The organism is Kineosporia succinea (genome assembly GCF_030811555.1).
GTDB classification, from domain to species: Bacteria; Actinomycetota; Actinomycetes; order Actinomycetales; family Kineosporiaceae; genus Kineosporia; species Kineosporia succinea.
Genome location: NZ_JAUSQZ010000001.1, coordinates 113717 through 344402, shown reverse-complemented (window position 1 = coordinate 344402; position 230686 = coordinate 113717). Strand labels below are relative to the sequence as shown.

Genomic DNA, 230686 nt, shown 5'->3' with positions numbered 1-230686 from the left:
GGGGGCGACGACCAGGTCGAGGCCGCTGAACAGCTGACGGTCACCGTGACCGGCGGCCAGGTCGCGGGCGAGCAGAGTTGCAGACATGACGAGAAGCGTTGTGCATGGTGGGCTGTCCGGCCAAATCGCTGATGGTTTCGCGAGCAGGTCCGGGTTTCGTGATCGGGGCCAGGGCTCCTGATCGGGGCCGAGGTTCCTGATCGGGGCCTGGGTTCCTGATCGGGGCCTGGGTTCCTGATCAGGGCCGGGGCTCCTGATCAGGTCGAAGGTTCCTGATCAGGTCCAGGCGACGGGCAGGGCCCGGGGCGAGTCGGAGGGGACGACCTCCTTGCCGAGCGGGGCCAGCGCCACCAGGGCGAGCTTGATGTTGGCCCAGCCGAACGGGATGCCGACGATGGTGAGGCAGAGCGTGACGCCGGTGACGACGTGCCCGATCGCGATCCACAGACCGGCGAGCACGAACCAGAGGACGTTGCCGATCAGCGACGGGGTGCCCGCGTCGTGCTGCGGGACGATCGTGCGGCCGAACGGCCAGAGCACGAACCCGGCCAGCCGGAACGAGGCGATGCCGAACGGGATCGTGATGATCAGGACGAACATGAGCAGGCCGGCGAGCGCGTATCCGAGCGCGAGCCAGAACCCGGCGAAGACGAACCAGAGCACATTGAGGACGAACCGGATGACGTCCATGGGACCCCCTAGCTTCCGTGCGGGTGGGTACAACCCCCACCGGTTCTCTAACGCGGTAGAACCGGCGAGGGTTGCATCGACGTCCGTTGTCGAGCACGGGAAATCTAGCGGCGGCGCACCTCGCCTCTGATCAGTGGCTCGCGGTGACCTTCTCGCCCTTGCTCTGACCGATGGACTCCAGCAGTTCGCCGAACCACGCCTGCTCGGTGTCGAACGGCTTGCCGCCCTTGATCCGGGGGAACTCGATGGCGCGCAGCCGGTTGCCCTGCTCCTCGTCGTGGCCGACGACGCCACTGACACCCTCGAGGGCGCTCTGCACGGCCAGGTCGACGCAGCCCTTGATCAGGCGCAGGTCGTCGGCGTTGGCGGCGGCGGAGCGGGAGAAGTAGCCGCTCTTCTGCACGAGCACCTTGTTGGCGCCCACCTTCTCGGCGAACTGCTTGGCGAACCACTGGCCCGGGTTGATCGTGTCGATCTTCACGTGGCCGAACGGGTCGCGCTCGGGCTCCTCGCCGCGGGCGATGAGCTCCTCGACGATCGAGTCGATCCCCGCACCTTCGGACAGGAAGATGTTCACGGCGCCCACCTCGTCCATCTGCTTGCGCAGACGGTCGGCCTCGGCCGTCAGGTCGACCGACAGCTCGGGCACGAACACCGCGTGCACGTCCCAGGCGCGCGGGTCGTTGCCGAAACCGGCGTACTTCTGCTCGCCGACCCACTCGTGGTACTTGGCCGCGGTGGCGGCGGTGAGCCAGCCGCAGTTGCGGCCCATGACCTCGTGCACGACGAGCATGCGCTCGTTCGAGGAGTGCTCGGCCACGATGTTGCGGGCGTAGATCGCGCCCTGCTCCGCTGCCGTCCACGCGCCCAGGCTCTGGCGGATCGGGACCACGTCGTTGTCGATGGTCTTCGGGAGGCCGACGACCGTCAGCTCGTAACCGTTCTCGTGCAGGTAGGCGGCCAGGTCGGCGGCGGTGGTGTTGGTGTCGTCGCCCCCGATCGTGTGCAGCACGTCGACGCCGTCCTTGGTCAGCTGCTCCGCGGCGACCTTCAGCGGGTCCTGGCCCTCCTGCACCAGGCCGCGCTTCACGCAGTCGGCCACGTTGGTGAGCTTGACCCGGCTGTTGCCGATCGGGCTGCCGCCGAACTGGTGCAGCAGATGGGCCTTCTCGCGGATCTCGGGGGTCACGACGATGTGGTCGCCGCCGAGCAGGCCGGCGTAACCGCTGCGGTAGCCGATGATCTCGACCTCGGGTGCGATCTCGGTGTAGCGCTCGATCAGGCCGCCGACGGCGGAGGAGAGGCAAGGGGCCAGACCCCCCGCGGTGAGCAGTGCGACGCGACGTACGGACATGGTTCTGCTCCCGTGCAAAGCGGACGGCAATGTGGTGTCAACCCTATCCGGGGACCTTGGGCTCATCTCAGACCAGGCCGTTGGCCCGGACACGTGCCGCAGCGGGTCGGTAGCGAATCGTGACAATAGTCTCAAGTGAACTCTTGGCCCGGATGAAACCCGTACGAATACTTTGTCGTTTATCGGCGGGTGCGGACCAATTCTGGCGCTCGGTGCCGAAACATCGGCGTGGTGGGAAGCGCCGCACAGCCGTGAGCGGAATACTACGGAACGCCCGGTACGTCGCACTGTGCGTGGCGTGCGGGCACCGACGATCCGCACGAGACACCGAACCAGGAGGTGGGCCCCATCAGTTCCTCCGACGCCCACCACGCACGTCACGCCCCGCCGATGTTCGGCACGGGGCTGGTTCCGCTCGCCGGGGCCGGCCGCGGGGCTCACGTGCGGTGGAGCCCCGACGCCGTGCTCGAGGCCCGGCAGGACTGGGTCGTGCGTGCCCAGGACGGCTTCGCCGAGGACGTGCTGGCCGAGGTCGAGCAGGCCCTGCCGGCGGTGACGCCCGAGCAGGCGCCGCGCGCCCACGCGGCCGCTCTCTACGTGCAAGCCCTGTGCCTGATGACGCTCGGCGAGACCTCGATCGCGGTCATGGTCGCCCGCGAGTTGATCGCGCTGTGCCGCCGCGCCGGCCTCGTCGCCGGCGCCGTGCAGGCCCGGGCGCTGCTCGTGGAGCTGCTGCGCCGCGAGGGTCAGCTCGAGCAGGCCGTCGAGCAGCTGGCCCACGCCGCGGCCGCCGCCGGCGCACTCGACGACCTGCGTGACCCCGAGGTGCAGGTCGCCCTGGCCGCCCTGATCGTCGCGCACCGCATGATCGGGGTGCGCGAGGGCGCCCACGAGATCCAGCGCCGCCTCGACACCGTCGAGCAGCACCTGCCCCGGCACCAGCTGGTCTCCCGGCTCAGCAACCTGGCGTTCGAGCAGGCCGAGCGCGGCGTGCGCGCCGCTCACCGCCCGCCCTTCGGACCCGGCCGCGAGCAGCTCGACGAAGCCGTCGCCACCATCACCCGGGCCGCGGCAGCCGATGCCGGGTTCACCTATCGGGTGGTCGACCTGGAGTGCCAGGTGCTCACCGCCCTGGCCGAGGCCATGACCGGTGACCCCGCCCGGGCCCTGGCGAGCCTGACCGGCATCCCGGGCGTGCTCGAACGCGGGCCCGAAGCCGCTTCCGCCCAGGTGTTCTGGGCGATCGGCGTGGTGCGCTCGCTCAGCCGGCTGGGCCGGGCCGCCGAGGGCGCGGCGGTCGGGGCCCGGGCCCTGGCCGTGGTGCGCGACCACGTGGTCGACTCCGAGCGGCAGGTGCTCGCCTATGAGGTGGCGCTCGCCGAGCACCCCTCGATCGCCGACCCGGGCAGTGGCACGGTCGAGTACCTGACCCTGGCGGGGCGCCGGGAGGACGAGACCTCCACCCTGCTCGACGCTCTCTTCCGGGCCCGCGTCGACCTGTTGCGCGGCGCCGACGAGCGGCGCGTGCTGGCCCGGGCCGCCCGGCTCGACCCGCTGACCAACCTGGTGAACCGGCGTGGTGGGGCGGACGCCATCTCCGAGGCCGCCTCGATGACCGTGGGGGAGCCGGTGGCGCTGCTGCTCATCGACCTCGACGGGTTCAAGGAGGTCAACGACACGCAGGGGCACCTCGCCGGGGACGTGGTGCTGCGCGAGGTCTCCACGGCCCTGCGCACGGCCGCCCGGCTGGAAGACGTGGTGGCCCGCTGGGGCGGCGACGAGTTCGTGGTGATCGCGGCCCTGAACGAGACCCGTGCCGTGGCCCTGGCCGACCGGCTGCTGGAGACGATCCGCAACTGCCCGCAGTCGTCGGCCTCGCGGGTCAGCGCCAGCATCGGGGTGGCGGTGCGCACGGCGCCGATCGAGGACCAGGAATGGCTGCGCCGCGCGGACGAGGCGATGTACGCGGCCAAACGCGCGGGCGGCGACTCCGCGATGGTCGGTTAGGGCGTCCATACCGAAAAGCACGCCCGAAGGGCCGGATCGGTTGTCACCGGGCAGCAGGTTTTTTCGGGCTCCTCGCGGTTCGCCGCCGTGTGATCCTTCCCGTCGACCGGCCTTCCACCCTTTCGACCCCTCTAGTCCCCGGCGGTGCCGGACGACCTGAGGGGTATGGACACGGCCCGTCGGGAGCCGTCGGCGGGTGCCCTGGCCCCGTCCGGCGCGCCACGCACCATCACCCTCCTGACGGCCACGCTCGCCTTCGGCCTGGTGCTGATGTTCGCGCTGTCGCTGCTCTTCGCCTCCGACCCGACCGGGCGCTGGATGCGGGGTGGCGGTGACGCGACACATCCGGCCCTGCCCCAGGACGTCGCGAGCGGGCCGCTGGCCTCACCGGCACCCGCGCCCTCCGGCACCGGCGGCTTCAAGCTGCTGGAGTACCAGGACGACGGCTCCGGCGAGCCGGTTCGCTGGGACCCCTGCCGGCCGGTGCACTACGTGGTGCGGACGCAGGGAGCCCCACCCGGTGGGCAGCTGGCGGTCGAGCGGGCCGTTGCCGAGGTGGAGCGGATCACCGGCCTGCGGTTCACCTACGACGGCACCACCGCGGAACCGCCCACGGTCGACCGGCCGTCCCAGAACCGCGAGCGCTACGGCGAGCGCTGGTCACCGGTGCTGGTGGCGTGGACCGACCCGGCCGAGTACCCGCACATGAAGGGCTACGCCGGTCTGGGCGGCCCGGACACGGTGACGGGCTCCGGCCCCGGTTCGCGGCGCTACGTCAGCGGTGTGGTCTACCTCAACGCCGAGCACCTCTCCGAGGTGGCGACCTGGGCCGACGGGCAGGAACGCATCGACGCCGTGGTGCTGCACGAGTTCGGGCACGTCATCGGCCTGGACCACGTCGACGACCCGGGGGAGCTGATGTACCGCACGCCCACCGCGCAGTCGCACACCCACGGGTTCGAGGTCGGTGACCGGCGGGGTCTCGCCGAGCTCTCGGGCGGCCCCTGCTTCCGCGACTTCTGACGGACCTTCCCCGACGCGACCTTCCGCACCCAGCCCTTCCCCAACCCGACCTTCCACACCCAGGCTTTCCACAACCCGGCAGGAACCCCGGGTTGTCCACAGAGGGCCTGCGGAGCCGGTTCCGGGGAGGTGGGCGCGGCCAGTCTCGAGGCATGTCCTCCGACCTCACCGTGAACGAAGCCGGGCCCGCCGACCTGATCGCGGCCGTCTGGTACACCCTCGGCTTCCGGCCGCTCAACAGCCTGGTGCTCGTCTCGCTGCACGGCTCGCGCGGGCGGGTCGGCTCGATGCTGCGGGTCGATCTGACCCCGGCCTGGCTGGGGCCGGCCGGGGTGGTCCAGGTGCTCGACTCGGCGATCGATGCGCTGAAAGGCCCGGCCGCCGCCATGTTCGGGGTTCCGCCCGAGCCGGAGGGCGAGCCGCCACCACCCGGGCACTTCGGGCGGCCGGTGCACGACAACTGGGTGTCCGGCGATCTCCCGCCCGATCCCGACGAGGATCTCCCGCCCCGGGTGGTCGCGCTCGTCGCCACGCACGACGCGCTGTCCGTGCCGCCCCCGGCGGTGATCCGGGCGCTGCCCCACCGCATGCTGAAGGCCGGGCTGTGGCTGTACGACGTCATCGGCATCACGCCGACGGGGTTCCGGTCGCTGCGCTGCCCCGACGAGTCGTGCTGCCCGTCGTCGGGCCGGCCGCTGAGCCAGGTGGAGACGAGCCGGGTCGCCGTCGCCCACGTGCTGCGCGGCGACCAGCTCGCGGCGAGCGAGGAGGACATGATCGCCGACATCGGGCGCGCCACCGACGATCCGGGGGCTTCGCCGACGCGAGCCGGTGGCTCGCGGGAGCACGACCTCGGGGTGGAGGGTGAGAGCGGCGGTGCCCAGGCCGGGCCGGCCGACATCGGTGAGCGGGCCCGGCGCCTCTGGTGGCGCACGTGGAGCGCGCTGCTGGGCCACGCCGAGGGCTGGAGTTCCGACGAGCTGCAGGTGAGGTCGCTGAACGACCCGTTCCTGCGCGACGCGATCTTCGTGCGGCTGGCCGCGGCACCGGGAGAGTTGCGTCAACGGCTGCTCGGTCAGCTGCTGGCGGGCCGGGCGGCGCCGAACCTGTCCGACCACTGGGAGGAACTGTTCAGCGAGAAGCCCGACCGGGTGCTGCTGAACCGGGGCGAGGAAGTGCTGGCCGCCCTGGCCCGGCGCAGCACGGCGGCTGAGCGGGGGCCGGTGCTGACCGTGCTCGCTCTGCTGGCCTGGTACCGGGGCAACGGCGTGCGCACCCGGCTGCTGATGGAACGGGTGCGCGAGGAGAGCCCGGACCTGCCGGGCGCCCTGCCGAGGCTGGCCGAGCTGGTCGAGATGCTCTGCATCACCGGCACGGCACCGCCGTGGGTGGAGCTGCCGGGCGACCGGCAGGGCGGATGACCAGCACGACGACGGCCCAGGTCGAGGGCGGGAAGGCGGGGAAATGACGTTGATCACGCGTGCCCGGCGGGTGGGTCCAGATTCTGAGACGGCACGTGCCAACCCGCGTTCGCTCAATTACTGTGCAGATCCAGGTCATGAGTACCAGCGACAAGCCCCGGCTTGCTGGTCGGCAACCCTCGTTCCGCGGTGGGGTGCCCCGGGTGATGACCAGGTTGTCGCTGCGGCGACAGCAAGCGCGGTCGACGCCAGTCGACCCGTCTCGATGCCGGCGGGCCTGCGTGCCCGCCAGGGCACGGGTCTGCCACCTGTGCCCCTGAGCTTGGAGGTACACGGATGAGTGACGGCTGGTCGTTCGAGACCCGGCAGATCCACGCCGGTCAGACCCCCGACCCGGTGACCGGCGCGCGGGCGCTGCCGATCTACCAGACCACGTCGTACGTGTTCAAGGACACCGAGCACGCGGCGAACCTGTTCGGGCTCAAGGAGTTCGGGAACATCTACACCCGGCTCAACAACCCCACGACCGACGTGGTTGAGCAGCGTCTGGCCAGCCTCGAGGGCGGTGTGGGCGCGCTGCTGGTGGCGTCCGGCCAGTCCGCCGAGACCCTCGCACTGCTCAACGTGGCCGAGGCCGGCGACCACATCGTGGCCAGCCCGAGCCTCTACGGCGGCACCTACAACCTGTTCCACTACACGTTCCCGAAACTGGGCATCCAGGTCAGTTTCGTGGAGAACCCCGACGACCTGGCCTCCTGGCGGGCCGCGGTGCGCCCGAACACCAAGGCGTTCTTCGGCGAGACGATCTCCAACCCCAAGCAGGACGTGCTCGACATCGAGGGCGTCGCCGGGGTGGCGCACGAGGCCGGGGTGCCGCTGATCGTCGACAACACGGTCGGCACGCCCTACCTGATCCGGCCGCTGGAGTGGGGTGCCGACGTGGTCGTGCACTCGGCCACCAAGTACCTGGGCGGGCACGGCGGGGCGATCGCCGGTGTGATCGTCGACGGCGGCCGGTTCGACTACACGGCCGACCCCGAGCGGTTCCCGGGCTTCAACCAGCCCGACCCGAGCTACCACGGCCTGGTCTACGGGCGGGACCTCGGCGTCGGCAGCGCGCTCGGGGCGAACCTGTCCTACATCCTCAAGGCGCGCGTCCAGCTGCTGCGCGACCTCGGCCCGGCCGCGTCACCCTTCAACGCCTGGCTCATCGCCCAGGGCCTGGAGACGCTCAGCCTGCGCGTCGAGCGCCACGTGCAGAACGCCCAGGCCGTGGCCACCTGGCTGCAGGGCCGCGACGAGGTGGAGTCGGTGGCCTACGCCGGCCTGCCCAGCAGCCCCTGGTACGAGCTCGGGCAGAAGTACGCGCCGAAGGGAGCGGGCGCCATCGTGGCGTTCGAGATCCGCGGCGGGGTGGACGCGGGGCGTGCCTTCGTCGACGCGCTCGAGCTGCACAGCCTGGTCGCGAACATCGGCGACGTGCGCAGCCTGGTCATCCACCCGGCCAGCACCACCCACAGCCAGCTCACCCCCGAGGAGCAGCTGGTCACCGGTGTCACGCCGGGGCTGGTGCGGCTGTCCGTCGGCCTGGAGAACGTCGCGGACATCCTCGCCGACCTCGAGGCCGGGTTCCGGGCGGTTAAGGTCAGCTGAATCCATTGATTACGCAGGAGGTTTCCGTGCCCGCCACGCCGCCGGCATCCGGTGCCTGGCGGGCCGGGGACCCCGCGGGGGGCCGCCGCTTCGCCCGCATCGGTGACGTCTCGCTCGAACGCGCCGGCCGCCTCGAGAACGTCGAAATGGCCTACGAGACCTGGGGCACGCTCTCACCCTCGGGCGACAACGCGGTGCTGGTCCTGCACGCCCTCACCGGCGACAGTCACGTCACCGGTGACGCCGGTCCCGGCCATCCCACGCCGGGCTGGTGGAACGGCCTGATCGGGCCGGGCCGCGAGCTCGACACCGACCGCTGGTTCGTCGTGGCCCCGAACGTGCTCGGCGGCTGCCAGGGCAGCACGGGCCCGTCCAGCCCCGACCCGTCCTCACCCGAGGGGCGTCCCTACGGCAGCCGGTTCCCGTATCTCACGGTTCGCGACCAGGTGAACGCCGAGCTGGCGCTCACCGAGGTCCTCGGCATCGACAACTGGGCCCTCGTGGTCGGCGGGTCGATGGGCGGCATGCGCGCCCTGGAGTGGGCGATCATGGCGCCCGACCGCGTCGAACGACTCCTGGTGCTGGCCTCCACCGCGGCCGCCACCGGCGACCAGATCGCCTGGTGCTCCGCGCAGCTCATGGCGATCCGCTGCGACGCCAATTTCAACGGCGGCGACTACTACGACGCCGCCCCCGGCCAGGGCCCGCACAACGGCCTCGGCGTGGCCCGGCGCATCGCCCACACCACCTACCGCTCCGAGGCGGAGATCAACCTGCGTTTCGGGCGGCTCCCGCAGCAGGGCGAGAACCCGCTCGGTGGGGGAGGGCGCTTCGCGGTCGAGTCCTACCTCGACCACCACGCGAACAAGCTCACCCACCGGTTCGACGCCAACTCGTACCTGCGCCTCACCGAGACGATGAACTCGCACGACGTCGGCCGGGGCCGCGGCGGTGTGGCCGCCGCGCTGGGCCGCGTCACCGCCCGCAGCGCGATCGCGGCCATCTCCAGCGACCGGCTCTACACCCCCGAGCAGAACGCCGAGATCGCCGCCGGCATCCCCGACTGTGCGCCGCTGCGGGTCATCGACTCGCCGTACGGGCACGACGGTTTCCTGGTCGAGGTCGAACGGGTCGGCGAGATCCTCGTCGACCTGCTCGGCGAGCCCGCCCAGCACGCGCTCGCCGCCCACTGAGCACGGAAGCGGGCAGGAGCGCCTCGCAGGGACGGTAGGGCGGAAGGTGCCGGTTCGCGCTCGAGGTGACCGGACGTCCTCAAGCAGAGAGCGAGCGAAAGGCGAGCGAGGGCGCCAAATCGACCGGCGCGTCCGCAATTAAGGGCGGAGAACGACGGCCCGAACCCGACGCGTGCAGGTCACCCCTGGGTAAGAGGGAGGTCTTCACCCGAGGCGACCGAGGCACGCGGGGAGCGCGGGGCGACCGAGGCGCGCGGGGCGACCAAAGGCGCGCGGGGCGACCGAGGCGCGCGGGGCGACCAAAGGCGCGCGAGGTGACCGAGGCCCGCAGGGCGACCGAGGCGTCCGCAAGCAGGTTCGAAAGGCGAGCCCGGGCGCCCAACCGGCCGGCACGTCCTCAACCCGAACGAAACCAGAACACCAAGCCAGAACAAGCCCAGAGCCAGGCCGGGGCAACAGGCCAGGGCAACAGGCCGGGGCAACAGGCCGGGGCAACAAGGCCGGGGCAAACGGCGAGCGCGCGCCGATCAGCCCTCCAGCACTTCCAGGATCGCCTTGTGCAGCACCGGCCAGGTGTCCCCGAAGGCCGAGTGCAGCGCCCGCCCGGCCACGGCGTCGAGGTCGACCCACTCCAGCGCGTCGCTCTCGGCGGTGGCGTCGGCGACCGTCAGCCCGGGCCCGGCCAGCCCGATGACGTAGGTGTACGACCAGTCGCCGTGATCGGTCCCGACCAGCTCCCGCGCGACCGTGACCAGCGCCGGGTCGATCTCGGCCTCTTCCGCGGCCTCCCGCAGCGCGGCCTCCGCTACAGTCTCGTGACTGTCGCGCGCGCCACCCACCAGACCCCACGTACCACCCTCGTGCGTCCACGCAGCACGCAGCTGCAGGAGCACGGTGGGACGAGCACCAGCCCGCACCAGAGCCAGGCCGGCCGCACCGTGGCGGCCCCAGTGCCGATGGCCACACCCACAGAGCACCCAGTCGTTGCCATCACCGCCGGCCATGGGGATCACCGTACGTTGCCGGTGCCCCGTACGTGTCCGGTGGGGTAACGTCCCAGGCAGGAGGTTTCCTATGCCAGTACTGGTCGGATTTGTGCCCACCACCGAGGGCCGGGCGGCGCTTCGCCGTGCCGTCGAGGAGTGCCGCGTACGGGGCACCCGCTTGATCGTGGTCGGTTCCGACCAGCAGCAGGGCGAGGTCTACGGCGAACGCCGGGCGGCGCCGGTCGAGTCGGAGGCCGAGGTCCGCCGCATCTGCGGCGAGCTGGGCCTGACCGACGACGTTTTCGAGACCCGCTGGATCGAGGGGGCCTACGAGCCCGCCGACGACGTGCTGGCCGTGGCCGAGGAGACCGGCGCCGACCTGATCGTCATCGGGCTGCGCCGCCGCACCGGCGTGGGCAAGCGCATCCTGGGCGGCAGCGCCCAGCGCATCCTGCTCGACTCGTCCTGCCCGGTGCTCGCGGTGAAGGTCGACGCCCGCGCCGTTCTCGACGACTCCGGTCACGACGGCGAGGTCTACACGCTCAGCGTGAACAGCGCCGACGAGCGCCAGGGCATCCGGTGAACGACGCCCCGATCCGCCTGGCGCAGGCCGAGGCCGCCGACGAGCTGCTCGGCCGCGACCCGTTCGCCCTGCTCGCCGGCATGCTGCTCGACCAGCAGATCCCGATGGAGAAGGCCTTCGCCGGCCCGCGCCTGATCGCCGACCGGCTGGGCACCGACGGGCTCGACCCCAAGGTCGTCGCCGAGGCCGATCCGGAGCAGTTCACCGAGATCATGAGTGGTCCGCCCGCCGTGCACCGCTTCCCCACGTCGATGGGTGCCCGGGTGCAGGACCTGGCCCGCGCCGTGGTCGAGCACTACGACGGCGACACCGAGAAGATCTGGCGGGGCGTCACCACCGGCGCCGAGCTGTACAAACGGCTGAACGCCCTGCCCGGCTACGGCCCGCAGAAGGCGAAGATCTTCGTCGCGCTGCTCGCCAAGCAGAAGGGCGTCGCGCCCGACGGCTGGCAGAAGGCGGCCGGCGACTACGGCCTGGAGGGCTTCCGCTCGGTGGCCGACGTCGTCGACGACGACTCGCTGCTGAAGGTGCGGGAGTTCAAGAAGTCCGCCAAGGCGGCGGCGAAGGCGGCCAAAGGGTGACTCCCCGGTGAACGGGAAGTAGTCACAGACACGTCACAGGTGAGCCACCTCGGGTCATTCACGTGGTCAGCGGGCCACGAGGGCTTACCCTGGATGACGCGGTAGGTTTCGCCATCCTGCCTGTAGGTGTGCAACAATGAACAGTTGACTGGGCTTGACCCCCAACATCACCGACGCTAACCGGGCATCATCAGGGCCCTTCCTGCGTTGAGTATCTGGGTCGCCCACTCACTCATCAGACGTAGTTCCAAGCCGTAGTAGACAGCGCAGCTGGTTCACCCGAGCCCGCATACGCTCACGACGAAAGGTAGTCCGTGTCGTCGGTTCCGTCCCCCCGGCCTCTCCCGCCCGAGTTCGGTCACCCCGCACTCCAAGAGCTGCTCCGTGTCGGTGCCACACGGGGCTCGGTCGACGCTGCCGCCGTGCGGGTCGCCTGCGAGGAGGCGGCCGTCCCGATGGCGCGCATGCGCCCGGTCCTCCGTGCTCTCGACGACGCGGGGGTCGTGATCGAGGTGCCGCAGGAGGCGAAGACCTCGCGTCGCGCCGCTGCCGCGACCGTCTCCCGGGTCTCGTCGGCCACCGCCAAGACCCCGGCCAAGGCGACGGTCACGAAGACCGTCACCACGACCACCACGGCTCCGGCCGCTGCCGACGGCACCGAGGCCACGCCCGCTGCGGCCAAGCCGAAGCCGGCCAAGAAGACCACGGCCAAGAAGGCCGCGGCGAAGAAGGCCACCACCGGTAAGCCGAAGGACGACTCCGAGGGCGACGAGGACGGCGAGCTCGAAGACGTCGAGATCTCCGACGAGGACATCGAGGAGGTCGAGGTCGAGGAGAGCGACGACTCGACCGATGACGCCTCCGACGACTCCGAGGAGACGCCCGAGGTCGCGGCCAAGGACGCCGCCGCCCCGGTCGCGCCGGTCGTGCCGAAGAAGGAGGAGGAGGGCGCGTTCGTCCTCTCCAACAACGACGACGACGACGCTCCGGCCCAGCAGGTCATGACGGCGGGTGCGACCGCCGACCCGATCAAGGACTACCTGAAGCAGATCGGTAAGGTCGCGCTGCTCAACGCCGAGCAGGAGGTCGAGCTCGCCAAGCGCATCGAGGCCGGTCTCTTCGCCGAGGAGCAGCTCAACTCCGGCGAGAAGATGGAGCCGAAGAACCGCCGCGAGATGCAGTGGATCGCGGAAGACGGCCGTCGCGCCAAGAACCACCTGCTCGAGGCCAACCTGCGTCTGGTCGTGTCGCTGGCCAAGCGGTACACCGGCCGTGGCATGCAGTTCCTGGACCTGATCCAGGAAGGCAACCTGGGTCTGATCCGCGCGGTCGAGAAGTTCGACTACACCAAGGGCTACAAGTTCTCCACGTACGCCACCTGGTGGATCCGTCAGGCCATCACCCGCGCCATGGCCGACCAGGCCCGCACCATCCGTATCCCGGTGCACATGGTCGAGGTCATCAACAAGCTGGCCCGTGTGCAGCGTCAGATGCTCCAGGACCTGGGTCGCGAGCCCACCCCGGAGGAGCTGGCCAAGGAACTCGACATGACCCCCGAGAAGGTCATCGAGGTCCAGAAGTACGGCCGCGAGCCGATCTCGCTGCACACGCCGCTCGGTGAAGACGGTGACAGCGAGTTCGGTGACCTGATCGAAGACTCCGAGGCGGTCGTCCCGGCCGACGCGGTGTCGTTCACGCTGCTGCAGGAACAGCTGCACTCGGTGCTCGACACCCTGTCCGAGCGTGAGGCCGGCGTGGTCTCCATGCGCTTCGGTCTCACCGACGGCCAGCCGAAGACGCTCGACGAGATCGGCAAGGTCTACGGCGTCACCCGCGAGCGCATCCGGCAGATCGAGAGCAAGACGATGTCGAAGCTCCGTCACCCGAGCCGCTCCCAGGTGCTGCGCGACTACCTGGACTGATCTCCCGCTCTGAAGCGCACGAAGAACCCCCGGCCCGTTCGCGGCCGGGGGTTCTTCGTTGTGCGGGCCACCGAGCGGTCAATGATGGACGCGTCGGGGCCCTGGGATCACTCCTCACCGGCGATCGGGTCGGGTCCCGAGGAAACGGGCCGCGAAAGTGTGTCCCGGTCGGCCGGCTTCGTGAGGCGGTCCAGGATTTCGGGCGTCCCGCCCGAGGACTGCCGCGAGCCCGGGTCAGGCGGTGCGCACGACCGGGCGCAGCTTCAGGTCGGCCACGAACATCCGCCGGGCCAGCGCGAGCATGAGCGCGCCGAGGGCCATGCCGGCGGCCATGCCGAACCACGCCGCCGGGTAGCCGGCCGATCCCGCGACCAGCCCGAAGATCAGCGGGCCGAACGCCCCGCCCGCGAACGCCCCCGCCTGCACCACGGCGGCGGCGCTGTTCGGGCGGTCGCGCCCCAGGCGCACCACGGCGAAGATCAGCAATCCGGGCCACGACCAGCCCAGCGCGAACGCCACGAGGCCGCCCACCACCACGGCCGGTCCGGTGCCCAGCGCGAGCAGCAGCATGCCGATCGCGCCCACCGCCATCTGCGTGGTCACGACGGGCAGGTTGCGGCCCTGACGACGGTCGGCGGAGGCGCCGACGAGCAGTCGCCCGGCGATCGCGAGCGCGCTGCACGAGGCCACGAAGAAGCCGGCCACCGAGGTGGGCATGCCCGAAACGTGCGCCCACTGCGGCAGAAACGCGATCAGGGCCATGGCCGCGCCGTTCGCGGTGAGCATGGCCGCGGCGGTCAGCAGCAGGGCGCCGCGCGGGGCGGTGTCCGGGGTGTCGGTCACCTGGGTGAGGCTGGTGTCGGTGCGGCCGATGGGGGACGTGGTGGTCGGCCCGGGCGTCCTGGGCGAGGTCGCGTGGGGGCGAACGGGGGACGCGGCGGCGCCGGGATTCGGGGCGGTGCCGGGATTCGGGGCGGTGCGGGGGATGCGGGTCGCGGCCACGAGCAGCACGACCGCGGCGAGGGCCAGGGCTCCGTAGGTCCAGCGCCAGCCCAGCCACAGGCCGACGGCGGGCACGGCCAGCCCGGCGATGAGCGCGGCGGCCGGGGGCGCGGACTGCTTCACGCCGAAGCCGAGCCCCTGCCGTCCGGGGGCCACGGTCTCGGACAGGCTGAAGTTCGCGGCCGTGGTCAGCCCGGCCTGCCCGATCCCGCCGACCAGCACGAACAGCAGCAGCGCCGGGTACGACCGGGCGAGCAGGGCGATGCCCAGGGCACAGGAGAGCGTGGCCGCCGCCGCGATCAGGGTGAGCGGACGTCGTCCGTACTTCTCCCCGAACCGGTTGACCGCCACCGACACCAGGGCCCCGATGCCGAAGGCGGCCGAGACCAGCAGGCCCTGCTGCGCCTCGCCGAAGTGCAGGTCGCCGCGGATGAGCACCGACTGGTTGCTCAGCAGCTGCAGCGGAAGGGTGCCGAGCGAGGCGATCCCGGCGGCGGCCAGCGCGGCCCGCGCGAACGACGGGGGACCGGACGGGTGAGGCACGGGCGGCGACCTCCGGATCGGGACGGGTCCCCGCCGAGGGGACCTCTTCATGCTGCGCCCGGTGCCAGCCATCTGTGAAATGCATCTGTCGGCGTGAGGCCATGCGCCAGACGTATAGTCGCAGGGTGGACGACCGTGACCTGCGCTGGCTGGGCGTCCTGGCCGAGACCGAGAACGTCTCGCTCACCGCCGCGCAGCTGCGCGTGCCGCAGCCCACGGTGTCCCGGGCGCTGGCCCGGCTCGAGCGGGAGCTCGGGGCGCCGCTGTTCGACCGGGTGGGTGGTCGACTGCGCCTGAACGCAAGTGGATCGGTGGCGGTGGCCCACGCGCAGCGGGCGGTCCAGGAGATCGACACCGCCCGGGAGCGCATCGCGGAGCTGAGACATCCCGAGCGGGGCCTGATCCGGATGGGTTTCGTGGCGTCGCTGGGGGAGTCGGTCGTCCCCGCCGTCCTCAACCGGTATCGCAACCAGGCGCCGGAGGTGAGATTCGTGCTGCAGGAGGGCCACTCGAACGACATCGCGACGTGGCTCTCGGAAGGACGCGTGGACCTGGCCCTGATGGGCCGGTTGCGTCCGGGGGCGAATCCGGACCGCCGGGACATCACCTGGACACCCATCGAACGGCAGCGTCTGTGCCTGGTCGTCGCGGCCGACCACCGTCTGGCCCGGCACCGCACCGTCGACCTGGCCGAGGCGGCGTCCGAGCGGTTCATCACGTTCTGGCCCCGGGCCGAGCTCCGCCTGCTCACCGAGCACCTGTGCCACAGTGCCGGTTTCACCCCGGATGTCGCCCTGCAGACGGGGGAGGTGGCGACCGCCCGGGCCCTGGTCGCGGCCGGGCTGGGAGTGGCCGTGGTGCCGCAGCCGATGAGCACCGCGGTCACGGCCGGCACCGTGCACGTGCCGCTGTCGGACCCGGACGCGGAGCGCCGCATCGGCATCGCCCGGCCCTCGCACGGGCAGCACAGTCCGGCCGTGAGCCGCTTTCTGGCGTTCCTGGAAGCCGACGCGGAGTAATTTGCGCAACGTCCCGCGCGCCCGGTGTACGAACAGGTGTCCGGACGGGGGACAATGCGGGCATGGCCAGTCGTTCGCGCAACACACCACCGCCCGAGGACTTCACCGAGCGGATCGTCGACATCGACGTCGAGCAGGAGATGCAGGGCGCGTTCCTCGAGTATGCGTACTCCGTCATCTACTCTCGCGCCCTGCCCGACGCGCGCGACGGCCTGAAGCCCGTGCAGCGGCGCATCGTCTACACGATGCAGGACATGGGGCTGCGGCCCGAGCGTCCGCACGTCAAGTCGTCCCGCGTGGTCGGCGACGTGATGGGCAAGCTGCACCCGCACGGTGACACCGCGATCTACGACGCGCTGGTGCGACTGGCCCAGGGTTTCACCATGCGCGCGCCGCTGGTCGACGGGCACGGCAACTTCGGCTCGCTCGACGACGGCCCGGCCGCCGCGCGGTACACCGAGGCCCGGCCGGCCCCGCTGACCACCGAGCTGACGAACGGGCTCGACGAGGACACGGTCGACTTCGTCCCCAACTACGACAACAGCCTGACCCAGCCCGAGGTGCTGCCGGCGGCGTTCCCCAACCTGCTGGTGAACGGCGCGAGCGGCATCGCGGTCGGCATGGCCACGAACATGGCCCCGCACAACCTGATCGAGGTGATCTCGGCGGCGCGGCACCTGCTCACGCACCCGAACGCCGACCTCGAGGAGCTGATGCGGTTCATCCCGGGTCCCGACCTGCCCACCGGCGGTCGCATCATCGGGCTCGACGGCATCCGCGACGCGTACGCGAACGGCCGCGGCAGCTTCAAGACCCGCGCCACCATCGCGATCGAGAACGTCACGGCCCGCAAGCAGGGCATCGTCGTCACCGAGCTGCCCTACCTGGTCGGGCCGGAGAAGGTGATCGGCAAGATCAAGGAGCTCGTGCAGGCCAAGAAGCTGCAGGGCATCTCCGACGTCGTCGACCTCTCCGACCGTACCCAGGGCCTGCGCCTGGTGATCGAGGTCAAGACCGGGTTCAACCCGGAGGCCGTGCTCGAGCACCTCTACCGGCTCACGCCGCTCGAGGAGTCGTTCGGCATCAACAACGTCGCGCTCGTCGACGGCCAGCCTCGCACCCTGGGCCTGCGGGAACTGCTGACGGTCTACGTCAACCACCGCATCGACGTGGTGCGCCGCCGCACCAGCTTCCGCCGCGGCAAGCGGCAGGACCGGCTGCACCTGGTCGACGGCCTGCTCATCGCGATCGTCGACATCGACGAGGTCATCCGCATCATCCGCTCCAGCGACGACACGGCGATGGCCCGGGACCGGCTGATCGCGGCGTTCGAGCTGACCCAGACCCAGACCGACTACATCCTCGAGATGCCGCTGCGTCGTCTCACCAAGTTCTCCAAGATCGAGCTGGAGAAGGAGAAGTCGGAGCTCGAGCACGACATCGAGGAGCTCTCCAAGATCCTCGCCGACGACAAGATCCTGCGCCGCCTGATCTCGGGCGAGCTGGCCCAGGTCGCCAAGACCTACGGCACCCCGCGCCGCACCGTGCTGCTCGAGGGCTCGGGCACCGCGGTCGCGGCCGCCGCCACACCGCTCGAGGTGGCCGACGCGCCGTGCTGGGTGCTCCTGTCCAGCACCGGCCTGCTCGCGCGCACCACCAACGTCGAGCCGCTCGTGCCCGCCGACCCCGACCAGCGTCACGCCCACGACGTGGTGCTCTCGGCCGTGCGCACCAGCGTGCGCGGTGAGGTCGCGGCGATCACCAGCGCCGGCCGGATGATCCGGGTGCCGGTGGTCGACATGCCCGCGCTGCCGCCCACGTCCAACGCCCCGACGCTGTCGGGCGGGGCCCCGGCCACCGAGTTCGTCACCCTGGCCAAGGGCGAGCGGCTGCTGGCGCTGACCTCGACGTCCACCGAGACCGCGGGCCTGGCGCTCGGCACGGCCCGGGGTGTGGTCAAGCGCGTCACCACCGACTACCCCGGCAACAAGGACGAGTGGGAGGTCATCAGCCTCCGCGACGGCGACGAGGTCGTCGGCGTGGTCGAACTGCCCACCGACGAAGCCGATCTCGTGTTCATCAGCTCCGAGGCGCAGTTGCTGCGGTTCAGTGCCAAGCTGGTGCGCCCGCAGGGTCGCGCGGCCGGCGGCATGGCCGGTATCAACCTCCCGGCCGCGGCGAAGGTGCTGTGGTTCGGTGCGATCGACCTGAGCGTGAAGGACGGCGAGTGGGGCAACCTCGTGGTCACGGTCGCCGGATCCAGCTCGGCGCTGCCCGGCACCCAGACCGGCGCCGCCAAGGTCACCCCGTTCGCCGAGTACCCGGCCAAGGGCCGGGCCACCGCCGGTGTGCGCTGCCACCGGTTCGTGAAGGGTGAAGACACGCTGCTCGTCGCCTGGGCCGGCCCGGCCCCGGCGCACGCGGCCGGCCCGACCGGCGCCGCGGTCGAGCTGCCCGCCCCCGACCAGCGCCGCGACGGTTCCGGTCTGGCCCTGAAGTCCGCGGTCACCGCGATCGGCGGCCCGCGTCCGGTTTTCGCGTTCACCGGTGAGACCGATGACCCGGCGTCCGGGGAATCACAGTCCGGGGAATCAACGGCCGCGGAGCCCTCGTCCGGGGACTCTTCGTCCGAGGCGGCCACGGACGAGTAGCCGAACTTCAGCTGAACCGCAGAGCACCCCCCTATACCCGTTGGGTATAGGGGGGTGCTCTGCGTTCTGGCGCGTGAGCCGTTCTGGCGCGTGAGCCGTTCTGGCGCGTGAGCCGTTCTGGCGCGTGAGCCGTCCCAGCGTGAGTTGCTCAGGGGCGTGAGCCGTTCCAGCGCGAGCCGTCCCAGCGTGAGCTGCTCGGGGCGTGAGCCGTTCTGGCGGGTGAACTGCTCGGGGGCATCAGTTGCCCGGACGTGTGAGCTGCTCGGCGGGTGAGGCGCTCAGGAGTGCGAGCCGCTCGGCCGTGCCGACCTCTCAAGCGAGCGACGCCCGCCCGGTGACCGCCGCGTCCAGAAGCCCTCTCCACACCAGACCGGCCTCGGCATATCCCGCGGCCCGCAACGCCTCCAGGTGCCAGTTCACCGACGGCAGCGACTGGGTGTGCCCGTCGCCGCGCCGTTCCGCGTAGAAGGCGTCGCGCTCGGCGGTCGGGCCGGCCAGCAGTGGGTCTTCGCGCAGCAGGTCCCACCAGCCCTCCCAGCTGGGCACGCCGCTGTCCCAGCGCTGACGCGTGCGCCGCTTCTCCACGCGCTGCAGCCCCTCGCGCAGTGACTCCAGCGACTCGTCGTGCATCCCGTCGGCGTTGACGAACAGCCCGCCCGGCTTCAGCAGGGGCAGGGCCTCGGCGTAAACGCCCGCCACCCGGTCGGCCTTCAGCCAGTGCAGCGCGGTTGCGGTGAGCACCGCGTCGAAGCTTGCCGGTTCGAAAGCCGCTGCCCAGCTGGAGAACTCGAGGTCACCGGCCAGCACCTCGACCCGCTCGTCGTTGACGAAGGTGCCCCGCGCGATCGTCAGCAGGGCCGCGTCGACGTCGAGCACCACCGTCGTGGCGTGCGGAAAGCGGTCGAGTACCCGCCGGCTGATCGAGCCCGTGCCACCGGCCAGGTCGAGCACCCGCGGTGCGGCCCCCTCGGGCAGGCTCGCCTCGACGGCGTCGAGCATCGCCGCGAACCGCTCCTCGCGGTCGGGCAGGTAGGCCTCCTGCTGCGCGTCCCACTGACGCTGCCAGGATTCCCAGTCGGTCGTCACGGTCTCGGTCATGACTGCTCCCCTGTAATGGGCACTTGTGGACTGCGCTCATTACGCTAGCCCGATCGCTGTAAGCTGCACAAGTGGACTTCGCCGCTTACGCACAACGCGCCGTCGATCTGGTGAACACGCCGATCGAGTCGGCGGACGACGTGCGCACCTACCTGGGTCACCGCACCTGGGTGGCCGACCTGGTCCGGGACGACGACGTCACCGTGCTCCAGGGGTTCCGGGCGGGACTGGAGGAGATGGCCGACGCGTCGGCGGCCACCGACGGCGCCGCGGTGGTGGCCACGCTGAACGGCCTGCTGGCGAAACACCCGATCCGGCCGATGATCTCGGGGCACGACGAGAGCAGCTGGCACCTCCACATCCAGGACGACTCCGCCTCGGCCAGTGAGACCATCTGCGCCGAGACCCTTTTCGGTCTGGCCATGCTGGTCTCCGAGCACGGTGCCACCCGCATCGGCCGCTGCGCCGCCACCGACTGCGACAATGCGTTCATCGACACCTCGGCCAACCGCTCCCGCCGGTTCTGCTCCACGCGCTGCAGCACGCGCATGAACGTCGCGGCGCTGCGCCGCCGGCAGCAGGCCGCGAAAGAGGTTCGTTAGACCACCAAAACACCCATGGTGGACGTCCGCGGCCCGAGCGCACGAACGTCCACCATGGGGGGGTGAGAGTCTGATCAGAACTGAACCACGTTGCGGTTCGACGCTTTTGCCTGCACCAGCGCCCGGTCGGCGCGGTCCAGAAGGAGTTCCGGGGTCTTGTCCTTGTCGAGCGAGATCGCGAACCCGACGCTGGCCGAGATGGTGATCGGCTCGCCGTGGAAGCTGATCGGCTCGCTCACCGTGGTCACGACGCGCTCGCCGATGCGGGCGATCAGGTGGTCGGGGCCGATCGCGTCCATGATCACCATGAAGGTGTCGTTCGCGACGCGGCAGACCATGTCGCCGGTGCGCAGCTGCGACTGCATGCGCGCCGCGGTCACCTGCAGCACGTGGTCGCCGACCTCACGGCCGTGGATCTCGTTGAGATCCGCGAAACCGTTGATGTCGAGGATCATCACGGCCAGCCGGTGATTGCGGTTACGGGCGCGGGCCAGGCGCGTGTTCAGCCACCACTGCGCCTCGGCGCGGTTCGGCAGACCGGTCAGCGTGTCCAGGCCGCGCTCGGAGTTCTCGGTCGAGCGCTTGTCCAGCAGCTGCTTCAGCCGGGTGCGGGCCGTGTACACGGCAGCCGCGGCGGCGATCAGCGTGACCGCGACACCACCCGCGATGAGCAGACGGTGGTCACGGCGCCGGGCCTGCCGGTGCGGCAGATGGACCTGCAGCCGTCCGCGCACGTCGGCGGGCAGGTGTTTCCGCAGTTCCTGCAGCGTGTGCACGGACTTGCTGACGGACCTACCGGCCGACTTCCCCCGCGGGCTGAGGCTGGAGGGAGTGATCGTTGACAACCTCGGGCGCTTCATGGCCAGAACTTCGGGCCGGGGTGGGCGCCGCTTGAGCCCGTCGGGGTGAAATTCCTCGGCGGTCCTCATGAGTCAGGGCGGTTCCCGCACGGGAACCGCCCTGATCAGCCGAACCTCAGGCGTCGATGCGCTCGCGGTCGAGCCCGGCCGCACCCTCGATGATGAAGTCCTTGCGAGGCGCCACGTCGTTGCCCATGAGCAGGTTGAAGACGTGCTCGGCGGCGGCCAGGTCGGCCATCCGGACCCGGCGCAGCGTGCGGCGGCGCGGGTCCATCGTGGTCTCCGCCAGCTGGTCGGCGTCCATCTCACCCAGGCCCTTGTAGCGCTGGATGTTCTCCTTCCAGCTGCGACCGCGCTTCTTCAGGTCGGCCAGCAGCCGCTGGAGCTCCTGCTCGGAGTAGGTGTAGACCATCTCGTTCTTCTGCCGCCCGGAGCCGATGACCTCGACCCGGTGCAGCGGCGGGACCGCGGCGTAGACCCGGCCGGCCTCGACCAGCGGGCGCATGTAGCGGAAGAAGAGCGTGAGCAGCAGCGTGCGGATGTGCGCGCCGTCGACGTCGGCGTCGGTCATCAGGATGATCTTGCCGTAGCGCGCGGCCGGCAGCTCGAACGTGCGGCCCGAACCGGCGCCGATCACCTGGATGATCGCACCGCACTCGGCGTTCTTGAGCATGTCGGCGATGGACGCCTTCTGCACGTTGAGGATCTTGCCCCGGATCGGCAGCAGGGCCTGGAACTCGCTGTTGCGTGCGAAGTTCGCGGTACCGAGCGCCGAGTCACCCTCCACGATGAAGAGTTCCGAGCGGTCGACGTCTTCGCTGCGGCAGTCTTTCAGCTTCGTCGGCAGCGTCGAGGTCTCCAGCGCGTTCTTGCGGCGCTGGGTCTCGCGGTGCTGACGGGCCGTGACGCGGGTGCGCATGGCGCCCACGACCTTCTCGAGAACCAGCCCGGCCTGCGCCTTCTCAGCCCGGCCGGTGGCGTTGAGGTGGGCCGTGAGCTCGCGCTCGATGACCCGCGAGACGATGCCGCGCACCGCGTTGGTGCCCAGCACCTCCTTGGTCTGGCCCTCGAACTGCGGCTCGGCGAGGCGCACGGTGACGACGGCCGTGAGGCCCTCGAGCACGTCGTCCTTCTCGATCTTGTCGTTCTTCTCGCTGAACTTGAGCTTGCGGGCGTTCTCGGACACCACCGTGCGCAGCGTCTTGAGCATCGCCTGCTCGAAACCGGTGACGTGGGTGCCGCCCTTGGGCGTGGCGATGATGTTGACGAACGAACGCAGCTCGGTGTCGTAGCCCGTGCCCCAGCGCATCGCCACGTCGACGAAGCACTCGCGCTCGACCTCGGTCGGCGCCATGTGGCCGCGGGAGTCGAGGACCGGCACGGTCTCCTTGAAGTGGCCGGTGCCCTCGAGCCGCCACACATCGGTGACCTGCGGGTCGGTGGCGAGGAAGTCGACGAACTCGCCGATGCCACCCTCGTGCAGGAAGCGTTCCTCCACCGGGGCCTGCTCGCCGGGCGTGCCGGGCAGGCCGCGCTCGTCGCGCAGCACGATCTCCAGACCGGGCACCAGGTAGGTGGTCTGGCGGGCGCGGGTGACCAGCTCGTCGTACGAGAACGCGGCGTCTTTCAGGAAGATCTGGCGGTCGGCCCAGTAACGCACCCGGCTGCCGGTGACGCCCCGCTTGACCTTGCCCACGATCTGCAGGGCGGAGTTGTCGATGAAGGGTGTGAACTCGGCCTCGGGGTCGAGCCCGGCGAACACACCGGGCTCGCCGCGGCGGAAGCTCATGGCGTGGACCTGGCCGCCCCGGTCGACCTGCACGTCGAGGCGGGCCGAGAGCGCGTTGACCACGCTGGCGCCGACGCCGTGCAGACCGCCGGAGGCGGTGTAGGAGCCGCCGCCGAACTTGCCGCCGGCGTGCAGCTTGGTGAAGACCACCTCGACGCCGGTCAGACCGGTCTTGGGCTCCACGTCGACCGGGATGCCGCGGCCGTCGTCGTGCACCTCGACCGAGCCGTCGGCGTGCAGGATCACCCGGATGTGCTGGCAGTGGCCGGCCAGGGCCTCGTCGACCGCGTTGTCGATGATCTCCCACAGGCAGTGCATGAGGCCGCGGGAGTCGGTCGAGCCGATGTACATACCGGGGCGCTTGCGGACGGCCTCCAGGCCCTCCAGCACCGACAGGTGACGCGCGGTGTACCCGGAGTCGCCGGAAGTGCGTGAGCCCGCGGAAGCCGATCGCTTGCCGGTGCCGCCGGCGCGGGATCGGGCCGTCTCGCTGGGTTGCACGGCCACGGGCGGCTCCTTGCTGTCGGGGTGGATCACCAGGTGCGTCGGATGGTTCACCATAGGTCGGGTCGAACGTCCGTTCGAATATAGCGTCGAACGGACGAGGGCATGACTGGTCCCGGGCGCAGTGCTTTCGGCCCGCTTCCGGGCAGATTACCCGGATGCCCGGTGTGGTGTTCATGGACTCGCCGGGACCTGCCGGGTGCGCAGGGTCTCGTGGGGGTGGATGCGGGCGTGCTCACGGTAGCGCTGTGTGACGGATGATGTGCGCCCGGTGTGTTCGCTGTGACTACGCGGACAGCGAACGGGGCGCTCTGACGTCCCCGGGAAGGCGAAAGCCTGATTGACTGTTCTCTCAGTGTCACCGATGTCCATTCCCGTCCAGGGTCCGTCTCATTCCCGTGGCGGGATGTTCAAGGAGGTCACCTCGTGGGTGCTGCCATTGCTCAAGAAACGCTGACCGCGGCCGACCGCTGTGACCGCTGCGGAGCCCGGGCCTACATGCGGGTCGTCCTGCCCGGTGGGGGCGAGCTCCTGTTCTGCGCCCATCACGGGCACGCGCACAAAGACGCGCTGACGGCCGCTGAGGCGTCCATCCAGGACGAGTCGAAGAACCTCTCGTCGCCCGCTCCCGCGACCGCCCCCGAGGGCGAGCGCTGATCCCCGCGTCCCCGACTTCCTGACCATCACCAAGACCACCCGATGAGCACCGAGACCGTCCTGGCCGCGGTGCTCATCGTCGTCGGGCTGGCCGGTGTCGTCGTGCCGGTGCTGCCCGGGCTCGTGCTCGTGGCCCTCGGGGTCGGCCTGTGGGCCTTCGCCGAGGGCTCCGTCGCGGGCTGGGTGGTGTTCGGCATCGCGGTGGCGGTGCTGGTGCTGGGCACGGTCGTGAAGTACGCCCTGCCCGGAAAACGCTTGCGCGAGAGCGGTGTGCCATGGATCACGTTGGCCGCCGGGGCATTACTCGGTGTGTTCGGCTTCTTCCTGGTCCCGGTCGTCGGCCTGTTCCTCGGATTCATCCTCGGGGTCTACCTGGCTGAGCTCCTTCGGCTGTCGAGCCACGCGGCGGCCTGGCCCTCCACGGTGCAGGCGCTCAAGGCCGTCGGGCTCTCGATGCTCATCGAGCTGGCTGCCGGCCTGCTCGCCACCGCCGTCTGGATCGGCGGGGTCGTCCTGGCCTGAGGCTCCTCCGAGGTTGGAGCAGAGCCCGGGTATGCAGCTGAAGAGTCGATCGTTAACGAATTGGCCTGCGGACTTGACGCATCGGCCAGCTGATTTCAGAAGCCGGGCCCCTGCCTCCAGCTGTCCGGCCGTGATGCCGCCCGCGGCTGAGCGAGCCTGTGAGCTGGTGCCGCCCGTCACCTGCGGACGAGTCGGCGCGGATTCCTCAGCTCGGCTGGGCGGGGGCCTGGTTCTGCTCCTGGGCGCGTTCCCTGCGGATCAGCTGCGACCGGGTCGTCGTGGCCTTGGGCGGTTCGGTGCGGCGCCGTCCGGGGCTCGGCCTCGCGTCCGGCGGGTGTCCGAACGTGCGTGGCCCGGTCGTCCATGGTTCGGAGGTTCGTGGTTCGGAGATCCGCGGTTCGGAGGTTCGTGGTTCGGGGCTCGCGTCGGGCACGGCCACAAGGCCGGTGGAGTGACCGAGCCTCTGGCCGACCCGGATCGGGCGGGTGCGGGAGTGCGGCGAGACGCTCGAACGGTGCACCCGGCCGGCCCGGATCTCCACGACCTGGTCGGCCCGGCGCGTCAGTTCGCGGTCGTGCGTGACCAGCAGCACGGTGCGTCCCTGCTCGGTGAGGAGGCGCAGGGTGGTGATCAGGTCGTCCGCCGCCTGGGGGTCGAGACCGGTGGTCGGCTCGTCGAGCACCAGCACCGGACCACCACGCAGCAGTGCCCGGGCCAGCGCCAGACGCTGGCGCTGACCTCCCGAAAGAGCCCGGCCGCGCTGACCGACCGGGGTGGCCAGGCCCTCGGGCAGCCGCTTCAGGAACTCCTCGGCGCCGCTGTCCTGGGCCGCGATCCGGATGGCGTCGGTGCCCGGGTCCCGGGCGACGCCGTAGGTGATGTTCTCGCGCACCGTCTCGTCGAACATGAACGGTTCCTGCGGCAGTAACGTCACCTGGTCACGCAGTTCCTCCAGCGGGAAGTCGCGCAGGTCGCGGCCCGCGAGCAGCACCCGGCCGGTGTCCGGGTCACGGAACCGCACGAGAAGCTCCACCAGGGTGGACTTCCCGGCACCGCTCGGCCCGGTCACCATCACCAGCGCACCCGCCGGGATGCGCAGACTCACGTCGCTGAGCCGGTCGGCACGCCCGGGGGAGCGCACGGTCACGTTCTCGATGACCAGGTCCGGGCGCGCGAGGGGCACCGGGCGAAGGGCCGCGGTCGGGTCCGTGGTCGGGTCCGGGTTCGGGGGCGGCGAATGGTGGACGCGTCGGTCGGCTCCGGCGGCCGGCTCGAGTTCGCGCACGGCGGGCGTCAGGTCGAGCAGCTCCACGAGCCGCGCCGCACTGGTTCCCGAGCTGGACGCGGTGAGCCCCAGCTGGCCGAGCGCGGTGATCGGCGGGTACAGGAACGTCAGGTACGCGGTGAAGGCGAGGAGTCCGCCGACGGTCAGGTCACCGGTCGCGATGTCGATCACCCCGATACCGATGACCGCGAGAAGCCCGGCCGTCTCGACCAGTTCGGTGAGCGGCCCCTGCACGGCCGCGAGCCGCGTCTGGCGCAGCCGGGCGGTCATCAGCCGGCCCGAGACCAGCGACAGGCGGCGCCGTTCGGCGGGCCGTGCGTTGTAGGCCTGCACCAGGGCCGAATTGGTCAGGCTCTGCTCCAGGGCGGACGTCAGAGCACCGTGCGCCACCCGGGTACGCATGGAGAAGCGGTGGGTGCGGTCGGTGAGCCAGCGGTTCAGCAGCCAGATCACCGGTGCGGCGGCGAGCACGACCAGGGCCAGCATCCAGCTCTGCCGCCAGGCCGCGATCCCGAAGATGACGACGGCGAGCGCGGATCCGGCGGCGTCGATGATCCCGGTCACGGTGAGGTGCTCGACGTCCTCGGTGTCGTCGACCACCCGGGACAGCACGTCACCCAGGGCCCGGCGGTCGAGTTCCTCGGGGGCGACGGTGAGCAGGTGGTCGTGGGTCTGTGCGCGCAGACGCCGGGAGAAGCGCTCGGCGGCCGACGCGGTGAGCACCGACCCGAGGTAGGTGAGGGCCGCCGCGCACAGCGTGATCCCGGCCCAGATCGCCGCCGGGTGCCAGAACTGGGACAGGTCAGCGTCTTCCACCGCCCCGTCGATGAGGGTGGAGAGCAGCTCGATGCCGATCGCGTCGGCGACCACGGCCAGGGTGAAGGCCAGGAGCGCTCCGGCCATGGCCGCCCGGCGGCCCCGGGTCAGCGGCCAGAACCGGCGCAGCACCTGGGGCCAGGTGAGCCGGGGCGGGTCGGTCGCCTCGTCGGGGACCGGGTCGGCACCCGGGGTGGGAACCTCGCCGGACGGGACCGGGCTCACCATGTCGTCTCTTCTTTCCTTGGGGCGATGCGGCTTTCACCGCCGTGGGGGGAACGCTGCCGGACCCGGCTGACAGCGGTCCGGCCGGAGTCTGGGAGGTGTCCGTGACCGTCGTCGCCCGGCCGGGCAAAACCCGGCGGGGCCGGTGCACATCTCTGTGCATCGGCCCCGGCCTGTGGCTGGACGCGCCTCGGGAGTCTCAGTCCCGTCCGGCCCGCGCCGGCTGCGGCTGCTCCTGCTGCTCGCGGCGCTTCTTCTTCGGCTGCGCCTCGACCTTCTCGGCGGGGCGACGGTGACGGGCCTTGAGGATCTTCGTCATGTTCGGCTCCTTCGTGTTGCCAGCGACCGTTTCGCTGTCGTGGGAAGAACACTGCCGGTCGATCCTGAGAGCAACAGATCCGTGACCTTTGAGAAACATAAGTTCATGCAGGCGTATTGGCCTGTCACTCTCCGGAAAATGTTCTCTCTCAGGGAAAAGCAGCGGGGCCGGTGCACACGCGTGGTGTGCACCGGCCCCGGCCTGTGCTCTCAGGCCCCTCGCTCAGTAGCGGTCAGCTCCGGGGGAGCTGGATCTCAGTTGTCGCGACCGGCCCGTGCCGGCTCCGCCTGGGGGCGCTCGTCGCGCTTCTTCGGCGGGGTCACGGTCTTCTCGACGGGACGACGGTGCCGGGCCTTGATGATCTTCGCCATGGTGTTCTCCTCAGTTGTGTTGCGAAGCGGTGTGTTCCGCTGTCGTGAGAAGAACTCTGCTCCCCGATCCTGGCAGAACCGGGAGGGGAACCTGGGAGCCCCGTCTGACCGGCGAACACAGTGACGCACAGGGGATTCCGGTCTCAGATCCGGAACGGTTGGCCGAAAGTTCCCTCGTGGGCGACCTCTTCGACCGGTCGACGTCCCCGCTTCAGGGACGGCGACTTCCGGTCCGTCCCCGGCTCGGGCGGATGTCCCAGGCTGATCACCCCGACGATCCGCCGGCCCGCCGGGATGCCGAACGCCTCCAGCACCTGCGTGCGGCGCTGCGGCGGCACTCCGAAGAAGCAGCCCGCCAGTCCCGCGTCCACCGCCGCGAGCAGGATGATCATCGACGCCATGCCGGTGTCCACGTCCCAGTAGGGCACGGGCCAGCGTGCCTCGTCGCGATCGGTCCAGCCCTTGTCGGGCTCGGCGTAACGGTCGAGATAGGCGTCGCGGTCGGACAGGCACAGGATCAGCGCCGGCGCCGTGCTCATGCCCCGCAGCCAGCGGTCGGGCTCACGATCGGGGTCGGCGGTGGCCTCCCAGAAACGACCGGTCTGCCCGGCGGTGCTCAGCACCACGAAGTCCCATCCCTGGCTGAACCCCGCACTGGGCGCCCGCACCGCGAGGTCGAGCAGCCGGTGCAGGGTCTCGCGGGGCACCGGGCGGGAGGAGTCGTAGGTGCGGACCATGCGCCGGCGACGGACAGCGTCCTCAAATTCCATGACCGTGATCCTGCCGCCCCCACGCTGCCTTCGCGAAGGGGCGGCGTGCACCAGATCACCCCCACGAAGGACCTCCGGCCCGGCGCGTAACGCCGCCGCCTTGCGTAGCCTGGTGAACGTGGTCCGCGACTACCCCCTGCACTGGGAAGCCGACGTCGTGCTGCGTGACGGCGCGACCGCACACCTGCGCCCGATCACCGCCGACGACGCCGACGCCCTGCAACGCTTCCACGTGCACCAGTCACCCGAGTCGGTCTACCTGCGCTTCTTCGCGCCCATGCCCCGCCTGTCCCCGCGCGACCTGCACCATTTCACCAACGTCGACCACTCCGACCGGGTGGCCCTGATCGCGGTCCTCGGCGACGACATCGTGGGTGTCGGCCGCTACGACCGCCTGGGCCCGAGCAGTGACGCGGCCGAGGTCGCCTTCAACATCAGCGACGCGCACCAGGGCCGCGGCATCAGCTCCGTCCTGCTCGAGCACCTGGCCGCGGCGGCCCGGGAGAACGGCATCCGCCGCTTCGTCGCCGACGTCCTGCCCCGCAACCGCAAGATGCTCACCGTGTTCCAGGAGGCCGGCTACGAGGTCAAGGCCCGCTTCGACGACGGCGTGATCGAGGTCCGCTTCACCATCGACCCGACCGAGAAGTCCCTGGCCGTGATGGAGGCCCGCGAGCACCGCGCCGAGTCCCGCAGCATGGAGCGCCTGCTCAACCCCTCGTCGGTCGTGCTGATCGGCGCCAGCCGCCGCACCGCGACCGTCGGCCACCGCCTCCTCGCCAACATCGTCGGCGGCGGCTTCACGGGGCGTCTCCACCTCGTCCACCACGAGGCCGACCAGCTCCTGGGCCTGCCCACGGTGAAGAACCTGAAGGACATCGAGGGCCCCATCGACCTGGCCCTGATCGCGATCCCGGCGCAGGGCGTGCTCGACGTGGTGCGCGACTGTGCCGAGCACGGCGTGCGCGGAATGGTGGTCGTGTCCAGCGGTTTCGCCGAGACCGGCGACGAGGGACTGGCCCGGCAGCGCGAACTGGTGCGCACGGCCCGCGCGCACGGCATGCGGGTGGTCGGCCCGAACTCCTGGGGCCTGATCAACGCCGGTGAGAACGTCCGGCTCAACATGTCGCTGATTCCGGAGCTGCCGAAAGAGGGCCGCCTGGGCCTCTTCTCGCAGTCCGGCGGGCTCGCGGTGGCCGTGCTCGACGCGGTCGAGCGGCGAGGCCTGGGGGTGTCCACCTTCCTGTCCGCGGGCAACCGGGCCGACGTGTCCGGCAACGACTGCATGCAGTACTGGGAGGAAGACCCGCACACCGACGCCGTCGGCCTGTACCTGGAGAGTTTCGGCAACCCGCGCAAGTTCTCGCGGATCGCCCGTCGCCTGGCCCGCTCCAAACCGGTCATCGTGCTCAAGTCCGGCCTGTCGAGTTTCGGGGTGCCGCCGGGGCATTCCGTCAGAACCAGCACCGCGCCGCGCGAGGCCTTCGACGCCATGCTGCGGCAGTCGGGCTGCATCCGCGTGCACACCGTGGCCGAGATGCTCGACGTGGCCCAGGTGGTCATGCACCAGCCCCCGCCGAAGGGGCCGAACGTCGCGATCGTCGGCAACAGCGACGCCCTGAGCACCCTGATCGCCGACGCCTGCGTGGCCGCGGGCCTGTCCGTCGCGCACAAACCCGTCGCCCTCCACCCGCAGGCCAGTGCCGAGCAGTTCCGCGCCGCGCTCACCGAGGCCTTCGCCGCCGACGACGTGCACTCGGTCGTCGCCGCCTTCATCCCCCCGATCGCCACCGAGGCCGGCGAGGTGGCCCGGGCGCTGTCCGAGGTCTCCGCCGGATCGCCCGAGATCCCGGTCGTGGCCTGCTTTCTCGGCGTCCACGGGGTCAACCGGGCGCTGAACAACATCCCGTCCTACCCGACCCCCGAGGAAGCGGTGCGCGCCCTGGCCAAGGCCGAGTGGTACGCCCGCTGGCGCCGCCGTGACCCGGGGGAGCGGTTCGAGCCCGCCGACCTCGACCTCGGCGCCGCCCGAAGCATCATCCAGCAGGCTCTCGACCAGGACGAGGAGCACCTCGGCCCCGAAGCCTCCGCCCAGCTGCTGCGGGCGTTCGGCATCACCCTCTGGCCCCGTACCCCGGTGACCACCGCCGACGAGGCGGCCACCGCCGCGTTCACCATCGGTTACCCGGTCGTGCTCAAGACCACCGCGCCGCACCTGCGTCACCGCGTCGACCTCGGGGGAGTGCGCCTCAACATCGAGGACGAGGCCGAGCTGCGCGCCGACTTCGCCCAGATGCGCGCGAGTCTGGGGCCGGGCGAACTGGTGGTGCAGACCATGGCCGAGCCCGGTGTGGCCTGTGTGCTGCGGACGGTGGAGGACCCGCTGTTCGGCCCGGTCGTCTCGTTCGGGCTCGGCGGTGACGCGATCGGGCTGCTCGGTGACGTCGCCCACCGCATCCCGCCGCTGACCGACGTCGACATCTCCGACCTGGTGCGCTCGGTGCGCGCCGCGCCCAAGCTGTTCGGGCACAACGGCGCCGCCCCCGTCGACGTGCCCGCCCTCGAAGACCTGATCGGCCGTCTCGCCTGCCTGGCCGACGAGCTGCCCGAGATCAGCCGGCTCGAGCTCAACCCGGTGGTGGTCGCCGAGCACGGGCTCGCGGTGCTCGACGCCGAGATCCGGGTGGCCCGCACCCCCGACCGCTCCGACAGTGCGCGCCGCGAGTTGCCCTCCTGAGCAGGCCGGCAGTGCACCGACGAGGGACGCGCCGGTCGGGTCGGGTGGGTCAGGTCACCTCGGGAGTGCACGCTGGTGGGCGAACATCAGGGCGTGCCCTGCGCCGGCGCAACCGCGGAGTGACAAGATGGGGCAATGCGTGAAGGACCCGGGACGGACGCCACGGTGAGCCAGCCGGACGGCCAGCCGATCGATGAGTCGATGGACGAAGCCCTGCCCGAAGAGCTGGTGGCCGAGGTGGAACGGGCTGGTTTCTACCCGTCCCTCGTCCTCGACTCGCTCGACGTCGCCATCGCCGGTGAGGCCGTGGTCTCGTACCTGGTGCAGCAGGAGACCACCTTCGACCGGGTGGAGGTGCGCCGGCACGTCACCGTGCTGAGCCTGACCCCCACCCGCCTGGTCGTGGCCCACGCCGACGACCACGACCCCGACGCGCTGAGCCCCGAGCCCTACGCCTCGGCCTCCACCGAGGCGGTGCCGCTGGGCAAGGTCACCTCGGTCGTGCTCTCGCACGCCGTCACCGCCCCCGAGCACCACCGCAGCGGCGCCGTGCCCCGCGAGCTCAGCCTCACCATCGGCTGGGGCTCGCTCACCCGCGTCGACCTGGAGCCCGCCTCCTGCGCCGACCCGGACTGCGAGGCCGACCACGGCTACACCGGCACCCTGGCCGCCGACGACATCACGGTGCGCCTGTCCGCCGAGGCCGAGGGCGCCGCCGCGGTGAAGGCGGCGAAGGCGTTCGCCCGGGCCCTGTCGGCGGCGACGGCCCGGCCCTGACGTCTTGAGCAACACCGGAACCCTCGCCGATGTCCTCCCCGCGGCCGCCCGGGCCCTGAACGGCGCGACGAGGAAGGGCCTGCTCCCGAAGGCCCGCACGGTCGTGGTCATGCTCGTCGACGGGCTCGGCGACCAGCTGCTGGCCGCCAACTCGGGGCACGCGCCGTTCCTGCGCCGCCTGCGGCAGAACGCGCACTACGCCCGGCTGAGCTCCGGCTTCCCCAGCACCACGGCCACCAGCCTGGGCATGCTCGGCACCGGTCTGCTGCCCGGCGCCCACGGCCTGGTCGGCCTCGAGGTGCTCGACCCCGACCGCGACCGGCTCTTCAACGAGCTGATGTGGGACCCGGCGGTCGACCCGCGCCGCTGGCAGCCCGCCCCCACCGTGTTCGAGCAGGTGGCCGGCACCGGTAAAGACGTGATCCGGATCGGCCCGGCCTTCTTCGACGGCTCCGGCCTGACCGAGGCGGTGCAGCGCGGGGGCCGGTTCGTGGCCGCCCGGTCGCTCGAGGAACGTGTCGACGTGGCGATCGCCGCGGCCCGGAGGTCGAAGGGCGCGCTGATCTACGTCTACTGGGGCGACCTCGACAAGATCGGCCACGAGCAGGGCTGCTCGTCCTGGAAGTGGCTCGCCGAGCTGGAACGCGTCGACGCCTGCGCGCAGGCGCTCGCCGACGGCCTGCCCGCCGGCAGTGTGCTGGCCGTCACCGCCGACCACGGCATGGTCGACGTGCCCTTCGAGAACCGTCTCGACGTCGCCCACGAGCCCGAACTGCTCGACGGCGTGCGGCATTTCGGCGGAGAACCGCGCTCGCTGCAGATGTACTGCGAGCCCGGTGCGGCCGACGACGTGGCGGCCGCCTGGCACGCCCGGGTCGGCGGCGACATGACCGTGGTCACCCGCGAGGAGGCGGTCGAGGCGGGCTGGTTCGGCCCGGTCGAGCCGCACGTGCTGCCCCGCATCGGCGACGTGGTCACGGCCGCCACCGGACCGGTCGCGGTGGTCGACTCCCGCACGGCCCGCCCGCAGACGCTGCGTCTGCTCGGCCTGCACGGTTCCCGCACGAGCGTCGAGACCGAGATCCCGCTCCTGGTCGCGCAGAACTGATCCACCTCCGACGAGGGACGCGTCCCTCGTCGGAGGTGGTCGGCTCCGGAAACCTCAGTCGCGCCGCTGGCCGAAAACGATGTCGTCCCACGAGGGAACGCTCGCCCGCCGCTGCTTGCGGCTGCCGGCCGAGGGACGGCGCCCGGCGGGCACCGGGGTCTGCTCCGGCTCGGCGGCCTCTGCGGCGGCGTCACCGTCGGTGTCGTCGTTCTCCAGTTCGGCGCGCTCGCGTTCGGCCCGCTCCCGGCGTTCCCGCTCGGCGCGTTCCCGCTCGCGTTCCGAGCGTTCCCGCTCGGAACGGTCGCGGTCGAGCTTGTCGCGGTCACCCCGCTCGGGGGTCCGCGCCTCGGGACGGGCCACCGGGGCGTCGTCCTCGTCGGGGTCGGTGTCGATGCTGTCGAGGTCGTACATCGACTCGGCGTCGGGCAGCACCAGCACCTCACCGTCGCGTGCGTCCTGGGGACGCGAGCGCGCCGGGTGGGCGGCCGGCGGCTCACCCATCGCGTCGGTGCGGTTGAGCAGCGAGTCGATCGCCTCGCGCACCGGGTCGGCGTGACCGGTGCGGTCGTCGTCCTCACTGAGCGCGCGGCTGCGACGGCCCCGGCGCTCGCGCAGCGTGTCGAGCAGGTTGACGGCGGCCGGTTCCTCGTAGGCGGGCCGGGCCACGACGCCCTGCTCCTGGTCGTACGGGCGGTCGCCGCCGCGCCCGGGGTTCACCGAGTTCAGGCGGCGCATGCCGGTGGGCGAGGTGGGCGGCGCCGGGTCGGCGGCCTGTGGCTCGTCCTCGGTGAGCCAGCGGGCCTCGTCGTTGTGGGCGGTGACGTGACGCAGGCTGGCGTTGTAGAGCCAGCGGGCCTGACGCAGCGTGGAACCCGCGATGAACTCGAGCGCGAGCACCCAGAGGCCGTCGTCGCCCCGCCACGCGTCCCAGGTGATGGACGAGGAGTCGACCTCGCGGGCCTGCAGGCGTTCGGTGACGGTGTCGTCGAGCGACAGCGACTCGGCGCCGCCACCCCGCCGCACCCGCACCCGGCGGGCCTGCTCGGCCAGGTAACCGCGCTCGGCCAGGACCGGGCCCTCGTACTTGCGCACGTGCTCCAGCGACAGGCCGGCCGCCTCGGCCACCTCTTCCGCGGTCTCACCGGCGCGGATGCGCGCCTGGATCTCGCGCGGGCGCAGGCGGCCCTCCGACTCGATCTGGATCTGGCTCAGACGGGCGCGGTCGCGGCGGATCGCGGCGCGCAACGCGTCGTCCACCCGTAACCGGAAGCGCTGGCCGTTCGGCCCCGCGACGAGAAGGTGTTCTCCGTCTTCGTGTACGCCGACGAGCGAAAGATCTTCCATGTTCACTCCCTCCGGCAAACGCGACCTGCGAGAAGACTGTGCCACTTCGTACCCCATCGGCGAAGCACATGGCTGGGCGAGTCGGCACCGAATTCGATGATCGGCCCGGATCCACAGCTGAGCGCCCAGTGTCCTACGTGACCTGGGTGCCGATGAAATCACGTTGTGTGGTTGTCGGGGAGGCGAACCCGATTATGGACGCGGGGGCGGGGCCCGCCGTCCGGCGACACGCTGACCCGTGCCCACCCGGACGCGCGCCCGGGGCAGCGACTTGGCAGGATCTATCCGTGAGCTCCTTGAAGCCGTACGACGCCGTCCTCCTGCTGTCCTTCGGCGGCCCCGAGGCTCCCGACGAGGTGATGCCGTTCCTGGAGAACGTGACCCGGGGCCGGGGCATCCCGCGGGAGCGGTTGCTCGAGGTGTCCGAGCACTACATGCACTTCGGCGGGCGCAGCCCGATCAACGACGAGAACCGGGCGCTGCTGGCCAACCTGCGCGAGCAGCTGACCGCCGCCGGGGTCGACCTCGACCAGACCCCGGTCTACTGGGGCAACCGCAACTGGGCCCCCTTCACCACCGACGTGCTGCGCGAGGCGCACGAGAACGGCGCCCGCCGGGTGCTCGCCGTCGTGACCAGCGCCTATCCCAGCTACTCGGGCTGCCGCCAGTACCGCGAGGACCTGGCCGAGGCCCTGATCACGCTGTCCCGCGAGGGCCGCTCGATGCGGGTCGACAAGATCCGTCACTACTTCGACCAGGACGGGTTCCTCAGCCCGATCGCCGAGTCGATCACCGAGGCCCTCGGCACAGTGCCCACCGGCTCGCACATCGCCTTCGTGACGCACTCGATCCCGGATGCCATGGACGACGCGTCCGGCCCGCAGGGCAACGCCTACACGAAGACGCACCGCGAGGCCTGCGAGGCGGTGCTGTCGCTGCTCGCGGTGGACACGGTGCCGGAGTGGGACCTGGTCTACTGCTCGCGCTCCGGCCCGCCGTCGCAGCCCTGGCTGGAGCCGGACATCGGCGACCACCTGGCCGGGCTGAAGAACGCCGGCGTGCCGGGCGTGGTCTGCGTCCCGATCGGGTTCGTCAGCGACCACATGGAGGTCGTGTTCGACCTCGACACCGAGGCCGAGGAGATCGCCCAGGGCCTCGACCTGCCGTTCGTGCGGGCCGCCACGTCGGGCCGGGCCACCGCCTTCGCCGCGATGCTGGCCTCGCTGGTGGTGGAGCGGGCGGCGGCCGAGCGCGGCGAGAACCCCGAGCGCGGCTCGCAGGCCGGTTCCGGCCCCTGGCACGACGTCTGCCCGGCCGGGTGCTGCGCCAACCTGCGCAACCCGGACAAGCCCGCGGCCTGCGGCGTGGACTGGGTGCTGCCGATCGACACGTCGTCCGCCGCGGCCCCGGCCGAGGTGACGCGGTGAGTGACGCCCGGGCCCTGCGCGGGCTCGCCGAGGAGGTGGCCCGGGCCGGGGGAGACCTGATCCGGGCCGGTCTGGCCGACGACCCGGCCGCCCGGGAGGTGACCGCCACCAAGTCGACCGAGACCGACATCGTCACGGCGATGGACCGGGCCGTGGAGCGGCTGCTGCGCGAGCGCATCGCGGCGGTGCGGCCGAACGACGGCCTGCTCGGCGAGGAGAACGGCTACCAGCCCGGCGACTCCGGCCTGACCTGGGTGCTCGACCCGATCGACGGCACCGTGAACTACCGCTACGGCATCGACGCCTACGCGGTGAGCGTGGCCGTGGTCGAGGGCGACCCGACGGTGGACGGCGCCTGGACCCCGGTCGCGGCCTGCGTGCACAACCCGGCCACCGGTGACACCTGGACGGCCGGGCGCGGACTGGGGGCGCAGCTGACCCCCGGCGACGGCTCCCCGGCCCGCACGCTGGCGCTGGGGGCTCCTCCGGAGCTGGGACAGGCCCTGGTGGCCACCGGCTTCGGCTACGCCGCGGCGCGGCGGGCCGGCCAGGCCCGGGTGCTGACGGGGCTGCTGCCCACTATCCGCGACATCCGGCGGATCGGCAGTGCGTCGCTCGACCTGTGCGGCGTGGCGACCGGCACGGTCGACGCCTACTACGAGCGGGGGGTGAACGTCTGGGACATCGCCGCCGCGGTGCTCGTGCTCACCGAGGCCGGTGGAACGGTGAGCGGCCTGCGCGGGGCCCCAGCCGGTGGGGCGATGGTCGTCGGAGCGGCGTCACCCCTCGTGGAGGGGCTCTGCGACGTCCTCGGGCAGCTGGACGCCGACTCCGACCCGGTGTGAACCGGTTGTCACCGCGGTGACTGCGGGTCGCTCAGGCCGTCGCCGCGTCGGGGCGGCCCTGGGGGATCCGCAGGCCGTAGGCGCTGAGCGACTCGGCCACCCCCTCGAGGGGGATCTGGTGGTCGGCCGCCACCCGGGCGATCGACTCGATCTGGTCGAGCGAGACATTGACGAGATATTCGTCCCCGCTGGCCTGAGCCTGCTGGAGCCAGGTCAGCGCCTCTGCCGCACGGCCCCTGATCTGCGCGACGAACTCGCTCATTCACTTCTCCCTCACTCGCCCACCGGACAGGCCGGCGGGCCCTTCAACGACGGGGGCCATCTCCACCGGCGCTGGTGCATGGTGTGTCCCACGAGTGAATTCCGGCTGCGAACAGGCCGTGGGTCGACTGTGAGGCGCACTGCACCGCCCGACACTCTACGTTCCACGCGGGGTGACCGGAACGGGTGCCGGTGTGACGGGAGCCGACCGGTGCGGGAACATTTCGTGACGACCACCCGTTAGGGGCCACGTCCAGCGACACAGGGTGAGGGGTCATCCGCACTGTGACGGGAAATTGTGTCGATCTCCCGGGGTGGCGGTATGGCCAACGGCGCTGGACTGGTGCACAATCCCTGCCGCAGAGAGCGGGCACAAATCAGGCTCCGGGCGCGTTAGTCCACAGTCCGGCGGCACCGACCTTGATGTGCAGGGCGCGGGCACCGTCACCTCGGCGTAAGACAGCACCACCGCACCATCGGCAACGACCAGCAATCCCGTTCTCATGGGGGAAACGCGACCTCGACCGGTCCCGCCGCCGGCGGCATCGGGAGCAGGGCACGTCCTCGTGGGTTCCACACACCGGAGCGTGACCTAACAATGGCAACCGACTACGACGCGCCGCGCAAGACCGACGACGACCTCAACGAGGACTCGCTCGAGGAGCTCAAGGCCCGTCGCGTGGACAAGTCGACCGGCTCGGTCGACGAGGACGAGACCGAGGCGGCCGAAGGCTTCGAGCTGCCCGGTGCCGACCTCTCCAACGAGGAGCTCTCGGTCCGGGTCCTGCCTCGGCAGGCCGACGAGTTCACCTGCATGAGCTGTTTCCTGGTGCACCACCGCAGCCAGCTGGCGGGCGAGAAGAACGGCCAGCTCATCTGCAAGGAGTGCGCCGCCTGATCAGGCTCTCCTGATCAGGGCCGTGTGAGCGGTGGGCGCGGGCTCGTCACGAGCCCAGCGCCCGCACCCACTCCTGCGGCCGGCGGGTCGAGATCAGCCAGTACGGGGTGGGGTCGGCCGGATCGTCGAGCGTGACCCTGATCCCCGTGCGCACCCACGCCCGGGTGCACAGGTAGGCCCGGGCGTCCAGGTCGACGCCGTGCGCGGCGCGCATCTGCGCGGCGTCGAGCGGCTCGACCTTCGCCACCAGGGAGGCCGGCACCTTGGCGCGACCGGCCGCGAAGACCCCCTTGGCGAGGCTCAGGCGTGGGGTGAAGCCCACCACCAGCCCCACCGTGAGCACGACGCAGAGCACGCTGGTCACCAGGGCCACGGTGGTGTTGATCGGCCCGGGGATGAGCCCGAACGATGCGCCCAGCAGCACGAAGACGAACCACATCGCCGGTGACGGCGACAGGGACTCCTCGAGGCGCTTGACCTTGGCCTTCTGCTGCTGATCCGAGCTCATGAAATCAGCTTCCCACGCCCGGATCCGGAGTGTGCGCCAGGTGGTGCGGCGCTCTGGCTAGGCTGTTCCACCGTGAGCACGTCTTCCGCGCCGGCCGGCGCTCCCGACGGTGGCCCCGCCGGGCCGGGCTTCGAGCCCGGCCAGGTCGAGGTGCTGCTGCAGCGGCTGCACCCGGACCTCCCCGTCCCTGGTTACTCCCATCCCGGCGACGCCGGTGCCGATCTGGTCACGTCGGAAGACGTGACGCTGGCACCGGGCGAGCGCCGCACGGTCGGCACGGGGGTCGCGATCGCCCTGCCCGACGGGTACGCCGCGTTCGTGCACCCTCGGTCGGGTCTGGCCGCCCGTCACGGGTTGACGGTGGTCAACGCACCCGGCACGGTCGATGCGGGATACCGCGGTGAGATCAGGGTCACGCTGCTGAACACCGACCGCGAGACCGCGGTCGAGCTGAAGCGGGGAGACCGGATCGCCCAGCTGGTGATCCAGGCGGTGAGCCGGGCGTACTTCGTCCCGGCCGAGCGGCTGCCGGGCTCCGCCCGCGGTGAAGGCGGCTTCGGGTCCACGGGGCTCCGAACGCAACGAGGAGAACACTGATGAGCTGGTTCCGACGCAACAAGGGGGACGACGCCTCCGGCGTCGACGAGGCCCAGGACGTGGCCTCGACGCAGCCGGAGGAGGACTCGGAGGAGTCCGCCTCCCCGGCCGCGCTCACCGACGTCTACGACCGGTCGAAGGGCCCCTGGGACGAGTCCGAGGCCGACGCCGAGGAGACGTACATCGATCTCGGCGCGATCCGGCTGCCCGCCAAGGAGGGCACCATCCAGCTGCGCCTGGAGATCGAGGAGGAGACCAGCAAGGTCATCGCCGCGACCGTGCAGCTCGACGACTCCGCGGTGCAGCTGCAGGCCTTCGCCGCGCCGCGCACCTCCGGCATCTGGGACGAGATCCGCGGCGAGATCGCCGCCAGCGTGAGCCGCCAGGGCGGTGAGGTCGACGACGTCCCCGGCGTCTTCGGCCGCGAGCTGCTCGCCAAGGTTCCCGCGCGCACCCCCGACGGCCGCACCGTGCTGCAGCCCGCCCGCTTCTCCGGGGTCGACGGCCCGCGCTGGTTCCTGCGCGCCGTGTTCCACGGTGCCGCGGCCCTCGACGAGCAGAAGGCGCTCGAGCTCGAGAACCTGGTGCGTGACGTGGTGGTGGTGCGTGGCGCCGAGGCGATGGCCCCGCGCGAGCTGCTGCCGCTGCGCCTGCCCGAGAACGCCCAGCCCGCCGAGGGCGAGGGCGAGCCGGCCGAGGGCAACGACACGCTGCGCCCGCCGGAGCGCGGTCCGGAGATCACCGAGGTCCGCTGAACCGCTTCCTCACCCGCGGGGCGGGCCGGGCGTCGTCGCCAGTGGTGCGACGCCCGGCCCGCCCTTCGTGTGCGGTGGGCCGTCCGGCTGAATCTGACCGGCACCGGTATCGATCCGGACGTCCCGGGGCTCTTCCGGATGCGTCAAGAAATGATCAAGGTTCCCTGCACGTTCGGGAATAAATTCTGAATTACCTTGTTGAGCAGGAGTTCGCCAGAGCAGGAAAGAGTGCTGATGGCCACTCTTCCGGAACACGGGGAGCGGGCGGAGAGCGGGTCCGGGATGGGTACGCTGAAATCCGTGAGCAAGCAGATCACCGGTGATCAGGCGACGATCGTGCCGGTAGACACCAAGACGGCCGAGCGCTTCGGCCTCCGTCGCGCCCTGGCCCGGTTCACCGCGCCGCAGAGTGTCGTGCACGCCGACGAGGAGCGCGAGCAGGCCCACCGTCTCGGGGGCACGCCGATCGCGCAGCTCAAGGGCCGCCAGCCGGCCATGGTCTGCGGCACGCTCCGGGCGGTCACGCTGCGCCCCCGCGCCGGGGTCCCGGCGCTGGTCGCCGAGCTCTACGACGGCAGTGGCAGCATCTCCGTGGTCTGGCTGGGCCGGCGCCACATCGGCGGGGTCGAGCCGGGCCGCCGCATCCGGGTGCAGGGCGTGGTCTGCGAGGCCAGCGGCACCGCCACCATCTTCAACCCGAAGTACGAGCTCGTGCCGGGTTCCGGTAGCTGATGACCGGCTCCCCGGGGGATCATCATCAGGTGACGGAACAGGCTGAGCACGCGGCGGAACGGGTCGGCAAGGGCAAGTTCGGGGCGGCCGTGGCCGCCGAGTTCGACCTGCAGAAGGCGATCGGTGGCCCTAGAGGGGTCATTGAGTCGGTACTTCCGTACACGGTCTTCTCCATCGCCTACGCCATCACCCAGGATCTCCGCACCTCCGTTTATTCAGCTCTGGCGCCTTTGGCCGTCCTACTGATCGTGCGGCTCGTGCGACGGGAGCCACCGGTCCAGGTGATTTCTGGGGCTATGGGCATCGGCCTGGGAGCATGGGCGGCGCACCAGACCGGTCGAGCATCTGACGTCTTCCTTTGGGGAATCCTGAAGAACGGGGGCTCGGCACTCCTCGGCATGATTTCTGTCGCCGTTCGTTGGCCGCTGGTCGGGGTCTTCGCCGGCCCGCTGACCGGTGAGATGTTCGCGTGGCGGTCTGACAGGGCCCGTTACCGCGCGTACGTTCATGCAACCTGGATCTTTATCAGCCTGTTCGTGCTCCGTCTGGCCGTACAGGTGCCGCTCAGCATCGCCGATCAGGCAGTACTTCTAGGCCTCCTCAACGGTTTTGTGCTTGGCATCCCTTTATTCGCCCTGGCCGTCTGGGGCATGTGGCAGGTACTCAGACGCGTTCCTGTCACTGTCGCGGAAGCTAGCCAGGTGAACGAGGAAAGCTCTACCCCGTAGGGGCCGAGTCAGCCACCTTTCCGATTTCAGTCTCAGTGTGGCAAAGTTCGCTTTCGATGGATTTTCGCTTGTCTGGTTCGTACCGTATCCCCCGCACTTCGGCGCAGCCTCCGAAGTGTTCGGAAGGGCACAGGGATGCCTGTGCCCGATGCGGGAGGTATGGGTAAATTGTTCAGACGGATTGCTGGAGTATGTGCTCTGGTCTTGGCTCTGTCGTTGTCTGCAATCGTGTCGTCGACAGGAGCTCAGGCGGCAAGCCTCCCGGTAGTCAAGGGTGCTGTTCGGGCGGCGGCAGCAGGCGACTACTCGACGGCCAGTGCGGTGGGGTACCAGTGGTTCGGATCCGCTTGCGCGACGGTCTTTGGGCAGAAGGTCTGCTGGCCGGGTGGCTACCTGGGACATTCGATCAAGGGCAGCAAGCTCAAGATCACTCGCGAGGATGCCAACGTCGAAGATTTGGTCGGGGCGGGCGTCGTGGGTGGAATTTACTGCAACTACCAGTTCACCTTCAGTTACTACAACACGAGCGGTGATCTTTACCGCTCGCGGAAGAGTCCGATGGTGAGCAAGTGCACCTCGTATGGCGACAGTCCGATTGGTCATGTTTTCAACAAGGACATCACCTTGGCCCACGCTGGACGAGCGTGCGCCCGGTTCATTGCGAACGGGAAAACACTCGCGACCCAGTGCCACAACATCTCGAAGTAGTCCTCGGGGGAACTGAGCTAAGGAGCAGGTGTCCTTCTCCAGACACCTGCTCCTTAGCTCATCAAAGAGATCTCACGCCCTCGGGTTCAGCAGCTGCTGCAGCGCGTCTTCGCTCTCGGGCACGGTGATGAACATCAGCTCGTCGCCGGCCTCGAGCGCGTCGTCGCGGCTGGGCGGGATCGGGCGCTCGCCACGGATGATGCCGACCAGCACGGTGTCGTCGGGCCAGGCGATCTCGCCGACCGTGGTGCCGGCCAGGGGTGAGTCGTCGGGCAGAGTGAGCTCGACCATCGCGGCCTGCCCCTGCTGGAACGTGAAGATCCGCACCAGCTCGCCGATCGAGACGGCCTCCTCGACCAGCGCCGTCATGATGCGCGGCGTGGAGACCGCGACGTCGACGCCCCAGGCCTCGTCGAACATCCACTCGTTGGCCGGGGTGTTCACGCGGGCCACGGTGCGGGGCACGCCGTACTCGGTCTTCGACAGCAGCGACACCACCAGGTTCGCCTTGTCGTCACCGCTCGCGGCCACCACCACGTCGCACTCGGCCAGCCCGGCGTCGGCCAGCGAGCTGATCTCGCAGGCGTCGGCCAGCAGCCACTCGGCCTCCGGCACGCTGGTGACGCGGATGGCGTTGGGGTCCTTGTCGATGAGCAGGACGCGGTGCCCGTTGGTGAGGAGCTCCCGCGCGATCGAGCGGCCCACGCTGCCGGCCCCGACGATGACGATCCGCATCAGAGCTCATCCTTCGTCGGCGCGACGGCCATGCGTTGTTCGACCTCGGTCAGCTGGTCGTGCCGGAGCACGAAGTGCACCAGGTCGCCCTCCTGGTAGACGGTGTCGGCGCCGGGCACGACGCCCTCGCCGAGCCGGGTCAGGAACGCCACCCGGGCCTGCGACGCGGCCTCCAGCGAGGGCATGCGCCGGCCCACCCAGCCGGTGTGCACCTGCACCTCGGCCAGGATCACGGCGCCGGAGGGGTCGCGGAACTCGGAGATCGCCCCGGCCGGCAGGAGCCGGCGGGCCATCTGGTCGGCCGTCCAGCGCACGGTGGCGACGGTGGGGATGCCCAGGCGCTGGTAGACCTCGGCGCGGCCCGGGTCGTAGATGCGCGCGACCACGTTGCTCACGCCGAACGTCTCGCGGGCCACCCGGGCGGCCAGGATGTTGGAGTTGTCGCCGTTGCTGACCGCCGCGAACGCGTACGCGTCTTCGATGCCGGCCTCGGTGAGCGTGTCCCGGTCGAAGCCCGGGCCCACCACCCGGCGGCCCTCGAAATGCGGCCCGAGGCGGCGGAAGGCGTTCGCGTTCTGGTCCACCACGGCGACGGTGTGGCCCCGGTCCTCGACCATCTGGGCCAGCGTGGAGCCGGTCCGGCCGCATCCCATGATCACGAAGTGCACGTAAGCCCGGCCTCTCGACAGCGACGCGCGGTCCGCCCTCTCGGCACCGCCCGTGGCCGAAGGTACACCGGTCCGGTGGGCCCTCTCGCTCAAGGGCCGGTCAAGTGTGTGCCACCGGCCGGAACCAGTCCCACCGCCTGTCGTACCGCTGGGCGAACAGGCCTACGATGACCCGTCGTGCCCAACTTTCCTGGCGCTCTGAAGAGGCTGCTCGTGGGGCGGCCGGTGCGTAGTGAGCGCCTGGGCGAGACCTTGCTGCCCAAACGCATCGCGCTGCCGGTCTTCGCCTCCGACGCTCTCTCGTCGGTGGCCTATGCGCCCGACGAAATCCTGCTCACGCTCGCGGCCGCCGGACTGACCTCGTACGCCCTCTCGCCCTGGGTCGGTGTCGCGGTCGTGGCGGTCATGCTCATCGTGGTCGCCTCCTACCGGCAGAACGTGCACGCCTACCCCTCCGGCGGCGGCGACTACGAGGTGGCCACGGTCAACCTCGGCCCGACCGCCGGCATCACGGTGGCGAGCGCGCTGCTGGTCGACTACGTGCTCACCGTCGCCGTGTCCATCTCCTCCGGGGCCCAGTACGCGGCCTCGGCCATGCCGTTCCTGCGCGGGCACGAGGCGTTCCTGGCCGTCGGCCTGGTCGTCGTGCTGACCACCATCAACCTGCGCGGTGTGCGCGAGTCCGGCAGCGCGTTCGCGGTGCCCACCTACGTCTTCATGTTCTCGATCCTGGGCATGAGCGCCTGGGGCTTCGTGCGGTTCTTCACCGGTGACCTGCCGCAGGCCGACTCCGCCGGCCTGACGCTGGTGCCGGAGGACCAGTTCAACCAGGGGCTGGTCGGCCTGGCCGGGGGATTCCTGCTGCTGCGCGCCTTCTCGAGCGGCTGCGCCGCGCTGACCGGGGTCGAGGCGATCAGCAACGGGGTGCCCGCGTTCAAGGTGCCCAAGAGCAGGAACGCGGCGATGACGCTGGCGATGCTCGGCACGATCGCGGTCACCATGCTGATGTCGATCATCATCCTGAGCCGGCTCATGCACGTGCGGTTCGCCGAGTTCCCCTCCGAGCAGCTGTTCCTCAACGGGGTCTCGGTCGGCGACGACTACGTGCAGGACCCGGTGATCGGCCAGATCGCCGACGCCCTCTTCGGCAGCTTCCAGCCGGCCTTCTACCTGGTCACGTTCGCGACCGGGCTGATCCTGATCCTGGCCGCCAACACCGCTTTCAACGGTTTCCCGGTGCTCGGCTCGATCCTGGCCAAGGACGACCTGCTGCCCCGTCAGCTGCACACCCGGGGCGACCGGCTGGCCTACAGCAACGGCATCATCGCGCTCGCGGTCGGGGCGAGCCTGCTGATCATCGCGTTCGACGCACAGGTGACCCGGCTGATCCAGCTCTACATCGTGGGCGTCTTCATCTCGTTCACGGTGAGCCAGACCGGCATGGTGCGGCACTGGACGCGGCTGCTGAAGCTGGAGACCGTGCCCGCCGCCCGGCGCAAGATGCAGCAGTCGCGGATCATCAACTCGATCGGCCTGACCATCACGGGCAGCGTGCTGGTGGTGGTGCTGATCACCAAGTTCACCCGCGGCGCGTACCTCGCCCTGATCTTCATGGCGCTGCTCTTCCTGCTGATGCTCGCGATCCGCCGGCACTACCGCAAGGTGCGCGCCGAGCTGGCCGAGGAGGACGACACCAGGGGACGCGCGCTGCCCTCCCGGGTGCACGCGATCGTGCTGGTCTCCAAGCTCCACAAGCCCACCCTGCGCGCGCTCGCCTACGCCCGCGCGTCCCGCCCGTCGGTGCTGGAGGCGGTCACGGTCACCGTGGACGCCGACGAGACCCGGCGCCTGCAGGACGAGTGGGACCGCCGGGACATCCCGGTGCCGCTGCGGGCGCTGGACTCGCCCTACCGAGAGATCACCCGGCCCGTGCTGAACTACGTGAAGAGCGTGCGCCGGGAGAGCCCCCGCGACCTGGTGGTCGTGTACGTGCCCGAGTACGTGGTCGGACGCTGGTGGGAACAGCTGCTGCACAACCAGAGTGCGCTGCGCCTGAAGAGCGGGCTGCACTTCGTGCCCGGCGTGATCGTGGCCAGCGTGCCCTGGCAGCTGCGCTCGTCCAGCCACCGTCTGGGCGAGGAGAGCAAGCCCGCACCGGGGGACGCGCGGCGCGGCACCCTGCCTCACGAGACCGATGATTCGAAGAAGGAACAGAATGCCTGACGGCGACCAGCACCACTCCCACACCCCGGCGGCCGCGCGGGACGAGGCCGGCCCGGGCCTGGTCACCGACGAGCTCGTGCAGCTCGAGATCGGCCCGGTCGCGCACGGCGGGCACTGCGTGGCGCGTTACGACGGACGGGTGGTCTTCGTCCGGCACACGCTGCCCGGCGAGGTCGTGCTGGCGCGGCTCACCGAGTCCGCGCCCGACGCCAAGTTCTGGCGGGCCGACGCGGTCGAGGCGATCGAGCCCTCGCCCGACCGGGTGCCCGCGCCCTGCCCGGTGGCCGGTCCGGGCCTGTGCGGCGGCTGCGACTGGCAGCACGCCGACCTGTCCGCCCAGCGCCGGCTCAAGGCCGACGTGGTCACCGAGCAGCTGCGCCGCATCGCCAAGCTCGACCCGGTGCCCGAGGTGGTCGTGGAGGGCCCCGACGGTGACGGGCTGGGCTGGCGCACGCGGGTGCGGTTCACGGTCGACACCGAAGGACGTCCCGGGCTGCGCAAGCACCGCTCGCACGACGTGGTCGCGGTCAAGGAGTGCCTGATCGCGACGCCCGACGCGGCCGAGCTGGGCGTCACCCAGGCCCGCTGGCCGGGAGCGCTCGCGGTCGAGGTGATCTCCCCGTCCACCGGTGGCCCGCTGGTGGTGGCCGAGCCGGTCGCCGGGCGCACCGGTGACAAGCTGCGCCTGCCCAAGCTGCCGCAGGGCACGAACCTGGCCACGCGCGACGAGTCCGGGGTGCACCAGGTCAAGGGACGCACCTGGGTCTCGGAGGAGGTCGTGGTCGCCGGTTCGCCGCGCCCGTTCCGGGTCACCGGCACCGGCTTCTGGCAGGTGCACCCGGCCGCCGCGCAGACGCTGCACGACGCCGTGATGGAGGCCGCCCAGGCCCGGCCGGGCGAGCGCGCGCTCGACCTGTACGGCGGCGTGGGCCTGTTCGCGGCCGGTCTGGCCGAGCAGGTCGGCGTCACCGGCACGGTGGTGCTCGTGGAGGGTGACAGCCGCGCCGCGTCCGACGCCCGGCGCGGGCTGCACGACCTCGACCAGGTGCGGGTGGAGGCCGGGTCGGTCTCGCGGGTGCTGCCGCGTCTGGCGACCGAGGGGCAGCCCCTGGCCGAGGGGGGAGCCGACGTGATCGTGCTCGACCCGCCGCGCTCGGGCGCCGGCAAGGACGTCATCGCGCAGATGGTGGCGCTGGCCCCGCGGGTGATCGTGTACGTCGCCTGTGACCCGGCCGCGCTCGCCCGCGACCTGGCCACGGCCGACGCCGCCGGTTATGCGCTGAGCGGTCTGCGGGCGTTCGACCTGTTCCCGATGACCCACCACGTCGAGTGCGTGGCGGTTCTCGAGCCCAGGGACGGACGCCCGGAGCCCCGGGAGGTGCCGGTGGTCACCGAGCGCGCGCCTCGCCAGAACCGGCCGAACCAGGCCCGTCCGTCGCAGAGCCGCCCGGCGCGCCCGGCCCGCCGCCGGAACTGAGGTGTTCGCGCCCGTCCGGCTGGACCTGATGCGTTCCCGCCCGTCCGGCTGGACCTGATGCGCCACCGCCTGATCGGCCGGACCTGACGCGTCCCCGCCCGGCCGACTGGATGTGATGCGTCGTCGCCCGGCCGGAACCGGTCGTTTCGGCCGGATCTGATCGGACGCGGCCGGCTGGCCTGAGCACAGGTGCCCCCTATACCGAATCGGTATGGGGGGCACCTCTGCGTCTGGGGGAGAGGTGGGACGCGTCCGGGGGAGGGGCGACCCCGGGACGAAGGCGACCCGGACACCGGAGGGTGTCGTGCGTCCACCCTTGATAGAAAAGTGCTCACGCGCGTCAACCTGCACCCGCGCCCTTGACAGGGCAGTCTCGAAGTTAGGTTCGGCTAACTATCTTGACGTCGAGATACTTTAGTATGGTGCCTGGTGACACGACGATCTACGACGATCTAAGGAGCTCTCGTTGAGCAGTGACAGCCTCGACAGCTTTGGCGCCCGCGGCGAACTCTCGGCCGGGGGCGCGAGCTACGGCATCTTCCGGCTCTCGGCCGTGCCGGGTGCCGCCGAGCTGCCCTTCAGCCTGAAGGTCCTCCTGGAGAACCTGTTGCGCACGGAGGACGGCGCGAACATCACCGCCGACCACATCCGCGCGCTGGCCGGCTGGGACCCGTCCGCCGACCCGGACACCGAGATCCAGTTCACCCCGGCCCGTGTGATCATGCAGGACTTCACCGGTGTCCCCTGCGTCGTCGACCTGGCCACCATGCGCGAGGCCGTCGCCGACCTGGGCGGCGACCCGGCGAAGATCAACCCGCTGGCGCCGGCCGAGCTGGTCATCGACCACTCCGTGATCGCCGACGTCTTCGGCCGCCCGGACGCGTTCGAGAAGAACGTCGAGCTGGAGTACCAGCGCAACGGCGAGCGCTACCAGTTCCTGCGCTGGGGCCAGACCGCCTTCGACGACTTCAAGGTGGTGCCCCCGGGCACCGGCATCGTGCACCAGGTCAACATCGAGCACCTGGCCCGCGTGATCTTCGAGCGCGACGGCATCGCCTACCCCGACACCTGCGTCGGCACCGACTCGCACACCACGATGGTCAACGGCATCGGCGTGCTGGGCTGGGGCGTGGGCGGTATCGAGGCCGAGGCCGCGATGCTCGGCCAGCCGGTCAGCATGCTCATCCCGCGCGTGGTCGGCTTCAAGCTGAACGGCGAGATCCCGGCCGGCGTCACCGCCACCGACGTCGTGCTCACGATCACCGAGATGCTGCGCAAGCACGGCGTGGTCGGCAAGTTCGTCGAGTTCTACGGCGAGGGGGTCGGCGCCGTGCCGCTGGCCAACCGCGCCACGATCGGCAACATGAGCCCCGAGTTCGGCTCCACCGCCGCCATTTTCCCGATCGACGAGGTGACGCTCGACTACCTGCGCCTGACCGGCCGCAGCGACGCGCAGGTCGCCCTGGTCGAGGCGTACACCAAGGAGCAGGGTCTCTGGCACGACCCGTCGACCGAGGCCAAGTACTCCGAGTACCTCGAGCTCGACCTGTCCACGGTGGTTCCCAGCATCGCCGGCCCGAAGCGCCCGCAGGACCGGATCGAGCTGTCGAACGCCAAGGCGGCCTGGCGCGGCGCCATCTCGGACTACGTGAAGGACTGGGCGCCGGGCAAGCAGGACGAGGCGGTGGCCGAGTCGTTCCCGGCGTCGGACGCGCCGGCGACCTCGGGCTCGTCGGCCCAGGACGCCCAGGACGCTCCCGAGCCGCCGCACCCGGCGAACGGCCGCCCGCACAAGCGGGTTCCGGTCACCATGGCCGACGGCACCGAGACCGAGCTGGATCACGGGCACGTGGCCATCGCGGCGATCACGAGCTGCACCAACACCTCCAACCCGTCGGTCATGCTCGCGGCCGCGCTGCTGGCCAAGAACGCGGTGGAGAAGGGTCTCTCGGTCAAGCCGTGGGTGAAGACGACCATGGCGCCGGGCTCCAAGGTGGTCATGGACTACTACGCCAAGGCCGGCCTGGTGCCGTACCTGGAGAAGCTCGGCTACCACCTGGTCGGCTACGGCTGCACCACCTGCATCGGCAACTCCGGCCCGCTGCCCGAGGAGGTCTCGGCCGCGATCCAGGAGAACGACCTCACGGTGGTCTCGGTGCTCTCCGGCAACCGGAACTTCGAGGGCCGGATCAACCCGGACATCAAGCAGAACTACCTGGCCTCGCCGCCTCTGGTGATCGCGTACGCGCTCGCCGGCACGATCGACTGGGACCCGGAGACCGACCCGATCGGGACCGGTTCGGACGGTTCCGACGTGTTCATGCGCGACATCTGGCCGAGCGCGGCCGACGTCGCCGCCGTGGTCGAGAACTCCATCACCAAGGACATGTTCGTGGGCGACTACGCCGACGTGTTCGCCGGTGACGAGCGCTGGCAGTCGCTGCCCACGCCCGAGGGCGGCACCTTCGCCTGGGACTCCGAGAGCACGTACGTGCGCAAGCCCCCGTACTTCGAGGGCATGCAGATCGAGCCCTCGCCGGTCACCGACGTGTCGGGCGCCCGGGTGCTGGCCAAGCTGGGCGACTCGGTCACCACCGACCACATCAGCCCGGCCAGCTCGATCAAGGTGGACTCGCCCGCGGGCATCTACCTGGCCGAGCACGGCGTGGCCCGCAAGGACTTCAACTCCTACGGTTCCCGGCGGGGCAACCACGAGGTGATGATCCGCGGCACCTTCGCCAACATCCGGCTGCGCAACCAGCTGCTCGACGGCGTCGAGGGCGGTTTCACCCGCAACTTCCTGGCCGGCGGCGAGCAGACCACGATCTACGACGCGGCCCAGGCCTACGCCGCCGCCGACGTCCCGCTGGTCGTGCTCGCGGGCAAGGAGTACGGCTCGGGTTCCAGCCGTGACTGGGCGGCCAAGGGCACCCGCCTGCTGGGCGTGCGGGTCGTCATCGCCGAGAGCTACGAGCGCATCCACCGCTCGAACCTGATCGGCATGGGCGTGCTGCCGCTGCAGTTCCCGGCCGGTGAGAACGCCGCGTCGCTGGGGCTGACCGGTACCGAGACGTTCTCCTTCAGCGGGGTGACCGAGCTGAACAACGGCACCACGCCGCGCACGGTCAAGGTCACCGCGGTGGCGGAAGACGGCACGAGCACCGAGTTCGACGCGGTGGTGCGCATCGACACCCCCGGTGAGGCCGACTACTACCGCAACGGCGGCATCCTGCAGTACGTGCTGCGGTCGCTGGTGTCGTAGAAGAGCCGGATCGTGCACGGCCCGCCGGGTTTCCGGCGGGCCGTCGCGTTTTGCGGCGGAACGGTCGCGTTCACAGAGGGAACCGCCGAGTAGGAAGACTCGAATCACGTTCTAGCGCACGTGGATTCGCAAGTGCCGGGGAGTGGCTGCCGATGGGCAAGGGCAAGCAGGCTCTCCGCAGACACTGACGAGCCGCGACGCGTGAGTGCCCGTCCGGCGGCGTTTCGGACACGGCGCGGCGCCGGCGCGGTGACCGGCGCCGGGGGAGCCCTCGTCGGTCCCCGCACCCGCGGGGTCCCCAACAGTGCCGGCGCAGTGGCCGGCACGAGGAGGACCAAACGCTATGCGTAAGCACCTCTTTGCGGTCATGGCGGTGGGAACCGCCGGGATCCTGGCCCTCACGGCCTGTGGCAGCGACTCCAGCTCGGCCGGTTCCTCGGGTGGCGCGTCCGCCGGCTCGGGCAGCGCGGAGGGCGGCAAGGTCGGGGTCATCCTGCCCGACACCGCCTCGTCCGCCCGTTACGAGACCCTCGACCGCCCCCTGCTGAAGAAGGCGTTCGACGCGGCCGGGATCGAGGCGGACATCCAGAACGCCGGGGGTGACGTCTCCAAGTTCCAGGCCATCGCCGACAGCATGATCAGCGCCGGCGTCGACGTGCTGCTGATCGACAACCTCGACAACGGTTCCGGCACGGCCGTGATCAAGAAGGCCACCAACGCCGGTATCCCGGTCATCGACTACGACCGCCTCACCCTGGGCGGCGGGGCCTCGTACTACGTCTCGTTCGACAACGTGGCCGTCGGCACCGCGATCGGCAACGGCCTGATCGAGTGCATGAAGGCCAACGGCGACGACGACGGCCCGGTGGTCGAGCTCAACGGCTCGCCCGACGACAACAACGCCACCCTGTTCAAGGAGGGCTACGACAAGGCCCTCAAGGACGCCGGTTACACGGTCGCGGCCTCGCAGGCCGTGCAGAAGTGGGACCCGAACACCGGTGGCAAGAACTTCCAGCAGATCGACACCAAGCTGGGCGGCAAGTACGTCGGCGTGGCCGCCGCCAACGACGGCCTGGCCGGTGCGGTCGTGGCCCGTCTGAAGGCCGACGGCACGGCCGGCAAGGTGCCCGTGAGTGGCCAGGACGCCACCACCGAGGGCCTGCAGCGGGTGCTGCTCGGCACCCAGTGCAACACCATCTACAAGGCCGTGAGCAAGGAGGCCGAGGCGGCCGCCAAGCTCGCGATCTCGCTGATCAAGCAGGACAAGTCGGGGGCCGACTCCCAGGCCAGCGGCACCACCAAGGACACCACCCTGAACAAGGACGTGCCCTCGGTCCTGCTCGAGCCGCAGAACATCACCGCCGAGACGGTGAAGGACGTGGTCGCCGACGGTGCCGCCTCGGCCGACGACATCTGCAAGGACGCCGAGCTCAAGAAGGCCTGCGAGAAGTACGGCGTCTCCTGAGCTTTCGGAAGGTGTGACGGGCCGGGCCGCCCGGGAGGCGGCCCGGCCCGGTCCAACGGGGTCCTAGGAGTGAGTGATGACAGAGAGTTTCGGCGAGCCGGTGCTCAGCCTTCGTGCGATCAACAAGAGTTTCGGCGCCGTGCACGTGCTCAAGGACGTGGGCCTGGACGCCTGGCCGGGCCGGGTGACGGCGCTGGTGGGGGACAACGGCGCCGGTAAGTCCACCTTCGTCAAGGGGATCGCCGGGATCTACAGCTTCGACAGCGGCGAGTACCGGTTCGACGGGCAGAGCGTGCACGTGTCCTCGCCGAAGCAGTCGGCGGCGCTCGGCATCGAGGTCGTCTACCAGGACCTGGCGCTGTGCGACAACCTCGACGTGGTGCAGAACATGTTCCTGGGCCGCGAGATCAAGCGCGGGATCACCCTCGACGAGGTCACCATGGAACGCCGCGCCGAGGAGACCCTGGCCGGCCTGTCGGTGCGCACCCTGAAGTCGGTGCGGATGAAGGTCTCGAGCCTGTCCGGCGGCCAGCGGCAGACCGTCGCGATCGCCAAGGCCGTGCTCTGGAACAGCAAGCTGGTGATCCTCGACGAGCCGACCGCGGCCCTGGGCGTGGCCCAGACCGAGCAGGTGCTGCAGCTCGTGCGCCGGCTCGCCGACAACGGCCTGGCCGTGATCCTGATCAGCCACAACATGAACGACGTGCTGCGGGTCTCCGACAGCGTGTGCGCCCTCTACCTGGGCCGCACGGCCGCGCAGATCCCGGCCGCGTCGACCACCTCCACCCAGATCGTGGAGCTGATCACGACCGGGCGCAGCGGTGACGTCGGGCTGCCCGCGGACGTGGCGAAGGAGGCCACCACATGACCACCACCTCTCACTCGCCCGAGCAGTCGCCGGAGCGCGCGCCGGAGCAGCAGTCGATCGGCGGCGCCCTGCAGGCCTGGGTCGACAAGATCCGCGGCGGTGACGTCGGCGCCCTGCCGGTCGTGCTCGGCCTGGTCGTGCTGGTGATCTTCTTCAGCGCGATCAAGCCCGACCTGTTCGCCACCGAGCGCAACGTCGCCAACCTGCTGCCGCAGGCCGCCCCGGTCGTGTTCATCGCGATGGGCCTGGTCTTCGTGCTGCTGCTCGGCGAGATCGACCTGGGTGCGGGCTTCACCGCCGGCACCGGCGCGGCCGTGATGGCCGTGCTGCTGACCAAGCACGGCGTGGCCTGGCCGCTGGCCGTGCTGGCCTGCGTGGCCTTCGGCGTGCTGGTCGGCGTCGTGCTGGGGGCGCTGATCGCCCAGGTGCGCATCCCGTCGTTCGTGGTCACCCTGGCCTCGTTCCTCGGCCTGCAGGGCGTGCTGCTGCTCGTGATCGGCGAGGGCGGCACGATCAGCATCACCGACAGCACGATCCTGGCGATCATGAACAACAACCTGAGCCCGGCGATGGGCTGGGTGCTGTTCGTGATCATCGTGGCGGGCTGGTCGCTGCCGATGCTCGGGACCGAGGTCACCCGCCGCCGGGCCGGCCTGCCGGGGGCGGCCACCTCGCTGGTGGCGGCCAAGATCCTGGCCCTGGCGGTACCGCTGGCGCTGGTGGTGGCGTTCCTCAACCAGGAGCGCTCGAACAACGTGATCATCCGGTCGCTCAAGGGTGTGCCGGTGATCGTGCCGTTCACCCTCGTGTTCCTGGTGCTCCTGACGTTCCTGCTCACCCGGACCTCGTTCGGGCGGCACGTCTACGCGGTCGGCGGCAATGCCGAGGCCGCCCGCCGGGCCGGTATCAACGTCAGCTTCATCATGATCATGTGCTTCGTCATCGGCTCGGCCATGGCCGCGGTGGCGGGCATCCTGTACGCCTCGTACGACAACTCGGTCGCGCCGACCACCGGTGGCGCGTCCACCCTGCTCTACGCGGTGGGCGCGGCCGTGATCGGCGGCACCTCGCTGTTCGGCGGCAAGGGCCGGGTGATCGACGCCATCCTGGGTGGCCTGGTGGTCGCCGTGATCCAGAACGGCCTGCTGCTGATCACCCAGAAGTCCGGCATCCAGTACATCGTGACCGGGGCCGTGCTGCTGCTGGCGGCCAGTGTCGACGCGATCTCGCGGAGGCAGTCGGCCGGCAGCCGCCGCTGATCCGGCCGGGGAGCGACACGGTGCGGCGGCCTGCCCGGGTCTCCGCACCGTGCAGCGCATGCTGACATCATGAGCAACCACCTCCCGCCCGGCTGGCCCGACGCGGTCCGGCCGCCCGGCGTCCCCGAGTGGGAGCAGACCGCCACCGCCTGGCTCCTCGACCTGTGCCCGCCCGACTTCCGCGGCTACCCGGTGCTGCGTCGCCAGCCCCTCGGCCTGGCCTGGCTGGCCTACCAGCACGTCGGGGCCCAGAAGCAGGCGCTCGCCCGCGGCCTGGCCAAGATCCGCACCGACCTCTCGCGCGACCTGCCCCCGCCCGCGCTCGACGAGATGATCGAGACCGTGGAACACGAGCAGGCCCGGATGATGGCCGCCTCCCGGGGCGTGGAACTCGTCGCCCGGGCCCTGCGCGGTGAGAGGTACGTCCCACGCCTGTGAGTACCCGTCCGGGTGCATGTCGTGACATGCCGTGAGTGAACTACTGCGTCGTCATCGCCACGAATTACGAAAGTTTCGTGGATCTAATCCATTACGGGTGGAGGTTCGCCGCGCGCGGGTTCGCGCCGACCCTAGAATCAGTCCGGGGCGTCGGCGTCCCGGCCAGATCCGGTGGGCTCAGTTTGAGGAGATGCGTAGTCGATGGTGGCGCTCAAGGACATCCACGGCCCGGACGACCTGCGAGCACTCGACGAGACCCAGCTGACCGACCTGGCGCAGCAGATCCGCACGTTCCTGATCCGCGAGGTCTCCCGCACCGGCGGTCACCTCGGCCCCAACCTGGGCGTCGTCGAGCTGACCATGGCCGTGCACCGGGTGTTCGAGTCCCCGCACGACCAGATCGTGTTCGACACCGGCCACCAGTCCTACGTGCACAAGCTGCTCACCGGCCGCCACGACTTCAGTGCCCTCAAGCGCAAGGGCGGCCTGTCCGGCTACCCCTCGCGCGCCGAGTCCGAGCACGACATCGTCGAGAGCAGCCACGCCTCGTCCTCGCTGTCCTGGGCCGACGGCCTGGCCAAGGCCAACCAGCTCACCGGCCGGGGCGACCGGCACGTGGTCGCGGTCATCGGCGACGGCGCGCTCACCGGCGGTATGGCCTGGGAGGCGCTCAACAACATCGCCGTCGGCCGTGAGCGCAACCTGGTCATCGTGGTGAACGACAACGAGCGCTCCTACGCGCCCACCATCGGCGGCCTCTCCGAGCGGCTGGCCACCCTGCGCACGCTGAACAGCTACGAGAAGGCCCTCGACCTGGGCAAGTCGGTGCTGCAGCGCGGGGGAGCGCCCGGCCGCCTGGCCTACGGCACGCTGCACGGCATGAAGAAGGGGATCAAGGACATCGTCGCTCCCCAGGGCATGTTCGAGGACCTCGGCATCAAGTACGTCGGTCCGGTCGACGGTCACGACCTCGAGGCCATGGAGTTCGCGCTGGGCCGGGCCAAGGGCTTCGGCGGCCCGGTCATCGTGCACGCGATCACCGAGAAGGGCCGTGGCTACGCGCCCGCCCGCGAGCACGAGGCCGACCAGTTCCACGCCATCGGCGTCATCGACCCGGAGACCGGCAAGCCGGTCGGCGGGTCCGGCGGGGGCGGCCCGAAGTGGACCGGGGTGTTCGCCGACGAGATCGTGAAGATCGCCGACGAGCGGCCCGACGTGGTCGGCATCACCGCCGCCATGCTCATCCCGGTCGGCCTGCACCGCTTCGCCGAGAAGCACCCCGACCGGGTCTTCGACGTCGGCATCGCCGAGCAGCACGCCGTGGCCAGCGCCGCCGGCATGGCCCACGGTGGCCTGCACCCGGTCGTCGCGGTCTACGCCACGTTCATGAACCGCGCGTTCGACCAGGTCCTGATGGACGTCGCGCTGCACCGCGAGGGCGTCACCTTCGTGCTCGACCGGGCCGGGGTCACCGGTGACGACGGCGCGAGCCACAACGGCATGTGGGACCTCTCGCTCCTCGGCCTGGTCCCCGGCATCCGCATCGCCGCCCCGCGAGACGCCACCCGCCTGCGCGAGGAGCTGCGCGAGGCCGTCGCCGTCGAAGACGGGCCCACCGTGCTCCGGTTCCAGAAGGGCCAGGTGGCGGGCGAACTCGAGGCCACCGAGCGGGTCGGTGGCATGGACGTGCTGCACCGCGAGGGCGACGAGGACGTGCTCGTCGTCACCGTCGGCTCGATGGCGGGCCTCGGCCTGGCCGTCGCGCAGCGGCTCAACCAGCAGGGCATCGGCGTCACCGTGGTCGACCCGCGCTGGGTGGTCCCGGTCGACGCCGCGATGCCCGCGCTCGCGGCCCGGCACCAGCTGGTCGTGGTGGTGGAGGACAACGGCGTGGCCGGTGGCATCGGCACCCGGATCGGTGCCGCGCTCGCGCAGGCCCGGGTCGCCACCGCGGTGCGGGGTTTCGGCATCCCGCAGGAGTTCCTCGACCACGCCAGCCGGTCCGAGGTGCTCGAGCAGGTCGGGCTCACGGCGCAGGAGGTGTCGCGTGAGGTGGTCGAGCACTTCAGCCGGCAGTCCGAGCCGGCGCTCCAAGACGTGCCCCGCGCCTGAGTTCCCTGACCTCAAGGGATTGAGGACGCGCCGGGGCACCGTCCCGGCGCGTCCTCCCCCGGGGAGGCGGGCACCTCAGAGCGACGCGTGACGTCCCCGGCGCGGCTGCCGGGGCACGGCCACCTCGTCCGGCGTGACCAGCAGCGGGATCTCGAGCCCGCGGTCGGCCTCGTCGGTGAGGAGCCAGGCGGCCTGCACGAACGAGGGGTCCAGGTTCCGCAGGTCGTACCAGGCGCGCTGGCGGGTGGGGGAGGCCACGGCCCGCATGCCCACGCCGTCCCCCTCGGCCAGGTGCCGCCGCAGGGTGCGTGACGTCAGCAGGGCGAGCACGTCACAGCCGCCGACCGGGCGGATCACGCCCTGCCGGCCGTCGCGCTCGAGCCGCGCCGCGGCGAGTGCGCCCATCCGCTCGGTGTACTCGCGCAGCGCGGCCCAGGAGTCGCGTCCCCCGATCCCGACCCGGGCCGCCAGTGACGGTGCGAGAGGCACGCAACGGTCCGGCTCGTCCAAAAGCCCGTAGACGCCGTAACCGAGCTCGAGAGCACCGCCGGGAAGGGTCTGGATCACCCAGTCGGGGCCCAGGTGGTCGATGTGGCCGGGCGGGAGCGCCACGAGGCGCAGCGCCTCGCGGAACGCGGGACGGGCCTCGGACCCGAGCTCACCGACCATGCGGTGCAGCCGCAGCAGGGTGGCCACCCGGTGCCGGGCGACGGGGCTCTCCGGGGGCAGGTCACCCACGACCTGGCCGATCATCGGCCAGGTGACGTGCACACCCTCGTGGTCGGGGATGCGGACGCCGTCGTCGCCGGGGTGCAGGTCGATGTCGTCGAGCACGCTCACGGCGAGAACGCAGCGGCGCAGCGAGGTTCCGTCTGTTCCGGAGGCGTCGGGCATGTGGTCACCGTAAACGCGGAGAGTGCGCCCGGCGCCGGATTCGAGCGGTCTGAGGCCTAATCGTGAACGCTCAGTACCCGGACGCCAGGCGCTCTCTCACCTAATGCGTATCAGTGGTTGCTGACTGTCATGACGGAAGGGTGGACTCCCCGGCCGGCAGGAAGCGCCGGCCGAGCACCCGCTCGCTGTACCCCTCACGGTCCAGGTAAGGGGTGATGCCGCCCAGGTGGAACGGCCAGCCGGCGCCCATGATCATGCACAGGTCGACGTCCTGCGGGGCCTGCACCACACCCTCGTCGAGCATGAGCCCGATCTCCTGGGTGATCGCGGTCAGCGTGCGGTCGCGGATCTCCTCGGCGGTGGACGCCTTGTCGCCGGTACGGAACAGGGCGGCCGTCTCCTCGTCCACGAACGGCTGCCCGTCGGCGTCGTACGACCAGATCGCCGTCTTCCCGGCCGCGACCAGCCGGCCCAGGTTCTCCGACACCGCGAACCGGTCGGGGAAGGCGGTGTGCAGCGTCTCGGACACGTGCAGGGCGATGGCCGGGCCGACCAGGCTCATCAGCAGGAACGGGGACATCGGCAGGCCGAGCGGGGCCAGGGCGCTGTCGGCGACGTGCAGGTCGCTGCCCTCGTCGACGGCCGTGACGACCTCACCCATCATCCGGGTGAGGAGGCGGTTGACGATGAACGCGGGGGCGTCGTCGGCCAGCACGCAGGTCTTCTTCAGGGCCCTGCCGAGCTGGAAGACCGTGGCCAGCGTGGCGTCGTCGGTCTTCTCGGCGCGCACCACCTCGACCAGCGGCAGCACCGAGACCGGGTTGAAGAAGTGGAAACCGGCCACGCGCTCCGGATGCTCGAGGTCGGCGGCCATCTGGCTGACCGAGAGCGAGGACGTGTTGGTCAGCAGCACGCACGTCTCAGGAACGATCGTCTCGAGTCGGGCGAGAACCTGCTTCTTCACCGCGAGGTCCTCGAACACCGCCTCGATCACGACGTCGGCGCCGGCGAAGACGCCCTGGTCGGTGGAGCCGCTGACGAGCGCCTTGAGCCGGTTCGCGCCGTCGGTGCTCACCCGGCCCTTGAGCAGGAGCTTGTCGATCTCGTCGTGGACGTAGCGCACGCCCTTCTCGACGCGCTCGGTGTCGAGGTCGGTGAGAACGACCGGCACCTTCAGCCGCCGCACGAACAGCAGGGCGAGCTGGCTGGCCATCAGTCCGGCCCCGACCACGCCGACCGTGCCCACCGGGCGGGCCAGTGCCTTGTCGGGGGCACCGGAAGGCCGCTTGGCGCGCTTGTTCACGAGGTCGAAGGCGTACAGCCCGGCCCTCAGCTCGGGGCTGAGGGCGCAGTCGGCGAGGGCCTCGTCCTCGGCCGCGAAACCCTCGTCGCGGGTTGCGGTGCGGGCGTTGCCGACCAGGTCCAGGGCGCGGTAGGGGGCGGGGGCGGCGCCGCCGATCTTGGAGTCGGCGAAGGCCCGGGCCTCCTGGACGGCGGCGTTCCAGGTGCTCTCGTCGGCCGGCTCCGGCCGGTCGACGGCGATCTCGCCCCGGAGCACGGCCGCGGCCCACTCGATCGAGCGCTCGAGGAAGTCGGCGGGCTCGAACACCGCGTCGGCGATCCCGAGCCTGAACGCCCTGGGGCCGTTCAGCATCCGGTTGTTGCTGAGCGGGTTCTTGATGATGACCTCGAGCGCGGCGGCCGGGCCGATCAGCCGGGGGAGCAGGTAGGTGCCGCCCCAGCCGGGGATCAGCCCGAGGAAGCACTCGGGCAGCGCCAGGGCCGGCACCCCGCCCGAGATCGTGCGGTAGGTGCAGTGCAGGGCGATCTCGAGTCCACCGCCGAGGGCCGCGCCGTTGACGAAGGCGAAGCTGGGGACGCCCAGTTCACCGAGCCGGCGGAAGACGTCGTGCCCGAGCCGGGCCACCATCAGCGCCTGCTCGCGCGAGCTGGAGCCCTTGAGCAGGTTCAGGTCGGCGCCGGCGGCCAGGAAGAACGGTTTGCCGGTGACGGCGACGGCCTGGATCTCGTTGCGGCCCGCCCGTTCCCGGGCCGCGTCCAGGGCCTCTTCCAGGCTGCGCAGACCCCGGAGTCCGAACGTGGTGGGACGGGTGTGGTCCAGTCCGTTGTCGAGGGTGACGAGGACGAGGGTGCCGGCTCCGTGGGGGAGCGTGATGTCGCGGGACAGGGCCCGGGTGACGACCTCGTCCGGGTTGGCCGCCTCGCCCTGCTCGCGAAGATCGGTGACGGTCACGCGGCGGCCCCCTTGCCGTAGTCGGAGTGGTGCGGGTTCTCCCAGATCACGGAGCCACCCATGCCGATGCCGATGCACATCGTGGTGAGGCCGTAGCGCACCTCCGGGTGGTCCTCGAAATGCCGCGCCAGCTGCGTCATCAGGCGCACGCCGGAGGCCGCGAGCGGGTGGCCGAGCGCGATCGCGCCGCCGTCCGGGTTGACGCGCGGGTCGTCGTCCTTGATGCCGTAGAAGTCGAGGAAGCTCAGCACCTGCACCGCGAAGGCCTCGTTGATCTCGAACAGGCCGATGTCGTCGATGGTGAGACCGGCCAGCTTGAGCGCCCTTTCGGTGGCCGGCACCGGGCCGTAGCCCATCACCTCGGGCTCGACGCCCTTGAAGCCGTAGCTGACCAGGCGCATCTTCACCGGCAGGCCGAGCTCCGCGGCGGTCTCGGCGTCGGCGAGGAGACAGGCCGTGGCCCCGTCGTTCAGGCCGGCCGCGTTGCCGGCGGTGATCCGCCCGTGCGGCCGGAAGGGCGTCTTCAGGCTCGACAGGCCCTCGAGAGTCGTTCCCGGACGCGGCGGTTCGTCGGCCGTGGCCAGACCCCAGCCCTGCTCGGCGTGGCGGGTGGCCATCGACACCAGGTCGCGCTGGATGCGACCGGCCTCGTAGGCGGCCTGCACCTTGGCCTGGCTGGCGACGGCGTAGGCGTCGGCGCGGTCCTTGGTCAGGTGCGGGAACCGGTCGTGCAGGTTCTCCGCGGTCTCGCCCATGACCAGCGCGGCCGGGTCGACGATCTTCTCGGACAGGAACCGTGGGTTCGGGTCGACGCCCTCGCCCATCGGATGGTGCCCCATGTGCTCGACGCCGCCCGCGATCACCACGTCGTAGGCCCCGAACGCGATCCCGGACGCGGTGGTCGTCACCGCCGTCATGGCCCCGGCGCACATCCGGTCGATGGCGTAGCCGGGCACGCTCTTGGGCAGCCCGGCCAGCAACGCGGCCGTGCGGCCGATGGTCAGCCCCTGGTCGCCGGTCTGCGTGGTGGCCGCGACGGCGACCTCGTCGACCTTCTCGGGTGGCAGTTCCGGGTGCCGCGCGAGCAGTTCCCGGATGCAGCGCACGACCAGGTCGTCGGCGCGCGTCTGGGCGTACATCCCCTTGTCACCGGCCTTGCCGAAAGGGGTGCGGACGCCGTCGACGAATACGACGTCTCTCGATGTGCCGGGCACGTGACCTCCCCGAATCATGAGCCGGCCGTGCCAGAGCCCCGCCGGCGTTGGCGTGTCCATCCGAATGCTACTCGTGAGTAACGCGCGGTGCGAAAGGTGTCGGTCACCAGTGGTGAAAGATTTTGCCCCGTCCGGGGACGACGTTACGCGCCGCCGGTGTGGTCCTCACCGCATTACCCGGCCCGGACGCGTCGCTCGGGCCGGCCAGGACGCGTCGATCGGGCAGGCCTTGACGCATGGGTCGGGCCGGCCAGGATGCATGGCCGCCCCGGTCCGGGCCGGAGGGGCCGGGCCGGGACGCACCGGTGACGACCTGCGAGGGCTCAGGCCTTGGGGTCGTCCTCGGACGGGTCCGGTGCCGGGGTCTGCAGGGTCTCGGCCAGGCGGTCGGCGATCAGGGTGATCTGCCAGGGGCGGGCTCCGGCGGCGGACAGCCGGGCCCGCACCGTTTCCGGCGTGATCTCGTCGGGCGGGGACCACGACAGGCGGCGCACCGTGTCGGGGGAGACCAGGTTCTCCACCGGCATGGTCAGCTCGGCGGCCAGTTCACCCATCGACGCCCGGGAGGCCGCCAGACGGGCGGCGGCGGCCGCGTCGCGCTCGGCCCAGACCCGCGGCGGGGGCGGGCCCTCGCTGGGCAGGTGCTGCGGCGGCAGGTCGGAGTCGGCGAAGGATCGGGCCCGGGCCACGGCCTCGGTCCACTGACGGGCGTAGCGGCGGGCGCCGCGTCCGTTGAAGGCGGGCAGGGCGATCAGGCCGCTCTGCGTGGTGGGCATGGCCAGGGCGGCCTCGATGATCGCGGCGTCGCCCAGCACCCGGCCGGGGGACAGGTCGCGCTGCCGGGCGATGGCGTCGCGGGTCTGCCACAGCTCCCGCACCGCGGCCAGGCGGCGGCGGTCGCGCACCCGGTGCATGCCGGACGTGCGGCGCCAGGGATCGACCCGGGGCGCGGGCGGCGGGGTGGCGGCGACCGCGGCGAACTCCTCGAGCGCCCAGTCGAGCTTGCCCTGCCGGGTCAGCTCGGCGGACACCGCTTCGCGCAGGTCGACCAGCACCTCCACGTCGAGCGCGGCGTACCGCAGCCAGGGCTCGGGCAGCGGGCGGGTGCTCCAGTCGACGGCCGAGTGCTCCTTGGCCAGGCTCAGCCCGAGCAGCTCCTCGACCATCGCGGCCAGGCCCACACGGGGGTAGCCGGCCAGGCGCGCGCCCAGCTCGGTGTCGAAGACGAGCGTCGGGATCAGCCCGACCTCGTGCAGGCAGGGAAGGTCTTGCGAGGCTGCGTGCAGCACCCACTCGGCGCCCGCGATCACGGCGTTCAGGCCGCTCAGGTCGGGCAGCGCGACCGGGTCGATGAGTGCGGTGCCGGCGCCTTCGCGACGCAGCTGCACCAAGAAGGCGCGCTGGCCGTAGCGGTGCCCGGAGGCCCGCTCGGCGTCGACCGCGACCGGGCCGGTGCCGGCCGCGAAGGCATCGATGACCTTCTCCAGGGTCGCGACGTCGCTGACCACCGGGGGAACTCCGTCGCGCGGCGCGTCGAGCCGTTCCAGCACGCGCTCGCCGTCGGGGCTACCGGCTGCGGGGACCGCAGGTCCTGCAGGGACTCCGTCCGGGGTCAAAGAATCGCTCCTCCCTTCGTCAATCGACACAAACCCCACCGTAGCCTGCCGCCTGCCGGTGTCGCTTGTTCTGCCCGGTGACGTGCAGTGTGCGATGCGACTCGGAAGTGACGGCGGGAACCGGATGAAGCCCTGCCATCAGGTTGTCAGGCCGAGGGCTCGACGTTGTCAGGGTGCCACCGATCGGCGTCCGTGTCCGGGGCAGCGCCGGGACGTTGCGAAGGCGTGACCCGGGTCACGCCTCGGCGAAGCCCGGCGTTGCTGGTCCCATATCACCCGATCCGCGCGCAGAAATCGAGCCCTTGGCTCAACCGATTTACTCCACCGCTCCCGCGCGGGAGGCGGATCGTGCGTGATCACGGACGAAAAGGCCCGGGCGCGTGCGCATCCGGCCGGTCCCCCGTGTGGCCGGGATCATGCCCGATCCTTCCGGCGAGGACGCGCGGAGCCCGGCCCGCTCAGGCGATGACGCCGGAGCGCAGCGAGGTCGCCACCATCTCCGCGCGGTCGCCGGTGCCCAGTTTGCGGGCGATCCGGGCCAGGTGGCTCTTCACGGTCAGCGCGGACAGTCCCAGGGCCACGCCGATGTCCTTGTTCGACTTGCCCTCGGCCACCAGCTGCAGCACCTGGATCTCGCGGGCCGACAGCGAGTCGACGCCCTCACCGCGGTCGGCGGACGGGCGGGGCATCCCGGTGCCCGCGGCCGAGACCACGTAGCAGCGGATCCCGGCCCCCACAGCGGCCCGCACGCTGTACGGGTCGTCACTGGTCGCGACCACCATGCCGCGCTGCCACCCGGCCTGACGCAGTTCCCGCACCAGCGCGATGCCCGAACCGTCGGGCAGGCCGGCCTCGGCCACCACCAGGTCGGCGATCCCGGCCGCGGCGCGCTGCCGGGCCTCCGCGACGGTGTTGATCTCCAGCACGTGCCGGGCACCCATGGCGCGCAGGGTGTGGGCCACGGTTTCGCGGACGGCGGGGCTGTTGACCACGACCATCGCGGCGAAGCGGCCCGGGCGTGGCACCGCAACTCCTGTTCGCTCCACCAGTGTGGTCACCTCAGCCTCCCAGGGATGTTTCGGCCAGGCTGATGTCAGCTGCCGGATTGATTGCTCCCCAAGAGGGTCGGCACCGCCCGGTGCCGACTTGAGAACCCGCGCGTAGGGGCGTCCAGAGCCCGTACGGATGAGGCCTTCAGCGCCTGCGCGGCAGCGCCGTGACCCCCGGCGCCAGCGGCGGCAGCCCGCCGACCGTGCACAGCAGCTCCGACCAGGCCGTGAGGTGCACCACCGCGTCGTTCACCGGCGTCCACGAGGCCCGCAGCTCGATGTCGACCGTGGGCGCCTGCCCGGCCAGCGCGCCGAACGACTCGGACACCACCCGGGTGATGGTGCCACCGGAGGCGACGTGGTCGGCCCCGGCCGCGGACAGCGACTCCTGCAGCCAGGCCCAGCCCACCTGCCCCATCAGCGGGTCGGTGGCCAGATCGCTCTCCAGCGCCGCCCGGATGAAACTCACCACGCGGTAGGTGCCTTCCCAGGGCTCCGGCGCCGACGGGTCGTGGAGCAGCACGAACCGCCCGGTGGCCAGGTCCTCGTCGTCCTCGGAGACCACGTCGGCGCTCAGCGCCAGCGCGAACGGGGCGATCCGCTGGGGGGCCGGGACCTCCTCCACGACCACCTCGGGCCGTAGCTTGGCGGAGCGCAACCGCGTCACCACGTCGAGGAAACCCTCGGGGGCGTCGTCGGACATCCTCATGGCAGGCACGTTCGCAGCGTACGGTGACGGATCGCCACTATCGGGGACGACGCGCCCAATCCCGGGGCCTGTCCCAGCCGTTTCGCGCACACGGTGTGACCGGTCTCCGAGGAACCGCACGCGGAGAGTGTGCGGGGCCCGCCCCTCACCTGAGAGGATCGCCAGGTGCCGACCGAGTACCCCGTAGCCACCCGTGATCCCCGCCTCCACGACGCACCGCTGCTGATCGCGGCCCGCGGTGAGCACCCGGAGGTGACCCCCGTCTGGTTCATGCGGCAGGCCGGCCGGTCGCTGCCGGAGTACCGCAAGGTGCGCGAGGGCATCGCGATGCTCGACAGCTGCCGCCGCCCGGACCTGGTCACCGAGATCACGCTGCAGCCGGTGCGCCGCTACGGGGTGGACGCCGCGATCTTCTTCTCCGACATCGTGGTCCCGCTCAAGGCCGTCGGCGTCGGGCTGGACATCAAGCCGGGCGTCGGGCCGGTGATCGAGCAGCCGTTCCGCACCCGCGCCGACCTCGACCGGATCCCCGAGCTGGACGCCGGCATGATCACCGACATCACCGAGTCGGTGAGGCTGCTCACCGCCGAGCTGGGGGCGACCCCGCTGATCGGCTTCGCCGGAGCGCCCTTCACCCTGGCCTCGTACCTGGTCGAGGGGGGCCCGAGCCGCGACCTGGGCAAGACCAAGGCCCTGATGTACTCCGACCCGCAGCTCTGGAACGACCTGCTGAACCGGCTGGCCCAGATCTCCGGCGAGTTCCTGCGGGTGCAGGTGGCCGCCGGGGCGAGCGCCGTGCAGCTCTTCGACTCCTGGGTGGGCGCCCTCCCGCTCGCCGACTACACGCGATTCGTGCGTCCGGCGTCCTCGAAGGTGCTGGCCGCCGTGCGCGATCTGGACCCCACCGTCCCCCGCATCCACTTCGGGGTGCAGACCGGTGAGCTGCTGCACGCCATGGGCGAGGCCGGCGCGGACGTGGTCGGCGTGGACTTCCGGGTGCCGCTCGACGAGGCCGTGACCCGGATCGGGCCGGGCCGGGCGGTGCAGGGAAACCTCGACCCGGCACTCCTTTTCGCCCCCCGCGACGTGCTGCGCCGGCGGGTGGGGGAGACCCTGACGGCCGGCCGGTTCGCCTCCGGCCACATCTTCAACCTGGGTCACGGGGTGCCGCCCGACACCGACCCGGACCAGGTCAAGTACGTGGTCGACGCCGTGCACGGCTGGAAATTCGCCGACTACCAGTAGGTCTCGTACCCGGTCGCGGGCTGTCCGGACACGTCTCGTAAGGTCGTCGGACAGAACGACGGACGTTCCGGTCCCCCGGAAGGGCCGTTCGGCCCTGGCCGGGTACACCCCCCGGCCGGGGAGGATCGTGGCATGAGGAAGGGTTCGCCGCACACGTGCCGGAGAGCGGCACGATGAGCGGCGGCGGGAAGGACGCCATGGAAGAGGCAGCCGCAGCGCGGCGGTTCGTCGTGATCGGCGGGGGCATCTCGGGGCTGGTGGCCGCCTGGCGGCTCGTGAACCAGCTGAGACCCGACCGCAGCCCGCGTGAACGCCCGGTCGAGGTGCTCGTGCTGGAGTCGTCGCCGTCCGTCGGGGGCAAGCTCGCCGTCGGTGAGGTCGGCGGGGTCACGGTGGACGTCGGTGCCGAGTCGATGCTCGCCCGCCGGCCCGAGGGCGTCGCCCTCCTCAAGGAACTCGGCCTCGACGACGACGTGGTGCACCCGCGGGCCGCGTCCGCGTCGGTGCTCTCCCGCGGCACCTTGTACGCCCTGCCCAAGGGCACCGTCATGGGCGTCCCGGTCGACCGCACCCGCCTGCGGGGCCTGGCCGGGATCCTCGACGAGGAAGAGGTCGCCCGGGTCGGCCAGGAGAGCCGCCGTGAGGTCCTGCGGGTCACCGAGGACATCGACGTGGCGTCCTGGGTGACGTGGCGCATGGGCCGGGCCGTCGTCGACCGGCTGGTCGAGCCGCTGCTCGGTGGTGTCTACGCGGGCAACGCCGACCGGTTGTCCCTTCGTGCCACCGTTCCGCAGCTGTGGCAGCGGGCCCGGGCCGGTCGTCCTCTGCTCGACCCCGCCGCCCAGCCCGAGGCCGCCGCCCCCCAGGGGCCGGTGTTCGCCGGTCTGCGTGGTGGTGTCGGTCGCCTGCCGCTGGTGCTGGCCCAGAAGATTGAGGACGCGGGGGGAGACGTCCGCACGGGCGTCACCGTTCGCGGGCTGACGCGCACCGAGCGCGGCTGGCGGATCGAGACCGGTACCCGTGACGCAGCGGCCACCGCACCCGGGTTCATCGACGCCGACGGCGTGATCCTGGCCGTTCCCGCCCCGGCCGCCGCGAAGCTGCTGGCCGCCGAGGTACCGGTCGCCGCCGCCGAGTTCGGGCAGGTCGAGACCGCGAGCGTGGCGGTGGTCGCCGCCGCGATCGGGCGCGAGCAGCTCGACGGGCTCACCGGCACCGGCCTGCTGATCCCGCCGGTGGAGCGGCGGGTGATCAAGGCCGCGACCTTCTCCTCGAACAAGTGGAAGTGGGTCAGCGACGAGACGCGCGAGGACAACCTGGTCGTGCGGCTCTCGCTGGGACGCGCCCGCGAGGAGACGGTTCTGCAGCGCGACGACGCCGAGCTGTCCGACCTGGCGGTCGCCGAACTGCGTGACGTGCTGCGCCGCGAGGTCACTCCGGTCGCCACGAGAGTGGTGCGCTGGGGCGGCGCGCTGCCGCAGTACGAGGTCGGGCACCTGGACCGGGTGCACCGGATCCGCGAAGCTGTCGCCGGGGTTCCCGGCCTGGCGGTCTGCGGTGCGGTGTTCGACGGCGTGGGCATCCCGGCCTGCATTGCCGCAGCGGATCGCGCCGTCCACGACCTGGACGCCGGCCTGCGGATCGATCTGCGCACCCTGGTCAACGGGCCACGGGGCTGACACGAGAGAATTGAAGAATGAGCCAGACTGAAACTGAAGCGCACGCTCACCCCGACGCCGAGAAGATCAACGACACCATCCGCTACACGATGTGGTCGGTCTTCGCCGCGAACCGGCTCCCCGGTGAGCCGGGCGACCGCGACGAGCTGAAGGCCGGGGCCGAGGCCTTCTTCGCCGGGCTCGAGGCCAAGGGCGTCGTGGTGCGCGGCATCTACGACCTGTCCGGCATGCGCGCCGACGCCGACATCATGGTGTGGTGGCACGCCGAGGACGTCACGGTTCTCCAGGCCGCGTACAAGGACCTCCTGCGCACCGAGCTGGGCTCGTACCTGGAGGGGGTCTGGTCGAACGTCGGCCTGCACCGCCCGGCCGAGTTCAACCGCGGTCACGTGCCGGCGTTCATGTCGGGGGAGGACGCGAAGCCGTTCATCTGCGTGTACCCGTTCGTGCGCAGTTACGAGTGGTACATCCTGCCCGAGGCCGAGCGCCGGGACATGCTGATCGAGCACGGCAAGGCCGCCCGGGGCTACGCCGACGTGCGGGCCAACACGGTGGCGTCGTTCGCGCTCGGCGACTACGAGTGGCTGCTCGCGTTCGAGGCCGACGAGCTCCACCGCATCGTCGACCTCATGCGTGACCTGCGGGCCACCGACGCGCGCAAGCACGTGCGCGAGGAGATCCCGTTCTTCACCGGCCTGAAGATGAGCATCGGCGACATCGTCACCGCCCTGCCGTGAGACACCGGACCCGGCCTGGGCGCAGAGCGCTCAGGCCCGGTCCGCTCCCGGCCCGGTCCGCTCCCGGCCCGGTGCGCTCAGGCCTGGTTCGCCCGGGCCTGGTTCGCGGCCGGTCTGCGCATCGGCACGTGCGGGATGCCGTCCTCGATGTACTCCGGGCCGTCGGCCTCGAAGCCGAAGCGGGCGTACCACCCCGTGAGGTGGGCCTGGGCGTCGAGAACCGCCGGGCCCGGCCAGTTCTCGAGCGACGCCGAGACCAGCCGCCCGGCCAGGGAACGGCCCCGGGCGTCGGCGCGGGTGAGGACCCGGCCGATGCGCAGCGCCCCGTCCGGATCCTTCAGCAGCCGCAGGTAGGCGGTGGGGCCGGACGCGTCCTCGAACCAGACGTGCTCCGCGCCCGGCTCCAGGTCACGCCCGTCGAGCTCGGGGTAGGGGCACTCCTGCTCGACCACGAACACGTCCACCCGCAGCCGCATCAGGGCGTAGGCGGTGAGGGGGTCGAGGTCGAGCCAGGTCTGGCGGTGCAGCACGTCGGTGGTCACGCCCGGATGCTGCCACCCGGGCGCTCCCTTCGACGAATCCGCGGGTCAGCCCTGCGCGGGCTCCCGCCTGATGCTGATCGAGTTGATGCAGTACCGCTTGTCGGTCGGGGTGGCGAAGCCCTCGCCCTCGAACACGTGGCCCAGGTGCGAGCCGCAGTTCAGGCAGCGCACCTCGGTGCGCACCGCACCGAGCGAGCGGTCTTCGATGTACTCCACCTTGCCCTCGGCGGCGGGGGCGAAGAACGACGGCCAGCCGCAGTTGCTGTCGAACTTCTCGGTGCTGCGGAAGAGTTCCGTGCCGCACGCGCGGCAGGAGTAGACGCCCTCGGTGTGGTCGTCCCAGTACTCGCCCGTGAACGCGCGCTCCGTACCGGCCTCGCGCAGCACGTGGAACTCCTCCGCGCTGAGCTTCTGCCGCCACTCGTCGTTGGTGAGCTGCAGCGGGTAGATGCGGTTCGTGCTGTTGGTTGCCATGACCACCTCAACAAGGTCGTGCGCCGGGTCGTTCCCCACCTTAGACGGCATGCCGCACGGCGATCGTCACAGTCACCGCCACCGCCAGGCACAGCAGATGCGGGCGCCCGAGGGCCACCCGCAGCAGCAGGGCGGCGCCGAGCCCGGGCAGCAGCGTCCAGTCGGCGGACTCCCACCGCGCACCGGTCAGGTCGACCGTGAGCAGGCCGGCCAGCAGCACCACCGGCAGGGCGGTCACCAGCGCCTCGACCCGCGGCGGGAAGGCCCGGTCGCCCAGCAGGGCCGGGCCGGCGGCCTTGAACAGCACGTTGATCACGGCGAGGGTGACGACGGCGGTGAGGATCATCGGGCCCGCACCGGCCCGGGCGCCACCCGGCCGGGTGCCACCAGGCCGGGGACGGCCGCCAGGGCCGCGACCAGCAGGGCCACCCCCGGCGGCACGACCAGGCAGGCGGCCCCGGCGAGCACCGCGGCCAGCGCGGCGAGCGGGATCGTCGCGGGTCTCTGGCGCAGCGCGTCGAGCAGCAGCAGGGCGAAGAACCCGGGAAAGATCACGTCGAGCCCCCAGGCGCGGGCGAAGTCGGCCGACGGCACCAGCAGCGCCCCGCACGCCGTGCCCACCACCCAGGCGGGCCACTGCACGAGCGTCGCGCCGAACAGTTTCTCCCGGTCGAGCGTGCCGTCGTCGCGCTGGGCGGCGACCCACGACCCGTCGACGACGGCCTGCCCCTCGAGCCCGCGACGCAGCCGCCCACCGCGCAGGTGGCGGGCCGTCGCCGCGCCCATCGGCACGAACCGCAGGTTGATCAGCGTCGCCCCGGCCACCGCCGTCAGGACGCCGCCCCCACCGGCCAGGGCCGTGGCCAGCGCGAACTGCGCCGAGCCGGAGAACGTCACGGCCGAGGCCAGCACCGTGAGCCAGACCGGCCAGCCGTGCAGCACCGCGAACGCCCCGAAGCTCATGGCCAGGGCGAACGACCCGGTCGCGAGCCCGGCCCCGACCAGCAGGCCCCCGCGCCACCCCTCCCGCTCATCCATGTCACATGGTCTATCGCGATTTAGGGCATGTAGCATCTGGGCATGGATCGTGACGGGGCCTGGTCGCTGATCGGCGGGCACCCTGCGCTCGACCTGGTGAACACGGTGTCCTGGCGGCTCGACCCGCAGCGGCGGGCCGACCGGATCGCCTCTCCCGAGGGGTTCGCGGGGTGGCTGGCGGTGATGGCGGACGTTCCGGAGACACCGCTCCCGGCCGCCGGTCCCGGGTGGGTCGGCGAGCTGCGGGACGCGCTCGGTGACGTCCTCGACGCCCACGTCGAGGAACGGGAACTGCCGCGCCCGGCGCTCGAGGTGGTGCTCGGCGCCTGGAGATCCGCGATCGCGCAGGCCGGTACCGGTTCGGGCACCCGGCTCCCGCTCACCGTGACGATCGAGCCGTCCTCGCCCCGGCGCGTCCCCCATCGGCTCGCTTTCTCGGCCGGCGACCTGCTGTTCTCGGACGCCGTGCGCCGGGTGCGCCGCTGCGAGGGGCCGGGGTGCGGCTGGTTCTTCCTCGACACCACGCGCAACCACAGCCGCCGCTGGTGCGACCCGGCCGACTGCGGCAACCGGGTGCGGGTGCGGGCCTACGCCGGGCGGCGGCGCTCGCGGGCAGGGTAGTGGAGGTCGTCGCGCGGGGCGGCGGGAGTGCGTTCTCGAGTTTCGGGGTCACCCGTTCGGCCGTACGTTGACCAGGAGTCGCCGAAACTCACCGGAATCGGGGAGATGACACCCATGACCAGCGATGCGAGTACCCCACGGCCTGTCGACGCCCCCACGGACCGCCCGGGCACTGACTCTCTCCAGCAGCCGGTCAAGGGAGCGCCCGTCGACCACCCGCTGCACGAGGAAGTGCCGCCGGCCGCGGTGACGGGCCCGGCCGGAACCAGCGCCACCGCCGAGACCGCCTACACCGAGACCCGTTACGCCGAGCCCGGTTACCGTGACCCGGGTTACGGCCAGCCGGCGGCGGCCGCCCCGGCCCCGCCGATGCCCACCACCCGCACCGCCACCGTCTCCTCGCCCGGGCGACTCGGTTTCGGCATCGGGGTGCTGGTTCTCGGTGTGCTGCTGGGAGTCTCGGACCAGCAGGCCGACGGCACCAGCATGCTGCTGCGTGTCCCGGCCCTGATCGCGGCCCTGATCATGGTGGCGCAGGGCATCCAGCTGGTTCTGCGCGGCCTGCCGCGCGAGACCGAGGTCGAAGTGGTCGAGGTGGTGGACGACAGCGACCCGGCGCATCCGCACACCACCGTGCGACCGCGTCCGTGGGCCGCCGGGATGGCCGCCTTCCGCACCGACCCGGGATCGCTCGGCCTGCCGGTCGTGGTGATCTTCCTGGCGGTCTGGCTGGGCCTGGCCGACCTGCGGGTGACCGACGCGCCGGAGTCGTTCAGCAGCCTGTCGATGGTCTCGGCGTTCGTGCTGTTCGCGCTCGGCTGGACGCTGATCCCGCCGCGCCAGCAGTAGGTTTCACGAACGAGGGGGCCTCACCCAGCTGGGTGGGGCCCCTCGTTCGTGTGCTTCAGCCGAGGAAACTGCTGCCCGCGTACACGTGCAGCACGGGCACCCCGAGCGCCTCGCGCGCCCGGGAGGCCCAGTCGGTGTGGAACGTGTCCTCGACCGCGTGCGGCCTGGTCACCACGATGACCTCACGGGTGGACGCGTCGGAGCCCACCTTCTTCTGCAGCACGTCGACCGGGTCGCCCTCGACGACCTCACCGGTGGCGGTGAAGCCGGCCCGGGTGAAGGCGGCCAGGGAGAGCGCCAGGTCGTCGGCGGCCTCGGTGCGGCTCGGCTCGTCGTCGCCGCGCACGGCCTCCAGGGCCTCCCGCAGCTGGAACAGGCTGAGGTGGTCGAGCACGTCGGCGAGCAGGTTGCGCTCCACGTCGGCCGGGACCATCAGGTGGTAACCCGGACGGTCGTCCGGGTCTCCGGCGTGCACCGAGGTGAGCCGTACGGCGTCCTCGTCGCTCAGCGCGACTTCGGTCAGGACCAGGATCGAGGATGTGTCGGTCACGGCATTCACCCTAGAGCCTGGCCCGATCTTGTGCTCGCGCGCCGGCCTCCCCGGGCGGCGCCGGGCGGGCACCGGGGCGCCCGGCATCGCCGCCCGGCGGGTAGGTCGGCAGAATTGGGGTCATGAGCGTTGCTGGAGGAGCTCGATGAGCCCGCGGGGTGGGCAGCCGGTGCCCGACGGGGTACGGCGACTGGTGCTCGCGGCCGCGGTGGCGGGGGCCTCGTCGGCCGTGGCGGCGGGGGTGGCCGCGGCGACGGCCGCCACCGTGTTCGCCCGGCGGGTGGTCACACCCGACGCCAACAGACCGGAGAACGTCGAGATCGTCGCGGTGTCCGCCGGTATGGTCACGTTGCGCGCCGACGCCGACACCACGATGCCGGGCCGCTACGGGCTCTGGCAGGACGGCGTCCGCACCCACGTGCGGGTGGGGGAGGTGTCGCGCTACGACACCGCGGCCGGCACGGTCGAGCGGCCGGTGATCGGGATCGACGCCGGGCAGCTGCGTCCCGGCCGCGCCCGCCTGAACCAGTACTACTACGCCGGCGACCCGTTCACCGCGCTGGGCCTGCCGTTCGCCGACATCACGATCGAGGGCGACTCGGTGCTGCACGGCTGGGTGGTGCCGGGGGCCGAGCTGAACTCGTCCGAGCACGTCGGGGCCACCGTCACCGCGGTGGCGGGGGCCCGGGTGAAGGTGGCGCGCAGCCGCCGCGCCGATCTGTCGGCCCTGCCTCCCACCGGCGGCACCTGGGCGATCCTGGTGCACGGCCGCGGGGCCACGCGCGAGGAGTGCCTGCGGGCGATCCCGGTGCTGCACCGGCTGGGCGTCACGTCGCTGGTCGCCGGGTACCGCACCACCGCCGGGCTGCCGCTGCTCACGCCGCAGTCCTCGCCCCGCTACCACCTGGGCGACACCGAGTGGCGGGACGTGGAGGCGGCCATCGTCTACGCGGCCGAGCACGGGGCGCAGGAGGTCGTGCTGTTCGGCTGGTCGATGGGCGGCGCGATCGTGATGCAGACCGTGGCCCGCTCGTGGACGGCCGACCGGGTCAAGGGCATCGTGCTCGACGCCCCGGTGATGGACTGGCGCGACACCCTCGCCCACCAGGCCCGGATGAACAAGATCCCGCCCGCCGTGGGCAAACTCGGGCAGACCGTGCTGTCGCACCGCTCGGTGTGGCGGCTGGCCGGCACCGAGGCCCCGGTCGACCTCGACCGGCTCGACTGGGTCACCCGCGCGTCCGAGGTGAAGCACCCGATCCTGCTGATCCACAGCCGCGACGACGAGTACGTGCCGTCCGGGCCCTCGGAGAAGTTCGCCGCGGCCCGGCCCGACCTCGCCACCTACGTGAACATCGAGGGCGCACGGCACTGCAAGGAGTGGAACGTCGACCAGACCACCTGGGAGTCGGCGGTCGCCCGGTTCCTGCTGCGTCTCTAGAGCCGAACGGTGGACGTCGTGGTCACCGCGACCACGACGTCCGCCCTTGTCCCGGACTCAGTTGTTGGGCACGTGCTGCACCAGCCAGCGGCCGAGCAGCACGTCCTCGGCCGCGATCAGATGGGCCGGACGGGCGTTCACGCGGGCGTCGGGACCCACCGCGATGCGCGGCCCCTGGCCCCCGACCAGCAGCGGGGCCCAGGTCAGGCACAGTTCGTCGACCCGGCCGGCGGCCAGCGCCTGGCCGAGCAGCGACGGTCCGCCCTCGAGCAGCACCCGGCGGAAACCCCGGGCGGCGAGCACCCTCACCGCGTCGTCGAGGTCCACGTCGTCGTCACCGGCCACGATCACCTGACCCGCGCCGGCCAGGTCGCGCAGCCGGTGCAGGTCGGCCTTCGCGGTGGTGACCACGAAGGTGGGGGAGGGACCCTCGAAGATCCCGTTGCCGGTCGGCACGTGACCGCTGCGGGTGACCACGGCCAGCGCCGGTGCGGGCAGCTGCCCCCGGCCCCGGCGGCGCTCGGTGAACGCCGGATCGACCCTGGGAGCCCCGTACCCCTCGGCCCGCACGGTGCCCGCCCCGACCAGCACCACGTCCGAAAGCCCGCGCAGCACGCCGAAGGTGGCCCGGTCGACGGACCCGCCGAGCGAACCCGACACGCCGTCGGCGCCGCTGGCCGAACCGTCGAGCGTGCTCACCATGTTGGCCCGCACCCAGCCCCGCGCGGGCACCGGCTCGGGGTAGGCGTACAGGTCGGCGAGGGCCTGGACGGTGGGCTCGGGATCGGTGGTCAGGTTGCCCACCTCGGCCCGGCCCGGCAGCAGGAGCTGCAGCACGGTCACGCGGCCGTGCCCTCCCTCACCTGACGCTTGATGCGAGCCAGCATCCCGGCCATGCCGCGCAGGCGCAGCGGGCTCACGGCCTCGGCCAGCCCCAGGCGCTGGGGCACGTCGTCGGGCACGTCGAGCACCTGCTGGGCGGTCAGGCCCTTCAGCCCGGTGGCCAGGATGCTCGCGAAGCCCCGGGTGGTGGGCGCCTCGGCCGGGGCGTCGAAGTAGATCCGTGCTTCGTCGGCCAGCGTCGACCCGGTCTCGACCTTCACGAACACCGGGGACTGGCACTCGGTGACAGCTTCCATGCCGGTGTGGTCGCCCGCCAGCTCGGGGGGCAGCGCGGGCAGCTCCCGGCTGAACTCCAGCAGCAGCTGGAGCCGGTCCTTCAGGGCCAGCGCGTGGAAGTCGTCGACGATCTCGGCGAAGGAGGGGGGCAGCGCGCTGCCTGTGCTGGAGTTCTCGGCCACGGTGCCGATCCTGTCATGCTGTGTGTCTTCTCGCGTACCCCGGTCGTTACGGTGGGCGCGTGCTTCTGGGACTCTGGCGGCATGAACATCGCCCGGAAGGGGCCCGGCGCCGGAGCCCGGTCCCCTCGCGCCCGACTCCAGTCCTCCGCCCCTCGTCAGAGCCTGAACGGAACCTGGCGGTTCCGTGTGTCCCGAGGCCTCACGGTGGCCCCGGCGGACGGATGGACCGACGACGACCTCTCGTGGGCGCCGGTGGACGCGTGGAGCGACATCCCGGTCCCCGCCCACTGGGTGCTCGAGGGCCACGGAAAACCCGCCTACACCAACACCCGTTTCCCGTTCGCGATCGACGTGCCCAACCCGCCGGACGAGAACCCGATCGGTGACTACCGCCTGATCTTCGACGCCACGCCCGAGCTCACCGCCGGTGCCGTGCTGCGGTTCGACGGCATCGAGTCGGCCGCCGAGGTCCACCTCAACGGCCGGCTGCTCGGCGAGACCCGGGGCAGCCGCCTCACCCACGAGTTCGACGTGAGCGGCACCCTGCGCGAGAGCGGCAACGTGCTCGCCGTGCGCGTGGCCCAGTTCTCCGACGCCAGCTACCTCGAAGACCAGGACATGTGGTGGATGCCCGGCATCTTCCGCGACGTCGAGCTGGTCGCGACGCCCGCCGACGGCATCTGGGACGCGTTCGCGGTCACCGACTACGAGGCGCTCGACGGCACCGGCACGCTGGATCTCTTCGTGGAGGCCGGGTCGCCCGTCCAGCTGCGGATCCCCGAGCTCGGCATCGACCTGGACGCCTCCGACGGCGGCGTCATCGGCGTCGGTGAGGTCGAGCCCTGGTCGGCCGAGAACCCGCGGCTGTACGAGGCGGTGCTCGTCAGCGCGGGCGAGACCGTCACCCTGCGCCTGGGCTTCCGCCGCATCGAGGTGCGCGACAGCGTGCTGCTCGTCAACGGTGAGCCGATCCAGTTCCGTGGCGTCAACCGTCACGAGCACGACCCGGAGAAGGGCCGCGTGGCCTCCCCGGAGCGCATGAAGCAGGACCTGCTGCTGATGAAGCAGCACAACGTCAACGCGGTGCGCACCTCGCACTACCCGCCGCACCCCGGCTTCCTCGACCTCACCGACGAGCTCGGCCTCTACGTCGTGCTCGAATGTGACCTGGAGACCCACGGTTTCGAGGAGATCGGCTGGAAGGGCAACCCCAGCGCCGACCCGGAGTGGCGCGGCGCCTACCTCGACCGCATGCAGCGCACCGTGCACCGCGACAAGAACCACGCCAGCGTGGTCATCTGGTCGCTGGGCAACGAGGCCGGCACCGGCACCAACCTCGAGGCGATGGCCGCCTGGACCCGCGGCTTCGACCCCTCGCGGCTCATCCACTACGAAGGTGACTGGGCCAGCACCTACGTCGACGTGTACTCGCGCATGTACGCGGGTTTCGAGGAGGTGCGCCGGATCGGCGAGGAGGTGCTCACCCCCGCGCCGTTCGACGCCACCGCCGCCCAGATCCACCGGCGCTCGCTGCCGTTCATGCAGTGCGAGTACGCGCACGCCATGGGCAACGGCCCGGGCGGGCTGCAGGAGTACCAGGAGCTGTTCGACACCTACCCGCGTCTGGCGGGCGGTTTCATCTGGGAGTGGATCGAGCACGGTCTCTCGCTGCCCGGCGGCGGTTACGCCTACGGCGGTGACTTCGGTGAGGACGTGCACGACAGCAACTTCGTCATCGACGGGCTGGTCGGCCCGAACCGTGAGGTGCGGCCGGGGCTGGTCGCGCTCGCGCACTGGTACACGCCGGCCCGCATCACCGTGCTCGACGACGCCGTCCGCATCGAGAACCGCTACGCCTTCGCCGATCTCAGCGGGCTGACGTTCACCTGGTCGGCCTCTCCGGATGTCTCCGGCGAGCTCAAGGTCGGTGACGTGGCCGCCGGCGAGGTGGTCGTGGTGCCGTTCCCCGACGACCTGGCGAACCTCGACCTGCCCGAGATCGTCACCGTGACGGCCGCTCTCGCGGCGGACACCGCCTGGGCGCCGGCCGGTCACGTGGTCGGCCGCGGCGAGCGGGTCTGGCTGGAGCTGCCCGACGCCCCGGAGGAGACCTCGGCGCCGTCGGTGGGGTCCTTCGACCCGGTGTCCCTGAAGCTGCTCTCGCTGGGCTCTCTTTCGCTGGAAGGGCCGGAGGTCGGTGTCTGGCGGGCCCCGACCGACAACGACCGCTACCCGGGCTGGGACGAGCGGGACCTCCCGCCGTACGCCGAGCGCTGGCACGTGGCCGGTCTCGACCGCACCCGTACCCGCGTGGTGTCGTCGTCGCTCGACGAAGACGCGCTGCGGGTCTCCACCCGCACCGCCCCGGCCGGGCGGGACTTCTCGGTCGACGGCGAGTTCGTCTGGCGCCGGGTCTCGGACTCGGCGCTCACGGTCGACGTCACGCTCACCCCGGGCGGCACCTGGCCGGTCGAATGGGCGCGACTCGGGCTGGACTTCGTCATCGACGCGGCGCCCGAGGGCCTGGCCTGGCTGGGCCAGGGCCCGGGTCCGTCGTACCCCGACCTCGCGGCCGGCACGTTCGCGGGCCGGCACCAGGTCGGCGCCGACGAGCTGTACACGCCGCACGTGAAGCCGCAGGAGAGCGGGGCCCGGGCGGGTGTCCGTGAGGCCACGGTCTCGACGGCCGCCGGTGCTCTCAAGGTGACGGTGCTGTCGGTGGACGACGTCGCGGTCACCGTGTCGCCGTGGTCGCGTCAGGCGCTCGCCACGACCGGCCACCACCACGAGCTGGAGGCCGACGGGCGCACCCACGTCTCGATCGACCTGTTCCAGAGCGGGGTCGGCACGGCCACCTGCGGGCCGGGCGTGCTGCCGCGCTACCGTCTCGCCGCGAAGCCGGGCCGGGTGACCCTGCTGCTCGAGGCCGTCTGAAACCGGTTGCCGCCGTGCCGGTTCGTCTGGCACGGTGGCACCGAGGCCTGGCCGGGACATCCTTCGTGAACCTTCGGGTTCTTCTTCTGGTGAAAACGTCCTGGCGATTCCCTCGCTGATAAGGGCCGGTCCGTACGGACCGGCCCTTATTGCGTTGTGCGGGGCGGAAGGTTCTGGCACCTTTGATCATCGAGGCCTGGCCGGGACATCCTCCGACTCCCTTTCCGAGCCTGCCTCCGGGCGGACGGCACTACGTCCTGGCAATTCCCTCACGGCCGGCCGGTCCGCGTGACCGGCCGGCCTCGCCTTTCAAGGAGGCCGGACCATGACCACACGTGAGCAGATCGCCTTCCGGCGGCGCCGGGTGCTTCTCGCGCCGTCGGCCGGCGCCCCCGCACCGCGCCTGGGCGCGGCCGTGGTGCTCGAGCTGCGCAACGCCGGGCTGGTGCTGGACAACCCGGAGATGCTCACGTCCGAGTGCGCCGGACGGGTGGCGGTCTGGGCGACCTGGTCGCGTGAGGAGCGGGGCGAGAAGGGCACCTACACACCGCTCTTCCGGGGTTTCCCGGAGCAGCTGCCCGACACCGACGACGCCGCGCTGCGCTTCGGCGTGGCCCTGGCGCGGCTGGCCGCGCGGTCGCTGCGCGACGGCGCGGTCGACGGGTCCGACCTGCGCGACGCCCTGGACTTCTCCGGGATCGGCTGGTGGCCGGCGTCCTCGGTGCCGCAGGACACCGATGCCGTGAAGCTCGACCGGGAGTTCGAGCGCACCCTGCCGGGTGACTCGCTGCGGCAGCTGACGGTGGTCACGCTGGTGCCCGACCTCCGTGACGAACTCAAGGCGTTCGTGCTGCAGGCCCTGGCCTCGCCGGGGTCGCTGCGGGCCGACGTGCGTGACGATCTGGACCTGGTGCTCGACGACTTCCTCGGCGAGCTGCCCGCGCTGGAGGCGGTTCCGTTCCTGGAGACCCGGGTCCTGCTGCTGCGCCGGGTGTTCGAGCGGGAGCCGGCGGCTCTGGCGACGACGGCTCCGGGCCCCGACGATCTGCTGCGCCTGTTCGCCGACCTGACCGGCACTGACGTGTCGCTGGGCACCACGATGCGCTTCCCGAAGCTCACGCGGGCGCAGCGCCGGGCGGTGGTGCGGGCGCTCGAGGCCTCGCCGCGGCTGCCCGACGTGTTCCGGCGCCGGGGGCTCTGGCTGGCGATCGCCCGGGGGCTGCACCTGCGCGAGTTCGACGCGCCGCGGGTGCACGAGGTGTTCGCCCGGCTGCGCGAGAACCGGCGCGACGAGACGAGTCTGCCGTCGCGCACCGAGAAGCTGCTCGCCGAGGGGCAGGTCGGTTCTGCGGCGCGGCTGCTGCGGCGCGAGGCACCGGGACTGCTGGTGCGTCAGCTACGGCGGCTGGTCGCGATGGCTGAGAGTGCTTCCTCCGGAGAGGCGTTCGGGTCGACGGCTGATGCCGGTGCTGACGGCTCTGCGGTCGCCGATCCGGTCGGCGAGGTGCTGCGGGCTCTCGCGGACGTCGCCGGCCAGGTTCCGCCGCGTGTGCTCTGGGCCGCCCACGGCCAGATCGCCGACAACGGTGCGACGTACCCGCGTCTGGCGATCACCAAGGCCGGCGGCGCGCTGCGGGTGCCCGGTCCGGCCGGGCACCTGGCGGTCACCGAGGGCGTCCGGAACCAGGTGCTGGCCACGCTGGAGGGTGCTCTCACCGCCCACCAGGTCGCCCGCGAGACCGAGTCGGAGGTGAAGCTGCACGACGCCAGGGTCTGGATCGACCCGGCCCTGGAGAAGGTGCTGCTGCCCGACCAGCTGCGGTCCACGGCACCCGGTCTGGTGCAGGTCGAGCGCGGTTCCCGGCTGGCGCTGGGCGAGGCCCCGGTGCTGCGGCTGTTCGTGCACTGGCGTGAGCCGAAGGGCAACGCGTCCGACCTCGACCTGTCGCTGATGGCGCTGAACGAGACGTTCGAGCTGGTCTCGCAGGTGTCGTGGACGAACCTGGGCGACGGCACGATGACGCACTCGGGTGACCTCACGAGTGCTCCCGAGGGGGCGCAGGAGTTCATCGACGTGCGGCTCGAGGCGGCGCGTGAGCAGGAGGGCTGGCGTTACCTGGTGCCGGCCGTGTATCGCTACGCCGGGCCGTCTTTCGGTGACCTGCCGGAGGCGGTGGCGGGCTGGATGCTGCGTGAGCAGACCTCGTCCGACCGTCGCACCTACGACCCGGCGACGGTGGTCAGCGCCTTCGCGCTGAACGGGCGCCGGGTGCAGGCACTGCCGATGATGGTCGACCTGGTCAGCGGCGAGGTGGTCCACCTGGATCTGTACACCGGCCACGGCTATCAGAACCGGGTGGAGACCAGTGAGGTCGCGACGGCCGAGCTGGTGGCCGGTTCGGTGGCCCGGGCGATGTTCAAGCCCTCGGTGGCAGCGGTGGTACGGCACGCCGTGGCGGCCCGGGGTGGTGTGCTGACCGGCGACCGGGCCGAGGCCACGGTCACGGTCGGGCTCGACGGGGACAGCACGTTCGACGTGCGGGACCCGGCCGCACTGCTCGCCGAAGTCCTGTGAGAAGCGTCGGGGCACCTCGGTTCCCGAGGTGCCCCGACGCGTCCCTCATTTGAGGCCCGACGTCGCCAGCCCGTCGATCACCCGGCGCTGCAGCAGGATGAACATGATCAGCACCGGAGCCGTGGCCAGCAGGCTGGCCGCGAGCACCACCGGGTAGTTGACCGTGCGGTCGTTGATCAGCGTGGCCAGGCCGGCCGACAACGGCATGTCCTCGCTCTGCGTCGCCACGACCAGCGGCCAGAGCAGCTCGTTCCACGACCACAGGGTCGACGTGATCGCGAGAACGCTGATGCTGGGCCGGATCAGGGGCAGCATCACGTGCCAGAACACCTGGAACGGGTTGGCCCCGTCGAGCCGGGCGGCCTCCTCCAGCTCGGACGGCAGGTTCAGGAACGCCGTCCGCATCAGGAAGGTGCCGAAGGCGCTGAACAGGCCGGGCAGCAGCAGGCCGGTCATGCTGCCGAGGAGCCCGAGGTCCTGCACGATCTCGTACTGCGGCAGCAGGTAGACCTGCGAGGGCACCATCAGGATCGACAGCACCGCGCCGAGCACGATCGCCTTCCCCCGGAACTGCATGCGGGCGAAGGCGTATCCGGCCAGGGTGCAGAACGCGATCTGGGCGAGCACCCGCACCACGGTGATCCAGACCGAGGTGCGCAGCTGGTCGAGGAACGGCACCTGCCGGAACACCTCGGCGTAGTTGCCCCACTGGAACTTCGAGGGCCACAGGTGCGGGGTCACCGACTGCACCTCGGCGTTCGTGGACAGGCTCATGAGAATCTGCCAGACGAACGGGAACATCATCAGCACGGCACCCGCGATGAGCACGGCGTGCACGAGGAGGTTGTTGCGTTTAATCAATGTGCACCCACCTCTTCTGCAGCCGGAACTGCACCAGGGTGGCCAGGGCCACCAGCACCAGCACGACCATCGCGATCGCCGCGGCGAGACCCTTCTCGTTGGTCACGAAACCGGCCTCGTAGAACATGTACACGAGCGACATCGAGCTGTAGATCGTCGGGTTGCTGTACGAGTTGCCGAGCACCGCGTAGAGCAGGTCGAACAGCTGGAAACCGCTGATCACCGTGACGATCGACAGGAACGCGATGCTCGGGGTGAGCAGGGGCACGGTGATCGAGAAGAACTGCCGCACCCGTGAGGCCCCGTCGAGCTCGGCCGCCTCGTACAGCTCCGGCGGGATCTGCTTCAGGCCGGAGCCCAGCACGATCACCGAGAAGCCCACGGATGACCAGAGCCCCACGACCGAGACCGCGACGATCGCGAACCCGGGCGTGCTGATCCAGTACGGCCCGTCGATGCCGAACCAGCCGAGAACGTAGTTCACGACGCCGAAGTCACCGTTGAAGATGATCCGCCAGACCATCGCCACGGCCGTCGGCATGGCCACGTAGGGCAGGAAGTACAGCACCCGGTAGACCGAGGCACCCCTCAGGCCCGGGGTGTTCATCAGGCTGGCCACGACGATCGCGATCGGGATGTTGAGCAGCACGATCGCGGTGTAGAGCAGCGTGTTGCCGATGGACCGGTAGAGGTCGCCGTCCTGGAACAGCGAGGTGTAGTTGTCCAGGCCGGTGAACGTGGTGCCGCCGAAGACGCCCGACTCGGTCAGTGAGAGCCAGGCCGTCTTCACGATCGGCCAGAGGTAGAAGACGCTGACGCCGGCTGTGAGAGGAGCGATGAAGAGCCAGGGCCAGAAGCCGTCCCTCCGCTTCATGGTGCTCACTCCTTGGCCAGCGCCGCGTCCATCTGCGAGGCGAGGTCGGCCGTCACGTCCGCCACCGGCTTGGAACCGGTGAACGCGTCGGGCAGGAGCTTGGTCTCGAGGGTGTTCCAGGCGGCCGTGTTGGCGCTCACCGGAAGCGGTTTGGCGTAGTCCACGGCGTCGAGGAAGACCTGCAGGTTGGCCTTGGGCATGCTCTTGGTGAAGGTGGCCTGGGTGCCGGTGAACGCGGGGATCACAGAACCGGCCTCACCGTAGGCCTGCTGGGCCTCCTGGCCGGCGAGGTAGGCCTGAAGGGCGTGGGCGGCCTGCTTGTTCTGGCTGTTGGCGGCGACCAGGTTGGAGACGCCGTGGATGACCGTGGCCTGCGCGGTGCCCCGGGGCAGCGGCAGCACGGTGATGTCGTCCTCGATGTCGGTGCCGGCCAGCGCGCCGCGGAACCAGCTGCCGCCCCAGTACATCCCGAGCTTGCCGCTGACGAACCACTGGTCGGCCGTGGTGTCGAGCAGCTGCTGGTAGGTGGGGGAGCCGCCGGAGGCGATGAGGTCGGCCCAGAAGCCGATGCCCTCCTGCGCCTGCGGGGTGTTGTACTGCGACGTGCCGTCCTTGACGATCTCGCCACCGGCCTCGAACACCGTGTTGTAGTAGGTGGTCTGGCCGTCCATGCCGCCCGCGGCGCCGTAGGTGCCCTCGCTCTTGAGGGCCTTCGAGACGGCCGCCGCCGTGCTCTGGAACTCGTCCCAGGTCCAGTCCTCACCGGGCACCTCGACCCCGGCCCTCTCGAACACCGCCCGGTTGACCCAGACGCCGATCGTGTCCATGTCCTTCGGCACCCCGTACTGCACGCCCTCGAGGCTGTAGAGGGTGGTCAGCGCCTCGGGGTAGTTCTTCGGGTCGATCGCGCCGGCCTCGACCGGGCCGGTGATCGGGTCGACCTTGCCGTTGCCCGCGTAGAGCTGGAAGTTCGGGCCGTTCATCCAGAACAGGTCGGGCAGGGTGTCACTGGAGGCCTGGGTCTGCAGCTTGGTGAAGTACTGCGCGAACGGCGTGACGCTGATGGCGACCTCGATGCCCGGGTACTTGGCGTTGAACGCGTCGAGGTTCTTCTGGATGGCCTCGACCTGGGTCTGGTCCCAGACGCCGTACGTCAGCTTGGCCTTCAGGTCGGTGCCGGGCTCGGTGTACTTCTCGCTCGAGGCCGCTGAGTCCTCGTCGCCACCGCAGGCCGCGGTGGTCACGAGGACGCCTAGACCGAGCACGCCGGTGAGCATCGAGCGGCGGGAGAACTGGGTGGTCATCGGGGGGACCTTTCGCTTGCGCCGGAGGTGAAGTACGTCAATACGTCGTCGGGCAGTTCGGGGACTCGCTGGGGGACCGAGCCGTTGCGGAGGGAGCGCGCGGCCAGGTCGCCGGCGGCCACGGCCTCGCGGGCGGCGACCGGGGAGACGAGCGTGGGGGCGCCGGTGACGGCGTGCTCGAGGAACTCGGCCATGGTGAGGCGGTCGGCGTCCTCGTGACCCTCGACCACGCCCGGGATCTCGTACTCCGCGTCGCCCCGGGCCTGGTGCAGGTGGCGCCGGTTCCAGACCCGCACCACGCCGCCGCCGGTGTCGCCGAAGTTCTCGACGCGGCCCTCGGTGCCGATCACCGTGTAGTTGCGCCAGTAGTCGGGGGTGAAGTGGCACTGCTGGTAGCTCGCGAAGACCCCGTTGTCGAGGGTCATCAGCATCATCGACAGGTCTTCGACGTCGACGACCGGGTTCAGGCCGGTGTGACTCGCGGGCGGCCAGTTGTCGAACGAGAACCAGTCGGGCATGGTTTCGCCGGTGCGCTCGCGCCGGTCGGTGATGCCGCCGAACATGACCAGCCCGCCCATGCCGACCACCTGGCGGGTGTAGCCGCCGGCGAGGTGGTGCACCACGTCGATGTCGTGGCTGGCCTTCTGCAGCAGCAGCGTGTTGGTCTTGGAGCGGTCGGCGTGCCAGTCCTTGTAGTAGTAGTCACCGCCGTTGCCGACGAAATGCCTGACCCAGACCGCCTTCACCTCGCCGATCTCACCGCGCTGCACCACGTCGCGCAGGGTCTTGACCACGCCCGAGTGCCGGAAGTTGTGACCGACGTAGAGCGGAGTGCTGGTGTCCGCGGCCGCTCGGAGCACGCGGTCGGCGTCGTCGAGCGTGGTGGCGAGCGGCTTCTCGAGGTAGACCGCGATGTTGCTGGCGAGCAGTGCGGTGGCGATGTCCGCGTGCGTGTGGTCGGGAGTGGTGACGACGGCCGCGTCCACCCCGCCCCGTTCGATCAGCGCCTCGACGCTGTCGAGAACCTGGGCGCCGGGAAAGATCTCGGCAGCCCTCCTCCGGCCCTCCGGCTCGGTGTCCACCACGGCCGTGATGCGGGATCCTGGCCGTACGTCGGGCACGTGCAACCCGATCACCGAGCGAGCGCCGGCACCGATGACGGCAACTGACAGACCTGAGCTGATCATCCCTCGCGAGCTCCTGAGCGATTTTGACTAATCATGGCTCCGAATGAGCGTGAATAGACAGTAGCGGCGAATCTTGCGGGCGCCTAGGGGTGTTGACGAGCTGGATCGCCAGAAGTAACGCGCCTGCAACATGTGCAGTCGCGAACGGTGCGAAACGGGCATCATGCGTGCCTGAGGCCCCGCGACGGCAGGCTGGAGGTGCTGTGCCAGGGGGCCTGAGCGCCGTGCCTGGGGCTCGGAGTGCCGCGCCGGCGGGCTGGAAGTGCTGTGCCCGAGGGCCTGAAGCGCCGCGCCGTTGGGCCTGAGGTGCCTGATGGTGGACGTGGTGGTCGCCTCGCGCCCGGCCCTCGCCAACCGTTCCCCAACCAATCCCCAAGCGTGGCAACTGCCCTAATAGGGTCTCGCCGACTGTCGCGCGGGTCGTGCCGACTGTCGCGCGGGTCGTGCCGACTGTCGCGCGGGGCTCGCGGACCGTCGCGCCGGGCCTCGGCGACCGTTGCACGGGGGCTCGCGGACCGTTGCGCCGGGGCGCGCCGATGTCCCAGTGGCTCTTGCTGACCGCCGCGCCGGGTCTCGCCGATCGCCGCACCGGGTCGCGCCGGCATCCCAACAGGTTCCCCACTGCTGCAACAGGTCTGCCCGATCGTCGCAACGGTATGTCCGGCCGTTGCAACGGGGCTGATTGACCGTCGCGGCGGGTCTCCCTAGTTGTCTCAACCGGGATTGCCGACCTCCCGCCGGGTCTCGTCGAACGTCCCGGCGGGCCTGGCCGGCTGTCGTGCGTACGGCTGAGCTTCGGCGGTTGCCGTTCGTGGCTTCAGTGGGCCGGGAGCAGAGACACCCCCTATACCGAATCGGTATAGGGGGTGTCTCTGCTCCGGCGCCCGCGGCTGAGCTCCGGCGCCCGCGGCTGAGCTCCGGCGCCCGCGGCTGAGCTCCGGCGCCCGCGGCTGAGCTCCGGCGCCCGCGGCTGAGCTCCGGCGCCCGCGGCTGAGCTCCGGCGCCCGCGGCTGAGCTCCGGCGCCCGCGGCTGAGCTCCGGCGCCCGCGGCTGCTTCGGGGCCCACGATTTGGCCAGGCCCGCGCGGATCGGCTGGGGCCCTCGCGGATCGGCCGGGGCCACGACTCGGCCGGGCCCGCGTCCTCCGACGACCGCGAGGACGAAACTGCAGGTCAGCTCGCGATGATGACGTCCACCCCGGCCGACTCCAGGGACGGCGCCAGTTCGGGGGGCAGGGGCTGGTCGGTGACCAGCACGTCCACCTGCTCGAGGGGGCAGATGCGGGCGAAGGTGGTGCGGCCGAGCTTGGTGGAGTCGGCGGCGACGATCACCCGGCGCGCGACCGTGGCGATCTGGCGGCTGGCCTCGGCCTCGCCCTCGTGGATGGTGGTGGCGCCGAAGCGTCCGGTCAGGCCGTCGACGCCGAGAATGGCCAGGTCGAGGCTGAACTCGGCGAGCGAGGCGGCGACCAGCGGGCCCACCAGCTCGTAGGACTGCGCGCGGGGGACACCGCCGGTGACCACGATCTTCACGTGCTCGCGCACGCTCATCTCGAAGGCGATGTTCAGGGCGTTCGTGACGATGGTGATCCCCGGCGTGGAGCCCCGGGCCAGCAGGCGCTCACTGGAACCGAGCACCCGTGCGACCTCGCTGGTGGTGGTGCCGCCGTTCAGGCCCACCGAGTCGCCGGCCGAGACCAGCGCCGCCACCGCCTTGGCGATCGCCGCCTTGCCGTCGGCCTGCCGCACCAGCTTGTACTGCAGGGGCAGCTCGTAGCCGGACCCGAGCGCCGACGCCCCGCCGTGCGTCCGGGTGACGAGTCGCTGCTGCGCAAGGAGATTCAGGTCGCGGCGGACGGTCGCGGGGGAGACGTCGAGTGCTTCGGCGACATCGGCAATGGAGACGTTGCCCCGCTCGGTGACGAACTCTAGAACCTTGTTGAGCCGCTGCTGGGCCGTCATCTCTCTCCATCTGAGCACACTGGTGTCACATGCTCTCACGCATGGTGGCACCAGGGGGTTGACTCGCTGTGTTCAGTTCTGATCGTATGACGCAATATCAATCAGAACTAGTCGTTCACTGATTGACCCATCACTCCCGACCATCTGGAAGAGGGCATGACCACCTTCGTCGATGCCGAGATCGCCTCGCAGCCGGAAGTCTGGCGGCTCGCGGGCACCCTCGCCTCCACCGTCAGCGCCGACCTGCCCCAGCGGGGCGAGCGGGTGGCGGTCGTCGGCTGCGGCACCAGCTGGTTCATCGCCGCGAGCTACGCGGTGCTGCGTGAGCAGGCCGGCGACGGCCTCACCGACGCCTTCGCCGGCTCCGAGTACCCGGCGGGCCGCGACTACGACCGCATCGTCGCGATCTCCCGCTCCGGCACCACGACCGAGATCATCGACCTGCTGCGCGCCGAGAGCACGCCCAGCGTCCTGATCACGGCCGTGCCCGACGCACCCGCCGCGCAGTACGCCGACGCCGTCGTCGGGATGCCGTTCGCCGACGAGCAGTCGGTGGTGCAGACCCGCTTCGCCACCAGCGCGCTGACCCTGCTGCGGTTCTCGCTGACCTCCGCGCCCGACCTCGACGCGCTCGTCGCGGACGGCGAGAAGGCCCTCGCTACCGGCATCGACAGCCTGCTCACGGCCAGCCAGGTGACCTTCCTGGGCCGCGGCTGGACCGTCGGCCTGGCCAGCGAGGCGGCCCTGAAGACCCGCGAGGCGGCGCAGTTCTGGGCCGAGTCGTACCCGGCGATGGACTACCGCCACGGCCCGATCGCCATCGCCCAGCCGGGCCGTCTGGTCTGGTCGTTCGGTGAGACGCCGGAGGGCCTGGACGCCGACGTCGCCGCCACCGGTGCCACGTTCGTGCACCACGACCTCGACCCGCTGGCCGCCCTGGTGGTGGCCCAGCGCTTCGCGATCGGTCTGGCCCACGAGCGGGGCCTCGACCCGGACAACCCGCGGTCGCTGACCCGCTCGGTCATCCTCACCTGAGTCTGCTGGACAAGGGTGAAACGATCGGAGCCATGAGTGGCATGAGCGCAACTGCCAGAGCTGTCGGCATCGATGTCGGCGGTACGTCGGTCAAGGGTGTGCTGCTGGGCGACGACGGGTCGATCCTCGCCGTGCACCGGCTGCCCACCCCCAGCCCGGATCCCACCGGCAAGGGGGTCGTGGAGACGGTCGCGGCCGTCCGCGATGCCCTGACCGGCGATCACGCCCTGCCGGTGGGGGTCGCGCTGCCCGGGGTGGTGGACGAGGACCACGGCCTGGCCGTGGTCAGCGTCAACCTGGGCTGGCGTGATCTGCCGATGCGGGACCTGCTGTCCGAGCGGCTCGGGGTGAACGTCGCGCTGTCGCACGACGTGCGCGCCGGTGGCGTCGCGGAGGCCCGCACCGGTGCCGCGCAGGGGGTGGACGGCGTGGTCGCCTTCCTCCCCGTCGGCACCGGGATCGCGGCGGCGGTGCTGATCGACGGCAAGCCCCTGGTCTCCGGGGGCTGGGCCGGGGAGATCGGCCAGCTGCTCATCACCTCGGGCGATTTCGCCGGGCAGCGCCTCGAGGAGGTGGCCTCGGCCCGGGCCACCGCCCTGCGCGCCGGGGTGGCCAGCGCCCGGGACGTGGCCTCGGCCGCGGCCCGCGGGAGCGAGACCTCGCAGCAGGTCTGGAACGAGACCGTCACCGTGCTGGCCGACGCGCTGGCCGGGCTGAGCGCCACGGTCGCGCCGTCGGTGATCGTGATCGGCGGCGGTCTGGCCCTGGCCGGCCGCCAGCTGATCGAACCGCTGAGCACCGAACTGGCCCGGCGGTTGCCCGGGTTACGGCTTCCCGAACTGGTGGCGGCGGCGCACGGTGATGCCGCCGCCGCGGTCGGCGCCGCTCTTCTGGGTCTGGAGGTCGTGGCGTGAACGGCGTTTTCGCGATCCGGCGGCTGGTCGACGGTGTTCGGCAGGACGGCCCGGCCTGGCTGCGCATCGAGAACGGGGTGGTCGTCGAGCGCGGTGAGGGCGAGCCCGCGTCCGGGCCGGTCGAGCGTCTGGACGTGGTGGTCCCCGGTGGCGTCGACACTCACGTCCACGGGGCGGCCGGGATCGACCTGGCCACCCCGGGCATCGATCCGCAGCCCGCGCTCGACCACCATCACCGCTCGGGCAGCACCACGATGATCGCCTCGCTGGCGACCGGCCGTCTCGACGACACCCGCACCCGGGTGAAGGAACTCGCCCCGCTGGTGCGCGAGGGCCGTCTGGCCGGGATCCACCTCGAGGGTCCGTGGATCTCCGAGAAGCGGCGCGGGGCCCACAGTCCCGAGCTGCTGCGGTCACCGGACCGAAACGAGGTCAACGCCCTGCTCGGAGCCGGCGACGGCACCGTGCGCATGGTGACGATCGCCCCCGAACTGCCCGGCGCCTTCGACGCGATCGACGAGCTGGTGCGCGCCGGGGTCGTGGTCGCGATCGGCCACACCGACGCGGACACCGAGACCGTGCACCGGGCCGTCGACGCCGGCGCCCGCGTCACCACGCACCTCTACAACGGCATGGCCCCGATGCACCACCGGCAGGCCGGAACGGTCGGGGTCTCGCTGAGCGACGACCGGGTCACCGTCGAGATCATCGCCGACGGCGAGCACGTCAGCGACGAGGTCATCGACGTGACCCGCCGGGCCGCGGCCGGGCGCCTGGTGCTGGTGTCCGACGCGATGTCCGCGACCGGCCTCGGTGACGGACGCTACGACCTGGCCGGTTCCGAGGTCGTGGTGTCGAACGGGGTCGCCGTGCTGGCCGGGGGAAACTCCCTGGCGGGCAGCACGACCGAGCTGGTCCCGGCCGCGCTGCGGCTGCTGCGGCGGGGCGTGTCCCTGCCCGAGATCGTGGCGGCGACGAGCGCGACGGCGGCCGGCGTGTTCGGCCTGACCGGTCACTCGCTGCGCGCCGGGGAGCCGGCCGACCTGATCGAGATCCATTTCCCCGACGGCGTGGCCGAGGTCGCGCGGGTGGCCCGGCGAGGCGTATGGCTCAGCTGATCGTGGTGACGCCGAACCCGGCGGTGGACGTGACCTACGACGTCCCGGCGTACGAACCGGGTTCGAGCGTGCGGGTTTCCGGAGTGAGCAGACGCCCGGGTGGTAAGGGCCTCAACGTGGTGCGCGTGCTGCGCGCGCTCGGCGAGCCGGCCGTCGCGGTGCTTCCCCTGGGGGGCGCGGCGGGGCGGTGGGTCTCGTCGGCGGTGGACGCGGAGGGACTCGCCGGTGAGGTCGTGGCCGTGGCGGGGGAGACCCGCACCACGGTGGCGATCGTCGACCCGGTCGGGCATCCCACGCTGTTCAACGAGCCGGGGCCCGAGCTGACCGCCGCCGAGGGGCTGGCCGTGATCGCGGCAGCCGTGAAGCACTGCGAGCCGGGATCGGTGGTGGTGGTGAGTGGTTCACTGCCGCGCGGCATCGGCCCGGCCTGGCTGGGAGAACTCGTCGGGGCGGTGAAGGCGGCCGGGGCCAGGGTTGCGGTGGACACGTCCGGTCCCGCACTGGTGGCCGCGGCCGAGGCGGGGGCCGACCTGCTGAAGCCCAACGCGCAGGAGCTGCTCGACGCGACCGGGGAAACCACGCTGGAAGGCGCCGTTTCGAGACTTCAGGCTGCCGGCGCGTCCATCATCGTGGTCTCGCAGGGGGCCGACGGGCTCATCGCCTTCGCGCCCGAGGGAACCCGGACCCGGCAGGCCGCGGTGAAGGGCGTCACCGGCAATCCCACGGGTGCGGGGGACGCGGCCACCGCCGGACTGGCCCAGGCCTGGGCCCGGGGTGAGCCCGTCCAGGAAATGCTCCGGCAGGCAGCGGTTCTCGGCGCCGCCGCCGTGCGTCAACCCGTGGCCGGAGAGGTCGACCCGAAGGACGTCGAGGCGTTCCGGGAACTGCTGAAAGAGGACTGACATGAGCACGGTGCTGGAAGACGCCAAGGCCGCCGGCCGGGGTGTCGGCGCGTTCAACGTGATCCTGCTGGAGCACGCCGAGGCGATCGTGGCCGGGGCGGAGGCGGCCGGGCTGCCGGTGATCCTCCAGATCAGCGAGAACTGCGTCAGCTATCACGGTGCGCTGGAACCGATCCTGGCCGGCACTCTGGCCGTGGCGAGGAACGCGAAGGTGCCGGCGGTGGTGCACCTCGACCACGCCGAGAGTGAAGACCTGGTGCGGCAGGCGGTCGGGCTCGGCGTGCACAGCGTCATGTTCGACGCCTCGCACGACGAGTACGACGACAACGTGCGCCGCACCGCCGCGATGGTCGAGTTCTGCCACGCCGCGGGCGTTCACGTGGAGGCCGAGCTCGGTGAGGTCGGCGGGAAGGACGGGGTGCACGCCCCGGGCGCCCGCACCGACCCGGCCGACGCCCGGGCATTCGTCGCCGCGACCGGCGTCGACAGCCTGGCCGTGGCGGTGGGCAGCTCGCACGCCATGACCGAGCGCACGGCCCGGCTCGACCTCGACCTGATCACCGCCCTGGCGGGCAGTGTCGAGGTGCCTCTGGTGCTGCACGGCTCGTCCGGGGTCTCCGACGAGCAGCTGACCGGCGCGGTGCGGGCCGGCCTGGTGAAGGTGAACATCTCGACGCACCTGAACGGGCTGTTCACCCGGGCCGTCCGGGAGAAGCTCGCGGCCGACGAGAAGCTCGTCGACCCGCGCACGTACGTGGCCCTGGCCCGGCAGGCCGTGGCCGACGAGGTCGAGCGCCTGCTGGGCCTACTCGGGCGCGGGTAACCGGGACAGCCACTTCCGCTGCATCACGGCGTCGACATCGACGCCGTGATGCCGCGCCAGCAGCAGCACGTGGGCCAGCACGTCGGCCACCTCGTTCTCGAAGGACTCACGCAGCTCGGGCGCCGAGAGCCCCTTGGCCCGGGCCTGACCGGTCGAGGCCAGGTAGGCCTGCGTCAGCTCGCCCATCTCCTCGTGCAGCTTGAGCAGGAACCAGGCCGGGTCACGACTGATCCCGAAGATGCGCGCGTACCGCTGCGACACCAGCTCCAGCGACTCGGTGAGCGCGTCGAGTTCGGAACTCAAGCCTGCAGCACCACCACGGAGTCGGGCTGCAGCAGAAGCTGGTCCGCGACCTCGAACGAACCCCAGGTGAGCCGGGCCACCGACCCGGCCGGGACGTCCACCGTCACCGCCGAGGGCCCGATGTTCACCACCGTCGTGAACGAGCCGTGCCGCATCGCCACCCAGGTCTCGCCGTGCGTCACCGACACCGCGTCGAACGAGTCGTCGAGCAGGTCGGGCGACGAGCGCCGCAGCGCGATCAGGTCGCGGTACCAGCGCAGCAGCGCCGCGTGGTCGAGTTCCCCGTCCACCCGGTCGATCTCGGACCAGTCCAGCACCGACGCGTCTCGCGTGGACACCGCCTGGGGGTCGGGGACCTCCTCCGGTGCCCACCCGTGGGAGCCGAACTCCGCGCGCCGTCCCTTGCGCACCGCGTCCGCGAGCTCGGGACTCTCGAAGGCCGTGAAGAACTGCCAGGGCGTGAGCGCGCCCCACTCCTCACCCATGAACAGCATGGGCGTGTAGACGCTGGTCAGCATGAGTGCGGCCGAGCCGGCCAGGCGGCCGGAGGACACCGTGGACGAGGGGCGGTCACCGGTGGCCCGGTTGCCCACCTGGTCGTGGTTCTGGGTGGCCACCACGAACTGGTGACCCCGGTGGCGATCGGCGGAAATCGGCTTGCCCCAGTGCTTCCCGCGGAAGGTGGAGTAGTCGCCGGCGTGCCGGAACCCCTCCTTCAGCACCCGGGCCAGCACCGACGCGGTGCCGAAGTCGACGTAGTAGCCCTGCGTCTCACCGGTGAAGAACGCGTGCAGCGCGTGGTGGACGTCGTCGTCCCACTGGCCGGTCATGCCGCGGCCGCCCTCGGCGGTGCCCTCGACCATGAACGGGTCGTTCAGGTCGCTCTCGGCGATCAGCCCCAGCGGACGGCCGAGCGAGGCCGACAGGTCGTCGACCGCGTCGGACAGCTCGGCCAGGATGTGCCGCGGCGAGGAGTCGACCAGCGCGTGCACCGCGTCGAGCCGCAGGCAGTCGATGTGGAAGTCCCGGAACCAGCGCGTGGCGTTGTCGAGGATCCACGACCGCACGCCGGTCGAGCCGTCGTCGTCGAGATTGACCGCCTCGCCCCAGGGCGTGGTGTGCGCGTCGGTGAAGTACGGGCCGAACTCGCGCAGGTAGTTGCCGTCCGGGCCGAGGTGGTTGTAGACGGCGTCGAGGCAGACCCCGAGGCCGGCCGCATGGGCCGCGTCGACGAACCGCTGCAGCGCCTCCGGCCCGCCGTACGAGTGGTGCACCGCGTAGAGGTCGACCCCGTCGTAGCCCCAGCCCCGCACCCCGGAGAACTCGGCGACCGGCAGCAGCTCGACCATCTGCACCCCGAGCTCGACCAGGTGGCCGAGCCGGGCGATCGCGGCGTCGAGCGTGCCCTCGGGCGTGAACGTGCCGATGTGCAGTTCATAGAACACCGCGCCCCGGGCGTCGACACCGCTCCACGAGCCGTCCGACCAGGGGTGGAGCGAGGCGTCGAACACCCGGCTGGGCCCGTGCACCCCCTCTGGCTGCCAGGGGCTGCGCGGGTCGGGACGCAGGTCGCCGCCGTCGAGCGCGAACGCGTAGTCCGTGCCGTGCCCGGCTTCGGCCACCGACACGTGCCACCAGCCGTCGGTGTCGGGGGTCGGTTCCTGCCCCAGGGCCGGGTCCGCGACGAGCCTCATCGGCTCACGGCGGTCGAGGCCGGGGAGGTGCAGCATGACGCGAGTGGCGGCGGGCGCCCACAGGGTGAACTCGTGCACGGCGTCAGCCTGTCATGAGTTGGCCCGGAGCACATACGGTGAGGCACATGCCCACCGCGCTCATCACCGGCCCCACCTCCGGACTCGGGGCCGCGTTCGCCCGGCGCCTGGCCCGCGACAGCTACCACCTCGTGCTCGTGGCCCGCGACGCCGAACGTCTGGAACGGCTGCGCGAGGAGCTGCACGACGTCGAGGTCATCGTCGCCGATCTGGCCGATCCGGAGCAGCGGCAGCGGGTGATCGACCGTCTGCTCGAGGAGGACCGGCCGGTCGACCTGCTCGTCAACAACGCCGGGATCGGGACCCGGGGCCTGTTCTGGGACCTGTCCTCCGAAGACCTGCACCACCAGCTCGAGCTGAACGTGACCGCGGTGATGGACCTGACCCGTGCGGCCCTGCCGAACATGCGGCGGCGCGGCGCGGGCGGCATCATCAACGTGGCCAGCGTGGCCGGACTGATCCCGGGCCGCGGCACCACCTACACCGCGAGCAAGGCGTGGGTCATCTCGCTGACCGAGGGCCTCGCGCACGCGATGGCCGGAACCGGGGTGCGGTTGCTCGCGCTGTGCCCGGGCTTCGTGCGCACCGAGTTCCACGCGCGCGCCGCGATCGACATGTCGCGGGCGCCCGGTTTCGTGTGGCTCGAGGCCGACCACGTGGTGGACCAGGCCCTTCGGGACCTGCGCAGGGACGTGGTGGTCTCGGTCCCGAGTCTGCGCTACCGGGCGGTGGTCGTCGCGGCGAAACTGCTGCCGCGTTCCCTGGTGCGTCGGGTGGCGGCCCGTACCCGCAGCTGAGAGAGGGTTCCGTGATGGCGAAGAAGAAGCGTGAGGACGACGTGACCGGCCTTCTGCGGGTGGGTGCGGGTTTCGAGCTGGCCGGGGTGGATCCGTCCGGCACGCCCGGGTTCCCCGGCTCGCGCGACGAGGGTGAGGCGGCGCTGGCGGCGGGGGCCACGCGGCTGTCCGAGCTCCAGGAGCGCCTGTTCGCAGCCGGTTTCAGCGGCAGCAGCGACCGCCGGGTTCTGCTGGTCATCCAGGGCATGGACACGTCCGGCAAGGGTGGCATCGTGCGGCACGTGGTCGGCGCGGTCGATCCGCAGGGCGTGCGGCACACGGCGTTCAAGTCGCCGACCGCGCAGGAGCTGGCGCACGACTTCCTCTGGCGGGTGCGGACCCGGGTGCCCGGGGCCGGGCAGATCGGCGTCTTCGACCGCTCGCACTACGAGGACGTGCTGATCGTGCGGGTCCACGACCTGGTGCCCGCCGCGGAGTGGGAGACCCGCTACGACGCGATCAACGCGTTCGAGGCCGAGCTGGCGGCCCAGGGCACGGCCATCGTCAAGGTGATGCTGCACATCTCGCCGGCCGAGCAGCTGCGCCGCCTCGAGAAGCGACTGTACCGGCCCGACAAGTACTGGAAGTACGCGGTTTCCGATCTCGACGAGCACGCCTACTGGGACGCGTACCAGGAGGCGTACCAGGCCGCGCTCACCCGCTGCTCGACGCCGAAGGCGCCCTGGTTCGTGGTGCCCGCCGACCGTAAGTGGTACGCCCGCTGGGCGGTTCAGAGCCTGCTGATCGAGGCGCTGGCCGGTCTCGACCCGCAGTGGCCGCCGGCCCGGTTCGACGTGGAGGCCGAGCGGGCGCGGCTGAAGGCCCTTCTCGGTGGCTGAGACGAAGGACGACCCGGTCGCCCTTCGTCCCGGCCGCGTGGATCGGGGGTGGATCGGGGGTGGATCAGGGGTGGGTCAGGCACGCACCAGCAGGGCCACCGGGAAGTCGCCCAGCAGACCGGCCAGGCCCACCGGGCCGCCCGGAACCGTCTTCCCGGTGAGCTGATCCGTCCAGGTTCCCTCCGGCAGCACCACCACCGACGCACCCCAGCCGCCGTGCGACTCGAGCGTCAGGGGCAGACGGGTCGCGACCGTCACGACGTTCTCGCCCCGCCCGAACGCCAGGGCGTGCGACGACGAGGTGGGCAGGGGGGCGTAGGCGCCCTGCGTGAACCACTCCGGGTGTTCCCGCCGCAGGCGCAGGGCGGCCCGGGTGACCAGCAGCTTCTCCGCGTCCTCGAGTTCCCGGCCGCCCAGGTTCGCCAGGGAGCCCGACTCGACCACGTCGAGAAGCCGCTCCCGGTAGGCGAAGTCGACGGGGCGCCGGTTGTCCGGGTCGACCAGCGACGCCTCGACGATCTCGGTGCCCTGGTACACGTCGGGCACGCCCGGCATGGTCAGCTGCACGAGCTTCTGGCCGAGGACCGCGGCGCGCACGGCCGGGGCCAGGCGGTCGCTGAAGGCCCTGACCGCGCCCATCACGTCGTCGTCGGCCAGCACCCCGCGGGCGAACGACTCCAGCGCCTGGTCGAACTCCTCGTTCGGGCTGGTCCAGGTGGTCTGTTCCTTGGCCTCACGGGTGGCCTTGGACAGGTAGCCGGTCAGCCGCTCGGCGGTGATGTCCGGCACCGCGAGAAGCGTCTGCCAGAACAGGTACTCGGTGGAGGGATCGGGGCAGTGGTGCTTCGCCGCGAGTTCCCGCCAGTGCGTGACCTCGGCCGCCCACTCGGCCGGGATCTCGCTGAGTGGGGCCAGCCGGGCCCGGGCGTCCTCGGAACGCTTCGTGTCGTGCGTGGAGAGGGTCGTCATCGTGGTCGGCCAGTCGCGCGCCAGACGCGCGGCGAAGGCGTGGAACTCGTCCGGCCCGACCCCGAAATGCCCCGGTTCGCCGCCCACCTCGTTCAGTGCGAGCAGCCGGTGGTAACGGTAGAACGTGGTGTCCTCGATGCCCTTGGCCATCACCGGGCCGCAGGTCTGCTGGAACCGGGTGACCAGCTCGGCCCGCACCGGGTCGGAACCCGCCGCGACGCCGTCGAGCAGCAGGTCCATCACCAGGTCGAGGGCGGGCAGGTGCTCGTGCGGCAGGCGCGAGGAGGCCACCGAACCGGCACGTTCCAGCACGGCCACGGCCTCGGCGGGAGCGGCCGAACCGGGCACCACGTAGGCGCGGTACCGGTCCATCGCCACCAGCAGCTCGACCACGGCGCCGTGCAGGGCCCGGCGGGTGAAGTCGGCGTAGGCCGGGTTCGCGTCGCGCAGGTCGCAGAGCAGGTCGGTCAGCCGCCGTACCTCGGTGTTCAGGCTGGAGTCGATGATGCGCCGCTTCGAGACCTCCACGATCTCGTCGAGAGTGCGCTCGTCGTGCGTGAACTCGGTGAGCAGGTCGGACAGCGGCGCGGCGCCGGCCGGGTCGACGAACAGGCCACCGATCCGGTTGAGCGCGTCGTAGCCGGTGGTGCCCGCGCACGGCCAGTCCTCGGGCAGGGTCTCGTCGCCCTCGAGGATCTTCTCGACCACGACCCAGGTGCCGTCGGTGGCGGCGGCCAGGTCGCGCAGGTAGCCGCGGGGATCGGCCAGGCCGTCGGGGTGGTCGATGCGCAGGCCGTCCAGCGAGCCGTCCTTGACCAGCGAGGCGATGAGCGCGTGGGTGGCGTCGAACACCGCGCGGTCTTCGACGCGCACCGCGATCAGCGTGGTGACGTCGAAGAAGCGGCGGTAGTTGAGCTCCTCGTCGGACGTGCGCCAGGAGGCCAGCCGGTACCACTGCGCCGCGAGAAGCTCTTCCAGCGGCAGGTTCTCGGTGCCCGGGCGGATCGGGAACTCGTGGTCGAAGTACTTCACCACGCCGTCGGCCACCGAGATGTCGCCCAGCACGAGCGGCAGCCGGTCGCCCAGCACCGGCACGATGATGCGCCCCGGCGCCCAGTTCACGTCGAACCAGTTCGCGTACTCCGACTCCGGGCCGTGCTGCAGCAGCGACCAGTACGGCGCGTTCAGCCGGGCCGGCGTGGGCACGGCCATGTGGTTCGGCACCACGTCGGCGATCACGCGTAGCCCGGACGCCCGCAACGACGCGACCATCGCGTCGAAAGCCGGGCGCCCACCCGCGTCCTCACTCAGCTCGTCGTGCGCGACCACGTCGTAGCCGTGGCCCGAGCCGGGCGTCGCCCGCAGGATCGGCGACAGGTACGCGTGCGTGACCCCGAGCCGGTCCAGATAGGCGGCCCGGGCCCCGACGTCGGCGAAGCCGAACGAGTCCCGGACCTGAAAACGGTAGGTGCTGACAGGAGCGGGCACGCTTTACCTTCCTACGCGGGGAGCCGGGGTCGGCGTCAGGCGCGGCGCTGCGCGGGGAACCATGTCGATCGGTCGCTGCCCGAACCCGGCGGTCTGCTCGGTGTTCGCCGACACAGTATTCCCGCCCCCGCCGGAACCGCGCCTCGAGGTGGCCATCTGGTGCGGCGGCGTGTTCGCGTCGATCGTGGGGCGCTTCAGCACCACCACCGAGCGGGCGACCACGTGCACGAGCTCACCCGGCGCGTAGGCGTCGCCGCCGTCCTCGGCGGTGAGGTCGTCGACCGCGGTGTCGAGCAGAACCGTCCACCACTGGCCGTACTCGGCCGGGGGCACGGTGAACTGCAGGTCCTCGTAGTGCGCGTTGAAGAGGATGAGGAACGAGTCGTCGACGATCTTGCGGCCGCGCTTGTCGGGCGCCATGATCCGCTCGCCGTTGAGGAAGGTCGCGACCGCCCGGGCGTAGCTCTGGTGCCAGTCGTCGTCGGCCATCGGCTGCCCGGCCGGGGTGAACCAGGCGATGTCGCCGACCTCGCTCTGACCACCGCGCGAGGCCGCGCCGTTGAAGAACCGGCGGCGCCGGAACACCGGGTGGCCCTGGCGCAGCTGCACCGCGCGCCGGGTGAAGTTCAGCAGGTCGTTGTCGGGACCGGCCATCTTCCAGTCGATCCAGGCCAGTTCGTTGTCCTGGCAGTAGACGTTGTTGTTGCCGTTCTGGGTGCGGCCGAACTCGTCGCCGTGGGCCAGCATCGGCACGCCCTGCGACAGCATCATCGTCAGGATGAAGTTGCGCTGCTGGCGGGCGCGCAGCGCGATCACGTGCTCGTCGTTGGTCTCGCCCTCCACCCCGCAGTTCCAGGAGCGGTTGTGGCTCTCGCCGTCCGCGCCGCCCTCGCCGTTGGCGTCGTTGTGCTTGTCGTTGTACGACACCAGGTCCCGCAGGGTGAAGCCGTCGTGCGCGGTGACGAAGTTGATGCTCGCGATCGGGTGCCGGCCGTCGTCCTGGTACAGGTCGCTGGAGCCGGTCAGGCGGGAGGCGAACTCGCCCAGTGTCGAGGGCTCGCTGCGCCAGAAGTCGCGCACGGTGTCGCGGTACTTGCCGTTCCACTCGGTCCACAGCGGCGGGAAGTTACCGACCTGGTAGCCGCCGTCGCCGACGTCCCAGGGCTCGGCGATCAGCTTGGTCTGCGAGATCACCGGGTCCTGCTGCACCACGTCGAAGAAGGCGCTGAGCCGGTCGACCTCGTGGAACTGCCGGGCCAGGGTGGCGGCCAGGTCGAAGCGGAAGCCGTCGACGTGCATGTCGAGCACCCAGTAGCGCAGCGAGTCCATGATCAGCTGCAGCACGTGCGGACTGCGCATGAGCAGGCTGTTACCGGTGCCGGTGGTGTCGTAGTAGTGCGACTTGTCGCTGTCCACGAGCCGGTAGTAGGCGGTGTTGTCGAGGCCGCGGAAGCAGATCGTGGGCCCGAGGTGGTTGCCCTCGGCGGTGTGGTTGTAGACGACGTCGAGGATGACCTCGATACCGGCCTCGTGCAGCGCCTTCACCATCATCTTGAACTCCTGCACCTGCTGGCCGCGCTGGCCGCTGGCGGAGTACGCGTTGTGGGGGGCGAAGAAGCCGATGGTGTTGTAGCCCCAGTAGTTCGACAGGCCCTTGGCGATGAGCGTGGTGTCCTGCACGAACTGGTGCACCGGCATCAGCTCGATCGCGGTGACGCCCAGGTCGACCAGGTGGTCGATGATCGCCGGGTGGGCGATCGCGGCGTAGGTGCCGCGGACATCCTCGGGCACGCCCGGGTGCGTCATGGTCAGGCCCTTGACGTGTGCCTCGTAGATCACGGTCTCGTGGTACTCGCGGCGCGGTGGGCGGTCGCTGCCCCAGTCGAAGTACGGGTTGACCACGATCGAGAGCATCGTGTGGCCGAGGCTGTCGTCGGTGTTGAGGGGGCCCTCACCGTCGACGTTGTCGTCGAACCGGTAGGAGAACAGCGACTCGTCACCGTCGATCTGGCCCTCGATCGCCTTGGCGTACGGGTCGAGCAGGAGCTTGGACGGGTTGGCGCGGTGCCCGTGGTCGGGGTCGAACGGGCCGTGCACGCGGTAGCCGTAGCGCTGGCCCGGCCCCACGCTGGGCAGGTAGCCGTGCCAGACGAACCCGTCGACCTCCTGCAGCTCGACCCGGGTCTGCGCCCCGGCGTCGTCGATCAGGCAGAGCTCCACCGCCTCGGCGACCTCGCTGAACAACGCGAAGTTCGTGCCGGCGCCGTCGTACGTGGCCCCGAGCGGGTAGGGATGGCCTGGCCAGATCTCCATGAACGTCCCGAATCTGCGTCGCTTGTGTCTCAACCGTGTGTGCGGATCCGGCACGCTACGCCACGCTGCGCGAGGCGCCGGAATCACGTGCATTGTTGCGGCTCACCCGTCCGCACGGCGGGCCGGGGGCACTCGACGCGCCGATTGATACCGCAAGCGACCGATATGCCCGGCGGCCGGCGGTGGTCGTCGGCGACAGTCGTCCCATCGTAGCCAGCGCGTTCTCACGCAGGGTCGGACCGCCTAAGCGGGCAGTGAACGCTCCACGATCATCTGGGTCGCCTTCCGCCCGACCGGCAGGGTGCCGTAGAGGGTGCCGCCGTTGCCGGCGACCCGGGTGGTGAGGAACGTGGACGCGACCGGTTCGGGGGCGCAGCGCACGAGCAGCGACGCCTGCAGCACCACCCCGAGCCGCTCCACCATCCAGCGGGCGCCCATCTCGACCGCCGCCGGGTCGCGACGTGCCTCCCGGGAGGCCGCCATCAGGAACCCGGCCACCTCGTCCATCGCCCGGTCGAGCCGGGGGTCGGAGCCGCGGCCACGGTCGATCTCGGCCAGCAGCACCTCCATCGAGCGCGGCTGCATCGCCATCGCGCGCAGGACGTCGAGGGCGCTGATGTTGCCCGGCCCCTCCCACAGCGGACCGACGAGCGAGTCGCGGAACACCCGGGCCAGGCCGTGCTCCTCGACGAAACCGTTGCCGCCCAGGCACTCCAGGGCCTCGGCGACCACGCCGGTGGCGCGCTTGCACACCCAGAACTTGGCCACCGGCACCGCCGCGCGCAGCAGCTCGGTCTCCCCGGCGTCCACCGCCGCCGCGAGCCGCATGGCCAGCACGGTCGCCGCCTCGCTCTCGAGGGCGAGGTCGGCCAGCACGTTCTGCATGAGCGGCTTGTCGGCGAGGGGCGAGCCGAAGGTCTCGCGGTGCCGGCAGTGGTGCACGGCGCGGGCCACGGCCTGGCGCATCTGCCCGGCCGAGCGCAGCACGGCGTCGAGGCGGGAGGCGGTGAGCATGCCGGTGATCGTGCGCTGCCCCTTGCCCTCCTCGCCGAGCCGGGTGGCCCAGGTGCCGTCGAGCTCCACCTCGGCGGGCAGGTTCGATCGGGTGCCCACGGCGTTCTTCAGGCGCAGCAGGCGCCAGGTGTTGCGGGAGCCGTCATTGAGGACGCGCGGCACGACGAACGCGGTCAGCCCACCGGGCGCGGTGGCCAGCACCAGGAAGACGTCGGCCATCGGCGACGACACGAACCACTTCTGCCCGGTGAGGCGGTAGATGTGCTCGCCCTCGACCGGGCCGTTGCCGGTGAGGCCGTCCTGCGGGGAGGCGACCGTGGTGCCGGCCCGCGGGTCGGAGCCGCCCTGCCGTTCGGTCACGGCCATCCCGGCCAGGCAGCCGAGCTTCTCGCCGGGGGCGCGGAACGCCGAGTCGTAGGAACGCGCGGTCAGCCGGGGACGCCAGATGCGGTCGAGCTCCGGGTCGGTGCGCAGCGACGGGATCGCGGCGTAGCTGGTGCTGAGCGCGGACAGGTGCCCGCTCTCGACCTGCGACCAGACGATCAGGGCGGCGGCCCGGCCGGTGTGGGCCGCGGCGGGGGCGTCGGCGTCCCAGGCCGCGGCGGTCAGGCCGGTGCGCACCCCGGTCTGCATCAGGCGGTGCCAGGCCGGGTGGTACTCCACCTCGTCCACCCGCCGCCCGAAGGGGTCGTGGGTGCGCAGGGTGGGCGGGTTGCGGTCGACGGCGTCGGCCCAGCCCAGCGAGCGCGGGGCCCCGGCCAGGCGGCCGAGGTCACGCAGCGGGGCCAGATGGATCTTGGCCTCGTGCCGTTCGACGGCCTCCACCAGCACCAGGTCGTCGGAGAAGACGTCGCGGTCGGCCGGCGCGGGCACCAGGTTCAGCGCATCGTCGGAATCGGCCACGAACGTCACCGTACCCATGACCAGCCGTTTATACCGACAAGCCGGTAACCGGGCCGTGTCCGTGGCGCGACCGGCCTGGTAGCTCTGAGTGAGGGCGGCCGGTCGGTGCGTGGTTCTGCTCACGCCCTTCGCGGCTCTTGAGGCGTTCCGTTACAGGGGCGGGGTTAAACCTCTGTACGGTGACCGGCGTGGTCACGGAGACGGGTGCGAGCGGGGCGACGGCCCAGGTGAGGGTGTCACAGCCCTCGGTCTGGGGATCCGTGAAGCGCGCGCTGGCCCTGGTCTGGTGGCTGGCGGCCGAGACGGCCCGGATCTGCCTGCGCTACCGGGTGACCGGTCTGGCGGCCGAGGTCGGCTTCTTCGCGCTGCTGTCGTTGCCCCCGCTGGTGCTGGGGCTGGTCGGCAGCATCGGGTTCGTGGGCGACCTGATGGGGGACGAGGCGGTCGCCGACCTGAGACAGAGGTTGCGTGAGCTCACGCTCACCTTCCTCACGGCCGACAGTGTCAGCTCCGTCATCCTGCCCACGTTCGACCAGGTCATCGGCGGTGGACGCGCGGACATCGTGAGCATCGGGTTCGTGCTGTCGCTGTGGTCGGGTTCGCGGGTGCTCAACGTGTACCTCGACACCGCGTCGATCATGTACGGGCTGGGCGGTCTGCGCGGCATCGTGCGGGCCCGGGTGCTCTCGTTCTCGCTGTACTGCCTGGCCCTGGTGGTCGGCATCGTGCTGATCCCGCTGGTGCTGATCGGGCCCAGCTGGCTGGGGAAGGTGCTGTACGGCGCCGGTTTCGAGACGCTGGGGGACATCGGTGGCTCGGACTGGATCTACTGGCCGGTGGTGTCGATCGCGGCCGTCACCGGCATCACGGGGCTCTACCACCTGGCCACGCCGATCCGGTCGCGCTTCTACCGGGACCTGCCCGGCTCCGTCCTGGCCCTGACCATCTGGGTGCTGGCCAGTTTCGTGCTGCGCTGGACCCTGGACGAGTCGGTCGGCGGCACCTCCATCTACGGTCCGCTGGCCACCCCGATCGTGATCCTGATCTGGCTGTACGCCCTGGCCATCGCGCTGCTCATCGGGGCCGCGCTGAACGCGGCGGTGGACGAGCTGTGGCCGATCCAGGCCCGCGTCGAGGCCCGGGCCCGGGTGCTGGCGAAGCAGAGCGACGACCGTGGTTCCCGCGACGCCCAGCCGGCGACGCTCACGCCGCTGGCGCCCGCGACCCCGGCCTCCGCGGTGCCGGTCCCGACGCCTCCGGTCGCCGCGTCATTGGTTCCCACGCCTGCGGCTCCGTGGCAGGACGTGCCGGAGCCGCGGCCCGAGGTGGCCGGCGTGCCCGCGAGACCGGATGCGCCGGAGCCGAATGCACCGGAGCCGGATGCTGCGGAACCGGATGCTGCGGAACCGGATGCTGCGGAACCGGATGCTGCGGAACCGACCCGGGAGAGCCGGGTCGCCGTGAACCGCGTCGATCTGGACCGCGTCGATCTGGACCGGGCTGATCTGGACCGGGCGCCCCTCGCCGGGCCCGGGCTCCTGCCCGCGGCCGATCTGGAGCCCCTGGTGCTCGACCCCGCCGACGACTCCGGTGACCGGTCGCGCTGAGGCCAGGGACGCGTCCTCAGGCACCGGGACCCGCACGCCCCGAAGAGGCCCGGCCGACTGACCCGACCGACGCGTCCTCAATCATCGGGGCGCCCGGGCCGACCGACCCGACCGGCGCGTCCTCAATCATCGGGGCGCCCGGGCCGACTGACCCGACCGGCGCGTCCTCAATCACCGGGGCGCCCGGGTCGACGATCCGACCCTGGGTTGGCATCTCGGTCGGCCCCCCGGTCGGCCCCGGTCGGCCCCCCGGTCGGCACCCACCGGCACCGCCGCGAAATTCAGGCGACAACGCCCAGGGGCGTGCTTACCGTTGTGGTGTGCCCGGAGATCCCGGGAGACACGAGCCACACCGGCAGCCACCGGTCGTGGCGCGGGAGTCGAAGCAGGGCGCCCCTTCGGCGCCGGGGGAGGAGGTCGAGATGTCCATGCCCGTCCGGGACGGACGTCCCGCGCACATCCGCGCGAGCACCCCTCCGTCCGCTCCTCCCGCGCCCGCCTGACGGGCGTTCTCATCGAGAGGTACCACCGTGACTTCTGCACGTCCTTTTCCGGGTACTTTCCACGACGGCCTCGAGCCGGGGGTGGTCGTCCGCGTCGATCGAGGGGTGGCCACGGTCGTCCTGGCCGATCACTCCGGCCTCAGCGATCAGCCGGGCGGGGTGGTCCGGGCCGGCTGGGGAGGGGGACTCCTCGGCGCGGTGCACGACGATCCGGACGCCGCCCCCACCACCGGCGACCGGGTGCGCCTGCGGTTCTGGCCGGACGCGCGGGTGACCGTCGAGGCGGTCGAGCCCCGGCGGACCCTGCTCACCCGGGCCGACGCCGACGGCAGCGCCCGTCGGCAGACGCTCGCGGCCAACGTCGACGTGGTCGCGGTGGTCGAGGGCCTCGTGCCCGACCCCGACCGCAACCGGATCGCGCGGCTGCTCACCCTGGCCTGGGCCAGCGGGGCGCAGCCGGTGGTGATCCTCACCAAGGCCGACCGCGAGCCCGAGGCCGCCCGCATCGCCACGGAACTCGAGGCGGTGAGTGCCTGTCCGGTGCACGCGGTCTCCTCGACCGACGGCACCGGTCTCGACGAGGTGCGGGCGCTGTTCGCCGGCGGCCGCACGGTGGCGCTGCTCGGGGCCTCCGGCGTGGGCAAGTCGAGCCTGGTGAACGCCCTCTCGGGGGAGAACGTCATGCATGTCAGCGCCCTGCGCCGTGACGGCAAGGGGCGGCACACCACCGTCACCCGCGAGCTGCACGCCGTGGCCGGGGGCTGGGTCGTCGACGGGCCCGGACTGCGCAGTGTCGGCATCAACTCCGGGCTCGGGCTGCAGGAGACGTTCGCCGACGTCACCGAACTGGCCGCCAGCTGCCGGTTCTCGGACTGCACGCACGCCGTCGAGCCGGGCTGCGCGGTGATCGCGGCGATCGGGAACGGTGAGCTCGACCCCGACCGTCTGGACTCGTTCCGGGCGCTGGTGGCCGAGGGCTTCCGCCAGGAGGCACGCCGCGATGTGCGGTTGCGCCACGAGGAACTGCGCCGCCGCAAGGTGACGCACAAGGCGCTGCGGCGGCAGTACCAGGAGCCGCCGCAGCACGGGTTCTGAACGCGCTCCCGGCCCGGTCCTCTCGTCCCGGCTTTCCGTGATCATGCCCGTTCCGCCCTTTCGCAGGGGCGGGGCGGGCATGCCCGTCGTTGGCGATCTGCCGGTGTAGGGCGGTAATTCGGCCTCCACGGTTTCTTCGCCGTGCCCGGCACGCCCTGTCCGTCTATGCCCGGGCTCGTCATCGGCCTCCTGGCCGGTGGGGTCACCGGGAGAAAGGTCTGTTCCCGGGGCTGGGTATTCGTCCTGGGGCTGCAGGTACCTAGCGTGTGACGTGGGAGCCGAGGGTCGTTCGGCGTTCCGGTGGATCGGCTGAACGGAGGGTGCGATGGTCGACGGCTGGAGCTTCAACCCGCCACCGCACTGGCCTCGTCCTCCGCGGGGCTGGTCGCCACCGCCCGGCTGGACGCCCGACCCGGAGTGGGGACCGGTGCCCCCGGGCTGGCAGCTCTGGGTACCGACACCGCCCTCACGCCGTCCCTGGTCGACCGTTGCCGGTGTGGGCGGGGCGCTGGTGCTCGCGGTGGCCGTGGTGGTGTGGATGCCCCGGTCGTCGGACGCGGCGCTCGCCGGTTCCCCCGGCGCGTCCGGTCCTTCCGGTGCGGGGCTCGCCGGGGCTCTGCCGGGGGACCGGGCCGAGACCGGGCGCGGGCGGGCGACTTCCGCCGCGCCGCCGGGTGCGGAGGCCTCGGCGCCGACGCCCCGGCCCGGTGCGGCCGGGCTCACCGCCGCCACCGCGCCGCGCTTCGCCAGCTGCCGGGCCCTGACCAAGGCGTATCCCCACGGGGTGGGTCTGCCCGGGGCGATCGACCGGCCGGGGCGGTACCGCAACGTGAGGCGGCCGGACGACGCGACCGAGCGGACGTTGCGGTCGGGGGGCGGTGCGGGTTCGGCCGGTGCCGCTCCGGGTGCGGCTTCCGGTGCTGCCTCTGGGGGTGGTCGGCCTTCCGGGCCGCCCGACGAACCGGCCGTGGTGACCTCGTCGGAGTATCCCGCCGTGACCGGTTTCGGACGCAGCACAGCCCTTTACGTGGCGAACTCACCTCTCGACGAGGACCGGGACGGAATCGCCTGCGAGCGCTGACGCCGCCGGTCCGGGCGCCTCTATGTCCAGAGTTGCATTGATCGGTGTCGAGATGGCTTGTCCTGTCGATGATTTGCCGACACGCCGGGGCCGACCGATACGACCCGCGAGTTATCCACAGATCTCGATTCCAGGGGTGAAGTTGTCGGCGGGGGCGCTTAGTATCGGAGGTGCCGACGTCTCGGAAGGTGCTGAAAAGTGCTGCAAGACAGGTGGTCACCGTGCAGCGAGCCACAAGGAGTTGATGGAGGGCCAGGGCGAGACCTGTGCCGGGGAGGTCCGAATCAGGGCGGTTGAACGGCATCTGACTGCTTAAGAACCTCTTGTATGTACGAATGTTGTTCTGCCGGAGCGTGTCGCGAGTCACGTTTGCCTTCGGGGCACTCCCGGCCGAACACGGTAACGAAGGTAAAGAAGGAGCCCCCGATGACGCAGCCCGCGAGTACCAGTGAATGCAGTGATCCCGTCGAACCCGACGCCCTCGTCCGAGCGGGGTGCGCCGCGGCCGATCGTGGTCACGTCCGTGAGGCCCTGCGCCTCTTCGGTGCCGCCGCCCTGCACGGCGACGGCACCGCCCAGCTGAACCTCGGCAACACCTACATGCAGCTCGGCCGGCGCGCCGACGCGGTCGAGGCGTTCGGCGCGGCGCTGGCCGCGGGTGAGCGGGGTGCGGCCTACAGCCTGGGCCGTGCCCTCGAAGACCTGGGCGATGTCGACGCCGCGTTCGAGGCCTACCAGCAGGCCTGGGCCGAGGGTGACGCCAAGGGCGCGATCGGCGCCAGCTGGATCCTCAGCGACCGCGGGCACCGCATCGAGTCGTTCGAGCTGCTGCGCGCGGCCGTGAACCGGGGCAGCGACCTGGCCGCCGGTGTGCTGGGTGTGCGGCTGTGGGAAGAGGAACGGGCGCGCGAGGCCGAGGGTCTGCTCGAGCGGGCGTTGCACCTCTACCCGCCGACCCGTCCGCCGCTGGCCGAGATGTACCTCGAGCAGGGCCGGGCCCCCGAGGCGCTCGCGGTGCTCCGGGCCGGCACCGAGGCGCTCGAGGTCGAGTGCTTCCTGCCGATGGGCAACCTGCTCTACGAGGTGGCCGACAACTCCGAGGCCGCGGAGTCCGCCTACCGCATGGGCCTGAGCCTGGGCGATGCGAACTGCCGTCTCAACCTGGCGCTCCTGCTGCGGGCCACCGATCGTGAGGAAGAGGGCATGGCCCTGCTGCTGGCGGCCGTGGAGCTGGGCGACGAACTGGCCCGCAAGCACATGGAGATGGAGTAGCGGGCGAAACGCGTCATACTTCCGGCAGGTCCGTCTCCGGGGTGCCGTCCGCGCTGCGCACGGGCATGCTGATCTCCCCGGCCGGGCGACGGCCGGTGGGGAGGCGGACGGCACGCGACCGTCGGAAGGGGCGTGACGGACGGTGTCGGTGACGAGGCGGGCGACCAGACGCGCGGCGCGGGGGGCGAAGCAGGCCGGCCGCCAGGCCGAGAAGGTGCACGACCGGCTCGACCGGTTCCAGCAGGAGCACCCGGTCCTCGGCTTCCCGATCGCGGTCGTCTACAAGTTCTTCGACGACCAGGGTGGTTACCTGGCGGCGCTGATCACCTACTACGGCTTTCTGTCGGTGTTCCCGCTGCTGCTGTTGCTGGCCTCGGTGCTGGGTTTCATCCTGCAGGACAACGAGACCCTGCAGCAGGAGATCCTCGACTCCGCCTTGCGTCAGTTCCCGGTGATCGGTGACCAGCTGGGCGATCCCCAGGGTCTGCGGGGCAGTGCGACGGCGGTGGCGATCGGCCTGATCGGTTCGCTCTACGGTGCGCTCGGTATCGCCAATGCCACGCAGAACGCGATGAACACGATGTGGGCGGTGCCGCGCAACCGGCGGCCGAACCCGATCGCGGCGCGGCTGCGCAGCCTGTTCCTGCTCGCGGTCGGTGGCCTGACCTTCATCGTCACCGGCAGCCTGGGCAGCATCGGCACGAACGTCAACGGCTTCGCCGACCTGATCAACTTCAACGAGATCCTGCGGGTGGTCTCGGCCCTGGTCGGCATCGGGCTCATCACGGTCTTCTTCATCTTCCTGTTCCGCTGGGGCACCACGCGCAAGCTGGCCCGTCGTGACGTGCTGCCCGGGGCCATCGCGGCGGCCGTGGTGTGGCAGGCGCTGCAGCAGTTCGGCACGGTCTACGTGGGCAGCGTGGTGCGTCACGCCGACGCCACGAACGGGGTGTTCGCGATCGTCCTGGGCCTCATCGCGTGGATCTATCTGGCCGTCGTGGCTCTGCTGATCTGCGCCGAGGCCAACGTGGTGCGGGTGCGTCACCTGTACCCGCGCACGTTGCTCACGCCGTTCACCGACGACGTCGACCTCACCGAGGCCGACCAGCGCGCCTACCGCAGCTACGCCCGGGCCCAGCGCACCAAGGATTTCGAGTGGGTCGACGTGGGCTTCGAGCACGACGGCCAGAACGCCACGGCCAAGCGCCGCCGACGGGTCGCGCGGGCCCAGGCCAAGGAGACGCTGCGGGCGCAGGGGGCGGCTGACGGCGAGTCGTCCGACAGCGCGTCGTCGCCGGACGAGCCGAGCCCCTCCTCGACGGCGGGCGACTCCGGGCCGGGGCGGTCGTTGCGGGGTGGTGCCGGGGGTGGTGCCGGGGCCGGTGGCGGTGCTGATGCCGGTCTGACCGAAGACGCGGCCGGTACTCCACGGCGCACTCAGCCGGCCCCCGGGGCCGGCGAAGACGCTGCGCTCTCCAGCAGTGGTGACGGCCGTGCTCCGGCGGTTCCCGAGGCCCGCGAACCGCACGAGCCCGAGGTTCCGCAGCGCGACTGAGTTCTGCGAGGGTGCGTGCCGACCGCCCCGACGATGCGCGCCGCACGGCGATCGCATGGATCATGGTGGTGCCGGTCGCGATGCCGGCTGTCCGTTCCGGGAGAACCGAGAGGACGTCACGATGCTCGTCACCCTGCGGCGCAGCGGAGGATTCGCGGGCCTGGCCCGGCCGAAAATGTCGGTGGACACGAGTACGCTGCCGAAAGGCGAGGCTGAGCGGGTCGAGTCGGCGGTCCGGGAGGCCCGGGTCGACGAGATCGTGGGGCGTCCCGCGGAGCCACCGCGGGCGGGCGACCGCTTCGTCTACGAACTGTCCGTGCACGACGGATCCACCCGTCACACAGTGAAGGTCGCGGAGCCCTTCGCAGACCCGGCGCTGGGCGCGCTGATCGAGCTGCTGTCGTCCTACTCGTGAGTCACAGGGGGAGTGAGCAGATGAACCCGTCCGAACGAGCCGTCGCGAGTCTTGGCCTGCACCACGTTCTTCCGCCGTACATGCTCGAGCACCTGGCCGAGCACGGTCCCGGCGATCTGCGCGAGGCGGCCCGGGCCGACCTGGCCGTCGACCGCCGGTTGCGAGCCGCACGTCTCACACGTCCGGTCGCCCGCACCGCCACGGCCCTCGAGGCCGCCGACACCACGGCGAACCGCACGGTGTCCGATGCCGAGAACCGCCAGCAGCTGCCCGGCACCGAGGTGCGGCGCGAGGGCGACGAGCCGGTTGCCGACGTCACTGTCAACGAGGCCTACGACGGTCTCGGCGCCACGTTCACCTTCTGGCAGGAGGTTTTCGGGCGTAACTCGATCGACGGCGCCGGCCTCCCGCTCGACGCGACCGTGCACTACGGCCGCAACTACGACAACGCCTTCTGGGACGGTTCCCGTATGGTGTTCGGCGACGGTGACGGCCGGGTGTTCAACCGGTTCACCGTCTCGCTCGACGTGATCGGGCACGAACTCGCCCACGGCGTCACCGGTTCCGTGCGTGACCTGGTCTACGAGGGGCAGTCCGGCGCGCTCAACGAGTCGATGTCCGACGTGTTCGGTGTGCTCGTCAAGCAGTACGCCGCCGAGCCCCGGCCCACCGCACCGGAGGCCGACTGGCTGATCGGTGCCGGGCTGCTGGCCGAGGGCGTGCGGGGGGTGGCGCTGCGTTCGATGAAAGACCCCGGAACCGCCTACGACGACCCCGATCTCGGCAAAGACCCTCAACCCGCCACGATGGCCGACTACGTCGAGATGGACGACGACAACGGTGGCGTCCACGTGAACTCGGGCATCCCCAACCGGGCGTTCTACCTGGCCGCGACCGGCCTCGGTGGTTACGCCTGGGAGAAGGCCGGCCCCATCTGGTTCGCGGCGCTGTCCGACCCGCAGCTCAGCACCACGGCCACGTTCGCCGAGTTCGCCGCCATCACGGTGTCCCAGGCGAACGCCCTGTTCGGTGCCGAAGAGGCCGCCGTCGTCCTGGCCGCCTGGGCCGGCGTGGCCGTCGAGGTCACGGTGCAACTGCCTGAAGACGCCCCGGTCACCGTCGTCGACCTGACCCACCTCGAGTCGGGATCCGGTGGGGGAGCCGGGGCCGACTCCGAGGCCACCGCCGTGCTCAGCCCCCTGGCCAACACAGCGGCCAAGACAGCATCCAACTCGGGGGCCAACTCGGGGGCCAACTCGGGGGCCAACTCGGCGTCCAACTCGGCGTCCAACTCGGCGTCCAACACGGCGTCCAACACGGCGCCCAACACGGCGCCCAACTCGGCGCCCAACTCGGGGGCCGCCTCAGAGGCCAACTCTGCGGCCGACCCGGAGGCGAACCCGGGGCCGAGGTGAGGGACGCCGCCGTGGCGAGCAACGCCGAGCCCGTCGCTGGGGTGAAACAGAGCGAGTGAACGGAGGCGGGGCAACCAGAGGCGCGCCGGCGGGAGCGACGAAAGCACCCGCCCCTCCGACTGGGCTCCACGCTGGCCCCGCATGGTGTGGGTCCCATGGGGCAGCCACTGCCCGAACACCATGAAATACCGCAGGGCCGAGGAGAACTCCTCGGCCCTGCGGTATTTCAGCGACCGGGCTCGTAGCTGTCGCTCCGTGGTGCTCAGCTGGGATCCTGGTTCTTTCGATTATCGATAATCGAAAGAACCAGGATCACGCCCGCCGGTCATCAAGCGACGTGCTGCCGACGCGCAGACATATCGGAGCCTGACCGAGCTGCCCCGGCCTGGTCGGGCCGGGGCCGGGGCCGGGGCCGGCGCTGGGGCGAGTCGAGTCGAGGTGGGACAGGTGCGGCCGGTAGGTCGGGCCCGGTTGGGTGGGGCGGGGTGGGTAGGGCTTGGTCCGGTGTGGGGCGGGGAGGTCGGGCCCGGTTGGGTGGGGCGGGGTGGGTAGGGCTTGGTCCGGTGTGGGGCGGGAGGTCGGGCCCGGTTTGGTGGGGCGCGGGGTGGGTCGGGCCCGGTTGGGTAGGGCGGGGTAGGTCGGGCTCGGTCCGGTGTGGGCCGGGGAGGTCGGGCCCGGTTGGGCGGGGTGGGTCGGGCTTGGTCCGATGTGGGGCGGGGAGGTCGGGCCCGGTTGGGTAGGGCGGGGTGGGTCGGGCTCTGTCCGGTGGGGGCCGGGTAGGTCGGGCCCGGTAGGTCGAGCCTGGTCCGGTGGGGCTGGCCGATCGGGTCAGGGCGGGTAGGCCGGGGCCGGTCGGGTGGCATGGGTCAGGCGTAGTACCAGGCGGTGGGCACGAGGGGGTGGCCGTGGCGGAGGTCCAGGTGGCGGACGTTTCCGTTCGCGCGGTTCACGCCGATGCCGGTGTAGAGCTCGAGGCCCTCGATCTTGTCCGGGGAGACCGTGGCCGGGATGTCGATCGCGTCGCCCTTCAGGTGACGGGACGACACGGCTGCCCCGACCGCGTGGTTGTGGCCGGTGCAGCGGCACCAGGTCGAGACGGTCAGGCCGGCCGGGAAGAACTCGGCCCGCAGCTGCTCGGCGGCGATGACCGACTGGCGGGTCGGCCAGATCCGTCGGCAGTCGGTGAAGGTGCCACCGCACCTGCAGCTGGTGTCCGAGAACGAGAAGTGCGGCGACATGGTGGTCAGGCCGTCGAGGTGCCGCTGGTAGGCCTTGTCGATCGCCTGGCTCGCCCGGGGGCCCATGATGCTGTTGGCGACGCTGCCGTCCATGAGCGACGGACCGAGCTTGAACCAGCCCGTCTTGAACGCCCGCACCGCCTGCTCCTGCTCACCGGTGCTGCGGATCCGGAACCCGATCGCCCGCAGACGCCGGGTCAGCTCGGTCGACGACAGCGACGCGGACGCCGGCCTCGGGGCCGCGGCGGGGGAGATGCCGGCAGACGCTACGGGCGGGGGGACCAGGGCGGGCTGCGCCGCGATGGCGGCCGCGCGTTCGGTGGACAGCGGCAGGTAGAGGTCGTCACCGGCCTGGGTGCCCTTGTCCACGGGCTGGTCGGCGGGCAGGCCGAGTTCCAGGCCGATCGCGTCGCCGGAGACGTCGGACCGCGGGGAGAAGGGGTTGCGGTCGTTCGCGTCCGGGTCGTCGTCGCTGACGGGGGCCCGGCCCGGCTCGTCCGTTGGGGCAGCGGGCGCGGTGCGGGCGGTCGGCACGCCGGGAACGGCGGAATCCAGGCCGTCAATACTGTCCGGGACGTCGGTGTGGATGAGCCGCGGCTTGTCGTCAGTGGTCGTCGAGTCGTCGGGGGTCACGGGAGACATGATTCGTTCCGGTCGTTGCGCTGGCAACGTCATCACCGCGGTTCTTTGCCGTGAATGGACTGTGAGTATGTCGAATGACTCTGTGTCACCACGGGATCCGCCTCCGACTGTGAATCGGGTCACTCGTGAAAGTTCAGGCGACACAACAAGATCGACATCGGGGACTTGTCCGGTTCCGCCATCGACGCGGCCCGACCAGGGGTGCTGAGATGGCTGCACACCGGCAGGAGCAGCCGGCCGGCGAACCCGGCCCGGAACCAGGGAGACACGTGAACATCGTCAGCCGCCGCGCGGTGCTGGCCACCATCACCGCGGGACTGGCCGGAACGATCACCGGGTGTGCCCAGGCGCCCTCGTCGTCGGGGTCCGGCGGGGCGTCGTTCACACCGTCCGCCGACCTGGCCGCCCCCGGCACCACGATCCCCTCGGTCTCCGTCAAGGCGGCCTTCCCGCCCTGGGGTGACGAACTGCTCGGCGTGGCCGGCGTCGACGCCGGCCACTACTCCGACGTGGGCATCACCATCACCCCCGAGCCCTACGGAGCCCAGCAGGACCTGCTCATGAACCTGGCCCCGCTGATCAACGGCCAGGTCGAGCTCGGCGGGGGCTACATCCCGACCGTCGCCAACCAGATCGACAACGTGCGGAACGTCGTCGGCTTCGCCGTCAGCGACGTCAGCTACGTCTACCGGATCGTCGCGCCCACGGGTAAATACACGACCGTGAAGAAGGAGATGTCCAGGGGGCAGACCTTCGAGCAAGCCCTCACGACCGTCCTGGGACAGCTCAAGGGCCAGAAGCTGATCTGCACCGAGGGTGGCAGCCCACTGTTCCGCAACACCGTGGCCGAGGCGGGCGGGCTCGACCTCGAGAAGGACGTCGACATCGAGTTCCTCGCCAATCCCGACATCGTGAAGGCCGGGTTCGCGGGCCGGGCCGACTTCCTCTCGCCCAGCTCCGCCGGCTTCGTCGTGCAGCTGCAGCAGAACGGCTGGGAACCCCTCGTCGACCTGCGCCAGGTCATCGACAACCTGCCCTCCGAAGACACCGTGCCCCTGCGCTTCACCTACTCCGGTCTCGTCACCACCACCGACTACGCCGAGCAGAACTTCGAGACCCTGCTGCGCTTCACCAGCGTGCTCTACCGCCTCGTCGACGAGATGCAGGACGCCCCCGAGGCCACGGCCGCCCGCTTCGTCGACTACCTCAACTCGTACACCGGCACCGACCTCACCGCCAAGGAACTGGCCGGCACGTTCGACGACATCTACTCGCTGCGCAACTTCGACGAGGCCACCGACTTCTGGACCGACAGCGACGACCCGTTCTTCTACGACACCGTCGCCGCGGCCAACCTCGCCGTGCTCTCCGAGCAGGGCGTCATCGAGAAGGGCCACACCCCCGACCAGCTCAGCATCGCCGGCACGATCTACACCACCCTCGTGCGCTACCGGCAGGAGGCCGACAAGGCCCTGGCCACGGCGCCGGACGGTGACCTCAGGAGGAAGGCCCAGGCCCAGTACGACGCCCGCAACTACCTCGACGCCTACCGCTTCGCCGCTGCGGCACAACCGAATTGAGGACGCGTCGGCACCACCCGCTGTCCCCTGCCCTCTGGGGGGCGGTGGGTGTCGCGGTGTTCTGGGCGCTCTGGGAGCTCGCGGCCCTCGGCATCGCGAACGACGCCGTCCTGCCCGGCCCCCGCGTCGTGCTCTGGCAGTTCCAGCAGCACGCCGGCGGCGACCGGGGCCTGGAGTTCCTCGGCCTCGAGCACTCCTCCTACGCCGTCAACCTGGCCTGGACCGTCGGCACCGCCACCACCGCCTGGCTGATCGGCAGCACCCTCGGCGTCGTCGCCGGTCTCGGCGCCGCCCGCCGCCAGTGGCTGCGTGACCTCACCGAACCCGTGCTCTTCGTCTTCGGGGCCGTTCCCGTGCTCGTCGTCGCCCCCCTGCTCCTGATCTGGCTCGGCCCCGGCCCGGCGAGCAAGCTGCTGCTCGTCACGTTCTACTGCTTCGTCGTGGTCGCGGTGGTGGCCCAGTCGGCGGCCCTGAACATCCCCCCGGCCAGCGAGGAGTACGCCGCCACCCTCGGCCTCGACGGCTCCCAGCGCTTCCGGAACATCGTGCTGCCCGCCACCTTTCCGGCCGTCGTCGCCGTACTCCGCCTCGCCCTCGCCACCGGCGTCGGCCTCGAGGCCGGCGCCGAACTGCTCGGCTCCCGCGTCGGCATGGGCCGCCTCATCGCCCTGCGCGCCCAGCAGGGCAACGTCGGCGAGGTGCTCAGCCTGTCGATCACTCTCGGCCTGGCCGCCGTGCTGCTCGACGTCCTGATCCGCGCCGCCGCGCGCCCGGCCCTGAGGTGGCAGGGATGAGCATCCAGATCCGCGGTCTCACCGTCACGTTCAACCCGGGACCCGACGCCGTCACCCCCCTGGAGAACCTCGACCTCGACATCCCGGCCGGCCAATTCCTCTGCGTCCTGGGGCCTTCCGGTCAGGGCAAGAGCACCCTCCTGCGCTGCGTCGCCGGCCTCCTGCAGCCCACCGCCGGCACCGTCGAGGCCCACGGCCGGAGGGTCGAGGGCCCGAGCGCCACCCGCGGCATGGTCTTCCAGCAGGATGCCATCCCCGGCTGGCTACGCGTCGCGGACAACATCGCTCTCGGCCCCCGCAGCCGCAAGATCCCCGAAAGCCAGTGGCGTCCGCAGGCACTGCACTTCACCGAGGCCGTCGGGCTGGCGGGCCGCGAGCGCGCCTGGCCCCGCGAACTCTCCGGCGGCATGCGCAAAAGAGTGGCCGTCGCCGCCGTTTTCGCCAACGACCCCGACATCCTCCTGATGGACGAACCCTTCTCGTCCCTCGACCACCTCACCCGCCAGGGACTGCACCGCACCCTGCTCGACCTGTGGGCCGAGACCGGCAAGACCATCGTGTTCGTCACCCACGACACCGACGAGGCCCTCGCGCTCGCCGACCGCATCGTGGTGATCGCCGGTGGGGGAGTGAGGGCGGACGTGGTGGTCCCGTTCGCGCGTCCCCGCACCGACGCCCTGCGCATGGACGCGCAGGCGAACGCTCTGCGCGCAACGCTTCTGGGGCACCTGTGAGCCGAAAAGCCCCGGCGAGGTACGGTTCCGGTCTGCGCACCCGCCCTCGCCGCCGCTCGCTGGTGATCGGCACCCTGGCCGGGCTCGTCGTCTGGGAACTCCTGGCCCTGCTGGCCGGCGCCCTGACCGCTCAGGGCGACCACGTCGTCCCCCATCTGAAAGTGATCGTCACCGAAGGCATCACCGGGCTGAGCCACTTCTACCGCGGTGGCTGGGGCCCGGCCACCACCCTCCAGGGCGCCCCCGACTCGGTAGGGCTGGCCGCCCTCGCCGTGCTGCAGAACGGCCTCGTGACCCTGGGCCGTTTCGTCACGGGCTATCTGGCCGCCCTCGCCCTGGGTCTTCCGGCCGGCCTGCTCGTCGGCGCCGCCCGCCCCGTGCGTCTCGCGGCCGGCGGCGTGGCCGGTCTGCTGCGCATGCTGCCGCTGCTCGCGATGGCCCCGCTCTTCACCCTCTGGTTCGGCGCGACCAGCGGTGCCAGCATCGGCTTCGTGACCTTCGGCGCGTTCTGGGTCGTGCTCCTGGCCACCGCGAACGCCGTCGGCAACCTGCCCCCGCACGTCACCGACTACCCCCGCACACTCGGCCTGAGCCGCACCCGGATCAGCACCCACATCGTTCTGCCCGCCATCGTTCCCGAGCTGCGCGGCGCCCTCGTGCTCGCCGCCGGAACGGCCTGGGCCTGCGTGCTCGCGTCAGAGCTGTACGGCATCCAGTCCGGCCTCGGCTGGGCCCTCAACCAGACCCTGGTCTACTCCCTCGTCGACCAGATGGTGCTCGTGGCCGGGCTCTTCGCGGGTCTCTCGCTGGCCACGTCGCGCCTGGTCGACGCGGTCACCGGTCGGCTGACCCGATGGAATGAGTAGTTCAGCCCGGCGCTGGGGGACCTAGGTCACTACAAGTGAACCGTTCCGGGCGACATGGTGACAGCATGGACGCCCTCGACCTGGCCCGATGGCAGTTCGGTGTCACCACCGTCTACCACTTCATCTTCGTTCCGCTGACCATCGGGCTCGCTCCGATGGTGGCGATCATGCAGACCGTCTGGTTCCGCACCGGCGACGAGCGCTGGCTGCGCGCCACCAAGTTCTTCGGCAAGCTCTTCCTGATCAACTTCGCCATCGGCGTCGTCACCGGCATCGTGCAGGAGTTCCAGTTCGGCATGAACTGGAGCGAGTACTCGCGCTTCGTCGGTGACGTGTTCGGCGCCCCCCTGGCCCTCGAGGGCCTGGCCGCGTTCTTCCTCGAGTCCACCTTCATCGGCGCCTGGATCTTCGGCTGGGACCGCCTGCCGAAGAAGCTGCACCTGGCCAGCATCTGGCTCGCGGCGATCGGCGTGAACCTCTCGGCGTTCTTCATCCTCGCCGCCAACTCGTTCATGCAGCACCCGGTCGGCGTCGAGTACAACGCCGAGACCGGCCGCGCCGAGCTCACCAGCATCGGCGCCCTGCTGTCGAACAACACCGTGCTGTGGGCGTTCCCGCACCAGATCACCGCCGCGTTCATGACCGCGGCCTGCTTCGTCGCCGGCATCGCGGGCTGGTGGATGGTGAAGGCGCGCCACCAGGCCCAGGTCGACTCGCACACCCGGCACGAGAAGGTCGAGCTGTACCGCCCCGTGTTCCGGTTCGCCTGCGTGGTGCTCCTGGTCGCCGGCGTCGGCGCCGCCGTCACCGGTGACGGCCAGGCCAAGCTCATGTACCAGCAGCAGCCCATGAAGATGGCCGCGGCCGAGGGACTCTGCGAGACCGAGGAGGGCGCCGGCTTCAGCCTCTTCGCGATCGGCAACCCGGGCGACGGGCACTGCGACGTGCAGACCTTCGCCATCCCGGGCGTCTACTCGTTCATGGCCACCGGCGACTTCAACGCCACCGTGCCGGGCGTGAACCAGCTCCAGGCCGAGTACTCGGAGAAGTACGGCGACGGTCAGGACTACGTGCCGAACCTGGCCGTGACCTACTGGAACTTCCGCGCCATGATCCTTTTCGGCGTGCTCGGCGCCGCGCTCGGCGTGGTCGGCCTCTGGGTGACCCGCAAGGGCCGCAACCCGGGCCGCTGGTTCGGCCGCCTCGCGCTGATCGCCATTCCGGGCCCGTTCCTGGCCAACCTCACCGGCTGGGTCTTCACCGAGATGGGCCGCCAGCCCTGGGTCGTCGCCCCGAACCCGGACGGTGACTGGACCATTCGCATGCTCACGCAGGACGGCGTCTCCACCGTCGGTCCCTGGTCGGTCGGCATCTCGCTCGTCACCTTCACCCTGCTGTACGGCTCGCTGGCGATCGCCTGGTTCGGCCTGATCCGCCGGTACGCGGCCGCGGGTGCTCCCGGTATCGAGGAGGCGCCGGACCACGACGACGACGCCGACCGCCCGCTCAGCTTCGCCTACTGAAAATCGGAGTCCGGACGTGGAACTCGTCACCTTCTGGTTCATCCTCATCACGGTCCTGTGGATCGGCTACCTCGTGCTCGAGGGGTTCGACTTCGGGGTCGGGATGCTCCTGCCGATCCTCGGGAGGAACGACACCGACCGCCGGGTCATGATCAACACCATCGCCCCGATCTGGGACGGCAACGAGGTCTGGCTGATCGTCGCCGGCGGCGCCACCTTCGCGGCCTTCCCGGAGTGGTACGCCACCCTGTTCTCCGGCTTCTACCTGCCGCTCCTGCTCATCCTGGTCGGCCTCATCATCCGCGGCGTGGCGTTCGAGTACCGCGGCACCATCGAGGGCGACCGGTGGCGCAACCTCTGGGACACCGCCATCGTGGTCGGCTCGACCCTGCCCGCGCTGCTGTGGGGCGTCGCGTTCGCCAACATCGTGCGCGGGGTGCCGATCGACGCCGACAAGCAGTTCACCGGAACGCTCTTCACCCTGCTGAACCCCTACGGCCTGCTCGGCGGCCTGACCACCCTGCTGCTGTTCGCCTTCCACGGCGCGCTGTTCCTGGGGCTGCGCACCGAGGGGGAGATCCGCGCCCGCGCCATCGCCCTGGCCGCGAAGCTCTCGGTGCCCGCGATCGGCGTCGCCGTGGTCTTCGCGCTGTGGACCCAGCTGGCCTACGGCAAGGCCTGGACCTGGGGCGTCGTGGTGGTCGCGGCCGTGGCCCTGCTCACCGCGGCCTACGGCGCGTTCAGGGAGCGGGAGGCCCTGGGTTTCGGCAGCACGGTGCTGGCGACGGCCTCGGCGGTGGTGCTGCTGTTCGGCTGCCTCTTCCCGGACGTCATGCCCTCCAGCACGAACGAGCTGTTCTCGCTGACGATCCACAACGCCTCGTCCACGCACTACACGCTGGTCGTCATGACCTGGGCCGCCTGCTTCCTGACCCCGGTCGTGATCCTCTACCAGTCGTGGACCTACTGGGTCTTCTGGCACCGCATCGGCGCCACGAAGATCCCGCCGGGTCACGGCCTGCCCTGGTCCACGCCGGAAGCGGAAGCCTCGTATCGATGAAGCCCCTCGATCCCCGGCTGCTGCGCCAGGCCCGCGCGGCCCGGCTCTACGTCGGCCTGACCTCCGGTCTGGGAGTGGCGACCACCGCCCTGCTGGTGGTGCAGTCGCTGCTCCTGGCCCACGTCGTCGCGGGTGTCGCGACGGACGGACTGACCTTCGGTGACGTCCGCGGCCAGGTCGCCGGGCTGGGGATCGTGCTGGCGGTCCGGGCGGTGATCGCCGGGGCGCAGGAGCGCTTCGGCCACCGCGCGGCCACCACCGTGGTGCGCCAGCTGCGCGAGAAGCTGATCGCCCACGCCGTGCGGGAAACCGGTCGCGGGGGAGCGGATCTCGCGGTGCTCACCACCCGCGGGCTGGACGCGCTCGACGGTTACCTGACCCGATACCTGCCGCAGCTGGTCCTGGCCTCCACCCTGACCCCGGCCGTCCTGGTCGTGGTCTGGTGGCAGGACTGGATCGCCGGCGTCACCATTCTTCTCACCCTGCCGCTGATCCCGTTCTTCATGGCGCTCATCGGCATGGCCACCCAGGACGCGTCCGACCGCAGCCTGGTCTCGCTGCAGCGCCTGGGCACGCAGGTGCTCGACCTGATCGCCGGTCTGCCCACGCTGCGTTCGCTCGGTACCGCCCGGGCCCAGCGCGAGCGGGTGCGCGTGGCCGGCGACGCCCATCGCCGCGCCACCATGAAAACCCTTCGCACCGCCTTTCTCTCGGCCCTGGCCCTGGAGGTGCTCGTCACCCTCTCGGTCGCGCTGGTCGCGGTCGGCATCGGGCTGCGTCTGGTGCACGGCACCCTCGACCTGCAGACCGGCCTGGCCGTGCTGCTGCTCGCCCCGGAGGTCTACGCACCGCTTCGCGCGGTGGGCATGCACTTTCACGCCAGTCAGGACGGGCTGGCCGCCGCCCAGCAGGCTTTCGACGTGCTGGAGCGCCCGGTTCCCGCGCCCGGAACGGTCGAGGCCCCGGACCTGTCCACCGCCGTCGTCGCTTTCGAGGGCGTGACGGTGCAGCACGACGGTGTCCCGCACCCGACGCCCTCGCACCTCACCGCCTCGGTGGGCCCGGGCGAGATCGTCGCGCTCACCGGCCCGAGCGGGTGTGGCAAGAGCACGGCGGTGAATGTGCTCCTGGGGCTTCAGAAGTCGACCCTGGGGGACGTGGTGGTCGCCGGATCCGTCCGGCTCACCGATGTCGACCCGGCGTCGTGGTGGCGCCAGATCGCCTGGTGCCCGCAGCATCCGGTGCTGGTGCCCGGCACCCTGCGGGAGAACGTGTCGCTGCTGCGCCCGTCGGTCTCGCTCGACCAGGTGCGCGAAGCCTCCGCGGTCACGGGTTTCGAGGACGTCGTGCGTACTGTTCCCGGCGGCTGGGACGCCCGGGTCGGCCAGGGGGGCACAGGCCTGTCGGCCGGTCAGCGTCAGCGGCTGGCGCTCACCCGGCTCCTGCTCAGCGAGGCCCCGCTGGTGGTGCTCGACGAACCCACCGCCCATCTCGACGCCGGGGCCGAGCAGGCCGTGCTCGACCTGCTCGGCGCGCTGCGCGACCGGGGGCGCACCGTCGTCCTGGTGGCGCACCGGCCCGCCCTGATCGCGGCGGCGGACCGCACGATCGACGTCAGCGGCCGGGTGGCTCCCGGTCTGGAAACCAGCTCCCCGATGGAGGTCCCGGCATGAAGACCGAGGCGACCACCACGTCCCCCGTCGAGAGCCCGGTGAGCGGCCGGCGCGCGCTGCTGCTCGTGCTCGACGAGATGCGGCCCGACCCCTGGCGTCTGCTGCTCGGCGCCGTCACCGGTGCCGCGGCGGTGGCCTGCTCGATCGCCCTGCTCGGCGTCTCCGGCTGGCTCATCACCCGGGCCGCGCAGCAGCCGCCGATCCTGTTCCTGATGGTTGCGATCGTCGGTGTGCGCGCGTTCGGCATCGGCCGCGGGGTGCTGCGGTACTGCGAGCGGCTGGTCTCGCACGACGTCGCCCTGCGCGGCGTGGTGCGGCTGCGCGAGACGCTGTTCGGGCGTCTGGCTGCGGCCGACGACACCGTGGCGGCCGGGCTGAAGCGCGGTGACCTGCTGGCCCGGCTGGGCGCCGACGTCGACGAGCTCGGCGACGTGATCGTGCGTGGTGTGCTGCCTTTCGTCACCGCGATCCTCACCGGCCTGGCCTCGGTGGTGGCGGTCGGGATCATCCTGCCCGAGGCCGGCGCGGTGCTGGCCACGGCCGTGCTGATCGCGATCGTCGCGGTGCCCGGGCTGGCCGGGATCGGTGGCCGCCGCGACGTGCTGGGCACCGCGCAGGCCCGCACCGAGATGTCCGAGAACGTGCTCGCGCTCTTCGACAACCTGCCGGAACTGACGGTCAGCGGCCGGGTCCCGGACCAGCTGGCGGCGATCCGGCGCAGCGACGACGAGCTCTCCCACGGCCTCGACCGCGCCGCCCGTCCCGCCTCCTGGGCGGCCGGGCTCGGATCGGCCGTGATGTCCGCCGCCGTGCTCGGCTCGCTGGTCACCGGTGTGATCGCGGTGAACGAGGGCCGGATCCGGGAGGTGGCCCTGGCCGTGCTGACGTTCGTGCCGCTGGCCCTGGCCGAGGTGGTGGCCGGTCTCCCGGCCGCCGCGGTCAGCCTGGTGCGGGCCTCGGAAGCCGCGCGCCGCGTCGTCCCCCTGCTGGCCACCCCCGAACCGGACAGCCACCGCACCCTGGACGTGCAGGCCCGGCCGGTGCCGAACAGCGCCTACCTGATGGCCGGGCAGAAGGGGCTGCGGCTGGTGCGGGAACTGCCCGGGCTGCACCTGCGGGCGCAGGACCTGGCCGTCGGCTGGCCCGGCCGTGAACCCGCCGTGCGCGGCGTGAATCTGGACCTCACCGCCGGCCGCCGGATCGCCGTGGTCGGCCCCAGCGGCCAGGGCAAGAGCACGCTGCTGCGCACGCTCGCCGGTCTGCTGCCCGCCGCCGAGGGGCACATGCTGATGGACGACACCGACGTCGGCGACGGCGTCGAGCTCCTCGACGTGCACACCCGCAGCCTCCGGCACATGGTGCACCTCGCCGCCGATGACGCCCACGTCTTCGGCACGACCGTGCGAGAGAACCTGCGGGTGGCGAACAAGGACGCGACCGACCCCGAGCTCCTCGCGGCCCTGCGCCGGGCCGGGCTGGGGGAGTGGATCTCCGGGCTCGGTGCCGATGGTCTCGACGTGGTGGTGGGTGATCCGGCGGGCCCCGGGCAGGGGGCGGGCACGCACCTGCTCTCGGGCGGTATCCGGCGGCGGATGCTCATGGCGCGTGCCTTCGTCAGCGGCGCGCCGGTGCTGCTGGTCGACGAGCCCGCCGAGCACCTGGACGCGGCCACCGCCGACGACCTGGTGGCCGAGGTGCTCGCGTCACCCCGCGCCGACCAGAGCGCCGTGGTCGTCACCCACCGGCTCAGCCCGCTGGCGGCGGCCGACGAGGTGCTGGTGATCGACGGCGGGGTGGTGGCGGCGCGGGGCACGCACGACGAGCTGATCGCGACCTACGCGCCGTACCGCAGCGCCTGGGCGGCGGAACGCAGAGAGATCCCGGCCCCGGCCCTGTCCTAGAAGTCCCGGAAGCCGTCGGCGTACCGGCGGCGTTGCCTCGGGATCGCGGTGACCGGGTCGATCACCTTGTCCTGAGCCAGTTTCGAGGCCGTCTCCTTGGCGTCGTCGATCGTGGCGCGGAGCTGTTCGAGCCGTTCCTGGAGTTCCTTGACGCTCTTCACGATGTCTCCCTCCGGCGGTGCTGTCCGCAAGGGTGCGCCCGGGCTTCGTCCGGAGTCGATACTCCGGCGGGGTTGTTCCCTCTTCGGGCCGCAGCCGGATAGGGTCGTATTCGTCCCTGTTGCCCGATTCTCGCGAGGTGGACGGCCCCATGACGGAGCTCCCCGACTGGGCGCCCCGCAACATCGACCTGACCACGCCGTCCGCGGCGCGGGTCTACGACTACTTCCTCGGCGGGGCGCACAATTTCGCCCCCGACCGCGAGATGGCCCGCCGCATCCTCGACCTGCACCCCAGTGCCGAGGTCAACGCGCAGGCCAACCGGGCGTTCCTGCACCGCGCGGTGCGGCACCTGGTGCAGCAGGGGGTGCGTCAGTTCATCGACCTCGGCTCGGGCATCCCCACCGTGGGCAACGTGCACGAGATCGCCCAGCGCGAGGCCCCCGACTCCCGCGTGGTCTATGTCGACATCGACCCGATCGCGGTGGCCCACAGCGAACTCATCCTGCACGGCGTCGAGAACGCGGCGGTGCTCAACGCCGACCTCCGCCACCCGGCCGAGATCCTCGCGTCCGCCCCGGTCAAGAACCTGATCGACCTCACCGAGCCGGTCGCCTTCCTGATGGTCGCGGTGCTGCACTTCATCCCGGAGTCCGACCACCCGGAGCAGACGATCGCGGCGCTGCACGAGGTCGCCGCCCCGGGCAGCCACCTGGTGATCTCGCACGGCTACGACGCCCGCCTGGAGCAGGCCGCGGCGGGCCCGGCGCTCGACGGCCGCCTGACCGGCGAGGGCCAGCAGGTCCTCGACACCTACCGCACGGCCGACCCGATCACGGTGCGCACCCGCGCCCGCGTGACCGAGCTCTTCGGTGGCTTCTCCCTGGTCGACCCGGGCCTGGTCTGGGTGCCGCAGTGGCGGCCCGACTGGCCCGACGACGCGGGCGCCGATCCGTCGTCGAGCTACGTGATCGCGGGCGTCGGCCGTAAGGCGGGCTGAGGCGTTAGCCCGCGCGGCTGGCGTGAGTTGTCGGCGGGCGGGACGGGTCTAGCGTCGGGGACATGGACGCCATCGAAGACCACATCATCCGCCGGGCCCACGAGTTCGACCGCACCAACGACTGGCCGCAGCCGTTCGAGGCGTTCGTGCCGCCGGGTGAGAGCGAGGCCCGCACCGGTGAGACGATCCGGGCGATGCAGCTCGACGGCAAGCTGACCATCGCCGACTTCGAGGCCGAGGGCCTGACCGGTGTGGAAGTGGTGCTCGGTCTGGGCCCCCGGCTCGCGCGGATCTAGTCGCCCTCGCACTCGTAGAGGATCTGGTAGGCCTCCGCGAAGGTCTTCACCGCCGTGGCGTTCGAGCCGCCGAGCGAACTGGGCGTGGCCGCCTGCCGGTTCATCGCCTCGAGCAGTTCCTGCATGACCTCTTCGCGGGTGACCGCCATGAAACCCTCCAGGTGAATCGGGCAGAAGAGAAAGCCGACAACACAGACTAGATCGACATCACAGGGCCCGCACGATCTCCTCCACCCGGGCCTTGGCGTCGCCGAACAGCATCTGGGTGTTGTCCCGGAAGAAGAGCGGGTTCTGCACCCCCGCGTAGCCGGCGGCCATCGAGCGCTTGAACACGATGACGTTCTCGGCGTCCCACACCCGCAGCACCGGCATCCCGGCGATCGGGCTGCCCGGGTCGTCGAGCGCGGCCGGGTTCACCGTGTCGTTCGCGCCGATCACCAGCACCACCGACGTGCCCGCGAAGTCGTCGTTGATCTCGTCCATCTCGAGCACGATGTCGTAGGGCACCCGGGCGTCGGCCAGCAGCACGTTCATGTGCCCGGGCAGGCGCCCGGCCACCGGGTGGATGCCGAAGCGCACGTCCACGTTCCGCTCCCGCAGCCGCCGCGTCAGGTCGGCCACCGGGTACTGCGCCTGGGCCACCGCCATGCCGTAGCCCGGCGTGATGATCACCGACGAGGCCTCTTTCAGCAGCTGCACCGCCTCGTCGACGAGGATCTCGCGGTGCTCGCCGTAGTCGCGGCCGGCGAAAACCGCTGCCTCCTGGCCGAATCCGCCCGCGATCACCGAGATGAACGAGCGGTTCATGGCCTGGCACATGATGTACGACAGGTAGGCACCCGAAGAACCGACCAGGGCGCCCGTGACGATGAGCAGGTTGTTGTTCAGCAGGAACCCGGAGGCCGCGGCGGCCCAGCCGGAGTAGGAGTTCAGCATCGAGACCACGACCGGCATGTCGCCACCGCCGATCGAGGCGACCAGGTGCCAGCCCAGCGCGAGCGCCAGGGCGGTGACGGCCAGGAGCAGGACCACCCGGGGGGACGCGGTGAACCAGGCGGTCCCTCCCGCGAACGCCGCCAGCGCACCGATGTTCAGGACGTTCTTGCCGGGCAGCACCAGGGGGGCGGACTTCAGGCGCCCGGCCAGCTTGCCGTAGGCCACGACCGACCCGGTGAAGGTCACACCGCCGATGAAGACCCCGATGAACACCTCGGCGTGGTGGATGCCCAGCAGGTCGGCCGCCACCTCGGTCGATCCGGACGAGACCTGGAGGTACCCGTTCCAGCCGACCAGCACCGCGGCCAGGCCGACGAAACTGTGCAGCACGGCGATGAGTTCGGGCATGGCCGTCATCTCGACGCGGCGCGCCCGGGAGAGCCCGACCGCCGCCCCGCCGGCCACCGCGACGGCCATGAGCAGCAGCCCGGTGACCGCCTCGCCGCTCGGGAGGTCGAGCCGGTCCACCGCGAGCACGGCGGTGGCGACCAGGGCCACGGCCATCCCGGCGATGCCGTGAAGGGCTCCGGATCGCGAGGTCTCGTGCTTCGACAGCCCGGCCAGGCTGAGCACGAACAGCAGGGCGGAGACGATGTAGGCGGCCTGCGCGGCGCTGGAAGCGGTCATCGTCATCAGCCTTTCGAGAACATGCTCAGCATGCGCCGGGTCACGGCGAAACCGCCGAAGATGTTGACGGAGGCCAGGAAGACGGCCAGGGCGGCGAGCACCGTGACCACCGTGTCGTCGTGGCCGATCTGCAGCAGGGCGCCGACCACGATGATGCCGGAGATCGCGTTCGTCACCGACATCAGCGGCGTGTGCAGGGCGTGGTGCACCTTGCCGATCACGTAGTAGCCGATGACCACCGCCAGTGCGAACACGGTGAGGTTGCCGACGATCTGGGCGGGGGAGAAGGCGGCGAGCAGGAAGACCAGCGCCGCCGTCACCGCGACCGCGGCGTAAGGGCTCACGGAAGAACGCTTCCGAGTCACGACCTGGGGCTCCTCGGCCAGGACGACAGGGGCCACCGACACCGCCACCGACACCGACACCGCCACCGACACCGCCACCGGAGGCGGCGGCCAGGTCTTGTCCCCGTCGCGCACCACCGTCATCGAGCGCTGCACCACGTCGTCGAAGTCGAGCACCGGCGAACCGTCTTTCGCCGGGGTGAGCAGCTTCATCAGGTTGACGAGGTTGGTGCCGTACAGCTGCGACGCCTGGGTGGGCAGCCGCCCGGCCAGATCCGTGTAACCGATGATCGTGACGCCGTTCCCGGTCACCACCACCTCGCCGGCGCGGGTGCCCTCGACGTTCCCGCCCTGCGAGGCCGCCATGTCGACGATCACGCTGCCGGGTCGCATCGCGGCGACGTGCGCGGCGGTGAGCAGGCGCGGCGCCGGACGTCCCGGGACCAGGGCCGTCGTGATGACGATGTCCACGTCGGCGGCCTGCTCGGCGTAGAGCCGGGAGGCCGCCTCGTCGTAGTCCGACGACGTGCCGCGGGCGTAACCGTCGCGGCTCGGCTGCTCCGACGCGTCCCCCGTGGTGATCGGAAGGAAAGTGCCACCGAGAGAACCGACCTGCTCCGCGACCTCGGGACGCGGGTCGGTGGCCCGCACGATCGCGCCGAGACTGCTGGCGGTGCCGATCGCGGCCAGCCCCGCCACCCCGGCCCCGGCCACGAGAACCTTGGCGGGCGGGACCTTGCCGGCCGCCGTGACCTGGCCGGTGAAGAACCGGCCGAAGTGGTTCGCGGCCTCGATCACGGCCCGGTACCCGGCGATGTTGGCCATCGAGCTGAGCACGTCGAGCGACTGGGCCCGGCTGATGCGGGGCACCGCGTCGGTGGCCAGCACGGTCAGGCGCCGGGTGGCCAGCGCCTCGAGCAGGTCCGGGTTCAGCGCCGGGGCGATGAGCGACACCAGCGTGGCGCCGTCGTGCAGCCGGGCGATCTCCTGCGCGGTGGGCGCGTTGACCTTGAGGACGACGTCGGCGTCCCAGGTCTGCGCGAGCGGTGAGACCCGCGCGCCCGCGGCCGCGAACGCGTCGTCGGTGAAGGCGGCGCGGGTGCCCGCACCGGCCTCCACCAGCACCTCGTACCCGAGGGCGAGCAGTTGCTCGACGGTCTTCGGGGTGGCGGCGACGCGCGTCTCACCGGGGGCGGACTCGGCGACGACCCCGACGCGGAGCGGGGTAGGTGCTTCAGACACAGGCAGATCCGATCGTCGGCGATCAGCGACACCTCAAGTGGTACCCCAGATCACCATGCGTCCAGAAGGTGCGGAATGCCTGTTGCTGTGACCTGGGCCGCGTGCAGGGGCCTAGGCCGGAAGTCCCGGACATGTCCGCGCTTCCGGACCGCTTCAGGACGCCTTCCACCCCAGCGCCGGTCCCAGCTTCTGCGCGGTGTCGGTCAGGATCTGCACGTAGTCGTCGTGCTCGAAGCTGAACGGCAGTGCGAACGCGACCTCGTCGATCTGGGCGTAGGCCGGGTCCGCCGCCAGCTGCTCGGCGATCTGCTCACCGGTGCCGATCAGGTCGCGGGCGAACATCATCCGGGCCGGGCCCTGCGGCTCGGCCGTGCGCGGTGTGCGCCGCTCCACGTACGCCTGGTACTTGGCGACCTGCTCGGGCGAGGCCGAGTCGGTCGGGATCACCACGAGACCCTGTGACACCCGGGCCTTCTCGCCCAGCGGATGGGCGGCGCGGAAGGCCTGGATGTGGCCGAGCTGGATCTGTGCGAAGTCCCGGGGGCCGTCCTCGAACTTCACCACGCTGCTGGTCAGGAAGTTCATGTCGTGCTCCCCGGCCCACTGCGCCGAGCGCAGGCTGCCGCCGCCGTACCAGAGGCGCTCGCCCAGCCCGGCCGAGTGCGGCTGCACCCGGTCGGAGAACTCCTCGAAGGCCCGGGCGCCGCTGAAGTCCGAGGCCTTCTCGCCGCGCACGAACCTCAGCAGGCGCTCGACGCGCTCGTAGGAGAAGTCCTCGGCGTCGGCGGTGTCGGGGTAGAGGGCGTCCTTCACGGTGTCGAAGAACATCGGCGGGCCCACGCTCAGGCCCGGGTTCAGGCGCCCGCCCGAGAGCAGGTCGACGGTGGCCCAGTCCTCGGCCAGGCGCAGCGGGTTCTCCCAGCCCAGCGGCGTGACGGCGGTGCCCAGCTCGATGCGGCTCGTGCGCTGCGAGGCGGCGGCCAGCACGGCGACGGGGGAGGAGATGCCGAACTGCAGGTGCCGGTGCCGCAGCCAGGCGCTGTCGAAGCCGAGTTGCTCGCCGAGCTCGATGATCCGCAGCGTCGACTCGTGCCCGGCCCGGGGGTCGGCCTCGTCGAACAGCCCGATGGTGAGGAATCCAAGCCTTCGCAACGTCCGCATAGTTGATTGTTGCACTATCTCTATGAGCCGGGGAGAGAAGACCCGGCGTGTCCCACGTCTCGACACGACCAGGTCTAGTTAGGTTAGCCTTACCTTCGCAAGTGGAACGGAGACGGAGGCGATTCGGGTGACGTGGGACAGGCCTCGGAGTGAGCACCTGACCCTGGATCTTGTGCGCCCCGTCGGTCCGGGAACGATCAGGTGCGACGAGTTCGCCTACGGCATGCGCGAACCCGCCGGCATGCTCGTGCTGCGCTACCGCTCGGCCGGGGTGCTGGAATTCGGTGAGGGGCGCCAGGAGGTCCTGCACCAGCTGTACTTCTCGCCGAACGGGGTGCTCGTCGGCCGACAGGGTGGCGAGCACCAGTTCGTCGGCCCGAACGAGGTGTTCTGGGCCCGTCGCGGGGTGACCCACGAGGTCGCGGCGGGCCCGGGGCAGACCGTCTTCCGGGTCTGCCTGCGTGAGGATCCGCCCGCGCTGAAAAAGGTCCGGGTGGGTGCGGCGTCGGTCGGCCCCGAGGCCGCCGCGCTGCTGCGCGCCCTCGGCTCGTCGGGCGTGCTCCCGGCCCGGTCGGCCAAGGCCCGCGCCCGGATGCTCGCCGGGATCGGCGAGACCGTGCGCGAGCTGCCCGGAGCCCCGGTCAACGGCTCGGGTTACGCGATGCGGGTCGCCCGGGCGCTCACGCACGACCCGGGTGACCCGACGGGCCTCGAGGAGTGGGCCCGGCGTCTGCACGTGAGTGTGAAGACGCTCCAGCGCGACTTCGTCAAGGAGTTCGGCCTCTCGTACACGCAGTGGCGAACCCGCCTGCGATTGCTGGCCTCTCGCGTGCTGCTGGAGACCACCCCGGTGACCGAGGTGGCCCACCGCGTCGGCTACGCCAGCACGTCCGCCTTCATCGTCGCGTTCACCCGGGAGTTCGGGGTCACGCCCGGACGTCGGCGGGCGTCGTGAGTTCCTCGTCGGCCGGGGGTTTCCAGGGGGCGACGAAGGTCGGCACGATCAGCCGGTACCGGTAGGCGAACGCCCCCAGCGCGATCGCCCCGTAGACGCCCGACAGGATCAGCCGGCCCTCGGTGCTGGTGACCGGGAACTGCACCGCGAACAGGAGCAGCAGCACCCAGGCCGACCAGCGGTGAAAACGCAGGGCCAGCAACAGGGCCACGCCCATCATGGTCTGCGTCGCGGTCAGCAGCATCTCCTCGACCTGGCGGTCGTCGAGCACCAGGGCGGTGCCGCCACCACCCAGCAGATAGGCGATCGGGAGCGAGCCGACCAGCAGCGTCCACTGGTTCACCTTCGACGAGATCAGCGTGGCGATGGCCCCGGCCCCGTTGCCCCGGCTGGCGAAGATGATGGCGATGATGAACTCCGGCGCCTCGCTGGAGAGCGGCGCCAGCCACTGCACCAGCAGGAACTGGTCGATGCCGAGCGAGGTGCCGGCCTCGACCAGGCTCTCGGCGAAAGGCTCGGCACAGGCCAGGATCACGGCGGCGGACACGATGAACAGGGCGGGGACGACCACCCGGCGGCGGGCTCGGGGCAGGCCCCCGAGCACGGCCGCGGTGCCGATCAGGTCGGGTTCCTCGACCTCGCCCTTGGCCAGGCGGATCAGGTAGAAGGCGAACCAGAGCAGCAGGAGCAGGCCGAACCAGATCTGGATCTCACCGCTGATCGGCATCCAGAACGCGGCCACCCCGGCGGTGAGCAGGAAGCCGAGTTCCAGGCGATTGCTCCTCTCCAGCTGCAGCACATCGGTTTTCGAGCCGGTGAGCCGTTTCGTGGCGGCGAGCGCGACCAGTACCACCACCGGCCAGCCGAGTCCGAGCAGGAGCCGGTTGGAGCCGGTCATGTTGGCGGCGGCGTACTGCACGTACTCCGGGTTCGAGCCCGCGGTGTAGGCGTAGTAGAGGTCGACCGCGTACTCGGGCAGCACGGCGATGAGGGCGAGCACGGCGATCGCGAGGCCGCCGGAGATGTCGACCTGAGCCGATTCCGCGGCCCAGGCCAGCAGGAACGACGCGGCGACCACGGCTGCGCCGAAGATCAGCATGGAGATGACGGCGCTGGGGTGGATACCGCCGATGCGCAGGACCAGAGCCGGTACCGCCAGAATGGTGCATATCGAGAGCGAGCGAGCCAGGGTGCGGCCGGGACTCATGCGCGGAACTCCTCGGTCGGGTGCCGGCCGAGGATGCGAATCCGCTTGCGGGATCGACACTTCGGCCAACATCACATTGGCCGAAGGTCTCGCTCGCCACGTGCGTGGTGACTGACCGGGCACCGTGACGGTGCCAGTATGTCGATCAGCCGCACCCTTTCGGGTGGAGCTACTCCCCTTCGGAGAACAGGCTCGACGGTAGCACGCCTCTCGCAGGGGGTGACAGGTGACGTGGGCCACGGCGGCGCGAAAAGGTTGCCAGGGTAAACAGAATGGTGGACGTGGTGGTCAGGTGGCCGGGGCCGGTGGCCTTCCGGCCCGCGGGCCCACCGGCACCTGCACCGCGCGGGGGATCAGGGCCAGAACTCCTCGCGGGTCGTGGTGTGGCCTAGATTACGTGCCGTGCAGAACTCCGTGCTCCAGCTCCAGGACGTCACCTTCCGCCGCGGCACCGCGCAGATCCTTCACGGCATCGACCTCACCGTCGGCGCGGGGGAACACTGGGCGCTGCTCGGGCCGAACGGGGCCGGCAAGTCGACGATCCTGCGGTTCCTGGGCGCGGAGACCTTTCCGACGTCCGGCGCGGTGTGGGTGCTCGGGCATCAGCTGGGCCGGGTCGAGCTGGCGGCGCTGCGCCGCCGGATCGGTCACGTGAACCCGCGTCACGCCCTGCGTTCCGCGCTCACCGTGCGGGAGGTCGTGATCACGGGAATCACCGGCACGATCGAGCTGCCGATGCGCTGGGCGCCGTCGGCGGGTGAGGTCGAACGGGCCGACGAGCTGATCGACCTGCTCGGTCTGGCGGCCCGCGCCGATCACGTCTGGCCGACCCTGTCGCAGGGCGAGCGGGGGCGCACCCTGATCGCCCGTGCGCTGGCCGGTGCCCCGGAACTGCTGCTGCTCGACGAGCCGGCGACCGGGCTCGACCTGGCCGCCCGCGAGCAGCTCCTCGACACCGTTGACCTGCTCGACGAGACCCACCCGGGCCTGACGTCCGTGCTCGTGACCCATCACCTGGAGGAGCTGCCGTCCAGCACCACCCACGCCGCCCTGCTGAAGGACGGACGGGTGGTGGCGGCCGGGGCGATCGACGCGGTGCTGACCGGCGAGCACGTGAGCGACGCGTTCAGCCACCCGATCGAGGTGAGGCGCGAGGACGGGCGCTGGTTCGCCCGCACCGTGCGGCCCTGACGGTGGTCGGGTGAAGAAGGTGCGGTCGGAGCGCACGTTCCTCACCCGGTCACGGGTCAGGCCCGCGGCGCCCGCAGCTCGGCCAGCGGCGGCAGGTGCAGCGGCTCGGTCTCCCAGACCGCGCCGAACTTCTGCCCCGCCGGGTCGAGCTCGAGCACCAGGCCGTGCGGGGTCTCGAGGAACACCACGTCGATACGGAGCCCGTCGTGGTCCTTGCCGGGGGTGGTCTGCGTGGCCACGGCCCCGGTGGTGACCCAGCCGCTCGGCGCGAGGGACGCGATCACGTCGACCCCGCCGTCTCCGATCACGATCTCCCAGCCGGTCGGCCCGCCCTCGCGGATCTCCACCTCGGTGACCGCCCGGGCCTCGCTGGCGCCGCTGACCGGGTAGATGCTCGACACCTGGGCCACGTCGACCGGCTCGAAGCTCGTCGCGGTGAACGTGGGCACGCCCCGCTCGGTGACCACGGGCAGCGTGAGACCGGCCAGGCGCTCGGCCAGTTCGGCGTCTCCCTCGCGGGCCCCGGCGGTGAGCGCGGGCACCAGGTGCGCCCAGATCTCGTCGAGCAACGCCTGGTTGATCGGCGTCTGTGAGGTGATCGCGACCACCGCGTCGTGCTCGGGCAGCACGATGACGAACTGGGCGAACGCCCCGTCGAACCGGTAGCCGTGCTGACTGCGCCAGATCTGGAAGCCGTAGCCCAGCGCGCAGTCGGGTGCCTCCTCGGCGTCCTCGCTCTCGGTGCCCACGTGCACCTGGGTGGCCAGCTCGACCCAGCCCTCGGGCAGCACCTGCTTGCCCTCCCAGACGCCGCCCTGCAGGTACAGCAGCCCGACCTTGGCCAGCGCCTCGGTGGTGACGTGCAGCCCGGAGTAACCGATCTCGCGGCCCTGCGGGTCGGTGATCCAGCCCATCTGCCCGGGCGAGTCGTCGATGCCCAGCGGCTCGAACAGGCGCGGCCGCAGGTAGTCGAGCAGCCCGGAGCCGGAGGTGCGCTGCACGATCTGCGCCAGCGCCATGGTGCAGGGCTGGTTGTAGGCGAAGACCGAGCCGGGCTCCTCGTCCGGCGGGATGCGCAGGAAACCGCGGATGATGTTGCCGGTCTCGTCGAGCTCGGCCGCGCCGAGCGTCTCCTCCTGGTGCCCGCTCGCCATCGCCGCGACGTGCCGCACCTTCATCGAGCGGGCGCGCTCGTTCGTGACGTCGGCGTCGAGCTCGGGGAAGTACGAGAGCACGGTGGCGTCGAGATCGACCAGGCCCTCGGCGACCGCGAGGCCCAGGGCCGTGGCCGTGAAGCTCTTGCTGATCGAGTAGACCAGGGCCGGCTGCTGCGGCGTGTAGGGCGCCCACCAGCCCTCGGCCACCACGGTGCCGCTCTTCACCACCACGAGGCTGTGCGGCTCGACCCCGTCGCGGCTCGCCACCGCGTCGAGGAAGGCCGAGATACCGGCGGCGCTCACGCCCTGCTGCGAGGGCGTGCTGCGGGGGAGCGGGACGGACTGCGCGGTCGTCATTGCCCTATTTGATCACGGCCGGAAGGCTCGTCGGGCCGCCGTGTGGTCCGGATCGACCGTGACCACCGTGCGCACCAGGGTCGGTACCGTTCGTGGTGAGACGGCGGACGGGATCCCACCTCTGGCGGGATCCCCTGCGCGAGTGACGGTTCGAGGCCGCACCGGTGCCGTCCGCCCCCTGCGCCGGTGGGCCCGGCAGGACCCGCCCGACCTCACCGCGCCGCAGTCGCGAGCGGCGTGACCGGTCTACGGGGCTGCCCGGCCGTGCCGTCGCCCACCGGTACCGGCCCGCGAGATGCCCTGCACTCCGCTGTGTTTCGTGCCGCGGACCCGGCCGGGCCGGGAGGTGGGTGTCGCACGCCGGGCGGGCGCGCGTCCGTTCGCCTGTGACCTGACCGAACGAGATCGGTTACTCAGTGAACGAAAACTCAAGGCTTCCTCAACTAGAGGGACGTTCGGTCGATGTTCCTCTTGATCGTGCTCACTTCCCCCAGAGCGTGAGAGGCCAGCGGTGTCCAAGTTTGTCCTGTCCAGTGCCAAGACGAGGCTCGTCGGCGGTGTCGTCGTGCTGCTCGTGCTGTGCCTGTCCGCGTTGAGCGTCACCACGGCGTTGCGCGTGCAGAAGACGGCCCGGGAGCAGGCGGAGACCTACGCCGAGGAGCTCGCCGAGCGGGCCGCCGACACCGCCGCCACGCAGATCACCACCGCGCTCGGTACCGCACGGGACCTGTCGCAGACGCTCCAGTCGATCCGTGCCTCGGGCAACCCCCGCGCGGTGGCCGACGACGCCGAGAAGCGCCTGCTCGAGGCGCACGAGGAGCTCTCCGCGGTGTGGTCGGTCTGGGAGCCGGACGCGTTCGACGGCCGCGACGCCCAGTACGTCAACAGCAAGCACAGCGACGAGACCGGCCGGTTCCTGACCTACTGGAACCGCGGTGAGAACGGCGTCGGCGCGCGGGCTTCCGGCGGCTACTCGGAGGCGGGCGCGGGCGACTGGTACCTGGTGCCGCTGCAGACGGCCAAGGAGAAGGTGCTCGAGCCGTACGCGTACGACGTGGGTGGCCGGCAGGTCATGCTGACGTCGATCGCGGTGCCCGTGGTGGTCGACGGAAAGTCGCTCGGCGTGGTCGGTGTCGACATCGCGCTCTCCGCGCAGCAGGAGCTCGTCGGCTCGGTCAAGCCGTACGGCACCGGTTCCGCCACGCTCGTCACCACCGGCGGTGCGGTCGTCGCCAGCGGTGCGGGTTACGAACTGGGCAAGCCGGCTTCCGAGGTGAGCCAGTCCCTGGCCGACGCGGTCTCCTCGGGTACCGCTGCGGGCAGCCGGGTCTCGGAGTGGGTCGACGGCGACCTCAGCATCGCCGTCCCGATCTCCCTGACCGAGAGCGACACCTGGAACCTCGTGGTCACCGTGCCCGAGTCGTCCATCCTCGCCGACGCCCACAGCGCCCGGAACACCGTGGTGATCCTCGCGCTGCTGACCGTGCTGATCGCCGCGATCGGCACCTGGCTGATCGTGCGCTCGGTGCTGCGGCCCTTCCTGCGGGCCCGCGACACCATGCGTGAGATCGCCGAGGGCGACGGGGATCTCACCGTCCGTCTCGACGAGGCGCGCAAGGACGAGGCCGGTGAGCTCGGCGCCGCGTTCAACCAGTTCGTCTCCAAGGTGGCCGGTTCCGTCGGTGCGATGAGCGAGGCGGCGCAGAGCCTGCGGGCCTCGGCCGGTGACCTGACCGGCACCGCCGAGCAGCTCACCACCCAGGCCCGCGACAACTCCGAGCGGGCGCAGGACGCGGTGCGGGCCACCTCCGACGTGCAGACCGAGGTCAGCGCGCTGGCCGCGGCCGGTGAGGAGATGACCGCCTCGATCGCCGAGATCGCCCGTAACGCCGGGCGGGCCGCGGAGATCGCCGCCGAGGCGGTGCAGGTCACCCAGGCCACCACCACGCAGGTGCGGGACCTGGAGAGCACGGCCGGCGAGGTCGGCGTGGCGGTCAAGCTGATCACCGACATCGCCGCCCAGACCAACCTTCTCGCGCTCAACGCCACGATCGAGGCGGCGCGGGCCGGGGAGGCCGGCAAGGGCTTCGCGGTCGTCGCCAACGAGGTGAAGGACCTGGCGCTGCAGACGGCCCGGGCCACCGAGGAGATCTTCGCCCGGGTGGAGGCGATCAAGAGCAGCACGGCCGCGGCCACCGACTCGATCGCCAACATCCAGACCGTGGTCGAGCAGATCGACGAGATCAGCGCCAGCATCGCCGGAGCGGTGGAGGAGCAGAGCGCGACCACGCAGGAGATGGCCCGCCTGACCGCCTCGGCCTCGCACGCCTCGGCCAACATCCACGGGTCGATCGCCTCGGTCGCGCAGGTCACCGGCCAGACCACGGCCAACGCCCAGCAGGCCCGCGGGGCCGCGAACGACCTGGGCACGATCGCGGGCCGGTTGCAGGAGCTGGTCGGGAACTTCCGGGTCTGAGAATCCGATCGAGGACGCGGTGGGGCACCTTTCGAAGGTGCCCCACCGCGTCCTTCATCCTGCTCGATCCACCGCTGCCGCACCGGCCGGACCACGATCGCCTCGCCGATCCCGCTGCCCGGGGTGGACTTGCGCCTGGGTGTGCCACGGCCAGGCAGGTTTCCGCGGGACGGCCTAGGCTTTGCGGCATGGCCCGTTCCGACCTCGGTGACTACCTGACCAGCCGCCGCGCCCGCGTCACCCCGGCTTCGGTCGGGCTGCCCGCCGACGGGTTGCGCCGGGTGCCCGGTCTGCGCCGTGAGGAGGTCGCGGCCCTGGCCGGGGTCAGCATCGACTACTACGTGCGGCTCGAGCAGGGGCGGGAGCGGCATCCGTCCGGCCAGGTGCTGTCGGCCCTGGCGGCGGCACTGCGGTTGAGTGAGGACGCGCGGGCGCATCTCTTCCGGCTGGGTGGCCTCTCGGTGGTTCCCGGGTCCTCGGCCGGGACCGACCGGGTGCACCCGAGCCTGGTGCAGCTCATGGCCGCCTGGCCCGACAACCCGGCGCTGGTCTACAACCGGGCCTACGACGTGCTGGCGTCGAACACCATCGCCGACGCGCTCTTCGGTGGCTGGGCGCGCACGCGCAACCTGCTCGAGTTCATGTTCGCCGACCCGGACGCCCGTTCGCTCTACCCGGACTGGGCGGAGGTGGCGGCGAACTCGGTCGCGGGCTTCCAGCTGACGCACGGTCAGGCCCCCGACGACCCGCGGGTGCGCGCGGTCCTGGCCGCGCTGCTGCCCGACCCGGCGTTCGCGGTGCTGTGGAAGCGGCACGACGTGCGCGGCAAGTCGCTGGAGCGCAAGCGGTTCCACCACGCCCAGGCCGGCCCGCTCGCCCTCACCGTGCAGACCTTCGACGTGCGCTCGGCCCCGGGGCAGGAGCTGGTGATCTACCACGCCGATCCCGGCTCGGCCGACGCCCAGGCCCTGCGTCTGCTGGGAACGTTGAGCGTCTCGTCGTTCCCGGTGGTGCCCCAGGGCTAGGTCCGGTGCCGCATTCTCGCTCCGGCCTGATCCACCAGATACCCCTTATACCTCTACGGCATAGGGGGTCCCTGTCCGCTCGGGGCGCTGACCCTTCCCATCCAGGTCTGGTACCTGACCGACGGCGGGTGGAGGACGGTCGGGGGCCGGGAACTGTCAGCGCGGCTCGTCCAGTTGCCGCCCGGTGCGCCCGTGCTGCGCCCGGTGGTCAGAACCAGCTGAATCCCGACCGGGCGCAACAGTTCTCGCAGTTCTCCGGGAAGGCGACAAGGCGTTTCTCCGGGAGCGCGACAAGGCGTTCGGCCGAGCGGGCTCACCAGTTCTGGATCGACCGGGCGAAGATCGCGGCGATGTCGTCCTCGTCCGGTGTGCGCGAGCAGGTGCTGAGCAGACGCTGCTGCTTCATCGTGCCCGGCACCAGGGCGGGGATGTCGGCCTCGGTGTAGCCGACGGCGCCGATGCCGTTGGGGATGCCGATGTCACGCATCAGGTCGACGAGAACCGCGGGAAGCCGCTCGTCCGGCTGATCCGGCCGGTCTGCTCGTGGCGTCGAGGCCGAAAGCCACTGCGCCGCCCGGAGATGCCGGTCCGGAGCGCTGTCGAAGGTGAACCGGAACGCCTCCGGCGCGGTCAGGGACACCGCCATGCCGTGCGGCACCAGCGGTTCGTCCTGCGGGTAGCCGGACGGCCGGAAGTCCTTGACCATCCCCGCGATCGGGTAGGCGTTGGCGTGCGGGATGTGCACGCCGGAGTTGCCGAACCCCATCCCGGCGAAGGTGGCGGCCAGCATCATGTCGCTGCGGGCGCGCACGTCGGCGCCCTCGTGAACGGCCTGCCGGAACGAGCCCGCGATGAGCGTCAGCGCCTTCTCGCACCACAGGTCCGACACCGGGTTCGCGCCGCAGTAGGTGACGCGCTGCTCGGGCTGCTTGCGGTCGAACGTGGCGTACCAGCGGGCGGTGTAGGACTCCAGGGCGTGACAGACGATGTCCATGCCGGCGGCCGCGGTGACCTCGGGCGGCAGCGTCAGGGTGAGCAGCGGGTCGATCACGGCCAGGGTGGGCCGCAGCCGCCAGTGACTGATGCCGGTCTTGACCTTCATCGAGAGCACGTCGAGCACACACATCGCGGTGCTCTCGGAGCCGGTGCCGGCCGTGGTGGGCACCGCGACGAGCGGTTTCAGCCGGTGCGAGGGCGCTTTCGCGTTGCCGACCGGCTTGTTCAGGTAGTCGCCGAGCTCGCCGCCGTCGCTGGTCAGGAGGTTGACGGCCTTGGCCGTGTCGATGGCCGAGCCCCCGCCGACGGCCACGAACCCGTCCCACGGGCCGTGCTCGCGGGCGTACGCGGTGGCCTGGTTCAGGCTGTCGTCGGTGGGCTCGACGTGCACGCCGTCGAACACCTGGGAGTGGATGCGGTGGCGGGCCAGCTGGTCCTGGATGCGCTGCGGGATGCCGGCGCCGTTGATCGTGGCGTCGGTGATGATCAGCACGCGGCTCAGGTCGTACTGGCTCAGCTCGAAACCGATCTCGTCGAGGGCGCCGGCGCCGAACTTCAGCGGTGGCGCGCCCCAGGTGAAGATGGTCTCCTCGGTGGTGCTCACGCGGGCACCCCCGGCTGCCGGGTGGGACCGGATCTCGCGGGGGCCATGGATCCTCCGGTGACGTCGTCGTCAGGGGCGGCGCGGGTTCGGCCGGGGGCGGGCGGTGGTGCGAGCGCTGGTGCGGGCCGTGGTGGGTCCGGGCTCCCGCTGCCGGAACCCTGCGGGCTGCCGGCGGGCACTGTCAAGAACGACGGCGACGAGCGGACGCGGTGGCCCGGGTGGGGAGGGGCGGCCGTCAGGGGACGCGTCGGCGCGATCGCGGGGACGGGCCGGGTCAGGAGTGGCCGGGTTTCGCCGTCACCGGGGTGACCTTGCAGGCCTGGACCGGTTTCTCGTCGTCCGTGTCCCTGGTCGTCGTCTGGTTCTCGTCGGGCCTGGCCTCGCCGGTCTTCGAGCGCCCGGGCTGCTCGCCGTTGCTCTCCTTGGACGTGGCCCCGGACGCGGTGCGCGACGCCTCCGACCGCTTGAGGTCCTGCTGCTTGCGCCGCCGCAGCTCGGCCTGCGCCACCCCGAACGCGAGCAGCACCGGCCACACGTACTGCACCCAGCCCGGCAGGTCGGGCAGGTTCACCGAGGGCAGGTTCACGTCGGGCCACGGGATGCTCGGCAGATCGATGTCCGGCCACGGGATGCGCGGCAGGTCGACCGACGGCAGGTTCACCGAGGGCAGGTTCACGTCGGGCCGCCAGGTGATCTGCCGCAGCAGCCAGAGCAGGCCGATCGGCACCAGCACCCCGGCGAGCGCGGTGAGCGTGCGACGCGTGGCGTACTGGTGCGGGTGGTCGCGGATCCAGGCCTCCCGTTTCGCCGCCCGGCTGCCCTCCTCGGGCACGAAGTCAGTGCCCCCGACGCCCAGGTGGGCCTGGCCGGTGGCACCCTTCGGCTCGGGCGAGGCGTAGAGCGTGACCCGCCGGGCCGGCCCGCTGATCGACGGCAGCTTGAGCCGGATCGCCCCGTGCTCCTTGCCGTCGAGCACCACCGTGTTCTCGGACGTCTTCTTCTGCGCGACGGTGGAGCCGTCGGCCTTCCAGTGCAGCATCCAGGCCGTGGCCTTCGTCGAGATCTCCACGGTGTGCTCGTGACCCTCGTGGATCAGGTGCCAGCGTTCGGGTTCCTTCGACATGGTGTCCGCGCTCATCCCCAGAATCGTCATTGGTAGAGTAGCTGCTCTATTAATATACCCGGCAGGAGGACCTCGTGGCCCGTACCGTCGATCCGGCCCGGCACCAGGCGCGACGTCTGCAGATCATCGACGCCGCACTCACCCGGTTCGCACAGGACGGCTACGACCGGGCGACCACGACGTCCATCTGCCGCACCGCGGGCATCGGCTCAGGCACCTTCTTCCACTATTTTCCGACCAAACGCGCGGTTCTGCTCGCTGTCCTGGACCTCGGCACCGCCGAGACCGCGCAGTGGTTCGAGGCGCAGGCCGGCCGGGCTGATGCACTGCAGGTGGTGACCGACTTCGCCGCCCATCACGCCGACGACTGCACCGACCCCCGGGTCGCCGGGTTCGTGCAGGCCGTGGGGGCGGTGATGACGGAGCACGACGTGGCGGCGGCTCTCGCCCGCGACGAAGACGTGCTGCACCTCGGACTGCTGCCGTGGGTCCGGGCGGCGGCCGAGGCGGGAGAGGCTCGCCGTGACCGGGCGCCCGAGCAGCTCACGGCCTGGGTGACGGTGCTGCTGAACGGCTACCTCGACCGGCTCGCGGGGCAGCGCGCGTTCGACGCCCGGGCCGAGAAGGACATGCTGCTCGACACGGTCCGGCGGCTTCTGCGTCCCTGAAAGACCTTCCGTCACACTGTGAACTAATGTAACAATTCGTGGCGTGACTGCGACGAAGCGTGCACTCATCGTCCGGGGTGGCTGGGAGGGGCACGAGCCCGTCAAGGCCACCGAACTCTTCATCCCCTTCCTCGAGGCCTCCGGCTACGCCATCACCGTCTCCGACGGCCCGGCCGTCTACGCCGACGCCGGGGTGATGGGCCGGATCGACCTGGTGGTGCAGTGCGTCACCATGTCGGTCATCACGAAGGACGAGGTGGCCGGCCTGCGGGCGGCCGTCGCCGCGGGGACCGGGCTGGCCGGGTGGCACGGCGGCATCGCCGACTCCTACCGCGAGTCCGCCGACTACCTCCAGCTCGTCGGCGGCCAGTTCGCCTGCCACCCGGGCCGTCACCCGGACGAGCGCGCCGGCGGCCCCGAGGACAACTTCATCCCCTACCGCGTCGACGTGCTGCCGGCCGCCGCCGATCACCCGGTCACCGACGGCATCGGCTCCTTCGACCTCGTCACCGAGCAGTACTGGGTGCTCTCCGACGACTACAACGACGTGCTGGCCACCACCACCCTGGCCGCACAGCCCTACAGCGAATGGACGCGCCCGGTCACCAGTCCCGCGGTGTGGACGCGGCGGTGGGGGAGCGGGCGGGTGTTCGTGTCCACCCCCGGCCACTCGGTCGACGTGCTCGAGACGCCCGTGGTGCGCACTCTGGTCGAGAGGGGAATGCTGTGGGCGAGTCGCTGAGCACGCTGCGGGTCGGGATCGTCGGGGCGGGAGCCATCAGCGGGCAGTACTCCCGCACGCTGCAACGGCTTCCGCACCTGCCGGTGGTCGCGGTCGCCGACCTGGACCCGGCCCGGGCGCAGGCCCTCTCGGACGGGCACCCGAAATCCCGGGTCGTCACCGTCGACGAGCTCCTCGCCGCCGACGACGTGGACGTCGTGCTGAACCTGACCGTCCCGGCCGTGCACGGGCAGATCGCGCTCGCGGCCCTGGCGGCGGGCAAGCACGTCTACGGCGAGAAGCCGCTGGCGCTCACCGTGGACGAGGGCCGGAAGGTGCTGCGGGCCGCGGCCGATGCCGGGCGGAGCGTCGGCTGCGCCCCGGACACCGTGCTGGGCACCGGCATCCAGACCGCGCGCTCGGTCCTCGACGCGGGAACCATCGGCACGCCGGTCGCGGCGACGGCCTTCATGACGACGCCCGGGCACGAACGCTGGCACCCGGACCCGGAGTTCCTCTACCGCCCGGGCGGTGGCCCGCTGCTCGACATGGGCCCGTACTACCTGACCTCGCTCGTGCACCTGCTCGGCCCGGTCGCGACGGTGACAGGGGTGTCGTCGCGGCCGGCCCCGGAACGCGTGATCGGCAGTGGTCCGCGCGCCGGAACGGTTTTCGGCGTCGAGGTGGACACCCACGTGACCGGGATCCTGACGCACGTCTCCGGGGCGGTGTCGACGCTGATGATCAGTTTCGACGTGTGGGCGGCCCGGCTGCCCCGCATCGAGGTCTACGGCTCGGGCGGCTCGGTCTCGGTGCCCGACCCCAACCGGTTCGACGGCGAGGTGTCGGTGTTCACCGCGGAAACCCCGTCCTGGCAGGAGGTTGCACCGACGGCGGGTTACGTCGACGGCGGCCGCGGGATCGGGCTGGACGACCTGGTGCGCTCGGCCGCCGGGGAGCACCGGGTGTCGGGTGCCCTGGCGCTGCACGTGCTCGACGTGATGGAGACGCTGCTGGCCGCCGCGGGCGAGGGCCGGGCGCTGCCGGTGGCCACGCCGGGCGTGCGGCCGGAGGCGATGGCCGGTCTGCTGCCGGACTGGTAGGTCCCTGGAGGCGGCCGGTGGCCGCTGCGTGGAGCTCCGGTTACTCTCGGAAAGCATCACAATCCATGAGCAGAGTTTGGGAGATCATGACCTTCACGGTTCCCGCCTACGCCGCAACCTCGGCGAACGAGCCGCTCGCGCCCTTCACCGTCGAGCGTCGCGATGTCGGGCCGAAGGACGTCCGCATCGACATCAAGTACTCCGGCATCTGCCACTCCGACATCCACACCGCCCGAAGCGAGTGGGGCCCGGCGAACTATCCGGTGGTCGTCGGTCACGAGATCGCCGGTGTCGTGGCGGAAGTCGGCGCGGACGTCACCCGGCACAAGGTCGGCGACCGGGTGGGCGTCGGCTGCATGGTCGACTCGTGCCGCGAGTGCGAGAACTGCCTCGCCGGGGACGAGCAGTACTGCCGCAAGGGCAACACCGGCACCTACAACAGTGTGACCGCCGACGGTGGGACGACCCAGGGCGGTTACGCCGCGGGCATCGTCGTCACCGAGGACTTCGTGCTGAGCATCCCCGAGGGTGTCGAGCTCGACGTGGCCGCGCCGCTGCTGTGCGCGGGCATCACCACCTACTCGCCGCTGCGGCACTGGAACGCCGGTCCGGGCAAGAAGGTCGCCGTCGTCGGCCTGGGCGGTCTCGGGCACATGGCCGTCAAGATCGCCCACGCCATGGGCGCCGAGGTCACCGTGCTGTCGCAGTCGCTGAAGAAGCAGGAGGACGGCCTGAAGCTCGGCGCCGACCACTACTTCGCCACGTCCGACCCGGACACGTTCGCGCAGCTCGACAGCTCGTTCGACCTGATCGTCAACACGGTCAGCGCGCGGATCGACGTCACCGCCTACCTGCGCCTGCTCAAGGTCGACGGCACCATGGTCAACGTCGGTGCCCCCGAGGACCCGCTCGAGGTCAACGCGTTCGCGCTCATCGGTGGCCGCCGCTCCTGGGCCGGCTCGAACATCGGTGGTATCCGCGAGACCCAGGAGATGCTCGACTTCTGCGCCGAGCACCACCTCGGCGCCGAGATCGAGGTCATCGGTGCGGATCAGATCAACGAGGCCTACGAGCGGGTGCTCGCCTCCGACGTGCGCTACCGCTTCGTGATCGACGCCTCCACCTTCGCCTGACCCGTCCCCCGACCGGCGAGCAGGCGAACGACGGACGCCCGGACCGGCGGCGCGCGCACCTCACCGCGCCTCCGGCCGGGTGGCGGGGACCCTCGCGGATGGTAGGAAGGACGGGTCTGGGCCTTCTCCTGGTTGGGTGGTAACCGTGGCTGCTGCGAGCGCTGGTCCCTGGTCCCGTGGATGTGCCGCCGCCCTGCTGGTGACGGCCGTCGCCGCCTGCGGGGGCGGGAGCGAGCCGGCCTCCCCGGCCGCGCCCACCCCCACGCCGGTGACGTCGGCACCGGAGGTGACCGCGACGTCCACCGTTGAGGGCGCGATCGACCTGAGCGCGCCGGAGACCGTGACCACGGGCCTGGAAGCGCCCTGGGGGCTGGCGTTCCTGCCCGGCGGCGACGCGCTGGTGGCCGAGCGCGACTCCGGCAAGATCGTGCGGGTGCGTGCCGAGGGTGGCGGCAAGCAGGGCGTGTACGCGCTCGACGACGTGGTCGCCTCGGGCGAGGGCGGTCTGCTCGGCCTCGCGGTCTCTCCCGAGTACGCCACCGATCAGATGGTCTACGCCTACTACACGGCGGCCGACGAGAACCGGATCGTGAAGTTCCGCCTGGACGGCGGAAAGCCGGAGGTGGTGTTCGACGGCATCGCCAAGAACACCTACCACAACGGTGGTCGCATCGCCTTCGGCCCGGACGGTCTGCTCTACGTGGGCACCGGCGACGCGGGTGACACCTCGAGCTCGCAGGACGCGGACAGCGTCAACGGCAAGATCCTGCGCCTCACCCCGGACGGCGACCCGGCGCCCGGCAATCCCGAGAACGGCTCACCCGTCTACAGTCTCGGTCACCGCAACGTGCAGGGTCTGGCCTGGGACTCCGAGGACCGGCTCTACGCCAGTGAATTCGGGCAGAACGAGCTCGACGAGCTGAACCGCATCGAGCCCGGCCGCAACTACGGCTGGCCCGAGGTCGAGGGCGAGGGGGACACCGACGGCGGAAAGTTCACCAACCCGCTGCAGACCTGGTCGACCGACGACGCGTCCCCCTCGGGCATCGCGATCGCCGGCGACACCGTCCACATGGCCGCACTCAAGGGGCAGCGGCTCTGGAGCATCCCGCTGAACGACGGTGACTCCGGTTCCCCGACGGCGTCTTTCGAGAACGAGTACGGACGCCTGCGCACCGTCGCGGTCGCGCCCGACGGGTCGCTGTGGCTCACCACCTCGAACACCGACGGACGCGGCGAGACCCGCGAGGGCGACGACCGGATCCTGAGGTTCCCCACCTCCTAGGAGCCGGGGTTCTGCATGAGCCGCCACACCATCTCGATCGGCTGGTGCATCGCCTGCCGGTCGTCGAGCAGCCACTGCACCTGCATGCCGTCGGCCACCGCGATCAGCGTCTGCGCGGCCACCGCCGGGTCGAGGTCGGCCCGCACGGTGCCCGCGCGCTGCGCGTCGCGGATCGCGTCGGCGATCAGGTCGCGCGCGAAATCGTAACGCTTGTCGAAGTACTCGAACGCGATGTCGCTGTCCGCGGCCACGTCGAGCAGGTGCATGTAGAGCCGCACCAGGCCCGGGATCGAGGCGTTGCGCCGCACCGCGTTGATGAGTGAGCCCACCGCGTCGGTGTCGGCGTGGTAGTCCCGGCTGTCGATCATCTGCCGTTCGCGCAGCACTGCCAGGAACAGCTCCTCCTTGCTGGCGAAGTAGTGCAGCAGGCCGGCCTGGCTCAGCTCGGCGCGGCGCGCGATCTCGCGCATCGACGTGCCGTGGTAGCCGAGGTCGGCGAAGCACCGCAGGGCCACCGCGAGGATCGCCTCACGCCGGGCCTCGCCCTTGGGGTACCGGTTTCGTGCGGTTTGAGTGGTCATGAGCGTCTTTGATCTCCTTCTGACCGAGCCACGTTCTCACGGTAACCCGCTTCTGTGATCCGGCCAGGAGTTGCCAACAAAACCTTTCAGTGATTGGTTTCGCTTGTTAGGTTGCAGCCCGCCGCCATCGGGGGCGGTCAGGGAGTACCGGAGGAAGCTGTGACAACGACTGTCCAGAATGACGGCGTGGCCGATCTGCCCGCGCCCGTGCGCACCCGAGCGGAATGGGTGGCCGCGATCGGCATGCCCCTCGCCGTCTTCGGCGTCTACATCTCGCTGCTGCCGGCGATCAACGCCGCGCTCGCGCTGAGGCTGAACGCCCTGAATCCGGATACCGCGGCGAGCAACCTGAGCTGGGTGCTCGGTCTGGGCGCGCTGTTCGCGATGATCGTGAACCCGGTGGCCGGCCGTTTCTCCGACCGCTCCACCAGCCGCTTCGGCGCCCGCCGGTTCTGGATCAGCACAGGGGCCCTGGTGGGCTTCCTCGGACTGGTGGTCGTGGCCTTCGCCCCGGGCGTCCCCCTCATCATCGTGGGCTGGGTGATCGCGCAGAGCGGGTTCAACGCCGCGCTGGCCGCCCTGTTCGCGATCCTGCCCGACCAGGTGCCCGCGCAGTGGCGCGGCAAGGTCGCGGCCCTCATCGGCGTGGCCAGCAACGCCGCCACCCCGTTCGGCCTGTTCTTCGTGCAGCTGGTGAAGGACCCGGTGGCCCAGGCGCTGATCCCCGGCGTGATCGGCCTGGCGCTGATCACGGGCTTCGTGCTGATGCTGCGTGAGCGGCCCCAGGAGAAGTCGGACGAGCCGTTCGGCCTGGGCAAGCTGTTCGGCGCCTTCGTGTTCGACCCCCGCAAGCACCCGGACCTGGGCTGGGCCTGGCTCACCCGGGCCCTGATGACGTGTGCCCAGATGACCGCGCTGAGCTACCTGACGCTGTTCCTCATCAACGATTTCGGCATGAGTGACGATGAGGCAGCCACCAAGGTCTTCTACGCCACCCTGGTGAACGTGGTCGGTGTGCTGATCACGACCTCGGTGGCCGGCTGGCTGAGCGACCGGCTGCAGGTGCGCAAGCCGTTCGTGGTCGTGGCCGGGCTGGTCGGCGTGGCCGGGCTGGTCACCATCGCCTTCGCCCCGAGCTTCGGTGTGCTCCTGGTGGGTGAATTCGTCATGGGCGCCGGCATGGGCTCGTTCTACGCCGTCGACCTGGCCCTGGTCACCGACGTGCTGCCGGAGGACGGCGACAGCGCCAAGGACCTCGGCGTCATCAACATCGCCCAGGCCGCCCCACAGTCGCTGGTGCCCGCCGCGGCCCCCGCCATCATCTCCGCCACCGGCGGCTATCCCGGGCTGTTCCTCACCGGTGGCGTATTCGGAATCCTGGGCGCCCTCGCGGTGCTGCCCGTCAAGAAGGTGAAGTGATCTGATGTCCCCCTCGATCGGTGCCCTCGTCCAGAAGCTGTCCCTGGCCGAGAAGGTCGAACTGCTCACCGGGCAGGACATGTGGCAGACCGCGGGCAACGCCCGGATCGGCCTGAGGCCGATGCGGCTGTCGGACGGCCCCTCCGGGGTGCGCGGCGAGTTCTGGGACGAGCGCCACCCGTCGCTGAACCTGCCCTCCGCCACGTCGCTCTCGTCGAGCTGGAACCGGGAGCTGGCCCGCGACTACGGCCGGCTGGCGGCCGCCGAGGCGCGCTCCAAGAACGTGCACGCGGTGCTCGGCCCGACGGTCAACCTGCACCGTTCCCCGCTCGGCGGGCGGCATTTCGAGGCGTACAGCGAAGACCCGGTGCTCAGTGCCGAGATCGCCGCCGCCGTGGTCGAGGGCACCCAGTCCAGCGGGGTCGCGGCCTGCCTCAAGCACTACGTCGCCAACGACTACGAGACGCAGCGCTACACGGCGGACACGGTCGTCGACGAGAAGGCCCTCTACGAGCTCTATCTGCTCGCGTTCGAGAAGGCGATCGTCTCGGCCCGGTGCTGGATGGTGATGAGCGCCTACAACCACGTGAACGGCACGCTCGCGACCGAGAGTGAGCTGCTGGAGGCGCCTCTCAAGACCGACTGGGGTTTCGACGGCGTGGTGGTCAGCGACTGGACGGCCGTGCGCACCATCGCCTCGGCCCGCGCCGCGCAGGACCTGGTCATGCCGGGCCCGGACGGTCCCTGGGGCGAGGCCCTGGTCAAGGCGGTCGAGGCGGGCGAGGTGCCCGAGGACACGATCGACGACAAGGTGCACCGGATGCTGCTGCTCGCCTCGCGGGTGGGGGCGCTGGAGGGCTACGCCCACGACCACGAGACCCCGGAGATCGACGGCCGGGCGTTCATCCGCCGCGCCGCCGCCGAGGGCTCCGTGCTGCTGGCCAACGACGGGATCCTGCCCCTCCGGGGGCCGAGAACCGTTGCGGTGCTGGGCCACAACGCCACGGCGGGCCGCAGCCAGGGTGGTGGCAGCGCGACCGTGGTGCCGGAGCACGTGGTCAGTGCTCTGGAAGGGCTGAAGAGCGCCCTGCCGGGCACCGGGATCACGTACAGCCTGGGGGCCGTCGCCGAGACCGGGATCTCCGAGTTCCCGCTCTCGCAGACCCGCAACCCGGTCACCGGTGAGCCCGGGATGCGGGCCGAGTTCATCGGTTTCGACGGTTCGGTGGTCAAGGGCGACGACCGCCGCTCCACCGACGTGAAGTGGCTGGGCGGCGCCCCCACCGACGAGTCCGAGTTCCTGCGCCTGTCGCTGGACCTCACCCCGGACTCCTCGGGCACCGTGCACCTCGGAGTCGGCACGACCGGGCATTTCTCCCTCAGGGTCGACGGCGCGGTCGTGCTCGAGGACACCCTCGTGGACAACGACGAGGAGCTCGGCGCGGGCCTGCTCGCCCCGCCCACCTCGGCCACGCCGGTGACGCTGACGGCGGGCGTGACCGTGCGCATCGACGTCGAGTACACGCTGCCCAAGCAGGGCGCGTTCACCAACGCCGTGGCGATCGCGGTGGGCACGCGTCCCACCACCGACGCCGACGAGCAGCTGATCGAGGACGCCGTGGTCGCCGCCCGCGCGGCCGAGGTGGCCGTTGTGGTGGTCGGCACGAACGCGAAGGTCGAGTCCGAGGGGTTCGACCGGGAGTCGCTGCGTCTTCCGGGCCGGCAGGACGACCTGGTCGCCGCCGTCACCGCGGCCAACCCGCGCACCGTCGTGGTGGTGAACTCCGGCTCGCCGGTGGAGATGCCGTGGCGCGACGCGGCCGCGGCCGTGCTGCTGGTGTACTTCCCGGGTCAGGAGTTCGGCCACGCACTGGCCGACGTGCTGCTCGGTCACGCCGAGCCGGGCGGGCGCCTGCCCACCACCTGGCCGGTGGCCGAGGCCGACGTGCCGGTGCTCGACGTCACCCCGGTCGACGGAAAGCTCGCCTACGCCGAGGGCATTCACATCGGGTACAAGGCCTGGCTGAGGTCGGGGGTGAAGCCGGCCTACGGCTTCGGGCACGGCCTGGGGTACACCACCTTCGAGGTGAGCGACGTCGCCGTGAGCGACGGGGGGAAGGTGACCGCGCGCGTCCTCAATTCGGGTGCGCGCGAGGGTAAGGTGGTCGTGCAGGTGTACGCCTCGAAGCCCGACAGCGCCGTGGAACGCCCGGCCGTGTGGCTGGTCGGTTTCGCGACGGCCCGCCTCGGTGCCGGTGATTCGGGTGAACTGACGGTGGACGTGCCGACGCACCTTCTGCGTCACCGGGAACCGGGGGAGTGGGCGCTGGAGAGCGGTGAATACCAGCTGCACGTGGGGCTCTCGCTCGACGACGCGCTGACCCGCACGGCCACGCTGACCGTGTGAGCGACTCCGGGCCCCGGTGACGGGGCCCGGAGCCACTGCGGCGTTCAGCGACCAGGAGGGGAGTGCTACGCCGAGGTGCGGCGCTCGAACCGGTTGGCCGCCTGGGTGTGCGCCGTCCGGATCAGCTCGAGCACACCGCAGTCGGGGGTCGGGTTGCGCACGGCCAGCCAGCCCAGCGAGCTGTAGGTCGGGTGCGCCCCGATCCGGCCCTCGAGCGTCTCCCCTTCCGGGGCCGGGTCTTTCGGGTCACGGCCGAGCCGGGCCCGGAACTCGTCGGTGCCCGCGGCGACGTTCACCCGGAAGGCGCCCTCGGCGTCCAGCCCGGCCGGGGGCTCGTCGGGGTACTGCTTCGTCACGATCGTGACGAACGGCTGGGCCCGGGGGAGCGAACCGTCGGGGGAGTAGTAGACGAACGTGTCGCCCCAGGCGATCGCCGGGGTGCCGTCGCCCGGTGCGGGGCGCTGCACGTGCACGTCGCCGAGGCTCCGGACGAAGGCGATGATCTCGTCGGCAATCATCGCGTCACCCTTTCACGCGTCGGGCCCTTCGACGACCCGTCCGTCGCCGTACGGTCGTTCTCCCGCGCCTGAGGGCGTCCGTCGTCGGCGCCGGAGAACGTCCGGGGGGTTCTGTTAGCGTCCTGGCCGTGGCTTCCGAGGTGCGCAATCCCCCGTTCCGGGCCGTGCTGTTCGACTGTGACGGCGTGCTGGTCGACTCCGAGCAGATCACCAACGGCGTGCTGCGGGTGATGCTCAACGAGATGGGCTGGGACATCGGGCCGGTCGAGTGCTTCGAGCGGTTCGTCGGGCGCTCGCTGAAAGACGAGTTCGGCGTGATCGAGCAGTACACCGGCGTGAGGGTCGGGCCGGACTGGCTGGGCGAGTTCCGCCGCCGTCGGGACGCCGCCCTGGCCTCGGACCTCGAGGAGATCCCGGGCGCGGGTGACACGGCCCGGGCGCTGACCGCCACGTTCGGGGGCCGGGTGGCCTGCGCGAGCGGGGCCGACCGGGGCAAGGTCGAGATGCAGCTGGCCCGGGTCGGGCTGCTCGAGCTGTTCGCCGGAAAGATCTACAGCGGTGAGGAGATGCCACGCAGCAAGCCCGCGCCCGACGTCTACCTGGCCGCCGCCGCGGGGCTGGGCGTGGACCCGGCCCGCTGCGCGGTGATCGAGGACACCGTCTCCGGCACCACCGCCGGGGTCGCGGCCGGGGCCACGGTGTTCGGCTACTGCCCGCCCGGCAGCCTGTCGCACAGCCGTCCCGAGCACCTGCTCGGGGCCGGGGCCGCGCACATCTTCACCAGCATGAAGGAACTGCCCGGCCTGCTCGGGTAGACCCGCGCCGGATCCGGCACAATGCGGCGGGTGAGCGAGAACGTGGAGCTGGACCCGGCCGTGCAGGCCTGGACGGATCAGGCCGGGCTGCCGCCGGGCCGGGCCCGCCGGGTGACGATGCGGGGCAACCCGGTGCTGCACCAGCCGTGCCGGGAGATCACCGAGTTCGGGCCGGAGCTGAAGCAGCTGGTGGCCGACATGTTCGTCAGCATGGAGGCCGCGAACGGCGTCGGGCTGGCGGCGAACCAGATCGGTGTCGACGCGCGGCTGTTCGTGTACCACTGCCCCGACGCCGACGAGGAGTTCCACACCGGCGCGATCGTCAACCCGGTGCTGGTGCCCGCCGCCGGCTCGTCGCTGCGGCCGCCGGACGAGGACGAGGAGGGCTGCCTGTCGGTGCCCGGCGAGTACGCGCCGTTGGCCCGCCCGGCGGTCGCCGAGGTCGAGGGCCTGGACGTCGACGGCAAGCCCCTGCGGGTGCGGGGCGACGGCATGCTCGCGCGCTGCCTGCAGCACGAGACCGACCACACCAACGGGGTTCTCTACGTCGACCGGCTGACCGGGCCCGAGCTCTCCCGGGTGCTCAAGGGCCTCGAGCAGCGGGTGCGCAAGGGTGAGCTGCCGGACTGGTCCGAAGGCGCTGTCTAGGCCCTGACCGGTGGTCCTCCGGGACCTTCGGCCTGGTGAGGTGCCCCTGGTGTGGCCGGCTGCGGGTGATAACGGCCGTAGGGGATGCTGGTGTCCGTGCTCGTGGACTCCCTCACCACCGGCCTCGTGGTCGCCGTGGTCGTCGCCCTCGGTTCGGTCTGCCAGGTGCTCTCCGGAGTGGGCTTCGCCCTGGTGGTGTCGCCCCTGGTGATCGTGACGCTGGGCCACGACCCGGGCGTGCGCCTGGTGCTCGTGCTGTCGGCGGTGCTGAACCTGGTCGTGATCGCCCGGATGCCGGGCGAGGTGCGGCCGAAAGAGGCGCTGAAGCTGCTGGTTCCGGCCGCGCTCGCGATCGGCCTGATGACCCTGGTGAAAGACCAGCTGAGCGGCACCGGGCTGAATGTCGGGGCCGGGGTGGCGATCCTGGCGGCCACCGGCGTCGCCGCCGCGGGCCGGCCGCTGCCGTTCTTCGAGGGCCGGTCCGGGCCGGTGGTCGCGGGTGGGCTCAGCGGGTCGCTCAACGTGCTCTCGGGGGCGGCCGGGCCGCCGGTGGCCCTGTTCGCGGCGTCCCGGGGCTGGCCGCCGGCGAGCACCAGCGCCACGCTGCAGGCCTACTCCCTGCCGCTGAACCTCATCACCTGCTCGCGCTGGGACTGCCGGCCTCCGGCGAGTTCGGCGAGATGTCCTGGGCGGTGGCCGGTCTCGTCGTCGGCACGGCCCTCTCGCTGCCCTTCGTGCGCCGCGTGCCGGCCGGGCCGGTGCGCTGGGTGACACTGGTGATCGCGGCGGTCGGTGGCGTCACGCTGCTCGTGACCACCTTCGCCTGACCACCTTCGCCTGACCGGCCCGCGCCCGAGGCCCGGTGACCGGGGAGGGCGACCGGAACGTCCACCATCGGCCTGCCCGGCCGGGCTCGGAGCGGGGAATGTACCCGCATGGCAACAAGGGGTGTGAAAGCCCTCAAAGCGACTTATCGTGCGCTACATGGCTGGGCATTCCGAGCGGTACGGACCGGGCGTACCCAAAGAGCTGGACCGGTACCTGGTGCCGAGCGAGGAGATCGTCTTCCTGCTGCGCCGGCACTGGGTCGTGATCGCGGAGCCGTTCCTGACCACCCTGCTGGGGCTGGTGGTCCTGGCGGCGGTCGGGGGCTACGTGGGCGAGGCCGTCTCGACCGTGCTGACGGTGGGGTGGCTGCTGCTGCTCTCCCGCCTGATCCTGGTGGTCTGGGAGTGGTGGTACGAGCTGGTCATCGCCACCGACAAGCGGCTGATGCTGGTGCACGGCATCGTGACCCGCAAGGTCGACATCATGCCGATGTCGAAGGTCACCGACATGCGGTACGACCGCACCGTCACCGGGCAGGTGCTGGGCTACGGCAAGTTCGTGATGGAGTCCGCCGGTCAGGACCAGGCGCTCAGCACCATCAACTACATCCCCGACTCCGACCTGCACTACCAGCAGATCTCGCAGCTGATCTTCGCCCCCGGGGAGCCGCGCCTCGCCCAGAAGGCGGGCGGGCGCAACTCCCGGGTGCCGGTGACCGAGCCCGAAGACGCCTGGTGGAGGCGCAAGGACTGAGCCGCGTCAGATCCGGAAGCCGGACACGATCCCGTTGAGCTGGGCCGACATCCGGGCCAGCTCGGCGGTCGCGGCCTGGGTCTCGTCGGCGCCCCGGCTGGTCGCGGCGGCCGCGTCGGCCACCCCGCCGATGTTGCGCGAGACCTCGCCGGTGCCCTCCGCGGCCTCGGCCACGCTGCGGTTCATCTCGGCGGTGGTGGCGCTCTGCTCCTCGACCGCCGAGGCGATCGTGGTCTGGAACTCGCTGATCCGCATGATCACGGCCGAGACCTCGGTGATCGCCTCGACCGAGCCGCTGGTGTCGGCCTGGATGGCCTGAACCCGCGCGGCGATGTCCTCGGTGGCCCGGGCGGTCTCCTGGGCCAGTTGCTTCACCTCGTCGGCGACGACCGCGAAGCCCTTGCCCGCCTCACCGGCCCGGGCCGCCTCGATGGTGGCGTTGAGGGCCAGCAGGTTGGTCTGCTCGGCGATCGACGTGATCACCTTGACGATGTTGCCGATCTCGACCGACGACTCGCCGAGCTGGCTCATCGTCTGCGAGGTGGTCTCGGTGAGGCGCACCGCCTCCTCGGCCACCCGGGCCGCCTCGGCCGCGTTCTGCGAGATCTCCATGATCGCGGCGCCCATCTCCTGGCCGCCCGACGAGACCGTGTCCACGCTGCGGGAGATCATCTCGGCGGCCTCGGAGACGCGCTGCGAGCGGGCGGAGGTGTCCTGGGCCGACGCCGCGATCTGCGAGGCGGTGGCGGTGAGTTCCTCGGTGGCGCCGGCCAGGGCCGACGCCGAGTCGCCGATCGTGCCCACGGTTCCGCGCAGGGTGCCGAGGGCCGCGTCCAGGGCCCGGCCCATCTGGGCGGGCTCGTCACGGCCGGGCAGCCCGGCCGAGCGGGTCAGGTCGCCGGCCGCGAGCGCCTCGCAGACCGCCTGGACTCGCAGCAGCGAACGCACGATCGTGCGGGCGACCAGGACCCCCAGTGCGATCGCCAGCGCCAGGCCGAGCACCAGCACGACGGCCGAGAGGTTCCGGCTGGTGCGGTAGACCGAGGCCGCGTGGTCGGCGTTCTTCCGGGCGTCGGCGCGCTCGACGTCGTCCATGGCGGTCAGCTGGTCGGTCATCTTCGTCACCACCGGCAGCACCTCGGTGTCCCGGGCGTTCGACCAGGCGGCGAGCCGGTTGGCCTGGCCCAGGGGCAGCAGGGTGTCCCGCGCGACGGTCAGGTAGCTGTTCCAGCCGGCCTCGAGCGTGTCGATGGTCCGTGTGCTGTTGGCCGGAGAGCTGTTGCGGTAGGCCGTGAGTGCCACGGCGAAGTCCTTGGCGTCGGCCTCGAAGGCGGACTCGAACTGCGTGGTCCTCGCCTCGTCCGTCGACAGCGCCTGGTTGGTCACGTCGAGCCGGGCCTGGGTGAAGGTGCTCCGCACCTGGCCCAGGGTCTCGATGCTCGCCACGTTGCTGGTGGCGATCAGGTGGGCGGCGTCGCTCGTGCGTTTCAGCCCGACGAAGCCGGACACCCAGACGGCGACGGCGACCACGGCGGCCGTGAGCACGGCGGCGAGCACTTTGGAACTGATGCCCAGATCGGCCAGACGATTGCGGCGCCCGGACGCAGGGACAGGTATGACGGCCATCGAGTTCCCCCAACGCGGAATGGCGGTTCGCGGATAGTCATCGGCATCGGTGGCGCCGGGTTGAAGGTCTCCGGGCCGCGATCTAGGTTGGCTGCAGGTTGCTGACGTGGATCAGAATGGTGAGGTCATGACGCTCAAGCTGGGCTACAAGGCGTCGGCGGAGCAGTTCGCTCCCGGACAGCTGGCCGATTTCGCGGTGCAGGCCGAGGACCAGGGTCTGGACTCGGTGTGGATCTCGGATCATTTCCAGCCCTGGCGGCATGTCGACGGGCACGCGCCCTCGGCGCTGGTGTGGTTGCCGTGGGTGGCCGCGCGCACGTCGCGGGTGCAGCTGGGCACGTCGGTGCTGACGCCGACGCTGCGGTACAACCCGGCGGTGATCGCGCAGGCGTTCGCGACGCTGGGGTGCCTGGCGCCGGGGCGGGTGATCCTGGGGATCGGCACCGGGGAGGCGCTGAACGAGACCGCGGTCGGGGTCGAGTTCCCCGAGCCGCGCACGCGTTTCGCGCGTCTTCGGGAGGCGGTGCGCCTGATCCGGCAGTTGTGGACGGACGAGCGGGTCACGTTCGAGGGCGAGTTCTACCGGCTGCACGACGCGACCGTCTACGACCGTCCCGAGCAGCCGGTGCCGATCTACATCGCCGGTGGCGGCCCGGGCGTGACCAAGTACGCCGGGCGGGCCGGGGACGGGTACATCTGTACCTCGGGCAAGGGCATGGACCTGTACTCCCAGACGCTGCTTCCGGCTCTGCGCGAGGGTCTTGCCCTCTCGGAGCGTTCCGAGGGTGACATCGACCGCACGATCGAGATCAAGCTGTCGTTCGACGAGGACCCGGCCCGGGCGCTGGAGAACACCCGGTTCTGGGCGCCGTTGTCGCTCTCGCCGGAGCAGAAGGCCTCGGTCCACGACCCGGTCGAGATGGCCCGCCTGGCCGACGAGCTCCCGATCGAGCAGGTCGCGAAGCGCTGGATCGTGGCGTCCGACCCGGCCGAGGTGGTCGCGGCCGTGAAGAGCTACACCGACGCCGGTTTCACCCACCTGGTCTTCCACGGGCCCGGCCACGACCAGGAACGCTTCCTGACCCAGTTCACCCAGGACGTCGTGCCCGCCCTGCGCGCACTCTGAAACGCCGGAAAGGCCGGACCCCGTGCGGGGCCCGGCCTTTTCGTCTGCCGCGACTCAGATCTCGATGGTGCGCTCGAGGTTGGCCAGCTTGTGGCGGGCCATCGCCAGGTTGGAGCGCTGCTTGTCGAGGGCCAGGTAGAGGAAGAGGCCGGCCCCGGACTTGTCGGTGATCAGGCGGATCAGGTGGTACTGGGTGTCCAGCGTGATCAGGATGTCCTCGATGTTCTCGCGCAGACGCAGCGCGTCCATGGTGCGCAGCTTGGCCCGCACCACCTCGGTGTTGCCCGCCGCCGCGACCTCCAGGTTGAGCGTGTTGCCACCGGCCTGGCCGAGGGTCATGCCACTGGTGTGGTCCACGAGAGCGACGCCGATGGCGCCGTCGATCTGCATGGCTTCCTTCAGGACGGTGTCGATGTTGGACACGTCTTCCCTCTTCCTATCGGCCGTGATGCGGTTCCGGTGGCTGGGTACACCAGCCGATCAGGCACCGACCCGGCTGCGAGATAACTCTCTGCGGTCTACGTCGGCAGTTCGGCCCGGCTCTGGATCGGCTGTTCGAGGGTAACCGCGACGGATGGTGCAGTGGTGGGAACGGGCTGTGAATAACGCAGGTCACAGGCCCGACTGGTGCTGTTTCGGCCCGGAATCGGGGGATAAGCGATCGAACATTTGTTCGATTCTGGGGTAGAATCGGGGGAGTTGCTCGAGGGGACAGGAGCCGGGGATGACCGAGATCAAGACGTCGCTTCCTTCGATCATTCAGTTCATCAGCACTCCGGGTGCCCGGCGGGGCCGGGTTCCGGCGCAGCTGCGTGCCATGTACGAAGACCCCACGCGCCATCCCTGGCGCTACTACGACCCGATGGTCACGGCCGTCGTCGGTGGGCTGAGGCGAGACCGGCTGCGCTACGAGCTCGACGTCGCGGTGTCCCGGGCCGAAGACCGCTCCGAGACCGACCGGCGCTGCCGGGGTCAGGCCGTTCACTACGCGGAGATCCGGGCGGGCATGCTCGAGGTGCGCCGGCGGGTGGGTCCGGTCACGGTGTCCGCGGCCCCGTCCGGGGCCTGGCAGCACCGGGGCCTGCGGGTCTCGGTCTCGCCGCACCTGCTCGTCGAGCGGCGGGACGGGCGCGAAGAGGTCTGGTTCCTGCACCTGAAGGCCAACCGCCTCACCCAGGCCACGGCCGACGGCGCGCTGGTCATCATGGGCGAGGCGATGAGGGCGGCCGGGTGCGACGCGGTGCCCCGCATCGTCGATGTGCGTTCGGGCGCGGCCGGTTTCGCCCTGGGCCGGGCGCGTGACGTGCCGATGCTCGAGGCCTACGTGCGCTCGGAGGCCGAGGCCTTCACGAGCCTGTGGGAGGCGAAGAAGGCCGCCGCCTGACGGCGAGGCCCGGTTACCCGGTGCGTGCTCCGGGTGGGTGGTGGCCGTGCTCCGGCCGTGCTCCGGCCGGGTGGTGGCCGGGTGGCGGCCGGGTGGCGGCCGGGTGGCGGCCGCTGACCCGCAACCGCCGAAGCGGCCGGCCCCGAGAACAACTCGGGACCGGCCGCTCCTCACGGGCACCGCTGGGGATCGGGCCAGGATCAGGCCGGCACGTCCTGCACCACGACCGGTTTCGGCCGCCGCACGAACAGGGCCAGCAGCACCGCCGCCGCCGAGATGATCCCGCCCCACATCAGCGCGGCGTGCACCCCGTCGGCCACGCTGGTCAGCGGGTCCACGCCGTTGCTCACCGAGGTGGCCGAGGTCCGCGTCATCACCGTGACGAACAGCGCCGTGCCGGCCGCGCCCGCCACCTGCTGCACCGTGCCCACGATCGCGCTGCCGTGCGAGTACAGCTCGTGCGGCAGCGAACCCAGCGCGCTCGTCAGCAGCGGCGTGAACATGAACGCCAGCCCCGCACTCAGCAGCACGTGCGCCGCGATCACCGTGCCCTGGCCGGTCTGCATGTCGAACGTCGTCATTCCCCAGAGCGCAGCACAGGCCGCGAGCGCACCCGGCGCCACCAGTGGACGCGGCCCGAGCTTGTCGAACAGCGCCCCCACCACCGGCGCGAGCAGACCCATCGTCAGGCCACCGGGCAGCAGCATCAGGCCGGTCGTCAGCGTGGACAGCCCGAGCGCCGACTGCAGGTAGATCGGCAGCAGGATGAGCGTGCCGAACAGGGCCATCATGCTCACGGCCACCAGCAGCACGGCGACCGAGAACGTGGGTGTGGCGAACGCGCGCAGGTCGAGCAGCGCGCGGGTCTTCAGGCCGAGCTGGCGCCAGATGAACGCCGCGAGCGCGAGACCGCCCACCACCAGCGGGATCCAGACCGGCACCGGGGTGTGGCCGGTGGCCGACTCACCGATGCTGCTCAGGCCGTAGATCAGCCCGCCGAACGCCAGGGCCGACAGCACCACCGAGACCACGTCGAGCGGGGAGGCCACCGGCTCGGTCACGTTGCGCACCCACACCGCGCCCGCCGCCAGCGCCAGCACGGCGATGGGCAGCACCAGCCAGAACATCCAGCGCCAGGTCAGCTGGTCGAGCACGATGCCGGAGATGGTCGGGCCGATCGCCGGGGCCACCGAGATCACGATCGAGACGATGCCCATCATCCGGCCGCGCCGTTCGGCGGGCACCACGTTGAGGATCGTCGTCATCAGCAGCGGCATCATCAGCGCGGTGCCGACGGCCTGCACCACGCGCGCCGCGACCAGCACGCTGAACACCGGCGCCAGCCCGGCCAGCAGCGTGCCCAGGGTGAAACTGCCCATGGCGACGACGAACACGGTGCGCAGCGGCAGGCGGGTCAGCAGCCAGCCGCTGATCGGGATCACGATCGCCATCGTCAGCAGGAACGCGGTGGTCAGCCACTGGGCGGTGGTGGCCGGGACCGAGAACTCCTTCATCAGGTCGGGCAGGGCCACGCCCATGATCGTCTCGTTGAGGATCACCACGAAGGCGGCACAGACCAGCAGGCCGATGAGGGGGCCGGTGCGGAAGCCGGGGCCGGTGTCCCCGTAGGTGCCCGGCGGTGAATCGATCTCGGTACTCAAGTCCGGTGCCTCTCGTCGCAACGCAAATAACCATCCCCCGCGGCTGTCAGCCAGTATGGCAGTGGCTGCCAACGCGGCACACAGTGAACGCATTCCCCTACGATGGTGTCGTGGAAAACGGGGATCACACGCCACTGCGCGACCGGCGCCGCGCCCAGACCGAGCAGGAGATCGGTGAGGTCGCGCTCGCGCTCTTCGAGAAGCAGGGCATCGACCACACCACGGTCGACGAGATCGCCCGCCTGTCCGGGGTGTCGCCGCGCACCTTCTTCCGCTACTTCGCCACCAAGGAACGTGCCGCGCTGGTGCCGCACCGCGACCTGGAAGACCGCGTCGAGCAGATGATCTCGACGATGCGCGCCGACCGTCCGCTGCTCGGCCAGCTCGAGGAGATCTGGGTCGAGGTGCTCACGGCCTTCGACGACGCCGACAGCGAGCCCGGCCGTCAGCTACTGCGGGTGCGCCGCCTCATGCGCACCGAGCCCACCCTGCGCATGGCCGCCGCCAGCCTCGACGCCGAGCGCGCCGACGAGCTGGTCGCCCGGGTGACCCGCCTGATGGGGTTCACCGACGAGCTCGCCGCCCGGGTGCTCACCGAGACCGCCGCCGTGCCCGTCCGCATCGCCCTCGACGTCTGGGCCGAGTCGATCGAGGCCGGCCGCCCGGCCGACCTGATCGAGATCCACCGGCGCTGCCGAACTCTGATGGGCGAAGCACTGGCCAGGAGCACGACGACCGCGCTTTCCTGAACGGCATGACGGACGAGCTGTTCTGGAACCGGGCCGCGAACCACCTCATCCGCTACGGCGGCGGCTTCACCCCACGCGTCATCGAGTCGGCGGCCGGGTCGTACGTGTACGACGCGCAGGGCCGGGCGATCCTCGACTTCACCTCCGGCCAGATGAGCGCCGTGCTCGGCCACTCCCACCCGGACGTGGTCGCGGCGATCACCCGGGCCGCGGGCACCCTGACCCACCTGTACTCGGGCATGCTCAGCCGCCCGGTGGTGGACCTGGCCGTCGCGATGGAGAAGTCCCTGCCCGACCCGCTGAGCAGGACGCTGCTCCTGACCACCGGCGCGGAGTCGAACGAGGCCGCGATCAAGATGGCCAAGCTCTACACCGGAAACTACGAGATCGTGGCCTTCGACCGCTCCTGGCACGGCATGACCTCGGGCGCCGCGGCCACCACCTTCTCCGCCGGACGGCGCGGCTACGGCCCACCCGTCCCGGGCGTTCTCACTCTGCCCACCCCGAACGCCTACCGCTCACCCTTCGGTGACGACTGGCAGACGGAACTCGACTACGGCTTCGGCATCGTCGACCAGCAGAGCAGCGGCAGCCTGGCCGCCTGCATCGTCGAGCCGATCCTGTCGTCCGGCGGCATCATCGAGCTCCCGCCGGGTTACCTGGCCCGCCTCAAGCAGCACTGCGAACAGCGCGGCATGCTGCTGATTCTCGACGAGGCCCAGACCGGGCTCGGGCGCACGGGAACGATGTACGCGTTCGAGAGGGACGGAGTCGTCCCGGACGTCCTCACGCTCTCCAAGACTCTGGGCGCCGGACTGCCCGTGGCCGTGGTGGTGACGTCGGCCGAGATCGAAGAGGTCTGTCACGAGAGGGGTTTCCTCTTCTTCACCACGCACGTGTCCGACCCGCTGGCCGCCACGGTGGCCCTGACCGTGATGGACGTGATCGAGCGGGACGGCCTGGTCGACCGGGCCCGGAGCCTGGGGAAGGAGCTCCGGGACCGGCTCGACGACCTGAGGAACCGTTACGAGGTGGTGGGTGACGTGCGGGGGAGAGGCTTGCTGCAGGGGCTCGAGCTGGTCACCGACAAGGCCTCGAAAACCCCTGCGGACCAGCTCGGTCAGGCTGTCACCCAGGCCTGTCTGGAACGCGGCCTGCACATGAACATCGTGCAGCTGCCCGGCATGGGTGGCATCTTCCGGATCGCCCCGCCGCTGACCGTCAGCCGTGACGACCTGCACCGGGGCGTGGACATCCTCGAAGAGGCCCTGAAAACCGCCTAGGACTCCCACTCCATCATCGCCTGGCGGTTCGCGATCTGCCGGGCGAAGACCAGCTGCCGCAGGGTGTCCTGGTGGGCGTGACCGTCCTCGAACTTGATGATGGTCGCGCCCCGCCCCTCGGCCGAGCGCAGCACGATGCCGTCGATCGTCAGGGTGCCGACCTCGGGCAGGGTGACCTCGGCCTTGATGTCCGAGCCCTCCTGGATCATGATTCCGTTGACGTTGCAGGCGATCCCGCCCTCGCTGATGTCGATCGTGTTGCCCGCCGCGAGGGGGTTGTCGTCCGCGTCGTAGATGGTCAGCGGCACCGCGATCATCTCGCGCACGTACCGGCGGCGCTGCGTCAGCGCCGGTTCCGAGAGCACCTCGACCTTCCAGCCCAGACCGCCGCTGCTCTTCGCGGTGTAGTTGATCACCCGCGCCGCGATCTGCACCTCCCGCGGCCCGTTGCGCCACCGCATGGTCACCGGGTCACCGGGATGCGGCAGGATCTGCGCGTCCTCGGAGGTGAGCTCCAGCTTCACGCCGATCTGTGCGCCCGGGCCGGGCTCGGGTCCGCGCACCTCGGCCGGCACGTCGTGATAGACGACGGCGTCGGGGTCGGGGCCCTCGAGCATCCAGATCACGGTGGCGGTGTTGCCGACCTCGGGCAGGTCGTAGCGCTGCCGCGCCTTCGCCCCGGCCGCCGCGGAGTCGCTCTCCTTGCTGCCGCCGGTCTGTGCGGGCACCGCCGCACTGCTTGACTTACGCGACCACGGAACGAGTTTCATCAGCCGAACCTTTCAGTCGACGCGGCTCCCCCGGGCACCGCCCCTCTCGGGAAGGCGGTGGCCACGCCTGGGATCGACGACCAGTGAACTAACGCCGGAATGCCATTCGGCTCGGAACCTAGCAGCAGAGAGTGACGAACCGAGCACTATTCGGAGTGACACGAGTTCGTGTCGCAAAACGTTTACCTGAGGGGACGCGTCAGTCCCGTCCGTTCAGCCGGGCCCCTGCGGTGGTGGTCGGGGCGAGGAACCGGGTCGTGGGCAGGGAGCCGTCCTCGCGCCGCCGGCCCTCGGTGGTCTTCTTGTCGGTCAGGCCGATGATGGACGCGTCGGCCCCCCAGGCGTTCCCCGTCGCGTTCGCGCCGGGAGACACGTCGGCGTCGTCCTGGTTGCGCACCGCCAGGTTGCGCACCAGGACGGCGGGGGAGGTGGGCAGCCAGAAACCCGTCACCCCGTTGCGGTAGGCCGTGTTACGGGTGAGACGGATGCGACCGGTGTTGCCTTCCTGGTTGAAGCCGACCCCGCTGTTGTCCCAGGCCGCGTTGTCGGTGAGCACGTGCGCACTGTTCACCGTCGTGTTGCCGCCGCCCAGCGTGAAACCGTTGGCGTTGCCGAACGACCAGCTGTTCCGCACCGTGACGGCATCGGTGAAACCACCCAGGTCGATGCCCTCCACGGTGTTGCGGTAGGCCCGCACCCCGCGCACCTGGTTGCCCTCACCACTGCCGAACATCACCCCGAGCCCGTCGTGATTGCCGTACAGGTCCACGTTCTCGACCAGGTTCCGGGCCGTGCCCTCACCCCGCAGCATCAGCCCCGACGACCCGCTGCCGTGACTGCTCAGCCGCCGGAAGACGTTGTCGTGGCACGACTCGCACACGTACGCGTGGGCCGGCGCGTCGCGGATCTCCAGACCCTGCACCGTCCAGAAGTCACCGCCCTGCACGATGCCCCACGCGCCGCCCGGCAGGCCGGACAGGTCGATCACCGGCGTCTCGTCGCGGTATCCGGACAGGGTGATGCGCCGGTCCGACGTGCCGCTCACCTCGATGTCCGTGGTCTGAGTGGGCCGGTACACGCCCTCGCGCAGCGCGATCGTCTGCCCCGGCGTCACCACCGACACGGCCCTCGCCAGCGTCGCGAACGGCTCGGTGCGAGAACCGGTTCCGCTGTCGTCGCCGCCCGGGGCCACGTACAGGTCGGCGCTCGCCACCCCGATGTAGGACGTCGCGGTCGGTTTCGGGGTCGGGCTCGCCCCGGGCGTCGGGTCGGGGGCGTCGACGGTGGACGACGTGGCCGGCACCAGGGTCGGTGTCACCGTGGGCTTCTCGGAGGGACCCGTCCACAGCGGGTAGGTGATTCCGCCCAGGGTGACGGCGGTGGCGCTCGCGATCACGGCGGACTTGCCCGCGAGCGAGCCGAGGAACGAGACGTTCGTGGCGTGCACGCTCACGGCCCCGGCCTTGGCGAACGTGGCCAGCCCGGCCAGGAGCGCCGCGGGCACCGCGACCAGGCCGACCCCCTGCAGCAGGGTCTCGGGGGAGACCAGGTCGCGCGAGAACCGGCGGCACCAGGTGCAGTCGCGGGTGTGGCGGGTCAGCCGCTTGCGCCAGCGTGAGTCCACGTGCCGGTCCCAGCCCCGCGTCAGTTCCGCCAGCTCGGGGCACAACGGCCGCGCGTTCAGGGCCCGCAGCACCGCCCGGCTGCCGTCGAGCTTGGCGCGCATCCGCTGCAGCTTGACCGCGGCGTGCTGGGGCGTGGCGTCGATGCTGCCGGCCAGCTCGGCCCGGGTCAGCCGGCCCGAGGCCTCCTGCCACCACAACGAGAAGAGCTGGCGGTCGGCCTCTTCCAGCCAGCGGGCGGCCTCGGCCAGTTCGCGGCGCTGACCGTCGAGGGCCAGCTCGGTGCAGGTGCGCTCGGCGAAGTCGGCGCTCGGATCGGGGATGCGGTCGTGCTCGGCGTCGAGCCGCTTGAACATGCCCTTGTACTTGCGGCGGTAGTGGTCCTGCATGCGGTGGTAGGCGATCGTCACCGCCCACGACCGGAAGCGCCCCGGTTCCCGCAGGTCGGGCAGGCCGCGGATGATGCCGACCATGGTGTCCTGCACCAGGTCGTCCACATCGCCGTCGCCGTTCAGGGCCCGGCCCACCACGTTGTAGATCAGCGGGAGGTGCGCGGCGACCAGGGCGTCGAGCGCCGCGCGGTCACCGGCCTGCGCCTGGAGCACCAGATCGGTGGTGACCGTGCCGCCGTCCATCAGTACGTGCCCTTCGCCCGGCCCGCCGCGGGCCGCTGATCCTGGCACAGGCCCGACAAAGGCGGCAACCGGCCGTTCTCGCCCGGGGCGACCACCGCGTCCTCAGGCACCGAGAAGTTCTCCGCTTTTCGGTTATGCGCCCCCACCTCGCACGACTACCCCGGTGCCGGCCCACCCGGGACGGTCACATCGTGAGAGGACATCCCTGTCATGCCCGCAACGCTGCGTCAACCCTGGCTGCGCCAACGCCGCGCCGCCCTGACCGGTGGGCTCGTGGTGGCCGCGGTCGGCGCGCTCATCGGCAGCCAGGTGCTGCCCTCGAGCGCCGCGAACCCGGTGGCCGGTACGACCTACGAACTCAAGAACGTCAAGAGCTCGATGTGCCTCGACGTGCCCGGCGCCTCCAGAACGGCCGGCGCCCAGCTGCAGCAGTGGGGGTGCACCGACAGCAGCTCCTGGCAGCAGTTCACGCTCCTCGACCGGGGTTCGGGCCAGTACTGGCTGCAGAACGCCAACTCCGGCCAGTGCGTGGACGTGCCCGGCGGCACCGGGACCGCCGGTACCCGGCTGCAGCAGTGGGGGTGTGCCTCGGGACAGGCCAACCAGCTGTGGACGCTGAGGACCAGCGGCAGCGGCTACCAGCTCGCGAACGTCGCGTCCGGGCTGTGCGTCAGCGTCAAGGACGGCTCGACCGCCTCGGGCGCGGCCGTGGTGCAGGACACCTGCACCACGAACAACCGCATGCAGTGGGCCCTTCTCGCGTCGGGTGGCCCGACCCCGGCCCCCACGACGACCACGTCGGCGCCCAGCACCGGCAAGGCCACGGTGGCCGGTGACGGGACCGGCACCTACAAGACCGTGCAGGCCGCGATCGACGCCGTGGGCACCGGCAACAAGAGCCGGGTCACCATCACGATCAAGCCGGGGACCTACCGTGAGATCGTCACCGTGCCCAAGGACAAGCCGTTCGTCACGCTGACCGGCACGGGCTCGTCGGCCAAGGACGTCGTCATCGTCAACAACCACTCGGCGGGCGAGTACGGCACCAGCGGCAGCGCCACGGCGTTCGTCTACGGCGCCGACTTCGCGGCCTCGAACCTGACGTTCAGCAACGACTTCGACGAGACCAGCACCGCCGACGGGCACCAGGCCGTCGCGCTCAAGGTCGACGCCGACCGCGCGGTGTTCAACGGTGTGCGGGTGCTCGGCGACCAGGACACGCTGCTCGTCAACTCGGGCCGCACCTACTTCAAGGGCGGCTACGTTGAGGGCACCGTCGACTTCATCTTCGGCAGCGGTACCGCGGTGTTCGACTCCACGAGCATCTACGAGAAGCGTTCCACCGGTGGGCCGCTGACGGCCGCGAAGACGGACGCCGGTTCGAAGTATGGGTTCTTGCTTTACAGGACGACCATCACCGGGGCGACGAACAACACGACGCAGTTCGGGCGTCCGTGGGGTCCGGACGGGCAGGTCGTGGTGCGCGAGTCGACGCTCTCCGCGACGATCAGAACGGCTCAGCCGTGGACCGACATGTCCGGGAACACCTGGCAGAAGGCGCGGTTCTTCGAGTACCGGAACACCGGGGCGGGTGCGACGGCGAACAGCAACCGGCCGCAGCTCTCGGACTCGCAGGCGGCCGAGTACACCCCGGCCCGCTACCTGGCGGGGTCGGACCAGTGGAACCCGATCACGGCGAGCGCCACCACTTCGGCTGCGGCGACGTCAGCGTCCAGGAGCTGGTCGAACACGGCTGACGGCTTCGCCTCGACCGACGGCGGCACCACCGGTGGCGCCGCGGGCACGACCGTGACCGTGAAGACGTACGACGACCTGGTGAAGTACGCGACCTCGTCCTCGCCCTACGTGGTGAGGATCGCGGCGTCGATCACGGTGCCCACGCTGGGCCACGAGATCCCGGTGACGTCGAACAAGACCCTGGTGGGCGTGGGCACTTCGGGGAAGATCCTGAACGGCGGGATCATCCTCAGGTCCGGGGTCAGGAACGTGATCATCCGGAACCTGACCATCGGTGAGACCGCCGTGGCCTCGGACGACCCGGACGACAAGGACTTCGACTACGACGGCATCCAGATGGACACGGCCAACCACGTCTGGATCGACCACAACACGTTCACGAAGATCAACGACGGCTACATCGACAGCCGTAAGGACACGACCAACCTGACCGTGTCGTGGAACCGGATGGGTGACCACAACAAGACGTTCGGCATCGGCTGGACCGAGAACGTCACGTCGAAGATCACGATCCACCACAACTGGATCTACAACTCCAACCAGCGCAACCCCAGCGTCGACAACGTGGCGCGGGCGCACCTCTACAACAACTACCTGCAGAACGTGACCTCCTACGGCAACAACGCCCGGGGCGCGACCGCGATGGTGGTGGAGAACAGCTACTTCGAGAAGGTGAAGGACCCGTACTTCGCCGGGGACGCGACCGCGTCGGTGAGCCAGAGCGGCAGCGTGTGCGTCAGCTGCACGGGCAAGAAGCAGACGACCGGCACCACGTTCAAGCCGTCGGACTACTACGCCTACACGCTCGACCCGGCGGCGGACGTCCCGGCGCTGGTGAAGACCTACACCGGGCCGCAGGCGAACATCGGTAACTGACGTTCGTGCCTGGTCACGGTCCCGCGCTTCCGTGACCAGGCACGTTCGGGTCTCGTCGCTGCCCGGTGGTGACGGATGGTGGACGTCAGTAGCCCGTGTGGGTGTTGTTGCCCACTCCCAGCTGCGAGACGGCTGTGAATGATCGTCGGTGCCCGACAATTCACCCCATGAGTTTCGACGTGGGGGGACCGTCGGGAGCTGTGGCCCAGCTCAGACGGCTGCTGACCGATCAGGGCCGCTGTCCCGGATGTGCGGCGGTGCTGCCCGGCGAGCGCTGCGCGGCGTGCGGGATCGACCTGTCCGGACCGGTGGGGGCGCACCTGCTGCAGTTGAGCCGGGTGGCCGACGAGGTGCTCGGGCGGCGGGAGATGGTGCTGGAGGAGCTGCGCGGGTGGGCGCGGCAGGCTGCTTCCGCACCCCAGACGCAGCCGCAGGTCCGGCCCGGGTCTTCGTCTCGGTCCCAGCCCGGGCCTTCGTCTCAGCCTCAGTCTCGGCCCGGGCCTCGGGTTCGGCCAGGGCCCGGTTTCCTGCCCGGATCCGGTCCGGTGCCCGGAAAGCCCCTCTACGAGCCGGTCTTCACCCCGGCGCCGCCCCGGCCCCGTCCGGCCTGGCTGAGCGTCAACACGGTGCTGGTCGGTGTCGGTGCCCTGTTGCTGGCCGTGGCCGCGATCGGGTTCCTGATCTTCTCCTGGGCGAGCATCCCGCTGGCCGGGCGTGCGGCCGTGATCGGCACCGCGACCCTGGCCGCCCTGGGCATCTCGGCCTGGCTGCGCCCGCGGCTGCCCGAGACCGCCGAGGCGGTGGGCGCTCTCGGTGTGGTGCTGGTGCTCGGTGACGCGTGGGCGATCCGCAGCACCGGGCTGTTCGGCGCCGGCGAGCCCCGGCCCTGGACCTACGGGGGCTGGGCCCTGCTGCTGAGCGGGGCGCTGATCGGCGCCTGGGCCTGGAAGTGGCGGATGCGGGCCGGTTCCCACGCGGCGGTGGTGCTGCTGCCGGTGGGTGCCTCCGTGCTGACCTCGTCACTGCTCACCCTCACCGTCGACGCCCCGATGGCCCCCGGCCTGCTGGTCGGCGCGCTGGTCACCCTGGCCCGGCGACGGCTGCCCCCGGCGTGGCGCAGCGAACGCACGACCGCCCAGGTAATCGCGGCGGTGGCGCTGGTGCTCTCGCTCCAGGCCGTGGTGCTGGCGAACCTGCACGAGGTCGTGCTCACGCTGCTCGCGATCGCGCTGGTCACCGCCGCCCAGACCGGGGCCGACGCCTCGGCCCCGGTCGGCCTGCGCCGGACCTGGTCGACGGCCGCGGGATTCGTCGCCGTGCTCACCGCCGTGTTCGCCGCGCTCGACCTGGCCCGCGCGCTCGGCTTCTACGACGCCTGGGCCATTCTGCCCGTCACCCTGCTGCCCGCCCTGCTGCTCACCGGGCTGTCCCGCCTGCCCCAGGCCCCGGACGCCGCCCTGCGCCGGATCGCTCTCGGCGCGGGCGTTCTCACCGGTTCGGTACTGACCCTCCTGCCGTCGGTGGCCGTCGCGGCCGTCGCGGTGTTCGGACCGTACGGCCAGTCGTCCCGCAGCGTCAGCGCCGTCATCGACCACGACATCGACCTGACCAGCCGGCTCGACACCAGCATCTGGGGTGTCGCGCTCGGGTCCTTCGCGATCGTCGCGGCGGCCACCGGCATCGCCGCCCGGGGGCCGCTCTTCCCCGGGTTCGTGCGGCGCCGGCTGCGGTCGCTGTCGTTCGTGCTCACCGCGGTCGCGCTGCTCCTGATCACCCTGATCCCGCCGGTGCCGCTCATCGGCAACGTCGCCCTGCTGATCGCCCTGGCCACCGCGTCCGCCGTTCTGGTCGTGCGCGACGCGGAACCGCCCGCGCCGGTGCTGTGGACCCTCAGCGTGTTCAGCGGTCTGCACGCGGTGTTCCTGTCGTGGACCACCCGCGAACTCCCGGTGCCGATCACGCTTCTCGCGATCGGCGCCGTGCTCCTGGCCCGGCGCCGGCTGACGCTCCGGCCGCTCGCCCGCGCCGCGCTCGCGGTGGTCGCGACCGGCGCCCTGCCGCTGGTGCTGGTCACGTTCCTCGACCAGATCGGCTCCGACGAGGAACCCGCCCTGGTCTGGACCGCCCTCGTCGGCGGCCTGCTCTCGGCCGGGCTGCTCACCGTGCCCCGGCTCCCGGTGCCGCCCCGGGCGCGGTGGGACACGTCCGACCGCATCCCCGCCGCCGTCCCGGGCCTGATCGCGCTCGCCGTCGGGCTCGGCACCAGCGGGCAGTCCGGCTACGAGCCCGGATGGCACCTCACCCTGCTGCTGGCCCTGACCCTCGCCACCGTGATCGCGGGCGCCGTGCGGCTCTTCCCGGCCGCGGCCGCCGCCTTCCCGATCGTGCCGCCGTTGTTCGCCGTGACCACCACGCCGCTGCTCGGGCTCCTCGCCTGGTCGCTCGACGGGCTCGACCCGCTCGATCCCGGCCTGGTCTGGGCGTTCTCGACGGCCGTGGGGGCGGCCGTCGTCACCGTGCTGGTACTGACCGGGCGCCTCGACCGGGACCGGCGGATCGGTGCCGAAGCCGGGCTGGCCGTCACCGGGCTGGTGGCGCTCGCCGCGACCGGGGATGTCGGCCGGCTCTGGCTCACCCTGCTCGTGGTCGGTGTCTCGGCGACCGCGATCGCGCTGACCCCCGACCGCACCCGCGTCGGCTGGCTCGCCGGGGCGCTGCTCATGCTCTCCAGCTGGACCCGCCTGTGGGACGCGGACGTTCGCCTGGTCGAGGCTTACACCCTGCCACCCGCGCTGGTGCTGCTCGGCATCCAGTTCTGGGCCCGGCGCCGCCGGGCGCGTGAGGTCGGGCCCGAGCCGGTGCTGCTCACGCCGTTCGTGCTCGGGGTGCTGCCGAGCGTGCTGGCGTCCGGGGGAGGGACGCTGGTCCGGCCGGTCGTGCTGATGGTGCTGGCCGGGGTGGTCGTTCTCGTCGCCACCCGGTTCGGGTCCTCGCCCTTCGTCCGCCCGGCGTTGCTGGGGGCGGCCGTGACCGGGGTCGCGACGGCGCTGCTGCGGGCCGGTGCGAACCTCGACGAGACCCCGCTGTCGCTCACCGATCTCGAGGTCTGGACGGTTCCCGCCGCGGTCCTGCTGCTGGTGCAGGGCCGCGACCGGTTCGCCGCGGTGGGCGAGAACGGAACCCCGCGCTCCTGGGTGGCTTTCGCGCCCGGCCTGGTGCTGCTGCTCGGTCCCGGGCTCCTCTTCGGGGTGGCCGACGGCGGCAGCCAGGTCGCGCGTCCGTCGCTGGTGATCCTGCTCGCCGCCGGGGTGACCGCCGCGGGTGCCCACTGGCGCCTGCAGGCGCCGCTGCTGCTGGGTTCGGCGGCCCTGGTGATCCAGGCGGTGGTGCTGTTGTCGCCGTGGATGCGGACGGTCGGTGCGACCGTGCCGCTGTGGGCGTGGGCCGCGATCGTGGGCCTGGCGCTGCTCGTTCTGGGGGGCGGGTACGAGAAGCGGCTGAACCAGCTGCGTTCCGTGCGGGCACGGGTGGCGGCGTTGCGTTAGGCCTGCCGGCGCTCGGATGCTCAGGCCGGAAAGGTCGTGGGGGAGAAGGGCTCCAGCGCTGCCGTGATCACCTCGGCGGCGCGGGCCACGTCGTCGGTGACCCGGTCGCGGATCTCCAGCGGCCCGGCGCCCGCACCCAGACAACGGGTCAGGCCGGCCGAGTGCACGCGCCACAGGCCGGTCAGGGAGACGGCGGCGATCTGCACGCGGGGATCGTCGGGGCTCGTCCCGGCCCGCCCGGCCAGGAGCTGCGCGGTGAGCACGGTCAGCTGCTCGGCCCGCTCGAGCTGGTGGGCCCGCAGGCCGGCGGTGCTCAGGCTGAGCTCCTGGAAGCGGTGCACCTCGGCGACCGCCTCGCGCGGGTCCGGGTGCGACTCCATCCAGCCGGTGAGGGCGTTCAGGTGCTCGGACAGGGTGTTCTGAGTGGCCCGCACCGGCGGTACGGCCGGATCGGCGAGTGCGGCGCCCAGGGCGGTCCAGGTGCTCTCGAACCGCTGCAGCAGAAGGGCTTCCTTGCTGGGGAAGTAGTTGAACACCGTCTTCTCGGAAACCCCGCAGGCGGCGGCGATGTCGGAGACCCGCACGGCGTCGAAACCGCGATCGAGGAAGAGGCGGGTGGCGGCGGACGCCAGCTGGGCGCGCATCTGGCGCTTCTTGCGCTCACGCAGACCGAGCCCGGCGTCGTCGCTCTGCCGCGGCAGCCAGGTCAGGGCCTCGTCGCTCACGTGAGGAGTGTAGAACCGGCGGGTAGGTAGTGGCTGGCGGGCGGGGCGGCACGGAGTCCGATCCGGTCGGAGCATCCCTGCTCCCCTTGCCGGGTGAGGAAAGTGCGGTCCGGGCGCACTTCTGCTCACCCGGCGAGGAGCTGAGGAGCGGCGGGGCAAAACCGAGAAGCCAGATCAGAAAAGGCTTCTGATCTGGCTTCGTGTGGTGGGCGATACTGGGATTGAACCAGTGACCTCTTCCGTGTCAAGGAAGCGCTCTCCCACTGAGCTAATCGCCCTCGTGCACATCTTGAAGTGCTGGAGGTGGAGACGGGATTTGAACCCGTGTACACGGATTTGCAGTCCGTTGCCTCGCCTCTCGGCCACTCCACCGTGAGAGACTGGGTGGGTCTCCGAGCGGACAACGAGACTCGAACTCGCGACCCTCACCTTGGCAAGGTGATGCTCTACCAACTGAGCTATGTCCGCATGCTTCTTCACTTCGCGTTCGGGCCGGGGCCGTTCCGCTCCGTTCGGTGCCCCATAAACTTAGCAGACTTCTGAGGCCGTTCGGCACACGCGTGGGGTGCCGCCGGGTGTGATGCGAAACGCCGTGACCAGCGACGACAACGCGCCGACGGTGGCGATCACCCGAGCGGCAAAGATCGTGCCCGGTCGGCGGTCTCGCCGGGTGAGGTCGTGTGGAGCCGTGCTGACTGCCGTGCTGACTGCCGTGCTGACTGCCGTGCTGACTGCCGTGCTGACTGCCGTGCTGACTCTCGCGGGCTCAACGACGAAGGCCGCCACCGGGCGAACCCGACGACGGCCTTCGATCTGAGCGGACAACGAGACTCGAACTCGCGACCCTCACCTTGGCAAGGTGATGCTCTACCAACTGAGCTATGTCCGCACGCTCCGGATGTTCACGACCCGGTCTTCCGACCGTTCCGCTCCCTTCGGCGCGGAACAAACTTATCCCATCCCGAGGGGTGCTCCGTACACGTGCGGGCTTCCGGCGACGTGACGGCAGAGGTGCGTGGTGCCGTCTACCTCTGGAGGTCGGCCAGGATCCGGTTGATCGCGTCGCGGTCGCCGGTGCCGGTGATGTGGGCGGCCCAGCTGCCGCCGACGATGCCCGCCTGTCCCTGTCCCTGTCCGCTGTTTCCGCTGACGCCCGTGAGCCACGCGTTGGCCTCGCCCTGGGTGTCCCAGATCCGGAAGTCGACGCGGACGCCGTCCGCCAGGGTGCAGCTGCCGCTGTGGTCGGCGTCGAGGCCGGCGGTGGGCCGGTAGGTGTCGGAGCAGCCGGCCCGGGCGGCCAGGGCCGGGGCGGACGCCTCGCGGGTCTCGTCACCACTCACCAGCGGGCTGACGATCCAGGCCGTGAGAGCGGCCAGGACCAGGGCGGCGATGAACAGCAACCGGCCACGCTGCGACGGCGTGGCGACGGACGGGGCGGCGGGGGAGAGGACGGCCATGTCTGGAGGTTCGGAGGCTGCCCGACGGGGCTGAATCGGCCGACAGGGGATGATCCCCGGCGGATCCGGGACGAGAGGTGCGGCGCCGGGCTCCGGACCTGCCCGATCGGGCCGGGTCACTCAGGCCGCAAAAGCAGAAAACCAGGTCCAGGACCTGGTTTTCGGTGGTGGGCGATACTGGGATTGAACCAGTGACCTCTTCCGTGTCAAGGAAGCGCTCTCCCACTGAGCTAATCGCCCTCGTGCACCTGTTGAAGTGCTGGAGGTGGAGACGGGATTTGAACCCGTGTACACGGATTTGCAGTCCGTTGCCTCGCCTCTCGGCCACTCCACCGTGAGAGACTGGGTGGGTCTCCGAGCGGACAACGAGACTCGAACTCGCGACCCTCACCTTGGCAAGGTGATGCTCTACCAACTGAGCTATGTCCGCATGCCACCGATCTTCGCGCGCCTGCCTTTCGGCCGACCCGCTCGTTCGGTGCCTGAGTAACGTAGCCGACCGGCGGCCCAGAAGTCCAACTCATTCGTCCGCACCGTGAACAGCCCGGCACGGGCTCCTGGCAACGGGTGAACTTCTGACTCCGCGGAAACCGACGACCACCCCGGCACGCGGGTGAGCGCCAAGGTGGTCGTGTCGGAACGTACGTCTTGAGCTGGGGGTTTGTGGATCCCCGGCGACCCGCCCGCCGGCGACCGGACCTCGTCTGCGGGGACGGGTGCCGAATCACCGGCCGGGACTGCGGATCAGGCCGACGTGGATCAACGTTCAAGGGGGTGGGACCCGATGAAACCAGGTGGAGCGGGAGGTGCTGATGGTGCGGGGCGGTGCGTCCGGAGCAACCGGGCCGCTCAGGGGTGCGGCCGGAAGTGATTCCGGGGCTGGGTCAGGTCAGCAGCCGTGCGACGGCAGCGTCCAGATCCAGGTAGAGGCTCTCCTCGCCGTCCGGCACAACGGCTGCCGTGCGGTCGAGGAACGTGCGGACGTCGTCCGCACTGGCCTCCAGAACGGCCTGCCCGTCGGGGGACGTCAGGCTGATCATGACCAGTTCACGACCCGTGCCCCAGGAGGGCCAGACGTGAACGTCACCGTCGCCGATCGGCGTGGTGAGTCCGGTGCGGAGCAGATCGCGGGCGAAGACCCATTCGACCTCCATGCCGTCACCGGAGAAGACTGCCCGGACCGCGTACGGGTCGGACGCGCCGTACCGCAGGCTGACCGGCAGAGGAACGGCATCGGCGTCTGCGACCACAAGACGCAGCTGAACGGACGCCTCAACGTCTACTTGCGGCTGCATCGATCTCCCTCATCTTCGCCCCGGGATTCGCGGAACTCATCGTTACGCGTCACCGTTTCGGGGGGCACACAGGTGGCTTACGACGGCATCTTTCCCTGCCGGACCCCAACTGAAACCCGCCAACCGAGTGGTGATCTCAATAAGTGTTCGTCGATCTTGATACCACAGGGTGCTTTGGTCACCCTCCGCAGTCAAAGCTTCGTTCTACGTCAGGGGAACCGGACTCGTGAAGCATCCTGGTGACAGACCGCTGAAGTCGACCGCGAAAGCCGTCGAAGTCGGACATGACCAGCAAGAAGATGACGATGTAGAGCTCGACCCCCGGGTTTGGGTGCACCGTTTCCGCGCCTGGCGGGAGTCTGTCCGGCGTCGTCCCTCGACTAACCGAATGTATCGACTTGCCGTCGGGCTGATCGGCGGCGCGATTGTTGTCGGCGGACTGATCCTGGTGCCCCTGCCCGGGCCGGGCTGGGTGATCGTCTTCGTCGGATTGGCCGTTCTCGCGACCGAATTCACCTGGGCTGCCCGATTGGAGCAATTCGCCCGGAAACAGGTATCCGCATGGACGAAGTGGCTCATGGACCAGCCGCTCTATATTCGCGGATTGGTCGGATTGGGGACCTTCGCGCTCGTCGTCGGCTTCTTCTGGATCGCATTCCTGATCATCGGTCTGCCCGGCTGGGTGCCCGAGAACTGGCTGCCGTCGTGGACGGGTCTGTCGGGCGGCTGAGTGCCGTTGACGGACGACGCCCGCCCGCCGGGGTCCCGATCTCACCTCCGGAGGCAGGAGGGCGCCGGAGGGCGACCGGCCGGCGGCACGCGAGGGCCGATTGGGAGAATCGGGGGGACGTTCGCTAGAGTTCTACTCGTTCGGTTCGCCGCTACGGCAAACGGAACGAGAGCGGGCGATTAGCTCAGTGGTAGAGCACTGCCTTCACACGGCAGGGGTCACTGGTTCGAACCCAGTATCGCCCACCCAGGAAACCCCAGGTCAGAGCTTTGATCTGGGGTTCGTTGCTTTGCTGAGGGCTCCTGACTAGGGCAACTGAGGGCTCTCCGGTCCTGCGGGGGTGAGCCCCCGGCATAACCACCACACCGAGCCTCGCTCACCGCGCCCGCGAGGACATTCTCCGCGATGATCGGGCCGTCGTAGCCGCCTGGACCCTGGCTGCGGCAGTCGGCTCGCCCCGCGTCCTGGCACGGCTGATCACGGTGACAGACGCTGAAACGGCCCCGGGCAGCGTTCGAGATCGGCTCACTTCGTCCTTTCCGGTCGAACGGGGCCTCGTTCGAGGTGTGAGGATCGCCGAGCTTCAGTCCATGACGAACTGACCGATCACGGTGGTGCCGTCCGAGGTGTAGACCGGGATGACCCGTCGTTTGCCTCTGTTCTCCTCTTGCTGTGTCTGCGCCTCGGCGGGCGAGGTGGGGAGCGGGAGATTCAGGTCTGTGAAGTAGGCGTACCCGCTCTTGCCGTTCGTGGCCATGACCGCGACGAGTTCTGGGTCTTCGTGGCCGTCGGACGAGGCGCCATAGGTGTCGCCGGCGGCGTTCGTTGCGTAGGGGGTCCGTCGGCGGTTCGAATAGTCGGCTGTCAGCCGCCATCGCGCGCCCTGGATGGTTTCGACGCTCAAGGTGCGTGTTCCGCTGGTGATCGCGATCGCCTGGCGCTCGGTCGAGATCGGGCGCTGGAGTTGTTCTCTGTCGCAAATGAGGGCAGAGCCATCCTGGAATGTGTAGGTGGCGGCGTCCAGGCAGGTGAAGGTGAGCTCGATGTGGGTGGCGTCCGCCGGGGGCCGGCCCAGGTCGATCGTGGTCGGCCCGCTGCCCTCGATCTGTTCGCCGGCTCTCAGCACGCGCACCTGGTCGGTCCCGGGCTGGGGCCTGGGGTTCGTGGCCACGGCTGCGGCCGCACTCCCGGCCATGGCTACCCCGGCCAGTGCGCCTGCGATGCGCCAGCTTTTGCGCCGGCGTCGCGCGGTCGAGGTGTGCACGCGCGCGATGAGCTGCTCGCGCAGTGCCTGGGTGAACGTCGGATCCATGAACGCGGTCATGACGAAACCCCTTTTCTCGCAAGCGGATCGTCCGAGGCCAGTTCCAGGCCCGGGCCCAGGCCCAGGGCCGGCAGGGCGTATGGATGAGCGGCCAGGCGTTCACGCCAGCACCGATCCCTCGACCACCCTGACGGCGTCGCGTCGCCGCCACAGCTCGAGAAACACTGTCGCCACGACATCCTCGGCGGCGCTGCGGTCACTCGTCAGGCTCAGGGGCCGCCGGTAGATCCCCGGGTGGTGCCGATCGAACAATGCGCCGAAGGCGCCACCGGCTCGGCTCCGGGCCCACGGCTCCTGCTCGGATTCAGTCCCCACGATCCAGATACTCAGGTCGCGCGACTGCTTGAAGTTTCTGCTCTCGGGAAGTGTGAGCACGCCAGGCCGCTCTGCCCCGGGTTACCTCAGCCCCATCGAATACGAACGCCGCACCGACTCCATCAGTCCAGTAGCCGGGCCTCATCCAGAGGTCGGCTCCGGGAACCCGGGGCGCATCAAGCGGTAAGTCTGAGGAGAGACACTTCTTGGCACGGCTCACGTCATGGAACTATGCCGAGCTTTTATACAGAGAAGGGCCCGGTTCACGGAGATCGTGAACCGGGCCCTCGCGACGTTGATTGCTCTACCTACCAGCATTCAACCGTGGAATAAGTGACTCGCTTCCAACGCCATCCGCTCCATTTCCAGTACGAATGCTTGACAGACTCGCATGAGACGGAGCCGGAACAGTACGTGTGGCTTCCCCCAGTAGTTGTGGACGTCGTGGTGTAGCAAACCCTGTGAGCGCTGGCTGGCTGAGCCGTGACCAAGCCGACACCCATGAGAGCTGCGCTCAGCACGAGTGAGACGAGCGTACGTTTCACAGTGCTCCCCCCTGTCTGATCGGTTCTCGCTTCATCGGTCTCCTAAGTCTACGTCTCAAAACCGTATCTAAGCCAAGCCTAAGTTTTAGAATTCCTGTTCAGCATTAGTTGGCATAGACACTGAATTCTAGTAAGTCGACAGTGAGGCTACTTCCACGCACGTCGACAAACTGAGCCCCTTCAAATCCCACGTCGCCCGGACCTAGGAGACCTCCGTGAGGATTGTACGTGAGAGCCAGGCGACCATTGACTGCGAGAGAAAGTAGAATTGGCTCGTTTCCAGGGGCATCCTGACACCGGGCATCGAGTCGAACTGGCCCGCTCATATCCAAGCCAGAGACCCGCATCCAGCCAGTGCTGATACCCCCAGGTTCCCTGATCATGACTGATCCTGTGTGACTTAGCAGGAATTCGTATTGAGAGTAGGGAACACTTCCGTCGCCGCGGCATGTGAGTCCCCAGTAGCCGTGGCCCCTGCGGAAGCGTGCTGTTCCACTGACCGATTCGCTTGTGCTTGAACTGTTGACCGGGGCGCCGATTGCTGCAATACGATCAGGAACTTTGACCTCTAGCGAGTAGGCGCCGTTGCTGTAAGAGATACTGTAGTTCTTCGTCTCTTTTTCTGGCCAGCCGGCGGTGGAGGTCAGGAACTGGGTTCCATAAATGAGGTTTCCGCTGCGAAGATTGACGGGCGCAAGATCGCCGAAGGCAATTTCTTTACGATATGCGGCGGTCGGACTGCTCGAATTGTCGGCGGGTCGGATAGAGGCCTCGATGAGAGAGGCCACCGAGCCTCCTGCACTAATTAGCAGAACCATAGAAAGTGCTGCGAGGGTCACGGCGAGAATTCTTCGCCGTAGTATATGAGCCCTCGATCGAGGCAGTGTGGCGATATGGGAGGGATGTCGAATTCCCAGTAAATCCCAAACTCGGTTATTTGAAGGGGGAATCGTGGTATCGGTATTTCCCTTCGCGAGACCGAGAGGAGTGATTGAGATGGAGGAAACCCCTTGGCGGAGCGAGTGGTCCGTGATGACGCCGATCAAGTGTCTTTCGCTGAAAACTGGCGCCCCTGACATTCCTTCCCATTCGGATCTTCCAGCATCTGGTCGAAATTCGCGAGGAGTGTTGGTTGTATTGAGTATCAGTTTTCCGCTTGCAAGGCCCGATAGCAGTGGGACCGAGCCGGTGATGTGGGCCGTGTCCCGCACGGTTCTGAGGTCTGCGTCTCGGGCGAACTCCATGAACCTCGGATACCCGATAGCCTCGCACAGTAAAAAGCCTGCCCGCGCTTTCGTATCTACCTCTCGGGCCACCTGCGCCACTGGAATCGACGAAAAGAGTCCGGGCTTTCGAGTCCAATCTCCTGTCAAAATGACCAAATCGGAACTTGGCAAATCCGACATGATGGAGGCGGGATAGGTGACCTTGTCGCGGCCTGCGACAGATATGTGTTCGGCTCCTTCGATCACATGAAGGGCGGACAGTATCTTGCCCGATGAGAGCAGGAATCCGGAGCCGTACTTGTATCTTGGCCTCGCAGTCGCCCCGAAGTCACCGGTGACTTGAAAAATGTGCTCAGATAAACGTGATCGCCGCCATCGGGCTCTGAGGTTACCCCTTTTCTTCATCACTTGAACTGTTCACTCTGACAATACGTCCGTCCTCTGCTAGAGGGGATCCAAGTTTAATCTTGACACTGTGCATGAGCTCAGTGTGCCTTTTGAGTTCGCCGCCGAGCTCGGCATTGACAAAAGGAATGCTGAAACCCGTCTTGCCACCTGCATCCCTAGTCAGAATGGCTTTGAACTCGATTTCGATCTCACTGACAGGAAATGACAGTCCTTGCTGTAGGGCGTTTGCTTCGGACGTGGCAATCTCGGTGCGTAGGATATCCAGCAACTTAGACAGTTCGATGCCGTTGTCCAAGATTCCCCCTGAGGTGATTCGCAAATCTAGGATTGGCACTCTACATCGTATGCAATCGAGCACAAGTGGGTTTGCTGAACTGACAGGCGTTGTCTAACGTTGTCTATTGAAATGTATGTCGCTGTGAGAGCAGAAAGCTCCAGTCAGCCCGACTATTGGCGTCTTGCGATGACGCCCCTAGGGATCCCAAGTTTGCTACGGGCGTCCATGTGGGCGGCACGGGCAGACTCCTGGGAGCCGCTGAGATCCAAGCTGATCGCGAGTGCCCCGAGCATTTCGTCGACCCGAGCGCGGACGTTGTCGACGAACCGCGCGGCCTGGGCGTCGAAGGTCTCGGTGAGGCGTGGGGCGATGTCCTTGGCGGCATTCGCCCGTACTTCCGCTTTCGGAGCGCCAGGTTCGGATGAATGTGAGTTCGCTTGCGTTGCAACGGGAGTTGCGGCGTGGATGTGGGCGTTGGTGTTGGGCAGGGGCAGGCGTCCGCTGATCCAGTCGGCGTCGGCAGCCGGCTCGTCGATGGTCAATGACTTGGTGACGGTCAGAGCCGTCGAGTCTGTTGCCGAGGCCCTGCCTTGGCTGTGCGATGTGAACTGAAGGTCTCGCTCTGGTACCCGACCGATGCGTCCTCCATCCCGAAGGCGCCCCACACGACCGCCCGCAGTCTGAACTGCTGCTCGCCGGAACGGGAATCACCGGGGTGGAGGGGGACGTCCTGAGCCGCACCCGCACGCATTCGGCGAAGGACGCGGCACCGGCGGAGCACTCGCGATCACGGCCCCTGGTGGTGCTGTCGCCCGGATTCACCTGGGGGGCAAGCTCTCTCACGGCGCTCGCGGAGGATCTGGCCAGTCACGGGTACGTGGTGGCCGGCATCGACCACACCTATGAGACGTTCGCGACGACCTTCCCGGACGGGCGGGGCACCACCTGCGACGCGTGTCGGCTGCAGACCGACGACTTCGGCGGCCAGGCCGAGCACAGCCGCGCCCTCGACGTCGCGTTCGTGCTCGACTCGCTGACCGGCCGTCACCCGGTCTGGCGGGGGAGCCGGCTGATCGACCCGGACCGCATCGGCATGGCCGGCAGCCCGCTCGGCGGTGCCAGTGCGACCGAGACGATGCTGAACGACGCCCGGGTCAGGGCCGGGGCGAACCTCGACGGGTTGCTGTTCGCCCCGCTCCCGGAAAGGGGCCTGCACAAGCCGTTCCTGCTGATGGGGCAGGAGTCGATCCATAGCCCGGGCGGCACCGCCGAGCCGAGCTGGGACGAGAGCTGGCCCCGCCTGACCGGGTGGCGCCGGTGGCTGGTGGTGCGGGCGTCGGTACACGCCTCGTTCACCGACTACGACCTGCTCGCCCGGCAGATCGGCGCCGACCTGGGCAGCGGCTTGGCCGGCGACCGTTCGGTGCAGATCACGCGGACCTACGTACGGGCGTTCTTCGACCAGCACCTGCGCGGCGTGCCGCAGCCACTGCTGCGCGGGCCGTCACCCGCTCAGCCCGAGGTGGCCTTCTGTGCGCCGTCGAGGGAACCGGCCTGCGCCTGAACCGTGACCCAGCCCCGGGGTGAGGATCCCAGGTGCTGGGTGAAGACGCGGGAGAACGACGAGGCGTTCGCGTACCCGAGCTGCGCGGCCACCGTGGCGACCGGAACCCCCGCCAGCAGCCGCTGCTGGGCCACGGTGAGCCGCCAGTGGGTGAGGTATTCGCCGGGCGCCTGGCCGAGCAGCTTCCGGAACCGGTCGGCGAACGCGCTGCGCGACATCCGCGCCTCGCGGGCCATCGTGTCGAGATTCCAGTCCCGCTCGGGCGACTCGTGCATCCCCAGCAGCACCGGGGCCAGCCGGGGATCGGACAGGCCGGTGAAAAGGCCCGGCGGCAGGCCGAGTTCGCCGGCGTGGTCGAGCAGCCAGCGCAGCAGCTGGATCAGGACCACCTCGAACAGCCGGTCGGCCACCAGCCGGTGACCGCACCGCACCTGGTCGATCTCACCGAAGAGCAGCTGCAGCGCCGGGTCGAGGCCGGACACGTCGGCCAGCGGCAGCACGATCACCGGCGGCAGCGCCCGCACGATCGGGTGGGTCTCACCGCCGTCGAAATCCAGGGCCGCACAGGCGAAGTCCGAGTCCTCGGTGGGGGCGTTGTGGAACGCGTGCTCGAGCGGACGCGGGTAGAACAGCAGGGTGGGACGGTCGACCGGCAGGTGCACCAGGCGGCCGCCCGGCTCCTGGTGCGTCACCGTCATCTCGCCGCGCCGCAGCACGTGCAGGAAACCCCGGCCCGGCCGGGCGGCGAACGTGGTGACGCCGCACAGGGGCCCGGTGTGGAACACGCTCGTGCTGACCCGGAACGACCGGAGCAGCGGGGAGATGCGGTCGAGAGAGGTCACCTCGCGATTCTAGGACGATCAGTCAAGAAGTGTGGATGTTCCGCTACGTATCGTCCGGCCGGTGGGGGGAATCTTGAGGCACCAACCGCTTCACCCCGACAGATCCGAGGAGCTCCCCATGTCCAACGTCCCGCTCGTCGACCGCGACTGCGCCACCGGCCCGGTCAAGGAGCAGCTCGACGCGATCAACGCGGCCTTCGGTGCCGTGCCGGCCATGTTCCGGGCCGTCGCGAACTCACCCGCCGCCCTGAACAGCATGTGGGGCTCGTTCGGCGCCCTCGCCGGCGGCACGCTCGGCCCGGCCCTGGGCGAGCAGATCGCCGTCGCGGTGGCCGACCGCAACGCCTGCGAGTACTGCCTGGCCGCCCACACCGCCCTGGGGCGCAAGGCCGGCCTGACCCGGGAGGCGCTCGCCGCCGCCCAGGACGGCGAGGCCGACGACCCGCGCACCGCGGCCCTGCTCGCGTTCGCCCTGAAGCTGGTGAACGAGCGGGGCCAGGTCGGCCCGGCCGACGTGGAGGCCCTGCGCGAGCACGGCTGGGGCGACGAGCAGATCGTCGAGACCATCGCCCAGGTCGCGCTGAACCTGTTCACGAACTACGTGAACATTGCCCTGGACGTGCCGATCGACTTCCCGACGGTGTCCCGGCGCCGCGCGGGCTGACCGCCGGATCGCGACCGGCACCCGGCGGCACGGGGCCGGGGCCGGTCGCGCGAGCGGTCCGTCGCCACCCGGGAGGCGACACGCGGCACCCCCGGTGCCCGGCGCGTCCGCACGTTTGGAAAAATCGCGTCGTGACGACAACCACGGCGGGCGCCGCCAGGAAGATCGTGCGGGCACCCCGCCGCACCGCGGCGGTCTACGGGATCCTGGCCGTGATCGGGGTGACCGGCATCGTGCTGCTCTCGCTCGACGGGGCGTGGTTCGCGGTCGTGGCCGCCGCCGTGCTCACGCTGTTCTGGGTGGTCGTGACCGTGCGGGCGCTGGGCAACGGCGTCTACACCGACGGCTACCAGCTGATCAACCGCAACGACCTGGGCCGTCGCCGCGTCCCCTGGGTGCACGTCGCCCGGTTCGAGTACCGCGGTGTGCGGGGCCTCGGGCTGTGGGACGGCGAGGGCGAGTGGACGACCCTGCAGTATCTGCCCAGCGGCGTCACCGCCGAACGGGCCCTGGCCGCGCTCGACGAGGAGCTGCGGCGCAGCCGCGCCTGATTCAGGCGCCCGCCCGCGGGCGGGGACGTACGGGGAGCGGCCGGGAACCTCCGGCGCCGCCCGAGAGTTTCCCGATCAGGACCGTGACGATCCAGGCCACGTGCGCGGCGAAGAACGCCGACAGCACGAACCGCAGCGGCGCGCCCACGAAGAGCCCGGCCGTGACCAGGCCGGCGATGGTGATCTCGCCCAGGGCGAGCGAGTTGAGTGCCTGGCAGTCGTGCTGGCGCCGTGTCTCGAGCATGCGCAGGACCCTAGAGGTCCGCGGCGGTCACAACTGTCATCTAAAGGATGAGTAGGGGATAAGACTTTCGTCGCATCCGGTTACGTGTCCGCCTCGTCACAGCGGGCGCCGGCTGCGCGGGAGGGTGGCGGCCGCCGGAGGTTCCGGGAACCGCAGCAGCAGAACCCAGATCGTGGTGGCGCCGGCCACCTGGGCCAGGGCCAGCCCGGCCGCCGCGCCGACCGCCCCGTCGAGCCGGGCCCCGAGCAGACCCAGCGCCAGGATCAGCGGCGCCTGGGTGAGCGTGACCCGCAGTTGCAGGCCAGGTCGTTGCAGCGCGCGCAGCGCCAGCGCCGGGCCGAGCGACATCGACACCGCCACCATCGCCAGACACGACAGCGGGAGCAGGGTGCGGGCGGCGTCCCAGCTGTCGCCGAGAATCTCCTCGCCCCAGTGGTTCGGGATGGCCAGCAGGAAGCCCGACCAGGTCGCCGAGACCGCGGTGACGGCGCCGCTGACCAGCAGGGCGGTACGGCGCAGGTCCTGACCGCGTCCGGCCTGACGGGACAGCACGGGCAGCAGGAACGCCTGCGACCCGGAGTAGACCAGTTGCAGCGGGCCGAGAATGACCTGGGCGGCCCGCAGCGCGCCGACCGCCACCAGGCCGATGAACGCGCCGATCAGGTAGGTGGTCAGGTTCACGGCGCCCATGTTGATCACGTAGTCCAGGCCCATCCGGACGTTCAGGTGCCGGTTGTCGCGGAACCAGGCCAGTGCGCCGCCCGGCGCGGGCAGCAGAGCGCCCTGCGCACAGGCGACGCCCGCGGCCATCAGGGCGGCGCCGCCCCAGGCCAGCGTGATCAGGAAGATCGAGTGCCGGCCGGTCACGATCAGCGCGCCCACGGCCGAGAACTGCACCACCGCCCAGACCAGGTCGTTGACGAAGGCCGCGGCCGGGCGGTCGGCGGCGAAGAACACGAAACGCCAGCTGTCCTGCAGCAGCAGCCCGGGCAGCGACAGGCCGAGAGCGAGCAGGGCCGTGCGGGTCTCGTGGTGGGGGAGCAGCAGCCCGGCGAACAGGCACACCGACCCGGCCAGCACGCCGATCGCCAGCGCCCCTCCGGTGGAGCGGCGCACGGCGGGCCGTCGTTCCGCCTCGGCCGCCCCGCTGAACTGGATCACGAACACGTCGCTGACCACGGCCCGCGAGATGCCGATGACGAAGCTGAACGTGACCAGTGCCAGGCTGAACGCGCCGAAGCTGGCCTGCCCGACCTCGCGCGCGACCACGATCGACAGCGCGGCGTTGGTCAGGCTGGAGAGGGCCTGGTCGCCGAAGCTCCACAGGGCCCGGCGGCCCAGCGAGAGTCCCGGCCGGGCGGGCTTTTCGGGCCTCAATGGGGGACGCGCCGGGGCACCCGGGGTGCGGCCCGTGGGTCGGTCGGTGGGTCCGGGCTGATGAGGGACGGCCGCGGCCGGGGACGTCGGCAGCAGCGGTTCCGGGCCCAGCGTCTCCGACATGCGTGCATCCCCCGGCTCCCCGTCGTGCCCCGTCGTTCCCGCCGCCGCGTGGTGAAGGCTCGGCCGTTCGGACGCCGGGATGGAGCCGGCCGGGGCCGGGCCACTCCAACGGGCGCACGTCTCCTGAGGGCTGCCGGGCCGGGCTGCTGGTGCGGCCGGGCTGCCGGATCAGTGGTGCTGCTGGATCAGTGGTGCTGCTGGATCAGTGGTGCTGCTGGATCAGCCGGGGCGATCGATCACCAGGGGAGTTCGCCGGCCTCGTCGAAGAAGCCGCCGTGCGGGCCGCCGTCCGGGACGGTCGCCAGCTTCACGGCGATCGCGGCGCCCTGGGCCGGGGTGCGCCCGCCGTCGAATCCGGTGAAGTCGGTCGCGACGTAGCCGGGGCAGACCAGGTTCACGAGGACGCCGGTGCCCTCGAGTTCGCGGGCGTACTGCAGGGTGACGGCGTTGAGCATGGTCTTGGACGGTCCGTAGGCGCCGTCGAGAGGCCCGCTGCCGGGGGCCGAGGTCCGGTTGAGGGCCAGAGAGGCCATGCTGGTCGACACGTTCACGATGCGTGCGGACGATGACCGGCGCAGCAGCGGCAGCAGCGCGTTGGTGACCCGCACGACGCCGATCACGTTGGTCTCCACCGCGGCCCGGATCCGGTCGAGGTCCGTCGCGCTCGGGGTCTGCAGCCGTCCGGCGCTGATGCCCGCGTTGTTCACGAGGACGTCTAGGGCGCCCTGTTCCTCCAGCAGCGTGGCGGCGGCCGCGACGCTCTCGTCGTCGGTGACGTCGAGCGGCACCGCGAAGGCGTCCACCCCCTCGGCCCGCAGCTTCGAGACCGCGGCACCACCACGTCCACCATTGCGTGACCCGACCCCGACCCGGAAGCCGAGCCGGCCCAGCTGGGCCGCGATCTCGTACCCGATGCCCTTGTTCGCGCCTGTGACCAGGGCGGTTCGTGTTTCGCTCATGCCTGGACGCTAGGTGGGCGCGCCGGACGTGGTCCAAGACCGATCAGGTGCACCGCTATACCGAGACGGTATAGGGGGTTAGTCTCTCGCGGTGGAGACCAGGGAACTGCGGTACTTCGTGGCGGTCGCCGAGGCGCTGAACTTCAGCCGCGCGGCGCGTCGTCTGGGCATCAGTCAGCCCCCGCTGTCCCGGGCGATCCAGCAGCTGGAACGGCGGCTGGGCACCACCCTGCTGGAACGCGACAGCCAGGCCGTGCGCCTGACCCCCTCCGGGACGGTGCTGCTGCGGGAGGCGCGGGTCGCGATCGCGGCGGTGGACGCGGCGGTGCGCCGCACCCAGCGGGCCGGCGAGAACCCCGACGGCATCCGGCTGGCCGCGAAAGCCGCGATGGGTGGCGAACTCCTGGCCGATCTGCTGAAGGCCTACGAGGCCGTGCGTCCCGACGTGACCGTGGAGGTCGTGCTGGTGGGCATGGGCGAGTCGGAGCCGATGCTGCGGGACGGGCGGGTCGACGTCGCCGTGCTCACCCTGCCCTTCGACGACGCGTCCGGCCTCGATCACGAGGTGCTCGGCGTCGGTGGGCGGGTCGCGCTGCTGCCGCCCGGGCACGAGCTGGGGGAGCGCCCGGGGCTCACGCTCGACGAGGTGGCCTCGATCCCCGGCCTGCCGCTGGCCCGCTGGCCCGAGCCGGACGGCAGCTACGCCTACGGCCCGGGGCCGGAGATCCACGACCCGCTGCAGTTGCTGCACCTGGTCTCGCTCGGACGCGCCTGCGCGGTGATCTGCGAGACCTGCCCGACCACGATCGGGGGCACCGAGCTGACGGTCGTGCCGGTTCCGGAGGCCGACCCGGTGACGACCGTGATCGCCTGGCCCGCCCACAGCCGCTCGGGACCGCTGGCCGATCTGGTGCGCACGGCCGTCCCGTTCTGAGCCGTGAGCCGTGAGCCGTGAGCCGTGAGCCGGTGTGCCGTGAGCCTGTGGGGTGGGGGCTTGAACGGGTGGGGGCTTGAACGGGTGGGGGCTTGAACGGGTGGGGGCTTGAACGGGTGGGGGCTTGAACGGGTGGGGGCTTGAACGGGTGAGGGCCGGGATCCCGATGGGGATCCCGGCCCTCCTCCAGGAGCGAGGTGCTCAGCCGTTACCGGCCGCCGCCGTTCCCGCCGCCGTTGTTGCCACCACCGTTTCCGCCGCCATTGTTGTTGCCGCCACCGTTGCCGCCGCCCTGGTTGCCGCCGTTGTCGGTGTTCCCGCCGTCGTCGTTGCCGCCACCGTTGCCGCCGCCGTTGTTACCCCCACCGTTCTCGGGGGTGCGGGGCTTCTCGACGCGCGGCTCGGAACCGATCAGGCTGGTGTCGGGGGCGCCGAACTGCTTGATCTTCTTGCCCTTGAGCGCGGCCTCCATGATCTCTTTCCAGATCGGGCCGGCGATCGTGCCGCCGTAGACGCTCTGGCGGTAGACGCCGTTGATCGTGACGCCCTGCATCACCTTGCGCTTGCCGTTCACCGTCTCCGGGCCGACCCACACCGCGGTGGACAGCTGCGGCGTGTAGCCGGCGAACCAGGTGTCCTGCGAGTTGTTGGTGGTACCGGTCTTGCCGGAGGCCGGCTGGCCGGTGCTGATGCCGCCCAGGGCCGAGGCCGTACCGCCGGGCTTGAACGCGCGGCTCATGCCGAGCACCGTGGTGTTGGCGACGTTCTCGTCGACCGTGCGCTTGCAGTTCTGCTTGGGGATCTTCACGCCCTTGCCGTTGCGGTCCTTGATCGACGTGATCGCCAGCGGCTTGCAGTAGATCCCGCCCGAGGCGAACGTCGCGTAGGCGTTGGCCATGGTCAGCGGCGACTGGTTGGCCACACCGAGCACCAGCGAGGGGATGCAGTTCGGGATCTTGGTGGTCTTCTTGCCCTTGCGGCGCTCCTCGGCGGTGGCGCAGATGTCACCGCTCGGGGCGGCTAGGTGCATGCCCAGCGCCTCGGCCATGTCGGCCACGTCGCACAGGTCGAGCTGGGCCTCCATCCGGATGTAGGCACCGTTGATCGACTTGGCCGTCGCGTTCCAGGCGGTCAGGCTGCCCTTCGCGCCACCGTCACCGGAGTTCACGAAGTTCCAGACCTCGGTCGACTTGAGGTTCGAGCCGCAGCGCTTGAACCGGCTGTTCGGGATCGAGCCCGGCGAGCCGTCGATCACCGCGTTGAGCTTCTTGCCCGCCTTCAGCCAGCTGGCCAGCACCACCGGCTTGAACGTGGAGCCGGTGAGGAAGCCCGACGAACCGCCGTACTGGTAGTCGGTGGAGTAGTTGACCGTGGTGTTCTGCTTGCCCTTGTCGACGCTGTAGTACTTGTTCTGGATCATCGAGAGGATCTTGCCGGTGCCCGGCTCGACCGTGACCGAGGCCGTCGCGACCCGGCTCGGGTCGCTCGGCGGGATCGCCTTCTTGACCGACTTCCAGGCCGTGTTCAGCAGCTTCTTGTCGAGCGTGGTGCGGATCGTCCAGCCGCCGTGCAGCAGCGACAGCTTGCGAGCCTCCTCGTCCTTGCCGAGGGCCTTGAAGTCGTCGCTCTTGACGATGATGTTGTAGACGTAGTCGCAGAAGTAACCGCGGGTGCCCGCGTTGCCGCAGCCCGAGTAGGTGCGCGTGATCTTGGCGCCGAGCTTGGCGTCGATCGCCTTGTCGCGGGTCTCCTCGTCGATCATCTTCTGCGCGAACATCCGGTTCAGCACCGTGTTGCGCCGGCTGATCGCCGCCTTGTGCTTGTCTTTGTCGGCGAGGTCGAACTGCGTCGGCGACTGCACCATGCCGGCCAGCATCGCGGCCTGGGGCAGCGTGAGCTTCTTGGCCGTGGTGCCGAAGTAGTACTTGGACGCGGCCTCGACCCCGTAGACCTGCCGCCCACCGAACCAGGCGATGTTCAGGTAGTCCTCGAGGATCTGCTTCTTGCTCTTGCGCTTCTCGAGCGCCGACGCCAGCCGGATCTCCTTCAGCTTGCGCGCGTTGGTCTGCTCGGACGCCGCCGCGATGCCCTCTTCGTCGCCGGCCATGTAGGCCTGCTCCTTGAGCATGTTCTTGACCAGCTGCTGCGTCAGCGTGGAGGCACCCTGCGAGACGCCGCCGGAGAGCTGGTTGACCACCAGGGCCCGCAGCGTGCCCTCGGTGTCGAAGCCGGTGTGCTGGTAGAACCGCTCGTCTTCGATGGCGACGATCGCGTTCTGCATGAACGGCGAGATGTCGTCGAGCTCGACCGGCACGCGGTTCTCGTCGTAGAACGTCGCCAGCAGCGACCCGTCACTCGCCAGCACCCTGGTGTTGGTCGCCATCGGGCTGTCTTCCAGATCCGCGGGGAGCTTCTGGAAGGACTCGATGGCACTGGTGGTGGCTATGCCCGAGGCGCCGATCGCCGGTACGGCGAGCCCGGCCGCGAGAATCCCCGCCACCAAGCTCGTCACGACGAAGGCACCGAGCAGGCCCAGGACATTGCGCTGGGGACGCGACGGCGACATGGCCTCCACATTACGGGCCACGGCTGTGTTCATACCAAATTCGTAGTCCTGTGCGGCAAATCGTCATCGAAGCGGCACCTCCGGACGAGTGGCACCTCGGACGCTCCGTCAGGATCCCGGCACGCAGTGCGATCAGGCAGCAACTGCCTCCCGTGGTTCGCCCGGGTGAGCTTCTGCGGTTCGCCGGGTGAGAAGGCCGCGAGGTGATGCCGTCGGGACGGCCAGTCCAGGGGTGCACGACCGTGGGCGACCGTGGTGCGCGTCGTCCGGAGGCCGGTCGCCGATGTCGTCGGACGTGATCATGTTCAGGGTCGTCAGGAGCGTGATCCCGGCCGGTGGGCGCCCGGCGTCAGGGGCGCCCGGGAAGCAGGCGGACCATCGCGTCGAGCAGTGGCTGGAGGCCGATGCCCTCGACGGCACTCCCGTAAAGAACGGGGGTGTGATCGGGCCGGTTGCCGGCCGGCAGGTCGCGCACGGCCGCCTGGAACAGGCCGTCGAGCCGCTCGCCGCGGTTCTGGGCCTCCTCGATCTGCGGGAACCGGGCGCGCAGAAGATCTTCGGTGCGGTTGCGGCCCTTGCGGGCCCGGTCCCAGAAGTCGGCGGGCAGGTCGTGCTGCTCGGCGAGGTCGGCCGGGTCGACCGTCTCGCCGCCGGGCCCGACGTGCGCCTTCCAGGTGATCAGGTCGAGCACCCCGACCAGGGCCGCCCCCGAGTGCACCGGCACCTGGATCTCGAGGCCCGGCGCGTGGTGGGCGTCGGTGAATCTCAGGGCTCCCGGCCCGTTCGGGGCGGTCACGAGAATGGTGGACGACGTGCGCACCGGGGGTTGCGTGGTGGGGGTCGCGGGGGTCCGGAGACTGATCGAGGCCTCGGTGCCGTCGACCGCCCAGCGCAGGGTGCCGTTGTCGCCGGGGGTGGTGAACTCCCGGAGGCGGGCGGCGAGGTGGGCCGCGTCCCAGGGGTTTTCGCTGGCGAGCCGGAGGTGCCGGTGGGTGGTGGGACGAGGCGGGTGCGTGGGCATGCTGGGAAGTCCTCCCCGTGATGGCCTGCGGCGTCGTCGGCCCGGCGGGCCGGGGAGGAATGCCTCCCCGCTGCACCAGTCGTGCTGCTCCGGGCGATCTCGCTCGATGATAGCCCCATGGCCGAGATCAGAGTACAGTCCGTGCGATGGGGGAGACGAAATTACATACCGGACTTGGCAATCCGCTGCTCGGATGGCTGACCGGCGAGGTCCTGCCCGGCGAGCAGGTCGTGGAGGCCCGGCCGCTCGAGGGCGGCGTCAACCACGAAATGGTGGCCGTGTCGGTGCTTTCCGGCGATCGCTACGTGGTGCGGCGCTACCGCCGGCACAACCCCTGTGCGCTCGAGCTGGCCCTCGCGCAGCGTCTGGCCGGGGTGGTGCCCTCGGTCGAGGTGGTCGGCGCCGACCTCACCGGCGAGGCGTCCGGTGAGCCGACCCTGGTCTACCGGTACGTCGACGGAGAGCCTCTCGACCTCGTCCTCGATCGTCAAAGCCGTTCCACCGCAGCCGAGAGCGAGACGCTGGGGCGATCCGTCGGGCAGGTCCTGGCCCAGTTCGCGGCCGTCGGCTTCGCGGCCCCGGGAGCCTTTCGCGAGGGTTCGCTCGAACCGGACGGCACGGATGTCCTCATCGATCCTCTTGACGCGGTCGACCGGGCGCTCGCGGCCGGGCACGCCGCGCGGGTCCTGACCGGGCGCGAGCAACGCGACCTGCTGGCGCTCGCGCTCGCGTCCACCCATCGGGTCGACTCCGTCGCCGGGGCACGGCAACTCGTGCACATGGACTTCAACCCGAAGAACCTCGTGGTGCACCGCGTGCACGGGCGCTGGGAGGTGGCGGCCGTGCTCGACTGGGAGTTCGCGTTCAGCGGCTCGCCGCTCACCGACGTGGGCAACATGCTGCGCTTCTCCGAGAACTACCCCCGCGAGTACGTGGCCGGGTTCCACGACGGCTACGTCGACGCGGGCGGCGTGCTGCCGCCCGACTGGTTCGAGATCAGCCGGGCGCTCGACCTTTTCACCCTGGCCGACATCCTGGCCCACCCGCCGGAAGGCGACATGTTCTCCCGCGTCGCCGCGCTCGTGCGAAGGCGGCTCGGCGACAGCACCTGACATCCGAGTTGAAGGAGAGCCGATGCAGTCACTGGTGTACCTCGGACCCGGCGCGGCGGCCCTGGAGGAGCGCCCCGACCCCAGACCCTCGGCTCCCGACGACGTGGTGGTGCGGGTGATCGGCACCGGCATCTGCGGCACCGACCGCAAGATCCTGCTCGGCCACTTCCCGGCCCGTCCGGGCGTGGTGCTGGGGCACGAGTCGGTGGGGGTGGTGTCGTCGGTGGGAGAGGCGGTGACCGGGCTGGCCGAGGGCGACCGGGTGGTGGTCAATCCCACGCTCTACTGCGGGCACTGCGCCCGTTGCCGGCGCGGGGCCACCAACCACTGCCTCAACAAGTCCGGCACCGAGGTGGGGGTCGACCGTGACGGCACCTTCGCCGAGTTCGTGGTGCTGCCCGAGCGTTTCGTCAGCCCGCTGCCGGCGAACCTGCCGTTCCGCCGGGCGGTGCTGATCGAGCCGCTGGCCTGCGTGCTCAACAACGTCCGGGCCGGGGGTGTGGGCTACGACGACGTGGTGGTCGTGCTCGGGGCCGGTCCGATCGGGATGCTCGTGGCCGCGGTGTGCGAGCGGCTCGCGCGGCGGGTGGTGGTGGTCGAGGCGGATCCGTACCGGCTGGATCTGGCCCGGTCCCGTTTCCGGCGCGTGGTGAGTCCCGCCGAAGACGTCGGTGAGGCCCCGAGCGTGGTGGTCGAGACCACCGGCAACCATCTCGACGAGGCGCTCGGCCTGGTCGCCGACGGAGGGCGGGTGGTGGTGATGGGCTTCGACGACTCGTACACCTCGCAGGTCACGCCGTTACGCCTGACCAACCGGGGGATCTCGGTGATCGGGGCCGGTGACTACCCGGCCGAGGTGTTCCCGCAGGCGGTCGACCTGATCGGTGGGCTCGACCTGCCCGAGCTGGTCACGCACGAGTTCCCGCTGGCCGACCACGAGGCCGCGTTCGGGGCTCTCTCGGTGCTCGGCTACTCGGCGATGAAGGTGGTGATCCGCTCGGACGCGGGGGTTCCCGCGGGTCCCGACGGCTGGCCGGGGGAACGATGAGCGAGAACCGTTACGGCGCGGTCGAGGCCGGGGGCACGAAGATCGTCTGCCTGGTGGGTTCCGGGCCCGGCCGGGTCACGGCCCGGACCCGGATCCCGACCGGTGACCCGGAGCCCACGCTGCGGCGGGTGGTGGAGTTCTTCGCCGCCGACGTGCGCGAGCACGGGCCGCTGACCGCCCTGGGGGTGGCCTCGTTCGGCCCGGTCGAGCTGCGGCGCGACCGGCCGGATTACGGCTTCATCCTGACCAGCCCGAAGGCCGGCTGGAAGAACGTCGACGTGGTCGGCACGCTGGCCGCGGAGTTCGACGTGCCGATCGGGTTCCACACCGACGTGGCCGGTGCCGCGCTGGCCGAGGGGCGCTGGGGTGCCTCGCGGGGGCTCGGCGTGTCGGTCTACATGACGGTCGGCACCGGTATCGGGGCCGCGGCGGTGACCGGCGGGCGGCCCGCCGCCGGGCTGGTGCACGCCGAGATGGGGCACATCGGGGTGCCCCGTCAGCCGGGTGACGACTTCGCCGGTGACTGTCCCTTCCACGGCGACTGCCTGGAGGGCATGGCCGGGGGAGCGGCCCTGGCCGCGCGCTGGGGGCGGCCGGCCGAGCAACTGACCGGGACCGACCTGGCCCAGGCCCTGGAGTGGGAGGCCGCCTACCTGGCGGCCGGGCTGCGCACGATCGTCTACACGGTGGCGCCCGAGCGGTTCGTTCTCGGCGGCAGTGTCGCGGGTGGTCTGCCCGGGCTGCTGCCACTGGTGCGGGCACGCCTGACCGAGACGCTGTCGGGGTATCCCGGGCTGCCCGAGCAGGCGCGCGACGAGTTCGTGAGCGCGGCCCAGCTGGGTGGGATGGCCGGACCGGCGGGTGGTTTCGTGCTGGCCGAGCTGGCGCTGGCCGAGCTGGGCGCGGCGCTACGGGGAAAGCCGGCCTGACGGATCGACGAACGGGGAGTCTGTGATGATCACGAACGGGTTCGAGGAGAACGGCCCGGAAGGCGGGACGGCGGACGCGGTGGTGGGTGGGGTGGATCGGGTCGGGGTTCTGACACCCACCGCCCGGTGCAACGGCGCGCCACCCACCCCGGCGCAGCGGCAGGGGCCCTACTACAAGCCGGACACCCCGCTGAAGGCCGACTTCCGGCCCGATCAGGAGGGCGGCGCGCCCCTGGTGGTGCACGGACGCGTCGTGGACACCGACGGCGTCCCGGTCGCCGGTGCGCTGCTCGACTTCTGGCAGGTGGACGACAGCGGCATCTACGACGACAACGGGTTCCGGATGCGGGGGCACCAGTTCACCGCCCCCGACGGCACCTGGCGTCTCGACACGGTCGTGCCCGCCCTCTACCCGGGGCGCACGCGGCACCTGCACCTGAAGGTCCAGCCGCCGGGCGGGCGGGTGCTGACCACGATGCTCTACTTCCCGGGTGAGCGGCGCAACAAGCTCGACAAGTACTTCCGCGCCGAGTGCCTGATGGAGATCACGCGCAACGGCGGGGAGCAGGAGGCCACGATCGACATCGTGGTCGACACCTCGCTCCCCGCCGAACCCTCGCCGGAGCCCGCCGAGACCTCCTACTAGATCTGGGCGAACACCGTCTCGAGCCGGTCGCCGATCAGGTCGGCCTCTTCCGAGGTGAGGATCAGCGGCGGCCGGATCTTGACCACGTTGCCCCGGCCGTAGCGGGAAGTGCGCAACAGGAGCCCGTTCTCGAGGCCCAGGCGCACGACCCGCTGCGTCAGGGGCAGGTTCGGCCGGCCCTCGGCGTCGACGAGCTCGATGCCGATCATCAGGCCCAGCCCGCGCACGTCACTGATGCACGCGTGAGCCGCCTGGAGACCTTCGAGCCGCTGCGTGATCTGGGCTCCGGTCTTGCGCACGTTCTCGAGAAAGCCCGGGCGTGAGATCACCTCGAGGGTGGTGGCCGCGGCCGCGCTGGCCAGCACGTTGGCGCCGTAGGTGAACGAGTGGAAGGAGCCGTCCAGCCCGCCCAGCGCGTCGTTGCTGAGGATCGCGGCCACCTGCATCCCCGATCCACCGAGACCCTTGGCGGTGGTGATGGCGTCGGGCTCGACCCCGAAGTGCTCGGCCGCGAACATCCGCCCGGTGCGGCCGATCCCGGTCTGGATCTCGTCGAAGATCAGCACGATGCCCCGCTCGTCACACAGGCGGCGCAGCGCGGCCAGATAGCCGTCGGGGGCGACGACGTTGCCGCCGCTGCCGGACACCGGTTCCACCACCACGCAGGCCACGCTGCCGGAGCTCGCGTGGTCGATGAAGTCGTCGATGCGCTCCACGCACAGCAGCCCGCACGATTCCCGGTGCTGCCGGTAGAAACACCGGTGGCAGTAGGGATCCGGCACGTGCACCACGCCCGGGAAGTGCAGCGGGAACGGCTCGCGGCGGAACGCCTCACCGGACATCGCCGTGGTCATCATGGTCTGCCCGTGATGGCTGCGGAACAGCGTGATCACGTCGCGGCGGCCGGTGGCGGCCTGGGCCATCTTGACCGCGCCCTCGTTGGCCGTGGCCCCGCCGGAGACCTTGAGGTGCACCTGGGTGAGCGATTCCGGCGAGACCTCGACCAGGCGGCGCACCAGGTCGTTCACCGGCTCGGTCTGGAAACTGGAGGTGACGTGCACGAGCTTCTCCGTCTGTTCGCGGACTGCCGCCATCACCTCCGGATGCCCGTAGCCCAGGCTGAGATTGAAGGTGCCGGACGAGCAGTCGATGTACTGGCGGCCGTGCGCGTCGTAGAGGTAGATCCCCTCGCCGTGGGTCATGAGATGGTCGCTGACTTCGTAGTAGATCAGATCGCGGATATTCTGCCGGTTGTGCACGAAGCCTCCCCGTGGCAGTGCTGGATAACGAATCCTAGGCATCGGCCGGTGTTTTCAGCCGGAACGCAAACCCCACGCCCACTGCACCCGTTCTCCAAAATCCTTGCTGTCACGGGATTATGACTGGATGTCCGCTCACGAAGGGGTAAGCATGCCGTCGGTGACCGACTTCGACACCGTGGAGTTCCGTCAGCTGCTCGACCGGCTCAGCGCCAAGGCCAGCGACGACTACTACAATCCCTACGTCACGTTCGAGTGGCCCGACGAGCTGCCGCCGGACGTGCTGTGGATGACGCCCGAGCTGCTGTCGGTCTGGGGCACTGCGGTGTTCGACGAGCTCGACGAGGCGGCGCTGGTGCGGTTGTCGCGGTTCGAGAGCGTCAACTTCTACAGCCTCAACGTGCACGGCATCCGTGAGCTGCTGATCGAGGTCACCCGGCGGGTGCACAGCCCGGGTTTCGAGATCCCCTCCGACTTCTTCCACCACTTCATCGGTGAGGAGAACGAGCACATGTGGTTCTTCGCCACCTTCTGCACGAGGTACGGCGGCAAGATCTACACCGACAAGACCCTTCCGCTCACCGGCACGCAGCGGCCCGGCTGGGAGAACTTCCTGGTCTTCGCCCGCATCCTGGTGTTCGAGCAGATCGTCGACCACTACAACGCGAAGATGGCCGAAGACTCCCGCCTCCATCCCACGGTGCGCCACATCAATCGCATCCATCATCAAGACGAGTCACGCCACATCGCCTTCGGCTGCCGCATCGTCCAACTGCTCTGGGATCAGATGAAACTCACGGGCACCCCGCCCGACGAGCAGCGTGAGCTGGCCACCTACCTGCGCCGTTACATCGACACCTGCATGGAGTCGTTCTACAACCCCACGGTCTACCGCGACGCCGGGCTGCCCGGTGGTTTCGAGCTGCGCAAGCAGCTCCTGGCCGATCCCGCGCGGGCCCGCGAACACGCCAGGGTCCTGCGCAAGACCAACGACTTCTTCACTCGCATCGGCGTCTTCGAGCCGGCATGAGCGGTGAGGTGAGGGGCGAGCTGAGAGGCACCGAAGGGCTTGAAGACGCGTCGGGAGACACCGTGGCCGTAGGGGCCGGCGGCGGGGGAGACGGGGGCGACACGGACGTGCGTGGGGATGCGGGGGTCGGTGACAGGGGTGCCGGGGACGTGCGTGGGGATGCGGGGGGCGGCGACGGAGGTGACGGGAACGTGCGCGGGGATGCGGGGGGCGGCGACGGAGGTGACGGGAACGTGCGCGGAGATGTGGGCGGCGGCGACCGGGGGCACGGGCACGCGCGCGGGGATGCGGGCGGCGGCCGGCCGGCCGCGGGCCTCGCCTTTCTCGACGGCCCGGCCACCGCGCTGCTGCGAACGCTCGACGACACGTTCCTGCGCTGGGGTCTCGAGGCCGGGGCCGAGCACCAGACCTTCCCTCCGGTGCTGTCGGCGGCCGACCTGCACTCGCTCGACTACTTCCAGAACTTCCCGCACCTGGGTGTGGCCACCTCGAGGCTCCGGCCCGAGAAACTGGAGACGTACAGCGCGGCGCAGCACGTCGGGAGCCTCCCGGCGGCCGACCTCACCGACGCGGGGTACCTGCTGCCGTCCGCGGCCTGCTACAGCGTCTACCTGCACCTGCGCGACACCGAGCTCGACGGGCCGCGTCACGTCACCACGGCCGCGCACTGCTTCCGCAACGAAGAGCGTTACGACGGCCTGCGCCGCCTCTGGGGTTTCACCATGCGCGAGATCGTCTGCGTCGGCACCACCGAGGTCGTGCGGGCGCACCTGACCCGGCACCACGAGCGGCTCACCCGGTTCCTGCGGCAGCTCGGCGTCCGGACCGAGCGGCAGCCCGCCACCGACCCGTTCTTCCAGGCCGGCGGGTCGCGTGCGTTCTTCCAGAAGGTCGAGCCGGTCAAGGAGGAGTACGTCTCGCTCGACGGCACCGCCATCGCCTCGATGAACTACCACCGCAACTTCTTCGGTGAGCGCTGCCGCATCACGGCCGGGGGAGTGCCGGCCGTCACCGGGTGTGTGGCCTTCGGCCTGGAGAGGTGGGTGGGCGTGCTGACGGCCACCTTCGAGGGAGACCTCGAGGCCGCCCGCACCGCCGTGCTGCGTGCGGCCGACGAGGAATCGGCGGCAGAGCCCCCACCGACCGATGATGACGCGCAGGCATCCGAGCGGCCCGCGCCGGGGGAGCCGCTCCTGCCCGAGCTCCGCCCGGGCGACCTGCCCGCGCCGGGGGAGCCGCTCCTGCCCGAGCTCCGCCCGGGCGACCTGCCCGCCGCCGAGTCGCGAAGTGCCCTCCGGTGAACGCCCTGTGCCGCGTCCTCGGCCTGCGCATCCCCCTGATCCAGGCGGGCATGGGCGGTGTCGCCGGTCCGCGTCTGGCGGCGGCGGTGTCCAGCGCCGGGGCCGGGGGTGTGCTCGGTCTCTACAAGCTCTCCGTGCCCCGGGTGACGGAGGTGGTGGAGGCGACCGCCGCGTCCACCACCGCGCCCTTCGGGATCAACGTGATCCCCGAGGTGGTGGGCGCTCAGACCGCGCACCAGCAGGTCGAGATGGCGGTGAAGGCGCTGCCCGACAATGGTTTCGTCACGTTCTTCGGCCTGCCCGACGTGCCCACGATCCGGGCGGCGCGGGCGGTCGGGCATCCGGTGGTGGTGCAGGTCGGCACCGTCACCGACGCCGACCGGGCCGTGAACCTGGGCACCGACGTGGTGGTGCTGCAGGGCACCGAGGCCGGTGGGCACCTGCTCGGCAACAGCAGCCGTGACGAGCTGCTGCGGCGCGTACGGGCCCGCCATCCCCGGGCCGTGCTGGCGGTGGCGGGTGGCATCGCGACTCCCGCCGACCTGCAGAGGGCCCGGGCCGGTGGAGCCGACGGAGCCCTGGCCGGCACGCTCTTCGTGCCCACCGAGGAGTCCGACGCGCATCCGCTGTTCAAACGAAGGGTGCTCGAGGCGAGCGCCGACAGCACCACCGTCACCAGCGTTTTCGACATCGGATGGCCGGGCCGCCGGCATCGCGTGCTCGCCAACGCCACGACCCGGGCGAAGCACCGGCACCGCGCGTCGTTCATCGCCATCACCACCGTCGACGGCCGGCGGCTGCCCGTCGCCCGCTACAGCGCCGCCACCCCCTCGGTGCTCACCCAGGGCGCGATCGACGAGATGGCGCTCTACTGCGGCGAATCCTGCGACCGGGTGACGGAGGCGGCCTCGGTGCAGGCCGTTCTGGCCCGGTTCGACCAGAACCCCCAGGGAGACAGCATGATCGAGCACGTCACCGACTGGCTCAAGGAGCGCACCGGCCGCACCGAGGCCATCCCGCCCGACCTCGACCTGATCGAGACCCGGCTGCTCGACTCGCTCAGCTTCATGGAGTTCATCCTGCTGCTCGAAGACGTGATGGGCCGCGAGATCGATCCGGAGAAGCTGTCCGTCGACCAGTTCCGCACCCTCAACGCCATCCAGGAGAACTTCTTCGACCAGGTGTAGGCGAGGTGTGGACCAGGTGTAGGTGAGGGCTCCCGGCGACAGGCCCCAGGCGCCCCAGGCGCCAAGGCGTGCCAGGTGCCAAGGCGTGCCAGGTGCCAAGGCGTGCCAGGTGCCAAGGCGTGCCAGGTGCCAAGGCGTGCCAGGCGTGCCAGGCGCCAAGGCGTGCCAGGCGTCCTAGGCGTGCCAGGCCAGCGCCAGCCACAGATCCGCCCGCACCGCCGGATCGCCCAGGTCGGTCTCCAGAAGCCGTTCCACCCGGGCGATCCGGTGCCGCACGCTGTTGCGGTGCAGGCCGGTGGCGCGGGCCGTCGCGTCCCAGCTGCCGTGGTGCGTCAGGAAGACCCGCAGCAGGCCGAGCAGCTCGCCCCCCTCGACCGGCACCAGCGGCCCGAGCAGCTCGCCGGCCCAGGCCTCCGCCATCGACCGGTCGACCAGCGTGCCCACCCCCGACCCGGCCGAGCGTCCCACCAGCGGTTCCCCGGCCACCACGGCCCGTTCCAGCAGACGGCGGGCCTCCTGATCGGCGTCCGACACCTGTGCCAGCGGCACCGGACGACTCAGCGCCGCCAGCCACCCCGTCCGCACGTGCAACCCGGACAGCTCCTCGACCCCCAGCTGCGCGGGCACCACCGCGACCAGATCGTCGTCGGTGACGTCCACGAGTGAGGTGCGCAGCTCGTCCGCCATCGACACCGGCTCCCCCTCGGGCATCGAGGTGCGCGCCGCCCGCAGCACCCGCACCGGCCCTTCGGGCACCAGCGTGCGCAACAACCGCGCGCTGTGCGGCGACAGCTCCGGCCCTTCGGTGAGAAGCCTGGTCAGCAGCCGGTTCTGGGTACCGCCCGCCGTGCGTTCGGAGTCCGCCAGCAACGCCAGCAGCCCCACCCCGACCGCCCGCACCGTGCGGTCGGCGGCGGTCAGCGGGGTGTCGCGGCCCAGCAGGAGCACGTGCCGGTGCGACTGCGCCGAGTCCACCGGGTGCAGGTCGATGTGCACGCCGCCGATCACGTCGGTCGCACTGCGCGGGCCCGATCCCTGCGCGAGCCGCACGGCGAGCCGCAACGTGTCGAGCGTCGGATCGGGAGCGCCGGGGGAGTGGTGCACCGGACGGCCGGTGGCGTCGAGCAGCACGGCCCAGCCCCCGATCGCCGTCGCGAGCTCGGCCAGCACCGCCGGCACCCGCGGCTGACCCCGCAGCGCGGCCCGGGTGATCCGCCCCTGCGCCTCGGAAGCCACCCGCCGCTGGTCGGAACGCTGCTGCTCCAGCGCGTCGGCCACGGCCTGACTCACCGCCAGGAACGGCGTCCGCTCCGGCACCGCCACCAGCGGCAGGCCGTGCTTCTCGCAGGCCTTCACCAGCAGCGCGGGCACCTGCGCGTGCACCGGCGCCAGCCCGAACCCGATCGCGGCCACCCCGGCGCCCGCCAGCGAGGCCACATAGGCGTCCAGGACGGCGGGCTCGTCGTGCGGCAGGTTCCGCCCCGCCGTCAGCAGCAGCTCACCCCCGGCCAGGTAGGGCGCGGGGTCTTCCAGCTCGCTGACGTGAGCCCACCGGACCCGGGCCTCGGAGCCGGTCAGCCACGTGAGGTCCAGACCGGTCAGGGCGGCCAGCGAGACGGTCTCGGGTGAAGGGGGTGCGGCCGGGGACGAAGCATCCCGGGTAGGGCCCCCGTTGGGTCGGAACATCCCGTGACCATGGCCGGGCGGTGACCTTATGGTCAAGCGCAGCCGTCCGCGAAAGGCCCGGACGGCCCAAGGGAAAAGGACTTCTGTGACCGAAACGCCGAAAGGTCCCGTCGACTCCTCCCGAGTACCGCGCTTCGCCGGGCCCGCCACCTTCGCCCGTCTTCCCCGCCTCGACGAGGTCCCGAGCGCCGACATCGCCGTGGTCGGCATCCCGTTCGACTCCGGCGTCTCCTACCGTCCCGGCGCCCGCTTCGCCCCGTCCGCGGTGCGCGAGACCAGCCGCCTGCTGCGCCCCTACCATCCGGGCCTCGACGTCTCCCCGTTCGCCACCACCCAGGTCGTCGACGCCGGGGACATCGCGGTCAACCCGTTCGACATCGGCGAGGCCGTCGAGACCGTGCAGGAACAGGTCGGCGCCCTGATGGACACCGGCGCCGCGGTGGTCACGATCGGCGGCGACCACACCCTGTCCCTGCCCCTGCTGCGCGCCGTCGCCCAGCGCCACGGTCCGGTCGCGCTCCTGCACTTCGACGCTCACCTCGACACCTGGGACACCTACTTCGGCGAGCCGTACACCCACGGCACCCCGTTCCGCCGCGCCGTGGAGGAGGGGATCGTCGACACCGAGGCCCTGAGTCACGTCGGCACCCGCGGCCCGCTCTACGGCAAGGCCGACCTCACCGACGACCAGCGCCTCGGCTTCGGCATCGTCACCTCCGCCGACGTCATGCGCCAGGGCGTCGACGAGGTCGTCGGCAGGCTGAGGAGCCGCATCGGCGAACGCCCCCTCTACGTCTCGATCGACATCGACGTGCTCGACCCCGCCCACGCACCCGGCACCGGCACCCCGGAGGCCGGAGGGCTCACCTCCCGCGAACTGCTGGAGATCCTGCGCGGGCTGAACGGCTCCGACCTGATCGGCGCGGACGTCGTCGAGGTCGCCCCGGCCTACGACCACGCCGACATCACCTCTGTCGCGGCCTCACACGTCGCCTACGACCTGGTCAGCCTGCTCTCCGTCAACCGCGCCACCCAACGGAACCGGAAGGGTGTCGAGCAATGACGCAAGACACCGGCTACGCGCAGGAACTCCAGCGCGGCCTCAGCCTGTGGTCCACCTTCTCCATCGGCTTCGCCACGATCTCCCCGGTCGTCGGCATCTACGCCGTGGTCTCGCTCGGCTACGTCACCGCCGGCCCGTCGTGGGTCTGGCTGATCCCCCTGGTGCTGGTGCTCCAGCTGACCGTCGCCACCGTGTACGCCGAACTGGCCTCGCAGTGGCCGATCGCCGGCGGCTGCTACCAGTGGGTGCGCCGCCTCGCCGGTGACCGCACGGGCTGGTTCACCGGTTTCCTCTACCTGGCCTCCGCGATCGCGTCCCTCACCACGGTCGCCTACCTGGGCGCGCCCTGGCTGTGGTCGCTGTTCACGGACGAGGTGCTCTCCTCGGGCGGTCGGGTCGCGTGTGGAGTGGCTCTCCTGCTGCTCGCGGTCGCCCTGAACCAGTTGGGTGTGAACCCGCTCAAGTGGTTCCTCAACGCCGGTATCGCGGCCGAAGCGGTTGCCTCCGTGGGCATCTCGATCGCCCTGCTGCTCTTCTTCCGCAACCACGACCTCTCACTGCTCTTCGAAGGTCCCTCCAACGGTGGCGGTTTCGCCGGGTTCCTGGCCGCGCTCGCGGTCGGCGGCTGGGCCTTCCTGGGTTTCGACGCCTGCTCACAGGTGTCCGAGGAGACCGTCGACCCGCAGCGCGAGGTGCCCCGCGCGATCCTGCGCTCGCTCACCTCGGTGGGTCTCGTCGTGCTGCTGACCGGCCTGTCGGTCACCCTGTCGTACGGTGACGTGGCGGCGGCCGAGAGCGGCGAGACGATCGACCCGGTCTACGCGGCCGTGGTCGAGGCGTTCGGCGCCTGGGCCGGCAAGCCCTTCGTGGCCGTGGTTCTCGTGGCCTTCATCGCCTGCGCGGTGTCGATCCTCACCTACATCGGCCGCGCCATGTACGGCATGGCCCGCGACGGCATGCTGCCCGCGTCGCACGTGCTGCGCCGGGTCAGCGCCCGCAAGGTGCCGCACGTGGCGCTGTGGGTCACCACCGTGCTCGCGGCCCTCGGCCTGCTGCTCGGCCTGAACGGGGACGCGGCCGGAACCCTGATCGCGTTCGGTTCCGGCGGCTTCTACATCGTCTTCCTGATCGTGACCGCCACCGCGCTGCGGGCCCGGCTGTCCGGCCGCTGGAACCCGGCCGCCGGTGCGCTGAAGCTCGGCCGCAAGGGGCTCGTGCTCAACGTGATCGCCGTGATCTGGCTCGTGTTCGAGGCGATCAACGTGGCCTGGCCGCGCGCCTGTCTGGCCGCGCCGGGTGCCCCCTGGATCGTGGTCTGGGCCGTGGTCACGGTGTTCTCCGCGCTGACCGTGATCGGCGTGATCTACCTGGTCGTGGCCCGCCCGCACCTGCGCGTGGCCACCAGTGAATCGTTCGCCGAACTCGAGGAGTCCCGATGAGCCTGCCGACCCGGGCCGTGGTCTTCGACCCGGCCACGCGGAAGACCCAGCTGCAGACCCTCACCCTCGCCGAACCGGTCGCCGACCAGGTACAGGTGAAGATCGTCGCGACCGGCGTCTGCCACTCCGACCTGCACATCGTCGACGGCGACTGGCCCGTGGACACGCCCCTGGTGCTCGGTCACGAGGGCGCCGGCGTCGTGGAGGCCGTGGGACCGCTCGTGCGCGACGTCCGCGTCGGTGACCACGTCGTCCTCTCGTGGTTCGCCCCGTGCCGCCGCTGCGACGCGTGTGCGGCCGGACGGGCCTGGCTGTGCGCCAACACCACGGCCACCGCCAACACGCTTCCCGACGGTTCCACGCCCTACGCCGAGGACGTGCTGCCCTTCCTCGGCGTCGGCACCTTCTCCGAGTACGTCGTGGTGCCCGAGGCGGCCGCGATCACCGTCGCCGACGACGTCCCCCTCGACGTCGCCTCGCTCATCGGCTGCGCGGTCACGACGGGGGTCGGCGCGGTGACGAACACGGCCGGCGTGCGGCCGGGGGAGTCCGGCGTGGTGATCGGGGTCGGAGGCGTCGGTCAGGCCGCGGTGCTCGGGCTCGCCCTGGTCGGCGCGGATCCGATTGTCGCCGTGGACCTTTCCGGACCGCGTCTGGAACTGGCCTCGGAACTGGGTGCCACGCACACGCTTCGCGGTGACGACCCGGCGCTCGCCGAGCGCGTCCTGGAGATCACCGGCGGTGCGCACCACGTGTTCGAGGCGATCGGCCGGGTGCCGACGATCGAGTCGATGCCGGGCCTGCTGCGGGCCGGGGGCCAGGCCGTGATCGTGGGCATGACCGGCTTCGACGCCAGCGTCTCGCTGAACCCGTTCGACCTGGCCGACCGCGGCATCTCGGTGCTGGGCTGCAACTACGGCTCCAGCGTTCCCTCGGTCGACTTCCCGCGCATCGCAGCGCTTCACCGCTCCGGCCGGTTGCCGCTGTCCCGGCTCGTCGGTTCGGGCGGAACGCTGGACGACGTGGAACGGGCTTTCGCGGACCTGCGGGCGGGCGCGGGGTTGCGGACTGTTCTGCGGCCCTGAGGCAGTTCAGCGAAAAATCTTCGGACCGCTGGATTAACCCACCGAACACCCTGCCATAACGGTGCGCTGCGGCGGACCTTGAGACATCGCCCCACGCGTGCTCCGAGGGGCCCGCACGCCCCTCGGAGCATGAGAACGCCTTAATCCGCGATCGTGCTAGACATCGCGGCCATGTCCCTGACACGTCATCAGAAGGTCCGGCCGGTGCTCATCGCCGGCGTCACCGCTGTCATCGTCGGAGGAACCGGAGCCGCGTTCGCGTGCACCCCGTGGGCCAACGGTGGCGCCGCCAACGCCGCCCCGGTCTCGGACAACACCACCATCACCGAACCCGGCGCGTCCACGACCGAGGAGCCGACCGCCGGCGCCACCTCGCCGGACGCCCAGGAGGTCAGGCAGCACCGCCGCAAGCACCGTCACGGCCACGGGCACGGGCACGGCACCCCGACCACGAGCCCGACCACCACGGCCCCGACCAGCGAGCCCTCCGACACCAGCGAGCCCTCGGACACGACCGGGCCGAGCGACACGACCGGGCCGTCGGACACGACCGGGCCCAGCGACACGACCGAGCCCAGCGACACCACGACCACCTCGCCGTCCGGCGGCACGACCACGTCCCCGTCGACGGGGGGCACCCAGACCGAGAAGTTCCAGGCCGAGGTGCTCGCGCTGACCAACAAGGAGCGCGCGGCGAACGGCTGCAAGGTCGAGCTGAAGGCCAGCACCGCGCTGACCAAGGCGGCCCAGGACCACGCCGAGGACATGCTGAAGAACAACTACTTCAGCCACGAGAGCCAGGACGGCACCAGCCCGTTCGACCGGATGACCGCGGCCGGGTACATCTGGTCGGGGGCCGCGGAGAACATCGCGGCCGGGCAGTCGACGCCCGAGGCCGTGATGAAGGGCTGGATGAACTCGGCCGGGCACAAGGCCAACATCCTCAACTGCGGCCTGACCGAGCTGGGCGTGGGCTACGCGGCCGGTAGCGGCGCCGACTACGGCCAGTACTGGGTGCAGGACTTCGGTTCGCCCCGCAAGTGACGTCGTCAGACCGCGGTCAGTGCCAGGTGTTTCGTCAGGGCACTGACCGCGGCCCGGCCCGCCCGGTTGGCCCCCACGGTCGACTGGGACGGGCCGAAACCGATGAGGTGCAGACCGGGTTCGACCTCGGTTCCCCGGAGCCGGATCCCGCCCGGTCGTTGCGGAGCCCCAGCGGTTCCAGGTGTTTCAGGGCCGGGCGGAAGCCGGTGGCCCAGAGGATGACGTCGACCGGTGTGAACGACCCGTCGGCCTCCCGCACCCCGGTCGGCTCGATCGCGGTGAACATGGGCCGGCGCCGCAGCACACCCCGTTCCCTCGCCGCGAGAGCGTAGGGCGTCCAGATCAGCCCGGTGTACGAGACCACGCTGCCGGTGGGCCTTCCCGCCTCGACGTCGGCGACCACCTTGGCGATCGTCTCGCGCCCGGCCTCCTCCGGCTCGAAAGCGCCCTCACGGAACACCGGTTCGCGGCGGGTGTACCAGAACGTGGCCGCGTCCCGGGAGATCTCCTCCAGCTGCTCGAGCGCCGAGATGCCCCCACCGACCACCGCCACGCGCTGCCCGCTGAACTCGGCGGCCGAGACGTAGTCGCTGGTGTGCAGCTGCCGGCCGGTGAAGGTCTCCCGGCCGGGGTGGGGCGGCAGCGTGGGGTTGGTCCAGGTGCCGGTGGCGTTGATGATCCCGTCGGCGAGCCAGGTGCCGTGGTCGGTGCCGATCCAGTAGCCGGCGCCGTTGCGCCGCACCTCGGAAACCCGCACCGGCCGCTGGATCGGAAGATCGTTCGCTTCCTCGAACGCCGCGAAGTAGCGCGGCACCGCGACGCGGCTGGGCTCGTCCGCGTCGATGGGCGGGCTCGGGAAGCCGGGCAGGTCGAAGATGCCGTTGACGGTGGTCATGGTCAGCGATTCCCACCGGTGCCGCCAGGCCCCGCCGGGAGCCGGTTCGGCGTCGAGCACCACGAACGAGTGGGTGCCCCGCCGCTTCAGGTGGTAGGCCGCCGACAGCCCGGCCTGACCGGCCCCGATCACCACCACCGAAACCCTTCTCACACGATGAGTGAAGGGTGGGGCCCGGGCCGGTATTCCGTGCGGCGGCGTCGTCGGCCACGGTTGTGACCGGAATCTCCGCATCCGGTTCTGCCGGCGGCAGAGTCCGGCCCCGCGGCCGGTCCGGAGAGCTAACGTCGCCGGCATGGATCTCGTCGAGCTCACCCCGAACCTGGCTTTCCTGCGGTTCCCGGTCGGGCACGTCTACCTCTGGCACGACGCCGAGGGGGTGGCCGTGATCGACTCCGGGCTCCCCGGCAGCGAGGCCGGGATCGGTTCCGCCGTGCGGGCTCTGGGAGCCGAGCTCACCGACGTCCACCATCTGGTTCTGACCCACGGCCACGAGGACCACGCGGGTGGGGCCGCCGCGATCGCGGGCTGGGGTGCTGTCGAGGTGTGTGCGCACGCGGCCGACGCCGCGGTGGTGCGGGGTCTCGCGCAGCCGCCGGTTCCGGTGCTGTCCGGCTGGGAGCAACAGCTCTGGAATGACGTGCACGCCGGGATGCCGTCGGTTGCGGTCCCGGCGGCCCGGGTCGACCGGGAGCTGGCCGAGGGCGACGTGCTGCCGTTCGCGGGCGGTGCGCACGTGCTCGAGGTGCCCGGGCACACCCCCGGCAGCATCGCGCTGCACCTGCCGGAGCACGGGGTGCTCTTCACCGGCGACACGGTCGCCCGCGGCCCCGGAGGTGACGTGATGCTGGGGGTCTTCAACTCCGACCCGGCCCGGGCCGGGCAGTCGATGCGCCGCCAGCAGGAGCTGGGCAACGTGCGCATCGCCTGCTTCGGCCACGGGGAACCCGCGCTGAACGGCCTCTAGCCCGAACGGTTTCTACAGGTCGGTCAGGCGGTGCAGGAACCGTTGCGTGCGTTCCTCGCGCGGATGGTCGAGCACCTCGGCCGGGGTGCCGCGCTCGGCGACCACCCCGCCGTCGAGGAACAGCACCTGGTCGGCGACCTGCCGGGCGAACCGCATCTCGTGGGTGACCACGACCATGGTCCAGCCGTCGGCGGCCAGGTCTTTCATCACGGTCAGCACCTCGCCCACGAGCTCCGGGTCGAGGGCCGAGGTGGGCTCGTCGAACAGCATGAGCCGCGGCTTGATCGCCAGGGCCCGGGCGATGCCGACGCGCTGCTGCTGACCGCCGGAGAGCTGGTGCGGGTACTGCTCGGCCTTCTCGGACAGGCCGACCCGCCGCAGCAGCTCCAGTGCCTCGGAACGGACCTCGGCGACCGGGCGCCTCTGCACCACCACCGGGCCCTCCATCACGTTGCGCAGCACGCTCAGGTGCGGGAACAGGTTGTGGCTCTGGAACACCATCCCGCTCTGCGCGCGCAGTTTCGTGATCTGACGGCGGTCCGGCTTCGCCGTGAAGTCGACGCTCACGTCCCCGATCCGCACCGTGCCGGCGTCGGGGATCTCGAGGGCGTTGAGCGAGCGCAGCACCGTGGTCTTGCCCGAGCCGGACGGGCCGATGAGCACCGTCACCGAGCCGGTGGGCACGGTCAGGTCGATGCCGCGCAGCACGTGGTTGTCGCCGAACGCCTTGTTCAGGCCGGTCACTTCGAGAAGGCTCATGTGGCCACGTACCGATCGAGTCGGGTCTCCAGGCGGGTCTGGGCGAAGGAGAGAACCAGGCAGACCACCCAGTAGTAGGCGGCGGCCACCATGTACAGGGTGAAGAACTCGAAGGTCGGCCCGGCGATCTCGGCGGCCTTGCGCATCGTCTCGGTGACCAGGATGGTCGAGGCCAGCGAGGTGTCCTTCACCAGCGAGATCAGCGTGTTCGACAGCGGCGGCACGGCGACCCGGGTGGCCTGCGGCAGGATGATCCGCCGCAGGGTCGTCGGGTAGTTCATGCCGACGGTCGAGGCCGCCTCCCACTGCCCGCGCGGCACCGAGACGATGGCCGCGCGGATGATCTCCGAGGCGTACCCGCCCACGTTCAGGGTGAACGCGATGACGGCGCTCGGGTACGGGTCGATCGTCGCACCGATCTCCGGCAGGCCGTAGAAGATGATGAGAAGCTGCACCAGCAGCGGCGTTCCGCGGATCACCGAGACGTAGAACCGGGCGATCGCGGAGATCGGCCAGATCGGTGACAGCCGCATCAGCGCCACCACCAGTGCGAGCAGGATCCCCAGCACGAAGCTGATCGCCGTGAGGGGGATGGTCCCCTTGACCATCCCCTCCAGCAGCGGCCCGAGCGAGCTGCGGATCAGCTCGACCTTGGACTCCTCCACGAGGGATCAGCTCGCGGACGGGCTCGGGGAGCTCTCGGCGCCGGCGCCGGAGACGTCCTTGCCGAAGTACTTCTCGGAGATCTTGGCCAGCGTGCCGTCGGCGCGCAGTTCGTTCAGCGCCTTGTCGAACTCGGCGGGCAGCTCGCTGTCCTTGCGGAAGGCGAAGGCCTGCTGCGTCGGGTCGCCGATCTCGCCGGCGATCTTGACGTCCTTGTCGCCGCTCTCGGTGAGGTAGTTGAGCACGGCCAGGCTGTCGTTCAGGGTGACGTCGACGCGCTTCTGCTTGAGCAGCGGGATCGCCTGGCTGAAGCCCTCGACCGCCTCCACGTTCGCCCCGGCGTCCTTGGCGGCCGTACCGAAGCTGCTGGTGGACGACTGGGCGGCGGTCTTGCCCTTGAGGTCGGCCGCGGTGGTGATCGAGGAGTCGTCGGAGCGGGTGACGATCACGCCGACCGAGTCGGTGTACGGCTGGGAGAAGCTGTACTTGGCCTCGCGCTCGGGGTTGATCGTGACCTGGTTGGCCACCACGTCGAAGCGCTTGGCCTCCAGGCCCGCGAAGATCGTGTCCCAGGTGGTCTCGGAGAACTCGACCTCGCGGCCGAGCTTGGCGGCGACCGCCTCGACCACCTCGACGTCGTAGCCGGTGAGCTTGTTGCCGTCGGCGGTGTCGTGGAACGTGAAGGGCGCGTAGGTGCCCTCGGTGCCGACCTTCAGCGGCTCCTTGCCGCCGGCGCCGGCGTCACCCGAACTGTCCGAGTCACTGCCGCAGGCGGCCAGACCCAGGGTCATGAGTGCGGCCGCGGAGACGGCGAGGAACCTCTTGCTGATCATCGGACATACCCTTCCTAGTCGACAGACAAGGTGCAAATTATCGAGCCTGTCGAACGCTTGTGAACTCGTCTGAGGTTAACCAGAGGTTGCGGGTCGTTCTTGGGTGGGGTCAAACCGTTGCTTTGACGTGATGTGGCCCGGCCGGTCCCGGAACGAGCGCCGGTACCCCGCCGGTGACGTGCCGAAACGCGCCGTGAAGGGCTGCCGCAGGGGCACCGGGCTGCCGGGACCGCCGTGGTGGGCGACCCGGTCGACCGCCCAGTCGGTCGTCTCCGGCAACCGCCTCGCCTCGTCCGGCCGCCGGTCGGTCACCCAGCGGCCGGCGTCGGCCCGGTGGCCTCCCGGAACCTGCGAACGAAGTTACGGCGGGCTATCGTGGCCCGCGCGGCGAGATCCCCCAGGGGCAGCGGTTCGTCCGGATGGCCCAGCGCCCGGGTGGGCACCTCGGCGATCGGGGCGTCCGTGTCCGCGTTCACCACCGGCCCCTCGATGTACCGCGCCGAGATCCTCCAGGACGCCTCGGGCGCGTGCCCGCCGCCGACCTCCACCCCACCCTGATGACGCTGCCGAACGCCGGCGTCGCGGCGGTCGGCACGGTGGGGCAGTGGACGGCGGCGGTCGCCTCCGGAACCCCGCTGCCCGAGGACGATCTGGTGTCCTCGGCGCTCGCGGGCCGGGAGAAGTTCAGCTCCTGAGCCTTCCGGGCGGGGCGGTGCTGGCCCGGGCCAGGAACTCGGTGTCGTCGGCGGTGGTCAGCTCGGCCGGCTGCCCCAGCCGGTTGAGCAGCGTCTCCACCAGACGGCGGCCGTGCGAGGCGTAGTCCACCTTCACGGTGGTCAGGGGCGGCCGCAGGAAACCACTTTCGGGGATCCCGTCGAACCCGGTCACGCTCATCTGCCCGGGCACGTCGATGCCGTGCTCGTCGAGGGCCAGCAGCGCGCCCAGCGCCATCTGGTCGTTGCCGCAGATGATGGCCGTGACCTCCTCCAGCGCGGGGCGGCCCAGGTCGCGCACCGCCTGGGCGCCGGAGGCCGCCGACCAGTCACCGGTCAGCTCCGTCGTCACCTCGAGACCGTGCCGGGCCAGCGCCCCGCGCACGGCCTCGCTGCGCCGCCGGGCCGCCACCCAGGTCACCGACCCGCCCAGGTAGGCGATCCGGGTGTGCCCCAGGCCGACGAGATGGTCGGCCACCAGCGACATCCCGCGGTCGCTGAGCGTGCGCCCGTGGGCCGGGTCCGGTTCCAGCTCCATGACGAGAGGAACACTCACCGGCCCGAACGCCGCGTCCGGAGTCGCCGCCCGGGTCGCGAGCAGGGGGTCGACGGGGGCGAACGCCAGGATCCCGGCGACGTCGGCGCGGTCGAGCAGGCCCAGGGCCCGCCCGATCGCGCCGCTGTCACCCATCTGCTCGCGCAGGTGCTCGTCGAGCGGCAGGCTGACGATCTCGAGCAGGTAGCCGGCCTCGGCGGCGCGCAGGCTGGCGCCCTGCACCGTCTTGCTCGGGCCGACCTCGGTCAGCTCGAACACCAGCGCCCCGATCCGGTTGGCGCTGCTCGTGGCCAGGGCCCGCGCGGCGTTGTTCGGCCGGTACCGCAGCGTCTCGATCGCCGCCGACACCCGCTTCAGCGTCTCCGGACGGAACTTGCCCTGACCCCGCAGCACCATCGCGACCGTCTGGTGCGAGACCCCGGCCTCCTTGGCCACGTCGTAGATCGTCGGGCGCCGGGCCTTCGGCGGATCGGCGCTCACCGAAGGCCCCCCGGGCCGGCCGGGGTCCGCCCGGCCCGCGACCGCTCGGCCGGTGACGGTTCAGTCGACAACCGCGGTCCCGTCCTGTGCGGCCACCCGCTCGCCGCCGGGCCGGGCCAGACCCCAGCCGTCGCGGACGTCGGAGTGGGCCGTGACGCGGCCGTTCTCCGTGCGCACGGTGAAGGTCGCCAGGTCGCCACGGGGGTCGAGGATATCCACCGTCCGCTCCCAGCCGTCGTCGGCACCCGGGTTGACCAGCAGCGTCAGCCCGTCGAGGTGCTCGGTGTCGGGACGGTCGTCGCGCGCGCCGAGCGGGATCACGCCCCCCGGCCGCACCAGGAGGGGCAGGGAGTCCACCTCATGACGCTCCTGGACCCACCGTCCACCCTCGACGCCCTCACCGGTCAGCAGACTCACCCACCGGCCCTCGGGCAGGTAGTAGTCGACCGTGCCGTCGGGCGTGAACACCGGCGCCACCAGCAGATCGGGCCCCAGGAGGTACTGCCGGTCGAGGTAGGCCACCGCCGGATCGCCGGGGAACTCCAGCAGCATCGGCCGCATCACCGGTGTGCCCCGATCGTGCGCCTCCCGGCCCGCCCGCAGAAGATACGGCGCCAGGCGGGCTTTCAGCTTCCCGAACCTGCGGGCCACGGCCGCCGCGCCGAGATCCGTGGCGTCGTCGTCGTCGACCAGCCACGGCACCCGGTACGAGCCGCTCCCGTGGAACCGGCTGTGGCTCGACAGCATGCCGAACGCCGTCCACCGCTTGAACAGGGTGACGTCGGGCGTGCCCTCGAACCCGCCGATGTCGTGGCTCCACAACCCGAACCCGGACAGGCCGATACTCAGCCCGCCGCGGAGGGTCTCGGCCATCGAGACGTAGGAGGCCGTGCTGTCACCACCCCAGTGCACCGGGAACTGCTGACCGCCCGTGGTCGCCGAGCGCGCGAACACGACGGCCTCGCCGCGTCCCCTGACCTCTTCCAGCACCTCGAAGACGGCCCGGTTGTAGAGCTGCGTGTAGAAGTTGTGCATGCTCTCCGGGTCGGCGCCGTTGTGGTACACCACGTCGGTGGGGACCCGCTCGCCGAAGTCGGTCTTGAAGGCGTCGACGCCCTCGCTCAGCAGCCGGCGCAGATGCCCCTGGTACCAGGCCACCGCGTCCGGGTTGGTGAAGTCGACCAGGCCCATCCCGGCCTGCCACAGGTCCCACTGGAACGTGGTGCCGTCCTTCTTCTTGAGCAGGTAACCCTTTTCGTCCGCCTCGTCGAAGATCCCGGCGCGCTGGGCGATGTAGGGGTTGATCCAGACGCAGACCCGCACGTCCTTCTCCCGCAGGCGGCTCAGCATGCCGACCGGGTCGGGGAACACCCGCGGGTCCCAGGTGAAGTCGGTCCAGCTGAACTCGCGCATCCAGAAGCAGTCGAAATGGAAGACGCTGAGCGGGATCCCGCGGTCCTTCATGCCGTCGACGAAGTGGTTGACGGTCTCCTCGCGGTAGTCCGTGGTGAAGCTCGTGCTCAGCCAGGTGCCGTAGCTCCAGGCCGGCACCTGCGCCGGGCGACCGGTGAGCGCGGTGTAGCGGTCGAGCACGTCCTTCGGGGTGGGGCCGCCGATGACCAGGTACTCCAGCACCTCACCGGGCACCGAGAACTGCGTGCGCTCGACCGATTCCGAGCCGATCTCGAACGAGACCCGGCCGGCGTCGTTGACCAGCACGCCGTAACCCCCGCTGGAGACGAAGAACGGCACGTTCTTGTACGCCTGCTCGCTCGACGTACCGCCGTCCTCGTTCCAGATGTCCACGCTCTGGCCGTTCTTCACCAGCGGGCCGAAGCGCTCGCCCAGGCCGTAGATGGTCTCGCCCACGCCCAGCTCGAGCTGCTCGTGCACGTAGGTGCGGCCCTCGTGCCGCATCAGCCCCAGCGACCGGTGGCCGCTGCGGGTCAGGATCTTCCCGTTCTGGGCGAACGTGAGGTTCCAGGGGGTGCCCCTGGTGACCCGGGCCTCCAGGGTGCCTGACCTGAGGACGCCGTGGTCGCCGTCGATCTCGGCGGTCCCCTTCGCGGTCTCGTCGAGGTCGAACCGCTGCGGCGGACGGGCTCCCCTGTGGTGCTCCACCCGCACGCGCACGACGTCCTCGGCGGGGGAGTCGAGCGTCACGGTCAGGGTGGGGGCGTTGAGCGTGTCGCCGCGGTGGTTCACGACCCGCGTGGCGCCGGTGATCACGAGCTGCGTCGCGGTGCTCTCCAGGTCGTACACCTCGCGGGCGTACAGGGCTTCCACGCCGTCGCGGATTCGCCAGAAGCCGTCGGTGAACTTCATGGATGGATCGGCCCTTTCACTTGATCGCGCCTGCGGTGAGCCCGCGGGTCAGGGTGCGCTGGAAGACCAGGAAGAAGATCAGCGTCGGCGCGATGCCCAGGAGGGCGGAGGCACTGATCGTGGTGACGTTCATGATCCGCTCGCCCTGCAGCGTGGCGATGCCCACCTGCACGGTCTGGTTGCTCTCGCTGACCAGGAACGACAGGGGGATCAGGAACTCGTTCCAGGTCCAGATGAAGAAGAACACGGCCAGCACGGCCAGGGTCGGGCGGCAGACGGGAACCACCACGCGCCAGAGGATCTGCCACCGGCTCGCCCCGTCGAGAGCCGCCGCCTCGAGCAGCTCGCGCGGGAAGGCGCCGAAGACGCTGGCCAGCAGGTAGGTGCCGAAAGCGCCGTGGATCACGATGAACACGATGACGACCGACCAGACGGTGTCGTACAGGCCGACGTTCTTGAACATGATGTAGAGCGGGTAGAGCAGGGCCTCCTGCGGCACGATGGTGGCGAGCAGGAAGGCGATGAGCACCCACATCCGGCCCCGGATCCGCCCGATGCCCAGGGCGTAGGCGTTGAGCACCGAGACCAGCACGCCGCCGATCGCGACGCAGCCGGAGATCAGGATGCTGTTCCAGACCTTCTCCGGGAAGTTGACCGCGTCCCAGAAGGTCTTGACGCCGTCGAAGTACAGGCCCGTGGGCAGACCGAGCGGGCCGTTGCCGGCGAAGTCCTCGGGAGACTTGAAGGCGTTGAGCAGCACCAGGAGCAGGGGGGCGGCCATGACCAGGGCGATCAGGACGGTGGCGGTCAGGGCCAGCCACTCCCAGCCGGTGCGGCGTCTTCTGTTCTGTCTCGTCGGGGTGGTCGTGGTCGGTTCTGCCTCGGTGGTGGTCATCGTTCCTCCTCGTCGGCCAGGCGGAACTGGGCGCGCACGAAGAAGATCGCGACGACCAGCACGACCACGGTGAGGGCCGTGGCGATGGTGGCGCCGTACCCGACCTGCTGGGCGGTGAAGAACTCGGTGTAGGAGTAGTAGCTCGGCACGATCGTGGAACTGCCCGGGCCGCCGCGGGTGAGGGCGTAGACCGGGCCGAACACCTTCAGCGCGGCCACCGTGCAGGTCAGCACCACCACGAAGATCTCCGGGCGGATGCCGCTCAGGGTGATGGCCCGGAAGCGCTGCCACCAGTTGGCCCCGTCGAGCTCGGCCGCCTCGTACAGCTGCGGGTCGATGCGCTGCAGGGCGGACATGAAAACAACTACCGGATAACCGATCTGGATCCAGACCAGCACGGCGCCGACCGAGAGCAGGGCGGTGTCCGGGCTGCCGAGCCAGTTGTGGCCGCCGAGGCCGATCGCCGTCAGCACCTCGTTGAGCGCGCCGTCGTCGGGCCGCAGGATCCACCCGACCACGATCGCGGCGATCGCGATCGGGAGGATCTGGGGGAGGTAGTAGACCGCGCGCAGCAGGCCCACCACCTTCCCGCCGAAGCGGCGGCCGACCAGGTCGAACAGCAGCGAGGCGAGCACCAGCCCGATCAGGGTGGGCAGCACCACCATGGCCACGACCATGGCGATGCTGTGCTGGAACGACGCCCAGAACTCCTCGTCCTGGAACAGCTTCTGCCAGTTCTCCAGCCCGATCCAGGTCGGCGGCTTGATGCCCCGGTACTTGGTGAAGCTGAGGTAGACGTTCCACCCCAGCGGCACCACGATGATGACGGTGAGCAGCAGCGCGCCGGGAATCAGGTAGAGCCAGTAGCCCTTACGGCTCTCCCAGGTCACTACTTGTACTCCTCGGTGCCCTTGTCGTAGTCGGCCTGCATCTGGTCCAGGACCTGGTCAACGGTTTTCGTGCCGTTCACGAGTTCCTGGAGGCTGGAGTTCAGGTCGGCGTAGAAGCTGGGGGCGGGCCAGTCCGGGTAGAAGGCCAGGCCGTCCTGCTCGCTGAGCTTGTTGAAGTTGGTGATGAGTTCCTTGGACTTCTCGTCGGTGATCGCGTCGTCCTCGGCCGCCACCGGCACCCCGCCGTTGTTGCCCAGGAGGTTCTGGATCTCGGGCGACATGGTGATGTCGATGAACTTGTAGGCGAGGTCCTTGGCGTCCGACTTCTCCGGCACCACCCAGAGGTTGCCCGACGAGCCGGGCGACATCGTGGCGCCCGGGAAAAGGAACGTGCCCCAGTCGAACTTCGCGTCCTTCTCGAAGGTGCCGTGCCACCAGCTGCCGGAGAAGAAGATCGGGTTGGTGCCGGCGGTGAAGGCGTCACCGGCGTCCTGGGCCTTGATACCGGTCGCGTTCTTGGAGATGTAGCCCTTGTCCACCCACTCCTTGACGGTGGTGGCCGCGGCGGTCCAGTTCGCGTCGTGGAAATCGGCCGGGGCGGTGTAGGTCTGGTAGTCGGTGACCCACTGGCGGTCGGCGTTGAGCAGGGCGAGCTGGTAGATGAGCTGGCCGAGCGGGTACTCCGAGGCCGACTCGGACAGCGGGGTGATGCCCTCGTCCTTGAACTTCTGCAGGACGGTGGTGAACTCGTCGAGGGTGGTCGGCACCTCGAGGTCGTACTTCTCGAAAAGGTCCTTGTTGTAGTAGACCTGGACGTACTCGCCGTAGTTGGGGATGCCGTACCAGTTGCCGGTGCCCATCACGCCGGCGTCGCTGTACTTCGCCGTGGTCTGCAGGGTGGAGCTGAGCTTGTCGCCCCAGCCGTAGGCCTCCACGGCCGGGCCGATGTCGGTGAGCAGGCCCTGGCTGGAGAGCAGGCCGCTGGTGGCGTTGCCCTTGTTGTACTCCATCACGTCGGGCGCGGAGTCGGAGTTGAGCACCTGGCTGGCGCTCTGGTTGATCTGCTCGAAGCTCTTGAGCTGGAAGTCGACCTTGGCGCCGGTCTCGGCGGTGAACTTCTCCATCGCCTTGTCCCAGGCGATGCCCATGGCGCTGTCCGCGCTCTCGTACGTCCAGATGGTCAGCGTCTGGCCGTCGCCCTTGGGGGCGGTGTCGATGTCCTCGCTGCTCCCGGCGGAGTCGCTGCCCCCGCTGCAGGCGGCGAGGAGCAGGGTCGCGGTGAGCGCCAGTGCGCTGCCGGTGACGATGCGTCGTTGTCCCACGGCACTACCTCCTTGTAGTTCCCCCGGTGATCGCGGCGATCCCGGATGCGGGAGTGGGGGCATCCACTCCGATGCCTGGCCTGCGCTTTCCGCAGGATTACCGGTAAAGGAAATTAGCGGTAAACCTGCGCCGAAAGCGACAGACGTGACAAGTCTGGCGACGAACGGTCGTGGTCGTCCCTTCGGATGAATCTCGCTCCGGGTGACGTCCGGTCGGCGGTTTGTGACACCGATTGGTGTCATGGTGCTCGGATGATGCCCGGCGCCCCGATCCCTGCCCTGTCCGACGAGGATCTGACCTCGCTGATGGGGCCGAAGTGCCCGGAGTGCGGCTGGCGGGGTGGGGAGCATCGCAAGACCGTGGGGGAGTGGGTCGTGGCCTGCTCGTCGCTTGCCGACGTCGAGCCGGGACCGGCACCGTCGGCCGAGCCCGCGGCCGTGTAGGTCACCCGCTGATTCTCGCTGTGCGGCAGGTCTTCCCGGGGCCTGATCCCGGCCGGTCTCCGGCGTCGGACGGGGGCCGGGTGGACAGTGAAAAGCATTCTCATTACCTTCGCGTCCATGGGCTCCCATCATTCGCACGGTGCCGGGAGCGACGACTTCACGATCGGGCGCCGCGCGCTCATCTGGCTGCTGGCCGTCCTGGTGCCTCTGCTCGTGGCGACGGTCGTGGGCATGGTGATGCTGTGGCCGAGCGGGACGCCGCCGGTCGCGCGGCAGGTGTCGACGCTCGGTGACGTGTCGGAAGACGTGTACGGCGCGACCGTGACGTCGACCTCGGCGTCGGAGTGCGAGAGCTCGTCGAGCGACCGGCTCCCCGACGGCTCCATCCCTCTGACCGCCCTGTGCGCCTCGGCGGCGGTGCGCATCGACTCGGGACCCGACCAGGGCGAGGCGCTCACCGTGCAGGTCCCGCCCCAGGTCTACCGGGCCGGCATCAGCCCGGGCGACACCATCCGCGTGGCCCGGTACCCGGGCGAGGCGCTCACGGACCCGGGAAGCACGGGCACCGACTCGGGCGCGGGCACCTCGAGCGACGACGCTGCCTCGAGCGACGACGCTGCCTCGAGCGACGACGCTGCCTCGAGCGACGACGCTGCCTCGGCTGCCTCTGATGACAGGGCTGCCTCCGGCGACGACCCGGCCGGCGGTGCTGCCGCCTCGGACCCGCCCGACGCCCTGCCCGACGGAACGGTCTACGCCTGGATCGACTTCTCCCGTGGCTTCCCGCTGACCCTGCTGGCGGTGGGCTTCGCGGTGCTGGTGGTGGCGGTCGGCCGGCTGCGGGGGCTGGCGGCGATGGTCGGGCTGGCGCTGAGCTATCTGGCCGTGGTCAAGTTCATGCTGCCGGCGCTGAGGCTCGGTGAGAACCCGGTCGCGGTGGCCCTGATCGGGTCGATCGCGGTGATGACGGTGGTGCTGTACCTGGCCCACGGGGTCTCCGCCAAGACGACGACCGCTCTCCTGGGCACCATCTTCGGCCTGGCGCTGACCGCCGGGCTCGCGGACTGGGCGTCGCGGATCGGGCACCTCAACGGCCTCAGCTCCGAGGAGAACTACACCCTGGCCCAGCTGACGGGGCAGTCGGACCTGTCCGGCGTCATCCTCTGCGGGATCATCGTGGCCGGGCTCGGTGTGCTCAACGACGTCACGATCACCCAGGCCTCCGCGGTCTGGGAAGTGCGGGCCCACGCCCCTGACCTCGGAGTCCGCCAGCTGTTCGTCAGCGGGATGCGGGTCGGGCGAGACCACCTGGCGTCCACCGTCTACACGATCGCCTTCGCCTACGCCGGTGCGGCGCTGCCCACGCTGATCCTCATCGACCTGTACCACCAGCCGCTGGGACAGGTGCTCACCAGTGGGCAGATCGCCGAGGAGATCGTCCGCACCCTGGTCGGCTCGATCGGGCTCATCCTGTCGATCCCGCTCACCACCGGCGTGGCCGCGGTCGTCGTGGCGTCGTCGCGCGACCGGCGGGACGGCCGTTCCCAGCCGCGTGCCGAGGCCCAGGTCGGCGATGGCGCTGACAGCGCCGCCCCGTACGACCAGGCCCCGTACGACCAGGCCCCGTACGACCGTTCCGCCTCCCCGGTCACCGGTGAGCTTCGCCGGGACCGCTCCGGGCGCCGCCGTCGGGACGGCGGCGCCCGGAGGTCTCACTGACGTGACCGGCCGGAAGGCGACGGACGCGCCGGACTCACCGGCGCGTCCACCATCGGCTTACTGCTTGCCGTAACGCCTCTCGAAGCGGGCGATGCGGCCCTCGGTGTCGGCGGTGCGGGCGCGGCCGGTCCAGAACGGGTGGCTCGCGCTCGAGATCTCCACGTCGACGACCGGGTACTCGTTGCCGTCCTCCCAGGTGACCGTGGCCCTGGGGGACGCGGTGGACCGGGTGAGGAACGCGGTGCCGGCACTGCGGTCGCGGAACACGACCGGGCGGTACTCGGGGTGGATGCCGGGTTTCATCAGCCCTGCCGTCCTTTCCATCGAGGGTTCTTCTTGTTGATGACGAAGACCTTGCCGCGGCGTCGTACGACGATCGAACCGGGCTTGTCCTTCAGGGATTTCAGGGACGCGCGGACCTTCATGACCTTCTCCTCATCGGGGACGGGGGCTTGGGTGTGTGCAGGACCGGCCCGCTCAGGCGCTGAGGTCGTCGATGCCGGCCTCGTCCTCGTCGCCGAGCCAGGGGCCGAATCCGTCGTCGAGGCCGTCCCAGCGCTCGAGGCCTCCTTCCATCTCGCGGTCGGTCATCAGGGCCCGGTGGAACGCCCGGCCGACCGACTCACGCTGCGGGCCGATGCCGGTGACCCGCAGACGGGTGGAACGCACCTCGCCGGGCCAGTTCCCGGCGGCGCCGATGCTGAGCTGGCCCCCCGCGCCGTCCCAGACGCCCACGACCGAGGGACGGCCCGGCAGCCAGAACGTGCCTCGCGCCCGGATCGGCCCGTCGCCCAGCGCCTCCAGCTCGGCGTGCAGGCGTTCGGGATGAAAGGGCTTGTGCGAGTGCAGGTCGATCGACCAGACCTCACGGGTGTCGGCTGGGTGGGTGTCGGGCAGGCGGGTCAGGTCACCTCTCGGGTCGTCGGGTGAACGGTGGACGGCGACAAGACCGGTCGTGTCCACCTCCGTGATGACGCTTCTTGGCCTTCGGTGTCCGGTCAGGTGGTCGAGCAGGTCGTGCTCGCGTCGGCCCGCGGGGGCGTCGAACAGGACGGCGTCCGCGTACTCGAGCTGCGTGGCCAGGGCCTCGCCCACCGAGCGGCGGTCGTCGGGGTTCAGCTCGAGACCGCGCTCGGCGAGCAGGTCGTCGCCGAACAGGTCGTCGGTCAGGGCGGCGGGGGAGGCGGTCGCGATCACCGCCGCGGCCCGGGCCCCGGGCACCAGGCCCGCGCCCGGCCAGGGCTGGAGCGCGTGCACCAGGGGGTGCGGCTCGCCGCTGACCGGCAGGCCGACCACGATCTGCGCGGGCTGCCGCGGGGAACCGATCAGGCCGCGGAGCACCGGGAGCAGGTCGGCGCGCAGGGCGCACGACAGGCAGCCGTGATCCAGGGGCTGGGTGTGGCGGTCCCGGACCCCGCTCCAGTCGTGGACGACGCGGTGCAGGTACCCGTCCGGTGTGATGTCGTGACGTACGGCCACGGCGTCGGGCAGGTCGAGAAGCAGGGCGGCGATGGCACTGTCACGCAGGACCGGGTCGATCGAGGTGACGGTCAGGACGGGGACGTCGGGCATGCGGACACCTTAGGCAGATTGAGAATCGTTTTCAATAAGCTAGCCTGAGGCTGATTCATTCCCGGTTCTGGAGGTAGATCTTGTCCCGCGTGTGCATGGTGACGGGGGCCGTTCCCGGCTTCGGTCACTCCATCTCCCACTCCCATCGCCGCACCAAGCGCAGGTGGGACCCCAACATCCAGTCGAAGCGCTACTGGGTGCCCTCGCTCGGGCGCAGCGTCACGCTGACGGTCAGCGCCCGGGGCATCAAGACCGTCGACCGCCGGGGTGTCGACGCCGTGGTGCGCGAGATCCTCGCCCGCGGGGTGAGGCTCTGATGGCGAAGAAGAGCAAGATCGCCCGGGACGCGCAACGCCGTGAGATCGTCGCCCGTCACGCGGAGCGTCGCCTCGAGCTGAAGCGGGTCAGCGTCAGCCCGCACGTGCCGGAGGCCGCGCGGCTCGAGGCCCTGGCGGCCCTGCGCCGGCTGCCGCGCAACGCCTCGCCCACCCGCCTGCGCAACCGCGACATGGTCGACGGACGCCCCCGCGGCCACCTGGGCCGTTTCGGCCTCTCCCGGGTCCGCTTCCGCGAGATGGCCCACCGGGGCGAACTTCCCGGCGTCACCAAGTCGAGCTGGTGAGGGGCCCCGGTCGTCTCGCCGGCGGGTCTCGCCGGGTGTCCCTGTAGCCGCCCGCCTGACCCCACTGTCGCGTCCCCTGTTGCTCGTGTTGCCTGAGACGCCCGGTGGCATCTGCTGAGGTGACTTCGGCCCGAGCGTGGCAACACCCCCTATGCCGTTTGGGTATAGCGGGTGTTGCCGCGCTCCGCCGCCTCGAAGACCGCCACCGCGCTGCCCGGGACCTGCTTGCGCCCTCTTGGTGCTCGCCTGCTGCGGGCGGTCACGATCCGCCGGAAAAAGGTTGGGGGGTGACCTCACAATCGGGGTGCCGGTGGCGTTTACCTGGTGACGGGGTGGTGGGCGTCAGGGGGAGGGAACCCGTGGGTGAGGGGGAGGCGGTGTATACGCTGCTCGGTGCCGATGGTCGGCTCTACCGGTCAGCGGTGCCCGGGTTGCTGGGCGGGCACCGGCGGCTGAAGGTCTACGGGAGGCTCGACTGCCCGTCGGCGTTGCGGGCGGTGGCGAACTGCAGGTCGGGGCAGAAGGGCGGCTACGTGAGGCACCGGGTGTTCTTCGCCTCCGAGGCCGTGGCGATCGGGGCCGGGTACCGGCCGTGCGGAGCCTGCCTGCCCGAGAAGTACCGGGCCTGGCGCGAATCCCAGGGGGTGGCCCCGCGAGGTGCCGGTCAGGAGCCGGCTGTGGAGGAGGGGCAGTCGTGAGCACGCTGTTCGGTGACGAGCTGTTCGAGCGTCCGCGGCGCGAGGTGGCGCCGGGCGCGCACTGGGTCCCCGGGTGGCTCACGCTGCGGCAGCAGTCGTGGATCACGGCACGTTTCCGGGAGTGGGCGGCGGGCCCGGTGCCGATCCGGGGTGCCGTGGTCAACGGGCACGAAATGAGTGTGAAAACGGTCTGCCTGGGCTGGCACTGGCGTCCGTACGCGTACTCGCGCGAGGCGGTCGACGTGAACGGCAACCGGGTGCTCGACTTCCCCGACTGGATGGTGCGGCTCGGTCGGCGGGCGCTCGCCGAGGTCGGCGAGGGTGCCGGAGTCGCCGCCGGCGAGATCTACCACCCCGACACGGCGCTGGTGAACTACTACGACCACGACGCCCGCATGGGCATGCACCAAGACAAAGACGAGTCCTCGCTCGCCCCGGTGGTGTCGCTGTCGATCGGTGACACCTGCCGCTTTCGCTTCGGCAACACCGAGAACCGCGGCCGGCCCTACGAAGACATCGATCTGGCGTCGGGCGACCTGTTCGTGTTCGGTGGCCCGTCGCGGCTGGCGTATCACGGGATTCCGAAGATCTACCCGGGCACGGCCCCCGACGGGTGCGGGCTCGAGCGGGGCCGCATCAACATCACGATGCGCGTGACCGGGCTGCCGGGCTGAAGGCGGCGGAGAGCGACGTGCCGACGTTCGACGGGATCCTCTTCGATCTCGACGCGGTGGGTGCCCGGGACGCAGGGCTCACGGGGGTGTGGCTCAACCGTGGCGCGGGGATGCGGGTGCCGGATGTCAGGGGAATCCACGTCATCCGTGACCTGGGCGAGCTGCCCGGGCTGGTGCTGGATACCTAGACCGCCCAGCCGGTCGCGGCGGCCCACGACTCGGCGCGGTCGGTGATCGCCGCGATGAGCGGGGCCTTGGCGTCGGCGTAGGCGCTCGTGTCGGGCCAGTCGCGCTGCGACAGGCTGAGCTTCAGGCCGGCGTAGGCGTCGCGGTCGGACCTGTCCTGCCGCAGCCAGTCGCGGAAGAGCAGGTGGCTGCGCTCCCACTCGCTGCCGGCCGAGCAGACGTGCACGTGCACCGTGAGCTCGGGCGTGCGCACCAGGCGGTGGTCGGGCTCGCGCACCCGCAGCTGGTAGCCGGCGGACTCCAGGGCGGGCAGGTAGTCGGGCTCGTCGTCGGCGTCGACCACGCTGACGTCGATGTCGATGATCGGCTTGGCGGTCAGGCCGGGCACCGACGTGGAGCCGACATGATCCACGCGGAAAGCCTTTTCGCCCAGCGCGGCGACGATCTTGGCATGTTCCTGCCGGAACATCGAGGGCCAGGAGTCGTTGTATCCGACGAGGACGATTTCGCGCTTCTCCGGGCCGCCGATGAGCTCAAACGTCACATGAACAGTATGCCGCGATCGCCCCTCATCGGATCACCGGGGCAATCACCACCGAACGGGAAATCGGCCGGCGAACCGGTTTGCGACGAGAGGGCAGGTGGCGGGCGCTACGCCTGGCCGGCGGCCCGTCGGAGGCGTCGGAACGCTCCACGCCCGAGGCCTGCTGCTGCCGGGGCACCGGACCCACCTCGAAGTCAGCGTCGTTCGGCGTCCCTGCCGGCCCGGCGCCCAGGGCCGATCACTGCGTCGTCTCCAGGCGCAGCGTGAACACGCTCCCGTTCGGCTGGTTGTCGTGGTGCCCCACGCTCCCACCGTTCGCCTCGGCCAGACTCGCCACGATGTGCAGCCCGAGCCCGTGACCGGCCGCCCCACCGGCCCCCGCGTCCGCCGCCCGGGTGTACCGCTCGAACAGGTGCTCCCGCACGTCCGCCGGCACTCCGGGCCCGTTGTCGTGCACCCCGATGGTGGCCGAGCCCGGCTCCGTGACGACGGTGACGGCCGTGGCCCCACCGCCGTACTTCGTGGCGTTGGTCAGGAAATTGGTGACGACCTGCTGCAGGTGCTCGGGATTGACCAGCACCGACACGTGCTCCGGGCAGGTCACCGGCACCACCTGGTCGCTGGCCTCGACCGCCTCGCGCAGCGCCTCCCGCAACGGCACGACCTCCCGGTGCGCCTGGAGCTTGCTGGTGTCCCGGCTGCACATCGACAGCACGTTCAGGCGCAGCTGGTCGATCCGCTGCGCGGCCTTCACGATCTTCGTTGCCATCCCCGAGACCGCCTCCGGCTGGCCCGGTTCGGTGAGGATCTCGCCGTAGCCCACGATGGTGCTCAGCGGCGCCCCGATGTCGTGCGACAGCATGCCCATCAGGTCGAGCTTGAGCTGATTGGCGTCCTCCAGCTCCGAGTTCGTGTCCTCGAGCTGGTGGTTGCGCCGCCCCAGCGTGGCCAGCGCGACATCGCGCTCGCGCTGGATCACCAGCTGCGCGGTGATGTCCTGAACGAATCCGATGAGGTGCAGCGGCTGCCCGTCCGCGTCCCGTACCAGCCGCACGCCGACCTGAGCGTCCACCGAGTGCCCGTCCCGGTGCACGAGCCGCTTGGTGTGCTCGTAGGAGTCGTACTCCCCGGAGTACAGACCGGCCAGCTGCCGCGCGGTGCGCGCCTGGTCGTCCGGATGCGTGAACGAGACGTTGCGCATCCCGATCATCTCGTCCGGGCCGTACCCGAGCATCCGGGCGTAGGCGTCGTTCACCCGGATGAAGCGCCCGTCCAGCCCGATGATCGTCTGCCCGATCGTGGCCTGGTGGAACTGCACCCGGAACTGCCGTTCGCTGGCCCCGAGCCGCTCCTCGGCGTGCCGGCGCTCGGTGATGTCCGTGTTGGTCTCGATCACCTCGTGCCCGGTGCCGTCCGCGGTCGAGCGCAGCACGTGCTGGCTCAGCGCCACGACCACCGCGCCGTCGGAACGCCGGTGCCGCAGCTCGCCCTGCCAGCGGCCGGTCGCCAGCAGCGCGGTCTCGATCTCCGGAAGTCCCTTGGGGAAGTTCGTGTTCAGCAGCCGGTGGATGTTCCGGCCGATCACCGCCTGGGCCGGCCAGCCGTACATGTCCTCGGCGCCGCGGTTCCAGGATCGGATCGTGCCGTCCATGTCCCGCACGACGATCGCGGCCGGGGCGGCGTCGATCAGCTCGGCCTGACGCCGCATCGCCTCCTCGTCGGCCCGGCGGGCGCTGATGTCGTGGACGAACGCGTGGCACACCGGCCGGGTGTCGGTGCGGGTCACCTGGGCCGAGATCTCCACCGGGAAGGTGCGCCCGTGCCGGTCGATCGCGGGCAGCTCGGCCCGGTCCCGCAACGACGGCACCCCCTCGCCGTCGTCGTCCAGACCGGGGAACAGGGCGTCCACGTAGGCGTTCTGGGCCCCCGCCGGCACGATCAGCCCGTCGAGCCGGCTGCCCACCGCGATCTCCCGGGTGAAACCGAACAGCCGCTCCGCCGACGGGTTCCACTCCAGGACCACACCGTCCACGTCCACCGACAGATAGGCGTCGTTCGTGGCGGTGAGGATCGCGCGCAGGCCCGCCGACGCGTCCTGCGCCTCCCGGGCACTCTGCTCCAGGGCGATCTCCGAGGCCACGGCCGCGGCCAGGTCCTCGAGGATGTCGAGCTCCGGCTGGGTCCACTCGCGCGGTTCGCCGGCGATCGCGCAGAACGAGCCGTAGGTGCCGGAATCCAGCCGGATCGGCATCCCGGCGTAGCTGATGACGCCGATGTCGTCGACCGCCCGGTTCGTCCTCAGCACCGGGTCCTCGCGCGCGTCGGTGACGACCAGCGGTGCGTCGGTGTCCACCACGTGCTGGCAGAACGAGTGGGTGAGCGGCGTCTCGCCGGCCTCGGCCCAGGGCTGGGGCAGACCCAGCTGGTTCACGAACACCTGGCGCTCACCGGTGACCAGGGAGACCAGCACCACCGGCGCGTTCAGCAGCCGCGCGGCCAGACGGGTGAGCCGCTCCAGTCCGGGCACCGGCGGGCGGTGCAGCAGGCCGGTGCCCTCGACCGCGCGGATGCGGTGCGGGTCGAAGACCGGGCTGTCCTCCAGCACCGGGCCTGCCGCGAACACCGGGCCAACCGCAGCCATCGTCGTCCCCATCCAACGTCGTGCAACGTGCAACGTCGTGCAACCCTCTCCCGTCGACCGGTCCGGTGCCGGGCTTGAGGGCGGCAGCCGCCGGGCGAGTGACGGACAGCCGCGCCGGGCCGGGGCCCCTATGCTGGCGCCCAGATCCTGGACGAGCTCCTCGAGCAGGAAGGCGATCCGATGGCGCTGCTGGACAGCACCTCCTGGCCCGGCAAGATCTGGACGGGCTCCTGGACCGACGGCTCCGGCGGGGCCTACGACTGCGTGGAACCGGCCACCGGGCAGACGATCACGCAGGTCGGCCGGGCCACGCCCGACGACGTGAGGGAGGCCACGCGGCGCGCCGCGGCCGCTCAGAAGGCCTGGGCCGCAACCTCGTTCGAGGAACGTGCCGCCGTGCTGCGCCGCGCCGGTGACCTGCTCACCCAGCACGGTGACGAGGTCCGCGCGTGGCTGTCGCGCGAGGCCGGAACCATCCCGCCGTTCGGCGACTTCCAGGTTCACACCAGCGCGCAGGAGTGCTACGAGGCGTCCGCGCTGCCCAGCCATCCCTACGGCGAGCTCCTGCGGACGGGGGCGCCGCGGCTGAGTTTCGCCCGTCGCCTGCCCGTCGGGGTGGTCGGGGTGATCGCCCCGTTCAACGTGCCCACCATCCTGGCGATCCGCGCGGTCGCCCCGGCTCTCGCGCTCGGCAACAGCGTCGTCCTCAAGCCCGACCCGCGCACCGCCTTGGTCGGAGGCGTGCTGTTCGCGCGCCTGTTCGAGGAGGCCGGGGTGCCCGAGGGCGTCTTCCAGATGCTCCCCGGGGGCGCGGATGTCGGCGAGGCCCTGATCGTGGCCCCCGAGGTGCGGGTCGTCGCGTTCACCGGTTCCACGAAGGCGGGGCGGGCGGTCGGCGCGATCGCGGGACAGCACCTCAAGCGCGCGCACCTCGAACTGGGCGGCAACTCGGCGCTGGTCGTGATGCCGGGCGTCGACGTGGAGAAGGCCGCCGGGGTCGGGGCGTGGGGCACGTTCCTCAACTCCGGGCAGATCTGCATGGCCACCAGCCGGCACCTGGTGCACGAGTCCGTCGCCGACGCGTACGCCGAGGCACTCGCCTCCCGGGTCGCGAAACTGCCCGTGGGAGACCCGTTCCGGGAACAGGTGGCGCTCGGTCCGCTGATCGACGCCGGGCAGCGCGACCGGGTGCACGAGCTCGTCACGATGAGCGTCACCGCGGGGGCGGAGCTGCTGACGGGCGGCACCTACGACGAGTTGTTCTACCGCCCGACGGTGCTCGGCCGGGTGCCGCAGCAGGCGCCCGCCTACCAGCAGGAGATCTTCGGGCCGGTCGCCCCGGTCACGGCCTTCGGGTCGGTGGACGAGGTGGTCGCCCTCGCGGGCGGCTCCGAGTACGGGCTCTCCCTGGGCATTCTCACCGACGACGTGTACGCCGGGCTGGCGCTCGCGGAGCGCGTCCCGGCCGGGCTGGTGCACATCAACGACCAGACCGTGAACGACGAGGCGGTCGCGCCGTTCGGCGGAGTCGGGGCCTCCGGCAACGGTTCCCGGGCCGGGGGCGCGGCGGCGAACATCGAGGCGTTCACCGAGACCCAGTGGGTGACGCTGCGCGGAGACCTGCCCGTCTACCCGTTCTAGGCCCTGGTGAGCCAGCCGCCCAGCCGTGCCCCCGCGTCCTCGAGCAACCGCTCGGCATCGCGCATGGCGACGGCGGGATCGTCGACCAGGTCGACGAGCGCCGTCACCGACCGCACGCCCAGCTCCGGCAGCCCCTCGCGCCCGGTGACCCGCCCGGCCACGATCGCGGCGGGCACCCCGGCGGCGTGGGCGCGGCGCAGCACCTCGGCGGGCGCCTTGCCCTGCAGACTCTGCTCGTCCCAGGAGCCCTCGCCGGTCACCACCAGGTCGGCGGCGGCCAGGTCGGCGTCGAAGCCGATGGTGTCGAGCACGTAGGGCGCGCCCGGGGTGAGGCGTCCCCCGAGCCCGCCGAGAAGGCCGGCGCCGACGCCGCCGGCGGCGCCCGTTCCCGGGGTGTCGGGGGAGAACGTGGGCGAGGCCGCCTCGAGAAGCTTGCCCCAGCGCACCATTCCCGCGTCGACCTCCGGAATGAGGGACGCGTCGAGGCCCTTCTGCGGTCCGTAGACGTGGGCGGCCCCGTCGGGTCCGGTGAGGGGATTGCGGACGTCGGTCACGGCGATCACCTCCACCTCGGCGAGGCGGGGGTCGAGTCCGGTCAGGTCGAGGTGGGCCACGCGCAGCAGACCCGAGGCGTCGGGCGTGACCGGGTGCCCGTCCGCGTCCGTCGCCGTCGCGCCCAGGGCCGTGAGCAGGCCGAGCCCGCCGTCGGTGGAGGCGCTGCCGCCGATCGCGACGTGCACCCGGCGCACGCCCAGGTCGAGGGCCGCCCGCACGGCCAGACCGAGGCCTCGGGTGGTGGCGCGCATCCCGGCGAGCGTGCCGCCCGGAAGCCGGGCCAGCCCGCAGATCTCGGCCAGCTCGACGAACGCCTCGTCACCGCGGTGCCCGACGACCGAGCGGCGGGGTTCGTCGGTCGGCCCGGTGACGTCGACCGGAACCGCCTCGAACCCGTTCTCCAGCAGCACCGCCAGGGTGCCGTCGCCGCCGTCGGCGACCCCGCGCGTCCGTACGTCGGCCTGCGGGAGCACCGAACGCAGCCCGCGGGCGATCGCCGCGTTGGCGGTCGGGGCGTCGAGCGAGCCCTTGAACTTGTCGGTGGCCACGAGCACACAGCGATCTTGCATAGGAGCAGCTCCTTCGGCGCAGCCATCATCCATTCGGGTCATTCCTCGGGAGAAACGCTAACGCTCCGCCTCCGCAAGGCTCATAGTCTCGATCGTGACATCGACCAGTGCACACCACCGGATCCCGGCACTCGACGGCCTGCGCGGCCTCGCGGTGCTGATGGTCGTGGTCTCGCACGTGAGCAGCTACCACGCGGAGCTTCTCGGACCCGCGGGCGTGGCGATCTTCTTCGTCCTGTCCGGGTTCCTGATCACCAGTCTGCTGCTGGCCGAGCGGGACCGGTTCGGGAAGATCAGCTGGACGGACTTCTACGCCCGCCGGGCCCTGCGGCTCTTCCCGGCGCTGCTGCTCCTGGTCGTGCTCACGCCGCTGGTGCTGTGGGTGGCGAAGGACCCGCGCCTGCACTCGATCCTGCCCGGGCTGCTGTCCACGGTGTTCTACGTGCAGGACTTCGAGAGCGCGACGGGGCACGTCTCGGTGCTCGCGCACGCCTGGAGCCTGTCGGTCGAGGAGCAGTTCTACTTCGTCTGGCCGTTGCTGCTGAGCCTGATCATCGGCCGGGCGCGCGGGGACCGGGGGCGGATCACCCGGACGGTGCGCAACATCTGGGTCGTCGCGCTGGTGTGGCACGTGGTCTCGATCGCGCTGCTGAGCTACGACTGGACCTACTACTCGCCCGACAGCAACGCGATCTTCCTGCTCACCGGCTGTCTGGTGGCCTGCTCGGTGCAGTCCCAGGCCCGGCTGCGGGTGCCCACCCCGGCGGCGGCCGGCGGGCTCGTGCTGGTCTGCCTGGCGCCGCTGTTCCTGACCCGGCTGCCGCAGGCCGACTGGCGTGAGGCCACGCTGCTGATGTTCCCGGTGGTGCTGGTCAGCGCGCTGCTCGTGCTCGGGGCGGCGACGCTCACGGTGCTCGCCAACCCGGTGCTGCGCTGGTTCGGCACCATCTCGTACGGTCTCTATCTCTGGAACTGGGTGTTCATCAGTCTGGAACCGCACGGCCGGGCTCTCACCGGCCGGGAACGCGCGATCGCCGGGGTCCTGGCGATCGGGGCGGCGGCAGCGTCCTGGTACTTCTTCGAGAAGCCGATCCTGCGGCTGAAGTCGCGGTTCCAGCGGGTGCCGCAGCTCCCGGTGGCGACGGCGATGGTGGACGACGGGCAGCGGGTCACCTCGACGCCCGGTCTCACGGTGCCCTCGATGGGTGGACCCCGGGAAGCCTCCGGCATCCAGGCCCCGCCGGTTCCGGCCGAGTCGAGCGGCGCCGGGTTGTTCGGCGCCGCGGCGCATGAAGCCGAGTCGCGCGGTGCTGAGGCGCGCGGCGTCGAGTCGCGCGGGGCTGAGTCGCCCGGCGCCGGGGATCCGGGCTGGGCCCGGGTCTCGCCGCTGCGGTCGGCACGGTCGGTGAACCGCGCGGTCCCGGCCGGGACGGTGAATCCGGGACTCCTCAACCCCGGATTCGTGAACCCCGGGCCGGTGAACCCGTCGCTCGCGAATCCCGGTGCGGTGACGGCGACCTCGGAGACGGTGCCCATCGCCGTGGCCCAGGTGTACCGCGACAGCGCGCTGACCAACGGCTCCCGGGCGTCCCGTTCCCGGTCCGGCCGGACCCGGCGCACCGATGCGGCCGACCAGCAGACTTCGCAGACTTCGCAGACTCAGGACGCGCAGATCATCCCGTTCATGCCCCAGCTGCGGCGGGGACGGCACAGCCTCTGAGCTGCTGCAGGGGGGCAGGTCAGGGAGCCGCGGGTGACGCGACGCCTTCCGCGTAGCAGAGGGCGTAGGCCGCGTCCGCCTTCTCGGTCAGGTCGCTGACCTTGGTCATCAGCTCGGTGACCTTCTTGCCGTCCTCGGCGGTGCTGACGGTGAGGTCCTGGGCCTCGGCGCTCGCGGCGTCGACCTGGGAGGACAGGTCGCGGTACTCCTCGCAGGCCTTCCCCTTGGCGGCCTCGCTGCCCTGATCGGCCTGGCTGCCCTGACCGGCCCGGCTGCTCGAGCTGGACGCGTCCTGCTCGGTGGAGCCGCCGGTGCAGCCCGTCATGAGAAGGCAGGCGGCGACCAGGGCGGGAACGAGGGCCGGGATCTGGGCCGTCTTCAGGACCGAGGACCGGGCTCGCGAGGAGGAACGCTGGGGGAGGGACACGTCGCGAGTATCCCGACACCCCCGGGCCCGGAGAAGCGCCTTGCCCAAGCCTTAACCGGCCCCTCCGCCAAGCTTGACGTCAGCCCGGCATTTTCCGGGCTTCCAGTGCCCGTTCCCGACGACCGTCGAGCCGGGAACGACCGTGACCGGCGCGTCCACGGTCGGCGCGAGACCAGCCGGCCGCCCCGAGGCCGGCGAAGGCCCCCGACCCGGACCACAGCGTCCCCGGCCCGGACCACAGCGTCCGTGACTGGACCACAGCGTCCGTGACCGGACCACAGCGTCCGTGACCTGACCACAGCGTCCGTGACCGGATGCCGGCATCCGCGCCCTCCGGTACCCGCGGTCAGCGGAGTCCGCACGGCCAGCGGAGTCCCGTGGTCAGCATGGCCCCCGTGGTCAGCATGGCCCCCACGGTCAGCGTGGTCCTCACGGTCAGCGTGGTCCCCACGGTCAGCTTGGTCCCCACGGTCAGCGCGAGACCAGACGGTCGCCGAAGATCGGATCGGGATTGGCCTGAGCCTGGTAGATCGCGACCGGCGTGGCCAGCCCGAGCCAGGCGGCCTGGGGAAGCAGCGCGGCGGCAGCGACCTTGTCGTGGCGGGCCAGCAGGGGCAGCGAGACAGCGGTGACAGCGGCGTCGGCGGCGGTCCAGGCGGCGGCGAGCACGGGACTGCGACGGCGGAAGTACGCGTACGAGAAGCTCACGTACACAGCGGCGTCGACGGCGGCCAGGGCCAGCAGACGCTTGCGGTCGCGACCCTGGACCGAGCGCGAGGCCCGCACGGTGGCGACGGACCAGCCCAGCTTCGCGATCGCCCACGCCGGCCCGAACGCGACCGGCGGTGGGGCGTAGGGGGCCTGGCGCAGGGAGCGGTAGTACTCCGGGTCGTCGGGCCGGCCTGCCGCCGTGCCCGCGAGCATCAGCCCGGCAGTCAGAGCTGCGGGTTTGAGGGCACTTCGCAGAATGGTGGACGCGTTGCTCACCCGCCCAGCTTCGGCGACAGCCAGCCCCCGCGCACCTCGGCAACCGCCCCGGTCGGGTTTCAGACCGCAGGCCTCACCTGTTCGTAGGCCTCGCCTGTTCGTAGGCCTCGCCTGTTCGTCGGGTCCACCGCTTCGTAGGCCTTACCCGTTCGTCGGGCCCACCGCTTCGCAGGCCTCACCCGTTCGTCGGGCCCACGAGGTCTGCCGGGTCTGCGGGGTCTCCCGGGTCTGCGGGGCGAGCCGGGCTCGCGAACAGCCCGGTGATCAGGAAGTCGAGCCCGAACCAGGCCGAGTGCTCGGGTTGCGCGCGTACCGGCCGGATCTCGACCTCGTCGAACTGCTGGAACAGCCAGCGCAGGTCGTCGGGCGAGAACGCGAGCCCGCCCGCGAGCGACTCGCGCCGGTACAGATCCGCATCGGCCTCGTCCGAGCCCATCCGCCCGGCCGCGAAGCAGGTCACCGCGAAGTGCCCACCGGGCGCCAGTACCCGCTCGAGCAGCGCCAGGTAGCTGACCCGCCGGTGCGGCGGCAGGTGGTGAAGGCAACCCGAGTCGTAGACCAGGTCGTACGGACCGGAGACCACCCCGTCCGCAAAAGCGTCACCCACCACGACGTTCACCGGCAGCCCCCGCTCGGCCGCCCGCTCCCGCGCCCACCCGGCCGCCTCTTCGGACAGGTCGACGGCATCGACGCTGAACCCCCGCGACGCCAGGTACAGCGCATTGCGCCCGGGCCCGGCCCCGAGATCCAGCGCCCGACCAGGACGCAGCGCGCTGCCCTCGACCCAGCCCGCCAGATTCTCGTCAGGCTTGTCCGCGAAAAACGGGACCCCGCGCTCGCGATCGGTGTAGAAACCGTCCCACCAGGAACCCCCGGTCGCCTCGCTCCAGCGGTCGGCCGACGGCGGGAACATGCCGTCGAGCAACCGCAGCGCATCCTCCACCGTGCGGACGCTGCGCCGCCCTGGCCCTCCACCCACCCCGTCACCCATTTGCCTATTCTAGCAAGCCTTTTGACCGTTACCGGACGCGGCCACAAGCCTCCCGGACGCCCCGCCTGCCCCAGCCCGACCGGCTGTGAGCGGCGCCCGTCGCTACTCGTTCCGCCTCGTCG

The 230686-nt window shown here is 70.9% G+C and carries 201 protein-coding genes, 8 tRNA genes, 1 pseudogene and 1 riboswitch (1 of these 211 only partly in view); of the genes and pseudogenes, 113 read left to right on the top strand and 97 right to left on the bottom strand.

What is annotated here, in order from left to right; all coding sequences use genetic code 11:
- From J2S57_RS01590 to J2S57_RS01580, 3 genes are all read right to left on the bottom strand, one after another.
- A protein-coding gene (locus tag J2S57_RS01590; protein ID WP_307237363.1) for an ABC-F family ATP-binding cassette domain-containing protein crosses the window boundary here: on the bottom strand, positions 1-87 show its start. The gene continues 1569 nt to the left of window position 1, outside the view; the window shows 87 of its 1656 coding nt (coding positions 1-87); its start codon is at positions 85-87; its stop codon lies off the left edge, out of view.
- Between the two features lie 189 nt (positions 88-276).
- Positions 277-690, bottom strand: coding sequence for a YccF domain-containing protein (locus tag J2S57_RS01585; RefSeq protein ID WP_307237360.1), 414 nt, complete (start codon positions 688-690; stop codon positions 277-279).
- A gap of 130 nt (positions 691-820) precedes the next feature.
- Complete coding sequence (locus tag J2S57_RS01580; RefSeq protein ID WP_307237357.1) at positions 821-2044, bottom strand: pyrophosphate--fructose-6-phosphate 1-phosphotransferase; 1224 nt, start codon at positions 2042-2044, stop codon at positions 821-823.
- 339 nt (positions 2045-2383) lie between these two features.
- Between J2S57_RS01580 and J2S57_RS01575 the strand changes: the two genes are divergently transcribed.
- The 5 genes from J2S57_RS01575 to metX all read left to right on the top strand — a co-directional run bounded on the left by J2S57_RS01575 (position 2384) and on the right by metX (position 9341).
- Positions 2384-4051: a GGDEF domain-containing protein gene (locus tag J2S57_RS01575; protein WP_307237354.1), complete on the top strand. Its 1668-nt coding sequence runs from the start codon at positions 2384-2386 to the stop codon at positions 4049-4051.
- 165 nt (positions 4052-4216) lie between these two features.
- Positions 4217-5074: a matrixin family metalloprotease gene (locus J2S57_RS01570; protein WP_307237351.1), complete on the top strand. Its 858-nt coding sequence runs from the start codon at positions 4217-4219 to the stop codon at positions 5072-5074.
- Positions 5075-5226: 152 nt separating this feature from the next.
- Positions 5227-6495: a DUF4192 domain-containing protein gene (locus tag J2S57_RS01565; protein ID WP_307237349.1), complete on the top strand. Its 1269-nt coding sequence runs from the start codon at positions 5227-5229 to the stop codon at positions 6493-6495.
- A gap of 133 nt (positions 6496-6628) precedes the next feature.
- Positions 6629-6740: riboswitch (SAM riboswitch) on the top strand.
- 91 nt (positions 6741-6831) lie between these two features.
- Complete coding sequence (locus J2S57_RS01560) at positions 6832-8148, top strand: bifunctional o-acetylhomoserine/o-acetylserine sulfhydrylase (protein WP_307237346.1); 1317 nt, start codon at positions 6832-6834, stop codon at positions 8146-8148.
- A 26-nt stretch (positions 8149-8174) separates the two neighbouring features.
- Positions 8175-9341 carry a homoserine O-acetyltransferase MetX gene (metX, locus tag J2S57_RS01555; RefSeq protein WP_307237343.1) on the top strand — a complete coding sequence of 389 codons (1167 nt, stop codon included), beginning with the start codon at positions 8175-8177 and terminating at the stop codon, positions 9339-9341.
- 527 nt (positions 9342-9868) lie between these two features.
- On the opposite strand, the gene J2S57_RS01550 is transcribed toward metX, so the two are convergent.
- Positions 9869-10345, bottom strand: a complete 477-nt coding sequence (locus tag J2S57_RS01550; RefSeq protein WP_307237340.1) for an NUDIX domain-containing protein — start codon at positions 10343-10345, stop codon at positions 9869-9871.
- Positions 10346-10415: 70 nt separating this feature from the next.
- On the opposite strand from J2S57_RS01550, the gene J2S57_RS01545 reads away from it, so the two are divergent.
- The 3 genes from J2S57_RS01545 to J2S57_RS01535 all read left to right on the top strand — a co-directional run bounded on the left by J2S57_RS01545 (position 10416) and on the right by J2S57_RS01535 (position 13413).
- Positions 10416-10910, top strand: a complete 495-nt coding sequence (locus J2S57_RS01545; protein ID WP_307237337.1) for a universal stress protein — start codon at positions 10416-10418, stop codon at positions 10908-10910.
- Positions 10907-11491 carry an HhH-GPD-type base excision DNA repair protein gene (locus tag J2S57_RS01540; RefSeq protein ID WP_307237334.1) on the top strand — a complete coding sequence of 195 codons (585 nt, stop codon included), beginning with the start codon at positions 10907-10909 and terminating at the stop codon, positions 11489-11491. Before J2S57_RS01545 ends, J2S57_RS01540 begins: the two co-directional genes overlap by 4 nt.
- Before the next feature lie 314 nt (positions 11492-11805).
- Entirely contained in the window at positions 11806-13413 is a 1608-nt protein-coding gene (locus J2S57_RS01535; protein WP_307237331.1) for an RNA polymerase sigma factor, read from the top strand.
- Between the two features lie 234 nt (positions 13414-13647).
- Here the strand turns inward: J2S57_RS01535 and J2S57_RS01530 are convergent, their stop codons facing one another.
- Entirely contained in the window at positions 13648-14958 is a 1311-nt protein-coding gene (locus tag J2S57_RS01530) for an MFS transporter (RefSeq protein WP_307237328.1), read from the bottom strand.
- 125 nt (positions 14959-15083) lie between these two features.
- Here J2S57_RS01530 and J2S57_RS01525 point away from each other — a divergent pair, with 125 nt between their 5' ends.
- Both J2S57_RS01525 and J2S57_RS01520 read left to right on the top strand, forming a co-directional pair.
- Positions 15084-15977 (top strand): LysR family transcriptional regulator, encoded by an 894-nt coding sequence (locus tag J2S57_RS01525; RefSeq protein WP_307237325.1) that lies wholly within the window; start codon positions 15084-15086, stop codon positions 15975-15977.
- A 62-nt stretch (positions 15978-16039) separates the two neighbouring features.
- Positions 16040-18628 (top strand): DNA gyrase/topoisomerase IV subunit A, encoded by a 2589-nt coding sequence (locus tag J2S57_RS01520; RefSeq protein ID WP_307237322.1) that lies wholly within the window; start codon positions 16040-16042, stop codon positions 18626-18628.
- Between the two features lie 312 nt (positions 18629-18940).
- Here J2S57_RS01520 and J2S57_RS01515 read toward each other — a convergent pair whose 3' ends face one another.
- Entirely contained in the window at positions 18941-19726 is a 786-nt protein-coding gene (locus tag J2S57_RS01515; RefSeq protein ID WP_307237319.1) for a class I SAM-dependent methyltransferase, read from the bottom strand.
- A gap of 71 nt (positions 19727-19797) precedes the next feature.
- Here J2S57_RS01515 and J2S57_RS01510 point away from each other — a divergent pair, with 71 nt between their 5' ends.
- Complete coding sequence (locus tag J2S57_RS01510; protein ID WP_307237316.1) at positions 19798-20328, top strand: CGNR zinc finger domain-containing protein; 531 nt, start codon at positions 19798-19800, stop codon at positions 20326-20328.
- 74 nt (positions 20329-20402) lie between these two features.
- Here J2S57_RS01510 and J2S57_RS01505 read toward each other — a convergent pair whose 3' ends face one another.
- Together J2S57_RS01505 and J2S57_RS01500 are read right to left on the bottom strand one after the other, a co-directional pair.
- The gene (locus J2S57_RS01505) at positions 20403-21104 is read right to left on the bottom strand and encodes a GGDEF domain-containing protein (RefSeq protein ID WP_307237314.1); all 702 of its coding nucleotides are present in this window, start codon (positions 21102-21104) and stop codon (positions 20403-20405) included.
- A 199-nt stretch (positions 21105-21303) separates the two neighbouring features.
- Positions 21304-23484: a DNA gyrase/topoisomerase IV subunit B gene (locus J2S57_RS01500; protein WP_307237312.1), complete on the bottom strand. Its 2181-nt coding sequence runs from the start codon at positions 23482-23484 to the stop codon at positions 21304-21306.
- Positions 23485-23907: 423 nt separating this feature from the next.
- Between J2S57_RS01500 and J2S57_RS01495 the strand changes: the two genes are divergently transcribed.
- Both J2S57_RS01495 and J2S57_RS01490 read left to right on the top strand, forming a co-directional pair.
- Positions 23908-24138 (top strand): DUF7455 domain-containing protein, encoded by a 231-nt coding sequence (locus J2S57_RS01495; protein WP_307237309.1) that lies wholly within the window; start codon positions 23908-23910, stop codon positions 24136-24138.
- Between the two features lie 42 nt (positions 24139-24180).
- The gene (locus J2S57_RS01490; protein WP_307237307.1) at positions 24181-24660 is read left to right on the top strand and encodes a DUF456 domain-containing protein; all 480 of its coding nucleotides are present in this window, start codon (positions 24181-24183) and stop codon (positions 24658-24660) included.
- 205 nt (positions 24661-24865) lie between these two features.
- Here J2S57_RS01490 and J2S57_RS01485 read toward each other — a convergent pair whose 3' ends face one another.
- Both J2S57_RS01485 and J2S57_RS01480 read right to left on the bottom strand, forming a co-directional pair.
- The gene (locus J2S57_RS01485; protein WP_307237303.1) at positions 24866-26989 is read right to left on the bottom strand and encodes an ABC transporter ATP-binding protein; all 2124 of its coding nucleotides are present in this window, start codon (positions 26987-26989) and stop codon (positions 24866-24868) included.
- An 830-nt stretch (positions 26990-27819) separates the two neighbouring features.
- The gene (locus J2S57_RS01480; RefSeq protein WP_307237300.1) at positions 27820-28446 is read right to left on the bottom strand and encodes a nitroreductase family protein; all 627 of its coding nucleotides are present in this window, start codon (positions 28444-28446) and stop codon (positions 27820-27822) included.
- 118 nt (positions 28447-28564) lie between these two features.
- Between J2S57_RS01480 and J2S57_RS01475 the strand changes: the two genes are divergently transcribed.
- From J2S57_RS01475 to J2S57_RS01465, 3 genes are all read left to right on the top strand, one after another.
- Positions 28565-31183: a bifunctional acetate--CoA ligase family protein/GNAT family N-acetyltransferase gene (locus J2S57_RS01475; protein ID WP_307237297.1), complete on the top strand. Its 2619-nt coding sequence runs from the start codon at positions 28565-28567 to the stop codon at positions 31181-31183.
- A gap of 201 nt (positions 31184-31384) precedes the next feature.
- Positions 31385-31960 (top strand): DUF5998 family protein, encoded by a 576-nt coding sequence (locus J2S57_RS01470; protein ID WP_370882544.1) that lies wholly within the window; start codon positions 31385-31387, stop codon positions 31958-31960.
- A 4-nt stretch (positions 31961-31964) separates the two neighbouring features.
- Positions 31965-33068 (top strand): alkaline phosphatase family protein, encoded by a 1104-nt coding sequence (locus J2S57_RS01465; RefSeq protein WP_307237290.1) that lies wholly within the window; start codon positions 31965-31967, stop codon positions 33066-33068.
- Positions 33069-33122: 54 nt separating this feature from the next.
- Here J2S57_RS01465 and sepH read toward each other — a convergent pair whose 3' ends face one another.
- Complete coding sequence (sepH, locus tag J2S57_RS01460) at positions 33123-34412, bottom strand: septation protein SepH (protein ID WP_307237287.1); 1290 nt, start codon at positions 34410-34412, stop codon at positions 33123-33125.
- A 287-nt stretch (positions 34413-34699) separates the two neighbouring features.
- On the opposite strand from sepH, the gene J2S57_RS01455 reads away from it, so the two are divergent.
- Both J2S57_RS01455 and J2S57_RS01450 read left to right on the top strand, forming a co-directional pair.
- Complete coding sequence (locus tag J2S57_RS01455; protein WP_307237284.1) at positions 34700-35839, top strand: ferrochelatase; 1140 nt, start codon at positions 34700-34702, stop codon at positions 35837-35839.
- Positions 35836-36684 carry an inositol monophosphatase family protein gene (locus tag J2S57_RS01450; protein ID WP_307237281.1) on the top strand — a complete coding sequence of 283 codons (849 nt, stop codon included), beginning with the start codon at positions 35836-35838 and terminating at the stop codon, positions 36682-36684. Before J2S57_RS01455 ends, J2S57_RS01450 begins: the two co-directional genes overlap by 4 nt.
- Before the next feature lie 31 nt (positions 36685-36715).
- On the opposite strand, the gene J2S57_RS01445 is transcribed toward J2S57_RS01450, so the two are convergent.
- On the bottom strand, positions 36716-36946 hold the full coding sequence (locus J2S57_RS01445; protein WP_307237278.1) for a hypothetical protein: 231 nt from the start codon (positions 36944-36946) through the stop codon (positions 36716-36718).
- 597 nt (positions 36947-37543) lie between these two features.
- Here J2S57_RS01445 and J2S57_RS01440 point away from each other — a divergent pair.
- Positions 37544-37843 (top strand): DUF4193 domain-containing protein, encoded by a 300-nt coding sequence (locus J2S57_RS01440; RefSeq protein WP_231486427.1) that lies wholly within the window; start codon positions 37544-37546, stop codon positions 37841-37843.
- Between the two features lie 46 nt (positions 37844-37889).
- Here J2S57_RS01440 and J2S57_RS01435 read toward each other — a convergent pair whose 3' ends face one another.
- A complete protein-coding gene (locus J2S57_RS01435) occupies positions 37890-38351 on the bottom strand; it encodes a DUF3093 domain-containing protein (RefSeq protein WP_307237271.1) in 462 nt (153 codons plus the stop codon).
- 150 nt (positions 38352-38501) lie between these two features.
- Between J2S57_RS01435 and dut the strand changes: the two genes are divergently transcribed.
- The 5 genes from dut (at position 38502) to J2S57_RS01410 (ending at position 41871) form a co-directional block, all read left to right on the top strand.
- Positions 38502-38948: a dUTP diphosphatase gene (gene dut, locus J2S57_RS01430; protein ID WP_370882543.1), complete on the top strand. Its 447-nt coding sequence runs from the start codon at positions 38502-38504 to the stop codon at positions 38946-38948.
- The gene (locus J2S57_RS01425) at positions 38948-39703 is read left to right on the top strand and encodes a DUF3710 domain-containing protein (RefSeq protein ID WP_307237266.1); all 756 of its coding nucleotides are present in this window, start codon (positions 38948-38950) and stop codon (positions 39701-39703) included. The genes dut and J2S57_RS01425 overlap by 1 nt, the downstream gene beginning before the upstream one ends.
- A gap of 300 nt (positions 39704-40003) precedes the next feature.
- Positions 40004-40435: an OB-fold nucleic acid binding domain-containing protein gene (locus J2S57_RS01420; RefSeq protein ID WP_307237263.1), complete on the top strand. Its 432-nt coding sequence runs from the start codon at positions 40004-40006 to the stop codon at positions 40433-40435.
- Between the two features lie 29 nt (positions 40436-40464).
- On the top strand, positions 40465-41163 hold the full coding sequence (locus J2S57_RS01415; RefSeq protein ID WP_307237260.1) for a DUF3159 domain-containing protein: 699 nt from the start codon (positions 40465-40467) through the stop codon (positions 41161-41163).
- Between the two features lie 204 nt (positions 41164-41367).
- A complete protein-coding gene (locus J2S57_RS01410) occupies positions 41368-41871 on the top strand; it encodes a hypothetical protein (RefSeq protein ID WP_307237256.1) in 504 nt (167 codons plus the stop codon).
- 72 nt (positions 41872-41943) lie between these two features.
- Here the strand turns inward: J2S57_RS01410 and J2S57_RS01405 are convergent, their stop codons facing one another.
- Together J2S57_RS01405 and J2S57_RS01400 are read right to left on the bottom strand one after the other, a co-directional pair.
- Positions 41944-42606, bottom strand: a complete 663-nt coding sequence (locus J2S57_RS01405; protein ID WP_307237253.1) for a potassium channel family protein — start codon at positions 42604-42606, stop codon at positions 41944-41946.
- Positions 42606-43274 (bottom strand): potassium channel family protein, encoded by a 669-nt coding sequence (locus J2S57_RS01400; protein ID WP_307237250.1) that lies wholly within the window; start codon positions 43272-43274, stop codon positions 42606-42608. Before J2S57_RS01400 ends, J2S57_RS01405 begins: the two co-directional genes overlap by 1 nt.
- A 177-nt stretch (positions 43275-43451) precedes the next feature.
- Between J2S57_RS01400 and J2S57_RS01395 the strand changes: the two genes are divergently transcribed.
- The 8 genes from J2S57_RS01395 to dxs all read left to right on the top strand — a co-directional run bounded on the left by J2S57_RS01395 (position 43452) and on the right by dxs (position 56378).
- Complete coding sequence (locus tag J2S57_RS01395) at positions 43452-45497, top strand: APC family permease (RefSeq protein ID WP_307237248.1); 2046 nt, start codon at positions 43452-43454, stop codon at positions 45495-45497.
- Positions 45490-46974, top strand: a complete 1485-nt coding sequence (locus tag J2S57_RS01390; protein WP_307237245.1) for a class I SAM-dependent RNA methyltransferase — start codon at positions 45490-45492, stop codon at positions 46972-46974. Before J2S57_RS01395 ends, J2S57_RS01390 begins: the two co-directional genes overlap by 8 nt.
- A gap of 466 nt (positions 46975-47440) precedes the next feature.
- Positions 47441-50236, top strand: coding sequence for an aconitate hydratase (locus J2S57_RS01385; protein WP_307237242.1), 2796 nt, complete (start codon positions 47441-47443; stop codon positions 50234-50236).
- Positions 50237-50579: 343 nt separating this feature from the next.
- Complete coding sequence (locus tag J2S57_RS01380) at positions 50580-51701, top strand: sugar ABC transporter substrate-binding protein (protein ID WP_307237239.1); 1122 nt, start codon at positions 50580-50582, stop codon at positions 51699-51701.
- Positions 51702-51777: 76 nt separating this feature from the next.
- Positions 51778-52569: an ATP-binding cassette domain-containing protein gene (locus J2S57_RS01375; protein WP_307237236.1), complete on the top strand. Its 792-nt coding sequence runs from the start codon at positions 51778-51780 to the stop codon at positions 52567-52569.
- Positions 52566-53828, top strand: a complete 1263-nt coding sequence (locus tag J2S57_RS01370; RefSeq protein WP_307237233.1) for a sugar ABC transporter permease — start codon at positions 52566-52568, stop codon at positions 53826-53828. The genes J2S57_RS01375 and J2S57_RS01370 overlap by 4 nt, the downstream gene beginning before the upstream one ends.
- Before the next feature lie 69 nt (positions 53829-53897).
- Positions 53898-54266 (top strand): hypothetical protein, encoded by a 369-nt coding sequence (locus tag J2S57_RS01365; RefSeq protein ID WP_307237231.1) that lies wholly within the window; start codon positions 53898-53900, stop codon positions 54264-54266.
- 201 nt (positions 54267-54467) lie between these two features.
- Positions 54468-56378: a 1-deoxy-D-xylulose-5-phosphate synthase gene (dxs, locus tag J2S57_RS01360; protein WP_307237228.1), complete on the top strand. Its 1911-nt coding sequence runs from the start codon at positions 54468-54470 to the stop codon at positions 56376-56378.
- Between the two features lie 75 nt (positions 56379-56453).
- Here dxs and J2S57_RS01355 read toward each other — a convergent pair whose 3' ends face one another.
- From J2S57_RS01355 to J2S57_RS01330, 6 genes are all read right to left on the bottom strand, one after another.
- Complete coding sequence (locus tag J2S57_RS01355) at positions 56454-57272, bottom strand: hypothetical protein (protein WP_307237226.1); 819 nt, start codon at positions 57270-57272, stop codon at positions 56454-56456.
- Between the two features lie 127 nt (positions 57273-57399).
- On the bottom strand, positions 57400-59526 hold the full coding sequence (locus J2S57_RS01350) for a 3-hydroxyacyl-CoA dehydrogenase NAD-binding domain-containing protein (protein ID WP_307237223.1): 2127 nt from the start codon (positions 59524-59526) through the stop codon (positions 57400-57402).
- Positions 59523-60758, bottom strand: coding sequence for a thiolase family protein (locus tag J2S57_RS01345; RefSeq protein ID WP_370882542.1), 1236 nt, complete (start codon positions 60756-60758; stop codon positions 59523-59525). The genes J2S57_RS01350 and J2S57_RS01345 overlap by 4 nt, the downstream gene beginning before the upstream one ends.
- A 305-nt stretch (positions 60759-61063) precedes the next feature.
- A complete protein-coding gene (locus J2S57_RS01340; protein WP_307237217.1) occupies positions 61064-62290 on the bottom strand; it encodes an HRDC domain-containing protein in 1227 nt (408 codons plus the stop codon).
- 524 nt (positions 62291-62814) lie between these two features.
- A complete protein-coding gene (locus J2S57_RS01335) occupies positions 62815-63297 on the bottom strand; it encodes a LuxR family transcriptional regulator (protein WP_408623505.1) in 483 nt (160 codons plus the stop codon).
- Positions 63298-63550: 253 nt separating this feature from the next.
- Positions 63551-64114 (bottom strand): DUF3000 domain-containing protein, encoded by a 564-nt coding sequence (locus tag J2S57_RS01330; RefSeq protein WP_307250981.1) that lies wholly within the window; start codon positions 64112-64114, stop codon positions 63551-63553.
- A gap of 165 nt (positions 64115-64279) precedes the next feature.
- Between J2S57_RS01330 and hemE the strand changes: the two genes are divergently transcribed.
- The 3 genes from hemE to hemQ all read left to right on the top strand — a co-directional run bounded on the left by hemE (position 64280) and on the right by hemQ (position 67775).
- Entirely contained in the window at positions 64280-65359 is a 1080-nt protein-coding gene (gene hemE, locus J2S57_RS01325; protein ID WP_307237208.1) for a uroporphyrinogen decarboxylase, read from the top strand.
- A gap of 173 nt (positions 65360-65532) precedes the next feature.
- Positions 65533-67038 carry a protoporphyrinogen oxidase gene (hemG, locus tag J2S57_RS01320; RefSeq protein WP_307237204.1) on the top strand — a complete coding sequence of 502 codons (1506 nt, stop codon included), beginning with the start codon at positions 65533-65535 and terminating at the stop codon, positions 67036-67038.
- A 17-nt stretch (positions 67039-67055) separates the two neighbouring features.
- Positions 67056-67775 (top strand): hydrogen peroxide-dependent heme synthase, encoded by a 720-nt coding sequence (gene hemQ / locus J2S57_RS01315; protein WP_307237201.1) that lies wholly within the window; start codon positions 67056-67058, stop codon positions 67773-67775.
- Positions 67776-67852: 77 nt separating this feature from the next.
- Here the strand turns inward: hemQ and J2S57_RS01310 are convergent, their stop codons facing one another.
- Genes J2S57_RS01310 through J2S57_RS01295 form a run of 4 tightly spaced genes read right to left on the bottom strand, consistent with a single transcriptional unit; the run spans position 67853 to position 69829 of the window.
- A complete protein-coding gene (locus J2S57_RS01310; RefSeq protein WP_307237198.1) occupies positions 67853-68317 on the bottom strand; it encodes a GNAT family N-acetyltransferase in 465 nt (154 codons plus the stop codon).
- A 45-nt stretch (positions 68318-68362) separates the two neighbouring features.
- Entirely contained in the window at positions 68363-68791 is a 429-nt protein-coding gene (gene msrB, locus J2S57_RS01305) for a peptide-methionine (R)-S-oxide reductase MsrB (RefSeq protein WP_307237195.1), read from the bottom strand.
- 40 nt (positions 68792-68831) lie between these two features.
- Positions 68832-69137, bottom strand: a complete 306-nt coding sequence (locus J2S57_RS01300; protein ID WP_307237192.1) for a hypothetical protein — start codon at positions 69135-69137, stop codon at positions 68832-68834.
- The gene (locus J2S57_RS01295) at positions 69134-69829 is read right to left on the bottom strand and encodes an AzlC family ABC transporter permease (RefSeq protein ID WP_307237188.1); all 696 of its coding nucleotides are present in this window, start codon (positions 69827-69829) and stop codon (positions 69134-69136) included. Before J2S57_RS01295 ends, J2S57_RS01300 begins: the two co-directional genes overlap by 4 nt.
- Positions 69830-69871: 42 nt before the next feature.
- On the opposite strand from J2S57_RS01295, the gene J2S57_RS01290 reads away from it, so the two are divergent.
- Both J2S57_RS01290 and J2S57_RS01285 read left to right on the top strand, forming a co-directional pair.
- Positions 69872-70450 carry a CGNR zinc finger domain-containing protein gene (locus tag J2S57_RS01290; protein ID WP_307237185.1) on the top strand — a complete coding sequence of 193 codons (579 nt, stop codon included), beginning with the start codon at positions 69872-69874 and terminating at the stop codon, positions 70448-70450.
- Positions 70451-70564: 114 nt separating this feature from the next.
- Positions 70565-71299: a hypothetical protein gene (locus J2S57_RS01285; RefSeq protein WP_307237182.1), complete on the top strand. Its 735-nt coding sequence runs from the start codon at positions 70565-70567 to the stop codon at positions 71297-71299.
- A 55-nt stretch (positions 71300-71354) separates the two neighbouring features.
- On the opposite strand, the gene J2S57_RS01280 is transcribed toward J2S57_RS01285, so the two are convergent.
- Positions 71355-71849, bottom strand: coding sequence for a hypothetical protein (locus J2S57_RS01280; protein ID WP_307237179.1), 495 nt, complete (start codon positions 71847-71849; stop codon positions 71355-71357).
- Between the two features lie 145 nt (positions 71850-71994).
- Here J2S57_RS01280 and J2S57_RS01275 point away from each other — a divergent pair, with 145 nt between their 5' ends.
- Positions 71995-73290, top strand: a complete 1296-nt coding sequence (locus J2S57_RS01275; protein WP_307237176.1) for an alpha/beta hydrolase — start codon at positions 71995-71997, stop codon at positions 73288-73290.
- 57 nt (positions 73291-73347) lie between these two features.
- Here the strand turns inward: J2S57_RS01275 and J2S57_RS01270 are convergent, their stop codons facing one another.
- Together J2S57_RS01270 and J2S57_RS01265 are read right to left on the bottom strand one after the other, a co-directional pair.
- On the bottom strand, positions 73348-74133 hold the full coding sequence (locus tag J2S57_RS01270; protein WP_307237173.1) for a pyrimidine reductase family protein: 786 nt from the start codon (positions 74131-74133) through the stop codon (positions 73348-73350).
- Positions 74130-74591: a SufE family protein gene (locus J2S57_RS01265; protein ID WP_307237170.1), complete on the bottom strand. Its 462-nt coding sequence runs from the start codon at positions 74589-74591 to the stop codon at positions 74130-74132. Before J2S57_RS01265 ends, J2S57_RS01270 begins: the two co-directional genes overlap by 4 nt.
- A gap of 81 nt (positions 74592-74672) precedes the next feature.
- Here J2S57_RS01265 and J2S57_RS01260 point away from each other — a divergent pair, with 81 nt between their 5' ends.
- Entirely contained in the window at positions 74673-77525 is a 2853-nt protein-coding gene (locus tag J2S57_RS01260) for a glycoside hydrolase family 2 TIM barrel-domain containing protein (protein WP_442358339.1), read from the top strand.
- A gap of 325 nt (positions 77526-77850) precedes the next feature.
- The gene (locus J2S57_RS01255) at positions 77851-80100 is read left to right on the top strand and encodes a TerD family protein (RefSeq protein ID WP_307237164.1); all 2250 of its coding nucleotides are present in this window, start codon (positions 77851-77853) and stop codon (positions 80098-80100) included.
- 45 nt (positions 80101-80145) lie between these two features.
- Here the strand turns inward: J2S57_RS01255 and J2S57_RS01250 are convergent, their stop codons facing one another.
- From J2S57_RS01250 to J2S57_RS01230, 5 genes are all read right to left on the bottom strand, one after another.
- Positions 80146-80961 carry a carbohydrate ABC transporter permease gene (locus tag J2S57_RS01250; RefSeq protein ID WP_307237161.1) on the bottom strand — a complete coding sequence of 272 codons (816 nt, stop codon included), beginning with the start codon at positions 80959-80961 and terminating at the stop codon, positions 80146-80148.
- Positions 80954-81835, bottom strand: coding sequence for a carbohydrate ABC transporter permease (locus J2S57_RS01245; protein ID WP_307237158.1), 882 nt, complete (start codon positions 81833-81835; stop codon positions 80954-80956). Before J2S57_RS01245 ends, J2S57_RS01250 begins: the two co-directional genes overlap by 8 nt.
- A 5-nt stretch (positions 81836-81840) precedes the next feature.
- Entirely contained in the window at positions 81841-83139 is a 1299-nt protein-coding gene (locus J2S57_RS01240) for an ABC transporter substrate-binding protein (protein ID WP_307237155.1), read from the bottom strand.
- Positions 83136-84326: a Gfo/Idh/MocA family protein gene (locus J2S57_RS01235; RefSeq protein WP_307237152.1), complete on the bottom strand. Its 1191-nt coding sequence runs from the start codon at positions 84324-84326 to the stop codon at positions 83136-83138. The genes J2S57_RS01240 and J2S57_RS01235 overlap by 4 nt, the downstream gene beginning before the upstream one ends.
- 1172 nt (positions 84327-85498) lie before the next feature.
- Entirely contained in the window at positions 85499-86287 is a 789-nt protein-coding gene (locus J2S57_RS01230; protein ID WP_307237149.1) for a DeoR/GlpR family DNA-binding transcription regulator, read from the bottom strand.
- Positions 86288-86443: 156 nt separating this feature from the next.
- Here J2S57_RS01230 and J2S57_RS01225 point away from each other — a divergent pair, with 156 nt between their 5' ends.
- The 5 genes from J2S57_RS01225 to J2S57_RS01205 are packed head-to-tail and all read left to right on the top strand — an operon-like array spanning position 86444 to position 91079.
- Complete coding sequence (locus J2S57_RS01225; RefSeq protein WP_307237146.1) at positions 86444-87322, top strand: SIS domain-containing protein; 879 nt, start codon at positions 86444-86446, stop codon at positions 87320-87322.
- A gap of 41 nt (positions 87323-87363) precedes the next feature.
- Complete coding sequence (locus J2S57_RS01220) at positions 87364-88236, top strand: ROK family protein (protein WP_307237143.1); 873 nt, start codon at positions 87364-87366, stop codon at positions 88234-88236.
- Positions 88233-89354, top strand: coding sequence for an N-acetylglucosamine-6-phosphate deacetylase (locus J2S57_RS01215; protein WP_307237140.1), 1122 nt, complete (start codon positions 88233-88235; stop codon positions 89352-89354). The genes J2S57_RS01220 and J2S57_RS01215 overlap by 4 nt, the downstream gene beginning before the upstream one ends.
- A complete protein-coding gene (locus J2S57_RS01210) occupies positions 89342-90256 on the top strand; it encodes a 1-phosphofructokinase family hexose kinase (RefSeq protein ID WP_307237137.1) in 915 nt (304 codons plus the stop codon). The genes J2S57_RS01215 and J2S57_RS01210 overlap by 13 nt, the downstream gene beginning before the upstream one ends.
- Before the next feature lies 1 nt (position 90257).
- Positions 90258-91079 (top strand): class II fructose-bisphosphate aldolase, encoded by an 822-nt coding sequence (locus J2S57_RS01205; RefSeq protein ID WP_307237134.1) that lies wholly within the window; start codon positions 90258-90260, stop codon positions 91077-91079.
- On the opposite strand, the gene J2S57_RS01200 is transcribed toward J2S57_RS01205, so the two are convergent.
- Together J2S57_RS01200 and treZ are read right to left on the bottom strand one after the other, a co-directional pair.
- Positions 91062-91382 carry a nucleoside triphosphate pyrophosphohydrolase family protein gene (locus J2S57_RS01200; protein WP_307237131.1) on the bottom strand — a complete coding sequence of 107 codons (321 nt, stop codon included), beginning with the start codon at positions 91380-91382 and terminating at the stop codon, positions 91062-91064. The genes J2S57_RS01205 and J2S57_RS01200 overlap by 18 nt on opposite strands.
- A complete protein-coding gene (gene treZ, locus J2S57_RS01195; protein ID WP_307237128.1) occupies positions 91379-93154 on the bottom strand; it encodes a malto-oligosyltrehalose trehalohydrolase in 1776 nt (591 codons plus the stop codon). The genes J2S57_RS01200 and treZ overlap by 4 nt, the downstream gene beginning before the upstream one ends.
- A gap of 47 nt (positions 93155-93201) precedes the next feature.
- Between treZ and J2S57_RS01190 the strand changes: the two genes are divergently transcribed.
- Both J2S57_RS01190 and J2S57_RS01185 read left to right on the top strand, forming a co-directional pair.
- On the top strand, positions 93202-93951 hold the full coding sequence (locus tag J2S57_RS01190; RefSeq protein ID WP_307237125.1) for an SDR family NAD(P)-dependent oxidoreductase: 750 nt from the start codon (positions 93202-93204) through the stop codon (positions 93949-93951).
- Between the two features lie 14 nt (positions 93952-93965).
- Complete coding sequence (locus J2S57_RS01185) at positions 93966-94829, top strand: PPK2 family polyphosphate kinase (protein WP_307237122.1); 864 nt, start codon at positions 93966-93968, stop codon at positions 94827-94829.
- Positions 94830-94904: 75 nt separating this feature from the next.
- Here the strand turns inward: J2S57_RS01185 and treY are convergent, their stop codons facing one another.
- The 3 genes from treY to J2S57_RS01170 form a co-directional block, all read right to left on the bottom strand.
- Positions 94905-97286: a malto-oligosyltrehalose synthase gene (treY, locus tag J2S57_RS01180; RefSeq protein ID WP_307237119.1), complete on the bottom strand. Its 2382-nt coding sequence runs from the start codon at positions 97284-97286 to the stop codon at positions 94905-94907.
- A 3-nt stretch (positions 97287-97289) separates the two neighbouring features.
- Entirely contained in the window at positions 97290-99599 is a 2310-nt protein-coding gene (glgX, locus tag J2S57_RS01175) for a glycogen debranching protein GlgX (protein ID WP_307237116.1), read from the bottom strand.
- Between the two features lie 243 nt (positions 99600-99842).
- Complete coding sequence (locus J2S57_RS01170) at positions 99843-101534, bottom strand: acyl-CoA dehydrogenase family protein (protein ID WP_307237113.1); 1692 nt, start codon at positions 101532-101534, stop codon at positions 99843-99845.
- Positions 101535-101704: 170 nt separating this feature from the next.
- Here J2S57_RS01170 and J2S57_RS01165 point away from each other — a divergent pair, with 170 nt between their 5' ends.
- From J2S57_RS01165 to J2S57_RS01135, 7 genes are all read left to right on the top strand, one after another.
- Complete coding sequence (locus J2S57_RS01165; protein WP_307237110.1) at positions 101705-103123, top strand: YihY/virulence factor BrkB family protein; 1419 nt, start codon at positions 101705-101707, stop codon at positions 103121-103123.
- Between the two features lie 530 nt (positions 103124-103653).
- Positions 103654-104721 (top strand): ribosome small subunit-dependent GTPase A, encoded by a 1068-nt coding sequence (gene rsgA, locus J2S57_RS01160; protein ID WP_307237107.1) that lies wholly within the window; start codon positions 103654-103656, stop codon positions 104719-104721.
- A 325-nt stretch (positions 104722-105046) separates the two neighbouring features.
- Positions 105047-105802, top strand: a complete 756-nt coding sequence (locus J2S57_RS01155) for a hypothetical protein (RefSeq protein ID WP_307237104.1) — start codon at positions 105047-105049, stop codon at positions 105800-105802.
- A 426-nt stretch (positions 105803-106228) separates the two neighbouring features.
- Positions 106229-107074, top strand: a complete 846-nt coding sequence (locus J2S57_RS01150) for a tetratricopeptide repeat protein (RefSeq protein ID WP_307237102.1) — start codon at positions 106229-106231, stop codon at positions 107072-107074.
- 148 nt (positions 107075-107222) lie between these two features.
- Positions 107223-108629 (top strand): YihY/virulence factor BrkB family protein, encoded by a 1407-nt coding sequence (locus J2S57_RS01145; RefSeq protein ID WP_307237099.1) that lies wholly within the window; start codon positions 107223-107225, stop codon positions 108627-108629.
- Between the two features lie 121 nt (positions 108630-108750).
- Positions 108751-109044, top strand: a complete 294-nt coding sequence (locus tag J2S57_RS01140) for a protealysin inhibitor emfourin (RefSeq protein WP_307237096.1) — start codon at positions 108751-108753, stop codon at positions 109042-109044.
- 20 nt (positions 109045-109064) lie between these two features.
- Complete coding sequence (locus J2S57_RS01135) at positions 109065-110459, top strand: M4 family metallopeptidase (protein WP_307237093.1); 1395 nt, start codon at positions 109065-109067, stop codon at positions 110457-110459.
- An 866-nt stretch (positions 110460-111325) separates the two neighbouring features.
- On the opposite strand, the gene J2S57_RS01130 is transcribed toward J2S57_RS01135, so the two are convergent.
- The gene (locus J2S57_RS01130) at positions 111326-112330 is read right to left on the bottom strand and encodes a D-Ala-D-Ala carboxypeptidase family metallohydrolase (protein ID WP_307237090.1); all 1005 of its coding nucleotides are present in this window, start codon (positions 112328-112330) and stop codon (positions 111326-111328) included.
- Positions 112331-112608: 278 nt separating this feature from the next.
- On the opposite strand from J2S57_RS01130, the gene J2S57_RS01125 reads away from it, so the two are divergent.
- The 8 genes from J2S57_RS01125 to cydC all read left to right on the top strand — a co-directional run bounded on the left by J2S57_RS01125 (position 112609) and on the right by cydC (position 122470).
- Positions 112609-113919 carry an ABC transporter substrate-binding protein gene (locus J2S57_RS01125; protein WP_307237088.1) on the top strand — a complete coding sequence of 437 codons (1311 nt, stop codon included), beginning with the start codon at positions 112609-112611 and terminating at the stop codon, positions 113917-113919.
- A gap of 44 nt (positions 113920-113963) precedes the next feature.
- Entirely contained in the window at positions 113964-114713 is a 750-nt protein-coding gene (locus tag J2S57_RS01120; protein ID WP_307237086.1) for an ABC transporter permease, read from the top strand.
- The gene (locus J2S57_RS01115) at positions 114710-115447 is read left to right on the top strand and encodes an ABC transporter ATP-binding protein (RefSeq protein WP_307237084.1); all 738 of its coding nucleotides are present in this window, start codon (positions 114710-114712) and stop codon (positions 115445-115447) included. Before J2S57_RS01120 ends, J2S57_RS01115 begins: the two co-directional genes overlap by 4 nt.
- The gene (locus tag J2S57_RS01110; protein ID WP_307237081.1) at positions 115444-116313 is read left to right on the top strand and encodes an ABC transporter permease; all 870 of its coding nucleotides are present in this window, start codon (positions 115444-115446) and stop codon (positions 116311-116313) included. Before J2S57_RS01115 ends, J2S57_RS01110 begins: the two co-directional genes overlap by 4 nt.
- 65 nt (positions 116314-116378) lie before the next feature.
- Complete coding sequence (locus J2S57_RS01105) at positions 116379-117836, top strand: cytochrome ubiquinol oxidase subunit I (RefSeq protein ID WP_307237079.1); 1458 nt, start codon at positions 116379-116381, stop codon at positions 117834-117836.
- Between the two features lie 16 nt (positions 117837-117852).
- The gene (gene cydB / locus J2S57_RS01100; RefSeq protein ID WP_307237076.1) at positions 117853-118896 is read left to right on the top strand and encodes a cytochrome d ubiquinol oxidase subunit II; all 1044 of its coding nucleotides are present in this window, start codon (positions 117853-117855) and stop codon (positions 118894-118896) included.
- On the top strand, positions 118893-120569 hold the full coding sequence (gene cydD, locus J2S57_RS01095; RefSeq protein ID WP_307237073.1) for a thiol reductant ABC exporter subunit CydD: 1677 nt from the start codon (positions 118893-118895) through the stop codon (positions 120567-120569). Before cydB ends, cydD begins: the two co-directional genes overlap by 4 nt.
- Complete coding sequence (gene cydC / locus J2S57_RS01090; RefSeq protein ID WP_307237070.1) at positions 120566-122470, top strand: thiol reductant ABC exporter subunit CydC; 1905 nt, start codon at positions 120566-120568, stop codon at positions 122468-122470. Before cydD ends, cydC begins: the two co-directional genes overlap by 4 nt.
- On the opposite strand, the gene J2S57_RS01085 is transcribed toward cydC, so the two are convergent.
- Complete coding sequence (locus J2S57_RS01085) at positions 122467-122631, bottom strand: hypothetical protein (protein WP_307237066.1); 165 nt, start codon at positions 122629-122631, stop codon at positions 122467-122469. The genes cydC and J2S57_RS01085 overlap by 4 nt on opposite strands.
- A 149-nt stretch (positions 122632-122780) precedes the next feature.
- Between J2S57_RS01085 and J2S57_RS01080 the strand changes: the two genes are divergently transcribed.
- Both J2S57_RS01080 and J2S57_RS01075 read left to right on the top strand, forming a co-directional pair.
- On the top strand, positions 122781-123629 hold the full coding sequence (locus tag J2S57_RS01080; protein ID WP_307237063.1) for an SAM-dependent methyltransferase: 849 nt from the start codon (positions 122781-122783) through the stop codon (positions 123627-123629).
- A 62-nt stretch (positions 123630-123691) separates the two neighbouring features.
- The gene (locus J2S57_RS01075; protein WP_307237060.1) at positions 123692-123925 is read left to right on the top strand and encodes a hypothetical protein; all 234 of its coding nucleotides are present in this window, start codon (positions 123692-123694) and stop codon (positions 123923-123925) included.
- Here J2S57_RS01075 and J2S57_RS01070 read toward each other — a convergent pair.
- The 4 genes from J2S57_RS01070 to J2S57_RS01055 all read right to left on the bottom strand — a co-directional run bounded on the left by J2S57_RS01070 (position 123922) and on the right by J2S57_RS01055 (position 128295).
- Positions 123922-124074 (bottom strand): hypothetical protein, encoded by a 153-nt coding sequence (locus J2S57_RS01070; RefSeq protein ID WP_307237057.1) that lies wholly within the window; start codon positions 124072-124074, stop codon positions 123922-123924. The genes J2S57_RS01075 and J2S57_RS01070 overlap by 4 nt on opposite strands.
- A 58-nt stretch (positions 124075-124132) precedes the next feature.
- Entirely contained in the window at positions 124133-125548 is a 1416-nt protein-coding gene (pntB, locus tag J2S57_RS01065) for a Re/Si-specific NAD(P)(+) transhydrogenase subunit beta (protein ID WP_307237054.1), read from the bottom strand.
- 5 nt (positions 125549-125553) lie between these two features.
- Positions 125554-127134 carry a Re/Si-specific NAD(P)(+) transhydrogenase subunit alpha gene (locus J2S57_RS01060; protein ID WP_307237051.1) on the bottom strand — a complete coding sequence of 527 codons (1581 nt, stop codon included), beginning with the start codon at positions 127132-127134 and terminating at the stop codon, positions 125554-125556.
- A gap of 153 nt (positions 127135-127287) precedes the next feature.
- Positions 127288-128295, bottom strand: a complete 1008-nt coding sequence (locus tag J2S57_RS01055; RefSeq protein WP_307237048.1) for an LLM class flavin-dependent oxidoreductase — start codon at positions 128293-128295, stop codon at positions 127288-127290.
- Positions 128296-128467: 172 nt separating this feature from the next.
- On the opposite strand from J2S57_RS01055, the gene J2S57_RS01050 reads away from it, so the two are divergent.
- Positions 128468-129250, top strand: coding sequence for a helix-turn-helix transcriptional regulator (locus tag J2S57_RS01050; RefSeq protein WP_307237046.1), 783 nt, complete (start codon positions 128468-128470; stop codon positions 129248-129250).
- On the opposite strand, the gene J2S57_RS01045 is transcribed toward J2S57_RS01050, so the two are convergent.
- Positions 129222-130457, bottom strand: coding sequence for a calcium:cation antiporter family protein (locus J2S57_RS01045; RefSeq protein WP_307237043.1), 1236 nt, complete (start codon positions 130455-130457; stop codon positions 129222-129224). The genes J2S57_RS01050 and J2S57_RS01045 overlap by 29 nt on opposite strands.
- 402 nt (positions 130458-130859) lie before the next feature.
- Here J2S57_RS01045 and J2S57_RS01040 point away from each other — a divergent pair, with 402 nt between their 5' ends.
- Positions 130860-131648 (top strand): ABC transporter ATP-binding protein, encoded by a 789-nt coding sequence (locus J2S57_RS01040; RefSeq protein WP_307237040.1) that lies wholly within the window; start codon positions 130860-130862, stop codon positions 131646-131648.
- A gap of 56 nt (positions 131649-131704) precedes the next feature.
- On the opposite strand, the gene J2S57_RS01035 is transcribed toward J2S57_RS01040, so the two are convergent.
- Complete coding sequence (locus J2S57_RS01035) at positions 131705-133162, bottom strand: serine hydrolase domain-containing protein (protein WP_307237037.1); 1458 nt, start codon at positions 133160-133162, stop codon at positions 131705-131707.
- A gap of 511 nt (positions 133163-133673) precedes the next feature.
- Between J2S57_RS01035 and J2S57_RS01030 the strand changes: the two genes are divergently transcribed.
- Positions 133674-135638: a methyl-accepting chemotaxis protein gene (locus J2S57_RS01030; RefSeq protein WP_307237034.1), complete on the top strand. Its 1965-nt coding sequence runs from the start codon at positions 133674-133676 to the stop codon at positions 135636-135638.
- Between the two features lie 188 nt (positions 135639-135826).
- Positions 135827-136663: a helix-turn-helix domain-containing protein gene (locus J2S57_RS01025; protein ID WP_307237031.1), complete on the top strand. Its 837-nt coding sequence runs from the start codon at positions 135827-135829 to the stop codon at positions 136661-136663.
- 313 nt (positions 136664-136976) lie between these two features.
- Here J2S57_RS01025 and J2S57_RS01020 read toward each other — a convergent pair whose 3' ends face one another.
- Positions 136977-138263 carry a hydroxyacid-oxoacid transhydrogenase gene (locus tag J2S57_RS01020; RefSeq protein ID WP_307237028.1) on the bottom strand — a complete coding sequence of 429 codons (1287 nt, stop codon included), beginning with the start codon at positions 138261-138263 and terminating at the stop codon, positions 136977-136979.
- 274 nt (positions 138264-138537) lie between these two features.
- Complete coding sequence (locus tag J2S57_RS01015) at positions 138538-139401, bottom strand: hypothetical protein (RefSeq protein ID WP_307237025.1); 864 nt, start codon at positions 139399-139401, stop codon at positions 138538-138540.
- A gap of 59 nt (positions 139402-139460) precedes the next feature.
- On the opposite strand from J2S57_RS01015, the gene J2S57_RS01010 reads away from it, so the two are divergent.
- From J2S57_RS01010 to J2S57_RS00990, 5 genes are all read left to right on the top strand, one after another.
- A complete protein-coding gene (locus J2S57_RS01010; RefSeq protein WP_307237022.1) occupies positions 139461-140054 on the top strand; it encodes a TetR/AcrR family transcriptional regulator in 594 nt (197 codons plus the stop codon).
- Positions 140055-140097: 43 nt separating this feature from the next.
- Entirely contained in the window at positions 140098-140796 is a 699-nt protein-coding gene (locus J2S57_RS01005; RefSeq protein ID WP_307237019.1) for a ThuA domain-containing protein, read from the top strand.
- A complete protein-coding gene (locus J2S57_RS01000) occupies positions 140781-141878 on the top strand; it encodes a Gfo/Idh/MocA family protein (RefSeq protein ID WP_307237016.1) in 1098 nt (365 codons plus the stop codon). Before J2S57_RS01005 ends, J2S57_RS01000 begins: the two co-directional genes overlap by 16 nt.
- A gap of 86 nt (positions 141879-141964) precedes the next feature.
- Positions 141965-143011, top strand: a complete 1047-nt coding sequence (locus tag J2S57_RS00995; RefSeq protein ID WP_370882540.1) for an NAD(P)-dependent alcohol dehydrogenase — start codon at positions 141965-141967, stop codon at positions 143009-143011.
- Positions 143012-143156: 145 nt separating this feature from the next.
- Complete coding sequence (locus J2S57_RS00990; protein WP_307237010.1) at positions 143157-144296, top strand: PQQ-dependent sugar dehydrogenase; 1140 nt, start codon at positions 143157-143159, stop codon at positions 144294-144296.
- On the opposite strand, the gene J2S57_RS00985 is transcribed toward J2S57_RS00990, so the two are convergent.
- A complete protein-coding gene (locus J2S57_RS00985; protein WP_307237008.1) occupies positions 144293-144877 on the bottom strand; it encodes a TetR/AcrR family transcriptional regulator in 585 nt (194 codons plus the stop codon). The two genes, J2S57_RS00990 and J2S57_RS00985, sit on opposite strands and share 4 nt — an antisense overlap.
- Before the next feature lie 186 nt (positions 144878-145063).
- On the opposite strand from J2S57_RS00985, the gene J2S57_RS00980 reads away from it, so the two are divergent.
- Positions 145064-146296, top strand: coding sequence for an MFS transporter (locus J2S57_RS00980; protein WP_307237005.1), 1233 nt, complete (start codon positions 145064-145066; stop codon positions 146294-146296).
- A gap of 4 nt (positions 146297-146300) precedes the next feature.
- Positions 146301-148703 carry a beta-glucosidase gene (locus tag J2S57_RS00975; protein WP_307237001.1) on the top strand — a complete coding sequence of 801 codons (2403 nt, stop codon included), beginning with the start codon at positions 146301-146303 and terminating at the stop codon, positions 148701-148703.
- A gap of 65 nt (positions 148704-148768) precedes the next feature.
- On the opposite strand, the gene J2S57_RS00970 is transcribed toward J2S57_RS00975, so the two are convergent.
- Entirely contained in the window at positions 148769-149221 is a 453-nt protein-coding gene (locus tag J2S57_RS00970) for a DUF6194 family protein (RefSeq protein WP_307236999.1), read from the bottom strand.
- 140 nt (positions 149222-149361) lie between these two features.
- Here J2S57_RS00970 and J2S57_RS00965 point away from each other — a divergent pair, with 140 nt between their 5' ends.
- The 4 genes from J2S57_RS00965 (at position 149362) to J2S57_RS00950 (ending at position 152265) form a co-directional block, all read left to right on the top strand.
- Positions 149362-150036: an HAD family hydrolase gene (locus J2S57_RS00965; RefSeq protein WP_370882539.1), complete on the top strand. Its 675-nt coding sequence runs from the start codon at positions 149362-149364 to the stop codon at positions 150034-150036.
- Positions 150037-150057: 21 nt separating this feature from the next.
- Entirely contained in the window at positions 150058-150684 is a 627-nt protein-coding gene (gene def, locus J2S57_RS00960) for a peptide deformylase (protein WP_370882425.1), read from the top strand.
- A 90-nt stretch (positions 150685-150774) separates the two neighbouring features.
- Complete coding sequence (locus J2S57_RS00955) at positions 150775-151455, top strand: hypothetical protein (protein ID WP_307236991.1); 681 nt, start codon at positions 150775-150777, stop codon at positions 151453-151455.
- Between the two features lie 213 nt (positions 151456-151668).
- Positions 151669-152265 (top strand): PH domain-containing protein, encoded by a 597-nt coding sequence (locus tag J2S57_RS00950; protein ID WP_307236988.1) that lies wholly within the window; start codon positions 151669-151671, stop codon positions 152263-152265.
- Between the two features lie 6 nt (positions 152266-152271).
- Here J2S57_RS00950 and J2S57_RS00945 read toward each other — a convergent pair whose 3' ends face one another.
- Complete coding sequence (locus tag J2S57_RS00945) at positions 152272-153891, bottom strand: methyl-accepting chemotaxis protein (RefSeq protein WP_307236986.1); 1620 nt, start codon at positions 153889-153891, stop codon at positions 152272-152274.
- Between the two features lie 127 nt (positions 153892-154018).
- On the opposite strand from J2S57_RS00945, the gene fgd reads away from it, so the two are divergent.
- Positions 154019-155017 (top strand): glucose-6-phosphate dehydrogenase (coenzyme-F420), encoded by a 999-nt coding sequence (fgd, locus tag J2S57_RS00940; protein WP_307236983.1) that lies wholly within the window; start codon positions 154019-154021, stop codon positions 155015-155017.
- 54 nt (positions 155018-155071) lie between these two features.
- On the opposite strand, the gene J2S57_RS00935 is transcribed toward fgd, so the two are convergent.
- Positions 155072-155440: a hypothetical protein gene (locus J2S57_RS00935; protein WP_307236980.1), complete on the bottom strand. Its 369-nt coding sequence runs from the start codon at positions 155438-155440 to the stop codon at positions 155072-155074.
- Positions 155441-155741: 301 nt separating this feature from the next.
- Here J2S57_RS00935 and J2S57_RS00930 point away from each other — a divergent pair, with 301 nt between their 5' ends.
- Positions 155742-156401 (top strand): hypothetical protein, encoded by a 660-nt coding sequence (locus J2S57_RS00930; protein WP_307236977.1) that lies wholly within the window; start codon positions 155742-155744, stop codon positions 156399-156401.
- 200 nt (positions 156402-156601) lie between these two features.
- Here the strand turns inward: J2S57_RS00930 and J2S57_RS00925 are convergent, their stop codons facing one another.
- A complete protein-coding gene (locus tag J2S57_RS00925) occupies positions 156602-158062 on the bottom strand; it encodes an MDR family MFS transporter (protein ID WP_307236973.1) in 1461 nt (486 codons plus the stop codon).
- 110 nt (positions 158063-158172) lie between these two features.
- Here J2S57_RS00925 and J2S57_RS00920 point away from each other — a divergent pair, with 110 nt between their 5' ends.
- Both J2S57_RS00920 and J2S57_RS00915 read left to right on the top strand, forming a co-directional pair.
- Positions 158173-158811: a TetR family transcriptional regulator gene (locus J2S57_RS00920; protein WP_307236971.1), complete on the top strand. Its 639-nt coding sequence runs from the start codon at positions 158173-158175 to the stop codon at positions 158809-158811.
- A 5-nt stretch (positions 158812-158816) separates the two neighbouring features.
- Positions 158817-160094 carry an aspartate aminotransferase family protein gene (locus J2S57_RS00915; RefSeq protein ID WP_307236967.1) on the top strand — a complete coding sequence of 426 codons (1278 nt, stop codon included), beginning with the start codon at positions 158817-158819 and terminating at the stop codon, positions 160092-160094.
- Here J2S57_RS00915 and J2S57_RS00910 read toward each other — a convergent pair.
- Positions 160091-160864 (bottom strand): PilZ domain-containing protein, encoded by a 774-nt coding sequence (locus J2S57_RS00910; protein ID WP_307236965.1) that lies wholly within the window; start codon positions 160862-160864, stop codon positions 160091-160093. The two genes, J2S57_RS00915 and J2S57_RS00910, sit on opposite strands and share 4 nt — an antisense overlap.
- 199 nt (positions 160865-161063) lie before the next feature.
- Positions 161064-163121, bottom strand: coding sequence for a sigma-70 family RNA polymerase sigma factor (locus J2S57_RS00905; RefSeq protein ID WP_307236962.1), 2058 nt, complete (start codon positions 163119-163121; stop codon positions 161064-161066).
- Between the two features lie 210 nt (positions 163122-163331).
- Here J2S57_RS00905 and J2S57_RS00900 point away from each other — a divergent pair, with 210 nt between their 5' ends.
- Together J2S57_RS00900 and J2S57_RS00895 are read left to right on the top strand one after the other, a co-directional pair.
- Positions 163332-165755 (top strand): pectinesterase family protein, encoded by a 2424-nt coding sequence (locus J2S57_RS00900; RefSeq protein WP_307236959.1) that lies wholly within the window; start codon positions 163332-163334, stop codon positions 165753-165755.
- Between the two features lie 167 nt (positions 165756-165922).
- Positions 165923-169300: an SCO7613 C-terminal domain-containing membrane protein gene (locus tag J2S57_RS00895; protein WP_307236956.1), complete on the top strand. Its 3378-nt coding sequence runs from the start codon at positions 165923-165925 to the stop codon at positions 169298-169300.
- A gap of 20 nt (positions 169301-169320) precedes the next feature.
- On the opposite strand, the gene J2S57_RS00890 is transcribed toward J2S57_RS00895, so the two are convergent.
- The 10 genes from J2S57_RS00890 to J2S57_RS00845 form a co-directional block, all read right to left on the bottom strand.
- A complete protein-coding gene (locus tag J2S57_RS00890) occupies positions 169321-170025 on the bottom strand; it encodes a TetR/AcrR family transcriptional regulator (RefSeq protein WP_307236951.1) in 705 nt (234 codons plus the stop codon).
- Between the two features lie 203 nt (positions 170026-170228).
- Positions 170229-170303: transfer RNA gene (locus tag J2S57_RS00885), tRNA-Val, on the bottom strand.
- A gap of 20 nt (positions 170304-170323) precedes the next feature.
- Positions 170324-170397 (bottom strand) — tRNA-Cys (locus tag J2S57_RS00880).
- Between the two features lie 23 nt (positions 170398-170420).
- Positions 170421-170493 (bottom strand) — tRNA-Gly (locus J2S57_RS00875).
- A gap of 348 nt (positions 170494-170841) precedes the next feature.
- Positions 170842-170914 (bottom strand) — tRNA-Gly (locus J2S57_RS00870).
- Between the two features lie 136 nt (positions 170915-171050).
- Complete coding sequence (locus J2S57_RS00865; protein ID WP_307236949.1) at positions 171051-171482, bottom strand: hypothetical protein; 432 nt, start codon at positions 171480-171482, stop codon at positions 171051-171053.
- Positions 171483-171647: 165 nt separating this feature from the next.
- Positions 171648-171722: transfer RNA gene (locus J2S57_RS00860), tRNA-Val, on the bottom strand.
- Positions 171723-171742: 20 nt separating this feature from the next.
- A tRNA-Cys gene (locus tag J2S57_RS00855) sits at positions 171743-171816 on the bottom strand.
- A gap of 23 nt (positions 171817-171839) precedes the next feature.
- A tRNA-Gly gene (locus J2S57_RS00850) sits at positions 171840-171912 on the bottom strand.
- A gap of 454 nt (positions 171913-172366) precedes the next feature.
- On the bottom strand, positions 172367-172777 hold the full coding sequence (locus J2S57_RS00845) for an SsgA family sporulation/cell division regulator (RefSeq protein ID WP_214155378.1): 411 nt from the start codon (positions 172775-172777) through the stop codon (positions 172367-172369).
- A 226-nt stretch (positions 172778-173003) separates the two neighbouring features.
- On the opposite strand from J2S57_RS00845, the gene J2S57_RS00840 reads away from it, so the two are divergent.
- Both J2S57_RS00840 and J2S57_RS00835 read left to right on the top strand, forming a co-directional pair.
- Positions 173004-173507: a TIGR02611 family protein gene (locus J2S57_RS00840; protein WP_307236943.1), complete on the top strand. Its 504-nt coding sequence runs from the start codon at positions 173004-173006 to the stop codon at positions 173505-173507.
- 173 nt (positions 173508-173680) lie between these two features.
- Positions 173681-173752 (top strand) — tRNA-Val (locus J2S57_RS00835).
- A gap of 338 nt (positions 173753-174090) precedes the next feature.
- Here J2S57_RS00835 and J2S57_RS00830 read toward each other — a convergent pair.
- The 5 genes from J2S57_RS00830 to J2S57_RS00810 form a co-directional block, all read right to left on the bottom strand.
- Entirely contained in the window at positions 174091-174831 is a 741-nt protein-coding gene (locus J2S57_RS00830) for a hypothetical protein (protein WP_307236940.1), read from the bottom strand.
- Positions 174832-174930: 99 nt separating this feature from the next.
- Positions 174931-175206: an RNA polymerase sigma factor gene (locus J2S57_RS00825; RefSeq protein WP_307236937.1), complete on the bottom strand. Its 276-nt coding sequence runs from the start codon at positions 175204-175206 to the stop codon at positions 174931-174933.
- 589 nt (positions 175207-175795) lie between these two features.
- Positions 175796-177322, bottom strand: a complete 1527-nt coding sequence (locus J2S57_RS35535) for a S1 family peptidase (protein ID WP_503129170.1) — start codon at positions 177320-177322, stop codon at positions 175796-175798.
- Positions 177306-177620 carry a trypco2 family protein gene (locus tag J2S57_RS00815; RefSeq protein WP_307236932.1) on the bottom strand — a complete coding sequence of 105 codons (315 nt, stop codon included), beginning with the start codon at positions 177618-177620 and terminating at the stop codon, positions 177306-177308. The genes J2S57_RS35535 and J2S57_RS00815 overlap by 17 nt, the downstream gene beginning before the upstream one ends.
- A 152-nt stretch (positions 177621-177772) precedes the next feature.
- Positions 177773-178144: a hypothetical protein gene (locus J2S57_RS00810; protein ID WP_307236929.1), complete on the bottom strand. Its 372-nt coding sequence runs from the start codon at positions 178142-178144 to the stop codon at positions 177773-177775.
- 80 nt (positions 178145-178224) lie between these two features.
- On the opposite strand from J2S57_RS00810, the gene J2S57_RS00805 reads away from it, so the two are divergent.
- Complete coding sequence (locus J2S57_RS00805; protein WP_442358343.1) at positions 178225-179166, top strand: alpha/beta hydrolase family protein; 942 nt, start codon at positions 178225-178227, stop codon at positions 179164-179166.
- Here J2S57_RS00805 and J2S57_RS00800 read toward each other — a convergent pair.
- Positions 179115-180008 (bottom strand): AraC family transcriptional regulator, encoded by an 894-nt coding sequence (locus J2S57_RS00800; RefSeq protein ID WP_307236924.1) that lies wholly within the window; start codon positions 180006-180008, stop codon positions 179115-179117. The two genes, J2S57_RS00805 and J2S57_RS00800, sit on opposite strands and share 52 nt — an antisense overlap.
- Before the next feature lie 118 nt (positions 180009-180126).
- Here J2S57_RS00800 and J2S57_RS00795 point away from each other — a divergent pair, with 118 nt between their 5' ends.
- Entirely contained in the window at positions 180127-180672 is a 546-nt protein-coding gene (locus J2S57_RS00795; RefSeq protein ID WP_307236921.1) for a carboxymuconolactone decarboxylase family protein, read from the top strand.
- A 131-nt stretch (positions 180673-180803) separates the two neighbouring features.
- A complete protein-coding gene (locus tag J2S57_RS00790; protein ID WP_307236918.1) occupies positions 180804-181223 on the top strand; it encodes a hypothetical protein in 420 nt (139 codons plus the stop codon).
- 1 nt (position 181224) lies between these two features.
- Here the strand turns inward: J2S57_RS00790 and J2S57_RS00785 are convergent, their stop codons facing one another.
- The 3 genes from J2S57_RS00785 to J2S57_RS00775 all read right to left on the bottom strand — a co-directional run bounded on the left by J2S57_RS00785 (position 181225) and on the right by J2S57_RS00775 (position 183926).
- Positions 181225-181467 (bottom strand): hypothetical protein, encoded by a 243-nt coding sequence (locus tag J2S57_RS00785; RefSeq protein WP_307236915.1) that lies wholly within the window; start codon positions 181465-181467, stop codon positions 181225-181227.
- Positions 181468-181563: 96 nt separating this feature from the next.
- Positions 181564-182967, bottom strand: coding sequence for a hypothetical protein (locus J2S57_RS00780; RefSeq protein WP_307236913.1), 1404 nt, complete (start codon positions 182965-182967; stop codon positions 181564-181566).
- 236 nt (positions 182968-183203) lie between these two features.
- Positions 183204-183926, bottom strand: coding sequence for an SDR family oxidoreductase (locus tag J2S57_RS00775; protein ID WP_307236910.1), 723 nt, complete (start codon positions 183924-183926; stop codon positions 183204-183206).
- Between the two features lie 91 nt (positions 183927-184017).
- Here J2S57_RS00775 and J2S57_RS00770 point away from each other — a divergent pair, with 91 nt between their 5' ends.
- Positions 184018-184860 carry a LysR family transcriptional regulator gene (locus J2S57_RS00770; protein ID WP_307236907.1) on the top strand — a complete coding sequence of 281 codons (843 nt, stop codon included), beginning with the start codon at positions 184018-184020 and terminating at the stop codon, positions 184858-184860.
- A gap of 208 nt (positions 184861-185068) precedes the next feature.
- On the opposite strand, the gene J2S57_RS00765 is transcribed toward J2S57_RS00770, so the two are convergent.
- Positions 185069-187459: a transglycosylase domain-containing protein gene (locus J2S57_RS00765; protein WP_307236905.1), complete on the bottom strand. Its 2391-nt coding sequence runs from the start codon at positions 187457-187459 to the stop codon at positions 185069-185071.
- Positions 187460-187775: 316 nt separating this feature from the next.
- Positions 187776-188447, bottom strand: coding sequence for a hypothetical protein (locus tag J2S57_RS00760; RefSeq protein ID WP_307236902.1), 672 nt, complete (start codon positions 188445-188447; stop codon positions 187776-187778).
- 146 nt (positions 188448-188593) lie between these two features.
- Here J2S57_RS00760 and J2S57_RS00755 point away from each other — a divergent pair, with 146 nt between their 5' ends.
- The 4 genes from J2S57_RS00755 to J2S57_RS00740 are packed head-to-tail and all read left to right on the top strand — an operon-like array spanning position 188594 to position 192182.
- Positions 188594-189559: a phosphotransferase family protein gene (locus tag J2S57_RS00755; RefSeq protein WP_307236899.1), complete on the top strand. Its 966-nt coding sequence runs from the start codon at positions 188594-188596 to the stop codon at positions 189557-189559.
- Positions 189560-189581: 22 nt separating this feature from the next.
- Positions 189582-190607 carry a zinc-dependent alcohol dehydrogenase gene (locus J2S57_RS00750; RefSeq protein WP_307236896.1) on the top strand — a complete coding sequence of 342 codons (1026 nt, stop codon included), beginning with the start codon at positions 189582-189584 and terminating at the stop codon, positions 190605-190607.
- Positions 190604-191536 (top strand): ROK family protein, encoded by a 933-nt coding sequence (locus J2S57_RS00745; protein ID WP_307236893.1) that lies wholly within the window; start codon positions 190604-190606, stop codon positions 191534-191536. The genes J2S57_RS00750 and J2S57_RS00745 overlap by 4 nt, the downstream gene beginning before the upstream one ends.
- Positions 191537-191561: 25 nt before the next feature.
- Complete coding sequence (locus J2S57_RS00740) at positions 191562-192182, top strand: dioxygenase family protein (protein ID WP_307236890.1); 621 nt, start codon at positions 191562-191564, stop codon at positions 192180-192182.
- Here J2S57_RS00740 and J2S57_RS00735 read toward each other — a convergent pair.
- Positions 192179-193384 carry an aspartate aminotransferase family protein gene (locus tag J2S57_RS00735; protein WP_370882538.1) on the bottom strand — a complete coding sequence of 402 codons (1206 nt, stop codon included), beginning with the start codon at positions 193382-193384 and terminating at the stop codon, positions 192179-192181. The two genes, J2S57_RS00740 and J2S57_RS00735, sit on opposite strands and share 4 nt — an antisense overlap.
- 208 nt (positions 193385-193592) lie before the next feature.
- Here J2S57_RS00735 and J2S57_RS00730 point away from each other — a divergent pair, with 208 nt between their 5' ends.
- From J2S57_RS00730 to J2S57_RS00720, 3 genes are all read left to right on the top strand, one after another.
- Positions 193593-194471 (top strand): diiron oxygenase, encoded by an 879-nt coding sequence (locus tag J2S57_RS00730; RefSeq protein ID WP_307236886.1) that lies wholly within the window; start codon positions 193593-193595, stop codon positions 194469-194471.
- 233 nt (positions 194472-194704) lie between these two features.
- Positions 194705-195772 carry a class-II aminoacyl-tRNA synthetase family protein gene (locus J2S57_RS00725; protein ID WP_307236883.1) on the top strand — a complete coding sequence of 356 codons (1068 nt, stop codon included), beginning with the start codon at positions 194705-194707 and terminating at the stop codon, positions 195770-195772.
- Positions 195769-196959 (top strand): nitronate monooxygenase, encoded by a 1191-nt coding sequence (locus tag J2S57_RS00720; protein ID WP_307236880.1) that lies wholly within the window; start codon positions 195769-195771, stop codon positions 196957-196959. The genes J2S57_RS00725 and J2S57_RS00720 overlap by 4 nt, the downstream gene beginning before the upstream one ends.
- Positions 196960-197133: 174 nt before the next feature.
- Here the strand turns inward: J2S57_RS00720 and J2S57_RS00715 are convergent, their stop codons facing one another.
- Positions 197134-198645 carry a PucR family transcriptional regulator gene (locus J2S57_RS00715; RefSeq protein WP_307236877.1) on the bottom strand — a complete coding sequence of 504 codons (1512 nt, stop codon included), beginning with the start codon at positions 198643-198645 and terminating at the stop codon, positions 197134-197136.
- 85 nt (positions 198646-198730) lie between these two features.
- Between J2S57_RS00715 and speB the strand changes: the two genes are divergently transcribed.
- The 4 genes from speB (at position 198731) to J2S57_RS00695 (ending at position 203276) form a co-directional block, all read left to right on the top strand.
- Positions 198731-199708, top strand: a complete 978-nt coding sequence (gene speB / locus J2S57_RS00710; protein ID WP_307236874.1) for an agmatinase — start codon at positions 198731-198733, stop codon at positions 199706-199708.
- Positions 199705-201147, top strand: a complete 1443-nt coding sequence (locus J2S57_RS00705) for an APC family permease (RefSeq protein WP_307236871.1) — start codon at positions 199705-199707, stop codon at positions 201145-201147. Before speB ends, J2S57_RS00705 begins: the two co-directional genes overlap by 4 nt.
- The gene (locus J2S57_RS00700; protein ID WP_307236868.1) at positions 201144-202232 is read left to right on the top strand and encodes an alcohol dehydrogenase catalytic domain-containing protein; all 1089 of its coding nucleotides are present in this window, start codon (positions 201144-201146) and stop codon (positions 202230-202232) included. Before J2S57_RS00705 ends, J2S57_RS00700 begins: the two co-directional genes overlap by 4 nt.
- Positions 202233-202403: 171 nt before the next feature.
- A complete protein-coding gene (locus tag J2S57_RS00695) occupies positions 202404-203276 on the top strand; it encodes a CAP domain-containing protein (RefSeq protein WP_307236866.1) in 873 nt (290 codons plus the stop codon).
- Between the two features lie 5 nt (positions 203277-203281).
- Here J2S57_RS00695 and J2S57_RS00690 read toward each other — a convergent pair.
- Positions 203282-204324, bottom strand: a pseudogene (locus J2S57_RS00690) (FAD-dependent oxidoreductase).
- A 142-nt stretch (positions 204325-204466) separates the two neighbouring features.
- On the opposite strand from J2S57_RS00690, the gene J2S57_RS00685 reads away from it, so the two are divergent.
- A complete protein-coding gene (locus tag J2S57_RS00685; RefSeq protein ID WP_307236857.1) occupies positions 204467-205138 on the top strand; it encodes an MBL fold metallo-hydrolase in 672 nt (223 codons plus the stop codon).
- Positions 205139-205150: 12 nt separating this feature from the next.
- Here the strand turns inward: J2S57_RS00685 and J2S57_RS00680 are convergent, their stop codons facing one another.
- The 4 genes from J2S57_RS00680 to J2S57_RS00665 all read right to left on the bottom strand — a co-directional run bounded on the left by J2S57_RS00680 (position 205151) and on the right by J2S57_RS00665 (position 207869).
- Positions 205151-205897: an amino acid ABC transporter ATP-binding protein gene (locus J2S57_RS00680; RefSeq protein WP_307236854.1), complete on the bottom strand. Its 747-nt coding sequence runs from the start codon at positions 205895-205897 to the stop codon at positions 205151-205153.
- Positions 205894-206562, bottom strand: coding sequence for an amino acid ABC transporter permease (locus J2S57_RS00675; RefSeq protein ID WP_307236851.1), 669 nt, complete (start codon positions 206560-206562; stop codon positions 205894-205896). The genes J2S57_RS00680 and J2S57_RS00675 overlap by 4 nt, the downstream gene beginning before the upstream one ends.
- Positions 206563-206568: 6 nt before the next feature.
- A complete protein-coding gene (locus J2S57_RS00670; protein ID WP_307236847.1) occupies positions 206569-207393 on the bottom strand; it encodes an amino acid ABC transporter substrate-binding protein in 825 nt (274 codons plus the stop codon).
- Positions 207394-207701: 308 nt separating this feature from the next.
- Entirely contained in the window at positions 207702-207869 is a 168-nt protein-coding gene (locus J2S57_RS00665) for a hypothetical protein (RefSeq protein WP_307236843.1), read from the bottom strand.
- Between the two features lie 51 nt (positions 207870-207920).
- Here J2S57_RS00665 and J2S57_RS00660 point away from each other — a divergent pair, with 51 nt between their 5' ends.
- Positions 207921-208088 carry a hypothetical protein gene (locus J2S57_RS00660; RefSeq protein ID WP_307236840.1) on the top strand — a complete coding sequence of 56 codons (168 nt, stop codon included), beginning with the start codon at positions 207921-207923 and terminating at the stop codon, positions 208086-208088.
- On the opposite strand, the gene J2S57_RS00655 is transcribed toward J2S57_RS00660, so the two are convergent.
- The 5 genes from J2S57_RS00655 to J2S57_RS00635 are packed head-to-tail and all read right to left on the bottom strand — an operon-like array spanning position 208078 to position 214574.
- The gene (locus J2S57_RS00655; RefSeq protein ID WP_307236836.1) at positions 208078-209142 is read right to left on the bottom strand and encodes a LacI family DNA-binding transcriptional regulator; all 1065 of its coding nucleotides are present in this window, start codon (positions 209140-209142) and stop codon (positions 208078-208080) included. The two genes, J2S57_RS00660 and J2S57_RS00655, sit on opposite strands and share 11 nt — an antisense overlap.
- 60 nt (positions 209143-209202) lie before the next feature.
- Positions 209203-211467 carry an alpha-xylosidase gene (yicI, locus tag J2S57_RS00650; RefSeq protein ID WP_307236834.1) on the bottom strand — a complete coding sequence of 755 codons (2265 nt, stop codon included), beginning with the start codon at positions 211465-211467 and terminating at the stop codon, positions 209203-209205.
- Between the two features lie 16 nt (positions 211468-211483).
- Positions 211484-212362, bottom strand: a complete 879-nt coding sequence (locus J2S57_RS00645; RefSeq protein WP_307236831.1) for a carbohydrate ABC transporter permease — start codon at positions 212360-212362, stop codon at positions 211484-211486.
- Positions 212359-213252, bottom strand: coding sequence for a carbohydrate ABC transporter permease (locus tag J2S57_RS00640; protein ID WP_307236829.1), 894 nt, complete (start codon positions 213250-213252; stop codon positions 212359-212361). Before J2S57_RS00640 ends, J2S57_RS00645 begins: the two co-directional genes overlap by 4 nt.
- The gene (locus J2S57_RS00635; protein ID WP_307236826.1) at positions 213252-214574 is read right to left on the bottom strand and encodes an ABC transporter substrate-binding protein; all 1323 of its coding nucleotides are present in this window, start codon (positions 214572-214574) and stop codon (positions 213252-213254) included. The genes J2S57_RS00640 and J2S57_RS00635 overlap by 1 nt, the downstream gene beginning before the upstream one ends.
- Positions 214575-214826: 252 nt before the next feature.
- Here J2S57_RS00635 and J2S57_RS00630 point away from each other — a divergent pair, with 252 nt between their 5' ends.
- Positions 214827-215018, top strand: a complete 192-nt coding sequence (locus J2S57_RS00630) for a hypothetical protein (RefSeq protein ID WP_307236822.1) — start codon at positions 214827-214829, stop codon at positions 215016-215018.
- A 117-nt stretch (positions 215019-215135) separates the two neighbouring features.
- Positions 215136-216737, top strand: a complete 1602-nt coding sequence (locus J2S57_RS00625; RefSeq protein ID WP_307236818.1) for a YibE/F family protein — start codon at positions 215136-215138, stop codon at positions 216735-216737.
- Between the two features lie 57 nt (positions 216738-216794).
- Here the strand turns inward: J2S57_RS00625 and J2S57_RS00620 are convergent, their stop codons facing one another.
- From J2S57_RS00620 to J2S57_RS00610, 3 genes are read right to left on the bottom strand one after another with little or no spacing between them, the layout of a single operon-like run.
- Positions 216795-217040: a type B 50S ribosomal protein L31 gene (locus J2S57_RS00620; protein WP_307236815.1), complete on the bottom strand. Its 246-nt coding sequence runs from the start codon at positions 217038-217040 to the stop codon at positions 216795-216797.
- Positions 217040-217162: a type B 50S ribosomal protein L36 gene (ykgO, locus tag J2S57_RS00615; RefSeq protein ID WP_307236812.1), complete on the bottom strand. Its 123-nt coding sequence runs from the start codon at positions 217160-217162 to the stop codon at positions 217040-217042. Before ykgO ends, J2S57_RS00620 begins: the two co-directional genes overlap by 1 nt.
- A 52-nt stretch (positions 217163-217214) precedes the next feature.
- Positions 217215-218309 carry a GTP-binding protein gene (locus J2S57_RS00610; RefSeq protein ID WP_307236809.1) on the bottom strand — a complete coding sequence of 365 codons (1095 nt, stop codon included), beginning with the start codon at positions 218307-218309 and terminating at the stop codon, positions 217215-217217.
- 80 nt (positions 218310-218389) lie between these two features.
- Between J2S57_RS00610 and rpmB the strand changes: the two genes are divergently transcribed.
- From rpmB to J2S57_RS00585, 5 genes are all read left to right on the top strand, one after another.
- Positions 218390-218626, top strand: coding sequence for a 50S ribosomal protein L28 (gene rpmB, locus J2S57_RS00605; RefSeq protein ID WP_307236807.1), 237 nt, complete (start codon positions 218390-218392; stop codon positions 218624-218626).
- Entirely contained in the window at positions 218626-218931 is a 306-nt protein-coding gene (gene rpsN, locus J2S57_RS00600; RefSeq protein WP_307236803.1) for a 30S ribosomal protein S14, read from the top strand. Before rpmB ends, rpsN begins: the two co-directional genes overlap by 1 nt.
- A 359-nt stretch (positions 218932-219290) precedes the next feature.
- The gene (locus J2S57_RS00595) at positions 219291-219629 is read left to right on the top strand and encodes a metal-binding protein (RefSeq protein WP_307236799.1); all 339 of its coding nucleotides are present in this window, start codon (positions 219291-219293) and stop codon (positions 219627-219629) included.
- On the top strand, positions 219626-220303 hold the full coding sequence (locus tag J2S57_RS00590) for an alpha-ketoglutarate-dependent dioxygenase AlkB family protein (protein ID WP_307236796.1): 678 nt from the start codon (positions 219626-219628) through the stop codon (positions 220301-220303). Before J2S57_RS00595 ends, J2S57_RS00590 begins: the two co-directional genes overlap by 4 nt.
- A 17-nt stretch (positions 220304-220320) precedes the next feature.
- On the top strand, positions 220321-220491 hold the full coding sequence (locus J2S57_RS00585; RefSeq protein WP_307236793.1) for a hypothetical protein: 171 nt from the start codon (positions 220321-220323) through the stop codon (positions 220489-220491).
- Here J2S57_RS00585 and J2S57_RS00580 read toward each other — a convergent pair.
- Together J2S57_RS00580 and J2S57_RS00575 are read right to left on the bottom strand one after the other, a co-directional pair.
- The gene (locus J2S57_RS00580; protein WP_307236790.1) at positions 220488-221033 is read right to left on the bottom strand and encodes a GrpB family protein; all 546 of its coding nucleotides are present in this window, start codon (positions 221031-221033) and stop codon (positions 220488-220490) included. The two genes, J2S57_RS00585 and J2S57_RS00580, sit on opposite strands and share 4 nt — an antisense overlap.
- Positions 221034-221271: 238 nt before the next feature.
- Positions 221272-223674 carry a sensor histidine kinase gene (locus J2S57_RS00575; protein WP_307236787.1) on the bottom strand — a complete coding sequence of 801 codons (2403 nt, stop codon included), beginning with the start codon at positions 223672-223674 and terminating at the stop codon, positions 221272-221274.
- A 180-nt stretch (positions 223675-223854) separates the two neighbouring features.
- Here J2S57_RS00575 and J2S57_RS00570 point away from each other — a divergent pair, with 180 nt between their 5' ends.
- Positions 223855-225315, top strand: coding sequence for an aldehyde dehydrogenase family protein (locus J2S57_RS00570; protein ID WP_307236784.1), 1461 nt, complete (start codon positions 223855-223857; stop codon positions 225313-225315).
- Here the strand turns inward: J2S57_RS00570 and J2S57_RS00565 are convergent.
- Positions 225312-226439, bottom strand: coding sequence for a glycerate kinase (locus tag J2S57_RS00565; RefSeq protein WP_307236780.1), 1128 nt, complete (start codon positions 226437-226439; stop codon positions 225312-225314). The genes J2S57_RS00570 and J2S57_RS00565 overlap by 4 nt on opposite strands.
- Before the next feature lie 94 nt (positions 226440-226533).
- Between J2S57_RS00565 and J2S57_RS00560 the strand changes: the two genes are divergently transcribed.
- Positions 226534-228159: an acyltransferase family protein gene (locus J2S57_RS00560; RefSeq protein WP_307236777.1), complete on the top strand. Its 1626-nt coding sequence runs from the start codon at positions 226534-226536 to the stop codon at positions 228157-228159.
- A gap of 19 nt (positions 228160-228178) precedes the next feature.
- Here J2S57_RS00560 and J2S57_RS00555 read toward each other — a convergent pair whose 3' ends face one another.
- The 3 genes from J2S57_RS00555 to J2S57_RS00545 form a co-directional block, all read right to left on the bottom strand.
- Positions 228179-228586, bottom strand: a complete 408-nt coding sequence (locus tag J2S57_RS00555) for a hypothetical protein (RefSeq protein WP_307236774.1) — start codon at positions 228584-228586, stop codon at positions 228179-228181.
- Positions 228587-229057: 471 nt separating this feature from the next.
- Positions 229058-229573, bottom strand: coding sequence for a tryptophan-rich sensory protein (locus J2S57_RS00550; RefSeq protein ID WP_307236771.1), 516 nt, complete (start codon positions 229571-229573; stop codon positions 229058-229060).
- Between the two features lie 175 nt (positions 229574-229748).
- Positions 229749-230564, bottom strand: a complete 816-nt coding sequence (locus J2S57_RS00545) for a class I SAM-dependent methyltransferase (RefSeq protein ID WP_307236768.1) — start codon at positions 230562-230564, stop codon at positions 229749-229751.
- Positions 230565-230686: the final 122 nt, after the last annotated feature.

What these genes read in the sequence shown, in the direction of transcription:
- J2S57_RS01585 (WP_307237360.1), bottom strand. Translation starts at nt 690, where the DNA reads ATGGACGTCATCCGGTTCGTCCTCAATGTGCTCTGGTTCGTCTTCGCC.
- J2S57_RS01580 (WP_307237357.1), bottom strand. Translation starts at nt 2,044, where the DNA reads ATGTCCGTACGTCGCGTCGCACTGCTCACCGCGGGGGGTCTGGCCCCT.
- J2S57_RS01570 (WP_307237351.1), top strand. Translation starts at nt 4,217, where the DNA reads ATGGACACGGCCCGTCGGGAGCCGTCGGCGGGTGCCCTGGCCCCGTCC.
- J2S57_RS01565 (WP_307237349.1), top strand. Translation starts at nt 5,227, where the DNA reads ATGTCCTCCGACCTCACCGTGAACGAAGCCGGGCCCGCCGACCTGATC.
- J2S57_RS01560 (WP_307237346.1), top strand. Translation starts at nt 6,832, where the DNA reads ATGAGTGACGGCTGGTCGTTCGAGACCCGGCAGATCCACGCCGGTCAG.
- J2S57_RS01550 (WP_307237340.1), bottom strand. Translation starts at nt 10,345, where the DNA reads ATGGCCGGCGGTGATGGCAACGACTGGGTGCTCTGTGGGTGTGGCCAT.
- J2S57_RS01545 (WP_307237337.1), top strand. Translation starts at nt 10,416, where the DNA reads ATGCCAGTACTGGTCGGATTTGTGCCCACCACCGAGGGCCGGGCGGCG.
- J2S57_RS01520 (WP_307237322.1), top strand. Translation starts at nt 16,040, where the DNA reads ATGGCCAGTCGTTCGCGCAACACACCACCGCCCGAGGACTTCACCGAG.
- J2S57_RS01515 (WP_307237319.1), bottom strand. Translation starts at nt 19,726, where the DNA reads ATGACCGAGACCGTGACGACCGACTGGGAATCCTGGCAGCGTCAGTGG.
- J2S57_RS01490 (WP_307237307.1), top strand. Translation starts at nt 24,181, where the DNA reads ATGAGCACCGAGACCGTCCTGGCCGCGGTGCTCATCGTCGTCGGGCTG.
- J2S57_RS01485 (WP_307237303.1), bottom strand. Translation starts at nt 26,989, where the DNA reads ATGGTGAGCCCGGTCCCGTCCGGCGAGGTTCCCACCCCGGGTGCCGAC.
- J2S57_RS01480 (WP_307237300.1), bottom strand. Translation starts at nt 28,446, where the DNA reads ATGGAATTTGAGGACGCTGTCCGTCGCCGGCGCATGGTCCGCACCTAC.
- J2S57_RS01470 (WP_370882544.1), top strand. Translation starts at nt 31,385, where the DNA reads ATGGACGAAGCCCTGCCCGAAGAGCTGGTGGCCGAGGTGGAACGGGCT.
- sepH (WP_307237287.1), bottom strand. Translation starts at nt 34,412, where the DNA reads ATGGAAGATCTTTCGCTCGTCGGCGTACACGAAGACGGAGAACACCTT.
- J2S57_RS01445 (WP_307237278.1), bottom strand. Translation starts at nt 36,946, where the DNA reads ATGAGCGAGTTCGTCGCGCAGATCAGGGGCCGTGCGGCAGAGGCGCTG.
- J2S57_RS01440 (WP_231486427.1), top strand. Translation starts at nt 37,544, where the DNA reads ATGGCAACCGACTACGACGCGCCGCGCAAGACCGACGACGACCTCAAC.
- J2S57_RS01435 (WP_307237271.1), bottom strand. Translation starts at nt 38,351, where the DNA reads ATGAGCTCGGATCAGCAGCAGAAGGCCAAGGTCAAGCGCCTCGAGGAG.
- J2S57_RS01425 (WP_307237266.1), top strand. Translation starts at nt 38,948, where the DNA reads ATGAGCTGGTTCCGACGCAACAAGGGGGACGACGCCTCCGGCGTCGAC.
- J2S57_RS01405 (WP_307237253.1), bottom strand. Translation starts at nt 42,606, where the DNA reads ATGCGGATCGTCATCGTCGGGGCCGGCAGCGTGGGCCGCTCGATCGCG.
- J2S57_RS01390 (WP_307237245.1), top strand. Translation starts at nt 45,490, where the DNA reads ATGCCTGACGGCGACCAGCACCACTCCCACACCCCGGCGGCCGCGCGG.
- J2S57_RS01380 (WP_307237239.1), top strand. Translation starts at nt 50,580, where the DNA reads ATGCGTAAGCACCTCTTTGCGGTCATGGCGGTGGGAACCGCCGGGATC.
- J2S57_RS01375 (WP_307237236.1), top strand. Translation starts at nt 51,778, where the DNA reads ATGACAGAGAGTTTCGGCGAGCCGGTGCTCAGCCTTCGTGCGATCAAC.
- J2S57_RS01370 (WP_307237233.1), top strand. Translation starts at nt 52,566, where the DNA reads ATGACCACCACCTCTCACTCGCCCGAGCAGTCGCCGGAGCGCGCGCCG.
- J2S57_RS01365 (WP_307237231.1), top strand. Translation starts at nt 53,898, where the DNA reads ATGAGCAACCACCTCCCGCCCGGCTGGCCCGACGCGGTCCGGCCGCCC.
- dxs (WP_307237228.1), top strand. Translation starts at nt 54,468, where the DNA reads ATGGTGGCGCTCAAGGACATCCACGGCCCGGACGACCTGCGAGCACTC.
- J2S57_RS01355 (WP_307237226.1), bottom strand. Translation starts at nt 57,272, where the DNA reads ATGCCCGACGCCTCCGGAACAGACGGAACCTCGCTGCGCCGCTGCGTT.
- J2S57_RS01345 (WP_370882542.1), bottom strand. Translation starts at nt 60,758, where the DNA reads ATGATTCGGGGAGGTCACGTGCCCGGCACATCGAGAGACGTCGTATTC.
- J2S57_RS01335 (WP_408623505.1), bottom strand. Translation starts at nt 63,297, where the DNA reads ATGGGTGCCCGGCACGTGCTGGAGATCAACACCGTCGCGGAGGCCCGG.
- J2S57_RS01330 (WP_307250981.1), bottom strand. Translation starts at nt 64,114, where the DNA reads ATGAGGATGTCCGACGACGCCCCCGAGGGTTTCCTCGACGTGGTGACG.
- hemG (WP_307237204.1), top strand. Translation starts at nt 65,533, where the DNA reads ATGAGCGGCGGCGGGAAGGACGCCATGGAAGAGGCAGCCGCAGCGCGG.
- hemQ (WP_307237201.1), top strand. Translation starts at nt 67,056, where the DNA reads ATGAGCCAGACTGAAACTGAAGCGCACGCTCACCCCGACGCCGAGAAG.
- msrB (WP_307237195.1), bottom strand. Translation starts at nt 68,791, where the DNA reads ATGGCAACCAACAGCACGAACCGCATCTACCCGCTGCAGCTCACCAAC.
- J2S57_RS01300 (WP_307237192.1), bottom strand. Translation starts at nt 69,137, where the DNA reads ATGATCCTCACCGCCGTCGTCACCCTCGCCGTGATCAACGTGCTGTTC.
- J2S57_RS01295 (WP_307237188.1), bottom strand. Translation starts at nt 69,829, where the DNA reads ATGGATGAGCGGGAGGGGTGGCGCGGGGGCCTGCTGGTCGGGGCCGGG.
- J2S57_RS01290 (WP_307237185.1), top strand. Translation starts at nt 69,872, where the DNA reads ATGGATCGTGACGGGGCCTGGTCGCTGATCGGCGGGCACCCTGCGCTC.
- J2S57_RS01285 (WP_307237182.1), top strand. Translation starts at nt 70,565, where the DNA reads ATGACCAGCGATGCGAGTACCCCACGGCCTGTCGACGCCCCCACGGAC.
- J2S57_RS01275 (WP_307237176.1), top strand. Translation starts at nt 71,995, where the DNA reads ATGAGCCCGCGGGGTGGGCAGCCGGTGCCCGACGGGGTACGGCGACTG.
- J2S57_RS01260 (WP_442358339.1), top strand. Translation starts at nt 74,673, where the DNA reads ATGAACATCGCCCGGAAGGGGCCCGGCGCCGGAGCCCGGTCCCCTCGC.
- J2S57_RS01255 (WP_307237164.1), top strand. Translation starts at nt 77,851, where the DNA reads ATGACCACACGTGAGCAGATCGCCTTCCGGCGGCGCCGGGTGCTTCTC.
- J2S57_RS01245 (WP_307237158.1), bottom strand. Translation starts at nt 81,835, where the DNA reads ATGAAGCGGAGGGACGGCTTCTGGCCCTGGCTCTTCATCGCTCCTCTC.
- J2S57_RS01240 (WP_307237155.1), bottom strand. Translation starts at nt 83,139, where the DNA reads ATGACCACCCAGTTCTCCCGCCGCTCGATGCTCACCGGCGTGCTCGGT.
- J2S57_RS01235 (WP_307237152.1), bottom strand. Translation starts at nt 84,326, where the DNA reads ATGATCAGCTCAGGTCTGTCAGTTGCCGTCATCGGTGCCGGCGCTCGC.
- J2S57_RS01230 (WP_307237149.1), bottom strand. Translation starts at nt 86,287, where the DNA reads ATGACGGCCCAGCAGCGGCTCAACAAGGTTCTAGAGTTCGTCACCGAG.
- J2S57_RS01225 (WP_307237146.1), top strand. Translation starts at nt 86,444, where the DNA reads ATGACCACCTTCGTCGATGCCGAGATCGCCTCGCAGCCGGAAGTCTGG.
- J2S57_RS01220 (WP_307237143.1), top strand. Translation starts at nt 87,364, where the DNA reads ATGAGCGCAACTGCCAGAGCTGTCGGCATCGATGTCGGCGGTACGTCG.
- J2S57_RS01210 (WP_307237137.1), top strand. Translation starts at nt 89,342, where the DNA reads ATGGCTCAGCTGATCGTGGTGACGCCGAACCCGGCGGTGGACGTGACC.
- J2S57_RS01205 (WP_307237134.1), top strand. Translation starts at nt 90,258, where the DNA reads ATGAGCACGGTGCTGGAAGACGCCAAGGCCGCCGGCCGGGGTGTCGGC.
- J2S57_RS01190 (WP_307237125.1), top strand. Translation starts at nt 93,202, where the DNA reads ATGCCCACCGCGCTCATCACCGGCCCCACCTCCGGACTCGGGGCCGCG.
- J2S57_RS01185 (WP_307237122.1), top strand. Translation starts at nt 93,966, where the DNA reads ATGGCGAAGAAGAAGCGTGAGGACGACGTGACCGGCCTTCTGCGGGTG.
- glgX (WP_307237116.1), bottom strand. Translation starts at nt 99,599, where the DNA reads ATGGAGATCTGGCCAGGCCATCCCTACCCGCTCGGGGCCACGTACGAC.
- J2S57_RS01170 (WP_307237113.1), bottom strand. Translation starts at nt 101,534, where the DNA reads ATGGGTACGGTGACGTTCGTGGCCGATTCCGACGATGCGCTGAACCTG.
- J2S57_RS01155 (WP_307237104.1), top strand. Translation starts at nt 105,047, where the DNA reads ATGGTCGACGGCTGGAGCTTCAACCCGCCACCGCACTGGCCTCGTCCT.
- J2S57_RS01150 (WP_307237102.1), top strand. Translation starts at nt 106,229, where the DNA reads ATGACGCAGCCCGCGAGTACCAGTGAATGCAGTGATCCCGTCGAACCC.
- J2S57_RS01140 (WP_307237096.1), top strand. Translation starts at nt 108,751, where the DNA reads ATGCTCGTCACCCTGCGGCGCAGCGGAGGATTCGCGGGCCTGGCCCGG.
- J2S57_RS01135 (WP_307237093.1), top strand. Translation starts at nt 109,065, where the DNA reads ATGAACCCGTCCGAACGAGCCGTCGCGAGTCTTGGCCTGCACCACGTT.
- J2S57_RS01115 (WP_307237084.1), top strand. Translation starts at nt 114,710, where the DNA reads ATGAGCATCCAGATCCGCGGTCTCACCGTCACGTTCAACCCGGGACCC.
- J2S57_RS01105 (WP_307237079.1), top strand. Translation starts at nt 116,379, where the DNA reads ATGGACGCCCTCGACCTGGCCCGATGGCAGTTCGGTGTCACCACCGTC.
- cydD (WP_307237073.1), top strand. Translation starts at nt 118,893, where the DNA reads ATGAAGCCCCTCGATCCCCGGCTGCTGCGCCAGGCCCGCGCGGCCCGG.
- cydC (WP_307237070.1), top strand. Translation starts at nt 120,566, where the DNA reads ATGAAGACCGAGGCGACCACCACGTCCCCCGTCGAGAGCCCGGTGAGC.
- J2S57_RS01080 (WP_307237063.1), top strand. Translation starts at nt 122,781, where the DNA reads ATGACGGAGCTCCCCGACTGGGCGCCCCGCAACATCGACCTGACCACG.
- J2S57_RS01075 (WP_307237060.1), top strand. Translation starts at nt 123,692, where the DNA reads ATGGACGCCATCGAAGACCACATCATCCGCCGGGCCCACGAGTTCGAC.
- J2S57_RS01070 (WP_307237057.1), bottom strand. Translation starts at nt 124,074, where the DNA reads ATGGCGGTCACCCGCGAAGAGGTCATGCAGGAACTGCTCGAGGCGATG.
- pntB (WP_307237054.1), bottom strand. Translation starts at nt 125,548, where the DNA reads ATGACCGCTTCCAGCGCCGCGCAGGCCGCCTACATCGTCTCCGCCCTG.
- J2S57_RS01055 (WP_307237048.1), bottom strand. Translation starts at nt 128,295, where the DNA reads ATGCGGACGTTGCGAAGGCTTGGATTCCTCACCATCGGGCTGTTCGAC.
- J2S57_RS01045 (WP_307237043.1), bottom strand. Translation starts at nt 130,457, where the DNA reads ATGAGTCCCGGCCGCACCCTGGCTCGCTCGCTCTCGATATGCACCATT.
- J2S57_RS01035 (WP_307237037.1), bottom strand. Translation starts at nt 133,162, where the DNA reads ATGACGACCGCGCAGTCCGTCCCGCTCCCCCGCAGCACGCCCTCGCAG.
- J2S57_RS01025 (WP_307237031.1), top strand. Translation starts at nt 135,827, where the DNA reads ATGGCCCGTTCCGACCTCGGTGACTACCTGACCAGCCGCCGCGCCCGC.
- J2S57_RS01015 (WP_307237025.1), bottom strand. Translation starts at nt 139,401, where the DNA reads ATGAGCGCGGACACCATGTCGAAGGAACCCGAACGCTGGCACCTGATC.
- J2S57_RS00995 (WP_370882540.1), top strand. Translation starts at nt 141,965, where the DNA reads ATGACCTTCACGGTTCCCGCCTACGCCGCAACCTCGGCGAACGAGCCG.
- J2S57_RS00985 (WP_307237008.1), bottom strand. Translation starts at nt 144,877, where the DNA reads ATGACCACTCAAACCGCACGAAACCGGTACCCCAAGGGCGAGGCCCGG.
- J2S57_RS00975 (WP_307237001.1), top strand. Translation starts at nt 146,301, where the DNA reads ATGTCCCCCTCGATCGGTGCCCTCGTCCAGAAGCTGTCCCTGGCCGAG.
- J2S57_RS00970 (WP_307236999.1), bottom strand. Translation starts at nt 149,221, where the DNA reads ATGATTGCCGACGAGATCATCGCCTTCGTCCGGAGCCTCGGCGACGTG.
- def (WP_370882425.1), top strand. Translation starts at nt 150,058, where the DNA reads ATGCGGCGGGTGAGCGAGAACGTGGAGCTGGACCCGGCCGTGCAGGCC.
- J2S57_RS00950 (WP_307236988.1), top strand. Translation starts at nt 151,669, where the DNA reads ATGGCTGGGCATTCCGAGCGGTACGGACCGGGCGTACCCAAAGAGCTG.
- J2S57_RS00945 (WP_307236986.1), bottom strand. Translation starts at nt 153,891, where the DNA reads ATGGCCGTCATACCTGTCCCTGCGTCCGGGCGCCGCAATCGTCTGGCC.
- fgd (WP_307236983.1), top strand. Translation starts at nt 154,019, where the DNA reads ATGACGCTCAAGCTGGGCTACAAGGCGTCGGCGGAGCAGTTCGCTCCC.
- J2S57_RS00930 (WP_307236977.1), top strand. Translation starts at nt 155,742, where the DNA reads ATGACCGAGATCAAGACGTCGCTTCCTTCGATCATTCAGTTCATCAGC.
- J2S57_RS00915 (WP_307236967.1), top strand. Translation starts at nt 158,817, where the DNA reads ATGACGGACGAGCTGTTCTGGAACCGGGCCGCGAACCACCTCATCCGC.
- J2S57_RS00910 (WP_307236965.1), bottom strand. Translation starts at nt 160,864, where the DNA reads ATGAAACTCGTTCCGTGGTCGCGTAAGTCAAGCAGTGCGGCGGTGCCC.
- J2S57_RS00905 (WP_307236962.1), bottom strand. Translation starts at nt 163,121, where the DNA reads ATGGACGGCGGCACGGTCACCACCGATCTGGTGCTCCAGGCGCAGGCC.
- J2S57_RS00900 (WP_307236959.1), top strand. Translation starts at nt 163,332, where the DNA reads ATGCCCGCAACGCTGCGTCAACCCTGGCTGCGCCAACGCCGCGCCGCC.
- J2S57_RS00895 (WP_307236956.1), top strand. Translation starts at nt 165,923, where the DNA reads ATGAGTTTCGACGTGGGGGGACCGTCGGGAGCTGTGGCCCAGCTCAGA.
- J2S57_RS00865 (WP_307236949.1), bottom strand. Translation starts at nt 171,482, where the DNA reads ATGGCCGTCCTCTCCCCCGCCGCCCCGTCCGTCGCCACGCCGTCGCAG.
- J2S57_RS00845 (WP_214155378.1), bottom strand. Translation starts at nt 172,777, where the DNA reads ATGCAGCCGCAAGTAGACGTTGAGGCGTCCGTTCAGCTGCGTCTTGTG.
- J2S57_RS00830 (WP_307236940.1), bottom strand. Translation starts at nt 174,831, where the DNA reads ATGACCGCGTTCATGGATCCGACGTTCACCCAGGCACTGCGCGAGCAG.
- J2S57_RS35535 (WP_503129170.1), bottom strand. Translation starts at nt 177,322, where the DNA reads ATGAAGAAAAGGGGTAACCTCAGAGCCCGATGGCGGCGATCACGTTTA.
- J2S57_RS00795 (WP_307236921.1), top strand. Translation starts at nt 180,127, where the DNA reads ATGTCCAACGTCCCGCTCGTCGACCGCGACTGCGCCACCGGCCCGGTC.
- J2S57_RS00785 (WP_307236915.1), bottom strand. Translation starts at nt 181,467, where the DNA reads ATGCTCGAGACACGGCGCCAGCACGACTGCCAGGCACTCAACTCGCTC.
- J2S57_RS00780 (WP_307236913.1), bottom strand. Translation starts at nt 182,967, where the DNA reads ATGTCGGAGACGCTGGGCCCGGAACCGCTGCTGCCGACGTCCCCGGCC.
- J2S57_RS00775 (WP_307236910.1), bottom strand. Translation starts at nt 183,926, where the DNA reads ATGAGCGAAACACGAACCGCCCTGGTCACAGGCGCGAACAAGGGCATC.
- J2S57_RS00765 (WP_307236905.1), bottom strand. Translation starts at nt 187,459, where the DNA reads ATGAACACAGCCGTGGCCCGTAATGTGGAGGCCATGTCGCCGTCGCGT.
- J2S57_RS00760 (WP_307236902.1), bottom strand. Translation starts at nt 188,447, where the DNA reads ATGCCCACGCACCCGCCTCGTCCCACCACCCACCGGCACCTCCGGCTC.
- J2S57_RS00755 (WP_307236899.1), top strand. Translation starts at nt 188,594, where the DNA reads ATGGGGGAGACGAAATTACATACCGGACTTGGCAATCCGCTGCTCGGA.
- J2S57_RS00750 (WP_307236896.1), top strand. Translation starts at nt 189,582, where the DNA reads ATGCAGTCACTGGTGTACCTCGGACCCGGCGCGGCGGCCCTGGAGGAG.
- J2S57_RS00745 (WP_307236893.1), top strand. Translation starts at nt 190,604, where the DNA reads ATGAGCGAGAACCGTTACGGCGCGGTCGAGGCCGGGGGCACGAAGATC.
- J2S57_RS00740 (WP_307236890.1), top strand. Translation starts at nt 191,562, where the DNA reads ATGATCACGAACGGGTTCGAGGAGAACGGCCCGGAAGGCGGGACGGCG.
- J2S57_RS00735 (WP_370882538.1), bottom strand. Translation starts at nt 193,384, where the DNA reads ATGACCCACGGCGAGGGGATCTACCTCTACGACGCGCACGGCCGCCAG.
- J2S57_RS00730 (WP_307236886.1), top strand. Translation starts at nt 193,593, where the DNA reads ATGCCGTCGGTGACCGACTTCGACACCGTGGAGTTCCGTCAGCTGCTC.
- J2S57_RS00715 (WP_307236877.1), bottom strand. Translation starts at nt 198,645, where the DNA reads ATGTTCCGACCCAACGGGGGCCCTACCCGGGATGCTTCGTCCCCGGCC.
- J2S57_RS00705 (WP_307236871.1), top strand. Translation starts at nt 199,705, where the DNA reads ATGACGCAAGACACCGGCTACGCGCAGGAACTCCAGCGCGGCCTCAGC.
- J2S57_RS00700 (WP_307236868.1), top strand. Translation starts at nt 201,144, where the DNA reads ATGAGCCTGCCGACCCGGGCCGTGGTCTTCGACCCGGCCACGCGGAAG.
- J2S57_RS00695 (WP_307236866.1), top strand. Translation starts at nt 202,404, where the DNA reads ATGTCCCTGACACGTCATCAGAAGGTCCGGCCGGTGCTCATCGCCGGC.
- J2S57_RS00685 (WP_307236857.1), top strand. Translation starts at nt 204,467, where the DNA reads ATGGATCTCGTCGAGCTCACCCCGAACCTGGCTTTCCTGCGGTTCCCG.
- J2S57_RS00680 (WP_307236854.1), bottom strand. Translation starts at nt 205,897, where the DNA reads ATGAGCCTTCTCGAAGTGACCGGCCTGAACAAGGCGTTCGGCGACAAC.
- J2S57_RS00670 (WP_307236847.1), bottom strand. Translation starts at nt 207,393, where the DNA reads ATGATCAGCAAGAGGTTCCTCGCCGTCTCCGCGGCCGCACTCATGACC.
- yicI (WP_307236834.1), bottom strand. Translation starts at nt 211,467, where the DNA reads ATGAAGTTCACCGACGGCTTCTGGCGAATCCGCGACGGCGTGGAAGCC.
- J2S57_RS00645 (WP_307236831.1), bottom strand. Translation starts at nt 212,362, where the DNA reads ATGACCACCACCGAGGCAGAACCGACCACGACCACCCCGACGAGACAG.
- J2S57_RS00630 (WP_307236822.1), top strand. Translation starts at nt 214,827, where the DNA reads ATGATGCCCGGCGCCCCGATCCCTGCCCTGTCCGACGAGGATCTGACC.
- J2S57_RS00625 (WP_307236818.1), top strand. Translation starts at nt 215,136, where the DNA reads ATGGGCTCCCATCATTCGCACGGTGCCGGGAGCGACGACTTCACGATC.
- J2S57_RS00620 (WP_307236815.1), bottom strand. Translation starts at nt 217,040, where the DNA reads ATGAAACCCGGCATCCACCCCGAGTACCGCCCGGTCGTGTTCCGCGAC.
- ykgO (WP_307236812.1), bottom strand. Translation starts at nt 217,162, where the DNA reads ATGAAGGTCCGCGCGTCCCTGAAATCCCTGAAGGACAAGCCCGGTTCG.
- J2S57_RS00610 (WP_307236809.1), bottom strand. Translation starts at nt 218,309, where the DNA reads ATGCCCGACGTCCCCGTCCTGACCGTCACCTCGATCGACCCGGTCCTG.
- rpsN (WP_307236803.1), top strand. Translation starts at nt 218,626, where the DNA reads ATGGCGAAGAAGAGCAAGATCGCCCGGGACGCGCAACGCCGTGAGATC.
- J2S57_RS00575 (WP_307236787.1), bottom strand. Translation starts at nt 223,674, where the DNA reads ATGGCTGCGGTTGGCCCGGTGTTCGCGGCAGGCCCGGTGCTGGAGGAC.
- J2S57_RS00570 (WP_307236784.1), top strand. Translation starts at nt 223,855, where the DNA reads ATGGCGCTGCTGGACAGCACCTCCTGGCCCGGCAAGATCTGGACGGGC.
- J2S57_RS00565 (WP_307236780.1), bottom strand. Translation starts at nt 226,439, where the DNA reads ATGCAAGATCGCTGTGTGCTCGTGGCCACCGACAAGTTCAAGGGCTCG.
- J2S57_RS00545 (WP_307236768.1), bottom strand. Translation starts at nt 230,564, where the DNA reads ATGGGTGACGGGGTGGGTGGAGGGCCAGGGCGGCGCAGCGTCCGCACG.